The organism is Pectobacterium carotovorum (genome assembly GCF_033898505.1).
Lineage (GTDB): Bacteria > Pseudomonadota > Gammaproteobacteria > Enterobacterales > Enterobacteriaceae > Pectobacterium > Pectobacterium carotovorum_J.
In genome coordinates, this window is record NZ_JAXAFK010000001.1 from 402,964 (window position 1) to 633,649 (window position 230,686).

Below are 230,686 nucleotides of genomic sequence, written 5' to 3' on the forward strand. Positions count from 1 at the left end.
CCTGTAATGACGGCTAATAACGCGCCAGCAGGCTACGAAGCAATCGCAAGTTCAAACAGCAGAGATCCTGGGGCTGGGTCTGCAATATATAAAGCTTTTAACCGATCTCAGGTTGGGGGAACTGATTCATGGACTAGCGATGGTGCGCCTTCTGTCTCATCGCCGCAATGGGTTGGCGTAAAACTCCCTGCGCCCGCGCTTGCGAAAGGCTATTCCGTTGTGACCCGTAATCAGTCTGGGTATTCAAACTCGCCGCGTACCTGGACGTTTCAGGGGAGTCATGATGGGGTTACGTGGGCAGTATTGCATACGATTACAAATGATACCCAGAATACGCCTGGTCAGAAACGCACGTATGTCATTAATAACGATATCAGCTATCAATATTATCGTATTCATATCACACTTGCGAATTATGGGATTTTATCATCATTTGTCGGCGTTGATGAATTAGAAATTTACGAGTCCCTGGATAAGTTTGTAATTAACTACGGCGGTAAAAATTACGGTGTCAATAATGGCTCATTGAAAGAGATTGACGGTGAGTTAACAGCGGAAAAAATTAGTGCTCAGGGAATTAGCAGTGTCAGTAACCTGACGTCACTCTTCACTAGCTCAGTCAAAGTCATCTCAAATTCAGAAATGAATATTGAGACGAAATACACGCCACACTCGCAGATCCTGACCCAGTCAGCATTGGCTTCATTAGTCAGTTATGGCCAGATTAATGCCGCAACGTTAACGGCAACGCAGACAGGCAACGGTAAAGTGCGTGTCGCCGTGACGCGGGATTTGGTGAAGTGGCATGTCTTGCGGAACGGCGTGTGGGTTGATGTTGGTGCGCTGTCAGCCGATACGGCGGGGGCAACGACGTTGATTGCAGACGGCATGACACCAGCTGAGCTCGGCGCTATTACGGCGGCACAGTGGACGCAGCTGTTCTCATCCAATAACGGCGTGCCGGACTCGCTTGCCTTTGCGTTCGCGCTTGATATCACCGATCCGGCAGCAGATGTCGCGACGATTGACCAGTTGGTGCTGAACGTTAACGATGCGTCCAACTGGAAAGTGCAGTCCCCCGCGGAAGTGGAGATCCGCTGGCGCACTGACAGCGTGACATTCCGTACCGTAACGGCAGGCAATTACAAACTGGCGTATCAGGTTCCATAATTCGCCTCTCGATTATCTATTCCAATGGCCGCTATTTTGCGGCCATTTTTGCTTCTGTATTTTATATAAAAGGAAACGATGGATTAGTAAAGTGCGTTGAAATAATACATTGGGAAAATAAGTGATACTCCTTATTCCCTTGATTAATGGAGTCATCAATACCATGAAAGATATCAATATTGAAATTAATGTTTGTGACAGCACAGGCAAATCAACCTATACCGTTCATCCTCATACCTGCTGCCATTCAGATCATAGCGGTGGGCAAGAGCCTGGCGTTTCCGGCGTTACCTCCGTATTCGGGCGTACCGGCATCGTAACCGCACAAGCTGGCGACTATACGGCCGATCAGATTACTGAAACGGCTACCAGAAAATTTGCCTCGCCGGATGAAAAAACGGCCTGGAATGCAAAGCAGGATGCATTACTCTCTGGCTCCACTATCCGCACTGTCTTTGGTCAATCGCTGCTGGGTAGCGGTGATGTTTCACCAACGCCAGCACAAATGGGCGTTGCGGCCGTAGGACATACTCATACTACGGCGGATATCACTGACTACACGCCAAAAACGAAGCAGCTTATTCATTCCTCACTGGAGGCCGGAGTAGGCGTAACGCTGAATTATAACCCGGCGAATGAGAAAACCATCATCAGCGCGGTAGGCGGTTCTGGCGCAGGCGATTCGGGCTATATCGTTGCCGATCGCCAGGGCGCAACGGCAGGGCAAAATCATGTGTTCAGCATTAGCCCACAAAATACATTTAATCTCGCGGCGTATGCGCTGAAAGAAGAAGTCGGTACGGCGAATCAGACTTACGTTGTTGATGATTTTAATACGTCGAGTGAACAAAGTTATAACGCGACGAATGCGGTTATGTTTGGTGATCTACTACATCTTTACACCGGTGTATCGGTACAGCTGGAAAAAGACGGTGAGTTTTATTCATCGCCAGTTCGCGCGGATGGGAGATTTATCTCGATCGAGCTACCTGATGTTAAAAGTAATATTATCCCTACAATGTCTGCAAATGATTACGAAGGGTTTAGTGCTGCATCCAGTAGTCAATTAAATGAAAACTCACCAGCATATAAGGCTATGAATGGCACAACAATAAACAATCTTGATGCGTGGTGGTCATCAAAAAAACCAACATCAGAATTTCCCCAATGGATACAGGTGAAATGCCCGAATCCAACCAAGACTGATGGGTTACGAATAACCAACATGAATACCCCGTATGCCAATGACTTGGCATCACCAAAGTCATTTCTATTACAAGGGAGTAATGATGGGGTAATTTGGGATGAAATATATTCAGTAGTTAATGATAGTCGAAATGGTAATCAACAGCTGCGAGAGTGGTCATTCCCCAAAAGTGAAGCGTATATTTACTTTAGGCTTAATATAACCGATAGCAATGGTAGTGGTAACTTTGTCCAAATTGGAGACCTGAAATTACTTTCAGCTAATGATAGTGTTCTGATAAAAACAGGAACAGGAGAATATTTTACGGCGAGTAACGGTATGTTATTTCCGGCTGAATTAAAACCATTTAATGGATTTTCCGATAGCGGGAAAATCATGGCATCACAGCTGGTTGGAAAATTACCGATATCTATTGTGTCCACATCTCAGCTGAATGTGCCAGTGAAATACGCACCTTACTCACAAATAGCAATTCAAAAATCACTGACGTCCGCAGTATGGTCACAGATTAATTCCGCAACGCTAGCAGCCACACAGACAGGTAATGGTAAAGTGCGTGTCGCCGTGACGCGGGATTTAGTGAATTGGCATGTCTTGCGGAACGGGGCGTGGGTTGATGTTGGTGCGCTGTCAGCCGATACGGCGGGGGCAACGGCGTTGATTGCAGACGGTATGACGCCAACTGAACTCGGTTCCATTACGGCGGCCCAGTGGACGCAGCTGTTTTCATCCAATAACGGCGTGCCGGACTCACTTGCCTTTGCGTTCGCGCTTGATATCACCGATCCAGCGACAGACGCTGCGACGATTGACCGACTGGTGCTGAATGTTAACGACGAGTCCAACTGGAAAGTGCAGTCCCCTGCGGAAGTGGAGATCCGCTGGCGTACCGATAGCGTGACATTCCGCACTGCGACGGCAGGCAATTACAAACTGGCGTATCAGGTTCCGTAATCGCGCACCACATTCAACGTGCTACTGGCCGCGAACTTCGCGGCCTTTTCTTCTCCGACCCATTTATCCCTGCCACTTAGCGCGTCATTCTAACCGCTTAACTCGCTATTCTGCCGCCTACCCAAATACCCGCCCCACGCGCGTACGCGATGACGTAATGTGCCGCCACGATTTTCCTTTATCCAAAATACGCGATGGCCTGCGTTATCGCGCAACGTCTTACCAGGGTTTCTTTTTCCACAGCTAACAAAATCAAACGATTGTAATTTTTAATTGAAGGATGTCTTATGAAGAGCAGTTCCATTCTTAAACACATCCCCTGGATGATTCTTGGAATCATCGGGGCTGCCTGCCTCGGCGTAGTCGCACTACGTCGCGGTGAGCATGTCAGTGCATTATGGATTATTGTTGCTTCTGTCGCCGTTTACCTCGTGGCCTATCGATACTACAGCCTGTATATCGCACAGAAAGTCATGAAGTTGGATCCGACCAGAGCAACTCCTGCCGTTGTTAATAACGACGGTCTTAACTATGTGCCGACGAACCGTAACGTCCTGTTCGGGCACCACTTTGCCGCTATCGCTGGTGCAGGCCCGCTGGTTGGGCCGGTACTGGCCGCGCAGGTCGGTTACTTGCCGGGCACCTTATGGCTGCTGGCAGGGGTAGTGCTGGCAGGTGCAGTACAGGACTTCATGGTTCTGTTTATTTCAACCCGCCGTAATGGCGCGTCGCTAGGCGAAATCGTTAAGAAAGAGCTGGGCCCTGTACCGGGTACGATTGCGCTGTTCGGCTGCTTCCTGATCATGATCATTATTCTTGCCGTACTGGCGCTGATTGTGGTGAAAGCACTGGCAGAAAGTCCATGGGGCGTCTTTACCGTTTGTTCAACGGTGCCGATCGCGCTGTTTATGGGCATTTACATGCGCTTTATCCGTCCGGGTAAAGTCGGTGAAGTCTCAGTGATGGGTATCGTGCTGCTGGTCTTGGCGATCTGGTTCGGCGGCGTGGTTGCACATGACCCGTACTGGGGCCCGGCGCTGACCTTCAAAGATACGACGATTACCTATACGCTGATTGGCTATGCTTTCGTGTCCGCACTGCTGCCAGTATGGTTGATTCTGGCTCCGCGTGACTATCTGGCAACCTTCCTGAAAATTGGTGTCATCGTCGGTCTGGCGATTGGTATCGTGATCCTGAATCCGGATCTGAAAATGCCAGCGGTAACGCAGTTTGTCGATGGCACCGGCCCGGTCTGGAAAGGTACGCTGTTCCCGTTCCTGTTTATTACTATCGCCTGTGGCGCCGTATCTGGCTTCCACGCGCTGATTGCGTCCGGTACCACACCGAAACTGCTGGCTAACGAAAACGATGCTCGCTTCATCGGCTACGGCGCCATGCTGATGGAATCGTTCGTTGCGGTGATGGCGCTGGTTGCGGCATCTATTATCGAACCCGGTCTGTACTTCGCGATGAACACCCCGCCAGCGGCGCTGGGTATTACGATGCCGGATCTGCACCGACTGGGCACGGCGGATGCGCCGATGATCCTGGCGCAGTTGCAGGACGTATCCGCCCACGCGGCGGCGACCGTTAGCTCCTGGGGCTTCGTAATTTCTCCAGAGCAGATTCTGCAAACGGCGAAAGATATCGGTGAACCTTCCGTTCTGAACCGTGCAGGCGGTGCACCAACGCTGGCTGTTGGTATCGCACACGTGTTCCACCAGATCATTCCTGGTGCCGACATGGGCTTCTGGTATCACTTCGGTATTCTGTTTGAAGCGCTGTTCATTCTGACCGCGTTGGATGCAGGCACACGTGCTGGCCGCTTCATGTTGCAGGATCTGTTGGGTAACTTCGTTCCGTTCCTGAAGAAAACCGACTCTCTGATCGCAGGCATCATCGGTACGGCGGGCTGTGTCGGCCTGTGGGGTTACCTGCTGTATCAAGGCGTGGTCGATCCGCTGGGCGGCGTGAAGAGCCTGTGGCCGTTGTTCGGTATCTCTAACCAGATGCTGGCTGCCGTAGCGCTGATTCTGGGTACGGTGATTCTGATTAAGATGAAACGGACACAGTACATCTGGGTAACGCTGCTTCCGGCGATTTGGCTGCTGATCTGTACGACCTGGGCTCTGGGTCTGAAACTGTTCAGCGACAACCCGCAGTTGGAAGGCTTCTTCTATATGGCGAACATGTTCAAGGGCAAAATTGCGGAAGGCGGTGCTGACCTGAGCGCGCAGCAGATTGCGAACATGAACCATATCGTGACCAACAACTATACCAACGCCGGTCTGAGCATTCTGTTCCTGATCGTGGTGTACAGCATTATTGCGTATGGTATTAAAGAGGCACTGGCCGCCCGTAAAGTGGCTGAACGTACCGATCAGGAAACGCCGTATGTACCGGTTCCTGAAGGTGGAGTGAAAGTCTCTTCCGGCCACTAAGTCACTCGCACCCGTCAGATTTTGCGAGACAGCTAGCAAGGCTGAATGTGAAAGATGACGGGTACAGATACCCTGTATAATGTATAACGTTATACAGGGTATTTTTTATCTAGCCGCTATCGCAGGCGATGGTCTGGAGGTAATGATGTTTGGCAATCTGGGAAAAGCAGGAAAATATTTGGGCCAGGCGGCGCGTATGCTGGTCGGTATGCCAGACTATGACACCTATGTGCAGCATATGCAGACCAACCACCCGGATAAACCTGTGATGACGTATGAAGAATTTTTCCGCGAACGCCAGCAGGCGCGTTACGGCGGAGATGGCAAAGGCGGGATGCGCTGCTGTTAACGACTTGGAACCTGTTATGACTCAACCTTTATCCTCTGATGTGGCAGCCCCCGTGTATGTCACTATTCTGACCGGTTTTCTCGGCGCGGGAAAAACCACCTTATTACGACATATCCTGAATGCCGATCACGGCTACAAAATCGCCGTGATTGAAAACGAATTCGGCGAAGTGCCGATTGATAATACGTTAATCGGCGAACGTGCCAGTCAGATTACGACCCTGAGCAACGGTTGCATCTGCTGCACACAGTCCAATGAACTGGCCGATGCGCTGCTCGATCTGATCGACGGCGTGGATAACGGCACGTTGGATTTTGATCATGTCATCATTGAATGCACCGGTATGGCCGATCCGGGGCCGGTGGCGCAGACCTTCTTCTCGCGTGACGTTATCTGTGAACGCTTTGTTCTGGATGGGATTATCACGCTGGTGGATGCAGTACATGCGCAGCAACAGCTCGATCAGTTCACCATCGCCCAGTCGCAGATTGGCTATGCCGACCGCATACTGTTAACCAAAACCGACGTGGCAACCGAAGACGAAACGCTGCTACCGCGTCTTCAGCGCATTAATGCGCGTGCGCCGATCTATCCGGTGGTGCATGGCGATATCGATCTGAGCGTACTGTTTAACATCGACGGCTTTGTTCTCGGCGATAATGTGCTCAGTGACAAACTGGACGTGAAAACGCCAGTATTTCGTTTTATTGCCCCCACGCAGAACAACGTCCAGTCGATCGTTGTGTATCTCGATAAGGCGGTTGAGCTTCAGTCTGTTTCCGATGTGATGGAAAACCTGCTGCTGCAATTCTCCGATAATCTGCTGCGTTATAAAGGTATTCTGGCCATCAATGGTGATGACCGCCGCCTGCTGTTTCAGGGCGTTCAGCGCTTGTATAGCGCTGACTGGGACAGAGAATGGCAGCCTGATGAAGAAAGAAAGAGCGTTCTGGTGTTTATCGGTGTGGATTTACCTGAACAGGAAATCCGTGACGCTTTTGCTCGCCTGACGGCATAGCATTACTCATCTTACCTGTGCTGGTCGCTCTGACCAGCACCACTCCTTATCCCGCTTACGTTGCTCACTATCTGACAGAACCGCATTCACCCTATGGCGATCGGCAAAATGTGAATAGGGCAATTGCACAGAAAAATTCATACCTTATTGTAATTATTACGAATACATCTAAAACGTGATCGCTTCTCGCTTTTTAATTGAATGAGAGTGTTACTTTATTAAAACGATATTTCATTTTTTAGTGAGGTTAAGTATGCGTAGTGGTCTTGCCCTGTCATTAATGGCTTCCTGCATCACATTGGGTATTCAAGCGGGCTCCGCACAAGCGGCCAGTGCAGTGAAATTCCCCGATAAAATCTGTGACGTAACGCAATACGGGGCCGAAGGCCACCGCTTACAGATCGCACTGAATACCCAGGCTTTCCAGAAAGCGATTGATGACTGTGCTGCGGCCGGCGGCGGAACGGTACACGTTCCTCGCGGTAACTATCTGGTCGACCCGCTGTTCCTGAAAAGTAACATCAGGCTGGATTTAGCGAAAGATGCGACCATTGTTGCTTCAACCGAAGAAGCCGCGTATCGCGCGACGGAAAAAACCAAGTACGCTGAAGCAGAAAATGGCTGGCTTCCTTTTATCAGCATTGCCGATGCGCAGAACGTGGCTATCACCGGTCAGGGTACCATTGATGGGCAGGGTGCCGTCTGGTGGGAACGCTGGCGTGCGAATATTCGCGCAACGGGCAAGAAAGGCGGCACCGATCGTCCACGCCTGATTTATATCAAAAGCTCCAGTAACGTGCTGGTGGACGGCGTCACGCTCACGCATTCTCCAAGCTTCCACGTTGTGATGCGCTATTCACATGATGTGGATGTCAATGGCACGCGAATTCTGTCGCCGTGGCATGCGCCAAATACCGACGCTATCGACCCGATCGACAGCCAGAACATCCGTATCACCAACAACTATATCGACTGTAATGACGACCATATCGCGATAAAAGCCGAGAAGCCGGATAGCCGCTTCCCGAATGGCGTTGTCGATAACATTTATATCGCCAATAACATCCTGAAGCAGGGGCGCGGTATCTCTATCGGCAGTGAAACCTCCGGTGGCGTGAATAACGTGCTGGTCGAAAATAATCAGTTCGAAGGTTCCATGTACGGTATCCGCATTAAAACCCTGCGTGGTAAAGGCGGCGAAGTGAAAAACATCACCTACCGTAATACCAAAATGGTGGATGTCGAAATCCCGCTGGTCTTTGCTGGCTACTATAAAGCCGCGCCGATAGTGCAGGCTGAGGTTGATAAGATGCTGGCCGAAGGCGGCTTCACGATGGGCGAGCAGATTTATCCACCGGATACCGATCCAGAGCAGCCGTTTGATCAATACAAAACGCCGCATTTCAGTAATGTAACGATTGAGAATCTGGAGTCGACCGGTAAGACCAAGGCGGCGGCATATATCATCGGCGTGCCGGAAGCCCCGCTCAGTGGTTTCCACTTTGATAACGTGCGCATTGATGCAGATAAAGGGATTCGCGTAAGGAATGCGGAACTGCAAACCAAAGGCCTGACGGTGAATGTGAAAGAAGGCCCGGTGATGCAGTTGGATAAAGGGGCAAAAGTCGATCAGTAATGGGTTATGAAGCGGTAGCGGGGGGGCACACTGGCCGTGGAGTCCTCTGCTACCTGCTTCACTTTTAGGCACATCGCCCGACAGGTTGAATTCTTTTAATAGCAAGCATTAATCATGCTTGGCGATATCGGCAAAGGTGGCGCGCAGCAGTCGCGCCAGATCGTCTGCCGATAGCTCAATATCCAAACCGCGTTTACCGCCGGAAATGAAAATGGTCTCGAACTGACGTGCCGGTTCATCAATTACGGTCGGCAGCAGCTTCTTTTGCCCAAGCGGGCTGATTCCTCCTACCAGATAACCTGTGACACGCTGAGCGATAATCGGATCGGCCATATCGGCTTTTTTGGCCGACAGCGCGCGAGCAACTTTCTTGAGGTCCAGCATTCCTGAGACCGGCGTGACGGCTACGGCGAGGTTCTTCGCATCACCATTCAGGGAAACGAGCAGTGTTTTATAAACCTGTTCTTGATTCAGTCCCAGTTTTCTGGCCGCTTCCTCGCCAAAGTTGGTTTCGTCGCTGTCGTGGTGGTAGCTGTGTAACGTAAAAGCGATCTTATTCTTTTCGAGCAGATTGACTGCGGGTGTCATGATTTCACTATCCTTAACCCTTGAGCGGGTCTTATCTTGCAGACGCGGTTGCGCGCCATAATGTGTTCTTTTACTGCGTTGCGGAATGACCGTTGTTGAGCAGAGTAGGTAAATTCTCATCGCCATACAGATGCAGTGCGCCGACGGCCACAACGTAGTTTCCGGGCGGTAGCGCCTGAAGTTGCTGTTGCCAACGACGGTTACGTTGACCCATCAGCAGGTCGGTCATTTCATTACTGAATGTCGCAGGGATATCCGGCTTATATTGGCCGGGCCTGCTGTCTAGCCACCAACCTACCATCGTTTGCAGCAGACGTGCGTTGGTGTGCCAGTGTTTAATTGTATCTTCCAGTAGCAGCAGACCGCCCTGTGGTAGTTGCTGTAACAAATCAACCTGCGTCTGCTGCCCTTCCAGTTCGATAACCTGAATACCGTGAGATTTCGCCGCGTTAATCAACTGATAATCGATGCCGTAGTCGGGGCGTAAGCCCAGTAACTGCGCCTGTCTTGCTTGCAGCATCAGCGCGGCCTGCCAGGCCGGAAGCGTATTGATATTGCTCTCATCGAAAGAGAGCGATTCGCAGATTTTTTGCAGCTGGCGGTAATTTTCTGAGCTGAGGCGCTGCACGAGCGGCGGATCGGCGTCACTGTGGCCGAAGGGGGAATGCGCATCAGAGATATCGGCTTCGACGATGAGGGCGGTTGCCTGACGGAGCTGTTGCAGCAGCGTATCGGGTAGCGGTGCCATATCCTGACTGCCCATATGAATACTGCCGACCAGATGCAGCTGTCGTTCATTGGTAAGCTGAACGTCTATCGCCGGGTAGGCATAAGCCAGCGGTGAAATAAAGCCAAGAAAAGTCGCGATTCTACGCAGCAGTTGCCCCATTGATTCCGTCTCCTGATGTGGGAATAACTATGCTAAACGCTAGATGCGGAACAATACAAGGTATACCAATCCTAAGGGCACTGAAGCCTCAGTGTTTGGCTGATCGTTCATTATCGATTTTCCCTGCATGTAAAATATTGATGGTGTGTATTGGTGTGTATTGGTGTGTATTGGTGTGTATTGGTGTGTATAATAAAATCAGGTTAGGAGGATATATGAAATCAACTGACCTGATAAAGGAACTGGCAGCGGCAGGTTGTGAGTGCAAACGGCATAATGGCGGAAGCCACCAAATATGGTGGTCACCCATTACTGGAAAAACGTTTCCGGTGCCGCATCCCAAAAAGGATTTACCACTTGGAACTGTCAAATCCATCAAAAAATGGCGGGGATCTAATCCCCGCCTTTTCGGAGGCAATATGTTTTTTTCAGTCGGTGTGGAAACGCCAAAAGATGATGCTACGGCATATGGGCTGATCGTTCCGGCATTGTGTACTGATGATTACGGCTGTTTCTCTGCGGCTGACAGCCAGCAGGATATCGCACGCATGGCGCGGGAAGCGATTTTAGCCCTTATTGATGAAGCGGTGAGTCGCGGAAATCTGGACATTAAGCGACTTAATGATGCTGGGCATCTGATCTATGCGGCGATGCCTGATTTTGCGGACTATGATAGTTGGTTTGTGCTGGATGTGGATCTATCGGCTTTTGAAGGAAAGCCACAGCGATTGAACATTTCACTTCCTGATACGTTGATACAGCGTATTGATAATCGCGTGCGAGAGCAGCCGGGTACTTATCGCGATCGCAGCCACTTTTTGGCGGAAGCTGCACGCCATGAGCTGGAGTGAGCCTGGTTAGATAGGTCTGGTTGCAGGCGATAAAAACCGCGACGATTTTCGGAAAGGCCAAACGCGGCGCGCTGTTGAGACGCGCCGCGTTTGTATTACTCACTTTTAGGTTTAAAGCGCAGCAGGCGGTTGGCGTTGCTGACAACCGTGATGGAGGAGAGCGCCATGGCGGCACCGGCTACCACCGGGCTGAGTAGCGCGCCTGTCAGCGGGTAAAGCACGCCCGCGGCAATCGGGATCCCCAACGAGTTATAGATAAACGCGCCCAGCAGGTTCTGCTTCATATTGCGCAGCGTGGCATTGGAGAGCGCTAGCGCATCGGCGACGCCGTGCAGGCTGTGGCGCATCAGCGTGATGGCGGCGGTTTCAATCGCAATATCGCTGCCGCCTCCCATCGCAATGCCGACATCGGCCTGCGCCAGCGCTGGCGCATCGTTGATGCCGTCACCAATCATCGCCACGCGTTTGCCTTGAGCCTGTAGCTTTTTGATGGCCTCCGCTTTTCCGTCGGGCAGCACCCCGGCAATCACCTGGTCGATACCTGCTTCTTTCGCGATGCTCTTCGCCGTGAGCGGGTTGTCTCCCGTTAGCATGACGAGCTGATAGCCCTGCCGGTGCAGACGCTGCAAGGCGCTGACGCTATCCGCGCGCAGCGGATCGCGGATAGACAACACCGCGATGATGCGACCATTCGCCGCAAGCAATACTGGCGTGATCCCGCGCTGAGCCTGCTCGTTGATCAGGGCTTCACCTTCGGTGATATCGACCTGATGCTGTTTGAGTAGTGCCGGATTCCCCAGCAGCAGATTGGCATCGCCGATCTTGCCGCTGACGCCGAGACCGCGCAGCGTACGGAACTGCTCGGTTGGCGTGAGCGTCAGATTCTCTGCTCGTTCAAGAATCGCTTTTGCCAGCGGGTGATTTGAGCCCTGTTCCAGCGAAGCCGCCCAGGCCAGCGCCTGTGCTTCCGTCACGTCACCGAAGGTATGAACCGCCACAACGCGCGGTTGCCCCTCGGTTAGCGTACCGGTTTTGTCAAACACCAGCACATCCAGCTTGCTGGCCTGCTGTAAAGCATCGGCATCCCGCACCAGCACGCCAAACTCCGCGGCACGTCCGACGCCGGAAATAATCGACATCGGCGTTGCCAACCCTAGCGCACAGGGGCAGGCAATGATCAGGACGGTCGTGACGATAATGAGCGTGTAGACCACCTGCGGCTGCGGCCCAACGAAGAACCAGATCGCGCCGCTGAGAAGTGCGATAGCCACGACGACGGGAACAAACACGGCAGAGATGCGATCTGCCAACTGGCCGATAGCGGGTTTGCTGCTTTGTGCCTGCCTGACCAGCCGGATAATGCGCGACAGGGTGGTTTGGTTGCCGATCGCGTCCGCCCGGAAGAGAACGCTACCGTCGGAAACCAGCGTACCTGCGTGCACCGTATCGCCAGCCGTTTTGGCTTGCGGAATTGGCTCCCCAGTCAGCATGGCTTCATCCACCCACACTTCGCCTTGCAAAATCTCGCCATCGACAGGAACACGATCGCCGGTTGTCAGGCGCAGCGTCATGCCGGCCTGCACATCGGACAGCGGAATCGATTTCTCACCTTCTTCTGTCACGACGCGGGCGGTGGGCGGTGTCAAATCCAGCAGCCGCTCCAACGCACGAGAAGATCGCTGGCGAGCACGCTGTTCCAGTGCATGACCGAGGTTGATTAAACCGATGATCATGGCGCTGGCTTCATAATAAAGATGGCGCGCCGCCATCGGGAAAAGATCCGGCCACAGATTAACGGTAATGGAGTAAAGCCAGGCCGCACCCGTTCCCAGCGCGACCAGCGTATCCATCGTTGCGGCACCGTTTCTCAGGCTACGCCAGGCATTACGGTAAAAATGACTGCCAGCCAATACCATCACCGCCAGCGTCAAAATACCGATGATGAGCCACGGTGTTTGGCTTTCCGGCGTCAGGCTCATGCTGCCGCCCAGTACGCCCCACAGCATCAGCGGAACACCAAGCAGTAAGCCCAACGCGGCCTGCCATTGGAAACGGCGGATAGCCTGTTGAGAGGTTTGCTGCTGGCGTGCGCGGCGCGCTTCTTCATCCTGAATGATTTCCGCGCCATAGCCCGCTTGCTCAACGGCGGCAATCAACGCTTCCGGTTCAGCATGACCGCTGACCAACGCACTGCGCTCGGCCAGATTGACCCGCGCTTGCGTGACGCCGCTGACGTTTTGCAGCGCCGTCTGTACGCGGTTTACGCAGCTGGCGCAGCTCATGCCCTGAAGCAGGAGCTGCACGCTGTCGTCATCGCGGGTGGATGATGTGGTTGTTGCCGGAAGAATACTCTCGGCCGCTGGCAGCGCTTCCGGCGTCGTCGCTACCTGTGCCAGCGGCTCAGTTTTTGGGTGAACACTCTCCTGCACGCTGGCGTGATAACCCGCTTCTTCAATGGCACTAATCAGCACCGTGGCCTCCACGTTGCCATACACGGTTGCCTGCTCTGTAGTGACATCCGTCGCCACAACGCCGGGAATAACTTCCAGCACTTTACGCGTAGCCGCGACGCAGTGATTGCAGCTCAGGCCGGAAAGCTGGAGGGACACATCCGGCGTAGTAGCAAGCTGTGCTTCGTAGCCAGCCTGTTCAATGGTGTCGATCAACGTTTGTGAATCAACGTCGCCGCTGACGCTGGCGTACTGTTGTGTAACGTTGGTTTGTTCGACCGCAGGCAGCGCATCCAGTGCTTTTTTAACACGTTGGACACAGTGCCCGCAGGTCAGTCCCTGCAATGACAACACGACGGTTTGTGACATAGTAATTTTCTCCCGTGATCACAGCCGGAGGTGAAAGACGTTGACCGGCTATCTGATTTCTACTAGTTATTGGGTAAGGTAAACCTTCTAGCAAGGGGAGGGTCAAGGGGGAAATCATGAATATCAGTGATGTCGCGAAAAAAACCGGTCTTAGCAGTAAAACCATTCGCTTCTATGAAGAGAAAGAGCTTCTGACTACGCCGCTGCGTTCTGAAAATGGTTACCGTAGCTACGACGATCATCACGTCGAAGAGCTCACGCTGCTGCGCCAGGCACGTCAGGTTGGTTTTAATCTGGATGAATGCCGGGAGCTGGTTACGTTATTTAACGATCCGCTGCGGCGAAGTGCGGATGTAAAAGCGCGTACCTTGCAGAAAGTGCAGGAAATCGAGATGCATATCGAAGAGCTAAAAACGATGCGTGAACAGTTGCTGGCGCTGGCCGAACAGTGTCCGGGTGACGGCGGAGCGGACTGTCCGATAATCAATAATCTGGCGGGCTGTTGTCAGAAAAGTAAGTCGTCGGAAGCGTAAATTACCAAAAAGTAAGCCGTCATAAAGGGGAGACGGGCTCCCCTAAAGTGTGTGCGGTTAGCGCTCCGTTGGGCGCACATGCAGCGTGATACCATCAATAGCAATCACTTCAACATGTGTACCGGCGGGCAGATCCTGCTCTGATTTCACACGCCAGCTGCTGTCACCGATGTTTACCCGGCCGAAACCGTTAGTCACCGGGTCGGTCAGCGTAGTGCGCAGGCCGATCAACTGCTGCCCGCGCTGGTTGAGCGTTGACTGTGGGCGTGACAGCGTCCGTTTACGCAGCCAATACCACCAGAGCAGCGCTGTGACGATCGTCAGGATGGCAAAAATCGTTCCCTGCCATGGCCAGCCCAGCGGCATAACCCACGTGAGTAACCCAACCAATACCGCTGATAAGCCGCTCCACAGCAAATAGCCACTGGCGCCCAGCATTTCGGCGGCTAAAAGCAGACCGCCGAGCGACAGCCAGAACCAGTGCGCATTTTCCATCACCAGTTCAATGCCCATTATTGACCTCGGCTGCTTTTACTATCTTTAATCAGTTCTGTGATCCCACCGATGGCTCCCATCAGGTTGCTGGCTTCCAGCGGCATCATGATCACTTTGCTGTTATTAGAAGAACCAATCTGCTGCAGCGCGTCGGTATATTTCTGTGCAACAAAGTAGTTAATCGCCTGAATGTTTCCTGCTGCAATAGCTTCGGATACCATTTTGGTGGCCTGCGCTTCTGCTTCTGCCGCACGTTCACGCGCTTCAGCCTCCAGGAATGCGGACTGACGCAGACCTTCGGCTTTCAGGATCTGCGACTGTTTTTCCCCTTCGGCTTTCAGGATCGCGGCCTGACGCACCCCTTCAGCTTCCAGAATATCAGCACGTTTGTTACGTTCCGCTTTCATCTGTGCGTTCATCGCGGCAATCAGTTCAGCTGGCGGACGAACGTCGCGGATCTCAATACGGGTGATTTTAATGCCCCACGGGTTGGTCGCTTCGTCCACGATATGCAGCAGGCGAGTATTGATGCTGTCGCGCTGAGACAGCATTTCGTCCAGCTCCATAGAACCCAGTACGGTACGGATGTTGGTCATCGTCAGGTTGACGATAGCCTGTTCCAGATTGCTGACTTCATAGGCGGCGCGCGCCGGATCGATAACCTGGATAAAACACACGGCGTCGATAGTGACGTTGGCGTTATCTTTCGAAATGATTTCCTGTGAGGGAATATCCAGTACCTGTTCCATCATATTAATTTTGCGGCCGATGCGATCCATAAATGGCACGACCAGATTAAGTCCCGGCATCAGCGTTTTGGTATAGCGACCAAACCGCTCCACAGTCCATTGATATCCCTGAGGTACGATTTTGATGCCTGACCAGACGATGATGAGTGCAACAAAGATCAAAATAGGAATGACGGTAAACATGTATTAAAACCTCCAGGTTGTTTTATCCCCGTCATACTTCAAGCTGCATGTGCGTTGGATTCCCTTACTCACCCCAGTCACTTACTAGTGTAAGCTCCTGGGGACTCGCTCGGTCTCCGCCTGCCTGCAACTCGAATTATGTAGGGTATATATCGGTCAAAAGACGATTTCAGCGGGTAGTGTAACTTACTTGAGTATGAATGCGGGCAGGAAATGTACCTGCCTGCGAGAGCGAGAGGAAAATTAGCCTGTGGGGAATAACGGAGCTAGATATCGAGCTCGATGTCGCCCTGCGGCATGCAGCAGCAGGGGAGAATTTCATCCTGTTGGATGCAGGCCAGCGGAGTTTGGCGATACGCGACTCTACCTTTTACCAGACGCAGCCGGCAGGAACCGCAATAGCCAGAGCGGCACTGGTATTCAATGCTGACGCGGTTGGACTCCAGCACATCCAGCAGGGAAGGGCCGTCGTCTGAGCAGGAAAACTGCGCACCGGATGTGCGCAGCGTGATCGTTGGGTTGCTCATCGATTACAGTTGGAAATCGCTCAGATCGTCGTCGCTGATTTCTGAATCGATCTGACCGACCAGATAGGAGCTGACTTCAACTTCCTGTGGCGCGACCTGCACGTTATCGGATACCAGCCAGGCGTTGATCCACGGAATAGGGTTAGTGCGCGTCTGGAACGGCAGCGGCAGCCCAACCGCCTGCATGCGGATGTTGGTGATGTATTCCACGTACTGGCACAGAATGTCTTTGTTCAGACCAATCATTGAACCGTCACGGAACAGGTATTCCGCCCACTCTTTTTCTTGCTGAGCGGCGAGCACGAACAGGTCATAACACTCCTGCTGACACTCTTCGGCAATCTGCGCCATTTCGGGATCGTCATGGCCGGAGCGCATCAGGTTCAGCATATGCTGCGTGCCGGTCAGGTGCAGCGCTTCATCACGAGCGATCAGCTTGATTATTTTGGCGTTGCCTTCCATCAGTTCACGTTCTGCAAAAGCAAACGAGCAGGCAAAGCTGACGTAGAAGCGAATCGCTTCTAGCGCGTTTACGCTCATCAGGCAAATATACAGTTGTTTCTTCAGCGAACGCAGATCTACGGTCACGCTTTTGCCGTTAACCTGATGTGTGCCTTCACCCAGCAGATGATAGTAGCCGGTCATTTCGATCAACGAGTCGTAGTAACCGGAGATATCTTTGGCACGCTTTAGAATCTCTTCGTTCGTCACGATATCGTCAAACACCAGCGACGGATCGTTCACGATATTACGAATGATATGTGTGTAAGAGCGTGAGTGAATGGTTTCCGAGAAAGCCCAGGTTTCTACCCAGGTTTCCAGCTCAGGGATAGAAATCAGCGGCAGCAAGGCCACATTCGGGCTACGACCCTGAATCGAATCCAGCAGCGTCTGGTATTTCAGGTTGCTGATAAAGATGTGTTTTTCATGATCGGGCAACGCTTGATAGTCGATACGATCGCGCGACACGTCGACTTCTTCCGGACGCCAGAAGAAGGACAGCTGTTTTTCGATCAGCTTTTCGAAAATTTCATATTTTTGCTGATCGAAACGGGCAACGTTAACAGACTGACCGAAGAACATCGGTTCTAGCAGTTGATCATTTTTATTCTGTGAAAAAGTGGTATAGGCCATGAGTTTCTCCAAAAAAATGCCGGAAGCATTTTTTAACGCCGCTTGTGAAGGCCCATAGAGGGCGGGCAGCGACGCCTGCTATAAAAGGATGAAAAGGCTGCATTGCAGCCTTTCATTATTGGCTTAAATCTTACACGCGCCGCCTTCACAGCCGTCATCCTGCGGTTCTGCCAGCAGGTCGTCCTGTACGTCTTCTGCGCCGTCACGGGTGTTTTGGTAATACAGCGTTTTCACGCCGAATTTGTAAGCCGTGACCAGATCTTTCAGCAACTGTTTCATCGGCACTTTGCCTGATGGGAAACGCGACGGATCGTAGTTGGTGTTAGACGAAATTGCCTGATCGACAAATTTCTGCATAAGACCGACCAGTTGCAGGTAACCATCGTTGCCTGGCATTTCCCACAGCAGCTCGTAAGCGTCTTTCAGCGTTTCGTACTCTGGCACGACCTGACGCAAAATACCGTCTTTGGATGCTTTGACGCTGATGTGTCCGCGCGGTGGTTCAATACCGTTGGTGGCGTTGGAGATCTGAGACGAGGTTTCAGACGGCATCAACGCAGACAGCGTGGAGTTGCGCAGGCCGTACTCTTTGATGTCGTTACGCAGCGCTTCCCAGTCGAGATGCAGCGGTTCGTTGCAGATCGCATCCAGATCGCGCTTATAGGTATCGATAGGCAGGATACCCTGCGAATAGGTGGTTTCATTGAACCACGGGCAGGCACCTTGCTCACGCGCCAGCACATTGGAGGCTTTCAGCAGGTAGTATTGGATCGCTTCAAACGTTCTGTGCGTCAGGCCGTTGGCGCTGCCGTCAGAGTAACGCACGCCGTTTTTCGCCAGATAGTAAGCGAAGTTGATCACGCCAATACCCAGCGTGCGGCGACCCATTGCCCCACGTTCTGCCGCTGTAATCGGGTAATCCTGATAATCCAGCAGGGCATCCAGCGCGCGTACGGCCAGCGTCGCCAGTTCTTCCAGATCGTCTAAGCTGTTGATGGCGCCGAGGTTGAAGGCAGACAGCGTACACAGCGCGATTTCACCGTTTTCATCGTTCACGTCGTCCAGCGGCTTGGTTGGCAGCGCGATTTCCAGACACAGGTTGGACTGGCGAACGGGCGCAATCTGCGGATCGAACGGGCTGTGCGTGTTGCAGTGGTCAACGTTCTGAATATAGATACGGCCGGTGGAAGCACGTTCCTGCATCATCAGAGAGAACAGCTCAACCGCTTTAATGCGCTGTTTGCGAATGCTGTCATCCTGCTCATATTGCACATACAGACGCTCGAACTCATCCTGATCGGCGAAGAACGCGTCATACAGCCCCGGCACGTCGGACGGGCTGAACAGCGTGATGTCTTCACCTTTTACCAGACGCTGATACATCAGTTTGTTCAACTGCACGCCGTAGTCGAGGTGACGAACGCGGTTACCTTCTACACCACGGTTGTTTTTCAGCACCAGCAGACTTTCCACTTCCAGATGCCACAATGGGTAGAACAGCGTAGCAGCACCGCCGCGGACGCCGCCCTGAGAGCAGGATTTCACCGCCGTCTGGAAGTGTTTATAGAAAGGAATACAGCCGGTGTGGAAGGCTTCACCGCCGCGAATCGGGCTGCCGAGCGCACGGATGCGGCCCGCGTTGATGCCGATACCCGCACGCTGGGAAACGTATTTCACGATTGCGCTGGACGTCGCATTGATGGAATCCAGGCTGTCGCCACATTCGATCAGCACGCAGGAACTGAACTGACGCGTTGGCGTGCGCACGCCCGCCATGATTGGCGTTGGCAGGGAAATCTTGAACGTGGAAATCGCGTCATAAAAACGTTTGACGTAATCCAGACGGGTTTCACGCGGGTAGCCAGAGAACAGGCAGGCAGCGACCAGAATGTACAGGAACTGGGCACTTTCGTAGATATCACCGGTGACGCGGTTTTGTACCAGGTATTTCCCTTCCAGCTGTTTAACCGCCGCATAGGAGAAATTCATGTCGCGCCAGTGATCGATGAAAGCGTCCATCTGGGAAAATTCTTCTGGGCTATAGTCTTCCAGCAGATGCTTGTCGTACTTGCCCAGTTCTACCATCTTGGTGACGTGAGTCAGCAGGGCTGGTGGCTCAAACTGACCGTAGGCTTTCTTGCGCAGATGGAAGATAGCCAGACGCGCGGCCAGATATTGGTAATCCGGGCTTTCGCGAGAGATCAGATCGGCAGCGGCCTTAATGATGGTCTCGTGGATATCGGCAGTCTTGATGCCGTCGTAAAACTGAATGTGGGAGCGAAGTTCGACCTGAGAGACGGAGACATTGTGTAAACCCTCTGCGGCCCAGGTAATGACGCGGTGGATTTTATCCAAATTGATTTTTTCTTTACTGCCATCGCGTTTAGTAACGAGCAAGCTCTGATTCATGTTGGGATTTACCTGTTGTGAAAATAAAAAATATCCCCTGTTTATTCACAGAAATAACCCTGTGACTAACTCTGTGGATAAATACTAGATATAGATATTTTTTGATAAATGGCTACTACATGGTGAGTATTGTAGTGTGGATTCTTTGAAGAACAAGAGTTGATTTTTCGTTAATTTGAAGGTTTAAGAAAAGACTTTTTGTTAAAAACCTCGCCTGATAAGGCCTGTGGCGATGTCAATATCATTCTGGGTTTTGATAAGAAAAAGAAAACCTGAAGACTTTGCTGGTTTTGGCACCAGAAGGATAAAGGCGCGCGGCAAAAAACCGCGCGGCATTTAAGAATACTCTGAATCCGATCTATTTATCGTGGCGCGTGTGCAGCATGTAGTTCACGTCCACGTTTGGACCGAGCTTAAAGTGGTCCGTCAGCGGATTGTAGTGCAGTCCGGTAATGTGCTTTTCACGCAGCGGTGTACTGTCAATCCAGTGCATCAGCTCCGCCGGGCGGATGAATTTCTTAATGTCGTGCGTGCCGCGCGGCACCATTTTTAGCACGTATTCGGCACCGATAACGGCCATCATCCACGCTTTCGCATTGCGGTTGATGGTGGAGAAAAAGACGTGTCCGCCGGGTTTGACCAATTTAGCGCAGGCCTGCACCACGGATTGTGGGTCAGGAACGTGCTCCAGCATTTCCATACAGGTGACGACATCGTAGAGGCCCGGATGCGCCTGTGCATGGGCTTCTACCGTTTCCTGCACGTAATTGACGGTTACACCGCTTTCCAGCGCATGCAGACGTGCAACCTGTAGCGGTTCTGCGCCCATATCGAGCCCGGTGACGTCTGCGCCTTCACGCGCCATACTCTCGGCTAAAATGCCGCCACCGCAGCCGACATCCAGCACTTTCTTGCCGAACAGGCCTTCCGCACGCTGCGAAATATAGCCCAGACGTAGCGGGTTAATGCGGTGTAACGGTTTGAATTCACCTTCTAAATCCCACCAGCGTGAAGCGATAGCCTCAAATTTGGCAATCTCCTGATGGTCAACGTTCGGAGTTTGATTTTCTACATTCATCTGTCATCGCTGCCTTTCGTCATCTTTTACTGCCGCGAGTATACTCCCTTCGTGTCGCAACGTGCAGCGGTGTCGTTTTTCTCTTCGGGATACTTTCTTCTTTCGGATACTTTTCTCGGCAGGATAACGGTTCCGTGGGAAAACAGTCTGTTCAGGGTGGAAGGGAGTTTCCCCCGAAACGGCGCTTTGTGATATAATTTTTCACCTTTTGAACAGTTCACCTTACTGAACGGTTCACTTTTCTGAACACGGGTAGATGCCTAAATAGAGGGATAGCGGCTCCATGAGCGACCTTGCCAGAGAAATCACACCGGTCAACATTGAAGAAGAGCTGAAAAGCTCGTATCTGGATTATGCGATGTCCGTTATTGTCGGGCGTGCATTACCAGATGTTCGAGATGGACTTAAACCGGTACACCGCCGCGTACTGTATGCGATGAGCGTACTGGGCAACGACTGGAACAAACCGTATAAAAAATCCGCCCGTGTCGTCGGGGATGTCATCGGTAAATACCACCCGCACGGCGACTCTGCCGTTTATGAAACCATCGTGCGTATGGCGCAGCCTTTCTCACTGCGCTACATGCTGGTTGATGGTCAGGGTAACTTCGGTTCGATTGACGGCGACTCCGCGGCGGCGATGCGTTATACCGAAATTCGCATGTCGAGAATTGCCCATGAACTGCTGGCCGATCTGGAAAAAGAGACGGTCGATTTTGTGCCGAACTATGACGGCACCGAGCAGATTCCTGATGTCATGCCAACGCGTATTCCCAACCTGCTGGTTAACGGTTCTTCCGGTATCGCCGTTGGGATGGCCACGAACATTCCCCCGCACAACCTGACGGAAGTCGTGAACGGCTGTCTGGCGTATATCGACGATGAAAACATCAGCCTTGAAGGGTTGATGGAGCACATCAAAGGCCCGGACTTCCCGACGGCGGCGATCATCAACGGCCGACGCGGTATTGAAGAAGCCTATCGTACCGGACGCGGTAAAATTTACATCCGTGCGCGTGCTGAAGTGGAAGCGGACGCGAAAACCGGACGTGAAACCATCATCGTGCATGAAATTCCGTATCAGGTGAACAAAGCGCGCCTGATTGAGAAAATTGCCGAACTGGTTAAAGACAAGCGTATCGAAGGCATTAGCGCACTGCGTGACGAATCCGATAAAGACGGTATGCGTATCGTCATCGAGATTAAGCGTGACGCCGTGGGTGAAGTGGTCCTGAATAATCTGTATTCCCAGACGCAGCTTCAGACGTCATTCGGCATCAACATGGTTGCTCTGCATCAGGGCCAGCCGAAGATTATGCCGCTGAAGGATATTCTGGTTGCGTTTGTGCGCCACCGCCGTGAAGTGGTGACGCGTCGTACCATTTTTGAACTGCGTAAAGCCCGTGACCGCGCCCATATTTTGGAAGGTCTGGCGATTGCGCTGGCGAACATCGATCCGATTATCGAACTGATTCGCCGCGCGCCGTCACCTGCTGAAGCGAAAGCCTCGCTGATCGCACAAGCATGGGAACTGGGTAGCGTGGCTGCCATGTTGGAACGTGCGGGCGATGATGCCGCGCGTCCAGAGTGGCTGGAGCCGGAATTTGGTATCCGTGACGGACGTTACTACCTGACGGAACAGCAGGCGCAGGCGATTCTGGATCTGCGTTTGCAGAAGCTGACCGGCATGGAGCACGAAAAGCTGCTGGATGAATATAAAGAGCTGCTGGCGGAGATCGCCGCACTGCTTTATATCCTCAATAGCCCTGAACGCCTGATGGAAGTGATCCGCGAAGAGCTGGAAGCGATCAAAACGCAGTACAGCGACGAGCGTCGTACCGAGATCACCGCGAATACTGCTGATATCAACATCGAAGATCTGATCAACCAGGAAGATGTTGTCGTTACTCTGTCTCATCAGGGTTACGTGAAGTATCAGCCGCTGAGCGATTACGAAGCACAGCGCCGTGGCGGCAAGGGTAAGTCTGCCGCACGTATAAAAGAAGAAGACTTTATCGATCGTCTGCTGGTGGCGAACACCCACGACACGATTCTGTGCTTCTCCAGCCGTGGTCGTCTGTACTGGATGAAGGTGTACCAACTGCCAGAAGCCAGCCGTGGTGCGCGCGGTCGCCCGATCGTCAACCTGCTGCCGCTTGAAGCGGATGAGCGTATCACCGCGATTCTGCCGGTGCGTGAATACGAAGAAGGCCGCCACATCTTCATGGCAACCGCCAGCGGTACCGTGAAGAAAACGGCGCTGACGGAATTTAGCCGTCCGCGCAGTGCGGGGATCATCGCGGTTAACCTGAACGAAGGTGACGAGCTGATTGGCGTCGACCTGACTGACGGCAGCGATGAAGTGATGCTGTTCTCCGCGGAAGGCAAAGTGGTTCGCTTCTCCGAGCAGGCGGTGCGCTCCATGGGTCGTACGGCAACGGGTGTTCGTGGTATCAATCTGCAAGGCGAAGATCGCGTCGTTTCACTGATCATTCCTCGCGGCGAAGGCGATGTCCTGACCGTTACGCAAAATGGTTTTGGTAAGCGTACTGCCGTGAGTGAGTACCCAACCAAGTCGCGTGCGACGAAAGGGGTTATCTCTATCAAGGTCAGCGAACGTAACGGTAAAGTGGTTGGTGCGGTTCAAGTTGATGCCGCAGACCAGATCATGATGATCACCGATGCGGGAACGCTGGTGCGTACTCGCGTATCTGAAGTCAGTATTGTTGGCCGTAACACGCAGGGTGTGACGCTGATTCGTACGGCGGAAGATGAAAATGTTGTCGGCCTGCAGCGCGTGGCTGAACCGGTAGAAGATGAAGAGCTGGATGGCGTGGTAAAAGTTGAAGGTGAAATTGCCGAAGACGACGACGCGATCGATGACATTGATGGCGATGATGACATCGCAGAAGATGACGAATAAGCCTTTTCCTTAGCCGGAATGAGTCGAATAAGCCAGCGCGATGCGCTGGCTTTTTTTATCGACACTCGGTAGTGTATCAGCAAACTGGTTCTTCCATTATTCAACGGTATCCACTTGAAATATCTCGCCTCATTCCATACCACATTAAAAGTTTCCCGCTATTTATTTCGGGTTCTGGCGGTCATGCTGTGGGTGCTAGGCGCACTGATATCCGTTTTTTATGTCACTAAAGTATTGAATGAAAAAGAGTCAGAGCTGCGGCAGGAGTATAACCTCAGCTTTGATCAGTCGCAGGGCTATATCCGACACGCGTCGGATATTGTGCGCGAGCTCCAGTATCTGGCGGCAAATCGGCTGGTGCTGGCGAGAGAAAAAGCAGAGCCGCCAATGGAAGGGGGCCCCGGTGTCTCCGTTTATTCGCTTGCGCCCGGCGCAACCTGTTCCACGCAATATGGCGGGAATGCGGCGCTGCTTTCATTAAGTCATTTCTTTAACGGCTGGCAGGATAATTTCTCTGCCGTCTACGATCTTAACCGGGTCTTTTTTGTCGGCGGCGATCGGCGCTGTATGGTTGATTTTGGCATCCGTAACCAGTCGCTCGACCGTGATAATTTGCTTAAAAACGTGCAGGATCGGTTTCAGGATCAGAAGAAGAACCGCACCCAAACCGGGCGCGATGAAACCCTCTATTGGATTACTCCTGCATCTATCCCCGATGTCGGCTATTTATATGCGCTGACGCCGATTTATGTGGATAACAAGCTGGAAGTCATCATGGGAATCGAACAGACGATTCGTCTGGATGATTTCGTCACCATAGGTAAATTTCCGATCAGTGCCAGGCTGCTGGATCAATACAATCAGGTCGTTTTGCAGTTTTCCGATGATAAGGGGCGTTACGCTTCGTCGGTAGACGGTTATCCCTCCGATCATAACTATTTTGGCTATGTGAATGGTTATGATGAGCTCATTTTGAAGAAGTCGCTGCCGCCGACGTCGTTCAGCATCGTGTATTCACTGCCGTTGAAAGTGCTGCTCTCCCATATCAGCGCCTTAATGATCAACATGCTGGTGCTGAATATGCTATCGGCTATCTTGTTGTTTGTGCTGGCGCTGGTGTTTGAGCGGAAAATGCTATTGCCGGCGGAGGTGAATGCGTTCCAGCTGGAAGAGAACGAGCAATTCAACCGTAAGATTGTGGCCTCAGCGCCGGTAGGGATTTGTATCCTGCGTATCAATGACGGCACGAACATCCTCAGTAACGAGCTGGCGCACAACTATCTCAACCTGCTGACCCACGAGGATAGGTTGCGCATTACCCGCATCATTTGCGAGCAGCAGTCCAAGTTTGTGGATGTCATGACCAGCCGCAATCATCACCTGCAAATCAGCTTCGTCCATTCGCGCTATCGTAATGAAAACGTGGCGATTTGTGTGCTGCTGGACGTCAGCGCGCGCGTCAAAATGGAAGAGTCGCTACAGGAAATGGCGAATGCTGCCGAGCAGGCAAGCCAGTCTAAATCGATGTTCCTGGCTACCGTCAGCCATGAACTGCGCACGCCGCTGTACGGGATTATCGGTAACCTCGATTTGCTGCAAACCAAATCGCTGCCGCAGGACGCCAACCGTCTGGTGGCTGCGATGAATAACTCTTCCTCGCTGCTGCTGAAAATCATCAGCGATATTCTCGATTTTTCCAAGATTGAGTCGGAACAGCTGAAGATCGAACCGTGTGAGTTTGCACCGCATGAGGTTATCAGCCACATCACCAGCAACTATCTTCCGCTGGTGGTTAAAAAGCGCCTGACGCTGTACTGTTTTATCGATCCCAATGTGCCAGTCAGCCTGTTTGGCGATCCCGTGCGTTTGCAGCAGGTGTTGTCTAACCTGCTGAGCAACGCCATCAAATTTACCGACACGGGCTGCATCATTTTTGAAGTCGGCTGCCGCGATGGCTATCTGGAATTTGTGGTGCGTGATACCGGCGTAGGGATTCAACCTCGCGAGGCGGTGAAGTTGTTTGACCCGTTCTTTCAGGCGGGGAGTGGCGTTCAGCGTCATTTTCAGGGCACAGGGTTAGGGCTGGCGATTTGTGAAAAGCTGGTCAACCTGATGGATGGAGACATTACCATTGAATCTGAACCTGGGCTCGGCAGCCTGTTTGGCGTCAGAATCCCGCTGTATAAAGCGCGTTATGCCCCTGCGGCGATCAATGCCAGTCTGCAAGGGAAAATGTGCTGGCTGAGGATACGCAATGCCCGGCTGGAGGCTTATTTGCTGACGCTGTTGCAGGATCAAGGGTTGCAGGTTGCGCGTTATCAGAACCAAACCGTGTCGCCTGATGATGTGATGATTGGCGATTACATGCTGGAAGAGAACATCACCGTTCGGGCGCATATCGTGATGAGCGGCGCTCATACCGGATCAGCGCAGGAAGTGAGTGCAGGGCACTGGGTGCAGGGGACGTCCACACCGCAACATCTGCCCGATTTGCTGGAGAAAATCTATCGTTCAGAAAACGAGGACAGAACGCGCGCCGAGATTGCACCGCCGCTGACCAGCTATGTGCGGGATGAGAATGGCGACATTATGATTCTGGTGGTTGACGATCACCCCATCAACCGCAGGCTGCTGGCGGATCAGCTTGGTTCTCTGGGCTATCAGGCGATGACGGCGAATGATGGGATCGACGCGCTGGGCGTGTTGAGTAAAAACCATATTGATATCGTGTTGACGGATGTCAACATGCCGAATATGGATGGTTATCTGTTCACACAGCGTATGCGCGAGCAGGGATTATGCTTCCCGGTTATCGGCGTGACGGCGAATGCGCTGGCGGAAGAAAGGGAGCGTTGCCTCGGCGCGGGGATGGATAACTGTTTGTCAAAACCGGTTACGCTGGATACCTTGCAGCAGGCGCTGGCGTATTACAGTAACGTGGTACGTCAGGCGAGAACATCTGGGGAATAACCTGCACCAGCGGTTGCCGGTGCAGGTAGGAAAGGTTTAATCGACCTGCGTTGCGCCGCCATTAACGGAAGACAGGTAGTTCAGCAGGGCAATATCGTTGTCGACGCCCAGCTTGGTCATCGCAGACTTCTTCTGGCTACTGATCGTTTTGATACTGCGGTTGAGTTTTTTGGCGATTTCGGTGACCAGAAAACCTTCTGCAAACAGACGCAGCACTTCACTTTCTTTTGGAGACAGGCGCTTGTCGCCGTAGCCGCTGGCGCTGATTTTCTCCAACACTTTGGATACGCTGTCCGGCGTGAATTTCTTCCCTTTTTGCAGGGCAGCCAGCGCTTTGGGTAAATCGGTCGGCGCACCCTGTTTCAGCACGATGCCTTCGATGTCCAAATCCAGCACTGCGCTCAAAATCGCCGGATTATTATTCATGGTGAGAACAATAATAGAGAGATGAGGAAAATGGCGCTTAATGTATTTAATGAGGGTAATGCCATCGCCGTATTTATCGCCAGGCATGGATAAATCGGTAATTAAAACGTTAGCGTCCAGCTTAGGCAGGTTGTTGATCAGCGCTGTTGAGTCTTCAAATTCGCCAACCACATTGACCCATTCAATCTGCTCAAGCGATTTTTTGATGCCAAAAAGGACAATAGGATGGTCGTCGGCAATAATTACGTTTAAGTTACTCATCGTTTTGGTTACTCATCTTGTTGGCTACCTTGCTGCCCTTTAGGTTCTTCTGGGGATAGTAATGCACTGACAAACCTCTCAATTTCATGAAGGTTAGCCTCGATCTGTTCACTATCATGCGCGGTAATATGCTGTTCAAGCTGTTCACACAACTGTTTGCCAGGATGCAGATTTAGCATGGCAAACACGCCTTTCAGCCGGTGTGCCGTCTGCGAAAGTGACGGGAAATCGCCTGCTTCCGCTTCAGTATACAGCCTCTTTAAATCATCCGGTACTGTCTCCACGAACAGCGAATAATAGTCGCTTGATGCCAATTGTGCGGCGTAAAACTCGACATCATCCTGTTCCCCTTCCTGTAGCGCATCGGGTGATGTTTCCAGTTGTAGCTCAATCAGCTTAAGTAATGCCTCTAGCAGGAGGTGGCTGATATTATAATTCACCCGCAAACGGCGCGGGCCCAAAGGCGTTAATGTGTCATCGTCGTGACTCAACAGCAGCGTATAATCTGCCTTGTTTTCCGGGTCGTCAGTAATACAGATATCGGCTTCCTGATTAATCTGGCGTTCATCGTTGACCAGATAATTCGCTCCCCAACCCGTCAGCATATTGCCGACAATATGCTGTACTTCATCAGACGTCACATCCAGCAGAATGGTAATACCATCCAGCAGTTTTTCTTCCTCAACGGGAAGCGCTTCCGGCTCCAGTTTTAGCGTCAGAATATAGTGTGTACCTAACCCAGACTTACTGTTGATGGTTAACGCACCGCCCAGTTTATTACAGAGTTGATTACACAAAAATAAGGTCAATCCTGAATTTTGTCCGAAACGATCGGAAGTGGCAGGGTGCAGGAAAGGATGGCGGATATTTTCCTGTTCTTTGCCTGAAACATGGGTTCCCGTATCGCTGACCTGAATAATCAGCGTATCTGATTCATTATTTTTTCTGTCAACTGACACCGTAATTTTGCCGTAATCCGTATTGGTCACCGAATAATTCAGCAGCAGCGCCAGTGTCTTTTTCAGCAGCCCGGCATCACCCACGTAAGTTTGATTACTATCGAGGTTGTAATGATGGAACAGGGCCAGACCTTTTTGCTTCAACCGCGGTAGTAGCTCAAGCAGAACATTGTCCATCAACGCCAGCGGCGAAAAGCTGTCGTTGACCACGGTCCATTCCTGCGCTTCCAGCTTTTCGTGCAGGGCGATATTTTCCAGTAGTTCGATAGCGCAACGGGTATCCGCCGTGAGCTGCTCCAATGTTGGTGTCTGTACCGTATCGCTGTGGCGCAGCGCATGAATATGCTGTTGCAGTGAAATCAGCGGCTGTTTGAATTCGCTGAGCAGGTTTTGGAATAAGCGTTTTCTGGCGTGAATATTCTTTTCATATTCACGCTGGGCGAGCAGCAGTTTCCGCTGCACCAGAATCTCTTTATCCTGTTCACGCAGCAGGAAGAGGCAGTAGTCAGGCGAGTATTGGCTACGAATTTGGCGGATTTCATACATTTCATTATTGATCGTGACCTGAATAATGCCCTGATGCTCGTCCGCCATATTGGTGATTTTTTGCAGGCTCAGGTGCGGAAGTAAATGCTCCGCACGCTCATTTTGTATGATGATTTTATTGCTGCTGAAGTCATAAACCAGCACGCCCATCGGGATTCTGCTCGTGGTTTCACGGTAAATATCCAGCTTCTTTTCCAACTGCTGGGATAAATCCTCTACGGGGTGCGCATACTTCCGACGGAAAAGATAAAAGCCCGCGATGGATAAACTCAGCAGAACCAGATTCAGCAGTAGAAGCCAGACGTTATTACGCAATGAATCAATAATCAGGGCTTTTACGGGCACCTGAAAAACAATTTTTAGCGGCGCATTAACAAGCGTGGCGGAGATTTCAATATTGGAACCGTGAAGCTGCACGTCGGCCGCGCCTTCACCATTATTGTTGCTGTCCATATTGCTGGCCGCCGGCGTATCCGGCTTCAGCATAAGATGCTCACGCGGAATGGTGTCCGGGATTAAATCGTTAATTGGCAGATCGAAGGCAAGAATTGTCGCCAGATGGCCCGGCTGATTGAAGGTGGTGCGCAGCGTAAAATAGTAATCGTTATAGAAGCGTAATTTACGCAGCGGGGAAAAACTTTCGCGCTCGTCTAACACATTCGCCTGTTGCAGCATTTCCGTCCGGCGAGCCTCGGCGATGACCGTAATATAATTGCCACGGAACTGCGAAGAGATATCTTTCAGCGTCTGCGTGGAAATCATCGTCAGGCTGTTGTCGATACCATTCAGGTAATACATGGAATAGACGCTGTTTTCCGCTCCCCAGAGAATATCAAGGTAACGGGATATCCGCCGAACCGACGTCAGCGTTCCTTTATCGTGTTGCCCGAAAATCAGCGCGTCCGTTTTCTGACCGTTTTTTTCTACGTAGAAAACATTCGGCATTAAACTAATGGCGGTAATGCTGGCGTCGTTAGCGGGCGGTTCGCTGTTCAGGCTGCCGTATATTTGATAGGTGAAAAAACGGTAGGTATCGATGCGTTTTTGTATGCCCTGAGCAATGGTCGTCAGCGAATGTTTTTTGTCCGCCAGCAAATCGTTGATGTAGCTATAGCTGAACGCTCCGGTAATAAGGATCGATAACACCGTAAGGAGAGAAAAATAACGCAGGATCATGGCTGGCATCAATTAACGCTCCTGATTAGCGGATGACGGCACGCGCACTGGCGCTGACGGCCAGCAACAGCAGTGCGACAAACCCGAATGCGGTAGCCAAATTGCTGAACTGTGCAATAAAGCCGAGAATGGTCGGGCCGATCAGAATACCCGCATAGCCCACTGTGGTAATCGAGGCGATGGCCAGATTCGGCGGCATGATCTTTTGGTTTCCCGCCGCGCTGAAAAGAATCGGCACCACATTGGATGCGCCGATACCGACCATGACGAAGCCAAGAATAGCGGTGAACGCATTATCAATACTGATCGTTAGTATCAGACCAAGTGAGGCACAGAGGCTGCCACCGGTAAGAATCGCGTAGCGCCCGAGTGCATTAACGATGCGATCGCCGTTCAGTCTGCCCAGCGTCATGGCGACGGAAAACGCGGCATAGCCCATGCCCGCCTGTGCGCCGGTCAGGTTGCGTTCAACCGTTAAAAAGAGGGCGCTCCAGTCCAGTATGGAACCTTCGGCCAGGAACATGATGAAGCACAGTGAGCCAATGAACATTACCCAGCCGCGCGGGATGACAAACAGCGGGCCGCCGTCATCTTGATTCGTGGTGCGCAACAGGTGCTTGTGCGCTGTTGCCATAAATATCAGCATCAACGCAACAATCGCCAGGATCGCCATCAACGGGGACAGCCCAAGCCACAACAGGGCGCTGACGCCGCCTGCGCCGACAATCCCACCGACGCTAAAGAAGCCATGAAAACCGGACATCATCGCCCGGCCGCTGGCGCGTTCTACGATGACGGCCTGAATATTCATCGCGACATCAATCATGCCGATAGACGCACCGAAAAAGAGCAGCGTTATCGCCATCAGGGGCAACGTGCCTGCCTGCGTCAACGCGGGCAATACCAGACAAAGCAGCGCGCTTGCCAGCAAAATCACGCTGCGGCAGCCTAGCTTGCTGGTGAGGAAACCGGTGAGCGGCATAGCCAGCAGCGAGCCAATACCGAGAGAAAGTAGCAACATCCCCAGAGAGGCATCACTAATAGCCAGCCGCGTTTTGACAAAGGGAACCAGCGGTGCCCAAGAGGCCATGGCGAAACCCGCAACAAAGAAAACGATGCGCGTCGCTGCCTGTGCCTTTTTGCCTGGCAGATTCTGATTGATGCATAACGGGTTGGAATTCAGTGTTGTACTCATCCTGATGAGGCTATCCGGTCGATGTAACAAGGGCCTATTTTTACCATAACTCACGGCCTGAATGGAAAGAATCCTGGTGTGTGGTTCGAGGGGGAGGGGGAAAGCGCTTCCTGATGCAGTATCGCGGGCAAAAAAATGCCGATTAGATAATCGGCAAAAGAATAGGTCAATTGAAGCAATAATGATGATGGAGTGGGATTTTAAAGCGATGCACACGTGCCGTTTTGCCGTTTGATGCGATTTCAGCCTGTATCCGCCGTTATGGTCTTGCGTAACCTCTCACCCACGACGTGTTTTTTTCCCGTATAATCCCCTACTTTGTGTTAGGTCTCCGGGGTAACGGTGAAACAACTTTCCGACTTGCTGCGGCATTTGCAGCAGGATTTGCGCGAGCCACAGCCTGAACGCGCAAGTTTCAGACAAATAACGCGTTCATTAACCCTCAGCGATGCGTCTGAGCTCTTGCCGTGGCTGGCGACTCAGCCGGTGTACCCACAGTTCTATTGGCAGCATCGTCAGGATCGTGAAGAAGCCGCCGTTTGCGGCAACGTGTGTGGGTTTCATCATCTTCAGGATGCCGAAGCATTTCTTGCTCAGCAGCAGTGCGATCCCAACGTGCGTATCTGGGGGCTGAACGCCTTTAACCAGATAAAAGAAAGCGGTACCTCGTCACCTGGCTACCTGTTTTTGCCCCGTGCAGAGCTGCGGCGTCAGGATGATACGCTCAGCCTGAGCATTAATTTGTTCAGCGACACCTCATTGCAACAGGATGCCGCCGAAGCTTCGGCGTTTCTTAATCTGCTTCTGCCGTCTGCGTCGTCTCCTCCTTTGCATGCGGAAGTACAGTCCGTCGGGCATCAGCCGGAGCGTCAGGGATGGATTGATTTGCTCCAGCGGGCGCTACACGACATTAACGCGGGGTTGATGGAAAAGGTCGTTCTGGCGCGGACGACGACGCTAACGCTGACGCAGCCGCTACAGGCAACCACCTTTATGGCCGCCAGTCGGGCGGCAAATCACCACTGTTTCCATTTCATGCTGGCGCACGACGCGCGTCATGCGTTTCTTGGTTCCAGCCCGGAACGGCTTTATCGCCGTCGGGGAAGCGAACTGGAAACGGAAGCGCTGGCGGGGACGGTGGCAAGCGATCGCGATGCACATAAAGCCGCTGAACTGGCAGACTGGCTGATGAATGACACCAAAAATCAGTGCGAGAACATGCTGGTGGTGGATGATATTTGTCAGCGGCTACAGCAGTCGGCGCTGTCGCTGGACGTGATGCCACCGGAAATTGTGCGCCTGCGTAAAGTACAGCATCTGCGCCGTACCATTCATGCCACATTACGAACCGCCTCCGATAGCGCGTGCCTGAATGCATTACAGCCCACGGCGGCGGTCGCGGGTTTGCCGAGGCAAGAGGCGCGCCGTTTTATTGCCGAACATGAACCGTTTGAACGCGGCTGGTATGCAGGGTCGGCGGGTTACCTTTCTCGTCAGCAGTCTGAATTCAGCGTGGCGCTACGTTCTGCTGAAGTGCGGGATCATATTTTAACGCTCTATGCCGGTGCCGGAATTGTGGCCGGTTCTGATCCAGAACAAGAATGGCAGGAGTTGGAAAACAAAGCCGCAGGGCTAAGATCCCTGTTAGACGGTGATATGTCATAGTTTTGTTTTATGGTTGTTGTGCCAGGTACTGGTTTATATCAAAGTCAGCGTGATAAAAAAAAATATAATAGTGCCGATCTTGATGTTTGCTGAAGGGCAACCAGGCCGCCAACAGTTTGATCATTCGTCTTTTGCCTATATCCATCATTTTCTGTGAGCGTACAGCCAGTACACAGGAAGATGGCGGGAATAACCTGCAACCTGAGTTGTTGAGTACATCATGTCAACAAGTGTATTTAATCGCCGCTGGGCTACATTACTGCTGGAATCGCTGACCCGCCACGGCGTCCGGCATGTCTGCATCGCGCCCGGCTCTCGCTCCACGCCGCTGACATTGTCTGCGGCGGACAATCACGCGCTGATTTGCCACACGCATTTTGACGAACGCGGGCTCGGGCATCTGGCGCTGGGGTTGGCAAAAGCCTCGCGTGAACCGGTTGCGATTATCGTGACGTCAGGCACAGCTGCCGCGAACCTTTATCCGGCCATCATTGAAGCCGGGCTGACCGGCGAACGGCTGGTCGTTCTGACGGCTGACCGCCCGCCGGAGCTGATTGACTGCGGTGCGAATCAGGCGATTCGTCAACATGCGTTGTATGCTTCACACCCCACGCAGGCGCTGGATTTGCCGCGCCCTACGCCCGACATTCCGGCTAGCTGGCTGGTTTCTTCTGTGGATAGCGCAATGGCGCGCCTTACGCACGGCGCGCTGCACATTAATTGCCCCTTTGCTGAACCACTGTACGGTGCCGATGACGGCACGGCGTATCAGGATTGGCTGATGACGCTGGGCGACTGGTGGAACAGCCGTGAACCCTGGCTGCGTGAAATGCGCCAAAGTGCGCTGGCGGTGCAGCCGGACTGGCCGCAGTGGCGGCAGAAGCGCGGCGTTGTTCTCGCCGGGCGCGTGACGCCTGAACAGGGGACACGTCTCGCCGCGTGGGCGAACGAACTAGGCTGGCCGCTGATTGGTGATGTTCTGTCGCAAAGCGGGCAGCCGTTACCCTGTGCGGATATCTGGCTGGCGCATCCTGACGCGGCGGATCGCTTACGGCAGGCGGATATTGTCTTGCAGTTCGGCGGCAGCCTGACCGGTAAGCGCCTGCTGCAATGGCAAGAACAGTGCCAGCCGCAAGAATTCTGGTTAATTGACGATCTGCCGGGACGGTTGGATCCGGCTCACCATCGAGGGCGCCGTCTGGTGGCGGATGTGGGCGAGTGGCTGTCTGCGCATCCGGCACATAAACAAGCGCCGTGGGCGGATATGTTGGTAGATATTGCCGACAAAACGCAGCGGCAGATCGACACGCATCTGGCTTCCCGCTTTGGTGAAGCGCAGCTGGCGCAGCGTATACCGGCGCTGTTGCCGCCGGACGGACAACTGTTTGTCGGCAACAGCCTTGTGGTGCGCCTGATCGACGCGCTGGCGCAGCTCCCGCAGGGATATCCGGTGTACGGTAATCGCGGTGCCAGCGGCATCGATGGCCTGATCTCCACGCTGGCCGGTGTACAGCGTGCCACGTCAAAAGCCACGCTGGGTATCGTCGGCGATCTTTCCGCGTTATACGATTTGAATGCGCTGGCGCTGCTGCGTCAGGCTCCCGCACCGCTGGTGTTGATCGTGGTGAACAATAACGGCGGCCAGATATTTTCTCTGCTGCCGACGCCGGTTGCGCAGCGTGAAGCGTTTTACTGCATGCCGCAAAATGTGGAGTTCGGCCATGCTGCCGCGATGTTTGGCCTGAATTACGTGCGCGCCGAGAACTGGGAACAGCTGGCGAATACGGTGACGGATTGCTGGACACAGGGTGGCGTTACGCTGCTGGAGGTCGTGGTTGAGCCGAAGGACGGCGCAGCAACGCTCAATGAACTGGTCGCGCAGGTGGCGACATGGGCGCACTAGATTTTCAGGGACTGGATTTTCAGAGGCCAAATTTTCAGGGACTAGGCTGCCGGAAAGTGACGCATGGCGCGGTTGTGCCGGGTCAGCCGTGGCTGGTGTGTCTGCATGGTTTATTAGGCAGCGGCGAGGACTGGCAGCCCGTCCTGCCATTTTGCCGCGATTGGCCCGTGCTGCTGGTGGATTTACCCGGGCACGGCGCGTCGCGAACGATCTCCGCTACCGATTTTGCCGATGTGAGTCGCCTGCTCAGCGAGACGCTACGGGAGCAAGGTATTGCGCATTATTGGCTGCTGGGCTATTCGCTCGGTGGGCGTATCGCGATGTATTACGCCTGCAACGGACAGCATGACGGCATGTTGGGGCTGCTGGTCGAAGGCGGTCATCCCGGTCTGGCGACGCTGGAGCTGCGTACGGAACGTATCCACCATGATGCGCGTTGGGCGCAGCGCTTTCGTCACGAGCCTCTGCCTGAGGTTTTGCAGGACTGGTATCAGCAGGCAGTGTTTGCCGATGTGGATTCAGTACAGCGTGAACAGCTGATTGCGCGCCGGAGTGTGAATCACGGCGCATCCGTTGCGGCAATGCTGGAAGCCACCTCGCTAGGTCGTCAGCCTTTTTTGGCAGAACGCCTCCAATACCTGTCGATGCCTTTTGTTTATTTATGCGGTGCCAGCGACATGAAATTTCAAACGCTGGCGGCGCAATACGGCCTGCCGTTACTGAGTGTCGCTCAGGCGGGTCATAATGCTCATCTGGCGAACCCAACGGCGTATGCCGAGCGGGTTCGCGGTTTTCTTTTGCATCCCGTTAAGGATTGATAATTATGCTTTATCCGAGTGAAGAACTGCTTTACGCCCCGATCGAATGGCACGATTGCAGCGGCGATTTCGCCGATATCCTCTACCATAAATCCATCGATGGCATTGCCAAAATCACCATTAACCGTCCTCAGGTACGCAATGCGTTTCGTCCGCAGACGGTAAAAGAGATGATTCAGGCGCTCGACAATGCGCGCCACGACGATGGTATCGGAACAATCATTCTGACCGGTGCGGGCGATAAGGCATTCTGCTCCGGCGGCGATCAGAAAGTACGCGGCGACTACGGCGGTTATCAGGATGACAGCGGTGTGCATCACCTGAACGTGCTGGATTTCCAGCGCCAGATCCGTACCTGTCCGAAGCCGGTTGTTGCGATGGTCGCGGGCTATTCCATCGGTGGTGGACACGTTCTGCACATGATGTGTGATCTAACGATTGCGGCAGAGAACGCCATTTTCGGTCAAACCGGCCCGCGCGTCGGTTCCTTTGACGGTGGCTGGGGGGCTTCTTACATGGCGCGCATCGTAGGTCAGAAGAAAGCGCGTGAAATCTGGTTCCTGTGCCGCCAGTACGATGCGGCGCAAGCGCTGGATATGGGGCTGGTGAACACCGTGGTTCCGCTGGCCGAGCTGGAAAAAGAGACCGTGCGCTGGTGCCGTGAAATGCTGCAAAACAGCCCGATGGCGCTGCGCTGCCTGAAAGCGGCACTGAACGCGGACTGCGACGGTCAGGCTGGCTTGCAGGAACTGGCGGGTAACGCCACCATGCTGTTCTACATGACGGACGAAGGGCAGGAAGGCCGTAACGCGTTCAACGAAAAACGCCAGCCTGACTTCAGCAAGTTCAAACGGAATCCGTAATGCGTCGGGTCACTCTCTATCGTTACAGCGTGCCGATGGAAGCGGGCGTGGTGCTGCGTAATCAGCGCCTGAAAACTCGCGATGGGCTTATCGTTCGCCTGCAAGACGGCGAGCGGTTAGGCTGGGGTGAGATCGCGCCGCTGCCAGAATTCAGCGTGGAAACGCTGGCTGAAGCGGAATCCGTTGCGCTTGAACAGCTGCAATCGTGGGTGACAGAGGCAGCATTTTCTGACGATCTTCCGCCGTCTGTTGCCTTTGGCTTAAGCTGTGCGCAGGCGGAGCTGGATCAGCATCTGCCTCAGGCGGCGGACTATCGCAAAGCGCCATTGTGCAGCGGCGATCCCGATGAGCTGTTTGACATGCTACAGACGATGCCGGGCGAGAAAGTGGCCAAGATCAAAGTCGGCCTGTACGAAGCAGTGCGTGACGGCATGATCGTGAATGTGCTGCTGGAAGCCTTACCGGATCTGAAACTCCGTCTGGATGCTAACCGTAGCTGGACGCGCGCCAAAGCGGACGGCTTCGCTCGTTATGTCGCGCCGTCATTACGTTCGCGTATTGCCTTTCTCGAAGAGCCTTGCAAAACCCGTGAAGAATCTCGCGAATTTGCGCGGGAAACGGGCATCAGCATTGCCTGGGATGAAAGTGTGCGCGATGCGGATTTTCGGGTGGAAGCCGAGCCGGGCGTGAGCGCGATTGTCATTAAGCCTACGCTGGTCGGCAGCCTTGCACGTTGCCAGCAACTGGTGCAGGAAACGCATCAGGCTGGATTAACGGCGGTGATCAGCTCCAGTATCGAATCCAGTCTGGGCTTAACGCAGCTGGCGCGTCTGGCGCACTGGCTGACGCCGGATGCGATCCCTGGGCTGGACACGCTGGATCTGATGCAGGCGCAGGTGATTCAACGTTGGCCGGAGAGCACGTTACCGCTGCTGACTGCTGAGCAACTGGACGTGGTATGGCAATCCTGACTGACTGGCCGTGGCGACACTGGGCTAACCAGACGCCCCAGCCTGTTTCGTTGAATGAGCCTGCCTCGTTGCATGAGCCTGTCGCATTGATTGAAGATGAAACCCGCTGGAGCTGGCAGGCGCTTGCCCAGCGGGTGGATCATCTGACGCACCATTTCACACAGCAGGGCGTGACGGCTGACAGTACGGTCGCGCTGCGCGGTAAGAATAGCGTCCAGATGTTGTTCAGCTATCTGGCGCTATTGCAGTGTGGTGCACGTGTGCTGCCGCTGAATCCACAGTTGCCCGATGCGTTAACCGAGGCGCTGTTGCCCACGCTAAATGTCGCGTATGGCCTGTGCCTGAATGATAAGCCCTGGCCGAATGCCGTGCGCACGCTTTCTTTGCCATCGGACGATACTGAAGAACGTCACTGTACCGATCGATTGCGCTGGCAGGCCGATCGGCTGGCGACGCTGACGCTGACGTCCGGCTCCAGCGGGATGCCGAAAGCGGTGGCGCACACGTTCGCGGCTCATCTTTCCAGCGCGGAAGGTGTGGTGCAGATGATGGCGTTCTCCTCCAGCGACAGCTGGCTGCTGTCACTTCCGCTCTTTCACGTTTCCGGGCAGGGTATTGTTTGGCGCTGGCTTGCGACTGGAGCCACAATAGTGGTTCGTGCGCATCAGCCTCTGGATAGTGCGCTGCGCGATTGTACCCACGCTTCTTTAGTGCCGACGCAACTGTGGCGACTGCTGTCGGAGGAGAGTTTCCCTACGGCGCTGAAAGCCGTATTGCTCGGCGGTGCGATGATTCCGCAGACGCTGACGCAACAGGCGGAAGCCCGAGGCGTGAGCTGCTGGTGCGGCTATGGCCTGACGGAACTGGCTTCGACAGCCTGCGCGAAACGCGCCGATGGGGGGGCGGGGGTTGGTCTGCCGTTACACGGGCGGGAGATCCGGCTGGTCGAGGATGAAATTCTGCTGCGCGGCAGCACGCTGGCTGCTGGCTATTGGCGCGACGGGAAACTGATTCCACTGGTCGATGAGGATGGCTGGTTCCACACGCGGGATCGCGGGCGCTTTGCCGAGGGCGAGTGGCACATTCTGGGGCGTCTGGATAATCAATTTTTCAGCGGCGGAGAAGGGATCCAACCGGAGAATATCGAAGCCGTGCTGTTGACGCATCCCGATGTTCAACAGGCCTGTGTTGTGCCCGTTGAAGACGCAGAGTTCGGTCACCGTCCTGTTGCGGTGCTGGAAGTGGCGCAAACTACGACGCTTGATGCGGTACGCGATTGGCTACAGCCACAGCTTGCCGGATTTCAGCGTCCTGTCGCGTATTATGCGCTGCCTGTTGAACTGAAAAATGGTGGGATTAAGCTTTCTCGCCAGCAGGTGAAAAGCTGGGTTAATGCAACGCACCACGAGCCCAACAGGTAGCACGACTTGGCCGTAGGCTAGCTGTCCGGTGCGTTGGTGCTGGGTTTCGCCGCCGGTTTTTTATGCGTTGCTTGATGATTGGCGCTGGTTTCACGATCAAACAGCGCCAGCTTTTCCAGAAACCACATGTCCTGAAACCGCATCGGGGTGTTCCTGTCGGAATGCACTGTATGAGGGGTATCCATCACCGTAGCATGCTTTCCTGTGGCTAATTTTCCTTCTCTCATCATCGTTTCCTTCTGCCTGTTTTGTCGTCATCCATGATGAGTACTATTGTTCACTTTGCCTTTTTTGAGCAAATAGGCGGCGCTTATTGTTGCTATTGTCAGCAGCGCTGAATGAAAACTTTCATGATTATTAAAAGAATAAATCACTGCTCAGGGCAATTTCATGCTGGAGTGAGGGGGTGTTTCGGGTAGAATCGGCAACGATAACACCTTTACACGCGCGTTTAACGACGGTTTTTAAGGATATTGAAAATGAAAAAGTTTGTGATTGCCTGCGCGGGAAGCCTGTTGCTTGCAACGGCTTCTGTACATGCCATTAGCCTTTCCGGGGAAGCAGGTCGCGATTATGCCGGTGCCAATGCGGGCTTCGGTCTGGGCATTCCTGGGCTTGCGGGTAATGTGAGCTATGCCCACGGCGACAACAACAATGACGTATATGGCTTTGGCCTGGGATACACCATCCCTGTTGGCCCACTCAAGCTGACTCTGGGCGGTAAAGCGCTGTACCTGAATCAGGATCACGGCAATGATGGCTATGGTGTTGCTCTGGGCGGTGGCGTGCAGTGGCCGCTGAGCCGTCAGTTCTCGCTGTATGGCGAAGGTTACTATTCACCGGATGCCTTCTCCAGCCATGTCGATCACTATGTTGAAGGGAAAGCAGGCGTACGCTGGCAGGTATTTGCACCGCTGAGCGTTGATGTCGGCTACCGCTACATCAATATGGCGCGTGAAAGCGGGCCGGATAACAGACTGGCTGATTCTGCCTATGTCGGTGTTGGTCTGAACTTCTGATATACCCGTCATACTTTAAGCCGCAGGTGTGTTGGCTTGATGCCGTGAGTGGAAAGAAAAAAGAGCGTGAATGCTGAGTTCACGCTCTTTTTTTATGACGGACATCCTTGTCCGTCACCCTTCGGGCCGTCGCAAGCGACGTTGAAAAACGCTCCCAGCGTTTTTTTATGCACGGAAGGTTAACTAATCGACGGTAGCCAGCCTGCGACCATCGCCAGTTGGATCAGGATGATGCCTACGCCGCTGGCGAAGACCAGCACCAGAACCGGTGTGCCACCGCGCGTTGCGCGTATTTCAGGACGCTGTTTGCGCACCTGCCAGCTCAGCAGGACAGGAATAAGCAGCGCCAGCACGGCCAGCGCAATCGCCGCATAGCCCAACGCCATCACGAACCCTTGCGGATAAAAGAGGGCAAACACCAGTGGGGGTATAAAGGTTAGCAACCCCGTTTGCGCACGCCCTGTGACGCTATTTTTGCGTTTAAACAGATCGGCTAGGTAATCGAACAGCCCCAGCGCCACGCCGAGGAAAGAGGTCGCCAGTGCCAGATCGGCAAACAGATGAACGGCCAGTTCAACGTGCGGTGAAGCCACCAGCGTGCGAATAGCCTGCATCAGCCCATTCAATCCCGCCTGATCGGCCAAAATAGCGTTGAATGTTGAAGAGCTGAGGCTGCCCAGCATCGCAAGTTGCCAGAAAATATAGGCAATCAGCGGTATCACGCTACCGATAAGAAATATCCGGCGCAACTTACGGCTATCGCCGCCCATGTAGTGCACGATACTGGGGATACTGCCGTGGAAGCCGAACGAGGTCAGGATAACGGGTAATGCTGAGAGCGTCAGACCCTGTTGCAGCGGCAACGTTAAGAGATTGACGCGCTGAATATGTGGCACCATGACGGCCAGCATAATGACGAGCATGAGCACTTTGCCGCTAAACAGGATGCGGTTAAACAAATCGACGGAGGATGTTCCGATACAGACAACGCCACCGGCAACCAGTGTGAAGAGCAGAATACCGGCGGACAGCGGAAGTGAGTAGCCACTCCATTGGCTAATGCTGGTGGCGAGCAGTTCGCCCGCGCCGCTGATATAGGCTGCCGTGAGCGCGTACATCAGAAATAGCATACTGAAACCCGTAATCCACTGTCCCCAGCGGCCAAGGTAGATTTTTGCCAGCGTGCCCAGTCCGGTGTGCGATGGCTGATGCTGATACACTTCAACCAGCAGCAGGGCGCTATAGCACATCAGTGCCCATAAACCGATTAATATCACTAACGTAGTACCAAATCCGACGCCGGCGGTTGCTAACGGCATCGCCAACATTCCTGCTCCAATGGTGGTGCCTGCAACGATAAAAATACTGCCAAGAGTACGATTTTTCACCTATTCCTCTATATATAGCGTGGCTATCCAGATATTTTTGGCAGCAGGGTAGAGTATTCAGTGATTTCTGTCAAAACGCCGTTACGAGGGGTGTAATCTTATATTTACACTGGAGCGCGGCTCATTGGCTGCGTGTGTTCTCAGGCTGGCTGAAAGAAATATTGTGTTTGTTCATCCGACTTTTTAAAGTGGTTTCAGGATCGTCACGAGGAATAAAAAAATGCTTAGGGTCGAGATGTTATGTACCGGCGATGAAGTGCTGCATGGTCAGATTATTGATACCAATGCGGCCTGGTTGGCGGATTATTTGTTTCAACAGGGATTACCGATGACCAGCCGGATGACGGTGGGGGACGATCTCGATGCGCTGGTGACTGCAATAACGCAGCGTAGCCAGATAGCCGATATCCTGATTGTGAACGGTGGTTTGGGGCCGACCAGCGACGATCTCAGCGCTTTGGCGGCAGCCACCGCAGCAGGAGAAGGACTGGTTGAGCACGCGGAATGGCTGGCGCGTATGGAGGCTTTTTTTGCCGAACGCGGCAGAGTGATGGCACCCAGCAACCGCAAACAGGCGCAAATCCCCGCCAGTGCGGAAATGGTGGATAACCCGGTGGGCACTGCTTGCGGTTTCGCGCTGCGCTTGAACAAGTGCCTGATGTTTTTTACACCGGGTGTCCCGTCTGAGTTCAAGGTCATGGTCGATCAGCAGATTATGCCGCGCCTGCGCGAGCGTTTTGCTGTTGCCGATGCGCCGCTGTGTCTGCGCCTGACCACCTTTGGCCGCTCTGAAAGCGATCTGGCAAGTCAGTTGGATGGCATGGCGTTACCGCCGGGTGTGGTGCTGGGCTACCGCTCTTCTATGCCGATTATCGAGCTGAAGCTGACCGGCCCAGCTGCACAGCAGGAAAAGATGGTGCAGCTGTGGGAAACGGTGCGCGCCGTGGCCGGGGAAAATACTATCTTTGAAGGAACAGAAGGGCTGCCAGCACAGTTGGCACGGCGTCTGGCCGAACGTGATATGACGCTGGCAGTGAGCGAACACTTCACGGCAGGATTGCTCAACTGGCAGCTTCAGTCGGCGAATGTTTCGCTGGCGGGCGGAGAGCTGCTGGCAAACGTTGAGGATGCCAGCCTGTCTGGGCTAGCAGACTATGCTCGCCATCTGGCGGAGCGACAGGGCGCGTCGTTAGCGCTGGTCGTGGGAAATCGGAACGATGCCGAGCTGTCATTGGCGCTGCATACGCCGGAAGGATCTTTCGCCCAAACGATACAGTTCAACGTACAGCGCTACAGCCTGAAAACGCATCAGGAAGTCGTTGCGATGCTGGCGATGAACATGCTGCGCCGCTGGCTAAACGGCTGGTCAGTGTATGGCGGACATGGCTGGATCTCAGTATTGAAGACGCTGTAGTCAGCGGGGGATTGAGGGTCTCTGCCTGGCTGTATTTCTATTCGGCTTTCTGGGGAGTTTCGTGCGCGATGATACCGTTATTTTCATGCTACCTCGTAGCACGCGCCCGACAAGGGACGGCTCAAACGCCGCTCGCCCCTTGACCCCAGGCTTTTCGGCGGAAATTATGCCGCTAACGCGGTGCCTTCGTCGGTATCAGGCTTAACGGACCGCTTGCGACACGTTCCCGACGTGGCGCAAGCTTTCGCCGCGTCCTGCGGCTCATCCTAAGCCTGCTATCTCCTCAGCATAATTTTTTACGCCGAGTTAGCACACCCGAAATCATCGTATCAATCCAATATAGGCGAGGACGAATGTTTGAAATAAGAAGGCCAGAATCAACGTTCTGGCCTTTTTCACAAGAGAATCAATATAATAACGAATAAAGCTGCCGACGGTAGCGGGCGGCAAGGGCGTCGCTGGTGCCGAGGGCGGCCATGATGTCCATCAGCGTTTTACGCGCGTTGCCGTTAGCAACGGCCAGATCTTTCTTCAGGAATCCCATCAGCAGCTCAAGCGCTTCCTCATTACGTCCGACCTGATGCAGTTGCAGCGCCAGCTGTACCGCCAGTTCCGCATTTTGCGGGTCGGCGTCCAATTGCTGCTGTAGATGCTGAATTTCCGGCGTATCTGCTGCCTGTTTTAGCAATTCAATCTGAGCAATGAGGCTGTGATAGCGCGTGTCTTGATCTTGCAAAGGAATGGTGGCTAATACGGCTTCGGCCTCTTCGCTGCGTTTAATTTGAATCTGCACTTCCGCCAGCATCAGACCGATATCGCTGCGCTGCTGGCTGAGTTGCCAGGCGTCTTTCAGTAACTGCATCGCTTCTGGCAGTTTATCTTCCTGAATCAGCTGCTGTGCCTGTGCGACTTTCAGCTCTTCTTCTTTCGGCAGCGCGCGTTTCAGTAATTCACGAATGGCTTCTTCCGGCTGTGGCCCCTGAAAACCGTCCAGCGGTTGGCCATCTTTAAACAGATAAACGGTTGGAATTGAACGCAGGCCAAACTGAGCGGCGACGCGCTGCTCGGCATCACAGTCAACCTTCGCCAGAACGAACTGCCCGGCGTATTCCTGCGCCAGCTTGTCCAGCACCGGTTCTAGTTCCAGACAGTGCTGGCTACGCGCCGACCAGAAGTAAAACAGGACTGGCAGTGTCATGGAGTGTTCCAACACCTGATGCAGGTTGGATTCGTTGACGTCAACGATAGTCGCTTGTTGTTCTAACATGAGTAGTCTCTCTTACTTCCTGAATGCGTTTGACCCTTAGATGGGGCCTGTCGGTGTCACTTGCAAGCCTCGTACAGAGGCAAGTGCGCAATACCTCACCTTCTGAGGTTTTATCCCCGTAATACCTTATCCAGCAGACACCCCGGTAGCAGGCGGCGCAGCCAGGTTAAGGCGTGAGCCACCAGCGTGACGGGATAGCGTAATTTAGGACGCGCACTTTCCAGCGCATGATGGAGCTTCGGCAATATCGCTTCCGGCGGCAGCGTGAAGCGCTTAGCGATGCCGGGGTTAGTCACCGGCTTATCTGTCTGCGTCTGTGCGACGTTGCTGGTAAAGCGTGTACTGATCGGGCCGGGCTCGATCAGGCTGACGTGCAGGCCGCTACCGTGGAGTTCCATACGCAACGCATCTGACCAGGCTTCCAGCGCATATTTGCTGGCGGCATACGCGCCGCGCCCCGGCGTGGACACCAGCCCCAGAACGGAACTGGTCTGGATGATGCGGCCTTCGCCATGCGGCAACATCGCGGGTAGCAGCAACTGGGTGAGCTGATGCGTGCCGAACAGATTGCTGGAAAACTGCTGTTCAAGCTGCTGGCGCGAAATAGTATTCAGCGGGCCATACAGGCCGTATCCGGCGTTATTAAACAAACCGTACAGGCGGTTATCGGTCAGTCTGATCACCTCCGCTGCCGCTTGTTCCACGCTGGCGCTGTCATCCAGATCGAGCGTAATCGCTTCCAAACCCAGCGTGGTCAGACGTGCGACATCCTCTGCGCGGCGGCAGGCTGCAATCACGCGATAGCCGCGCTTTTGCAGATCCTGAGCGGCAATCAGGCCAATGCCGCTGGAGCAACCCGTAATGAAGACCGTTTTTTGCATAACTTTACCTAATTCAAAAGCCTATTTATTAAGACTCATGGTTAACTAAGGGTTCCAGCTGCTTCGCCATCCATTCTGCGATAAACGGTTGGGCATCCCGGGTTGGATGGATGCCATCTTCCATCATCCACTCCGGTTTAAGATACACCTGCTCCATAAAGAAAGGCAGCAGCGGAAGCGCAAACTGCTCCGCTAATTTGGGGTAGATATTGCTGAATGACTCGGTATAGCGACGGCCATAGTTGGTCGGCAAACGGATCTGCATAATCAGAGGCTGAGCGTTAGCCTGTTTGACCAGCGTGATGATTTTCGTCAGATCTTGCTCAATGTTAGGGGCCGGAAATCCCCGAAGGCCATCATTGCCGCCCAGTTCAATCAATACCCAACGCGGCTGATGCTGTTTCAACAGGGCAGGAAGACGCGCCAGTGCTTGTGCGGTGGTGTCTCCACTAATACTGGCGTTAACCACCGCGACGCCTTTTTTCTGCGTCTGCCACTGCGTGTTCAGCAGCGTTGGCCATGCGTTAGCGATCGGCATCTGATAGCCCGCACTGAGGCTATCGCCCAGAATTAATAATGTGTCAGCGGCGAAAGCGCGTACGCTGCATAATCCCAGAAGCAAAAGGACGAAAACATGTTTGCGAAGACCAGCCCAGCGAGTGCTACGCCAAGCGAAACTGCGCACGTAGAAAACATTCTTGAAGTTCATCATCTTAGTAAACACGTTGGTCAGGGAGAAAATCGGCTTTCCATCCTTACCGGAGTTGAGCTTATTGTCAAACCTGCGCAGACAATTGCCCTGATTGGGGAATCCGGTTCGGGCAAATCAACGTTGCTGGGGATTCTGGCCGGGCTGGATGATGGCACAGAGGGTGAAGTGAGCCTGATGGGTAAATCGCTAAACGCGCTGGACGAAGAAGGTCGCGCGGCGCTGCGTGCCCAGCATGTCGGTTTTGTCTTTCAGTCTTTCATGCTGGTGCCGACGCTGAATGCGTTGGAGAACGTGCAACTACCCGCGTTGCTGCGCGGTGAAAGCGACAGCCACAGCCGCGGACAGGCCGAACAGCTGTTACAACAGCTTGGACTGGGTGAGCGCTTACATCATCTTCCCGCTCAGCTTTCCGGCGGTGAACAGCAGCGTGTGGCGCTGGCGCGTGCGTTTAGCGGTCGTCCCAACGTCTTGTTTGCCGATGAACCTACCGGAAATCTGGATCGTAAAACCGGTGAGCGCATTGTTGATCTGCTGTTTTCCCTCAATCGCGACTATGCCACCACGCTGATTCTGGTGACGCACGATGAACAACTGGCAGCACGCTGTGAGCGACGCCTGCGGTTAGTCGACGGCAAGCTGCGGGAGGACGCATGATCTGGCGGTGGTTCTGGCGCGAATGGCGCTCTCCTTCCTTATTGATTGTCTGGCTGGCGTTAACGTTGGCCGTTGCCTGCGTGCTGGCGCTGGGCACGATCAGCGACCGCATGGAAAAAGGGCTCAGTCAGCAGAGCCGGGATTTTCTGGCGGGCGACCGCGTGCTGCGTGCGTCGCGACCTGTCGCGGAAACCTGGCTTCAGGATGCGCAGCAGCGCGGGCTGACGCTCAGTCGTCAGATTTCTTTCATGACCATGACGTTCGCAGGCGATACGCCGCAGCTGGCGCAGGTTAAAGCCACCGACCAACGCTATCCGCTGTACGGCAATTTGCAGACGCGTCCTGAAGGGCTGCATGCTGAGGCGGGAGCTGTGCTGGTGGCGCCGCGCCTGCTGGCGTTACTTGGGCTGAAAGTTGGTGACATGCTGGACGTCGGCGATACTTCGCTGCGCATTAGCGGCGAGCTGATTCAGGAACCGGATGCCGGCTTTAACCCGTTTGAGACCGCACCGCGTATTCTGATGAATCTGGATGATGTCGAGAAAACCGGTGCGATTCAGCCGGGGGGCCGTATTACCTGGCGCTACATGTTTTCCGGCAATGAGAAGCAGATTAGTGAATTTGGCAATTTCATCAAACCACAGCTCAAGCCCGATCAGCGCTGGTATGGCATGGAAGATTCCGAAGGCGCGCTGAGCCAGTCGTTAAAACGGTCGCAGCAGTTCCTGTTGCTGTCGGCGCTGCTGACGCTGTTGCTGTCTATCGCCGCAGTGGCGGTGGCGATGGGGCACTACTGCCGCAGCCGCTATGATTTGGTCGCCATTCTGAAAACGCTGGGGGCAGGCAAACAGGCGCTGAGGCGATTAATCATCGGGCAGTGGCTTTCTGTACTTGGGCTGGCGGCGGTTTGCGGTAGCGTGCTCGGTCTGGGGTTTGAGGCGCTGTTGATGAAAATGCTGGCGCCAGTGCTGCCTGCGACACTGCCAGCCTCCGGGTTGTGGCCGTGGGTATGGGCGCTGGGATCGCTGGTGCTGATCTCGCTGCTGGTTGGGCTGCGTCCGTATCGACTGCTGCTGGCGACACAGCCACTGCGCGTGTTACGTCAGGATGTGGTGGCGAACATATGGCCGCTGCGCTATTACCTGCCGATTGTCCTGCTTATTGTTGTTGGGTTGCTGGCCGTGTTGTCCGGTGGCGGTGTGCTGCTATGGTCGCTGCTTGGCGGCATGGCGGTGCTGTCGCTCTTGCTGGGTGTCATTGGCTGGGGCGGTCTGCTGTTGTTACGGCGTCTGACGGTTAAACGACTGGCGTTGCGTCTGGCGATTAATCGCCTGTTGCGCCAGCCGTGGTCGACGCTCAGCCAGTTGGCCGCCTTTTCGCTGTCCTTCATGCTATTGGCGCTGCTGCTGGTGATGCGCGGTGATTTACTGGAGCGCTGGCAGCAGCAATTGCCGCCGGGTAGCCCAAACTATTTCCTGCTGAATATCACGAAGGAACAGGTGCCACAGGTGGAGGATTTCCTCTCTCAGCATGATGTGACGCCGGAGCAATTCTTCCCGATTATTCGTGCGCGGCTGACGGAGATTAATCAGCAGGTTGCGACGGAAGTGATCCACGAGGACGATCCGGGTGGCAACACGGTGAACCGTGAACTGAACCTGACCTGGATGAACGGAATCCCGCAGCATAACGTACTGGTGGAAGGCGACGCACCGAAGGCGGGTGAAGTCTCGATGGAAGCGAAAGAAGCCAAAGAGATGGGGATCAAGATTGGCGATACGCTGACCTTCACTGGCGACACGCAACCGTTTAGCGCAACGGTGACCAGCTTCCGTCAGGTAGACTGGGAAAGCCTGCGTCCGAATTTCTTCTTTATTTTCCCCGTAGGGGCGTTGGATAACCAGCCGCAGTCCTGGCTGACCAGCTTCCGCTACGATGGTGATGAGAAGATGATTACGCAGTTGAATCGCCAGTTCCCGACGGTGAGCGTGCTGGATATCGGCAGTATTCTGCGTCAGGTTGGGCAGGTCTTGCAGCAGGTAAGCCGCGCGCTGGAGATTATGGTCATTCTGGTACTGTTCTGTGGCGTGCTGCTGTTGCTGGCACAGATCCAGGTCGGAATGCGTCAGCGACGTCAGGAACTGATGGTATATCGCACGCTGGGAGCTGGGCTACGCCTGCTGCGCACCACGCTGTGGTGTGAATTTGCGGTGCTGGGTCTGGTGGCGGGAACGGCGGCGGCGATTGGCGCAGAATCGGCACTGTGGCTGTTGCAGCGGAAGGTCTTTAACTTTGCCTGGGAACCGAATGTCACGATGTGGATAACGCTCCCGTTAATCGCGGCGTTCCTTCTGTCGCTCTGCGGCGGCTGGCTGGGGCTAAGGCTCTTGCGCGGTAAAGCGCTATTCCGGCAATTCGCGGGGTAAAAAATGTATTTACTGAGTAAGCTTCAGGCAATAAACACAATAGCGTGATGGTTTTGCTCATCATCCGGCGTAAGAAATTATGCAGAGGAGATAGCAGGTTTAGGATGAGCCGCATGGACGCGGCGAAAGCTTGCGCCACGCCGGGAGCGTGTCGCAAGCGGTCCGTTAAGCCTGATACCGACGAAGGTATCGCGCAGCGACATAATTTAGCCGGAAAGCTTGGGTTCGCAGGGCGGCGGCGACTGAGCGCCCTGCGTCGGGCGCGTGCTACGAGATAGCATGAAATGACAGCATTATGGCGCACGAAACTGTCTCTGAATCTACATAAAACGAACCACAGAGATTGCGCTAAAGGGGAAATAAATCGCTTGAGGCCAGCGATGCTGGCCTCTTTACCTTACTGGCTGATAGAACTCCCCGGCGCTTCGCCGCCGGTTCCCGTCACGGTTTTGTGCTTTGCCATATATTGATGTTGGAAAATGCACATGCGGATCGTGTTGCGGTATTCACCGTTGATGAAAAACTCGTGGATCAGCTCGCCTTCGACCTCAAACCCTAGCTTGCTGTAGATGTGGATTGCTTTCTTGTTTTCCTTATCCACAATCAAATACAGCTTGTAGAGGTTCAACACCGAGAAGCCATAATCCATCGCCAGCTTGGCTGCCGCGCTGGCATAGCCGTGGCCTTGATAGGCCGGGTCGATAATGATCTGAAATTCCGCGCGACGGTGGATGTGGTTAATCTCCACCAGCTCAACCAGGCCTACTTTGGTCTGCTCATGTTCAATAATGAAGCGCCGCTCGCTCTGGTCATGAATATGCTTGTCGTACAGATCGCTGAGTTCGACAAAGGCCTCGTAAGGCTCTTCAAACCAATAACGCATCACACTGGCATTGTTATCCAACTGATGAACAAAAGTGAGATCGTCCCGCTCCAGCGGTCGTAGCCGAACGGAATTGCTCGTACCGGACATAATGAATCCTTAATTGATAAAAGAGACGTGAACCGTGGTTATCGGGGTCACGTTGGCATGGGTATGCCAACGCTAGTATAGCGGCGGGGAGGCTGGCGCTGAACTCCCAATGTGGAATGGCAAGTAGCAAAATGCCCCGTATCGATGAGACACGGGGATAAAGTGCATTAGAAATCGACGCTGGCGCGTAGCACCACCTGACGCGGCTCGCCGATGGCGACGCGCAGATTGTTACCGCTGGATGGATAATAGGTCTGGTCGAACAGGTTCTTCACGTTGAGCTGCCATTTCACTTTGTAGCCGTTGAGCGGCAGGCTATAGGCAACAAACGCATCGGCGACGGTGTAATCATCCAAATAGAAGGTGTTTGCTGCATCACCCGCGCGGCGGCTGACATAGCGCGCACCTGCACCTGCACGCAGATCGTCACCGGCTGCCAGGCCAATGTTGCCGAAGTCCTGTGTCAAGAACAGTGAGGCGGTATGACGGGCTGCATTGGGCATGCGTTTACCGGTGTTTTCCGGGTCAGCAGTGACGTGAGCATCGGTGTAGGCATAAGAACCGATCAGGCTCAATGAATCGGTGAGGCTACCCGCCAGATCCAGTTCAACACCCTGCGAGCGCACTTTCCCTGCTGTACGGTAAAGATTGTCATCAACCTTGACCATGACGTTTTGTTTTTCAATATCGAACAGGGCTACGTTACCGGTAATACGATTGGGCAGATCCAGTTTGGCGCCAATTTCGTAAGATTTGCCGATTTCAGGCGGCAGGGCACCGATATTATTGGCAATATTGCTGTTAGGCTTAAATGAGCCGCTGTAGCTGGCATAGAGCGATGAATACGACGTCAGGCTGTAAATGATGCCCGCACGTGGCACAACGCGATGGTATGAGCTGTCCGTGTTGGTGATGAAAGGACGCCCTTTACCTGCCATTACATCGAATGTGTCATAACGCAGACCGCCCAGTAACTGCCAGCGGTCGTTAAGACGGATAGCATCCTGCATAAAGAATGCCTTGCTGTCGATATTTTCACGCTGATCGCTGTCTTTCGCGTTAACGGCGGTAGAGGCGGGAAGCTGGCCGTATACGGGGTTATAGATGTTGAATCCTGAAGTCGCTGTGCCGCGAATCATATCGCCACGGAATGTTCTATCGGCTTCATAATCAAACCCAAACAGTAACTGGTGATTGATTCGGCCCCAGTCAACGTCGCCATTCAGCGTGAGCTGGACAATTTGCGCCTGGCTATGTGCATAGCCTGTAGCGTCTGGCTGGCGTGTCAGGACTCCCGTATTGGCATTGTATTTCGTGGCGCGCGCCTGATTGTCGCTGTAGCGGTTGCGGTTGTACGAGTAGGTCAGGCTGCTTTTCCAGCGGTCATTCAGGTTGCGATCAACCTGCATGGTGACGCTGTCCTGATCGCCGCGTGTCGCATTGTAGCTTTCATCAAAGCGGCGGTCGCGCGGTGTATTAACCGGCTTGCCTGTCTTCGGATCGATAAGGGTGCCGCGATCGAAAGGTGTCAGGTATTCCATATGTTCGTAGGATACGCGCACCGTGGTGTCTTCGCCGTACCACATTAGCGATGGAGCCACTGTCGTCTGGCGGTTACGCCCGAAGTTGCGCCAGTAGTCGGTTTCATCATGATCGACCACCATCCGGTAAGCCAAACCAGACGTGCCTAACGGGCCAGTGACATCAAGCTGTCCGCCGCCGCCCTTGAAGCTACTTCCCCAGCCTTCAATGTGCGTTTTCTGTACCAGTTCAGGCTTTTTGCTGATGATATTGATCACGCCGCCGGGCTCGCCCATGCCGTAGAGCATGGAGGCTGGGCCTTTCAGCACTTCGACGCGCTCGCTGCTGGGCGTGAAGTTGCGCGCCTGAATGGAGCGCACACCGTCACGAAAGATTGAACCGTCGCGATTATCGCCGAAGCCACGTTTGATGACGGCATCTTGCGTGCCGCCCAGCGTATTCGACTGGGTGATACCGCTGACGTTATACAGTGCTTCATCAATATTGCGTACAGCACGATCGTCGAGTACCTGAGTCGGAACGACGTTGACGGCCTGTGGAACATCCAACAGGCGGCTTTCGGTGCGAGTGCCTGTCACGGTTTTATGCGGCTGATAGCCGGTCTCTTTTCCTGCCTGAGCACCCGTGGTGGCACTTACCACCATAGTGTCTTCTTTGCCATCAACGATGGCTGCCTGAATGCTAAACGGCAACAGCGCCAGCAGCGGCCAGCCGTGGCGGAACGCGGCCTTTTTTATAAAAAACTTATTCATGCGAAATCTGACTCCAATAAATCCCTGAAAATTCAAGAGGTAAAAACTGTTGATAGAGTTGTTGTAGTGTTTGTTGCGGATCGATATCAGTAAACCGATCCGGGTAGAGCGCTTTGGCAAACATTTCGACCATCACGACGTGGTACGGGCTGAGGTAGAAGTTGTGCCACATGCTCCAGGCTCGGCCTGTTTGCACGGCTTGCAGGTGAGACAAAATAGGTTCCTGGCGGATAAGCGTGTCGAAGCTCTCTTTCGCCTGTGCGGCGTTAACCAGCGGGCCGAGCATCAAACTGGAGAAGCGTTTGCCTTCCGGCCCGGCCATGCCGGTGGCGATGTAGACATCGGGATTGGCGGCTAGCACGTGCTCCGGGCTCAATTCCCCGTAGACGCTGCTGATGGTGCCGCTGGCAATATTCTCGCCGCCGGCGAAAGTCAGCAGGTCGCCAAGGCTGCCGCCGACCGCCGTGGTACAGCAGGTGTCTCGTCTGCCCAGATGCAGATGCAGCATGACCGTCGGTTTTTTGCCATGGTATTGCGCGATACGCTGGCGAATCACGTCCATATGCTGCTGATAGAAATTGCTGAAGGCGGTAGCGCGCTGAGGCTGATTCAGCACCTCGCCGAGCAGGCGAATACTGGGCAACGTGTTATTAAGCAGGTCGATGCGCAGATCGACATAAATAAATGGGATCCCGGCACGAGTCAGCGTTTGTTGCAGCAAATCTTCATTGGTCGCGTTTTTTGCCAACCGAGGAAGAATGACCAGATCGGGTTTTAGCGGCAGCAGCATCTCTGCGTTCATCGCTTGCAGGCTGCCGTTACCTAACAGTGGGATCTGGTTAAGCTGTGGGAACTTTTCGGTATAGCGTGACCAGCTTTGTGCATCGTAGCGCGCCATATCGCCCGGCCAGCCGACGACATGCTTTGCCGGGTTATCAGGCTGAAGCAGCGCCAGCGTATACAGCATGCGACTCTCGCCCAGAATGATGCGCTGGGGGCTATCTGGGATCTCCACCTGTCGACCCAAAATGTCAGTGACGGTTTTTGCCTGCAAAAGCGGGCTGAGAAAAAGCAGGCAAAGCAGTAAGGCAGTACGCATGATGGAGTTCACAGAATTTAGGATGGGGAAAGATAATCATTGTCATTTTCGTTTTCAACCGATGAAAAGTACGTGTAATTTCGGTTGAGGGAAATCTTCTTTTTTATCCGAGGCTTAGTGATTTTTTTTCGTAAAGATTAGTAAATATTTAAAGCGTAGAGAGAGGCGTGAAAACAGCGGTGCTTCGCGTGGATAGGAAAAGAAAGAGGCAAAGAAGAATAAGCAATATAGGGAAGTAAGGCTCCGAGGAGAGCCTTACTAAGATGATGAACAGACAGAATTACTCGGCGGCGTAGCCCTGCGGTGGAATACGCACGCTGTCCAGCCAGGCTTCATTATCCCGCATCACCAGTCTGCCATTCAGGAACCAGTTAATGACCATCGGATAAATCGTGTGCTCGTGCGTTTTTACGCGCTCGCTCAGGCTTTCTTCGGTGTCGTCACTAAATACAGGTACCTTCGCTTGCAGAATCAGTGGGCCGCCGTCCAGTTCATCGGTGACAAAATGTACGGAAGTTCCATGTTCCCGATCGCCATTTTCCAGCGCCTTGCGGTGCGTATGCAGGCCGGGATACTTAGGTAGCAGAGAAGGGTGAATGTTCAGCATTTTGCCGGCAAACTGGGCAACAAAGTCCGGGCTAAGAATCCGCATGTAGCCTGCTAAGATCACCAGCGCCGGATCATATTGCTCAATTTCGTTTGCTAGTGCGGCATCAAATGCAGCACGGTCGGCAAAGTCTTCAGGGTTCAGGACGCACGTAGGAATATCCGCATTCTGTGCGCGTTCTAGCCCGTACGCCTCCGCATTATTACTGAATACGGCGGCGATCTTTCCCTTGAGGCGTCCGTTCTTACAGGCGTCAATCAACGCCTGTAAGTTGCTTCCATGACCTGAAATCAGCACAACGATGTTTTTCATCAGTTAATAACCACTGCGTCTCCGGCATCGGTTTGAGTAATGACGCCGATTTTCCATGCGTTTTCGCCGCTGCTGTTGAGTAATGCAACGGCCTCGTCTGCCTGTTCGGTTGGCAGTGCGATGATCATACCAACACCGCAGTTAAAAGTGCGATACATTTCGTGGCGGCTGACATTCCCAGCCTGTTGCAGCCAGTTGAAAACCGCAGGCCATTGCCAGCTGGATTCGTCGATAGTCGCCTGCATACCTTCTGGCAGAACGCGTGGGATATTTTCCCAGAAGCCGCCGCCAGTCAGGTGAGAAATCGCATGGACGTCCACTTTCTCAATCAGGGACAGTATGGATTTCACGTAGATTTTGGTCGGTGCCAACAGGTGATCGGCCAGCGGTTTGCCTTCCAGTTCGAACTGCTCTGGATCAGTTTTGCTGACTTCAAGCACTTTGCGTACCAGAGAATAGCCGTTTGAGTGTGGGCCGCTGGACGCGAGGGCAACCAGAACATCGCCGTTCTGGACTTTGCTGCCGTCGATGATTTCTGATTTTTCTACAACACCGACGCAGAAGCCAGCAACGTCGTAGTCTTCGCCGTGGTACATGCCCGGCATTTCGGCAGTTTCGCCACCGACCAGCGCACAGCCTGATTGCTTACAGCCTTCCGCGATACCGGTAATCACGCTGGCAGCGGTATCGACATCCAGTTTGCCCGTGGCGTAATAGTCGAGGAAGAACAGCGGCTCAGCGCCCTGAACCACCAGATCGTTTACGCACATCGCAACCAGATCGATACCAATCGTATCGTGGCGCTTCAGATCCATCGCCAGGCGCAGTTTGGTGCCGACTCCGTCAGTGCCGGAAACCAGAATCGGTTCGCGGTATTTTTGCGGTAAGGCGCACAAGGCACCGAAACCACCCAATCCACCCATAACTTCCGGGCGACGGGTCTGTTTCACTACACCTTTGATACGGTCGACCAATGCATTGCCTGCATCGATATCCACGCCTGCGTCTTTATAGCTGAGAGAGGTTTTGTCGGTCACTGCTGAGTCCCCACGAAGGTTACGGGTCGTATTCAGAAAACACGGTATTATTTAGAAAACATACTGTGGTAAAAATAGTGCGCGCTAATTCTAACAGTGTAGGCAATCGTTTGCGAGTGATGAGTCATCGGCTGGCTATTTTTCGTTGATGGCGACAATTTCTCTTCTCGGTTGATCTGGATCAGGCTTAATCATATGGCGCTAAGTAAAAAAGGCGGTATAATCCCGCGATTTTTTTTACGACGGGCTCTCGTGCCCGCCGCCCTGCGGGCCGCCGCAAGCGGTGTTTAAAAACGCGCTTGGCGTTTTTGTCCGTCCACTAGCCGATGGGGAGATAATGATGAAGATCGTCGAGGTGAAACACCCACTCGTCAAACACAAACTGGGTTTGATGCGTGAGAACGATATTAGCACTAAGCGTTTTCGTGAGCTGGCTTCCGAAGTGGGAAGTTTGCTGACTTACGAAGCAACGGCCGATCTGGCAACCGAAAAGGTCACCATTGATGGCTGGTGCGGTCCGGTTGAAGTCGATCAGATCAAAGGCAAGAAAATTACCGTCGTACCGATTCTGCGTGCAGGGTTGGGAATGATGGAAGGCGTGCTGGAAAATGTCCCTAGCGCGCGTATCAGCGTTGTCGGCATCTACCGTGATGAAGAAACGCTGGAACCTGTTCCTTATTTCCAGAAGTTGGTTTCCAATATCGAAGAGCGCATGGCGCTGGTGGTTGACCCAATGCTGGCGACCGGCGGCTCAATGATCGCGACGATCGATCTGCTGAAAAAAGCAGGCTGCCACAGCATTAAGGTGTTGGTGTTGGTCGCGGCTCCAGAAGGGATTGCCGCACTGGAAAAAGCTCACCCGGATATTGAGCTTTACACAGCATCCATCGATAAAGGCCTCAACGAGCAGGGTTACATCATGCCGGGCCTGGGCGATGCGGGCGATAAAATATTTGGTACGAAATAACAGGTAAGCCGACTTATTAGTCGGCTTTTTTTTGGCGGGAACCTAAGTATTCCCTATGGTTTGCCATAGCCCGTGTTACGTCACACGCGGCTCTTTTATACATCAGCAGTCACCATTTTCCTGCTTCACTACGGTGGGGCGGGGTGCGTCTGGCTGTGATAATAAGTGCGGGTCTACCTGCACACATAAATAGCAACACTAGATAACAACACTACAGAGGATATTGAAGATGACTCGTCGCGCCATCGGGGTAAGTGAACGACCACCCTTGTTACAAACCATCCCGTTGAGTTTCCAGCATCTGTTTGCGATGTTTGGCGCTACCGTACTGGTACCCATTCTGTTCAAGATCAATCCGGCAACCGTACTGTTATTCAACGGTGTCGGTACGCTGCTGTATTTATTCATTTGTAAGGGAAAAATCCCGGCATACCTGGGATCGAGCTTCGCGTTCATTTCTCCGGTTTTACTGCTGCTACCGCTGGGGTACGAAGTCGCGCTGGGTGGTTTCATCATGTGCGGCGTGTTGTTCTGTCTCGTGGCGCTGATTGTTAAGAAAGCGGGGACTGGCTGGTTGAATGTGCTGTTTCCGCCTGCGGCGATGGGGGCGATTGTTGCGGTTATCGGCCTTGAGCTGGCTGGTGTGGCGGCGGGAATGGCCGGGCTGCTGCCTGCCGATGGCGCTTCTGTCGATTCCACTGCGGTGACAATTTCACTGGCGACGCTGGCGATCACCATTCTGGGATCGGTGCTGTTTCGCGGTTTCCTGGCGATCATTCCGATTCTGATCGGGGTACTGGCAGGTTATGCGCTGTCGTTCGCGCTGGGCGTGGTGGATTTGACCCCGATTCGTGAAGCGCACTGGTTCGCGATGCCGACATTCTATACGCCGCGCTTTGAGTGGTTTGCCATTCTGGCGATTCTGCCTGCGGCGCTGGTGGTGATTGCAGAGCACGTCGGCCATCTGGTGGTGACGGCGAATATCGTGAAGAAAGATCTGATGCGTGAACCGGGGCTGCACCGCTCCATGTTCGCCAACGGCATTTCTACCGTGCTGTCCGGTTTCTTTGGCTCCACGCCGAACACGACCTACGGCGAAAACATCGGTGTGCTGGCGATTACCAAAGTGTACAGCACCTGGGTGATCGGCGGTGCAGCAATCCTCGCGATTCTGCTTTCCTGCGTGGGCAAACTGGCGGCGGCGATTCAGGCTGTACCCGTTCCCGTCATGGGCGGCGTATCGCTGTTGCTGTACGGCGTGATTGGGGCGTCTGGTATTCGCGTACTGATTGAATCCAAAGTGGATTACAACAAAGCGCAAAACCTGATCCTGACCTCCGTGATCCTGATCATCGGCGTTAGCGGCGCGAAAGTGCATCTGGGCGCGACCGAGCTGAAAGGCATGGCGCTGGCGACCGTTGTCGGTATCGGGATGAGTCTGGTATTTAAGGTTATTAGCCTGTTCCGCAAAGAGGAAGAGATCCTCGATGCGCCGGAAGAGAACGACGTACGTCCATAACCGCGTCAGTTTCCCTGTTGAGGCCGTGCATATCGCGTCCTCAACAGGGCCCGGTTTCTGTGATAAACTCGATCCGATTTCCTGCCCGTTTTGCTTGAGGTGATTCTGAACACGCCGGCACAGCTTTCATTGCCACTCTACTTACCCGATGACGAAACATTTGCCAGTTTCTATCCGGGTGAAAACGCGTCTCTTCTTGCCGCCATTAATAATGCTCTGCATCAGGAGCATGGCAGCTACATCTATTTCTGGTCACGTGAAGGGGGCGGGCGCAGCCATCTGCTGCATGCTGCCTGCGCTGAACTGTCGCGCCAGGAACGCGCGGTGGGCTATGTGCCGTTAGATAAACGCGCCTATTTTGTGCCGGACGTGCTGGAAGGCATGGAACAACTGGCGCTGGTGTGTATCGATAACATCGAATCGATTGCGGGTGATGAAGAGTGGGAAATGGCGGTGTTTAATCTGTATAACCGCATTCAGGAAACAGGACGTGCCCGGTTGTTGATTACCGGCGATCGTCCGCCGCGTCAGCTGAATTTACATCTGCCCGATCTGGCTTCTCGTCTCGATTGGGGACAAATCTACAAGCTGCAACCGCTGTCGGATGATGAGAAAGGGGAAGCGCTACAGCTGCGTGCCAGACTGCGCGGGTTCGAATTGCCGGAAGACGTGAGTCGTTTTCTGCTTAAGCGTTTGGATCGGGAAATGCGTACGTTATTTATGACGCTCGATCAGCTCGACCATGCTTCCATCACTGCACAGCGCAAGCTGACCATTCCTTTTGTGAAAGAGATCCTCGGTCTGTAGTTAGCGATCGCTGTTAAAAGATCGCCATTGAGGATCGTTCACGTCTCGCGTTTACAACTATTTTTTACCGCCATTTTTTACAACGACAGTATTTCCAGCACCTGTTCCGGCGGGCGGCCAATACGTGCCTGACCGTGTGCCACGACGATGGGGCGCTCGATGAGCTTCGGATTATCGATCATCGCCTGAATCAGCTGTGCTTCCGTCAGCGCGGCGTCGGACAGCCCCAACTGCTGATAAACCTCTTCTTTGGTTCTCATCAATTCGCGTGCGCTGTTAAAGCCCAACTGCCGGATGAGCTGAGCCAGCGTCGCGGCATCGGGCGGCGTGTCGAGATAGAGCACGACGTTGGGCGTAACATGGTGTTCCTGCAATAGCGCCAGCGTTTCGCGGCTCTTGGAGCAGCGTGGGTTATGGTAAATCGTCACGGAGGTTTGGGTTGAAGATTGTGTCATCGTCATGCTCCTTATCAGGATTTCTGGTACTGGCGGAAACGCTGTTGCAACTGACGAAGCTGGTCGATGCGGGCGTCGTAGCGCGCCTGTTCCAGACTCCCCAATTTAACCAGTGAGCTCGCGTTACTCAGTAGCCGAATAGCTTGATCGAGCTGGCCGCTGAGTGCCAGACTCTCTGCTCGTGCGGCCAGTTCTTCCGCCCGCTGTCCTTGTGCTGCTGCGGCTTGCGCCAGCAGATCCCAGCCGTTTGAATCGTCGGGGTGCGCGTAAGTATAGCGATACAGTATTTTGCTGGCAGCGGCAGGCTGTTTCCCTTCTACATAGGCATTCGCCAGATTCAACTGAAGTACCGGATTAGCCTGCGCCCCGGGGGCGTTTTGTAAGCGGCTGATCGCCTGCGTCGCGCGGTTTTGTCCCAGATCAATATCGGTCATCATATCCAGAAACCACGGGTTTTCAGGTGCGCTGCTTAGCAGTGGTTGCAGCACATTACGCGCCTCATCGTACTTCTTCGCCTGATAAAACTGAATCGCGCGGCCATATTTCGCGGCCAGTTGCTCCCGCACGTTGCCTTTTTCCCATTGCTCCAGCAGATCGTTGCTCAGCGGACGATCTGGTGAGCCATACATACCAAAGGTGCGTATTTTGGCGAACAGGAAATCCTGAGAAGACTGTACCGGCGTTGAGCGCATTTGGTTGGCGCGGTTACGGGCGTCGGACAGGCGGCTTTCCGGCAAGGGGTGAGTCAGCAACATTTCCGGTGGTTTTGACGCATAACGCGATTGATCTGCCAGTTTTTGCAGGAAATTCGGCATAGCTTGCGGATCGAACCCCGCGCGCTGCAACACCTGAATACCGATGCGGTCAGCCTCTTGTTCGTTGGACTGCGTAAAGGTAATCATCCCTTGCTGCGCACCCGCCATGGTGCCGCTGAGTGCTGCCATGCCTAACTGAGGGTTCGCCATTGCCAGCAGAATGGAGCCGAAGGCGCCAACCCAGGTGAGCGGGGCGCTGCGCTGCTGTGATTCCATGCTGCGTGCCAGATGACGCTGGGTAACGTGAGAGATTTCATGCGCCAGCACGGAGGCCAGTTCGCTTTCACTATCGGCATAGCGGAACAGCGCGGAATGCAGTACCACGTTGCCGCCAAAGAAGGCGAAGGCGTTAATGTCGTCATTGCGAATCAGGTAAAAGTGGAACGGCGTGCGTACCGAATCGGCCTGTTTGACCAATCTGTTGCCGAGCTGATTAATGTAATTGGACAGTAGCGGATCGTTGATAAGCGGCGCGCCGGCCCGTAGCTGGCGGACGTAAAAATCCCCCATAGCCAGTTCCTGATTGATACTGAGCGTGCCGCCCGCAGTGGTGCCGATATCCGGCAGCCGATCCTGCGTGTCGGCCTGAGCAGGAAGCAGGTTGCCAGCCAGTAACGCCCCTAGCAGGACAGACATGACCGTTTTTCTTAACCGAATAGACATAACGGAAGATAACCTTATCAACAGCTAACGTGAAAGCATTCTGCCAACTATCTTAGCCAGCGACGGCAGACAAAGAAATGCCCGAGCGGGAAAAACGTGGTGAAGAGGGCACTGCACGGCATAAATTTCATGGTACAACGATCAATTTATCAGGCATGGGCTGGTTTCAATGCCTCCAGACGCTGTAGCCAGCCTGCAAAGTGAGGACATTGCCGACGAATCGTATCCAACCCAATATCAGCGGCAATCAGTGGCCCATGCAGTGTCTTTTGGTATTCAGGTATCGCCGCAAGAATACGTTTTGACGGAGCCGTTTGTGGACTATTGTTAATGAATTCAGGAGAATCGAACGCAAGCTTAATATTGTTAAGTTTAATTATCGGCTTTTTGTCTTCAAGCCAATCTGCGAATTTTTCTGGGTCGCAAAATAACAACGCCTCAAATTCATGTAATAAAAAATTAGGGATAAAATTAGGCTGAGCAATATCGGCATCAAAGGCGTTTTCCAAATCCTCGATCCACGAATATATATCTTCATTAACAGATTTACCTTGCCCAACCATTGGGAAATCAGTCGGGAGGCCATAATAATCAATCAGCGTGGTTACCCAGGCTTTCTTATCTTGCTGACACAGCCTGGTTATTTGATGTTTCACTTTTCCATAGCTGACAATGCCACCTTTATGACCTCGACTGGTTTGTGCCAGAATCGCATTAAGGTAAATACCTTGCCGGACAAAGTAGGGGGCCAATGTATCGCGAACAAATGTTTCTTCCGTTTGTCCTTCCACAAAAACATTAATCCTTGTCATGGTTATCGCTATGGCCTCCCGCCAAGTATATTTTTCTTCCACAGCTCCCCTAAGCTGTAATCTTCCAGCCAGTCTTGCAGTGACTCCTGATCCAAACGTGTAAACGTGGAGGCACCAAGATGCTTATCGACGACAATCAGGTCTTCGGCTTCGAATTCATTAACCAGCTCAACAGATTGTGTTGAAACAATGAGCTGATGCTGCTTGCTCGCACTTCTGATGAGTGCGGCAAGTACGCTGATCGCATAGGGGTGCAAGCCTAATTCTGGCTCATCGATAATGATGGCGCTGGGCATATAGGTTTCTGGCTGTAGCAGCACGGTCGCGAGAATAATAAAACGCACTGTGCCATCGGACAGTTCATTGGCTTTAAACGGAATATCCTGATCTTTTTCGACCCATTCGAGCTGAATATTATCTGGGTTATCCGGTGTTGGGCGAAGATGAAAATCACCAAAGAAAGGGGCAACCATCTGAATTGTTTTCACAATACGCTGATAATGTGCAACATGATTCTTTTGCAGCTGGAATAGAAATGCGGCTAAATTGGCACCATCTTCCCGTAAATAGTCATTATCGTGAATACGGTGAATCTGTTTGACTTTGGCGCTTTCACTGGTGTCGTTTAAATGATAAATCTTCACTGTTTCTAACAGAGGAAGAATAGCATCAAGTTTATTTGTGCCATCGTGAGAGCGAAATGTCTTATGTTGAGACTCTATATGTCCTTGAGTTATCGTGGTAGCTCGGCCTTGGAGTATATCCTCAGATTCGAACATCATTCGATTATCGTTCGTTGGCACTAGGGAGAAATGGTAACTGGTTTCTGTAAAGAATACTTCTCCAGCCAGATAAGGACTCTTTTTACGGCCAAAGTGAAGTAACGCATCAGGCCCCCCGCTTTTTCCAACAAAAAGTTGCAGGCGTTGAGCAAGCAAATTTGTTATTAGGCGAAAGAAACTAATAAAGTTGGATTTTCCCGCACCATTCGCACCGATCAAAATATTTAACGTGCGCATTTCCACATCACAGTCGGCGATGGACTTATATCCTTTAATCACTATGCGGTTTAGATGATCGCTTTTGGTTACCGTTTTCATGATGATTTGATTGCCTTATTTGACTGAGTTACACGCATCTCACAATGACGTTGTATGTTGGTCTACTGTGGTATAGCAGAAAGAGAAGGTGAGGTCTTGTGCCGACTCGCTGATTTAACAAACTATTGTGAGCATTTTTCCAAAATCAGAGAAAACCGGCACGTATCACGGTGCCGGTGGAGGATTTGAAAACCGCGAATCAGGCGTTTTTCAGATAATCGAGAACGATGTCGTGGTGGTTGCTGGTTTTGAAGTCGTCAAACACCTTCTCTACCTTGCCGTTTTCATCGATCAGAAAACTGATGCGATGAATGCCATCATAGGTTTTCCCCATGAAGGTTTTTTCTCCCCAAACGCCAAATCCTTCTGATACCTGATGATCTTCATCAGAAAGCAGCGTGAAATTTAAGACTTCTTTCTCGACGAAGCGGGACAGTTTTTCTGATTTGTCCGTGCTGATACCGAGAACTTCAACGCCATGTTTTTTCAGATCGTCCATGTTATCGCGCAGACCGCAGGCTTGAACGGTGCATCCTGGCGTCATCGCTTTAGGGTAGAAATACACCAACACTTTCTGTCCCTGGAAGTCGGTTAAATTTACTTGTTCGCCATCTTGGTCGGGCAAGCTAAATTTCGGTGCTGTATCACCGGCTTTCAGTGTGTTCATCACGACTCTCCGTCTTGTTTCTCTTCATGCTGTGGATATGCCCATGCCCTTTGCAATAATAATGGCAACGTTATGCTATTGGGCCCAAATACTACTGAGCATAGTTAACGACGCTAATACTGCCTTGTGCGTTCAATTCTGTACATAGCTGATGAAAGGCTGGCTCAATAATTGAGCTATCCAGCGTGGCAGAACTGTGTGCGGCAATCTGAATATACAGCTGCGGTGGTTTGTCACCCTCGGCAGGCTGCGTTTTTGAAACCAGCTCAGCAATATTTAACTGATGAGAATCGAACAAATCGGTAAAGCGCTCGATGATGTGAGGGGAGTCGGCAACGTCAACCTTAACCCAGACGGTAGAGGGCGTCGGCTGGCTAGCCTGTGACTCTGTCCGCTTCATCACGATCAGCAAATCCATCTCTGCGCCTTTCAGCGGCAGGGTTGATTCGATCAGCGTTATCGCGTTCCAGCTACCGGACAGCAGCATAATGAAGGTGAACTCTTTGCCCAGCATCGCAAGACGGCTATCTTCGATATTGCAGCCACAGCTGCTGACGTGGCGGGTAATCGCATTGACAATACCAGGGCGATCCACCCCCAGTGCGGTAATAACCAGATAGTATTCTTGTGAGCTTGGCAACATCATGCTTCCTGTCTTTTTTCCCATTAATCACATGGTAAACATAAAAAATTGCCTGGAGCAATTTTTAACGCCGCTTGCGGCGGCCCGAAGGGTGGCGGGCAGGGATAGCCCGCCGTAAAAAACCTGGAGCAATTTTTAACTCGATTTGCTCGACCTATTTTCCCAAAACATCAGAAGCATTTTTAATTTCGTTTACTGCGTCATAAAAAAACCTGCGTCAGGCACCTACAACGCCCTTGTCCGCTTGCTTTTGCATAGAAGTCAAAAGTACCATGAAGCACTTGTTTGTGGAGGGGATGGCCAATGTTTACGGGAAGTATTGTTGCGCTGGTTACGCCGATGGACGCCAAAGGCGCCGTCGATCGGGCGAGCTTGAAAAAACTGATTGATTATCATGTCGCTAGCGGTACATCGGCGATTGTCTCTGTCGGCACGACGGGTGAATCCGCCACGCTGAGCCATGACGAACATGGCGATGTCGTGATGCTGACGCTGGAGCTGAGCGACGGACGTATTCCTGTCATCGCTGGCACCGGTGCTAACGCGACCGCCGAAGGCGTTTCACTGACCAAACGTTTTCACGGCACCGGCGTTGTTGGTTGCCTGACGGTCACGCCGTACTACAATAAACCGACGCAGGAAGGCCTGTACCAGCACTTCAAAGCGATTGCCGAGCATACCGATCTGCCGCAAATCCTGTATAACGTACCTTCCCGTACCGGCTGCGACATGCTGCCGGAAACCGTTGCCCGTTTGTCTGAAGTGAAAAATATTGTCGCAATTAAAGAAGCGACGGGGAACTTAAGTCGGGTAAGCCAGATCCAAGAGCTGGTTAGTGAAGACTTCATTTTGCTGAGCGGCGATGACGCCAGCGGTCTGGACTTTATGCAACTCGGCGGTAAAGGTGTGATTTCCGTAACGGCGAACATTGCCGCGCGTGAAATGGCGGAACTTTGCAAGCTGGCGGCGCAAGGTAATTTTGTCGAAGCGCGCCGTTTAAATCAGCGCCTGATGCCACTGCATCAGAAATTATTTGTTGAACCCAATCCTATTCCGGTGAAGTGGGCCTGTAAGGAATTGGGACTCATGGCGACCGATACGCTGCGCCTGCCAATGACACCGCTGACCGATGCCGGTCGTACGGTGATGGGGCAAGCACTTAAGCAAGCGGGTTTGCTGTAATCGTTAGGGAGATTTAATGAGTTATTCATTACAAAAGTCGATGGTGGCGAAAGTCGTTGGCATATCACTCGTGATGTTGCTTGCGGCTTGTTCCACCGATCAGCGCTATAAGCGTCAGGTGAGTGGCGATGAATCCTATCTGAAGGCACCGGCGCAACACGCGCTGAATACGCCAGCCGGGATGATTTTACCGGTGCAGAACGGGGATTATGATATACCGCCGGTTACCCTGAATGGCGCGGTCGGCAAGGAGCTGGATATTCGTCCTCCTGTGCAGCCATTGGCTTTGTTGAATGGTTCCCGCACCCAGATCTCTGGAGATACGGCAACGCTGTTGTTAGAAAACAGCGCGCAAAACAGCCAGCTCTGGTCTCAGGTTATCCGCGTGTTGCAAGACAAAGCGTTCACTATTGCCAGCCGTCAGGACGCCAGCCAAACGCTGACGACCGACTGGATCTCATGGCCGCGTGAAGATGAAGACGTACCGTATCAAGGGCGTTATCAGATTTCCGTGCAGCAGCAGGGGTATCAGGTCGCACTGATCGTGAAACTGCTGGGATTACAGCTGAACGGCCAGCCAGTGACGGCAGGCGATCAGGCTCAGCGTTACACCGGCCTGATGCTGAATGCGCTCAGTAATGGTCTGGATTCTCAGGCAACCGCGCGCGAAAATGCACTGGCAAACCGCACCATTGGTTCGCTGGATGTGCAAAGCGGGGCGGATGACACAGGCCTGCCACTGCTGATTGTACGTGGTCCGTACACGGTGGTGTGGGATCGTCTGCCAACCGCGCTGAGTAAAATCGGAATGGAAGTTAGCGATCGCAGCCGTCCGCAGGGTTCGGTTTCCGTCAAGTACAGAGCACCGAGCGGCGGAACCTGGGATGACCTGGGCGCGAAAAATCCTGAACTGCCTAACGGCGATTACAAATTGCAGGTCGGCGATTTAGATAACCGCAGCAGTCTGCAATTTATCGACTCCAAAGGGCATACGCTAACCCAGTCTCAGAACGATGCGCTGGTGGCCGTATTCCAGGCGGCGTTCAGTAAATAACGCATAAACCAAGGGTCGGATTATCCGGCCCTTCTTCATTCAACAATCTCTACCCGAATTGACGGGCGCTATCGGCAACCGTTCGGGGAAGCGTTAAATATCGGGTCGTACTTGTTGACCCTCACTGTGTGGAGTAATTAAAGATGCAAAAGCTAGCTGAGCTGTATCGTGGAAAGGCGAAAACCGTCTACACCACCGAAGATCCCGATCTACTGGTGCTGGAGTTCCGCAATGATACATCAGCAGGAGACGGTGCACGCATTGAGCAGTTTGACCGTAAAGGAATGGTGAATAACAAGTTCAACCATTTCATCATGAGCAAACTGGAAGAAGCTGGAATCCCAACGCAAATGGTGAGCCTGCTGTCTGACAATGAAGTGCTGGTGAAGAAACTGGACATGGTGCCGGTCGAGTGTGTCGTGCGCAATCGCGCGGCGGGATCGCTGGTAAAACGTCTGGGTATCGAAGAAGGCATCGAGCTGAACCCACCGTTGTTCGATCTGTTCCTGAAAAACGATGCGATGCATGACCCGATGGTGAACGAGTCTTACTGCAAGACGTTCGGCTGGGTGAACGAAGAGAATCTGGCTCGTATGAAAGAGCTGAGCTACAAGGCGAACGACGTGCTGAGCAAACTGTTTGGCGACGCCGGGCTGATTCTGGTCGATTTCAAGCTGGAGTTCGGTCTGTTCAAAGGGGAAGTCGTGCTGGGTGATGAGTTCTCACCAGACGGTAGCCGCCTGTGGGACAAAGAAACGCTGAACAAAATGGATAAAGACCGTTTCCGTCAGAGCCTCGGTGGCTTGATTGAAGCGTATGAAGAAGTTGCGCACCGTATCGGCGTAAAATTAGACTAACTGCGCAATCGTTTACGTTCAGGTCGCTGGTCGCCGCTAGGCTGACGGCCTGAATGTTTTCTCTGTTTTCCTCCCGAAAGTTGTTTTTTGATTCCTCGTCTCTGCCTGAATAATTTGCTGACCTGTCCCTGACTTCGATTCCTGTCCCTGCTCTGATTAATGCTATCATCGCGGTTTTGCTTAACGCGCAACCTGACTACTTTTCGATAGACTCGCATCCATGGCTTACTTCGATCCAACATTGTTAATTCTGCTTGTTCTGGCGGGGCTGGGTATCATCAGCCATAACATGACCGTCACGCTGGCAATTCTGGTTCTACTGGCGATACGCATCACACCGTTGAACAGCTATTTCCCATGGGTGGAAAAATACGGTTTGAGCATCGGTATCGTCGTTCTGACGATTGGCGTAATGGCGCCGATTGCCAGCGGCAAAATTACCGCCAGCGAAGTCATGCATTCCTTCCTGCATTGGAAATCTCTGCTGGCGATCCTCATTGGCGTGGCCGTGTCCTGGCTTGGCGGACGCGGTGTGTCGCTGATGAGTAATCAACCTTCCGTGGTGGCGGGGTTACTGGTGGGGACGGTCATGGGCGTGGCGCTGTTTCGCGGCGTTCCCGTCGGGCCATTGATCGCCGCCGGGCTGCTTTCCCTGCTGATCGGCAAGACCTGATTCATCCGGTGCGTGTGATGATGTTGCGTGATTTTCTCGACAGCCAGCGCCAGCAGCAGCGCTATGGCGTTCGGCGGCTGATGCTGCTGAGCGGTGAAGCGAGCTGGTGTGAAGAGCAGGCGTTGGCGCTTAGCCGCCAATCGTCCGGCGACTGGCTGTGGATCGGCGAATCCGCACCTGATTCCATTACCTCGCTGCCTGCCAGTCGAGTGCGGACGCTGCTGGGGCGGGAGTATCTCCATACGGTGTTTGATGCGCGCAAAGGTGTGGACGTTGAAGCGCTGGCGATGCTGTCAGGCACGCTACAGGCCGGTAGCTGGCTGATTATGCTGGTGCCGCCGTGGCAGATATGGCCGACCTTGCCGGATGAAGACAGCCTACGCTGGAGCGAACAAGAACAGCCTATTGCCACTCCGCACTTTATCCAACATTTTCAACGTCAGCTGTTGGCCGATGAGGACGTGGTGCTGTGGCAGCAGGGCCGGGAAGTCGTCATTCGACCACTAGCTGCGCGATCGGACTGGCAGCCTGCGAGCGGTGAACCGACCGCGCAACAGCAGAAGATTCTGTATGAGCTGAACGCCGCTGAGTCCGGCGTATTTGTCATTACTGCACCGCGCGGGCGGGGAAAATCGGCGCTGGCGGGTATGCTGACACAGCGGAGCCACAGAGACTGCTGGATCACCGCACCGTCTCGTGCGGCGGCGGCGATTCTGCAACAGCACGCACGCACCGATGCGCAGTTTTGGGCACCGGATGCGCTGCTGGCACACTGCCGGCTTCATGGCTCGCCCGATATCGACTGGTTGTTAATTGATGAAGCGGCGGCGATTCCGTCTTCCGTTCTCTCCGCGCTGTTACCCTATTTTTCCCGCATTCTGATGACTACGACGGTACAGGGATATGAAGGTACCGGACGGGGATTTCTGCTGAAATTTTGTGCGACGCTGCCGCAGTGGCGGGCGTTTACGCTGGACGATCCTCTGCGCTGGGCCGCTAACGATCCGCTGGAGCGGGTGTTGGATCGGGCATTGCTCTTCAACGAGCCCGACGTGTTTTATTCCACACCGCAGGTCGCCCTACCTATTTCCTCCTCGGCGCTGGAAAGCCGCACCGAACGCGCCGACGACTGGTTAACGCACCCTGAGCGTCTGGCAGGGTGTTACGCGCTATTGTGCAGCGCGCATTACCGTACTTCGCCGCTGGATTTGCGCCGCCTGATGGATGCGCCGGGCATGCAGATTGCCAGTGCACAGGTGGCGGGCAATATGTGCGGCGTACTGTGGATGGTGGAGGAAGGCGATCTATCAGCGTCATTGGCTCATGAAGTGTGGGCTGGGCGGCGGCGCCCGCGGGGTAATCTGGTGGCACAGTCGCTGGCGGCACACGCCGGGCTGTGGCATGCGCCAACGCTGCGTGCGCGTCGCGTGAGCCGGATTGCGGTGACATCGTCATCTCGCCGGCAGGGGATTGGCCGGGCGCTCATTGCAGAGCAGACGCGTGAGGCACAACGACAGGCGCTGGATTACCTGTCCGTTAGCTTCGGCTATCAGCCAGACCTGTGGGCGTTCTGGCAGTCGTGTGGGTTTCAACTGGTACGCATTGGCAGCCATCTTGAGGCCAGCAGCGGCTGTTACAGCGCGATGGCGATACTTCCGCTGAGCGAAGCGGGGCATCAACTAGTGCAGCAGGGGACGCAGCAATTGGCGCGGGACTGGCGCTGGTTACAACGTTTGATTCCGCTGAACCTTGCGCTGCCGCAGACAGGAAGCGTTGAATTGAATGAAGACGACTGGCGTGAACTGGCGGGGTTTGCGTTTGCGCATCGACCGATGGAAGCCAGCTTCGCCGCGCTTTGCCGCCTGTTGATTCACACCGTATTGCCGTTGCCTGCGCTACGCCTGCTGGCGGAAAAGCCGGGAGAAGGGGAACCGATAGCGATGGCGCTGGGGCTGACCGGCAGGAGAGCGCTCCTGAAACGCTGGCGCGAAGAGGCGGCTGCTGCGCTACTCGAACTCGATGTACTCCGGTGTGAACACTGGCGAAGAGTCACAATAGTAGGCGATGATTGACGGATGCGGCGTCATTGAAGACTACAGAACGCGCAAATCGCACAGGCACATCGAATAGGGACATTGAAATTGGATTACTGTGTCTCTAACAGTCGGAAAATCAGCGGGGTTTTCCCCTGTTTGTCAGAATAGTCGGCAATTAATGTGAGCTCGGTTTTCCGCTTGCCAGACCAGAGCTGACATTCGACTCTCTTTCGTTGAGGAGTGTCGTCCATCGCATAGCTGCATAAGGGCATTCTGCCCGTTCTGTCGGGTGTAAAGGCAACATCCTGAGGTGGAATCGCTAAATCTGCCAGATTTTCCCCAGCGTTATCCAGTTCCTCAATAATCTCTTCGTAAATCGCGAGACTCACGCCAAAATCCAATAACGTAACGGGATCGCCATCTTGAATGCCCCTTAACAGATCGCCCGCGAGCCGATAAATATCATCTCTGTCATCCGTCATCTCTGATGTCCTTATTTTCGCAACAGTCCGACTTTGCACCATCGGGTTCGAGCGGCGAATTCTAGCAGGCTTTGCCCGTTATCGCTTGAGATGCTGCCAGAGATTGCTTCTGAAATGCTGGCGGTAGTGGGGAGGAATACTGGTCAAACGATTGATGCGTCTCATCCTTGAGACGCAGGCTACGGCGTTAGTCTAACTGGAGTTTGAAAGCAGGCGCGCGGCGCAGCAATTCCCACAGCGTTTCTTGCAAGCGGATTGTCTGCTGCTCTAACAACTGCGGATAGCGCTGATAAAATGCGTCCTCTTTCGCTGAAAAATCCGGGTTCTCCTGAAGCCATTGTTCACGTAGCGCAGTAATTTGCTCATCCGTGAGTTGCTTGTTGGGTGTTGCTTCTTCCTGTTTCTTAAACCAGCGGAAGCGTTCGTCAGGCGTTGCCCGTTCTTCTCTGCTCCATCCATCGTCAATTTGCAGGATCTGCGCCAGCGCGAAGCCGAGAGTAGTGCTCACGCCTCGCCAGCTATTCGCGTCGGACGCGGCAGGCGGCGGTGATAGGCTGGCAATGATTGACGCTATATTTTTTTCCAGACCAAGTTCGCCAGAGGCTTTCTCCTCCCAGTTGATCGCCTGCTGATGCAGCGTCGTCCATTCGCTTTCCGCTACGGTTTTACCCGCCAACAACCGCGAAATCGCGCTAATCCACTGTTGGCGCAGGCTGTCTACCGTGCTATCTGCCAGCCAGTCTGACCACGGATTGCCCGTATCATCTAACCACTGCTGTACCCATTGCAGTGCAACGCCGTCTACGGCTTTTCCGGGAGTGATGGCGGCAAAGAGAGCGTCAACCTGTGCTGGCGTGGTAGTCGGCAGCTTTTCCAGCAGCAGGCCGAGTGCGGCTGGCAGCCCGCTGACGCGTTCAAAAATGTGAATGTCAGCACTGTGCGCCAGCACCGCAGAGACCGAGCCCTTATTGTCCTGCCAGTAAGGGGAAAAGGCGTGTTCAACATCGCCGTTTGCCGCATGCTGACGTAGCCGATGGTGGAGAAAATCGTGTAGCGACGCATCGCCATAGAACGCTCCCCACGTCACGCGGGTGTCTGCCAGCGGCTGAGCGGTGTTCTGTATCGTAATCTGGTGTGATTCCAGCCAGCCGCGTAGCTGCGCCAGCGTTTTTACGCCGATTTGCCGAGAGATTTCCTGCCCGTTTTTAAACAGCAGCAGCGTTGGAATGCCGCGAACGCCAAAACGTTGCATCAATGCCGGATATTGCTCCACATCCAGCTTGGCAACGGTCAGATTATCTGGCGTGTTATCCGCGATGGTATCCAGCAGCGGTGCCAGTGTTTTACACGGCTGGCACCAGGGGGCCCACAGGTCAAGCAGAATGGGCTTGTCGTTATGATTGAGTAATTCCTCCAGCGAGGTATCGCTAGCAGTGATAATGGCGTCGGACATGGTGTCTCCATTCAGAGAAAGGTCGTAAGTAAATAAACAAGGCGCGAGCTATGGACCGTGACGACACGGCTTATTGCGAGCCGCCTACGGTCATGTTGTCGATGCGAAGCGTTGGCTGGCCGACGCTGACGGGCAGGGATTGACCTTCCTTGGTACACGCAATATTGCCGTCATCCAGCGCCAGATCGTTGCCCACCATGGCGACGTGCAGCAACGCTTCTGGTCCGTGACCAATCAGCGTCGCGCCCTTCACCGGACGGGTGACGCGCCCGTTTTCAATCAGGTAGGCTTCCGTGGTGGAGAAGACATACTTCCCGCTGCTGATATCCACCTGCCCGCCGCCGAAGCCGACGGCATAGAGCCCGTTTTTGACAGACGCTATCACTTCTTCGGCGGGGTACTGTCCTGCCAGCATGTAGGTATTGGTCATACGCGGCAGCGGCAGCGTGGAGTAGGACGCCCGACGTGCGTTGCCCGTTAGCGCGGTATTCATCAATCTGGCGTTGAGACTGTCCTGCAAATAGCCACGCAGGATGCCGTTCTCGATGAGCGTCGTACACTGTGACGGCGTACCTTCATCGTCCACATGCAGTGAGCCCCGACGATTCGCGAGCGTACCGTCATCTACGACGGTAATACCCGGCGCGGCAACCCGTTCACCCAATAAACTGGAAAATGCGGAACTGCCTTTCCGGTTAAAGTCACCCTCCAGCCCGTGTCCGATGGCTTCATGCAGTAAAATACCGGGTGAGCCTGCACCGAGAATCACGCTGTAGGTGCCTGCGGGAAGCGGGCTGGCATCCAGATTATTCAACGCCTGATCGACTGCCTGATTAACCCAGTGGCTGACCGTTTCTTCGGTAAAAAATCCATAATCGAGCCGCCGTCCGCCACCGCTGGAGCCATTCTCACGGCGACCCTGTTGCTCGACCACGACGTTGATGACCAGATTCACCAGCGGGCGAACGTCGGCGGCGAGTTGGCCGTCATGTCGGGCGATGAGAATGGTTTCATGCGAGGCGTTCAGATAAGCCGTGACCTGCGTGACCCGCGGATCGCGGGCGCGAGCCTGACGATCGATAGCCAATAACAGCTGGCGTTTATATTCTTCTGTGACGGCAAGCAAAGGGTTGTCTGCCGGATAGAGCGTCGTGGCGCTTGGCGGTAGCGATGCGGGTAACGCCACGCTGGCGCTCTGTCCCTGACGGCTGATTTCTCTTACGGTACTGGCGGCCTGAAGAATGGCCTGCGGGCGCAGGTCGTTGGTGTAGGAGAATGCGGTTTTCTCACCGCTGACGGCGCGGACGCCAACGCCCTGATCGCGGCTAAACCCCGTCGGGCGTACAATGCCGTTTTCTACCTGCCAACCTTCCTGTTGGCGGCGCTGAAAATAGAGATCGGCATAGTCCACCTGACGCTGCATGATGTGGTTTAGCGCATGCGATATTTCCGCCGTTTCCAGCGAAAATGCCGATAGCACCGGTGAAACTGATGTCGTGGTGGCGTGTATTGCCATGATGGTGATCCTGTATCTGTGACGCGATGGGGGATTACTGCCCGGCGATCTGCATCTCTTCAATCAATAGGGAACCGCAGGAGAGATTGCCCTGCGTGTGGATGTCCGCGCCGAGCGCCACGCATTGCAGGAGCAACGTTTTCAGGTTACCTGCAATGGTGATCTCTTCGACCGGATACTGAATGTCGCCGTTTTCGACCCAAAAGCCTGCCACGCCTTGAGAATAGTCGCCCGTCATGGGGTTCAGCCCGTGCCCCAGCAGCGTGGTAACCAGCAGCCCTGTGTGCATACGGCGCAGTAGCGCTGGCAAGTCATCCTCGGTGTGCTTCTGGCTGCTGCTAACGCTCAGGTTATAAGCCCCACCGGCGTGTCCAGTCGTGGTTAGCCCTAATCGTCGGGCGCTGTAGCTTGAGAGAAAATAGCCTTGTGCGATGCCGTCGTGGATGACATGGCGCGGAACTGCGGCGACGCCTTCGGTATCAAAACAGGCGCTGGCCAGTGCGCCAGGAATAAACGGGTTTTCATACAGGCTAAGGTGTGGAGCGGTGATGGTTTCACCGAGGCACTTCCCCAGAAATGACGTGGAACGATAGAGCGCCGCGCCGCTTAGAGCGTTGACCAGATGATGGATTAAGCTGTGGGCTACGGGGGCTTCAAATACCACCGGGCAGCGGCGGGTTGACAGCTTTCGCGCGCCTAACTGCGCGGTTGCGCGTTGGGCTGCGGTTTGTCCGATCGCTTCCGGCGCGGCCAGTCGTGAAGGTGAACGACCGACGGTGTGCCAAAAACCTTGCTGACGCTGCGTGGCGTTACGGGCAATCGCATGGCTCCACAGCGTGTGCAGCGATGTCGGGTAGCCTGCGGAAAAGCCAGCGGAGTTCGCCAGAATAAAATCACCCTGCTGTGAGGTGATTTCGGTACTCTCACTGTAGCCATGCTCGTGTGTGCTATTGGCGGCCTGTTCGGCGCGTAGCGCCAGCGACAGTGCTTGTTCAACGGTCAGCGTATCGGCGTTATGTAAAGCAAGGTCGTAAATATCACGAGCGAAATGCTGTGGTTCCGGCAGGCCGCTACAGGGATCTTCATCTGCGTATTTAGCCAGGGTGCTGGCGGCATCAACGGCATCCTGTAAGGCTTCGCGGCTAAATAAGGTGGAGGAAACGCTCCCTGCCCGCTGGCCGAAGTAGACCGTGACGGACAGAAAGCGACTTTGGTTTTGCGTCAGCGTATCAATATCGCCGTTCCTGACGCGGATCGTTCGGCGGTTTCCTTGCGAGACGCTAACAACCGCCTGACTCGCGCCTTTAGCGGCCGCGAAGTTCAGTACGTCTGCGGCCAGCGACTGGAGCGTCTCGGCTTGCGGCGTAGCAAGAACGGGGGATTCATCAAGAGAAGGCATCATTGGTATCCATGTGTGGCAGTGTTCTACCATGATGTGCAACGAGAAAAGAAAAGCGTCAGCGTGCGGTGAAACTTTTTTATATGACACGGCTTTTTATGGGCTGATGCTGGCGATGGAACCAGCACCAGTACGGAAGGGGAGATCAGGGGGCTTTGACGGGTTGCAGGACGAAATCGATTTTGCTCAGGCCGCGCTGTTGGGCGCTGGTCATGACATACGCCACCCGACCATATTCGACGGCCTGATCGGCAAACAGCCGTATATTCGGGTGAGTGCCTTCTGCTGAAGCGGCATCGAGTTTGGCGATCAGTTGCGCATCATCAATCGCTTCTTTGTTCCAGTTAATCTGCCCGGTCGCGGTAATGGCGATATCCACCGCCTGCGGATCTTTCTTGATTTTCTCGACGCTGGCGCGCGGCAGCTCCACTTTGACGGCGTGGTTAATCACTGGCAGGGTAATCATAAACACGATCAGCAGCACCAACATGACGTCGATAAACGGCGTCATGTTGATATCGTTAAGCAGCGCGTCGTCCTGACTTTCAAACGGGGATGACATACTCATGGTGGTGTTCCTCTTAGGCGGAGCGCTCAACGGGGTGAGTGGCTTCATACCGCGCGGTGCTATTCAGGTCGGTCAGACTGGTATCGACGCGTGCGCCCGTCAGCAGGTAGGCGTGGAGATCGTGCGCAAAGCGGTTCATAGCATGTAGCACGATGCGGTTGCGGCGGTTGATGGCGTTAAACCCTAATACGGCGGGGATCGCCACAAACAGACCAAATGCCGTCATGATCAGCGCTTCGCCGACCGGGCCTGCCACCTGCGCCAGATCGGGCTGGCCGATGGTGCTGATCGTTTGCAGGGCGTGGAAAATCCCCCATACGGTGCCCAGCAGGCCGATAAACGGCGCGGTGCTGCCGATGGATGCCAGCGTTCCGAGGCCGGATTGCAGCTTCCCGGCGTTGGTGTCCAGCGTGTTGCTCAGGCCGCGCACCAGCCAGTCGCTGAGATCGACATGTCCGCCCAGCGTGGAAGAAAACTTGTGCGGGTGTTTCAGCAACGCATGTCCTTCGATCACCAGATCGCGGAACGGGTTAAAACGCTGTTTGCCAAATCTTTCGACGCTTTCTTGCAGATTGGTCGCCTGCCAAAAGGTATTGCGGCTGTATTGCATGCTCTTGTTCAATGCGAGCAACTGACGCACCTTGAGCAGCATGACCGTCCATGACAGCAGCGACATGATCAGCAGAATGATGGCTACCGAGTGGGTAACCACATCGCCCTGCTGCCAAAAATGGTAGATATCTAACGTGTTCATGTGTGACCTCTTATGCAATAACTTGATTCGGGCGTAGTTTGCGAAACGGCGGATACGCTATTTCAACGCCGCTGCGTTTTTATTAGCGACTCAGCCGGAAATTAACGGGCTGAATCGTCATAACGGTAATGGCCTGCCCATTTTCACGGTAAGGCGTACAGCGCGCCTGTGCCACGGCGTCAACGGCGGCCTGATCGAGTGCGTCATAGCCGCTGCTGCGGGCAATGTCGTGCCGGATCAAACGTCCTTCCGGGTTAATTACCAGACGAACCAGCACGTCACCTTCCTGCTGGAGACGCTTGGCGCGGCGAGGATAGTCTGGCTGTGGGACGACACAGCCAACGGAGGCGACCTGCTTGGGCTGCGCGCCAGGGCTGTTCTGCATCAAATTACCTTTGCTGGACGTGGTGAGCGGCCCGGCCGTCGTCTCTGGTGCGATGGGGGGCGCTTCCGCTGAGGTACGCGCGGCGGGCTGACGCTCGGCGATGGCTTTAGGTCGGACGGGCTGCGGTTTTACCACGGGCTTCACCGGCGGCTGGTGAACTTCTTTTTTGACTGGCGGGGGCGGCGTCTGCTGCTCCTCGACGACGGATTTTTCAGGAACCGGTGCAATTTCACGTTCCCCTTGTTCTGACGTCAGGACGGGCGGTTCCGGCGACGGTTCGGGAATCGGCTCAGGTTCTGGCGCTTCCACCATGGAGGCCTGAATGCTTACGCTGGCTGCCGGATTAAGCAGATTGATCGGTGTGTATTCGGTAGTACGTGTGATAAGCAGCGCTGCGACTCCCGCGTGGATCAGCGCGACGGTCAGAAAGCTGAGCGCTATCTTCCCCATTTCTCCCCGGACGGGCGCAACCGCTGTCATACTGCGCGCTGGTTGTGCGGGGACGGCATCACGCCGTGCGGTAGGAACCGCATCAACGCGTGCGTTTAACGAAAGGTGTTGCACGGATGCCTGTTGCACGTTTTCCTCTACTGTTCTTGCTGACTGTGTCGGACGTTTCATCCAGCCCTGAACACGGAACGATGATGACCTCTATTAACGATGTGCAACGAGGCGGAAAAAGTGTCACCACGCGCGTGAAATTTTTTATCCATCCTCTTTTGTTAATGAGGGTCAGGTCTTGGCGGCGCGAATGTGTATCCAGTAATCGGTGGTATGCACAATGGCGATGGGCATGGTTTGCGCCAGCGAATCCAGCGTGTAATTCAGGTTGTCTAGCGGGAAATTGCCGCTAACGCGTAAATCGGCGATGGCAGGATCCAGCCGGATGATGCCAGGGGTGTAATCACGCAGTGCGCTGATGACGGAAGCCAGCGAACGATCGCGCACTTCCAGACGACCGTGTAACCAGTCTGTTTCTGATTCCGGTGTAACGGCGACCTGATAGAGTGTGGAACGATCGAACCACACGCCCTGACCGGCGTGGAGGCGCAGGCTTTGCCCGGCGTGGTTGGTAATTTTGGCGATGTTATCCAGCACACCGACATGGATACCACCGCTTTCATGGCGCACATTTATCGTGGACTGAAGCGCGACGATATCGCCCATACCGGTGGCGATCACAAAGGGGCGCTGCGTATCTGGCTGAATCTTGGCGAAGAGACCGCCGTTATGCAGAGCAACCTGACGTACTGGCGTCTCTGGACGCACGTTGATATCGACAGCGGTACGCGCATTTAACATGAGCATACTGCCGTCGCTGAGTGGAACCTGCTGGCGCTGTGCCGTTGCGGTCTTTACGTCGGACACCAGCGGCGACAGTGGGTAATGCTGATTAAGCAGCAGGCTGCTTAGCGACGCAACGGCAACCATCCCCAGCCCGTATTGCAGGACTTTCCGTCGGCTTGATGGCGCCAGCAGCGCCTGACGAATCGGTTCGTGAGGCAGCGCGGCGAGGAGCGGCTGAAATTTTCCCAGCGTGCGCTCAATGCGTTGGCAGGCTCGCTCGTGCAGCGGATTTTCGTATCGCCAGCGGCGGTACTCATCGTAATCGGTCTGGGTTGCTTCACCAGAACGCAGCAGCACCATCCATTCAATGGCCTCTTCGGCAATCGGGTCATCCATGTGTTGTCTTGCCATGCGGTTCACCTATACGTCACTGCTGTCCTGCGTGGCCAGATAGCAGTTGGTCAGCGCTTTGGCGATATATTTTCTCACCATACTGGCGGAGACATTGAGTTGTACGGCGATGTCGGCGTAGGTCATGCCATCAAGCTGGCTGAGCAGAAAGGCCTGCCGTGCTTTGGTGGATAAACCATCCAACGCCTGATCGATGGTGAGCAGCGCTTCCATCAACAGCTGTTGCTCCTCTGGTGACGGATGATGATATTCCGGTTTACTCGCCAGTGCCGTGAGATAGGCTTTTTCCAGATCGCGCCGACGCCAGTTTTCATACAGGACGCGTTTAGCGAGCGTGGTGAGCATCGCACGCGGTTCCTGTACGTTGGCAAGGTTTGGCAGAGAGGCTAAGCGTAAAAACGCCTCTGAGGCGACATCCTCAGCTTCACAGCCGTAGGCAATACGGCGGCGTAATTTTTCCGTTAACCAGCGGTAATCGCTGCGAAATATGAGCGACAGTAAGTCGGGTTTCTTAACAGCCTCTGTGTACATGGGCATCCTTAAATAGCGTAAATCACAACAATGCTTGAGCCGGGATACCCCCAGGGCCGCAGAACAAAAGGAACGATGCGTCCTGTGCTGTTTTTAAGTCAAAATGTGAAGGAGTCAAACCACCTTTTTTTTCTATGGTTAGTTAGAAATGTTCTGTTACTGCCTGAAATGGATAAATGGCTATTTCCAGATATTTCTGCAAAGGAAATAAAAAGAAGGTGCGGAAGAGAGACGTATTGCCTGTATTAAAAACACCAAGAAAAAGTGTTTTCCAAATCAAGATGTTCACTATCGTGAAAAAATAATTACAGGAAAATATGACTTTCCGCTGTCACTTTTTCATCGTCATTGCACAACTCATACGAAGACCAATAAAAACCGATTTGTTGAAGCAATTGACGAGGGAAAAATGAAAAAACGTAATGCTGCCTCTCCCGCTCTGGGGTTGAGTTTTAAGAAGCGCTTATTTTTCACGAATATGCTGGCGATGAATTCTGCGCTATTCATGGGGGCGACGGCCGTTCCTGTTAGCGTCTACGCCGCCGGTGAAAATGACACGATCGCTTTTGCTATTCCGGCGGGCGATCTGCAAAAAGGCTTATTGGCTATCGCCAACCAAAGCAAACAAACGCTCTCTTTTAATCCTGCGCTGGTGGCGAACTACCAGAGTGCGGCGCTGAATGGTAATTATTCGACGCGCCAGGCGATTCTGCGTTTATTACAAGGCACACCGTTATTACTGACGACGACGGATAACGGCACGCTGACCATTGTTTCTTCTCGCGCCAATGATGCCGAAGTGGCGCAGGCCAGCGACAAAACGCTGCCCGCGATTACAGTCAGTGCGGGGAGTGAAGATGAAACAGTGTTGAACCCTGGCACGTCGTCTTCGGCATTACGCACCAGCACCTCGCTGCAACAAACGGCGCAGTCGGTGCAGGTGATCAGTAATAAGCTGATTAACGCCCGTCAGGCAACGTCGCTGGAAGATGCGTTAAAAAACTCAGGTAGCGTGGTCACCATTCAGTCAAACCGTGGCACGCCTACGTACTGGATGCGCGGCTATGCTGTGACGTCCGGTGCGACGGACGGCTTGTCGGGATCCAGCAATGCGGGTATCGGCCAGGGGACGGCGATTGAAGGCATCGAACGGGTAGAAGTGCTGAAAGGGCCGCAGTCGGTGCTGGCGGGGAGCAGTTCCGCCGCAGGAACCATTAACGTCGTGCGTAAAAAACCGGTCACTGAACCATTACATGTCCTCAAAGTAGAAGCGGCGCGCTACGGTGAATTTAAAACGGCGATCGATCTGGGCGGGGCGCTGACGGATGACAAAGCGTTCAGCTACCGTTTGAACGCCTCCACCATGAAATCTCAGCACTCCTTTCCTGATTACAACGGTAATCACGGCGATTATTTAGCGCCAGCCCTGACCTGGAAAAATGATAATACGCGGATTACCGTCGGCGCCGAAGTCAATCAGGCGCGGAAGTCGGGGCCTGCGGGGACGATTTACGCCAACGGGAGAATACAGAAACTGCCGGAATATCGTCTGGGGGACAAAGACGATCATAACAAGATGAAAACGACGAATGCGTATTATGAGCTGGAGCAAAAACTCGTCAACGACTGGACATTCAACAGTAAAGCCGGTTTCCAGAGTACATATTCACAGATGAAGATGAACGAAACGCTGGATATCGCGGCGAATGGCGACAAAATCAGCCATCCGCTGGCTTACAAATCGACCAATCAGACGTGGAGCCAGCAAAACGATATTCGTGGAAAAATCGAAACCGGACCTGTCACGCAGACGCTGCTGTTCGGTCATGACTATAAGCATGAACGTTATGCCAGCTATGACGGTAACTTCATTCTGATGACCAATGGTAATGTCTATAATCCGGATTCATTAGTCTTCCCTAACATCGGTGAACCAAACAGCCGGACGTACACCTCCAAGCTGATTCAAAGCGGTTTCTTGTTCCAGGATCAAATCGACGTCTTTGACCGCCTGCATTTCCAACTGGCTGTTAAACGTTCGACGTGGAACAACAGCTATCTGGTGGGATCGCGAGCTTCGACGTATACCGCGACCAAGTGGATTCCCAATTATGGTGTCAGCTTCGACATCACACCGGACGTCACGATTTACGCCAACTTGCTGAATAGCTTTAGCGGCAGTGCGCAGATCTCACGTTCAGGTGTTCAGCTCCCGCCGACGACGGGACAATCGAAAGAAGCGGGGCTGAAGTTTAACCTGCTTGATGACAACCTTACGCTGACGACCGCGCTGTTCAGCATTGAACAGAAAAACCTGACGGTGAGCGATAGCAACGGTTTCCCTATCGCGACAACGGGGAGAAAGAGCGAAGGCTTTGACGTTGACCTGAACGGTTCTCTGTTGCCGGGATGGGATGTGACGGCGAGCTATACCTATTCCGAAAACAAAGATCCGACCACGATTCGTTCCAGCAGCACGAATACGCCACGTCACTCGCTGAACGCATGGACATCCTATGAAATACAGTCTGGTCGCTATCAAGGGGCAGGGGCTTCCGTTGGGGTGAACGGCACGTCAGATACGCAAAATGGCAGAAGAAATGAGAGCTTCAGGGTTGGTAGCCAATACTCAACCGATGCATCGCTGTTCTATCGTCAGCCTGACTGGTCGCTTACGCTGGGGGTGAATAACGTCTTCGATCGCGATATCTACTACACCAGCACCACGCCGCTGTATATCGGGGTGAAAGAAGGCCGGACCTGGCGTCTCACTGGGACGTATTCGTTCTGATAATCCGTTCAACGAATAACGAGAACGGGCATTCACTCGAATCAGCAGGTAGAGACGGCGCATGAACGCAAGAGAGACAAGTACGGCAAGACCGGGCATCAGCCAGATTCTGATACCCTATTGGCTGACGTCGGAGAAATATCTGGCGCTGCTTATTCTGGCGATGATTATTAGCATCAATCTGGGGACGGCTTACATCAGCGTGGAGGCGAACCGCATATCGGGGAAATTCACCGACGCGCTGATTGGGCTAGATTGGGAGCAAATCAAACCGCTGTTTATCTTCAGCTTTGTGCTCGGTTTGAGTGCCATGATGCTGAGATGGGTAAACGTACTTGGTCAAGGCTATCTGGCGCTGCGCTGGCGTACCTGGATGACGCTCCACTATATTCGGCGCTGGACGGGGACATCGGCTTATTACGACATCGAAAGGGAAGGGGCGCTGTCGAATATCGATCAGCGCATCGCCGATGACGTTAATGAGCTGGTCTCTGCCTCGCTGAATTTTTTTCTTAGCCTCATCTCGGTCGTCATCAGCACCGTAACGTACACCGCGCTGCTGTGGTCCGTTTCCGGGGTGCTGCGTTTCTCCTTTATGGGCAGCGACTGGGCGATATCCGGCTATATGGTTTATGCCCTTTATATTGAATATTTTCTGCAAATTTTGCTGTCGCACTGGCTCGGTAAAGCGTTGATAAAGCTGAACATGAACCAGCAGAATGCGGAAGGTGACTTTCGCTTTCTGGGCGCTCAGCTCCGTGAAAATGCTGAGCAGATTGCCTTCTATCAGGGAGGCGCACGCGAAGGTGAACGGCTTACTCAGCGGTTTGCGCGCGTGCGTGATAACGCGTTGTCTGTGCTGCTGCGTGGCTTCAAAGTTTCGTTTGGGCAGAGCCTGTTTAGCCATTTCCTTTCACCATTACCAACGCTGTTGGCGCTGCCGCTTTTGTTAAGCGGTGAAATCACCTTTGGCGACCTGACGCGCATTCAGATGGCTTACGGTTCTCTCGGGGCGACGTTGAGCTATTTCATGCAGGCATATCAGTCCTTCACGCGTTGGCTGGCGCTGACGAAGCGTTTGCAGGATATGGAAGAAGCGCTGAATAAAAGTGAGCAGTCGCCTTCGCCCATTCGAGTAACGGAACACGATGGCCCGGAATTTTCCTGCCAGAATCTGCGGCTGTTAACGCCCGATGGTCGTGCGCTGACGGCGCTAGACGACTGGCAGGTTTTGCCCGGCGAGCGCTGGATGATTAACGGGGCGTCCGGCGTAGGTAAGAGCACGCTGCTGCGCGCTTGTGCCGGACTCTGGCAGCACGGTAGCGGGTCGATTGTGCGGCCACGACTCTGGCGTTCTCTGTTTTTACCCCAAAAAAGCTACCTGCCTACGGGATCGCTAAAAGCCGCGCTGTGCTACCCCGGTAATGCGCGTGATTTTACCGACGCACAGTGCCGACAGGCGCTGATCGACAGCGAATTACCGGATATGACCTCGAAATTAAATGATGAAGATCGCTGGCAACAGCGGCTATCCGGCGGCGAGCAGCAGCGCGTGGCGATCGCGCGTACGTTGCTGCACCGTCCTGACTTTATTTTTCTGGATGAAGCCACGAGCGCACTCGATCCTGAAACAGAACAGCGGGTTTATCAGACGTTGGTAACCCGTTTGCCCGACAGCGCGATTATCAGCGTGGCGCATCGGGAGGCGCTGACCGCATTCCATACTGACCATTTGCACCTGACACCGCTAACTGAAAGTGATACCCATGATGAACGAAAAAACCAAACGGAGGATGACGCGCCGCCGCATCAACACGCTGATAGCACTATTGGCGAGCGCAGCCTTGCCTGGCGCAGCGAGTGAGTCTCCTGACCTGAGCCGCGAGAACTATCGCCTCATCAGGGAGCAAGGACAGCATTATCGCACGCTGGTTCATCACTATCCGGGGCGAGTGGTGTGGCAGTCCGACGGGCAGACATTTTTCTACCGTCGCTCGATAGCGGCGACGGCAGAGAACCCCGGCGGCTATGAATTTATGCGCGTGGAAGCAGCCAGCCAGACGCAGCAACCCGCTTTCGATCACACACGCTTGGCGCAGGCGCTGAACCTGTTATTGACCAAACCGGTAACAGCAATGACGCTGCCATTTGAGCAGATTGATTATAACGAACAGGCAAAACTGTTGTTTATCCCGCAAGGCTCGCGGCTGCTTGGTTGTGATATCAGCAGTTATCAGTGTCGCGTGTTGTCCGATCTCTCTCAAACCGAGGAGCAAAGTCGCACTGCCGCACAATCTCAGAGTCGGCTCTCACCGGATGGACAATGGGAAGCGCTCGTTGAAAACCATAATCTGGTGCTGGTCGGTAAGCAGACTGGTGAACGGCTCGTCATCACTCAGGATGGGACGGCGAAAAACGAGTACGAGATTGAACGGCTGAGCTGGTCGCCGGACAGCACGAGGCTGGTACTGTTTCGCGTTCAGCGGGCAGAGAAACGTTACGTTCACTACATTGAATCCTCACCGGCAGATCAGCGACAGCCGAAGCACCGTCAGATCTTTTACCCTAAACCGGGCGATGCGCTGGATATTCCGCAGCCGGTGCTGGTGGAGGTGGCTTCGCGTCGCATCACCGCTATCGATCCCGCGCTGTTTCCCAACCCTTATTCGCTTTCTTACCCCGTTTGGCGGAAAGACGGGCGGACATTCACGTTTGACTATAACCAGCGCGGTCATCAGGCGTATCGGGTGATTGAAGTGGAGAGCGCGACCGCCACGCCGCGCGTGCTGATCAACGAAACGTCAGACACGTTTATCGATTACATGCCGCTAACGGGTGTGGCGACGGGAAGCGGTAAATATTATCGGCACGATCTGGCTGACAGCAACGAGATCATTTGGGCCTCTGAGCGCAGTGGGTGGCAGCATCTTTATCTGTATGATGCGGTGACGGGAACGGTGAAGAATGCGATTACGCAAGGCGAGTGGGTGGTGCGCGCCGTTAACTGGGTCGATGAAAAGAATCGAGTGATTTACTTCAGTGCGTCGGGCATCAACCAAGGGGAAGATCCTTATTACCTGCACGGCTATAAAATCGGCTTTGACGGTAGCGGACTGACGGCATTAACGCCGGAATCCGCCAACCATACGCTGAGCTTCTCACCCAACGGCGACTACTATGTCGATACTTACTCGCGCTACGACGTACCGCCAGTCACCACGCTCTATCGCACGGCAGATAATCAGGCGCTGATGCGGGTGAATACCACGGATATCAGCCAACTGCGTGCCGCAGGCTGGCGCCCACCGATACCTTTTATGACGCCGGGCAGGGATGGCAAAACGGAGATTTGGGGGCTTCTCTATCCGCCACGCAATCTCAAAGCGGGGGAGAAATACCCGGTCGTTGAAGGGATCTATGCCGGGCCACACGGTTCTTTTGTGCCGAAGGATTTTTCCTTTTGGCCGGAGCCGTTGACCGAACTTGGGTTTGCCGTCGCAAAGATCGACGGTATGGGAACCAATAACCGTTCCCGCGCCTTTCATGATGTCGCGTGGCGCAACCTGAAGGATGGAGGGTTCCCCGATCGGATCCTATGGCATCAGGCAGTAGCGCGACAGTATCCCTGGTATGACATCGCCCGTGGCGTGGGGATTACCGGCGTGTCTGCCGGTGGACAGAACGCGATGGCGGCACTGCTTTTCCATCCGGAATTTTATAACGTCGCGGTGGCCGATTCCGGCAGTCACGATAACCGCATGGATAAAATCTGGTGGAATGAACAGTGGATGGGCTGGCCGGTCGATGAAAAATACGCGGACTCTTCCAACGCGGAAAATGCCTGGCGTTTACAGGGTAAGCTGCTGTTGATGGTGGGGGAGTTGGATGAGAATGTCGATCCGTCCACGACAATGCAGGTTGTCGATAAACTCATCAAAGCCGATAAAGATTTTGACCTGTTCTATTTGCCCGGCGGTGGTCATGGTGTCAGCGGCGGGGCTTACGGTCAGCGGCTGATGTGGGATTTCTTTATTCGCCATCTGGCAGGACGAAAGACGCCAGACTGGAATCGCCCGGTGCAGGAAAAGCCTCCGGCGCGCTAAGCGATCTCGCCGATGTCGTCTTCAGGCGAGTAATACTTCCATCTTTATCATGATGTTAACGCCGACGGAGGGAGCGCCGGCGTCATCGCGTTATCAGAAAGACACGTCGACACCGCCGCGCAGCACTTCTTCGTTACCGCGATCGGCAAAGTGTTTGTCAGCACGCAGGAAGAAACGGGCATCCGCCGCTTTACCTACGTCCAGTCTCACGCCCGCCCACTGCGAGTCTTTGTCCAGTCGAATGCCCGGAATATCGAGGTGCTCTCCTTCGCGGCCCAGCCCGCTCCAGCGGGCAGAGACATCAAGCGACGGGTTAGTGAATGCATGCTGGTACTCACCGCTCACGCCGACGCTGCTCCACCATCCCTGATTCCATTGCAACAGCGCACGCAGGTTAACCCCTGTCAGGCCAACGGTACGGGAATAATCATTGCCTTCTCCCGTCAGGCCAAACGCGCTACCGATATCCGTAAAACCACCGGTGGACAGATAGCTGTATTTGAGTCCTGCATAGGGTTGTACGCTAAGTATATCGTTGAGCGCCCATTCGTAACCCGTTTTGACCAGACTCTGCCAGCTATCGCTCGAGGTACTGCTGGAAACGGCTTCGACATTATTCAGTAAGATCGAACGGCTTAACTTATCGCGACCACGCTGATAGCTCAGGTTGCCCTGAATATACCATTCTGGCGTGAGGTTATAACGCGCGTAGGTCATCACCCCGTGCAGCTTATTCTCACTGCTGCCGCCGCTGCCCTCGTAATCTGCTTTGATCTGGCTGTTGGTATAGGCGATCCCGGCACGTAATCCCGGCGTGTCGAAGTCGGTATCCGTACCGATGGCAGTCAGCGTGATGTCGTAATGGCTGCCCAGATAGCCGGACTGTTTCAGGTCGCCGCGCAGCTTGCCAGTTTCAATCCATAGTCCGTAGTTTTTCCCGTTCCCTAACAGATCCAAGCGGTTGTTCAGGAGTTGGTTCTGATAATCCAGACTGTTAAACAGAATGGCATTGCTGGAGGCGTGTGCCTGACCGGACAGCGAATCCAGTGCGATAGCGGCGGCACTCGCGCTGCCTAACTGCTGGAAGGCGGCGGCTTTAGCCAGTAAACCGGCTTGCTGCTCACTGGTTGAGAACAGCGTTGACCAGCGATCGGCAACCTGTAGCGCCGATTCAACATTCGCCGCTGTCTGCAACTGCGCGGCGCTGCGCAAACCGCTGCTGGTGGCCGCTTCTACGGTATTCAGGCGGCTGAATGCGCCAGTGACATCATTGCTGCCGTAAGTCAGGTTCCCCGTCAGGAATAGCCCCAGATCGGTGGTACGGAATGTTCCCGTGATGCCCTGATTGCTGTGCAGCAGGGTTTCCTGTGTCTGGACGATGTAGGTATTGCTGGGCAGGCCAACGCGCAATGTGCCATCCAGCGCCGCGCTGCCTTCAACGGTGAACGGGTTGGTCAGCGTTACGTTAAGCAGGCCGTTGCTGCCCTGCGTGTAATTGCCTGCGACGGTCAGCCCCCCTTCTGCGGTGGTGGCAACGATACCCGTGTTACTCACATTCCCGCCAATGCGGCCTTTTCCTGCCAGCGTGCCGGAGCCGGATACGCTGGCATTACCCACAATTGAGCCGTCAACGTACAGACTATTGGCGGTGATTTGGGTATCGCCCTTATAGGTATTGTTGCCTGTCAAACGCAGAACCCCGCCTGCATTGCTGGCCCCGTTGACGATCAGGCCGTAATCGCCGCTGATATCGTTAGCGAACGTGTAGTCGCCTGCGGTTAAACGCGCGGTGAAGTTATCGGCGTAAAACATGGCTGGGCCTTTCACTGCTTTATCGATGTTGAGATCGCCCCAGCCAAAGGTGTCGTTATAAGGGCGTCCGTTGGCGGTATCGGCGACCGAGATATACGCTGGGTGGAAAATAACCTGTGTGACGTTGCCTTCACTGTCCCTGACCGTTTCGTAGTAAGCGTTCTCAGCATCGTAGCGAGTATACCCGTCAGTGTGATAGGTCGCGGTGGTCAGCAGCGTTTGTTGCAGGTTGTAGCCTGTCATCCACGGATAAACTGCCTGCACCCGCGAAGCGCCGCCCGCGACGCGCGGCGCTGCAAAAGAGGTACCGTGCGAACGTTCTGAAGTGCTGCTGCCTGCAACGGGATAATCAACATAGCCCGGTGCGCTCATGCAATAGGCGGCGACATTGCCGCACTTATCAAAAAGATAAAGCTCAGCAGGACGCTCATTGCCTTCCTGCCCAACCCATTCGGGGATGTAACCCGTGACGGCCAAAATGCCTTTTTGCAACGAAGTTTCGCCAAAAATCAGTGGGATCTGCGTATTGGGGGATGGCGTTGAGCCGGCATTATTCCCCGTGGCGACAATGCTCAGCGCTTCGGCATCGACAATGCTTTTCAACTCGTTACGCACTAAGAGGTAGCTAAAATTGTTTCTTGCGCTATTCAGTGTCTCGGCGGTCGTCAGTCGTTCGTCTGCGGCATAGGACATATTGATGATTTTCACACCGGAATTGAGCAACCAGTTCACGGCGGAGGTGGTGTTTTGATAGTCAAAGCGGTTATTTAACGACGTCTGCGCAATATAAAGTTGACTGTCCGGTGCGACGCCTCCTGCATAGCTATCTGTCGCCAGACCCGCCAACGCCAGTGCCACCAGCGTGCCGTGGCCGTTAACGCCTTGATTATCGTTAAGCTGTGAACTGCCGACAAAAGAGGAAAAATGCAGATTGCTGTAATTAAATTCCGGGCGAGCTGCTTCCAGACCGGAATCAATAATCCCGACTTTAACGGCGGATGCGGTCGGGGTTTCCGGCGTTGTGGGTGTGGTTGGCGTCGTCGGCGTAGTGGGGGAGGGCGATGTTGGCACGATGCTGGTAGTTTCACCGCCGCCACCTCCACCACTGCCGCAGCCTGCCAGCATCAGCAACGCGAGACTGATATTGGCGGCGATAATGGATTGGCGAAATGTTTTTCTTTTTGGCGCATCATTCTCTTTGAATGAAAATAGCTGAACTGCCGTCGTCATTGTCGTGTCCCTGTATGTATTGCGAATAGAGAACCGCCTCCCAAAAAAACAGGGATTCGGAAAGTCAGACTGTTGTTAATGAGGGGGTGCTATTCTGGTGAATAAACCTCATTTGCATGAAGGTCGGTTTCTGGTAGAAAAGAATCTCAGTCTCCTTCACTACTCTTTGTGCAATAACCACAGAAAAGTGACAGCGAGGGACCGATTATTTTTGTTGAATCAGGATAAGCCGATGCTGGAATTACGCCCTAATTGTGAGCACTGTGACTGTGATTTGCCGCCAGATACCGAAACGTATATCTGCTCTTATGAATGCACGTTCTGTCCTGACTGTGCGGATGCCGTATTTCATCACGCCTGCCCGAACTGCGGCGGTGAGTTAGTCAAACGGCCGGTGCGTCCGGCACGCTGTCTGGTTAACGATCCGGCCTCAACGATCCGTATCGTTAAACCGCACTGACAGGGCGGGATATCCCCTCTGTCGTTGCAAAAAATGGAACATCTCGTTCAGTAATTCCCGATTTCTCCTGTCAGTGCACGGCGTATAGTGAGCATTAACCGTACTTTATGACGAATGTCGGCAGATGATGGCGTTCGGCACAGGCTCTCAGGAGAGAAACGTGAATCAAGATTATGTTGTTGTTCAGCAGCCTTCGGAGGCGAATCAATTAATCCTGCTGTTTCATGGGGTGGGTGATACCGCCGCGGGTATGGCACAGATTGGGCGTTATTTTGCCGCTGCACTGCCGCAGGCGAGAGTGGTCAGTATTGCCGGGCCGTTCAACACTGGCTATGGCGACGGGCGCCAGTGGTTCTCTGTGCAGGGCGTTACGGAAGAGAATCGGCTAGCCCGCATTGAGGCAAACCTGCCGCGTTTTGTTGATACTGTGCGCCACTGGCAGGAAGAAAGCGGCATTAGCGTGGCACGCACCGTGCTGGTGGGCTTCTCTCAGGGCAGCATTATGTCGCTCGAAGCGTTGAAGTCAGAATCCGCGCTGGCCGGGCACATTATCGCGTTCAGCGGCCGCTTTGCGGTATTGCCAGAAAAAGCCTTTGCTGATGTTACGGTGCACCTGATTCACGGTGAAGCGGATGGCGTGATTGTGGTTGGGCACGCTCATGCTGCCGCTCAGCGTTTTCAGGAACTGGGGACCGCGTTTACGTTGGATATCGTGCCCGCTGTCGGACACGGGATTGATGAACGGATGCTGAAACAGGCGTTGTCTTACCTCAAATAAAAATCTATCCCGCCATACTTCAGGCTACATATGCGTTGGTTTCCTTTAAATACCCGGTTCTTTATGCGCTGGCTTTAAAGAACCAGCGCTTTACGTCGTTCAACCGATGAATGTTTTACCACGCCACTCGAGTTATTTAGCGTTATTCCATAAGTTTGTCTTATTGCGAATTTTTCACTGTTATATTCAAAGTAGAGTATATTTTTTAGAAATGAGATTTTATCCATATTAAAAATAAAATAATCCATATTTGAATGTTAAATAATATAGGCAATGTTTTTATTTGTGTTGAGTGTTCAATATTTAGCTTCTTTTTTCGGATATAACTATTCCATCCTTATGGAAAAAGAGGGTGTGCCATGTTTAAGCGTATTAAAGTCATTACCATCCTTGTCATTTTATTGTTTGTCTTAGGCATATCTCAGTTCTTAACGGGGGCGTTATCCGTTCGGGCACTGATGAACGATAGAGACAGTTTTTTGGTTTCCCAACGCTCGAATCAGAATGTGGCCGCCTTTACTGATGCCTGGATCATGATGAATCAGACGCGCATCGCTATCGGTTCGATTATACAAAACATGATGATGGGGAATGCGGATAAAGAGGCCATGCAGGCGCTCTTACAGCAAGCCAAATCGCAATTGACCGCTTCAGAAAGTAGTTATAAACATTATTTATCTCTCCCTAATACGCCGGGATTGGATGAGGCGTTATCTAAAAAACTTGAAGAGAGCTATACCGCTTACGACAAGCTACTGAATGATATTGTCGATTCGCTTTCCGGTGGGTTGGCGGGGGCGGCGATGAAACTGAGTAGCGGTGCCACGCCGTATAACGTAGCCATGCAGGACGCCTACATTACGTGGCGTGCGGCGCAAAACCAGTTGTCGGATGACGGCTTGCAGGAAAACCACACGGCGTTTGAAACGATGCTGTGGCTTCTGGGCGCACTCTCCGTGGTCGTCGTGTTGGTGATTATCCTCAGTTGGATCGGGTTGCAGCGTATTCTTTTACACCCGCTGCGCACGCTCATGCGGCACATTAGCGCCATCGCCGAAGGTAATCTGACGCATCCTATTGATATCGCCGGCCGTAATGAAATGAGCCAGCTTGCGGCGGGGCTGCACCATATGCAGCAGTCATTAATCCGCACCGTGAGTCTGGTGCGCGACAGTTCCCATTCCATCCACTCCGGGGCCAGTGAAATTTCGGTGGGCAGCAACGATCTGTCGTCGCGCACAGAGCAACAAGCCGCCTCGCTACAGGAAACGGCCGCCAGCATGGAACAACTCACCTCAACGGTGAAACAGAATTCTGACAATGCGCGTCAGGCTACGCTGCTGGCAAAAAATGCGTCAGATACGGCCAATAAAGGCGGTACTGTCGTCGATAATGTCGTGAAGACGATGAATGAGATAGCCGATAGCTCGCAAAAAATCGCCCACATTACCAGCGTGATTGACGGCATCGCCTTCCAAACCAATATTCTGGCGCTGAATGCGGCGGTAGAAGCGGCGCGTGCTGGTGAACAGGGACGAGGCTTTGCCGTGGTGGCAGGAGAAGTACGAACGCTGGCGCAGCGCAGTGCTCAGGCCGCCAAAGAGATCAAAACGCTGATTGATGATTCTGTGAGCCGTGCCAATACCGGGTCTTTGCAGGTGAAAGATGCGGGCGATACGATGCAAGAGATCGTCAGCGCCGTGAGCCGGGTAACGGATATTATGGGGGAGATCGCATCGGCCTCGGATGAGCAAAGCCGGGGGATTGAGCAGGTCGGGCAGGCGGTTAATGAAATGGATCGCGTCACGCAGCAAAACGCCTCGTTGGTAGAAGAATCCGCTTCTGCCGCAGCGGCATTGGAAGAGCAGGCGCGATATTTACAGAACGCAGTGGCGGTATTCAAAATTAGTCAGGCGGCTGCGCAGGAACATCGTGCAGAGAATGCGCCTTCTCCTGCGGCATTACCGGCATCGCTGTTGCCCAAACCCGCCCATGCCAGCTCATCGAATGCGAACTGGGAAACGTTTTAGCCGAGGAATCGTGCTGCTGGCTAAAAGAAAGTGGGCTGTTGATAAAACTATTTACTGAACGAAAACGGCAGTAACGGAATAGAAGAGTAAAGCGTTTGCGCCAAGGATGGCGCAATCCGAGCTTGCATGGATGTACTTGCAGCGTCTTTACGATCTATCCGTTACTACCGCTCTACTGCCTTTGTTGTTTTGACTGTCAACAACCCGCTTTAAACGCGCTCGACGATCATCGCGATACCTTGTCCGCCGCCGATGCACAACGTCGCCAGCCCCAGCGTTTTGTTGTAGCTGTGCAGCGCGTGTACCAGCGTGACGAGAATACGTGCACCGCTCGCGCCGATAGGGTGACCCAGCGCAATCGCGCCGCCGTTGACGTTCACTTTTTCAGGGTCGAGCTGGAGATCGCGCTGTACGGCCAGAAACTGTGCGGCAAAGGCTTCATTGGCTTCAATCAGATCGATATCACCGATCGTCAACCCCGCTTTGAGAAGCGCTTTCTGCGTCGCGGGAATTGGCCCCAGCCCCATGACCTCGCTCGGTACGCCGGCAGACGCCCAACTTCGGATACGCGCCAGCGGGGTAATGCCCTGTTTCTTCGCTTCGGATTCACGCATTAACACCAGCGTTGCGGCAGCATCGTTAATGCCGGACGCATTGCCTGCGGTGACGGTGCCATTCGCGGAAAATGCCGGACGTAGCGCCGCCAGTGATGCCAGCGTGGTATCTGCACGAGGGTACTCGTCCCGATCGAAAATCCGCGTCTCTTTCTTGCTGCGCAGTGACAGCGGGGTAATTTCTGCTTTGAAGCGACCCGCTTCAATTGCGGCGACGGCTTTCTGCTGGGACGCCAGCGCTACCTGATCCTGTTCTTCGCGCGTAAGCTGGTAACGCTCGGCGATATTTTCTGCCGTGGTGCCCATGTGGTAATCATTAAACGCGCACCACAGGCCGTCGTTAATCATGATGTCAACGAGCTTGCCATTCCCCATGCGGTAACCGTGGCGCGCTTTGTCCAGCAGATAAGGTGCTGCACTCATGTTTTCCATCCCGCCCGTTACGCAGACCTGATTGTCGCCGGACAGAATAGACTGTGCGCCGAGCACGACGGCTTTCAGACCAGAACCGCAGACTTTGCTGATGGTCAGCGACGGTGTTTCAAAGGAAAGCCCAGCCGCCTGGCTGGCCTGATGCGCAGGGTTTTGCCCCAGACCGGCTTGCAGCACGTTGCCGAGAATCACCTCATCAACCGCCAGCGTGTCTGGCAGCGTCGACAGGCAGTCACGGATGGTGGCAGAGGCCATATCGATAGCGGACGTATTGGCCAGGCTACCGGCGAATTTGCCAATCGCGGTGCGTTTGGCACTAACAATAACAACGGAGTCGTTCATGATCGCCTCGATTAATGAATGCTGAACGGTTTTAAATCGGCGGACACGGTAAAGTTCGCCTCGGTTTTCTGGCGTAGTTCGTCCACGGTGATGTCGGGGCTGATCTCAGTCAGCACCATTTGTTTGTTGATGAATTGGAAGACGGCTAACTCGGTGACGACCATGCTGACTTTATTGGCGGCCGTCAGCGGATAGGTACACTGGTGTAACAGCTTGGCATCGCCATTTTTGGCGCAGTGCTCAAGGGCGATAATGACTTTTTTCGCGCCGACAACCAGATCCATCGCGCCGCCCATGCCGGGCACCATTTTCCCAGGCACCATCCAGTTGGCGAGGCTGCCGTGTTCATCCACCTGCAAGCCGCCCAGCACGCAAACATCGACGTGGCCGCCGCGAATCAGCGCAAAGGAAAAAGCGCTGTCGAACATGGCCGCGCCTGGCACCATGCCGCATGCCTGGCCACCAGCGTTAACCAGATTGCTATCCGGTTCGGTTATGGCCCCTAACCCTAAAAAGCCGTTTTCCGACTGGAAGGTGACTTCAATGCCGTGCGGCACGTAATTCGCCACTTTGGTGGGTAAACCAATGCCCAAATTCACCACGTCGCCGTTTTTCAGCTCCAGCGCGACGCGGCGGGCGATTAATTCTTTCGCATCCATTATTTTTCTCCCAAATAAAGGTGATCGACCAGCGCCGCTGGGGTGACAATACATTCCGGGGCTAATTGACCAACCGGAATAACCTGCTCGCATTGCGCCACGACTTTCTTCGCGGCAAGCGCAATGAGCGGGTTAAAATTACGGGCGGTGAGGTGATAAATAAGGTTTCCGCTGGTGTCGGCAATACTGGCCTGTAATATGGCGAGATCTGCCGTAATCGGCAGCTCCAATAAATAGGTAATATCGTTAATGGTTATTTTTTGTTTATTCTCTTCGACGATGGTGCCGACGCCGGTTGGCGTCAAAAAGCCGCCTAAACCTGCACCACCGCTGCGAATGCGCTCTGCCAGCGTCCCTTGCGGCACCAGCTCTACGTCCAGTTCACCGGCGAGCATACGGCGTCCGGTTTCCGGGTTCGTACCAATGTGTGAGGTAATCAATTTTTTTACCTGACCGCTGGCAATTAACGGCCCAACGCCGGTGTCGATAAACCCGGTATCATTTCCGATCAGGGTTAAATCAGAGACGCCGGATTTAATGATTTCATCTACCAATAATTTCGGTGTTCCGACGCCCATAAAACCACCGAACATAATTGTCATTCCGTTAAATAAATAAGAACGGAAATGGCTGGCATCAATGACTTTATTATTCATTGCGTATTTACTCTTAAATGATGACTCTGACAGTGATGACGCTGAAAATGGCCGCACGAATCCTCACAGGTAAATAAATACCTGTTAATCGTGGCGGCGAATGTGAGTTATTTAGCGGGAACAGGGGGATTAAATTATCCCACCCGTTCCCTATTGTCGGATTAAATATCGATATCCAGTATGGCCGAGCTTAATCCTTTGCCGTGCATGTCCAGCGCCAGCGAACGCGTGACGCCGCCGCCCAGTGCACCGTACATGACGAAGTTCAGTGCGCCGATGGCGGGTAGCTCATAGCGAACGACATCACCCGTCACGATATCGGCAAACCAGGCCTTCACTTTCTCGGCAGTGATCGTCTCTTTCAACACGTCATAGTCTTCTGCCCGGTAAGCAATCAGCGAAATATTGGAGGTATTTCCTTTGTCGCCGGTACGGGAGTGGGCAATTTCACGCAGTTTCATTATTTAATCTCCAGATAATCAACGGCTGGTGTGACGCAGGCGCGAGACAGCAGGGTAGAGTCCATCGCCAGTATTTCTTTCACCGCTTTGTTGACGCCACCGCCGCCTGCCGGGCCGTTGGTATAGAGCGTCTCAACTTCGTTACCCACTTTCACCGCCTGCGCTCTGGAGGTGCAGCGTGCCGCGACGCGAGCGCGGACTTCATACGGTTCGCTGCTTTGCGACCGCTGCGCACCGTGCAGGGCATCAACGCCGATCAGGTCATAGCGCACTTCCTGAAAATCGATCTGGCACAGCGCAAAGCGCCCTTTGACGATATCCAGCGCTAAACGGCCGCGCGCGACGGCACCGGGGCCGGCGTAAGAAATTTCGCCTTCGCCGATGAACCCGTCCTGATAGCCGACGGAGACTTTCAGCGTGTCGGTTTTCGCCCGTCCGGTGGCACCCTGTACGCGTACGCGGTTTTCACCGTCTTGGGTAAACGTGACGTGGCTGAAATCGGCAATCACGTCTGGAGTGATATAGCTATCCGGGCGGTGGATTTCGTACAGCAGCTGTTCTTTGCAGGTATCCACGCAGACGCGGCCGCCGGAACCTTCAACTTTGGTAATCACGGCGCTGCCATCTTCGCTAATTTCCGCGATTGGGAAACCCAAGCGATCAAGATGAGGGATGTCTTTAACACCAGGATCGGCGTAGTAGCCGCCAGTGATTTGACCTGCACATTCCAACAGGTGACCGAGGCAGGTCCCTTTGCCCAGACGATCCCAGTCATCGGCTGCCCAGTTGAATTCATACATCATGGCGGACAGGAACAGCGACGGGTCGGAAACACGACCAGCAATAATGACATCCGCACCCTGACGCAGCGCTTCTACCAGCGCATCGGCTCCCAGATAGGCATTGGCGGAAAGAATGTCTTTGCCGCAGCGTGAAACAGGCTGACCCATCTCATCCAGCTTGGAATCCTGTGCAATCAGTACCGAGTGCACATCATCACCGGTAACAACGGCGATTTTCAGCTTCTCTGCACCCAGTTCTTTGGCGATTTCCAATACGCGCTGACCAGCGGCAACGGGATTTGCCGAGCCCATATTGGTGATGATTTTGATGCCTTTTTCCAGACAGAGCGGCAGCACAGCGTGCATACGGTCGGCCAATAGTTCGTTGTAGCCTTTTTCCGGGTTCTGCTGCTTCTGTTTTTGGCCGATGGCGATAGTGCGTTCTGCCAGACATTCAAATACCAGATACTGAATGTCGCCTTTTTGAGCCAGTTCTACGGCCGGTTCGATGCGATCGCCAGCATAGCCAGCGCCGGAACCAATACGAATTGTCTTCATAAACTTACCTTTATCAATGAAATGTGTCTGTTGGCGTGATCAATGGGAAACGGTGCATTCCCTACAGGGGAAAGACCCCGAAGATGACGCAGGCGAACGTCATGATGACGCTGGCGGCCCAGAGCACAGGGATAGAGAACTTTTGGTGGTCGGCGAGATCGACACCCGCCAGACTGACCAGGAGGAAGGTGGCCGGCGTCAGCGGGCTAACCGGGAAGCCTGTGGTCATCTGTCCTAATACGGAAGCCTGTGCGACCTGAATCGGCGGTACGCCCAGCATGTCCACGGTGTGGGCAATGACTGGCATGATGCCGAAGTAATACGAATCAGGGTCAAACACCAGACTCAGCGGCATGGAGATCAGGCCGACGATAAACGGAATGTGGGAGGCAAAAGATTCCGGTACAAAGCTGACTGCCGAGAGCGACATGGCTTTCAGCATACCGGTGCCGCTCATGATGCCGGTGAACGCGCCCGCAGCAAACAAGATGCTGGCCATCATCAGCGCGGCTTTGGCATGGGCATTAATACGCTCTTTCTGCATTTCAACGTTGGGGTAGTTGAACATCAGCGCCAGCGTCAGCGCGATCATGAAGGCGACCGTAGGGGAAATTTTGGTAAACACCATAGTGCCGATAACGGCAAGCACCAGCGCGATGTTGACCCAGAACATCTTCGGACGACGCAGCGCTTTTTCGGCATCGGTCAGCTCTTTCACATGCTCTTCAGCTGTGATGGACTGCGTGCCGCTCGCCAGTGGATTACCCGATGCCAATCCCAGACGCTTCTCTTCTTTCTTACCCCAGTAATAGCCAATGAGCACCATGAAGGTCAGGCCGCAAAGCTGCGCTGGGATAAGCGGAATAAACAGGTCGTGCGTCGTGGTGTTTAACGCGGCTGCGGCGCGGATCATCGGCCCAGTCCACGGCAGGAAGTTAACACCGGCGCTGAGCGCGGTAATGCCGACCAGAATGCGTTTATCCATGCCGAGCTTATTAAACAGCGGCAGCATGGCGGGAATCGTGATCAGGAAAGTGACGGCACCGTTACCGTCCAGGTGCGCAATCAGTGCCAATACACCCGTTCCGATAATGATTTTTACCGGATTGGTACCGACCATGCGTAAGATCCCCTTGATGATAGGATCAAACATGCCGGCATCGGTGACGACACCGAAGAAGGCAATGGCAAAAACAAACATCGCCGCCATCGGGGCCAGTTTGGTGATGCCGTCCACCACGTATTTCGCGGTATCGGTGCCGCTGCCTGCCGCGAGCGCGCCCAGAACGGGAATAACGATAAGCGCCACCAGAGGCGACATTCGTTTGGTCATGATGAAAAAGAGCAGGGTGGCTATGGTTAGCACCCCGATGAGAGCTAGCATAAAAGTTCCTCTTTAATAATATATTTGTATGTTGCCTATTTGTTTTATTTACAATAAATTAAACAACTCAATAACAATCCTTGTCATAATTAACAAAACAAATGAGTGCTTACCCCAGAGTCATTTGATTTTTTGTCTGCACTATTTTTATCACCCTCAACCCGCTTTATACTAACTCGTAATCGCAATGGTTTTATTCGTAAATCTGATGGGTTTATTTTATTTGTTAATGGTATTAACTATTCCGGTTTTCTTATTAATGTCTAATTGATTGATTTGGTTTGTTTAACTGGGTCTTTTTACGTAATTGTTTTTTATGATTTGTGATATTTATCCAGAATGTCCATTTTTATGAATAGTGGGCAGCGTTTGAATGGAATTAAATAAATGCGGGAAGGATCATAAAAATGGCAGTTACTGTTTTTTTCTATTGAATTTGTTCCTTTCTTACCGGAGACTTCATTTTATTTATATAAAAACACTATGAACTTATCGATAAAACAATTACGAGCTTTTATCGCGCTGACGGAAACCGATAATTTCACGCGCGCTGCTCAGAAAATAAATCTCTCTCAGCCTGCATTTAGTTCATTAATTGCCGGGTTGGAGGAAGAGGTCGGCTATCGGCTATTTGACCGTGACACACGTAAAGTGCAACTCAATGCTGATGGCCTCCATTTCATTGATATTGCCCGTCGACTGGTGCAAACCCATGACGATGCCGTCGGTGAAATCAAGTCGTATGCCACGGGATACAAAGGGAAGATTGTGCTGGCGGTATTGCCGTCAATGGCGGTGGAATGGTTACCTCAGGTGCTGGCGCAATATCACCGCGCTTACCCCAAGATTAAGGTTGAACTGCTGGATACGCAGTGGGATCGCTGCCTAAAGGCAGTGCTGGATGGGCGCGCCGATCTGGCGTTGACGGCAGGGCAGCCGTCGCCGGGAACCTTCAGCTCTCGCATGCTGTTTGCCGATAGCTTTTATCTGATCTGCCAAAATTCGCACCCGCTGGCGCAGCGCGATAGTGTCGATGTGGCCGATGTCGCGCAATACCCGTTTGTCGGGTTCTGCAAAGGCACCAGTATCCGACAGTACACCGATCAGCTTATCGAACCGGAAGGCTTTAACTACGTGCTGGAAGTGCGTCAGTTGACCACCATGATGGGGCTGGTGGCGGCAAATTATGGTGTGAGTATTGTGACGGGGCTGACGCTGTTCCAGTTTCAGCACAAAGACATTGCGATTATCCCATTCCGGGATTTATCGCTACAGCGTGGTATCTATCTGGTGACGGATAGAGAGCGCCAGCTTTCGGTGTGTGCGAAAGAGTTTTATGATTTTCTTCTGGAGCGGGCGGAAAGTTTTGTGCCCGCCGCGTGAGAATCCAAACCGCCCGCAGCGCGAGGATTAACTCGCGTGCAGACGGTTTGGCAGTGACCGGTATCAGGGTTTTTTCTTCGGCCAGTCGTCGTCTTCATCGTCCCATTTATCGTTGTTGTCACGATGCGGGGGCAGTTTAGGTTTGTTGAGCAGAAAACGCGTGTGGTCAACGTTGCGCAATTCTTTGATGCCGTTAATCAGCATGCCTATCAGGATAATCAGGATTATCCACCAGTAATCAGCCAGCCATGCCATGGTTACGCCTCATCAACATTATGAATATAACGGGTAAACAGCTGCGGCAAGTTCTGGCAAAGCCAGTGGTAGCCTGCAATATCTTCATCTTGCCAGGCGGCAAGAATGAGGTCGGGTGTAAGCTGTTCTTCCGCATACTGTGCTAATGGATAATAGCTGATATGCCAGGGTTCGACTGCGACACCGCCGAGATCGTGCGCATAAGGCCGATAAAAACCGTATTCATGCATGTGCGCGCTCATCCACGCGTTCAATGCGGCAAAATAACCGCCTTCTTCATATTCCCACGGCTCTAACTGGAGCGAGCTGCCTGCGGGTAATAAATCGGGATCGTAAATATCAAGATCGCTGCCCCAGTGGTGGCGGCTGGATCCGGGCATGGCAGACCAGCGTAAAATCGCTTCACAGCGCTCGCCGTCGTCCAGCGATGAGACATCCAGCGGCTGGCTGTTTGCGTCCATGACGGGACGCTCGCCGCGAAATTTACCATTCCAGATCTGACGCTGGCGTTCGAAATCACGAAACGTGCTGGCAGGCTGTAGGTTAAATCCTGCGGTTTTTGCCGCCAGCTGCAGCGACAGAAACGCCGTTATCGCCTCCGGCTGAAGGCGATGGCGACCGTCTAAAGCGACCAGATGCTGGTCGCTTTTACCGGTTAACATAGCTGACGTCATCATGCGATGAGCTGCTCCATAATGCGCTGGTACATGCGGCTCAGCAGCTGCAGGTCTGCGGCGCTGACGCATTCGTCCACTTTATGGATCGTGGCATTGACGGGACCCAGTTCAACCACCTGTGCACCCATACGAGCGATGAAGCGGCCATCGGAGGTGCCGCCATTGGTCAGCAGCTCTGGAGTAACCTCATTGTAATGCTTCACAGCATTCACTACGGCATCGACCAGTTCGCCGCGTGCAGTCAGGAATGGCTGGCCGGAGAGCTTCCAGTCGATGGTGTAATTGAGCTGGTGGCGATCCAGCAATTCCGCTACGCGCTGTTGAATTAGCGTATCCGTTAATTCGGTGCTGAAACGGAAATTAAACTGCACAAACAGTTCGCCGGGGATGACGTTGTTGCTGCCGGTGCCTGCCTGAATATTGGCAATCTGCATGGTGGTTGGCGGGAAGAAATCGTTGCCCCGATCCCACTCGGTGGCGATCAGCTCATTAAGCGCCGGTGCTGCACGATGAACGGGGTTGTCCGCCAGATGAGGGTAGGCAACGTGCCCCTGTACGCCGTGTACGCGCAGGTTAGCCGTGATAGAGCCACGGCGGCCATTTTTTACCACATCGCCCACGACGTGCGTACTGGACGGCTCGCCGACCAGACAGTAGTCCAACCGCTCGTTACGTGCCATCAACGCCTCAACCACTTTTACTGTGCCGTTAACGGCGCTGGCTTCTTCGTCCGACGTAATCAGGAACGCGAGACGCCCTTGGTGGTTAGGGTGGGCGGCAACAAAGCGCTCGGCGGCAATCACCATCGCGGCCAGTGAACCTTTCATGTCTGCTGCGCCGCGTCCGTACAGCATACCGTCGCGAATGATGGGTTCAAACGGTGGATGCTGCCACTGGTTTTCATCCCCGCTGGGAACCACATCGGTGTGTCCGGCGAAGGCCAGCGTTTTTCCTGTGCCGCGCCATGCCCAGAAATTTTGGGTATCGCCAAAATCCATTGCTTCGACGGTAAAGCCAATCGCCGTCAGGCGTTCAATCATGAGTGTCTGGCAGCCCTCGTCGTTCGGGCTAAGGGAAGGGCGTTTAATTAACTGTTGAGCGAGCTCTATGACTGGGCAAGACACGTTATTGTTTCTCCGCAATAAATTTCTGGTAGCTGTCGATACTAAACCCCAGCAGTGCGTTACCGTCATCGGCAATCAGCAACGGTCGTTTAATCACCGCTGGCTGTTCTAGCATCAGGTTTTTTGCGGCCTCTGCGCTGTCGCGAGTATCGCTGTTGATTAATTCACGCCGCTCCTCACTGAGCTTACGCCAGGTCGTTCCGCGTGTGTTGAGTAAGGCCTGAAACCCCAGTTGGTCGATAAAACGCTGTAGCTGCTGTTCATCCAGACCGTCGGCACGGTAATCATGGAAGCGATACGCTACCTGTTGATCGTCCAGCCAGCGGCGCGCTTTCTTTATGGTGTCACAGTTTTTGATGCCGTACATGGTCAGCGCCATAGGGGTAAAATCCTTTCTGCTTATTGGGTTGCATGACGATCGCTGTACTCGACAGCACGGCCCAACAGGGCCTAATCGTGCGATAGCCCAGCATGCCGAAAAAAGGCGGGGAGATCTACTGTGAACTGTGTAGCAGAAATAAGTGGTAGTACACTTTTTATACTTTCATAATACTTTTACCTGATTAAAAAGTGTGCGTATAATGCGTCGCCGTTAATCACCAAGAGGTTCGCATGGTAGAAGTAGAAGTGAGTACTTGGAAAGATTTTATTGAAGCAATGTTACGTAAATAATAACGAGAAGTACTGTTAGTCATTGCATACCAGGAATAAAATCATACGAATAAGCAGTATTGAGTCTCTCAATACTGCTTTTTTTCTATCCTCGTCATACTTCAAGTTGCACGTACGTTGGCTTTCCTCGCTCACCCCAGTCACTTACTGATGTAAGCTCCTGGGGATTCACTGTGTCGCCGCCTGCCTGCAACTCGAATTATTTAGAGGAAAAAAAGGGGAAACTTGAGTGAATAAAAGAGGGTATTATTAAGATTGCGAACGAAATCGATTTTATCCAATTAATTCATGTGGATGATTGGTTAAGTGCAAATTTCGCAGCGGCAATTGCGTGAAGCTTGCTGGTGTCAAAAAGAGGAACTGTTGCATCCTGAGCACTGATTAATAGCGGGATTTCCGTACAGCCCAGAATGATGCCTTCCGCGCCTTGCTGTTCAAGCTGCTGGATAATGCCTCGATAGGCCTGCCGCGAGGTGTCGTTAATGTTCCCCAGACACAGTTCATCGTAAATGATGCGATTAACGATTTCCTTCCCCTCACTATCGGGAACTATCACCTCCACGCCAAATCGTTCCTGAATGCGCTGGCGATAGAAATCCTGCTCCATCGTGTAGCGGGTTCCGAGCAGGCCGACTTTCTTCAACCCATGCTGTTTCAGGCTGGCACCGGTGGCATCGGCAATATGTAAAAGAGGAAGCTGGCAGGCACGTTCAACGTCATCGGCCACTTTATGCATGGTGTTGGTGCAGATGACGATAGCATCGGCTCCCGCCTGACGTAATCCCACCGCGATATTGCCGAGTACGGCGGCTGACTGCTCCCAATCACCCTGTGCCTGCAATCGTTCGATCTCGTGGAAATCGACGCTGTGCAGGATAATTTTGGCGGAGTGCAGGCCGCCAAGTTGACCTTTCACATACTCGTTGATAATGCGGTAATACGGGATGGTGGATTCCCAACTCATTCCCCCGATCAGACCCAGCGTTTTGCTTACCATACTACCTTCCTTCGATATCATAAAAAGTGATGAATCGGCCAGAACCGAGCGCTCTGCGTTCTGCATCGGGTTAAAATAGGGCAGCGAGGTCGTCCGGTATACATTTTTAGCGATTTTTATCACTTTTTATCCAACTTCAACTGGACAAAAGGCCAATCTATTGTTGTACTGTACCTGACACAGATTTTGTGTCTTTCATTCATGTAAAGGTAAGTTTGATGTCTAAGATTAAAGGTAGTGTTAAGTGGTTTAATGAGTCCAAAGGCTTCGGTTTCATTACTCCTGAAGATGGTAGCAAAGACGTGTTCGTACACTTCTCTGCCATCCAGAGCAATGGTTTCAAAACTCTGGCTGAAGGTCAGCGTGTAGAGTTCGAAATCACTGATGGTGCCAAAGGTCCTTCTGCTGCTAACGTTAACGCTATTTAATTATACCGATTTCGTGAAAAACCCGCCTACGGCGGGTTTTTTTTGCTTCATTTTTCACGTGCTATCAATTTTCACGTGCCATCAATTATCAAAAATATCAGTGCGTTGTCACCCACGTGACCAGAGCAAACGCCAGCGCGGTCATCAGTAACGATCCCGCCAGATTCAACAACACATGTAACCCCGCCGCTGCCAGCTGTCCGCTTTGCAGAAACATGACAACCTCTGCGGAAAAGGTAGAAAACGTCGTTAAGCCGCCGCATAGTCCGGTGGTAATCAATATTTTCCAGTCCTGATCGAGATGAGGATGGCGCAGGAAGAAAGCGAGTGCGCCGCCAATAACAAAGGCACCGATTAGGTTGGCAAGCAGGGTGCCCAACGGCAGCGTTGGATGCAGATTATTAAACTTCACGCCGAGCTGCCAGCGCGCCACGCTACCAACTCCGCCACCAATAAATACCGCGAGTAATGTACTAAACATAGAAACCTTTCCTGGCCTGTTTTTGCTTGGCTTACTTTTTACATCGATTGTTTTTGCGATCTCGAAGAGTATTGGGCAGGACGCTACGCCCTCTCTGCGAGGTGGACGTAGACATCATTAGCCGGGTGGCGGTTGTACCCTGTTTTGCGGCGGTCAGCGTTTTGGCTGCGCCAGGGTAGGGAGGAATGTCATCTCCGCGTAGTGGGGAAGTTTACGCCTTCAGAAGGGATTTTTGTAGTGATGCTGAGGTGGAAAGTTGTAAAGCAATCTGAATGCGTGCGAAAGTGCTTTTGCCGAGTCTTACTTTGTTACAGATGCGAATTGTGTCGTGCTGCATAAGGTCTTACATATACTCGTCATACTTCAAGCTGCATGTGCGTTGGCTGCATTCACTCACCCGAATCACTTACTTGAGTAAGCTCATCGGGATGAAATGAGAGACATCCTGTCTCTCACCGGAGGTCAGCCGTTGGCTGGTCAAATTCGTTCCCGACGAATTTGTCCTTCTTTTGCCGCGTGATTCGGCCTTGTGGCCTCACCCCTTTGGGGTCAGCGCAAGCGCTGTTCAAAACGTTAACGTTTTGTCCTGCAACTCGAATTATTTAGAGTATAAAGCACTGAGGATTTTCTCTACAGAGTGCTTTGTAGAGAAAATAATAGTCTCGTTTGCTGGCGTCTCCAGCATCTGTAAATCAGGTAGGTCTGTATGGAAGGTATCAGTATTGCCAAGCTGTTGGTGATTGGCGCATTAATCATTCTACTGTTCGGTACGAATAAACTTCGTAGCTTAGGCGGTGATCTGGGCGCGGCGATTAAAGGTTTCAAGAAGGCGATGAATGACGATCAGCCGGCAAAGACGGATGATACCGCAGCGCTGAATGATTCCTCGCGCAAAGAATCCTGAGTACGCCTCACATAGCAAAACGGACGGCAATAGCCGTCCGTTTTTTATCCCACACAAAAAATATGTAAAAAACTATGAGCGCTTATTTTACTTCGATGCCCTTCGCCTGAAGGTCAGCATGGTAGGACGAGCGAACAAATGGGCCGCATGCCGCGTGGGTAAAGCCCATCGCCATCGCTTCGGCTTTCATCTCATCAAATTCATCTGGGCTGACGTAACGCTGTACCGGCAGGTGATGGCGGCTAGGCTGTAAATATTGTCCCAGCGTCAGCATCGTCACACCGTGGCGGCGCAGGTCACGCATGACTTCCACGATCTCAGCATTGGTTTCCCCCAATCCAACCATCAGGCCAGATTTGGTCGGAATATCTGGATGCGCTTTTTTGAAGTTTTCCAGCAGCTTCAGTGACCACTCATAATTCGCGCCAGGACGAACCTGACGATAAACGCGCGGTACGTTTTCTAGATTGTGGTTGAACACATCCGGCGGCGTGGCGGTCAGGATCTCTAACGCGCGATCCATACGGCCGCGGAAGTCTGGCACCAGCGTTTCGATGCGGATATTCGGGTTTTTACGGCGAATGGCGCTAATGCAGTCTGCAAAGTGCTGTGCTCCACCGTCGCGCAGGTCATCACGGTCAACCGAGGTGATCACCACATAGCGTAAACCCATGTCATGGATAGTCTGTGCCAGTTTCTCAGGCTCATTCGCATCCGGCGTAAGCGGGCGGCCGTGGGCAACGTCACAGAACGGGCAGCGACGCGTACAGATAGCGCCCAGAATCATGAAAGTCGCGGTGCCGTGGTTAAAACACTCTGCCAGATTCGGACAGGAGGCTTCTTCGCAAACTGAGTGCAACCCGTTTTTGCGCATGGCTGCTTTGATTCCCTGAATACGGCTTGAATCTGCCGGAAGTTTAATCTTCATCCATTCAGGTTTGCGCAGAATCTCTTGGCGTTCGGTAACGACGGTACGTACCGGGATTAGCGCCATTTTATCGGCATCGCGGTATTTAACACCGCGTTCGATCTGAATCGGTTTACTCATGTTTGCGTAAGTTCCAGTTCTGAATCGTTTCTTTAAATTTGTTATCCAAATTCAAAGGATTATGTTTTTGGTTAAACTTTTTTTTAAAAAACTCTAAAAATTATATCATCTTGCCTAACCACAATCAGCCTTTGCGCCATCAAAATGAATAAATTATGTGAATAAAATGTAATTTATCAAGACGCGATAGTCTAACCGGTTGATTTTCATCGACAGGATGAAACTTGTTAACCAGGAAGCGGCTCACCCTGTATGTCCAGATTCCACGGAATAAACTCGGGTGCGGAATAGCCAACTTGCTGTAAAAAGGTGTTCACTAGCACGGGGGATGTGTCATCCAACGTGACGCCCGGCACCAGATCGCTGATTTGCGTCATCTCCATACCGGCATAACCACACGGGTTGATGCGCAGGAAAGGGGAGAGATCCATGGCGATATTGAGTGCCAGCCCGTGAAAAGAGCAGCCTTTGCGAATACGCAGTCCTAGCGAACAGATTTTACGCTCGCCCACATAGACGCCGGGCGCATCAGCGCGCGCATGGGCTTCGATCTGGAAGTGTGCCAGAGCACCAATCACGGTATTTTCGATAGCCGTGACGAGCTGACGAACGCCGAGCTTGCGACGCTTCAGGTCAATCAACACGTACATGACCTGTTGACCGGGGCCGTGATAGGTCACCTGACCGCCTCTGTCGCTTTGAATCACGGGAATATCACCGGGCATGAGGACATGCTCAGCTTTGCCCGCCTGACCCTGTGTAAATACGCGAGGATGCTGGACCAGCCAGAGTTCGTCTGGAGTATTCTCATCGCGTCGGTCGGTGAAATTATGCATCGCCAGAGAGACGGGTTCATACGGCTGTACGTCAAACTGGCGTACGATGATCTTATCCTGTAGCAAGTGTGTCATCTTCAGGTTAAGGAAAGGTGGGAGGATTATAACGGCGGGAGGCCTCAGCGAACAGCACTATGCAAATTATGTAGTGCAAAACGTCGGTGGCACAAAACTATGCACGACAATTATGGCATCACAAAACTATGCCGCGCTCGCTAATTTTCCCGCTCGTTCTTCTTACTGCACGATTCTTACAGAACCCTATGCCTTACAGAACTATATGCCTTATAGAACTGTATGCCTTACAGAACCATGCGCACGATGTCGATGTTGCCCAGTTCTTCGTACAGCGTTTCCACCTGCTCAATGTGTGTCGCAGTGATGGTGATGGAAACGGAGTGGTAATTCCCTTTGCTGCTGGGTTTGATCTGCGGCGTGTAGTCGCCTGGCGCATGACGTTGTACCACTTCAACGACCAGATCGACCAGCTCTGGTTTTGCCTCACCCATGACCTTGTAGGTAAAAACACAGGGGAATTCAAGCAGTTCGTTTAATTTGGTTTTCATTTGCGCTCCAGAGAGGGTAATACGTCGGCATCATCCCGACGGTATTAGCACTGACATAAGTACATTATACTAAAAAAGCATAACTCCCGCGTTCTGCGGGAGTTATGGATGCTATCTATATGGGGGCGTTTTGGCCCCACACAAGGGGGGCTTAGCCGAACCAGTGATGGAACATCAGTTTGATGTAGTCGATCATGCGGCCAAAGATCCCGCCTTCTTTCACTTCGTTCATGACCACCAGCGGGCGCTGGTCGATGGTTTTGCCATCCAGTTGGAAGTTGATGGAACCCACAACCTGATTTTTCGCTAACGGCGCGTGCAGCTCGGTGTTGTCCAGAACGTAGCTGGCTTTCAGATCTTTCATACGGCCACGTGGAATAGTCAGGTAGGCATCTTTCTCAACGCCCAGTGCAACGCGATCGCTGTCGCCAAACCAGACCGGTTCGGATGCAAATTCTTTGCCTGCTTTCAACGGCGCAACGGTTTCAAAGAAGCGGAAGCCCCAGGTCAGCAGTTTTTTACTTTCTGATTCGCGTCCTTTGGCATTACGTCCGCCCAGTACCGCTGAAATCAGGCGCATCTGACCTTCTGTTGCCGAGGCGACCAGATTAAAGCCAGCTGATGACGTATGGCCCGTTTTGATGCCGTCAACATTCAGGCTGGAATCCCACAGCAAACCGTTACGGTTAGGCTGGCGGATATTGTTGAACGTGAACTCTTTCTCTTTGTAGGTCGCGTACTCTTCTGGCACATCGCGGATCAGCGCCTGACCAATCAGAGCCATATCACGCGCCGAGCTGAACTGGCCCGGTGCATCAAGACCGTGCACGGTTTCAAAATTGGTATTTTGCAGCCCCAGCGCCTTCACGTAACCGTTCATCAGGTTAACGAAGGCATCCTGACTGCCGGCAACGTAGTCGGCCATCGCGACGCAGGCATCGTTACCGGATTGCAGGATAATACCGCGGTTTAATTGGGAGACGGGAACACGGTCGCCCGGCTTCAGGAACATCAGGGAAGAGCCCTGGAAGGTCGGGTTGCCGGTTGCCCAGGCATCTTTACCGACGGTAACGATGTCGTTCGGGGTGATTTTTCCTGATTTAATTGCCTGACCAATCACGTAGCTGGTCATCATTTTCGTTAAGCTGGCCGGATCGCGGCGCGTGTCAGCGTTCATTTCCGCCAACACTTTCCCAGAGTTGTAATCAATCAGGATGTAGGATTCAGCATCGATTTGCGGAACGCCGGGGATCATCGTTTTGAGATTGATATCTTCGGCATAGGCAAAGGAAGAGGCGCTAATGGCGAGCAGTGCGCCAAGCGCAGTACGTTTAGTAAAACGAGACGTGTTTACAGTATTCATGATTGGAACAACAACATCCGTGGGTATGAGTTAAAAAACGAGCCACACTATAGCAGATGGGCAATAGGCCGGCATCAGACATTACGTTACGTGATTTTGCAAAAGGGCGGTATGTTCAATGCCATAGCCGCCGTTTTCGCTGCGCAAATCTGCCGGTTATCCGTTACTAGAGCGTGCTGGGTGCGGCGGTAATAAACGACTGCTGCTGAGCTTCGACTGACAAACGTTGTTGAAGTTCAGCGGCTTGCTGCCGATTCTGGAATGGCCCCAGTTGGATGCGGTACAGTCCGCCGCTCGCCGTGACTTTACCGGCAACGCGGAAGCGTTCGCTCAGGCTGCGCTGCCAGGTTTGTGCGCGCTGCTGATCGCTCAGTGCACCAACCTGAACCACATAACGACCCGTGGCTGAGGGGGCTGCCGCTGAGGGAGCGGCAACGGCTGCCGTCGCCGCTGGCGCGACGTTCAGTGGCGCTGCGGATGAGGACGGTGTTGCCGCCGGTGTCACGCTGGACTCAACCACGCCAGCGCGCAGCGCGGAAGGGGCTCCTAAAAAACCACCGCTGTGCGATGGCGCACTGCTTTGCGGCTGTGTGCTTTCTGCCGGCACGCTCAGGTTGCTATTACTGATTGGGCGAACGGCGCTGTTGGGCGTTGGCGACGTGGTTTCCATCATTGGCGTACCCAGCCCGCTGGCACCGAAGCTTGGGCGTTCCGGCAGGGCGAAACTTTGCTTCGCGACGGTGGTGCCCACGGTTCCGGGACCGGAGAGCGTGCCATCTGGCGCGACGTTGATGAAATCTACTTTTACTTTGGTATTGTTCGAGATGTTCAGCCGATCGCCTGCGGCTTTCGACAGATCGATAATTCTGCCTGGTGTATACGGCCCGCGATCGTTTACACGCACAACCAGACGGCGACCGTTGCTCAGGTTGGTGACGCGGACATAGCTCGGCAGCGGCAGAGTTGGGTGGGCGGCGGTGATCGCGTTCGGATCAAACGTTTCGCCGATTGACGTGCGATTACCGCTGGCTTCTTCGCCATACCAGGCCGCTAAGCCGGTCTCGCTAAAGTTTTGCGGATTTTTGACAATTTTATAGCTCTTGCCTTTGATGCTGTAGTCTTGCAGCGTCCCCTGATTGTAGGGTTCGTAACGCGGTTCCGCGCCGCCGATCTCTTCGACGGGGCCGCTATAAACCTGAGTCACGGGCGGTGCTGGCTGCCGCTGCTCCGTTGTGGTACAGGCAGCAAGCGCCAGAGTTGCTACGCCGATCCAAAGCCAATCCTTACGCATTGCTCACCTCGTGTTATAAATTCTTGGATAGCAGTTTGCGGTGAGTATGTATCGACATGACGATACCGAACCCCGCCATTAAGACGACCAGCGCCGATCCGCCGTAGCTGATTAGCGGTAGCGGCACGCCAACAACGGGAAGTATACCGCTGACCATCCCGATATTGACGAAAACATAGAAAAACAGAATCAGCATCAGCCCGCCGACCATCACCCGGCCGAACGAGGTTTGTGCATTAGCGGCAATGACCAGACCGCGCATGATCATGAACAGATACATTGCGAGCAGAATCAAAACGCCGATTAAGCCGAGCTCTTCTGATAGCACGGCAAAGATAAAGTCGGTGTGGCGCTCCGGCAGAAACTCTAACTGAGACTGTGTGCCGTGCAGCCAACCTTTGCCAGACAGGCCACCAGAGCCTATCGCAATTTTCGACTGAATAATATGGTATCCAGCGCCGAGCGGATCGCTTTCTGGGTCGAGCAGCATCATAACCCTGGCGCGCTGATAATCATGCATCAGGAAAAACCAGAGTATAGGAATAAACGCGGCGAGTAGCAGGACGGCGATACCAATCAAGCGCCAGCTCATGCCGGCGAGGAAAAGCACAAACAGCCCTGATAGCGCGACCAGAATTGAGGTGCCTAAATCCGGCTGTGCGGCAACCAGCAGCGTAGGGACAAAAATTAGTACCAGCGCGATTGCCGTATTTTTTAGCGACGGCGGACACATATCACGGTTGATAAAACGCGCAACCATGAGCGGTACGGCGATCTTGGCAATTTCCGACGGCTGGAAACGGATAAAGCCCAGATCCAGCCAGCGCTGCGCGCCTTTACTAATCTGCCCGAAAATATCCACGATGAGCAGCAAAATGACGCAAAAGACGTAGAGATAGGGAGCCCAGCCCTCATACACGCGAGGGGGGATTTGCGCCATTACGATCATCACCGTAAACCCCAGTACGATTTGAACGACTTTTCGCTCCATCATACCGACGTCTTGCCCGCTGGCGCTCCATAAGACAAATAGGCTATAGCCCAACAGTGCCAGGATGCAGAGAAGAAACGGGAGGTCGATGTGGATTTTCGCCCAGAACGATCCCTTTTGTTGGCTATCGGTCATGACTGTCTGTTACTCACTCTCGCTACCCGGTGGCGCAGGGGGCGCACTGGGTAAATCAGTATTGTTATCACCCAGCAGAATATGATCAAGGATCTGGCGAGTGATGGTGCCAACGGTCGGGCCTGCGCCGCCGTTTTCCAGAATGATCGATACCGCGACTTTAGGATTCTTATATGGGGCAAAGGCAACCATTAACTTATGGTCACGCAGATGTTCTGCGATCTTGTGCGCATTATAGGTTTCGTTTTCTTTCAGGCCGAAGACCTGCGCCGTACCGGATTTTGCCGCAATTTTATAAGGGGCATCCTCGAAACTTTTGTGCGCGGTGCCGTTAGCACGGTTAGCCACGCCATACATGCCATCTTTTGCCACTTCCCAGTAGCCAGAGTGAATGTCGCCAATTTGCTGATTCTCGGCCTGTCGGTAAGGCACAATAACGCCATTTTCGCGCGAACTATAAAGTAAATGTGGTGTTTTGACCTGACCGTCGTTGATCAGTGTGACCAACGCCTTATTCATCTGGATCGGCGTCGCCGTCCAGTAGCCTTGGCCGATCCCGACAGGAATGGTGTCGCCTTGATACCAGGGTTTTTTGAATTGTCTGAGCTTCCACTCACGGGTTGGCATGTTACCTCTGCTTTCTTCCGAGATATCAATACCGGTTCGTTGACCGTACCCGAATTTGTTCATCCATTCGGACAGCCGATCGATTCCCATGTCATAAGCAACCTGATAGAAGAAGGTATCCGCAGACTCTTCCAGCGATTTGGTGAGATTCAGGCGGCCATGCCCCCATTTTTTCCAGTCACGAAAACGCTTTTCTGAACCGGGTAACTGCCACCAGCCGGGATCGAACAGACTGGTATTGGTGGTAATCACGCCCGCAGTCAGGGCGGAAACCGCAATATAGGGCTTCACGGTGGAGGCGGGTGGGTATATCCCCTGCGTTGCACGATTGATCAACGGACGATTAGGATCGGTTTGTAGTTTGGTATAGTTTTTGGTGGAAATCCCGTCGACAAAGAGGTTGGGGTCGTAGCTAGGCGTGGAAACCATCGCCAGAATACCGCCATCGCGTGGGTCGGTGACAATGACCGCGGCGCGGCTGCCCTCGAGTAATTTTTCGATGTAGATTTGCAGACTCAGGTCCAACGTCAGGTAGATATCGCGTCCTGCCTGCGGTGGCTGTTCGTGGAGTTGACGGATCACGCGGCCGCGGTTGTTAACTTCCACTTCCTCATATCCGGGTTTACCGTGCAGCAAATCCTCGTAATGACGTTCGATACCCAGCTTACCAATGTCATGCGTAGCGGCGTAATCGGCTATTTTTTCTTCTTTGGTCAGCCGTTCTACGTCTTTATCGTTGATTTTGGAGACATAGCCCGTGACGTGCGTCAGCGCAGAACCGTAAGGGTAATAGCGGCGCTGGTAGCCTTTAATTTCAACGCCGGGGAAGCGATATTGGTTGACGGCAAAACGGGCAACCTGAATCTCGGTGAGCCCGGTTTTCACCGGAATCGAGGTAAAGCGGCGTGAGCGCTTACGCTCTTTCTCAAAACTTTCCAGATCGTCATCGGTCAGATCGACGATGGGACGCAGTGCTTCCAACGTATCTTTAAGATTGTCGACTTTGTCGGGCACCAGCTCTAACTGGTAGATGGTGCGGTTTAACGCCAGCGGGGTGCCGTTGCGGTCATAGATGATGCCGCGGCTGGGCGCGATAGGAACCAGCTTAATACGGTTCTCATTAGAACGTGTGCGGTAGTCATCAACACGTACAATCTGCAGATGATAAAGGTTAGCGACTAATACACCGGAAAGCAGCAAAATGCCCAGAAAGGCTACCAAAGCACGGCGCACAAACAGGGCGGACTCAGCCGTATAATCTCGAAAGGGTTTACGTTCTACTTTCATCCAGCGTTATTTCACAGGTTTCATCGTATCGCCTTACTCCCGATGGTAAGGGTGATTAGTCGTAATGCTCCATGCACGATATAGGCTCTCCGCCACCAGTACACGAACAAGCGGGTGCGGCAGCGTTAATGGCGAGAGCGACCAGCTTTGTTCGGCTGCGGCTTTGCATTCTGGCGCAAGGCCTTCAGGCCCGCCAATCAGCAGGCTGACGTCGCGCCCGTCCTGTTTCCAGCGTTCCAGCTGTTGTGCCAGCTGCGGCGTCTCCCAGCGAGTCCCTGGAATATCCAGCGTAACAATGCGGTTGCCTTTGCCCACCGCCGCCAGCATCTGTTCGCCTTCGCGTTCCAGGATGCGTTTGATGTCCGCATTTTTGCCCCGTTTCCCCGCCGGAATTTCGAGTAGTTCGAAAGGCATGTCTTTGGGAAAACGGCGCAGATAATCGGTGAAACCAGTCTGCACCCAGTCGGGCATTTTGGTGCCAACGGCGACCAGTTGCAGTTTCATGCTAGCCCCACAGTTTTTCCAATTCGTACAGCTGGCGACTTTCTTCTTGCATGACATGAACCATCACGTCACCCAAATCGACAACAACCCAGTCAGCGGCGCTTTCGCCTTCGACGCCGAGTGGGATCAGACCTGCGGCGCGTGAAGATTGCACGACGTGATCGGCAATAGAAGCGACGTGGCGCGTAGAGGTTCCCGTACAGATAACCATGTAATCAGTAATGCTGGATTTACCCTGCACATTGAGTGCAACGATATCCTGAGCTTTTAAGTCATCGACCTTATCAATAACGAAATCTTGGAGTGCTTGGCCTTGCAAAGGTTCCCCCTCAATGGCGTTCTGTCTGTAACTGACAGACGCGTGTGGCGCTGAATTGTTTAGGAAAAACGTGAATCACCGAGTAATTGCCGAGAATTTCCGCTTTTCCCGGTGATTGAAACCAGCCGCGGAGTATATCACGCACTTTTACCGAGTGGTATAAAGCCCGTGGCTGATGGACAGGAAAAGCGATGTTATTGGTACAGACCGTTTTCGTTGATGTAACTGAGCACGGCGGGAGGCAATAAATCGTGGCAGTCCAGACCTTGCTGCCGACGTTGGCGAATGTCCGTGGCGGAAATGGTGACCAGCGGCGTGTCTGCCAAAAAGATCCGCCCTTGCGGTTGGCTATGAAGATCGTCTGGCGTGTGGGTCAGATGCTCGTCCAGCCACTGTTGTAATTCGGGCGTTTCCAGCGTCGAGCGATAGCCGGGGCGCGCGCACACCAGCAAATGACAGACGCCGAGTAGATCCTGCCAGCGGTGCCAATGGTGTAGCGTCAGCAGCGAATCCTGCCCGATGATAAAGCCCAGTGGCGCATTACGGCCTTTTTCAGCCCGCAGCGCCTCCAGAGTATCAATGGTATAGGAGGGCGTTTGCCGTTGCAGTTCACGATCGTCCACGGTGAAAAGTGGATTGCCCTCAACGGCCAGCTCAGCCATATGAAAGCGCTGTCGGGAAGTGGCTTCGGGCTGTTGCCGATGCGGCGGAACATTATTGGGCATCAGGACAACCTGAGTTAGCCCCACGAGATTTGCCAGTGCTGTCACTGGCTGAAGATGACCGTAATGAATGGGGTCGAACGTGCCGCCAAAAAATGCGGTCAGCGATGGCGTAGCGGGGGAGCTATTCAGATGAATGCCTCCGGTAATGCTTTGCTGCACAGCAGCATGGCAAGGGATTCAAGTTCAGACCAAACGGGCTGACCGTAGTCTTGCTTTAGCGTTATTTCCACCTGCGCCAGTGATCGCACAGCCTGCTGTAGCTGTTGAAGAGAAAGCCGCTGTAGTGCCTGAGTGAGCAGGTCACGCCGATTTTGCCACACCTTTTGCTGATCGAATAAGGTACGCAGCGGTGTGTCTGACATACGCCGCTTCAGCGTTAACAGCTGTAACAACTCACGCTGTAGCGTGCGCAGCAAAATGACCGGTTCGCAATCTTCCTGTTTTAGCTGCTGCAAAATGTGCCAGGCGCGTTTGCCTTTGCCTGCCAGCAGCGCATCGAGCCAATGAAACGGCGTGAAGTGGGCGGCATCATTCACGGCGCTTTCCACGCGCGGCAAGGTCAGTTTGCCATCGGGGTAAAGCAGCGACAGCCGCTCTAACGCCTGAGACAGCGCGAGGAGATTGCCTTCGTAGCAATAGCAAATAAGCTGCGTAGCCTGTTCATCCAGCGTCAACTTCATGGTTTTGGCACGCTGGGCGACCCAGCGGGGAAGCTGTGTCTGTTCCGGCGTGAGACAGTTGATATAGACGCTGTCTTGCGCGAGCGCTTTGAACCAGGCGCTGTTTTCCTGCGCTTTGGTCAGCTTATGACCGCGCAGAATCAGCAAAATATCGGGGTGCAATAGCCCGGAAAGCTTGACCAGGTTTTCGCTTATCGCGGCATTTGGGCCGTTTTCTGGCAGAACCAGTAAGAGCGATTGGCGCGAGGCAAACAGGCTGAGCGCCTGACAGGTGCTGAAAATTGCATCCCAATCGGTATGAGGATCCAGAATGAAGCTGAAATGCTCGCTGAATTCGTGCTGTTGAGCGACCCGTTTAATGCTGTCGAGGCTTTCCTGTAGCAAGAGTGGGTCTGTACCAAAGACCAAATAACAACCGCGCAGCCCCTCATGGAGCTGCGCGGTGAGTTGTTCGGGGTAAAGCCGAATCATGAACGCTTGGCGGCAGCAGTGGAATCGGTGGACTGCAACCGATTTTTGACTTCCTGACTGCCGTTGATGGTCAGCAATTTACGCACCAACTGCTGGGCAGCCTGCTCACGCATTTCCTGACGAACGATGTCCTGTTCGGCATCTTTCGCCAGTGCAGCCAGCGGGTTATCAAAGAACGTGCGGAACACCGTCACGCTGAGCGGATAAATGTCTTCACCCGGCATCAGCACCTGTGCTTGCAATGTCAGCACCATCTGGTACTCCGCTGTTTTACCATCCTGAAAAATCGAGACGGTATCGCGCGTTTCGCTTGAGCCCAGTACCCGCAGAGACGGGATATCCTGACGCATCGCATCGTCAACGATTTTCACATCGCTGAGACGGAGCTGCTCGCGTACTGCACGCGTGAGCGGGCCATAAGGGTCACTGCTGTCAAGCACCAGCGTTTGTAACTGCGCAGGCACTTGTGTCGTGCCGCGCAGATGAAAACCGCAGCCAGCGGTGATTAACACCGCCAGCCCCAGCAACAACGTGAATAGACGATGTCGCACAGTTCCTCCTTGCCTTAACCCACAACCAGGTTAAGCAGTTTGCCAGGGACATAAATCACTTTACGAACCGTGACGCCGTCCAGATATTTCGCGACCAGCGGTTCCTGAGCAGCGCGTTCGCGAACCTGTTCTTCACTCGCGTCAGCGGCAACGGTAATTTTACCACGGACTTTACCGTTAACCTGCACGACGACCAGCTTGGAATTTTCAACCATTGCGCTCTCATCTGCAACCGGCCACGGCGCGGTATCGATGTCGCCTTCGCCTTGCAGCGCCTGCCACAGTGTGAAGCAGACGTGCGGCGTGAACGGATAGAGCATACGAACAACGGCCAGCAGCGTTTCCTGCGTCAGCGCGCGATCCTGATCGCTGTCCTGCGGCGCTTTCGCCAGTTTGTTCATCAGTTCCATGATGGCGGCGATCGCGGTGTTGAAGGTCTGGCGACGGCCGATATCATCAGTCACTTTCGCGATCGTTTTGTGCAGATCGCGGCGCAGTGATTTCTGATCTTCCGTCAGTGTAGCGATATCCAGCGCGGTTACCGCACCTTTCTCGGTATGCTCGAAGGCTTGTCTCCAGACGCGTTTCAGGAAGCGGTTTGCGCCTTCTACGCCGGATTCTTGCCATTCCAGCGTCATTTCTGCCGGAGAAGCAAACATCATGAACAGACGCACGGTATCTGCACCGTATTTCTCTACCATGACCTGCGGGTCGATGCCGTTGTTTTTAGACTTCGACATTTTGCTCATGCCCGCGTAAACCACGTCACGGCCTTCGTTATCTACGGCTTTGACGATGCGTCCTTTCTCATCACGCTCAACGGTCACGTCGGTCGGAGAAACCCAGATGCGTTCGCCGTTATTGCCCAGATAGTAGAAGGCATCAGCCAGCACCATGCCCTGACACAGCAGGCGCTTGGCGGGTTCGTCAGAGGTAACCAGACCCGCGTCGCGCATCAGTTTGTGGAAGAAGCGGAAATACATCAGGTGCATGATGGCGTGTTCGATGCCGCCAACATATTGGTCAACAGGCAGCCAGTAGTTGGCGGCAGCCGGATCCAGCATTCCCTGATCATACTGCGGGCAGGTGTAGCGCGCGTAGTACCAGGATGATTCCATAAAGGTGTCGAACGTGTCGGTTTCACGCAGAGCAGGCTGACCGTTAACGGTGGTCTTCGCCCATTCCGGGTTAGATTTCAGCGGGCTGGTGATGCCATCCATCACGACATCTTCCGGCAGGATCACTGGCAGTTGATCTTCTGGCGTTGGGATGACGGTGCCGTCTTCCAGCGTCACCATTGGGATTGGTGCGCCCCAGTAACGCTGACGGGAGACACCCCAGTCGCGCAGGCGATAGTTGACTTTGCGCTCGCCGATGCCTTTCTCTACCAGCTTATCGGCAATGGCGTTGAAAGCGGCGTCGAAATCCAGACCGTCAAATTCACCGGAGTTGAACAGGTTGCCTTTTTCCGTCATTGCTTCAGCAGACAGGTCGGGCTCGCTGCCATCGGCGTTCAGGATAACTGGCTTAATGGACAAGTCATATTTGGTGGCGAATTCCCAGTCACGCTGGTCGTGACCCGGAACGGCCATCACTGCGCCTGTGCCGTATTCCATCAGGACGAAGTTGGCGACCCAGATAGCGACTTTCTCGCCGTTCAATGGGTGAATCGCATACAGACCGGTCGCCATGCCTTTTTTCTCCATCGTCGCCATATCGGCTTCGGCGACTTTGGTGTTACGGCATTCTGCAATGAAATCGGTCAGCGCAGGATTCGTGGCGGCTGCCTGTGCGGCAAGAGGATGACCTGCGGCAACGGCAACGTAGGTCACGCCCATGAACGTATCTGGGCGCGTGGTGTAAACGGTCAGTTTCTCGTCGCTGTCCGCCACGTCAAAGGTGATTTCCACCCCTTCAGAACGACCGATCCAATTACGCTGCATGGTTTTGACCTGCTCAGGCCAGCTTTCCAGCGTATCCAGATCGTTCAGCAATTGGTCTGCATAAGCGGTAATTTTGATAAACCACTGTGGAATCTCTTTGCGTTCAACCTTGGTGTCGCAACGCCAGCAGCAGCCATCGATAACCTGTTCGTTCGCCAGTACAGTCTGGTCGTTCGGGCACCAGTTAACGGCGGAGGTTTTTTTATAAACCAGACCTTTCTCGTACAGCTTGGTGAAGAACCACTGTTCCCAGCGGTAGTAGTCTGGTTTACAGGTCGCGACTTCGCGATCCCAGTCATAGCCAAAGCCCAGCAGTTTGAGCTGGTTTTTCATGTAGTCGATGTTGGCGTAGGTCCAGGGCGCTGGTGCGGTGTTGTTTTTGACCGCAGCGCCTTCTGCTGGCAGACCAAAGGCATCCCAACCGATCGGTTGCAGAACGTTTTTACCCAGCATGCGCTGATAACGGGAGATCACGTCGCCGATGGTGTAGTTACGGACGTGGCCCATATGTAGTCGGCCAGAAGGGTAAGGCAGCATGGAAAGGCAATAGTATTTTTCCTTGCCGGGCTGTTCGGTGACTTTAAATGTCTGCTTCTCTTGCCAGTGAAGCTGGACGTCCGCTTCTATCTCTTCTGGGCGGTATTGCTCTTGCATGGCTGCCAGGGGTCCTGTTTAGTGAAGAATCGCTACGTGTGAGTAGCCTGTTCTGATTCATAACAAAAGATCCGCATAGCATAGCCGTAAGCGACGCGTGCAACAACACCCAGCGCCCGACTGAGGAATATTTCTGATCTGTGAACGACATACTGCGAGGCGTTGCGCAAATTGGCGACAATTTATCAGGCGTACCGAAAAAATAATCTAAAATAGAGAGATAGGCAACGTATCGGTTTTTGGCCTGGTGTGCCAGACGGCGAATAGTCGTGCTTTATCGCCCTTCAACCCGCTTATTCAGGAGGAAGCATGAATAAACTAGCCCGCTACTACCGCGAGTTAATGGCTTCAGTGACGGCCCGGCTGAACAATGGTGAGCGCGATCTCGATAGTCTGGTGCTGAGCGCCCGCAAAACCTTGCAGGAAAGCTCGGAGCTGACGCAGAAAGAAATAGAGCAGGTGATTCAGGCTGTTCAGCGCGATCTGGAAGAGTTTGCCCGCAGCTATAACGAAAGTCAGAATGAGTTTACCGACAGCGTTTTTATGCGAGTCATCAAGGAAAGCCTGTGGCAGGAACTCGCGGATATTACGGATAAAACGCAGTTGGAGTGGCGTGAGATTTTTAAAGATGTGAATCATCACGGGGTGTACCACAGCGGTGAAGTGGTGGGGCTAGGCAATCTGGTATGTGAGAACTGCCACCACCATATTGCGTTCTACACGCCGGAAGTGTTGCCACTTTGCCCGAAATGCTCGCATGACTTGTTCCACCGCCAGCCGTTTCAGCCGTAGGGCTGTTGGGGCGGCGAGCGGTGGTAATGGGTAGATCGTAAAGACGCTGCAAGTACGTCCCTGTAAGCTCGAGCCGCGCAGATATGAATCTCATCCCTGAGATTCACCCTTGCAGAGCCGTCGCAAGCGACGTTCAAAAACGTTCCTGACGTTTTTGTCCCTGGCGCGGACGCTTTACTCTTCTATCCCATTACCACCATTCTAGTCCTGCAAAGTATTCCCGCAGATATCAATGCAGGATTTTCGCCAGGAAGTCTTTCGCGCGTTCGGACTGTGGATTATTGAAGAAATCATCCTTGCGGGTGTCTTCAACAATTTTGCCCTCATCCATAAAGATCACGCGGTGTGCCACTTTACGGGCAAAGCCCATTTCATGGGTGACGACCATCATGGTCATACCTTCCTGCGCCAATTCAACCATAACGTCCAGCACTTCGTTGATCATCTCTGGATCGAGTGCGGATGTTGGTTCATCAAATAGCATCGCGATAGGGTCCATACACAGCGCACGGGCGATAGCGACACGCTGCTGCTGACCGCCGGAAAGTTGCCCCGGATACTTGTTAGCGTGTGCAGCCAGACCAACGCGCTCCAACAGTTTCTGCGCCTTCGCTTTGGCGTCTTCACGCTTACGTTTCAGCACCTTCACCTGCGCGAGCGTCAGGTTCTCGATAATCGACAGATGCGGGAACAGTTCAAAATGCTGGAACACCATCCCGACTTTGGAACGTAACTGAGCCAGATTGGTTTTTTTATCGTTAACGGCAGTCCCGTTGACGGTAATTTCACCTTGTTGGATCGGTTCCAGGCCATTTACGGTTTTGATCAGGGTTGATTTACCGGAGCCTGAAGGCCCACAGACGACCACGACTTCGCCTTTTTTTACTTCTGTGGAGCAGTCGGCTAGCACCTGAAATTGGCCGTACCATTTAGAAACATTTTTCAGGGAAATCATCAAACCGTCCTTTTTTTCAGGTAACTGACCAGCATTGAGGCTGAAATGCTGAAGATAAAATAAATGAACCCGGCAAACAGGATCATTTCAACTTGTGTTCCGTCACGCTCGCCGATGGTTGAGGCGGTACGGAAGAAATCAGCGAGGCTGAGTACGTAAACCAGTGACGTATCCTGGAACAAGACAATCCCCTGCGTCAGCAGCAATGGCACCATAGCGCGGAATGCCTGTGGCAGAATAACCAGCTTCATGGATTGCCACTGCGTCATGCCTAAGGCGAGCGCTGCGGAGGATTGGCCGCGCGATATGCTGAGGATACCCGCACGAATAATTTCAGAATAATAGGCTGCCTCGAACAGCGAGAAGGCTACCATAGCTGAAATCAGTCGAATATCGGTTTTCGGCGATAGCCCAAGCACATTTTGTAATAAGCTAGGAACCACCAGATAGAACCACAACAGCACCATAACGAGTGGAACGGAGCGGAACAGGTTCACATACAGTTTGGCGAACCAACTGATGGGCTTGATCGGCGACAGGCGCATGACCGCCAGAATCGTGCCCCACACAATCCCGAATACCACCGCCGTCAGCGTAATTTTGAGTGTAACGACCATGCCCTGAATCAGGTACGGCATGCTTGGCCCGATTGAGCTCCAGTCAAATTCATACATGATTTATTTGCTCCCCATATTGCCCGGCAAACGGGTTTTTCGCTCAACGACCTGCATAATCAACATAATGATGGCATTGATGCCAACGTACGCCAGCGTGATGGCGGTGAAGGATTCATACGCGTGGGCGGAATAGTCCAGCAGTTTTCCCGCCTGCGCGGCCATATCAACCAGGCCAATGGTGGATGCGATGGCCGAGTTTTTGACCAGATTCAGCATCTCTGACGTCAACGGCGGAACAATCACGCGGTACGCATTCGGCAGCAACACATAGCGGTAAGTTTGTGGCAGCGTCAGGCCCATTGCCAATCCGGCAGCTTTCTGCCCGCGCGGTAGCGATTGAATCCCCGCACGCACCTGCTCACAAACGCGCGCTGCGGTGAAGAGTCCCAGACAAATCATCGATGACAGGAAGAACTGAATATTCGGGTCTAGCTCGGCTTTAAACCACATGCCGATGCTGGCAGGAAGCAGTTCGGGCACCACCAGATACCAGGTAAAGAACTGGACAATCAGTGGGACGTTGCGAAATAGCTCGACGTAGCAGGTACCAATGCCCGCAACAAAGCGGTTCGGGACGGTACGCAAGATTCCAAATAAAGAACCAACGAGAAAGGCGATAATCCAGGCACAGATAGACAATGTGACGGTAACTTGCAGACCGGACAAAATCCACCCGAGGTAGGTTGTGTTGCCGAAAGGGGCGGCTTGTAGAAATATGCCCCAGTTCCAATCTATTGACATAACGAACTCCGGTAAAAAAAGGGTAGCGAAGCTACCCTGAAGATTGATGAGCGGCCATATCCCCGTTCTGTTTCAAACTACAGGCGTATTGTTTGTTTTCCTGTTTATCGAAATGTCTCGGGGCAACATGTGATGGGGAACGACCATCACATGCCTGTCTGTCCTGCCACGAATCAGCAATCAGAGGGCAGATGACTCTGCCCTTATTCTCATTATTAATTAGTTGAGCGCTTTGTCATTTGGCGCTTTGAACAAGGCCTTCATTTCATCTGACAGTGCAAAGTTCAGGTTAAGATCTTTTGGTGGAATAGGCTGTTTAAACCAGCGATCGAACCATTTTTCAGCTTCACCGGAGGTCTGAACTTCAGCAATGGTGTCATCAACCAGTTTCTTGAATTGCGGGTCGTCTTTGCGCAACATACAGCCGTAGGCTTCTTCCGACTGCGCTTTGCCGACGATATCCCACTGATCGGCGCTTTTCGCTTTCGCACGTTCGCCAGCCAGCAGGGCATCATCCATCATAAAGGCCACAGCACGGCCGCTTTCCAGCGTACGGAAAGAGTCGCCGTGGTCTTTCGCACTGATGATGCGCATCTTCATCTGTTTTTCTTCATTCAGCTTATTCAGCAGAACTTCGGAGGTTGTACCGGAGGTGACGACAACCGTTTTACCCGCCAGATCCGGGAAGTCTTTTACGCCGGAGTCTTTTTTGGTTAACAGGCGTGTACCGACCACGAAAATGGTGTTAGAGAACGCGGCTTGTTTTTGGCGTTCCAGGTTGTTGGTTGTTGAACCACATTCAAAATCGAATGTACCGTTCTGCAATAGCGGAATACGGTTCTGAGAGGTGATAGGGAGTAACTTGACCTGCAGGTTAGGCGCATCCAGTTTTTTCTTAACCGCTTCGACAATTTTGTCAGAGTAGGCCTGAGAGTAACCGACCACTTTTTGCGTGTTGTCGTAGTAAGAAAAAGGCACGGACGATTCGCGGTGTCCAATGACGATCACGCCATTATCTTTGACCTTTTTCAATGTACCGGCCAGGTCTTCAGCCTGAGCTACGCTGGCGGCAGTGCCAAGCAGAAGCAGTGATAATGCCAGTTTACGCATTTGCATGTTCTAACTCCTTTGCTGTCGTTGCAGTGCAATAGTTATAGCGCTGTCATTAATAACCGTATGGTTCATGTGCCCGTTATCTTCGTCTTCACGTTAAACAGCGTATCGCTGCATCACTCATAACGCTTTACGACTTCTCAGTGATAACGCTGCACCGTTAAAGCGCGAAGTTACTGTCTCTACAGTTAAAAAGTAGCTGATTGTAAATAGATTGAAATGGAAATGTTTGTTTTTTGCGATATCCGCCGCACCAAATAGCAGCAATGTCAGAGTGCGGCACCAATTTGGTGCGTTACTTGCTCCAATAGAGAGCTTGAAGCCGACGCAATATCCAAAAAAATACAGAAACAACCTTTTACAGGGTAATAACAGGCAAATACCGTGCCATAAATAAAAAAAGGCATGCAAAAGCATGCCCTTAGGGAAGTGAGGGGGGACTGGTTATCGGCGACGTAAACTGAAGAAAACGGTAACGATGCCGCCAAGTAGCGTAATGATCCAGAGTGGCCAAGAACCGAAGCGTGCATAAGGCGTGATGCCGGTTGCTGGTACGACCTGTGTGTTCAGTACTGCACGCGTAAACTGCGGTAGGCTGGCGCTGACATTGCCATCTGGCGCAATCACCGCGGTGACGCCGTTGTTGGTACTACGAACCAGAGGACGTCCTAATTCCAATGCACGCATGCGTGCCATTTGGAAGTGCTGCCACGGCCCGATTGAATGACCAAACCAGGCATCATTCGAGATAGTCAGCAACATATCGGTGTCTGCTCGGAAGTTATCCCGCAACTGCTGACCTAAGATGATTTCATAACAAATGGCGGCATTAAGCTTGAAGCCATGAACCGAGAGCTGAGGCTGAACATAGTCTCCCCGGCTAAACGACGACATCGGAAGATCGAAGAACGGCGCCAGCGGGCGTAACAGCGTTTCCAACGGAACAAACTCGCCAAAAGGCACCAGATGGTTTTTGTTGTAACGGTTCGTTGTCGGGTAGTGATATGGATCTTTGTCGCCCAACACGATAACGGAGTTATAAAAATCGGTTTTGTTACCCTCACGCCGGATATCGACGATACCCGTAATCAGGCTGCTATTGTGGCTACGCAGGATATCGTCAATCTGCTTCAGATAAGCGCCTTGACGGCTTTCAATATCAGGAATCGCCGTTTCCGGCCAGATCACGATAGGCGCTTTGTCCATATAGGGCAGGCTATTATCCAGATAGATCTTCAGCGTGTTCAACAGCTCATCCTGTTCCCATTTCATGGCCTGTGGGATATTGCCCTGCACCAGTGCGACATTGACGGCGCGTTCAGGTTGCAGGGTGTACCACTGCACGTTGCGCAGTGGCCATGATAAAACGAAAACGCCGATGGCAATGGCCGCCGGGACGATTTTGCGTTGATTGATGGCATAAACGAGTAGCCCGCTGAAGCTCATCAGCAGGAAGGTAATGGTGTCGATGCCCAGAATAGGCGCAATACCTTTTAATGGACCGTCGATTTGGCTGTAGCCAAATTGCAGCCACGGAAAACCCGTAAGCACCCAGCCGCGTAGAAATTCGGTTAGCTGCCAGAGCACGGGAGCGGCCAGTGCCAGACGCCACAGCGTTGTCTTCGGGCTGAGACGTGAGAGCAGGGCAGCAAACAGCAGTGGGTAGAGCGACAAATAGGCTGCTAGCAGAATGACCAGTGCGATATTTACAGGGCCCGGCATCCCGCCAAATTGCGCGATACTGACGTAAACCCAGTTAATGCCGCTACCGAACAGGCCGAACCCCCAGGAAAAGCCTATCCAGGCTGATTGACGGCTAGTGCGGTTTAGCGTCAGCGCCTGTAGACCCATCAGCGAGATAATCGCCGCAGGCCAGAAATCAAAGGGAGAAAATGCCAGTGTGCCACAGGCACCAAATAAGAGCGCCAGCAGGGCTTTGACCTGCTGGCGTTGTAGAAAAGAAGCGACAACCGTTGCCAAATTATTCTTCCAATTTTGGTTGAGGGGCATCGTCAGGGATTCTGACATGAACCTGGATAATACGGCGGCTGTCTGCCATCGCAACCTTAAACAGGTAACCTTCTATGTCGATGGTTTCGCCTCGGGCAGGAAGGTGCCCAAAAGACTGCATAACCAAGCCGCCAATGGTATCAACTTCGTCATCGCTGAAGCGTGTGCCGAAAGCCTCATTGAAATCTTCGATATCGGTTAACGCACGAACGGTGTAAGTCTGGCGATTGAGCTGACGAATATCTCTGTCTTCTTCATCGTCGTATTCATCTTCAATTTCGCCGACAATCAGCTCAAGAATATCTTCAATCGTGACCAGGCCGGATACGCCGCCAAATTCATCGATGACAATCGCCATGTGATAACGCAGCGAGCGGAACTCATTCAGCATCCGATCAACGCGTTTACTTTCCGGCACAACAACAGCGGAACGCAGGACTTTATCCATACTGAAGGGTTCGGAATCGCTGCGCATAAACGGCAGCAAATCCTTGGCCATCAGGATGCCTTCAATGTGGTCTTTATCTTCGCTAATGACGGGGAACCGTGAGTGGGCGGATTCGATAATCACGTCCAGACACTCTTCCAGCGTTTGATCGCGCTTGAGCGTAATCATCTGCGAGCGAGGGATCATGATGTCGCGTACACGCTGGTCGGCGATATCCATGACGCCTTCGAGCATATCTCGTGTTTCAGGATCGATCAGGTCATTCTGTTCGGAATCGCGAATCAGAGTGAGTAAACCGTTACGATCTTTTGGCTCGCCGTGAAAAAGCTGATTAAGAATAAGAGAAAAGAAGCCCTTTTTGGGACTGGGTGCATCGCTGTTTTGAGAATGGTCGTCGCTCATGCGTTTTAATTAACATCACTCTTGTTAAGGGATTATTGCCAGCAACTGGAAACGGCACAGTCGCTGATGTGTAGCAGATAAGTACCCGACATCTTCCCGATCTCGGGCTAGATAAAATGTATTTCTATTTATTCGGTGAGGCCATCTTTTTCTGCAAGGTAAGGATCGGCATAACCCATACTTTGCATAATCTCGGTTTCCAGCGCTTCCATTTCTTCGGCTTCGCTGTCTTCGATATGGTCATACCCTAGCAGATGCAGGCTACCATGGACAACCATGTGCGCCCAGTGCTCTTCTACAGTTTTTTCCTGCTCTGCGGCTTCTTGTTCGACAACCTGACGGCAGATGATTAAATCGCCAAGCAGAGGAAGTTCGACCTCAGGCGGAGCCTCAAAAGGGAACGACAGCACGTTGGTCGGCTTGTCTTTTCCGCGATAGGTGTTATTCAGGTCGCGGCTTTCGGCCTCATCCACGATACGGATGGTGACTTCAGCGACTTCCTGAAACTGTGGCAGAACGCCTTCCAGCCAGCGCTGAAAGTCTTTTTCTTCCGGTAGCCCTTGTGCTTGCTCGCTGGCGATTTGTAAATCGAGAATCACCTGACTCATTTTTGCTCCTGATCTGATGCCGCAGCCTGTGCTTCACGCTTACGCTGTTCTGCTAAGGCGTCTTTACGTTTCTGCTCAGCATTTTCCCACGCTTCATAGGCATTCACAATCCGCGCGACCACTGGATGGCGCACCACGTCTTCGCTGTGGAAAAAGTTAAAGCTGATCTCTTCCACATCGGCCAGCACTTCAATGGCATGGCGTAAACCGGATTTCAGATTCTTCGGCAGATCGATCTGCGTGACGTCACCGGTAATAACGGCTTTTGAGTTGAACCCGATACGCGTCAGGAACATTTTCATCTGTTCGATGGTGGTATTCTGGCTTTCATCGAGGATGATAAAGGCATCGTTCAGCGTTCGGCCACGCATATAAGCCAGTGGCGCGACTTCAATGACGTTACGTTCGATGAGCTTTTCGACACGCTCAAAGCCCAGCATTTCAAACAGGGCATCATAAAGTGGACGCAGGTAGGGATCGACTTTCTGGCTCAGATCGCCAGGTAAGAAGCCCAGTTTCTCACCGGCTTCGACCGCTGGGCGCGTGAGCAGGATACGGCGAATATCTTGACGTTCCAATGCATCCACGGCGGCAGCGACGGCTAAGTAGGTTTTCCCCGTACCTGCCGGGCCAACGCCGAATGTGATGTCGTGATCGAGAATATTGGCAACATACTGCGCCTGATTTGGCGTGCGAGGCTTGATTACGCCGCGTTTGGTACGGATATTGACCACTTTGCCATAGTCAGGAACGTGTTCCGCAGACTGCTCCAGCACGCGGGATTCTTTAATCGCCAGGTGAATTTGCTCAGGATCGATATCACCAATGACGCCACGTACCGGTGCTGTATCGACATACAGACGTTGCAGAATATCAGCGGCAGCTTGCGTCAGCAGGTTTTTGCCGACCAGTTTAAACTGATTATCCCGGCGATTGATCTCGATGCCTAAACGACGCTCTAACTGCTTAATATTGTCATCAAATGGACCGCAAAGGCTGAGCAGGCGTTGGTTATCTGCGGGTTCAAGGGCAATCTCTTTTGTCGTTACGTTCAAATTATTCCTCTTGAGCGTTACTGTGCTGACGCTATTCTGCCCGCACAAAATGAACAGTTGTCAGACGGCCTGATGTGTCCGCCATATGAATGAATTATTCATCGTGAATGCCCGATGGCGCAAGTCACAATAATGATATTGGGATGCCGCCTCGCAAAAGCAAATGTAAGCGCGATGAAATTGAAACAGATGATTAAGAGGATCTGTCGCAAGAAAACGTCTGCGCGTTTTTAACGTCTCTAGCGATGGCCCAAAGGGTGTCGGACATCTTTATCCGTCATAAAAAATGGGTGGCAAAGCCACCCATTATCACGCTAAGACGTTGGTGATTGTCGATTACGGCTGATAGAACCCGACGCCAATCTCATTCTCTTTGCGGGTACGCGCGATTACGGAAGACGGTGACTCGTGTACGCGCAGATCCATTTGATCTTCGGTGCGGACCACGATGCCGCGCAGCGAGTTGGTATAAACATCAACGATTTCCACATCGACGAATTTACCGATCATATCTGGCGTGCCTTCGAAGTTGACGACGCGGTTATTTTCCGTACGGCCAGACAGCTCCATCACGCTCTTACGCGAGGTACCTTCCACCAGAATACGCTGGACGGTACCCAACATGAGGCGGCTGAAGCGCATTGCCTGCTGCGTGATGCGCTCTTGCAGAAGGTACAAACGCTGCTTTTTCTCTTCTTCCGGCACGTCATCGACCATGTCCGCAGCCGGTGTTCCCGGACGGGCGGAATAGACAAAGCTGTAGCTCATATCGAAATTCACATCGGCAATCAGCTTCATCGTTTGTTCAAAGTCAGCCTGCGTTTCGCCAGGGAAGCCGACGATAAAGTCAGAACTGATCAGGATGCCCGGACGCGCGTTATGCAGCTTACGGATAATCGCTTTGTATTCCAGCGCGGTATGGCGACGTTTCATCATCGTCAGCACGCGGTCAGAACCGCTTTGCACCGGTAAATGCAGGAAGCTGACCAGTTCGGGCGTGTCTTCATAGACGCTGATAATATCGTCTGTGAATTCAATGGGATGGCTGGTGGTAAAACGGATACGGTCGATCCCGTCAATAGCGGCGACCAGACGCAGCAGTTCGGCAAAAGAACAAATTTCACCGTCATAAGTTTCGCCGCGATAGGCGTTAACGTTCTGTCCCAGCAGGTTGACTTCACGTACGCCTTGCGCTGCCAGTTGAGCGATTTCAAACAACACATCATCGCATGGGCGGCTAACTTCTTCGCCGCGGGTATAAGGCACAACGCAGAATGTGCAATATTTATTGCAGCCTTCCATGATGGAGACGAACGCCGTTGGCCCTTCGGCGCGCGGTTCTGGCAGACGGTCAAATTTTTCGATTTCAGGGAAACTGATATCAACGATAGGGCTGCGGGTGCCCTGAACGTGGTTAATCATTTCCGGCAGGCGGTGCAAGGTTTGCGGGCCAAAGATAACGTCAACATAGTGCGCACGTTCGCGAATATGCGCGCCTTCCTGTGATGCCACACAGCCACCGACGCCAATGATCAAATTCGGATTGAGATCTTTCAGCGTTTTCCAGCGGCCAAGTTGATGGAAGACCTTTTCCTGCGCCTTTTCACGGATCGAACAGGTATTGAGCAGCAGGACATCGGCTTCTTCAGCGATTTCAGTCAGCTCATAGCCGTGCGTACTTCCCAGTAAATCAGCCATCTTCGATGAATCGTACTCATTCATCTGACAGCCCCAGGTTTTAATAAGCAGTTTTTTTGTCATCGACTTGCCATTACTCAGTGCGGATAAGAAAGATTCCCCTCGCCCGTCATACTTCAAGTTACAGGTGTGTTGGCTTTCTTCACTCACCCCAGTCACTTACTTGTGTAAGCTCTTGGGGATTCGTTGCGTCGCCGCCTTCCTGTAACCCGAATTATTTAGGGGGTATTCGGGGCGGTATTGTAATCGTTCGCTGACGTTGTGACCAGCACCGGAAACCGTGCTGATTTGATAACCCCTTACTTTCTATAAAAATGCGGCTTTTCTGAAAAATCACCCGCAGATCCAGTACACTACTTTCATGCACTTTTACTGGTGTGAATACACCAGAACCAGAGAGGATAAAGCCAATATGCATTACGATGCGATTGTGGTTGGCGGTGGCATGGTCGGCGCGGCTGCGGCGCTTGGGCTGGCACAGCAAGGATTTCAGATTGCGGTGGTTGAGCAGGAAATGCCTACGCCGTTTGATGCCGCCAGCCCGCCAGATTTACGGATCTCGGCGATTGGCTACGCGTCGGTTGCGCTGCTGAAAGAGTTGGGTGCCTGGCAGCGAGTGCAGCAGATGCGCAGCGCGCCTTACCGCCGACTGGAAACCTGGGAATGGGCGAATGCCAGAGTCGTTTTCGATGCTGCCGACATTCATCTGCCCGAACTGGGGTTTATGGTGGAAAACCGCGTGCTGCAATTGGCGCTCTGGGAAAGTTTGCAGGAAGAGGAACGCTGCCAATGTTACTGCCCGGCCGCGCCGCAGAACCTGCAACGCACCGATGATGGCTGGTGTTTACAGCTTGCCGATGGGCAACAGCTGACGGCTGCGCTGGTGATTGGCGCTGATGGCGCGAACTCTCAGGTTCGCCAGTGGGCGGGGATTGGTATCAGCGGCTGGCAGTATCGTCAGTCTTGTATGTTGATTGGTATTGAGACTTCGCAACCTCAGCAGGATGTGACCTGGCAGCAGTTCACGCCGAGCGGCCCACGCGCGTTTTTACCGCTGTTTGACCAGTGGGGATCGCTGGTGTGGTATGACAGCCCGCAGCGTATTCGCCAGCTTCAGGCGATGCCGCTTGCTCAGTTGGATAAAGAAATTGCGGCTGCTTTTCCTGAGCGATTGGGCACGGTCAAGGCGCTTTCCGCTGGATCATTCCCGCTGGTCAGACGCCATGCGCAAACCTATATCAAGCCCGGTTTGGTGCTGCTGGGTGATGCCGCGCATACCATCAATCCTCTGGCGGGGCAGGGCGTTAATCTGGGATATCGTGACGTTGAGGCGCTGCTGGATGTGCTAATCAACGCGCGTAATGCTGGAGAAGCGTGGGCTTCTGAGCGTGTGTTACGCCGCTATCAGTGTCGCCGTATGCCGGATAATCTAATGATGCAAAGCGGGATGGATCTCTTCTATAACGCGTTCAGTAACGCGCTACCACCGCTGAGCTTTGCCCGCAATATGGCGCTGATAGTTGCACAGCGCGCTGGCGTGTTAAAGCAGCGCGCGTTGAAATATGCCATTGGCGTCTGATGAATAACGAGGACGCCGCCCGCTACAGCACGGGCTCGGCGGTGAAGATAATATCGGTGTCCTCATTGGTTGTTGCTGTAAAGCGAACCTTTCCTAACTGCCGCATGCCTTTACCTGAGGCCTGGCTATCCTGAAGCAGGCCGAACATCATCTCGGTCACCTCAGGGCTTTCGAGGCTATTTTCACCTGATGACGTGTTCTCACTCAATAACGCAGAAAACGCAGCAGTGACGATTTGCAGATTCTGCCTTGTTGCTTCAGGGGATTCTGACGTGGCGTTGAGTATCACAAGTCCATTAAGCTGTTGGCTTTTACTCTCTACCGACCCAATTAATCCGACGTGCTCGTTAAAAATATGCTGAAAGTCATCGACGGACGTTCCCTTTTCCAGATTAATGGCTAATTTGAGAGGGATATTGAGTTTCGTCAGATTGGCATTCATCCGGTCAGCGAACGTTTGCGACGACATCTTGAAAGAAGGAACGCTGGCAGCATAAGTCGGTGTGATGAAGCAAAACAGCAGCGCCACGCTGAATAGCAGCTTGGTTAAGTGTGCACGTATGACAGACCATTGCGATTGGCCGACGTCATTCTGTTGTTGCAGCACAACGTGGTTGAAATCATGAATAACAGAGGATGTCGATAAAACCTTCATGCCCGCCCTTTTAGGAAAATCGAATGATTGGTTTGGATATGTTAGCACCAGACCATGTTAATACCAGACATAACAAAACGGGGCGACGTCTTTCGACTGTCGCCCCGTTTCTTTGCTGTTTTACCAGCTTTATTTGGCTGGGGTACGAGGATTCGAACCTCGGAATGCCGGAATCAGAATCCGTAACATGGCCTAATGAAATCAATTAATTACATTAAATACAATGAGCTATGAATTTTATCTGTGTTTTTATACAGTATTAAATATTTGCGATGCCGCCATTTTTGCCGCCATTCAGGAAGCCAGCGGATTCAGGCGTAGTGCGTCTTCCAGATGGTTGGGGCTGAAGTGGGCGTAACGCATCGTCATCTTAATATCGGTGTGGCCGAGGATGCGTTGCAGTACCAGAATGTTGCCACCGTTCATCATAAAGTGGCTGGCAAACTTGTGGCGCAGAACATGGGAAGACTGCCCAGCAGGTAAGACAATATCAGCCCGTTCCATTGCTTTCCTGAATGCGTTATAGCAGCCGCTGAATAACCGCCCGTTATTTTTGGGGAGTGCGTTATACAGCGTTTCGCTGATCGACACGGTACGGTTACGTTTGCCTTTGGTTTTGGTAAACGTCACTCGGTAGGGTGAAAGCTGAAAGCGGGTTAACTCTTCCGCTTCTGACCAGCGTGCACCGGTAGACAAACACAGCTTAACAATCAATAACAGGTCTTTGGCTTTGCTGGCTTCGCATTCGTACAGTAGCCTGGCGATCTAGTCTTTTTGTAAAAAGGCCATCTCACTTTCGGAGGTTTTATATGGCCGGACGCTTTCTAACGGGTTGGCTGCGTTCCATTCGCCGATTCGCGCCAGTTCGTTGAACAGCGCCCGAAAGTACGACAATTCACGGTTAACAGTGGTCGGGCTGATTTTTGCCTCACGGCCATTGTGGGATATTTCGCCGTTAAGCCGCTTTTCACGGTAGACGGAAAAATCACGGGCAGTGAAGTCGGTTCCCAACGGATCGCCCAATGAGGTGGCGGCACAGTCCAGAATGCTCTTTCTTCCTTCACCATCATTCAGCGTGATGCCGTGGGCGCGATACCACACATCAATCAGGTCAGACAGTTTGCGCGCGTCGCGTTTCTCTGCCGTCCACGGTTTGTTTTCCGCTTGTTCCATGGTGAAGCGTTCAAAGGCGACGGCTTCCCCTTTGGTAGCAAACTGCTTACGCACCCGTTTGCCTTCACGTCCGTGCGGGTAGCACTCACACAACCATTTTCCTGATGCTTGTTTACGAACTGCCATACAGCCCCCTGTTAACTGAGGGCTGTATTTTTACTGTATATAAAGCCAGTAATCAATGTGTGAATAGATATTTTCAAACATTGTGATTGTGTTTTAATCAAAAGAAACCGCAAGTTCAATGGCATCAATATAGTCAGCTATATCATAGACTTGATAGCTTTCATTATCTAAAAGTAAAGTGGCTTGCTGTATTTTAATGTAATTAGAAACCGGTATTTCTGGCCTGTTAGGTATTTCTAATAAGGGGTTTTTTTCTCTTTTATATATATCTCTCTGTATTTTATTTCTATATGTGAAAAAATCAATAGCGATTTCTGTATAATTCTTTGCTCCAATAGTTATTGTTTTTTCTTGTAAATGATTATGTGTATGAAATCCATCATTTGACACTAGGTAATCGATATTAGTATTCTCAGCACTACTATCAATAATTAATTCAAAATCACCATGATGAAAATCTCTAAGATTTGTTTTTTCCAGAATTAGATCGGTTATTGGCTTTGAACGATAAGACCTGTTTGTTAATTGATTGAATAAGTCAATGTCCATGTCATGTATTATCATCAGAGTTAAAAGTAAAATATAATCAAACTTCTTCTTGTTTGTTTTTTTTGATGTGAGAAGATCAAATATTCTATCTAAGTTTCTTTTAGAGTCTCTAATATTTAATTTAAAGGAACTCAGAACACTAGAGCAGTTGATAGATATATGTTCTAATTTTGTTGGTTTAGGGATTATGATATTTTTTATATCTTCAAAATTATCAAAAATTCGTTCTTTGGTTAATTCTAGTGTTATGTCGTTTAGATTAGGAGTGTGGAGTGAGAATCGCCTATGAAAAAAACGGCCAAGATATAAATTAGCATCGAACCCTTCGCCATATATATTTTTAATAGAGTGTTGAAGTTGGTTTGTGTCAGTTGCAATAATAAAAATAAAACCATCAACATTAAATATATGCTTAACTATCTCCAGTAAAGATATTGCATAATCGGGTCTGCATCTATCCAATTCATCAATGAATATAAATATTGGAGGTTTAAATCCTTTGTTAAAACTAATGTCAGCCCACTTCTTAAGCTCTTTTTTAAGTGTTTCGATAGATTTGATCTTTTCTCTGTGTTCTTCTAATAAAATAGTAGCTGCTGTTTTTGCAAGAGTATCAATCTCTTCAATGCCGACATGTTTTTTTATTAGTCCTGAGACTATTTCTGGAACAACTCCTTTAGCAAATCTACCGATTGATTCTCCCACCCTTAATAATTTCCTATCCAAATTCCCAGCATAAAATTCAAGTTGGCTTATTAATGATGAAAATAATGTTAAAAATGCATCATCGGAGAAATCCTGCTTCCATGCATCAACGTAAATGCATGGGTGATGATTTTTTAATGATAAATAGAGTCGCCTAGTAAAGTAGCTTTTGCCTGAACCCCATTCAGCATTTAAGTTTATGACGGTGTTTTTATTTTCTTGTTGAATTAGATAGTAATAGAGGTATTCTGCATATCTTTGTCTATCTAAAGTATCAATACTTAATGTTTCATTCTCACCGTCTAAAGAAAATATTACTTCTTTTGTCCAGTCGAGATCTAAGTTAAACTTATTATTGCTCATGATTTTTTCTCGATATTATATTCTTACATGAATTTTTGTATGGGTTTTATTATTCTGCTATTTCACCAGTCTCTACAAAGCTCATAAACTGTTCTTCATTGAAAATCAGGATTCCCATGTTTCTGGCGTCTCTGATCTTTGTTGGTCCTGCATTATAGCCATAGCAAAGTAATTTTAAGTGCTTGGTTACGGATTTCCTGACAATCATATCCTTTGATGAGGCTATTTTTTCTAGCTCTGCGCGTCTTTCTTTTTTAAAGCCTGTAAAGCAAATGTCGAAGGTTTCTTCTTTAGGCTTCTTTATATAAAACTCACCAGAATCAATCCCTTGATTTATGTAGTTTTCTGCATTTTGTATAGAGTCGAAAAATTTAATTACTCTATCGGTACGAAACGTTTTTAGTTTACGTTCATCCCCATCAAGTAAACTTGTTCCTTGAAAATAATCTCCGTTTGTTGTCATATCTTCAATTGATTGGACTTTAACCATATCCCTTGTATTTACATATACAAAGATCTTCCTATCATTCATATCGATATCCTTATATTTTCGTACAATCCATAATTATTTTTGAAATAACACCAATCTCATCAATCCCACAATCAAACGCCATACCAACCCCGCTAACGCGCACTTTGCCCACAGGGATACGGGTCAGCTCGCGGACGCTGGTTTTTCCTTCAATCTCAACCAACCACTTGCCGTCTGTCACTTCATCAAACTTGCGATCGGCAATGTAGGTCACATCACCATCAACTATAACGATCGGGTCTTGCAGACCATCGGGCAGGAACGCTTTATCAAACATGTAGTAGTTTGAATCGTGCAGTTTTCCATTCAGCAGCTTCTTACGGGGGATGCTAACAACGTCGCTTTTCCCATCTTCAAACATTGGTCCGTTTCCTGAAGATAGCCAATAGATAGAAGCCCCTGTTTCAAGAGCACATTGGATAACCCACTCAGCCGGAAATGAATCGCGCATATATCGTGTGGCCAGGGTACTTTTTGATATCCCCAAATGGTCGCATAGGGCTTGTCTGGTGCTGAAACCATAGGCTTCTACCATCCGTTCTATCGCTTTTTTCCCGCCAGTATGAAGATCTGGGAGTTTGCTTTTTGAAATCTCACCTATTGACATGGCTCAATACCGATCCTAATATCTCAATCGTTCGCTTTTTGAAATTAACTTGGCCGCATATAACTTAATATGAACTTAACTAGGAATCATGCCTTATGAGCACAAACATTACAATTTCAATTCCTGAGCCGTACATCACGCTTGAAGAATATTGCAGACGCACTGGCACTAAGGTTACTACGGCCAGAGCGATGGCCAATGATGGCCGTTTGCCCATCAAGAAAAAGACCTTAACGCCTGGGAAATCCAAAGCTAATGGCCTGTTGGAAATCAACATGGTGGATCTGCTTCTGCGTGCGGTGAGCGAGAGCCATTACGCATCTGTGACCCTAAATCCCTAATTGCGATTTTGTGAAAGAAGACAGGTGCTTACCATGTTTGATTATGAAATCGCTAAACACCCGCACTTTGATGCCGCTTGCCGAGCGTTCGCGCTGGCGCACAACCTTGAGGACGTCGCCGCCGCGATCGGCGTTCGCTCTCAAGTGCTGCGTAACAAGCTGAACCCTGAGCAGCCGCACCGCTTAACGTGTGATGACCTGTTGGCTATTACCGACCACACGGAAGACGCCGCGTTACTGGATGGCCTGCTGGCGCAAATCAACTGCTTGCCGTCTGTGCCACGCAATGAAGCCAGTTCACACAACGTGCCTATGTTTGCATTGAGCGCCACGGCTGACGTGGGCGCGATCGCTGGGGAAGCGGTATCAAATGCCCCAATGTCTCAGGCGCGTAAAAACGCCATACTTCACCGCGCAAACAGCGCAATCCGTAATCTGTCGCTGATTGTGCTTTCTGTCGAAGCCCGATTCCAATCCACGCCGATGATGGCCGCAGCCGTAGACGTGCTGAATTCAGCTATGCCGGTATTAGCGTAAGAGGGGTAAGCGCCCTCGTTCGCGCCCTCGCCGCCGTGAGTTTTCCGCACGTCGCCAGCCTGCTAACGATGCGATGAGCGATCTGACCACGCAACTGACCACCGTTCTGACCAAGTTGTCAGCGATGGAGAACAATGGCACGCGCCGCCCGAACAATGCGCCAAACGGTGACAATAAACCGTTTGAGTTTGTTTAACCGCTCCTCTTTTCAGGAATAAAAAGATTATGCAATTAACTCCAAAAGCCGAAGCGCTGCTGCGTAAATATGCCGCAGGGCTGGCAACGGCTAACGGCCAGGTGGATACCTCGCGATTTTTCTCGCTGACGAATCCGAAAGAAACCCAGCTACGCAATGCGTTGCTGCAAAGTTCCGAATTCCTGAGCCTGCTGCCGAACGTGCTGGACGTCGATCAGATAACCGGTCAGGTGGTGACCACGGGCAAGCCAGGTATTTACACCGGCCGTAAGAAAGACGGTCGCTTCACTCGCCCGCTGAGCGTGGGCGGTAACGAATACAAACTGGTTGAAACGGATTCGGGGTCGTATCTGCCGTACTCGCTTCTGGTTGTCTGGGCGAACTCGGGCAGCGAAGAGGAATTTTTCCAGCGCATCCAGGCATTCAGTAATGAATCGTTCGCACTGGATATGCTGCGCGTGGCGTTCAACGGTACGAGCGTTGCGGATGACACCGATCCTGAAACCAATCCGAACGGTGAAGACGTCAACATCGGCTGGCACCAGATTGTTAAGACGCGTTCCGCTGAACAAATCATCGTTGACGACGTGACCATTGGTGGTGCCGGTGCTGATTTTATCGGTCTGGACGCGGCGGTCACCGATCTGGTGCATAACTGCATTTATGAGCCGTTCCGCAACGATCCGCGCCTCATTGTGCTGGCCTCGGCTGACTTAATCGGTAATGACGCCACAACCATGATGAATCGGATTGATCGCCCGACTGAGAAGGTCGCCGCGCAACTGATTGGCCGTCAGATTGCGGGGCGTACCGTCTACACCCCGCCGTTTATGCCGGAAGGTCGTCTCGTCGTTACCACGCTGGATAACCTGCACATTTATACCCAGGGCGGTACACGTAAGCGTAAAGCCGAGTGGAACGATGATCGCAAGCGCTTTGAAAACAATTATCTGCGCATGGAAGGTTACGGGGTCGAGCATGACGAGCTGTACGCGGCATTCGACAAAATCACCCTGGCAACAGGTGACGCCGCACCGGAACCAACACCTGAAAACGGCGAAGGTGAATAAATATGGCCATGTCCCCGTGTCAGCGCCATCGCGCTAGAGTGAAAACCGCCAAAGCGCTGGATAAACGTGAAGCACTGGCGGCATCGCCGGTTAACGCACTGGCGGGAAAGCTGACGGGCGCGCCTGCTAATCATGATGTCGTGATATTCATGATAACCGCGACCACGATCGAGCAGTTTATTACGCTGTTAACGGCCGCTGCCGCCGTGTTCCCGTTGCCGGAGTTGACGCAGGTTCAGCGCCGCGCCCGCTCGGCACTGAGTCTGGCTGTAACGAAAATGCAGCGCCCTACGCCGTCAGGCAGTTTGCCCGCTTCCGCGCCGCTGTCGTTCAGTACGGCCCGACAGGCATCAGCCGCGCAGGCGATGCAGCAGGCTATCAGCCAGACAAGCGGGGCAGGGATGGCGGATATCGCCGCCGAATTGGCAGGCTTTGCCGTCCAGCGCCAGGCGTTGTTGGCGGCTGCGGGTGAGACACTGCAACAGCTACAGGGGGCGTCAGTACCGATTTGGGCACTGTCAGTCAACAACAGTATCGAAACGGCACTATTGGACATGCGGGAAAACATCCCTAACCCTGATGCGGTATTGACGCTGTGCATGATGTTTGTTGGCGAGGATTTGGAGCCGCTGCGTGAAATGGTGACAGAACGATGAATCAGATTATTGTGCTGGCGTTGGATGGTGAGGCGATTTTGCTAAAAAATATTCTGGTGTCGCCGTCAATGCAAATTCAGGATAAAGACCAGAGCGGGCAGGCCAGCAGTACGGCCAACGCAGAGCAGGGGATTAAGGGCAAGGAACTGAAGGTTTCCGGCCTGATCCCGTTTGCGGAGAAAACCCAGCTTACCCGCCTGTTTGCGCTGGCAGAGGCAAAGAGCGCAGACAGCAGCATGAAGCGTTATCGCGTGGCGAATGAAGTTGCCCATGCGATAAAATTCAGAGAGGCAACCTTTTCCGGCGCAGTCGATGCCGCACCGCAGACTGACAAAATGGCCTGGCTGGTCAATTTCACGCTAAAAGAATTTTTCAGCGTCGCAGAGCGCAAGGTGGCGCAGGCCAGCGCGAAGGGCGGGATGGGGGCGACGGTTCAAACGGCCAGCGGTACGGGCAGCGCCGATGAGGGAGAAGAAAAGCTATCCTGGTTTGAATCTGTACTGAAGAAGATCGATAACAAGATTGGCCCCGCAGAGGAACAGACATGAAACCCATCATTGCATTGCGGCTGGCTAACGACGATTTCCCCGTCAGTGATTTGAATCTGGTGCTGGAGCTGAATAAATGCGGTCTGGGGTTCGTGACGGCACTGACCGATCGTGATGTGACGGGTGAGCTGGTTCGCTTAGATTTGGGATACAACACCTCGGTATATCGCTGGTTTACCGGATTTGTTGAACGCTGTGCGCCTGCGGAGAACGGCGCACAGCGTCTGTTTATTCGGGAGCTGGTCGGGGTATTTGAACGACATTGGCCTATTTCACTGCAACATCCCACGCTACGTGATGTGATAACACAGCTTGAGTCCAGCACATCCATGCGGTTTTCATTGCCTGCCGCGCCGTATGTCGATACGCCAATTCCGCATTTCACTCATTCCGGCAGCGGCTATCTGCTACTCGCCAATCTGGGGCGTGCGTTTGCCATTCCAGACTATACGTGGTTCCAGTTGCCGGATGGTGAGGTGTATGTCGGCAGTTACGCGGATTCGCGTTTTGCTAATACCCCCGTCGAGATCCCCCAGGAATTTTCTACCGCAGGCGGCGCAGGCAACACCCAGACATTGCCGGTTATTCCTGCTATTCGGCCAGGGGTGATTGTGAACGGTCGGCGCATTACGAAAGTGGCGATTGATAATGATGACATGTCGCTGACGTGGACACCGCTGAACGCCAGCGGCAAGCCCGCGCAGAAGCCGCCCGCGCAACGCCAGATAGAACAGTATTACCCTGAGCTGGGAGCAGGATTGCACTTACCGCGCCTGGCGCGTGTGATGAGTGCGAATGACAGTGCCGCGCTGGGTGATCAGTCCGATCCGTTTCGTCCCCGTTACGCGGTTAATCTGCAATTGCTGGATGAGAACGGCAACCCCGCCGCCGACACGCCTGAATACAACGCCGTGCCGCTGCCCGTTCCGATGGCGGGAGCCGAAGGGGGAATGTTTCAGTATCCGCCTGCGGGCGCGGTTGTTGAAATCGGATTCGCGGAGGGGAGGGCAGATAAACCGGTTATCAGGCAGACCATGCAGGACGGCATGGCATTACCGGATATTAAGCCTGGTGAACAGCTCCAGCAGCAGCGTGCAGGCGTGAGTCAGCGTGTCACCACTGACGGCAGTTGGCAGCGGGAAACCGACCAGACCATTAAGGAAAGCAGCAGCCAGCGCCACGTTACCAGTGATGCAGAAACCCGCACGACCACGACACGGACAACTACAGTCAACGGAACAGACACGACAACCGTGCTTGGTACACATAAATTATTGGCTGGCGCGGTTGTGGCGTTGGCCGATGGGGATTACGCGATCGGCACATCGGCAAACATGCTGATCCGCAGCAGTAAAGACCGGAATGACTATGTCGGCCAGAACTACAATTCAGAGGTTGCGGGCGCGTTAACTGAGCGTATCGCGGGTATTCGCCGCAGCGTCGCCGCACAACAGGAATTGATCGCACCGTCGATAAGGTTGGGCAGCGATCAGTTGAATGTGCTCACGCTACTGACTGATACGCTGGATGTGCTGCATACGCTGGCGCAGCAGACGGCCAGCCATACCCATAACAATACCGGCACCCCACTGAACGCAGGGGAGATTAATGGCACAGGCCAACGCGCTACGGCGCTACGTGAGAAATACGGTCCCTTCATCGCCTGATACCCAGCGCATTTACCCCCTATCCTGTAAAACCGCGTCAATCACATTCTAAGCCACGCAGGCCGTCATTAACGTGACGACTGTGTCATTTCATGAACGTTCAACCATCGACCGCGCCGGAGTTCTTAGCCCGCATACGGAAGCGCCAGCGAGACGTAAACGGCGCTACACCGCACCCGCCTGCACGATTTGGATCATAAAAATTTTGCAAAAGAAATCTGGCGCAAACCCTAGCGCCAGCCAGCGCGGTGGCTGGGGTTCTGGCCTCTGGGCGCTTTTGCACGGTGCGCAAGGTTTTGCAGCATTTTGCAAAATCAGGCACATGACGCCCGCGTGATGAATTGAGTAATGCATTGTTTTAAAAGGATCGTTTGTGGTTTTCGTCACTCTGGTCGTGAACAAATTTAGCCGTTGTTATTTTTTAGGAAATACAAGAAACCCAATACTGGCGCGGCTTGCAGGGCGATAGCGTTGTCGGTGGTGTTTGCAAAATATTGCGCGAAAGGATCTGCAAAAGGATCGTTAAGGCAGAGGGGGAAAAGGTGAGCGGACTGGTGACGGAAAGTAAATCGCTCTCTCCACCTCTTATAATTTATTTATTATAACTTGTTGTTTTTTTGTAAAATGAAATCATCATTGGACACAGCAAAACTGTTATAGATAAAAAAAGGTAACAATGGACACGTTCGCCGCATTACTGAGTTTTATGGCATCTCTGGTTGGTATTGTTGGATATATATCGGGAGTCAGGGCTGCTAGTGGCAAGCATCGCTGGATTCTACCGACTCTTATGATTCCTGTAATTGGAGTGCTGTTTTATTTTGCTTATAGTTATTCAGAGCAAATTAAGAGAATCAATAAAGTAGAAAATGCTGCTTCTATACTGGTCTCTGAGTATAGAGACTATAGCTCCCAGGGCTTTAGTTTAGCTGCGTTGGCTTTTCTGGAAAAAAATAAGGATTTATATCCAGATACTTACAAGAGAGCTATTAGCCTATGTGAGGTCAATAACTGCCTAAGCTCGGAACGAGATGATGATGGTGTCAAAGAACTTCGTCGGGGTTATAAACAAATTGATGTGGCATCAGCTTTTCGAGGGTTGTTACTCGGTATTAGCCGACTGGAAGGTGGAGTTCAGGGTAGCAATAAGAGGGTTGTATACTGACTATAAAATGAAGATGGTGTCGCCACTTTGTCGCCACGCGTAAGAAAACGGGGCGACATCTTTCGATTGTCGCCCCGCATCTTGCTGTTTTACCAGCTTTATTTGGCTGGGGTACGAGGATTCGAACCTCGGAATGCCGGAATCAGAATCCGGTGCCTTACCGCTTGGCGATACCCCAAAAATATGGTGGCTACGACGGGAATCGAACCTGTGACCCCAGCATTATGAGTGCTGTGCTCTAACCAGCTGAGCTACGTAGCCAAATGTACTGCTAATGTGACTTTACTTCAACAACATCTTCTACATCAAGTAGATGGCTGGGGTACCTGGATTCGAACCAGGGAATGCTGGTATCAAAAACCAGTGCCTTACCGCTTGGCGATACCCCAACAGGACAACGAATTTTTTCAGCATATGTTTTGAAATGGCTGGGGTACCTGGATTCGAACCAGGGAATGCCGGTATCAAAAACCGGTGCCTTACCGCTTGGCGATACCCCAATCACTACAAAACACTAACAAGCTTCGAAAAGCGATGTCAGACCGAGAAGATAATGGTGCGGGAGGCGAGACTTGAACTCGCACACCTTGCGGCGCCAGAACCTAAATCTGGTGCGTCTACCAATTTCGCCACTCCCGCAAAAAAGATGGTGGCTACGACGGGAATCGAACCTGTGACCCCAGCATTATGAGTGCTGTGCTCTAACCAGCTGAGCTACGTAGCCATCCTTTCCGCGTCACCTTCATCGGCGTTGCGGGGCGCATTATGCGTAGTTGGCCTAATTGCGTCAACTAGTTTTTTCCCGAAAAGTGCCCTCAATGTATCGTTTGTTTGGGTTGTGAACAGTATGGTGAGAAAAACACCAAAAAGCACGTATTCCCAGTCAATTAAGCGTACAAAAACGGGCCATGATACTCGTCATACTTCAAGCTGCATGTGCGTTGGCTACGTTCAGTCACCCGAATCACTTACTTGAGTAAGCTCATCGGGATTCCTTCTCTCGCCGCGTTACGAGGCGCATAAATACGCCTCGCCCTAAAGGGCCAACACTTTGTGTTGTTCAAAACGCTAACGTTTTGTCCTGCAACTCGAATTATTTAGGGTATATGGCCCGTTGACTGAAAAAATTAAATCGAATTATTTGTAGGCGGACTGGTGTACGCCAACCGCGCGGCCTGATGGATCATCCAGTTTCTTGAAAGATTCATCCCACTCAATCGCTTTAGCAGATGAACAGGCGACTGACGGGCCGCCAGGCACGCATTCTGCTGCGCTGGGAACCGGGAACAGCTCTTCGAATATTTCACGGTACAGATACGCTTCTTTGGAACCCGGTGTGTTGTACGGGAAGCGGAAGCGTGCTGTTTCCAACTGCTGATCGGTAACCTGCTGAGCGGCTACTTCTTTCAGCGTGTCGATCCAGCTGTAGCCCACGCCGTCAGAGAACTGCTCTTTCTGACGCCATGCAACGCTGTGCGGCAGATAGGATTCAAAGCACTCGCGCAGGATGTGTTTTTCCATCTTGCCGTTGCCGCACATTTTGTCGCGTGGGTTGATGCGCATAGCGACATCCAGGAAGTTCTTGTCCAGGAACGGCACGCGGGCTTCCACACCCCAGGCAGACATCGCCTTGTTGGCGCGGGCGCAGTCATACTGGTGCAGAGCCAGCAGCTTACGCACGGTTTCTTCATGCAGCTCTTTGGCGTTTGGCGCTTTGTGGAAATAGAGGTAACCGCCGAAGACTTCGTCAGAACCTTCGCCTGACAGTACCATCTTGATGCCCATCGCTTTGATTTTACGCGACATCAGGTACATCGGTGTTGAGGCGCGAATCGTGGTGACGTCATAGGTTTCGATGTGATAAATCACGTCGCGAATCGCATCCAGCCCTTCTTGCACGGTGAAATGAATTTCGTGGTGCACGGTGCCCAAGTGGTTAGCGACTTCCTGCGCGGCTTTCAAATCTGGAGCACCTTCCAAACCGACGGCGAAAGAGTGCAACTGAGGCCACCAGGCTTCGCTGCGCTCGTTGTCTTCTACGCGACGTGCGGCATATTTCTTGGTGATGGCGGAGATAACGGAAGAATCCAGACCACCGGAGAGCAACACGCCGTAGGGCACGTCAGACATCAGGTGGCTTTTCACCGCTTCTTCCAGCGCATCGCGCAGCGCTTCTTTATCGGTTTCGTTGTCTTTTACGGCATCGTAGTCAAACCAGTCACGCTGGTAATACTCGCGAATTTCGCCGTCTTTGCTCCACAGATAGCTGCCAGCAGGGAATTCTTTTATGGTGCGGCACACCGGCACCAGCGCTTTCATTTCAGAAGCGACGTAGAAGTTGCCGTGCTCATCGTAGCCCATATACAGCGGGATGATACCGAGGTGGTCACGGCCAATCAGGTAGGCGTCTTTTTCGCTGTCATACAGAGCAAAGGCGAACATGCCGCGCAGTTCATCCAGGAAGGCTGGGCCTTTTTCCTGATACAGCGCCAGAATAACTTCGCAGTCGGAGCCGGTCTGGAACGCGTAACGGTCACCGTATTGCTGACGCAATGCTTGATGGTTATAAATTTCACCGTTAACGGCCAGAATGTGGGTGCGCTCGGCGTTGTAAAGCGGCTGTGCGCCCGTGTTGACGTCAACGATAGACAGACGTTCGTGAGCCAGAATCGCTTTGTCGCTGGCATAAACGCCGGACCAGTCTGGTCCGCGGTGACGCATTAAACGGGATAACTCCAGCGCTTTCTTACGCAGTTCAACAGGATCGCTTTTCAGATCAAGCACACCAAAAATAGAACACATACATGACTCCCAGTAATGACAGATTCGAACTCAGTGCCATTGATTTAGCATCAAAGTGCCATAGGAATTCAATATTATTTAATGAAAAAAGCCATTGATGTGGTGTTTCGTTAATTTATTCGATTTTTTGGTGTCGATTCGTCAAATTCAGGAAGAGGAAAGGCCGGATTTTTAGTGATTACATAATCCGGCCAGAACGGGAATCAGGCATTTTCGAGCAATTGCTGTAGCAGCACGCCGTTTAGCATCGCCCGTTTGACCAAGGCAAACGCGCTGATAGCGGAAAGATGGTTGAGACTGGAGGTCTCAATCGGCAGGTTATGACGAAATTCTTTCAGCACCTGCGTGTTGATACAGCGTTGAATTGCAGGGATCAGCGTTTTTTCTGCTTCAGTAATTTCACCGGCAATCACGACTTTTTGAGGGTTGAACAGGTTGATTGCGATGGAAAGCGCTTTACCTAGGTTGACTCCAACCTGTTCGATCACTTCGCGGGCGAGAGCATCGCCCCGATTTGCCGCTTTGCAAATGGCAGAAATCGTTACGTTATCCGTAGAAAGCTTGCTGGGGTAACCCTGACGCAGCAGGTGCTGTACTCGCTGTTCAATGGCGGCGTTGGCAACGACGGTTTCCAGACAGCCGAAATTGCCGCAGTGGCAGCGATCGCCAAGTGGGTCGATCTGAATATGGCCGATCTCGCCTACATTGCCGTTGCTGCCGAGAAAAATTTGCCCGTTGACGAGAATACCTGCGCCAGTACCCCGATGGACGCGCACCAGAATGGAATCCAGCGAGTCGTGGGTGGCGCCGAAATAGTGTTCTGCCAGCGCCAGGCTGCGGATGTCGTGACCGACAAAGCTGGTAACGTTGAACTGGCGTTGCAAATTTTCGACCAGTTGCCAGTTATCCACGCTGATGTGCGGCATATAGCGAACAATGCCCGCGACTGGATCAACCAGACCCGGCAGCACAACGGAGATTGCAATGAGTTCGCGAATACGGCGCTGGTGGCTGGCGATAAAGCCGCTAATCGCCTGAAAAAGCGCGGCTTCCAGTGCCTCCTGCGTTTTCTCTTGCAGGTCGTAGTGCGTTTCTTCCAGCGCTTTTCCCTGCAAATCGTATAGCGCAATAGTGGCGTCGTAACGACCGAGGCGGACGGCGATAGAATGGAAAGGGCGGTTTTCAGTGATAATCGAAATGGCGCGTCTGCCGCCGGTGGAAGCCTGCTGATCGACTTCTTTGATGAGCCCGCGTTCCAGAAGCTGGCGGGTGATTTTTGTGACGCTGGCAGGCGCAAGCTGGCTCTGTTCTGCTATCTGAATTCGTGAGATTGGGCCTTGCTGGTCAATCAGGCGGTAAACCACCGCGCTGTTTAATTGCTTAACCAGATCGACATTCCCTATCTGCGCCTGTCCGCCTGTGGTCATGAAAAAGTTACTCGCTTCTTTAGGTATAAACGCAGATATCAATGCGTAGTCTTCGTCAACATGGAGTAAACCTGATCTTGGTTTACCCCACGCATTTCCGCTTTACCTCAAGAGGTTTTTCACTTTATCCCCAAACAGGGTTACCGTTAACAAACGTCTTGAGAATGTGATAATCACGGTCAAAGGCAGTCAGGTTTGCCACTTTACCGCTTTCAATACTGCCTAACTGCTTATCGACGCCGATGGCACGAGCGGGATAGAGCGTCGCCATTCGAATCGCTTCATCCAGTGCGATACCTGCATGCTCGACGCTATTACGCACGGCTTCAATCATGGTCAGTGCTGAACCGCTCAGGGTGCCGTGCTCATCGACACAAATGCCATCACGGTAGTATATGGTTTTACCAGCAAAAATGAATTGGTCAATATCTGCGCCCGCCGGTGCGGTAGCGTCGGTAACCAACACCAGCTTATCGCCCTTGATACGTTTACTGTTGCGAATATTGGCCCAGTCAACGTGTCGCCCATCCGCGATAATACCGCAATAGACTTCCGGGGCATCGTAAATCGCGCCAACCAGTCCAGGTTCACGACCGGTCAGGTACGGCATGGCGTTGAACAGGTGGGTAGCGAAACGAATACCGGCGGCAAAGCCCTGCTTCGCCTGTTCCCAGGTCGCGTTGGAGTGCCCGGCAGAGACGATAATACCCGCCGCCGTTAGCTGACGGATAACCGACGGTTCGACTTCTTCCGGTGCTAGCGTGACTTTTGTAATGGCGTCCGCGTTAGCGCACAGAAAGTCGACGAGCTCTTGCGTGGGCTGGCGAATAAAGGCAGGGTCATGTGTGCCTTTCTTTAACACGTTCAACCACGGGCCTTCGAGATGTAGCCCAAGCGCCTGGTGCTTATTCTGTGCCAGCCAGTCTCTCATCACGTTGATACTGTGCTTCATGAAGGCATCGCTGGAGGTAATCAGCGTAGGTAAAAAACTGGTACAGCCTGAACGCTGGTTTGCCTGCTGCATGATCTCCAACGTCTTGACAGAGATCGTGTCCAGCGAGTCGTTGAACTGCACGCCGCCGCAGCCGTTCAACTGGAGATCGATAAACCCCGGAGCGAGGAATGCGCCGCCCAGGTCGTGTTGTTCAATGCCGGCAGGGAGCTCGGCAAGTGGGCAGACTCGCTCGATCAGCCCATCGGCAATCACCACGGCGTGATTATCCAGAATCTGATGGCCGGTGAAAATCCGGCTGTGGGTTAACGCGTACATCATCGACTCCCGCGATCGGTTAGAGGTTCTTCATACTTTCCGTTTCTAACTCACGGAAATATTTAACAGTTTTTACCTTCAGCTCCATCGTTGAAGGCTCGTCGCACACCATGATGGCTTTGGCATGAAGCTGCAGACAGCTGATGGTCCACATATGGTTGACGTTGCCTTCTACCGCAGCCTGTAGCGCCAGCGCCTTGTTGCGCCCGGTCACCAGAATCATCACTTCTTCTGCATCCAGCAATGTACCGACGCCCACGGTCAGGGCAAATTTAGGCACCAGACTGACGTCCCCGCCGAAGAAACGGGAATTGGCGATACGGGTTTCTTCCGTCAACGTTTTAATGCGGGTGCGGGAAGCCAGAGAGGAGGCGGGCTCATTGAAGGCGATATGTCCATCATTGCCCACGCCGCCCATGAAAAGATGAATTTTCCCGTAGGACTTTATTTTCTCTTCATAGCGGCGACATTCTGCTGTGGTGTCTTCTGCGTTGCCGTTCAACAGGTTAATGTTTTCACGCGGAATATCAACGTGATTGAAAAAATTCTGATGCATGAAGGTATGATAGCTTTCTGGATGATCTGTCGGCAGACCGACATATTCATCCATATTGAAGGTGATGACGTGTTTGAAGCTCACCAGTCCCGCCTTGTGCATGGCGACCAGCGATTTGTAGGCCTCCAGCGGTGAACTGCCTGTCGGCAATCCCAGAATAAAAGGGCGATCTGCACTGGGCTTGAAAGCGTTAATTTTCTCAACGATGTGGCGGGCGGCCCATTTTCCGACGTCGGCGGCGGTGGTTAAAGGAATGAGTCTCATCAGCGCTCTCCTGATTTTTAGTGGAATTAAATACGTTATTGCGCAAATCGCGCCAGCTGCGCGTTTTGTCTATGCATTAAAATTAGTCTACTCCGTTTTTTTTAATCTTGAAATAAGTTGGGGTTTTATTCAGGTATAAACTTTTTGTATGCAGTTTTTTGGTGATTTTTATCACATAATTACGGGGTTTAATTTGTGTAGCGAATTATTTTTCTTACACTCCCCCTGAGAACCACCGCTGCCACATTTTTTCGACAATGGCGTTTTTCGACAGCGACGTTCTTCGGCAGTGAAATTTATTGGCAGGTTTGTTTGCCCCACAACATTTCATTACCTCGCAAAGGTAAGAGAGGGAAAAGTGAGTACTCTGAGCTATTTACAAAAAGTCGGTCGGGCATTGATGGTGCCTGTCGCGACGCTGCCTGCTGCCGCTATCCTGATGGGGATAGGTTACTGGATTGATCCGGTTGGCTGGGGAAGCGAGAACGCGTTGGCGGCACTCCTCATCAAATCGGGTGAAGCGATTATCGGGCATATGGCCGTGCTGTTTGCGGTTGGTGTCGCGTACGGTATGTCGAAAGATAAAGATGGCGCGGCGGCATTGACCGGCTTTGTTGGCTATCTGGTGGTGACCACGCTGTGTTCACCAGCCGTTGTCGCCATGATCCAACGGATCCCTGTTGAACAGGTGCCCGCTGCGTTTGGCAAGATTGAAAACCAGTTCATCGGGATTCTGGTCGGTGTGATGTCCGCCGAATTGTATAACCGCTTTAGTCAGGTTGAACTGCCTAAGGCGCTGTCGTTCTTCAGCGGACGCCGTTTGGTCCCGATTCTGGTTTCTTTCCTGATGATTCTGGTGGCGTTCATTTTAATGTACGTCTGGCCGGTGATTTACAATGCGCTGGTGTCGTTCGGCGAACATATTCAACAGCTGGGATCGGTTGGCGCCGGGGTTTATGCCTTCTTTAACCGCTTGCTGATTCCTGTTGGGCTGCACCACGCGCTGAACTCCGTGTTCTGGTTCGATGTCGCGGGCATCAACGATATTCCTAACTTCCTGGCTGGCCAGCAGTCTATTGATTCAGGTAAAGCCGTAGTGGGGATCACCGGACGTTATCAGGCGGGCTTCTTCCCGATTATGATGTTCGGCCTGCCGGGTGCGGCGCTGGCGATTTATCACTGCGCGCGTCCTGAGAACAAAAGCAAAGTGGCTGGGATCATGCTGGCGGCGGCATTTGCCTCCTTCTTCACCGGGATCACCGAGCCGCTGGAGTTCTCATTCATGTTTGTGGCGCCGGTGCTGTATTTCCTGCATGCGTTACTGACGGGTTTTTCCGTCTTTATCGCGGCCAGCATGCATTGGATTGCCGGCTTTGGCTTCAGTGCTGGTCTGGTGGACATGGTGCTATCCTCGCGCAACCCGCTGGCTACCCAGTGGTATATGCTGCTTGCACAGGGGCTGGCATTCTTTGTCATTTACTACGTGGTGTTCCGTTTTACCATCACGCGCTTCAACCTGTTAACGCCGGGGCGTGAGCTGGCCGTGAGCGGTAGCGAAGCTGATGGATATGACGTGAGTACCGCATCCGCGAGCGAGAAATCAGGCGATGCAGCGTCACTGGCGCGGGGTTACTTGCAGGCGCTGGGTGGGAAAGACAATTTGCTCGGTATTGATGCCTGTATCACGCGTCTGCGTTTGAACGTGGCGGATTCCTCTCTGGTTGATGATGCACAGGCGAAGCGTCTAGGTGCGGCGGGCGTTATTCGTCTGAATAAGCAAAGCGTACAGATTGTCGTGGGCACACAGGCTGAATCGATAGCGAACGCACTGAAAGCAGAGCACAGCAAGGCGTAATATAACGACGCTATGCTGATGAAATTGATAGGGCGAGATGGCAATCTTGCCCTTTTTTTTCGTTATGAATAATTAAATGAAACTAACGGTTGTTTCCCAGCGTAGCTTGTTGGATCATTGTCGGTTATACGTCGTTTTAGCATTGAGGAATGAAGAATGAGTGAGGCTGAAGCCCGCCCAACCAACTTTATCCGTCAGATTATCGATGAAGATCTGGCGTCCGGTAAGCATGACCATATTCAGACGCGTTTCCCGCCAGAGCCGAATGGCTATCTGCATATTGGGCATGCAAAATCTATTTGCCTGAATTTTGGTATCGCGCGTGACTATCAGGGGCAATGCAACCTGCGTTTTGACGACACCAACCCGGTAAAAGAAGATATCGAGTACGTTGAGTCGATCAAACGTGATGTCGAGTGGCTGGGCTTTTCATGGAGCGGCGACGTTCGCTATTCTTCTGATTATTTCGATCAACTGCATGCGTATGCGGTTGAGCTGATCGGTAAAGGGCTGGCTTACGTCGATGAACTGACGCCCGAGCAGATCCGTGAATACCGCGGTACGTTGACGGCGCCGGGCAAAAACAGCCCTTACCGCGACCGTACCGTGCAGGAAAACCTGGCGCTGTTTGAAAAAATGCGTAACGGCGGGTTTGCGGAAGGCACGGCATGCCTGCGTGCAAAAATCGATATGGCATCGTCCTTTATCGTGATGCGCGATCCGGTGCTGTACCGTATTAAATTTGCCGATCACCACCAGACGGGTAACAAGTGGTGCATCTACCCGATGTATGACTTCACCCACTGCATCTCCGATGCGCTGGAAGGGATCACGCATTCACTGTGTACGCTGGAATTCCAGGATAACCGCCGCCTGTACGACTGGGTGTTGGACAACATTACGATTCCTTGCCATCCGCGTCAGTACGAATTCTCCCGCCTCAATCTCGAATACGCGATTATGTCCAAGCGTAAGCTGAATCAGCTGGTTGTGGAAAACGTCGTTGAAGGATGGGACGATCCGCGTATGCCGACCATCTCTGGTCTGCGCCGTCGTGGTTATAGCGCAGCTTCTATCCGTGAATTCTGTGTGCGCATCGGCGTCACGAAGCAGGATAACAACGTGGAAATGGCCGCGCTTGAATCCTGTATCCGCGACGATCTGAATGAGAACGCCCCGCGTGCGATGGCGGTACTGGATCCGGTCAAAGTGGTGATCGAGAATCTGCCAGCCGGGCACGAAGAATTTGTCGCGATGCCAAACCATCCGAACAAGCCGGAAATGGGTTCACGTCAGGTCGCATTCAGCCGTGAGATTTATATCGATCGCGCTGACTTCCGTGAAGAAGCCAACAAACAGTACAAGCGCTTGGTGCTGGGTAAAGAAGTTCGTCTGCGTAATGCCTATGTGATCAAAGCAGATCGCATTGAAAAAGATGAGCAGGGCACCATCACCACGGTTTACTGTAGCTATGATGCAGAGACGCTGAGCAAAGATCCGTCTGATGGACGTAAAGTAAAAGGCGTGATTCACTGGGTTTCTGCGGCACACGCTGTACCTGCAGAATTCCGTTTGTACGATCGTCTGTTCAGTGTGGCGAACCCGGGTGCGGCAGAAGATTTCCTGTCGACGATTAACCCAGACTCACTGAAGATTACGCAAGGTTTTGTAGAAGCGAGCCTGGCACAGGCAGAAGCAGAGAAGGCGTATCAGTTTGAGCGCGAAGGTTACTTCTGTGCTGACCGCGTTTACTCCAGTGCAGAACATCTGGTGTTTAACCGTACGGTTGGACTGCGAGATACCTGGGTAGGCTAACGCCACCGGGAAGAAGACAAAAATAAAACCGCCTCGGCGGTTTTATTTTTTTATGCGGTCGATTTATCGTGTGGAATCGTGCAGGGTTTCATCCTCTCGGCAATCCCCTTCACTGCAATGCCCATAGAGATACAGACTGTGGTTGGATAGCTTGATGCCGTGTCTTTCTGCGATCTCACGCTGACGTGCTTCGATAGACTCATCGCGGAATTCAATGACTTTGCCACAGTCGAGGCAAATTAAGTGATCGTGATGATGCTGCTGCGTCAATTCAAAGACGGATTTGCCGCCTTCGAAGTTATGACGGGTTACGATACCCGCATCATCAAACTGGTTGAGTACGCGATAGACGGTAGCAAGACCAATCTCTTCGCCCATATCAATCAGTTTCTTATATAAATCTTCCGCACTGACGTGATGGCAGACAGGGTCCTGTAACACTTCCAGTATTTTCAGTCTTGGAAGAGTGACTTTCAGGCCGGCCTTCTTTAATGCGGTATTGTTGTCAGTCATGCGGGTTTAATCCTGTTGCTTACTTATCAATGGAGGCTGCCTAGCCTATGACATCGGTCGGCTCAAAAAATGCAAAAGCGTCTCAATTATAGAACCGCGCATACAAAATGAAAACAAGGGAATGTTAACAATATTGTCCCCATTCACACTATTGGTATACAACGCAATTCGTTGTTGATGAATGAGGAAATGATGATGCACATACAAAGCCGATGGGATTATTGTACAGGTTTACTGATAGAAGTTAAAAAAATGTATCAATTATTATGAAAGGTTTTACCTATCAATGCTGTTTCGGCTCTGATAGGGATTATCAGAGCCGAAATGGCTTAGCCAACCAGTTCTTTCAGGTTCAGCTCATCGCTGATCTGTTTTACCCAAGCGGTTACGCGTTCGCTGGTCAGTTCAGGCTGACGGTCTTCATCGATAGCCAGACCGATGAAGTGATTGTCGTCGGCGAGTCCTTTAGAGGCTTCAAAGTAATAGCCCTCTGTTGGCCAGTGGCCAACAATCGTCGCGCCGCGAGGTTCGATAATGTCACGGATGGTGCCCATGGCATCACAGAAGTATTCTGCATAGTCTTCCTGATCGCCGCAACCAAACAGGGCAACCAGTTTTCCTTCGAAATCAACTTCTTCCAGCGAGGGGAAGAAGTCATCCCAATCGCACTGAGCTTCACCGTAATACCAGGTTGGAATACCCAGCAGCAGAATATCGAAACCTTCGAGGTCTTCTTTGCTGCTTTTGGCGATGTCATGAACATCTGCAACGTTGGTGCCTAACTGCTGTTGGATCGTTTTGGCGATGTTTTCAGTGTTGCCAGTATCACTGCCAAAGAATATTCCGATGAGTGCCATGAATTGAATAACCTCTTGATTCCTAATGGTATGGTGTAATGTTTCACCCACTTATCCGTTAATAATAACAGACACTCACATCAGGAGAAACTCGTATCGGTAAGGATGCGTAAATCAAAGGCGTATGAAATGTGGAGGGTAGTAAAAGAAACGAAATGCATCTCTGCCGACGCTAAATTCCCCATAATGAATAGGGATTATGTTATCGTCTGGGATTAAACGCACATTTCCTTAATATCTTGGTGGATATTTATTTATAACAATGTTTCATTTTTTATGAATGCGCTTTTTATTTTTACAACTAATTCCGATTGTAATTAAAAGCAGACTTCTTTTTGTAAGAAATAAAAGTCACCTCACGGTACGTTACTATTCATGAGAATTAAAATGCATACAAAAGATAATGTTTTTATCGAATTGAAAACCTGTAACATTTCTCGGGAATATTCCTAATGAATGGAAATAAGAATTATAACCATTTACAGACAAGACGATGAAAATACAGAAGGGAAAGGTTTTAATCTTTTGATGTTAAAGAATAAAGTGAAAATTCAGCGTAAATTGCCTTGCCCACTGACAGCATGCTGATGCCAACGCACACGGGGCGCGGGCGGTAGCGCTTTTGATGATAACTCTCTGATTAAAGGCCTTATATCTATAAAAACAGGTAAATTCATTCTCAATATGAAAAATTATATTAATAAATATAGCGAGAACGCTAAATATTCTCTGTGTTTAGCCGATGAGTTAGCGTGGTTTTTGAGTTTTCAACTCGGTGAAATGTGAACGCTAGGGAGAAGTGACCTGTTTCATGGTGTGAATTTTCTGATTCATATCGGTTGATTAGCGATAAAAATCTTTTTAACCATTTTCCTGATTTGGAGTGAGCTATGAGACTTATAAAAAATATTGCCATCAGAACCGCTATGCTATGGGTACTGGGCATTTTTTGTGTCCTTTGGGGTGGCGTATCGATATATACCATGTTCTCTTTTAAAGAGATGACGGCGACCTCGAAAACCAGCACCTTGCTGGTTCAGAACATGAACTTTATCAACCAGGGCAACGATCAATACTTCCGTATGGTAACCCGTCTGGCGCGTGCAGTTGACGCTCGCCGCAGCGGTGATAATACCACTGCAGATAAAGAGCAGGCTTCTGCGCTCGTCGCGCTGGATAAACTGAAGTCTGATTTGGTGGCGTTTAATGCTATCGATCATGCGGGTCTGGATGCCGCGCTGGTGCAGGCCGTCAGCCGTGACTGGAACAATCTGGTTACTCAGGGCGTTGAGCCGCTTTACCAAAAGGCCGTTGCCAACGCGCTGGATGATTACCAAAATCAGGCCAAGAACGTTGTGCCGCCATTGAGTCGCCAATTTGGCGCGTCCTTATCCGCATTCAGTAACGCCAGCGCAGAGAAATTCGATGCGGCGGGCGTTCGTTTTGAACAAATCACCACGATTGGACAGAACATTTTGCTGAGCGGATTGGTTATCGGCCTGATTATGCTGTTCCTGACTGACCGTTATCTGGTTGTGTGCCTGGTTCGTCCATTAAATGACCTGCGCTATCACTTTAGCGTGATAGCTTCTGGCCATCTGGGCAAGCCAATTCTGGACTTCGGCAATAACTGTGTCGGTCGCCTGTTCCCACTACTGCGTGAAATGCAGGGGAGTCTGGCCAGCACGGTTAGCACGATCAGAAACAGCACGGATTCCATCTATCAGGGCGCTTCTGAAATTGCTGCGGGCAACAACGATCTGTCTTCACGTACCGAAGAGCAGGCTTCCGCGCTGGAAGAAACTGCGGCAAGCATGGAGCAACTGACGGCGACGGTGAAACAGAATGCCGAAAACGCCAACCACGCTAGCCAACTGGCGTTGCAAGCTTCGACAACGGCGAAGAAGGGCGGTGAAATCGTTGAAAACGTGGTGAAAACCATGGCGGAAATCTCTGGCAGTTCGAGAAAAATCGCAGAAATCACCACCGTGATTAACGGCATCGCTTTCCAGACCAACATTCTGGCGTTGAACGCGGCGGTAGAAGCCGCGCGTGCAGGCGAGCAAGGGCGTGGATTCGCCGTGGTGGCGGGCGAAGTACGCAGTCTGGCACAGCGCAGTGCGCAGGCCGCTAAAGAGATCGAAGGGCTGATTTCTGAGTCTGTTCGCTGTGTTGATACAGGTTCCAACCTGGTTAGCGATGCCGGTGACACCATGCAGGATATCGTCCGTGCGGTGACCAACGTGACGGATATTATGGGTGAAATTGCGTCGGCATCGGAAGAGCAGAGCAAAGGGATTGCACAGGTTGGTCAGGCCGTGGCGGAAATGGACAGCGTAACGCAACAAAACGCCGCGTTGGTTGAACAGGCCTCGTCGGCAGCCTTGTCGCTGGAAGAGCAGGCGGCGTTGCTGAACCAGACGGTGTCGCTGTTCCAGCTGTCTGACACGCAGTCAGCGCTGCAAGTGGCAGCAAAGCCGGTGCAGAAAGCACAGGCGGTTGCGCCGCGTGCGGCTGCAGCTAAAGCGTTGCCACCCAGCAACGACAACTGGGAAAAGTTCTGACGCTGGTTTTCATCAGAAAAACAGTGTGTTAGTCAGAAAAGAGTGTGCTGTTTAATTTCGGGTGAATGTTCAGGCGGCGTCAGAAATGGCGCCGCACAAGATGTGAATATCGTATTACGTCAATCAGGACTGTTGTTCTGCCAGCTGCGCCAACAGCATCTCTTCAATCAATTCACTGCGGCTGATGTTCCGCTCTTCAGCAAGGCTGTTCAGGATATCAACGGCGTCGCTGTTAATCTTTAATTCAACACGGCGCAAGCCACGAACTTTATCGCGACGTAGCTGATTACGCTTGTTAATTCTTAGTTGTTCGTCACGCGAGAGCGGGTTGGTCTTGGGGCGGCCCGGACGACGCTCGTCTGCGAACAGATCCAGTGTGGTGCGATCCGTTTGTTCTTTTGCCATAAGTAATGATACTGCAAGGTATTCGGACCAAAATACACGGTGCTGTCCATCTTGTTCTACAGATAAAAGCGATGCTGATTATCACCCTGCAACAAAGGTTGCCAGGATGCGGTTTGCTATCTGTGAAACATGTCGGGAAGTTATGCGTGCATTTTGATGAAGTGGTTACAATGCTTGTGGCTGAATCAGCCGTCCCTCTACTGCGAGCGCCATCATACCCTAGCCGCACTGGCGGCGACAACGGTTAACTGCCGCCGTTATCATGAATCCGCCAGTGTCAGTGTCGTCTGGTTAATTCGTGTCCAGAAAACGGTGGATAGCGCGCAAAACCGCATCGGGTTTTTCTGAGTGAACCCAGTGACCTGCTCCGCTGACTACATGCGCACGCGCCGCCGGGAACTGACGCAATAGTGAGTCGCGATAGCGATCGTCCAGATAAGGAGAATCGCCGCCGCGAATGAATAGGATAGGGCCTTGCCAGGCGGGAACATCCTGCCAGCCAACGATGTTTTCGTACTCATCCCACAACACCGGTACGTTAAAACGCCACTCTCCCTGTTGGAAGGATTTCAGCAAAAACTGAATCACGCCTTCTTCCTTTATATGCTGACGCATTAACGCGGTAGCTTCTGAGCGCGAGGTCAGGCCTGCTTCCGTCACGGCGCGCAGCGCGGCAAAAATAGTGTCGTGGCGGCGTACCTGATAATCCACCGGTGCGATATCAATCGCGACCAGCTTGTCCAACCGTTCGGGAATGAGCGCGCTGAGTGCCATCGCGACTTTCCCGCCCATTGAATGCCCAATCACGATAGCGCGTTCGATGTTCAGTTCATCCAACAACGCCAGTACGTCCTGCGCCATCGCGGGGTAATTCATCTGCGGCGAACGCGGCGACAAACCATGATTGCGTAAATCGATTTGCAGGATGTCGTGCGTGTTTTGCAAATCTCGGCCCAATACGCCAAGGTTATCCAGCGTGCCAAACAGGCCATGAATCAGGACGACAGGGAGTTTATCTGTGGGTTGGTGCGCATTTTGCCAGCGATGATTCAATTTCATGGTGAAGTTCATTCAGAGAGACATGGGCTTAGGGTATCATGACTTTAGAATCAATGTTGTCGCTGAAGAGATGTGAAAGGCATTGGGGCATAGTCTGACTTTTGCTATTGTCCCATTATGCCGCTGTTCGATAATATTTGAACGCCTGTATAATCCTTTTGATTTGAGTCATCTACCCATAGATGCCGGGTTACAGAAGGGAAACGTCTCTGTAATTTGCGCGATTTTGGGTAAAAACAGCACTGGATAAAGATGAAAACTATTGAAGTCGACGAAGAGCTTTATCGTTATATTGCCAGCCACACACAGCATATCGGTGAGAGCGCATCGGATATTTTACGGCGCATGCTGAAATTTACCGCTGGGCAGCCTGTTACCACGCCTGCGGTAGAGGCTGTTGCAACAACAGCGACGTCTCAGCCTGCCGCTGCACCGAGCCCACGCGATCGGGTACGAACCTTGCGTGAGCTGCTGCTGTCGGATGAATACGCTGAACAGAATAAGGCCATCAATCGCTTTATGCTGGTTCTGTCCACGCTGTATACCTTATCGCCGCAGGAGTTTGCTGCTGCGACAGAATCTCTTCATGGCCGCACGCGGGTCTATTTCGCGGGTGACCAGCAAACATTGCTTCAGCATGGCACACACACCAAGCCCAAACATATTCCGGGTACGCCATACTGGGTGATTACCAACACGAACACCGGTCGTAAACGTAGCATGGTTGAGCACATCATGCTGACGATGCAGTTCCCAACGGAACTGACAGAGAAAGTGTGCGGCACCATCTAATTATATATCAACCACTTATCTAACTACAGCGTTAGGGAGAAGCGCCAATGGCTAATCACCCAAGGGCCGGACAGCCTGCCCGGCAGAGCGATTTGATTAATGTGGCACAGTTAACGTCACAATATTATGTGCTGCAGCCGGAAGTCGGCAACACAGCGCATGCGGTGAAATTTGGTACATCTGGCCATCGCGGCAGCGCGGGGCGCCATAGCTTTAATGAACTGCACATTCTGGCGATCGCACAGGCGATTGCTGAAGAGCGTAAAAAGCAAGGCATCAGCGGCCCGTGCTATGTCGGTAAAGATACTCACGCGCTCTCCGAACCTGCGTTTATCTCCGTGCTTGAGGTGCTGGCTGCCAACGGCGTCGATGTGATCGTGCAGTTGGATAATGGTTTTACCCCAACGCCTGCGGTGTCTAACGCCATTCTGGTTCACAACCGTCAGGGTGGTGCGCTGGCGGACGGTATTGTAATCACGCCGTCCCACAACCCGCCGGAAGATGGCGGCATTAAATATAATCCGCCGAACGGTGGCCCGGCAGATACCAATCTCACTAGCGTGATTGAGAAGCGCGCAAATGCCTTGCTGGCAGATGAACTGCGTGACGTGAAACGTATTACGCTGGATCAGGCGTGGAAAAGCGGACATGTCCACGAGCAGGATCTGGTTCAGCCGTATGTAGAAGGGCTGGCTAGCGTGGTGGACATGGCGGCGATTCAACGCGCCGGTCTGAAACTGGGCGTCGATCCGCTGGGTGGTTCCGGCATTGCCTACTGGCAGCGTATTGCCGAGCACTACAAGCTGGATCTGACGCTGGTGAACGATGCGGTCGATCAGACATTCCGCTTTATGTCGCTGGATCACGATGGCGTGATTCGTATGGACTGCTCGTCAGAATTCGCCATGGCTGGGCTGCTGGCGCTGCGTGATAAATTCGATTTGGCGTTTGCCAACGATCCTGATTATGACCGCCACGGTATCGTCACCCCTTCCGGGCTGATGAACCCGAACCACTATCTGGCGGTGGCGATCAACTATCTGTTCCAGCATCGTCCACAGTGGGGACAGTCTGTTGCTGTCGGCAAAACGCTGGTATCCAGTGCGATGATCGATCGCGTCGTGGCAGATTTGGGCCGTAAGCTGGTGGAAGTACCGGTTGGCTTCAAATGGTTCGTTGACGGGTTGTATGACGGCAGCTTTGGCTTCGGCGGTGAAGAGAGTGCGGGGGCGTCCTTCCTGCGCTTTGATGGTACGCCGTGGTCGACGGACAAAGACGGCATCATCCTGTGTCTGCTGGCGGCGGAAATTACGGCCGTGACGGGTAAAAACCCACAGCAGCATTATGATGAGCTGGCACAGCGCTTTGGCGCGCCGAGCTACAACCGTATTCAGGCCTCTGCGACGCATGCACAGAAAGCCGTACTGTCCAAGCTGTCGCCTGAGCAGGTATCGGCCAGCACGCTGGCAGGCGATCCGATTACTGCGCGCCTGACCGCTGCGCCGGGCAACGGGGCATCGATTGGCGGCCTGAAAGTGATGACGGAGAACGGCTGGTTTGCCGCGCGTCCTTCCGGCACGGAAGAGGCCTACAAAATCTACTGTGAAAGTTTCCTCGGGGTGGAACACCGCGAGCGCATCGAGAAAGAAGCGGTAGAAATTGTCAGTGCGGTACTCGCAACGGCTAAATAAGTGAAAAGGCGCTGCTTGCAGCGCCTTTTTTAATCTTGTACGAACAGAAAACGCAGAACGCCTTTATCCCAGTGCGACCAGCAGCGCTCCCACGGAAATCAGCGCCACGCCGGCTCCCGCCATCAGCGAAATCTTTTCTCCCAGCAGAATGACTGCCAGCACGACAGCAAAAACCACGCTGAGCTTATCGATCGGGGCGACCTGGGCGACGTTACCGTTCTTCAATGCGACAAAGTAAAACAGCCATGACAGCGCCCCCGCGACGCCGCTGAGCACGATAAACAACAACGCTTTTTTATTGGCAACAACCTCACCGACCAGCGCCAGCTTGCCTTGTGCGACCACCACTCCCACCAGAAAAAGTGCCATGATGACGGCACGAATTGCGGTCGCCGTATTGGCGTCCAGATTTTGCAGACCAATCTTGCCAAATATCGCGACCATCGCGGCGCACACAGCAGACAGCAAGGCGTAAATTAACCAACTACTCATGACGGCGTATTCCTGAAGAAAAGACAGGCGCGTACCGCGGGAAACATTCTCTACGGACGTCGCCTGATACAGAAAGATGATTTTACGGCATAAAACGATAACCGATAGCGGTTTCAGTCAAGAGATGGCGTGGTCTTGCCGGATCGCTTTCCAGCTTCTGGCGCAAGTGCCCCATATAAATGCGCAGATAGTGGCTGTGCTCGACGGCGTTCGGCCCCCAAACCTGCGTCAGTAGCTGGCGTTGCGTTAGCACTTTGCCTGGGTTAGCGAGGAGTGTGGCTAACAGACGAAATTCGATGGGCGTCAGGTGCAGTTCCTGACCGTCACGATTCACCTGCCGATTGAGTAAATCCACGGTGATCGTACCGAAGCTCACCAGCGGCGTTTCCTGCTGTGTGTTGCTGTGGCGACGCAGCGCGACGCGCAATCGTGCTAACAGTTCGCCGATGCCGAACGGCTTCGTCAGATAATCATCGGCACCGGCATCCAGCGCGTCTATTTTATCCTGCTCGTCGGCACGGGCAGACAGCACAATCACGGGCAGGTTGCTCCACTGACGTAAATCGCGAATGTAGTCGATACCGTCGCCGTCCGGCAGGCCCAAATCGAGAATAATCAGATCGGGTTTGCGCGTGGCCGCTTCCAGCAAGCCGCGCTGCATCGTTTCGGCGTCAAACACGCGGCAGCCTTCGCCCTCCAGCGCCTGACGAACAAAACGACGGATCTCTTTTTCATCTTCAACGATTAGAATAGTGGCCTGCAATGGATTCAGTGCTCCTCAATATCTTCTGGTTCGAGATCCGGCGGTGTCGACAGCGGTAAGGTGAAATGGAAAGCGGCACCGCCGTTTTTCGCATTGGCTGCCCAAATACGGCCACCGTGAATTTCCACAATTGCTTGACAGATTGCCAGCCCCAGCCCTACGCCGGGAATCGATGACTCTTTGTGACCACGGGAAAATTTATCAAAAATCATGCTTTCCTGACCGATTTCAATCCCCGGGCCATTATCCTGCACGATGATTTCCAGCACGCTTTCCTGCGCATCGTGCTGCGGGGCGGTGCTCTCTGCAATAAGGCTTGCTGGAATAATGCTTGCTGAAATCTCAATGGTGGCCTGCTCTCCGGCGTACTTCAGCGCATTCTCCAACAGGTTAATGAACACGCGTTCCACCAGCCCTGCATCACAATAAACCAGAACCATCTCATCAGGTAGATTAACCTGAATGGTGTTTTTCGCCAGCGCGCTTTCCAACTGCTGTAGGGCGCTGCCGATAAGCTCCTCCGGTGTTTGCCACTCTTTGCGCAGGTTAAAGCCATCCGACTGAATACGCGCCATATCGAGCAGATTATTCACCAGCCGTGTGGTGTTTAAAATATGCTGGCGGATCTGGTTGGCCTGCTGGGCATAGGGCGACCCTTCGCTTGCCAGATTCAACGTCAGAATCTCGGCCTGACCAAAAAGTACGGTCAGCGGCGTGCGGAGATCGTGCGAAAGCGCGGCGAGCAGCGAGTTACGCAACTGTTCGCGCTCGGCATCCAGCCGGGCATTTTCCGTACTTTGCATCAGGTGCAGACGCTCCAGCGCGTTGGCGATCAGCACGGTAAAGGTTTCCAGCAGGCGTTGCTGTTCGGGGATCATCAGCTGGCGGGCGTTATTGGGCTCGATTGCCAACACGCCGAAGATTTGCTGTGTGGTGGCGAGCGGCAGGATCTGATACGACACGCCGGGCAGGGTCGTCGTTCCCGCTCCGGCCGGCGCGCGATGATCGAAGCTCCAGCGGGCGATAGCATGATCGACAATCAACTGCTGACCGTCTCGCGCAGGCTGTGCGAGTTCCGGCGAGGTATGGTGCAGGCTATCGGCGAGCAGAACTGCGATCCTGGCCTGAAACGTCGTGCTGAGAAAATGCTGGCTGGCTTCGACAATATCAGTGCTGGACAGGCTGCGGTTCAGCGCCTTGGACATCTCGTACAGATGGCGCACGCGCTGCTCACGATAACGGGCGACTCTGGCCTGATAGCGTACACCTGCGGTCAGATTACCGACCAGCAGGCCGACGCCGAGCATCACGGCAAAGGTGACCAGATATTGCGCATCCGACACGGCAAACGTGCCGCGCGGCAGAATAAAGAAGAGATCGAAACTGGCGACGTTGATGACGGCGGCGAACACCGACGGCCAGCGGCCAAAGAAGAGCGCAACAATCACCACGGCCAGCAGATAAATCATCACCAGATTGACCGGTTCCAGCATGGCAAACGGCGACCACGAGGCGAGTAGGGTGATCAAGGCGCACAGCAGCGTGGCGAGCCCGCAGCCAAACAGCTGCATACGCCATTTTTCTACCAGCCCGCGCGCATCGGGCGTTTTAATCGGCGCGGCTGGCACGTCGTCCTGCACGGCGACTACAACCAGATCGAGATCCGGCCCCAGTCGGCCGAGCCGTTCGGCAAAGCGAGTGCGCCACCACCAGCCGAAGCGCTGCTCTACGTGGCGACCAATGACGATCTTGCCGAGGTTGTGCTCACGCGCGTAGCGCAGGACGGCAAGCTCCTCGTCGGGTTCGGACAGCGTCACCGTTTCTGCCCCTAAATCCTGAGCCAGCTTGAGCGCCCGCAAGATGGCGCGCCGTTGCGGTTCAGGCAAGCGGTGCAGGCGCGGGGTTTCGACGTAAACGGCGTGCCAGGCGCTGCCTAACCGCGCTGCCAGTCGTGCCGCTGTTCGCACCAGTTTTTCATTACCCGTGCCGTGGCCGATGCATAACAGAATGGCATCGCGCGTATGCCAGACCTGCTCGCGCCCTTGTCCGGCACGCATGGCGCGCATTTGATCGTCAACCCGATCCGCCATGCGCCGCAGCGCCAGCTCGCGCAGGGCGATTAAATTGCCTTTGCGGAAAAAATTCTCGACGGCGCGCTCGGCCTGTAGCGGCAGATACACTTTGCCCTCATTCAGGCGCTGCCGCAGATCGTCCGGCGGCAAGTCCACCAGAATGACTTCGCTGGCCTGATCGAATATCGGGTCCGGTACGGTTTCTCGTACCCGAATCCCCGTAACGCCGCCGACCACATCGTTCAGGCTTTCCAGATGCTGAACATTTACCGTCGTAAAGACGTCGATACCGGCATCGAGCAGTTCCTGCACGTCCTGCCAGCGCTTGGGATGACGCGATCCGCTCACGTTGCTGTGCGCTAACTCGTCGATCAGAATCAGCGCCGGACAGCGTGCCAGCGCCGCATCCAGATCGAACTCGACAGTATGGCGACCATGGTGGCGAAAATGCTTGAGCGGCAGCAGCGGTAAACCCTCCAGCAGCGCAGCCGTTTCGCTGCGGCCGTGGGTCTCGACCACGCCGACAAGAATATCCAGCCCTTGTGCACGCAGCCGCTGGGCTTCCTGCAACATGGAATAGGTTTTTCCGACGCCCGCACAGGCGCCAAAAAAGATCTTCAGCTTGCCGCGCGGTGGCGCACCGACCTGAGCTAGCAGGCTATCGGGATCCGGGCGACGATCTTCACCGTCAATCATGTTCTATCCCTTATTAGCGCGGCCTGAACGATGGTCAGGCCGCAGCAAAGACGGCGGGGAGTCTGGCTCCCCGTATAGTCACTAATAATAACGCACTGTCGATTAAGGCAGAGGTTTTTCCTTATCCAGCGCCAGGTTCAGCAGCAAGACATTGACCGCCGGCTGCCCAATGAACGCGGGCTTACTCGTTTCGGTAAAGCGATCGATCAATTGCTGCACCTGCTGGAGCGACATTCCTCTGGCCTGCGCGATGTAGAGCGCCTGATAGCGTGCGGCTTCTGGGGAAATCTGCGGATCCAGCCCGCTGCCGGATGCCGTCAACAGTTCAGCAGGCACCGGCTGCTGATTGCCAACCAACTGATGCCAATGCGCGGCGCGTTCACCGATCTGTTTGTCCAGCGCTGGATTGCTGGCGGCTAGATTGCTACCGCCGGACGCCAGCGCGTTATAAGGCGCATCTGACGTGGCGGAAGGACGCCCCTGAAAATAGCCCGCTCGACTGAATGACTGCCCGATCAGGGATGACCCCACGGCGGTATTCTCACGGTAAATCAGCGATCCGTTTGCCTGTGTCGGGAACAGCCACTGTGCCAGCACCGTTGTCAGCAGCGGGTAGGCCAGACCGGTAAACAGCAGTAATAATAAGAATAAAAACAAAGAGGAACGTAAATAGCGCATAGCGTATACCCGTCAGTCCTTAAGCCAGATTCAGCCCAGTCAGCAACATATCAATAAGCTTGATACCGAGGAACGGCACCAGCAGCCCGCCAAGACCATAAATCCACAGATTGCGGCTTAATTGCGCCGCTGCGCTCATGGGGCGATAGCTAATCCCTTTGAGCGCCAGCGGGATCAGAAACACGATAATCAGCGCATTGAAGATCACCGCCGACAGCATAGCCGAGGTGGGGGAGTGCAACTGCATCACGTTTAACGCATTGAGCTGCGGGTAGGTGGCAGCAAAGGCGGCTGGGATAATGGCGAAATATTTCGCCACGTCGTTGGCGATACTGAACGTCGTCAGCGAGCCACGTGTCATCAGCATCTGCTTACCGATGTGCACCACTTCGATCAGCTTGGTTGGATTGGAGTCCAAATCAACCATGTTGCCTGCTTCTTTTGCTGCCTGCGTGCCGGAGTTCATGGCGACCGCGACATCGGCCTGCGCCAACGCGGGAGCATCGTTCGTGCCGTCGCCCGTCATCGCCACCAGTCTGCCTTCGGCCTGATACTGGCGAATCAGCGCCAGCTTGGTTTCCGGTGTGGCTTCCGCCAGAAAATCATCGACGCCGGCTTCTGCGGCAATCGCCGCTGCGGTGAGCGGATTGTCGCCGGTGATCATCACGGTTTTGATCCCCATACTGCGCAGCTCGGCAAAGCGTTCTTTGATGCCGCTTTTCACGATATCTTTCAGTTCCACCACGCCAAGCACGCGCTTGCCTTCTGCAACGACCAGCGGCGTCCCTCCGCTGCGTGCGACGTTGGAGACGGCTTCTTCGACCTGATGCGGGAAATCGCCATTGTTCGCTTCAATGTAGCGGCGCAGGGCATCGACGGCACCTTTACGAATGGTACGCTGACCAAAATTGACGCCGCTCATGCGTGTCTGCGCCGTAAAGGGAACAAAGGTGGCGTCCAGCGATGTGAGGTCCTGATCTGCCAGATCAAAACGCTGCTTCGCCAGCACTACGATGCTGCGGCCTTCAGGCGTTTCATCCGCCAGGGACGCGAGACGCGCGGCGTCAGCCAGCGCCTGTTCGGTCACACCCGGTGCGGGCAGGAAAGCCGAAGCCTGGCGGTTACCCAGCGTAATGGTGCCGGTTTTATCCAGCAGCAGAACGTCAATATCGCCCGCCGCCTCGACGGCACGCCCGCTGGTGGCAATCACGTTAGCGCCCAGCATCCGACTCATCCCTGCCACGCCGATAGCCGACAGCAGGCCGCCGATGGTGGTGGGGATCAGGCAGACGAGCAGGGCGACCAGTACGGTCACACCGACAACATCGCCGCTATTATTCGCCTGTACGCCGAACCAGGAGAACGGGTAGAGCGTGGCAGTGACCAGCAGGAAGATGAGCGTAAGCTCGATCAGCAGAATGGTCAGCGCGATTTCGTTCGGGGTTTTCCGACGCTGCGCCCCTTCGACCATGGCAATCATCCGGTCAAGGAACGTTTCGCCGGGATTGACGCTGCACTGAATCACCAGCCAGTCGGACAGCACGCGCGTGCCGCCGGTAACGGAAGCGAAATCGCCGCCGGACTCACGGATCACCGGTGCGGATTCTCCGGTGATGGCGCTTTCATCGACGGACGCGCCGCCTTCCAGCACCTCACCGTCGCACGGAATGGTTTCGCCCGCGCTCACCAGCACGATATCGCCCTTGCGCAGGCTATCGGCCGACACCGATTCCGAACTGGCATCGTGATGCGGTGCGGAGAGCTTGTTAGCCCAACTGGTTTTTTTGACGCCTTTCAGCGCGTTTGCCTGCGCTTTGCTGCGACCTTCCGCCAGCGCTTCGGCCATATTGGCGAACAAAACAGTAAACCACAGCCAGAGTGATACCAGCCCGGTAAACATGGCGTTCCCTTCCGTTTTACCGGCCAGAATAGCCAGCCAGACGAGGGTGGTCAGCATACTGCCGAGATACACCACGAACATGACCGGATTGCGCCACTGCACGCGCGGATCGAGTTTCTTCAACGCATCTTTCAGCGCCGAGCGGATTAATGTTCTATCAAACAGCGTTTGCTGTTTACGTTTGCCAACGTGGCGGGAAGCCTCGCCCTGCTGGGCGGAGGTCGGTTCCTGTGTTGCCTGATGATTCATCGTGTGACGAGTCATAAAAAGTCTCCAGCCTTAGTGAGTCAGGCCGAACTGTAAATGTTCAGCGACTGGCCCTAACGCCAGTGCAGGGATAAACGTCAGTGCGCCAATCAGCAGAACGATGGCGATGAGCATGCCGATAAACAGCGGACTGCGGGTGGACAATGAGCCTTTGCTTTCCGGCTGGCGCTTTTTCACAACCAGCGAACCAGCGATAGCCAGCACGGGCACCATGACGGCAAAGCGGCCCAGCAGCATGGCGACAGCGAGCAGAACGTTGTAGAACGGTGTGTTGACGCTCAGGCCAGCAAACGCGCTGCCGTTGTTGTTCGCGGCAGAGGACACGGCATAGAGCACTTCGCTAAAACCGTGTGCACCGGGGTTCAGAATGCCGCTACGTCCGGCTTCCGTACTCAGCGCCAGCGCCGTGCCGAGCAGCACTAACGCAGGGGGAATCAGAATCGCCAGCGCCGTCATCTTCATCTCGTAGACTTCGATCTTTTTGCCCAGATATTCCGGCGAGCGGCCAATCATCAGGCCGGCAATAAAGACGGTCAGAAGGACGAACAGCAGCATGCCGTACAGGCCAGAACCGACGCCACCGAACACCACTTCACCAATCTGCATCAACCACATGGGAACCATGCCGCCAAGCGCGGTGAAAGAGTCGTGCATCGCGTTCACCGCCCCCGTTGAGGTGGCCGTGGTGACAACGGCATACAGGCTGGACGTCAGAACGCCAAAACGCGTCTCTTTACCTTCCAGATTTGCGGTGCTGTCCGCGCCTAATGCCAGCAGATGCGGGTTACCGATGACCTCCATTTTCATCACCACGGCAGCTGCGACGATAAAAATTAGCCCCATGGCCCACAGCAGTGCATGGCCCTGACGGTTGTCACTGACGGCTTTACCAAAGGCGAAGCACAGCGCAGTAGGAATCAACAGGATCGCCAGCATTTGCACGATGTTGCTCAGCGCAGTCGGGTTTTCAAACGGGTGCGCCGAGTTGGCGCCAAAGAAACCGCCGCCGTTGGTGCCCAACAGTTTAATCGCTTCCTGTGAGGCAACCGGCCCCATCGGCAGCGTTTGGGCTGCACCGTCCAGCGTGGTCAAATGCTGATAAGGCAGCAGGTTTTGCAGCACGCCCTGGCTGACAAAAAACAGCGCCAGCAGCAGGGACAGTGGCAGCAGCACATACAGCGTGATACGAAACAGATCGAGCCACGCGTTGCCCAGCGTGTCGACGCAGCGACGGGAAAATGCCCGGATTAACGCGAAAGCGACGGCGATGCCGCTGGCGGCGGACAAGAAGTTTTGTACTGTTAGGCCAACCATCTGACTCAGATAGCTGAGCGTGTTTTCACCGCTGTAAGCCTGCCAGTTGGTGTTGGTGGCAAAGCTGATTGCCGTGTTTAACGCCAAATGCCACGACAGCCCCGGCATATTTTCTCGGTTAAGCGGCAGAACCCCCTGCGCCATTAACAGGACAAACAAGACGACAATGCCGATCAGGTTAAGCGTCAGAATAGCCGCCGCATACTGCTGCCAGCGCATCTCCGTCGTATCGAAAGCGAAAAGGCGTGCCGTTCCCGCTTCAAACTTTTGCAGGAACGCGCCCGTTTCGCCCTCAATCAGACGGGCCAGTCCGCTGCCCAGCGGCTGAGCGACGATCAGCACGGTAAGCAGCAGGCCAAAGATCAGTAGAAAAGCGTCAGCGGCCATCAGAATTCCTCCGCCTTCAACAAGGCATAAACCAGATAGACCAGTAACAGCAGCACGAGCAGGCCGCCTAAGACGATGCTAAGCGTCACAACACACCTCCAGAACAAAATAGACAGCGTCAGAGTAGGAAAACGCAGGAAAAGAAGGTGCAAATTTCCCGTATGTGGGCGTAAAAAAAGTATAAAAATGGGCTGAAAAGTAGACTGTCGGAGAGAGTAATGGGCTGCGGTGCCAACAACATCGTCTGCGGTGGGAAGCAGGTATTAAGAAAAGGGAATAAATTGATCCAATCTAAAAACCATAAATTAACTAATGGTAAGTTTATTTTTAACGTTATTGTAACTTAATGACGTGATGATGAAAAAACTGGCGATTATTTCATCTTTTACTGGTCAGATGAGTAGTAAACTTTCAGAAAAGGCGGTAAAATTTTAACCAATGTCACAGTTCTTATTTTATCGTTATGAAAAGCGCCGCTGAACAAGGGCGCTTATCCCAGAGGAGGATCGTTATGTCGCTTTATACTACTTATCCCTTGCACCGTATTCTCCTGCGTCGCGCCGCCGTGGTTGCCATCGGCGTACTGGCGTTACCGGTGATGCTGTTCCGCCGCGATCGGGCGCGTTTTTACAGCTATTTACACCGCGTCTGGCTGAAAACCAGCGATAAACCGGTATGGATGGCGCAGTCCGAAGCTGCCGCCTGCGATTTCTATTAAACCTATCGCAGCCAGGCTGCCATTGACCGCCCTGTGCGAGTCATGGTGACGCCAGTATTTTGCTACTGCATTTGCATACTGACGTCACCGGTTTAAAACAGTATGGCCATTCAACGGCAATCAATAAGCGTCATTTCCACTAGCGGATTTGGCGCTTATTTTGTTTTTAGCGCATGAAATCGTAACGCCAGCAACATCACCGATAAACTGATAAACACTGCAACGCTTGCCATCGCCATACCATCTCCGACGGAACCTTGTTCAAACTGACGCCAAACGAAAATAGACACCGTTTGCACGCCGGCAGGCGAAAGTAGGAGTGACGTCACCAGCTCGCGCGATGCAACGGCAAAGACCAGCATCATCGCTGCCAGCAGGCTGGGGAATACCAGCGGGAGAACAATGAATCGCAATGCCGCCATTGCGCTAGCGCCGTGAACGCGCGCCGCGGATTCCAGATTATTGCCGATTTGCGCGAGTGCCGCGCTGCTGTAGCGGACGGGATAGGGCAGCAGCAGGCAACTGTATGACAGCAGCAAAATCACCCAGGTGTTATAGGGCGTGATCGGCCAGAAGCTTTGGTTCCAGGCGAGTATCAATCCCACGCCGACAACAATGCCCGGCAGCGCGGCGGGTAGCATCGATAGCCCATCCAACACGGCCGCACCCCGAATACGCTTGGCGACCACAAACCACGCTGCGAGAAAGCCAACCGTTCCCGTCAGTAACGCACTGCCGACCGCCAGTCCCAGGCTGGTCGTCAACGCGGGTAGCGCTTCGTTTTCGTAATCAACCAACATAGTGAAGTGTTGCCAGGTTAAATTTTGCCAGGAAATCGCGCTGGACATCGTGGCAGAAAACGCCGTAATCAGCATGGACGCCAGTGGAATCCCTACGGCCAGCAGCCCGACGGTGCTAAACAGTATTAATACCGGCCAGCGCCATACTCCTAACGGACGAGTCACAATGGCGGCGGGTTTACCTGTGGTCGTTTCCACATTGCTACCGGTGACAATCGCCCGTTGCAGGGTAAATGCACAGAGCGCGATAGCAACCAATAGCAAAGACAGCACCGCTGAACCGGATAGGTCGATAGGCCAGTCCGCCAGACGCTGCTCGATATTTGTCGTCAATACCTGAACACCGGCACGCGATCCCAGTGCTGCGGGAATGCCGTACTCCTCGATCGCCAGCGTAAAGGCGAGCAGCAGGCTGGCTGCGGTTGCAGGTAGTGACAATGGCAGCGTGACCCGCAGAAATGCCTGCCAGCCGCTGGCACCGTGAACGCGAGCGACATCCGCCAGGCGATTTCCGCTTGCGGCCATACTGCGTGAAACGGCGAAATAGACGACTGGGAAAATGTTCAGCGTCATTACGCCAATCATACCGGGCAGTGAAAACAGCGCTTCTCCCAGTTGAATAGGCAATAGCTGCTCGGCATAACCTCGTGGCTGTAGCGCCAGCATCCACGACAGCCCGGCGATATAAGGTGGGATCAGGAATGGGATGAGAAACAGTAAATCCCAAAATCTTGCCAGTGGGAGCGCAAAGAGCCCGCGTAACGCACCAAGTGGAATAGCAATGACCGCACAGCACAGAGCAACACCCAGCCCAAGCAGCAGCGTATTTTTCAACAGGGCGAATAGCCGCGCCTGAGCAAAGATGTCTGCAAAGGCCGAGAACGGGTTCGCAAGGGAACCTGAACCCAAATTCGGGAAAATTGCCTGTAGCACAACGAACAATACGGGAATGCCAACCAGCGTAAAAAGTACCGCCACCGTAAGCAGTGGCAGTAAAGTAAACTTGTTCATCCAATACTCCAGCCTTGCTGACGGTCGCCAGCAAGGCATTATCGATACTCGTTATACTTCAAGCTGTATGAGCACTCACTGGGTTGCTCAATCCCTCCGTGGATTTATGCATTTTTGCTCAAGAATATCGTGTGATGTAAAACGCGAACGTGTTGCCCTACAGCTCAAACTATCCTGGGTATGTCATGACTGAACAGGCTTAGCGCTGACCAAATAAGGCCGCAAAGCGATCGAGAACGGCAGCACGGGAAGCTGAGGCGCTATCGCCTTCCGGCAGCAACGTCAGGTTCTTAAACAGAGGACGCTTGGCATCAACGTCCTGACGTGCAGGCATCAACCAGGCTTCAGCCACGGCTTTTTGGCCTTCAGGCGACAACATATAGTTGATGAAGTCTTTTGCCTGCTGCTGGTTTTTGCTGCTTTTCAGGATCATCATCGGACGAGGGGCAATGACGGTGCCGCTGGAAGGGAAAATGACTTTAATGGATTCGCCAGACTCCATGCTGCCGTAAGAAACGTAGTCTACAGCTCCGAAGACGGCGGCTTTCGCCCCTTGCAGCACGGGCGTTAATGCCTGGGCGTTCGGGCCTGCGATGATCATGCCGTTGGCTTTTAAGCGATCGAACATGTCCCAGGCTTTATCTTTTTCCGCATTTTGCAAACCAATCAGCAGATCGAGTGAAGCACCGGACAGCGCGGGATCTGGCGTGGTGACTTTATCTTTAAATTCAGGCTTGGTGAGGTCGTTCCAGTCTTTGGGTTCTGGCGTGCCGCTCTTGCTGTTCCACACAATACCCAGCGCGGAAATGCCCTGTGCCACGTAGAAAGGGGTTTTGAACTGTGCAGGTACGGTTGCCGCATTCGGGCTATCAAATTCCAACAGCCAGCCGCGCTGCTGCAAATCTGTCGCCGTATCCCAGGAGGCAGAAATCAGGACATCGGCACGTGGGTTAGCCTGCTCGGCTTCCAGTCTGGCCATGACTTTACCGGTTGTTGCCTGAAAGACATCGACTTTCACGCCGGTCTGCTTTTCATAACCCGCAGCCAGTTTTTTTGCCAGTGCTCCCGGTCCGGCGGTGTACAACGTCAGGGCCTGTGCGCTGCTTGCTACCGCTGCTAATGAGAGAGCTATACCCATAATGATGCCTCGTTGATTCATGGTAAACAGTGTGTTTTTCATTGCATTTTTCCCCAAAGTTAAAGTGTGGTGATATCAGTAATGTGGCCTTGCGACATGTGAACAATACGATGCGCCAGTATGTTGGCTTCGCCTCTGTCGTGGGTGACATACACGGCGGTGGTACCAAGATGGCGTAAGAGCGATGCCATCTCCTGACAAAGCGATTCACGTAGATCCCGGTCGAGATTGGATAGCGGTTCATCGAAGAGCAGGATGTTCGGCTCCGCGATAATGGCGCGCGCCAGCGCGACTCGCTGTTGCTGACCGCCGGATAAATCGGCCGGTTTGCGATCGCCAAAATCAGCCAGACCGACGCGTGCTAGCGTGACTTCAACGCGTTGGCGGCAGAGATCGCGTGGAACCTTTCTCATCAGCAGTGGAAACCCGACGTTTTGTGCAACGGTCATATGTGGCCAAAGCGCATAATCCTGAAAGACCATGCCCAGATTGCGCTGCTCTGGCGGCAGGGATAGCTGATGACCGGCAACCTGACGATCGCCAAAATGAATGGTGCCCGCGTCCGGCTGTAACAGACCGGCCAGCAGTTTTAGCAATGTGCTTTTGCCGCAGCCGGAAGGCCCCAGCAAGGCCAGAATGGTGCCTTTTGGTACATTGAGGCTGATAGCGTCGAGCACCGTTTTCCCTGCGAAAGCATGGGACAGGTTGTCGATCGCAATCGCGGCGGGCGTGGTGAGTTCAGCGGTGGTCATCATCACCTCCGTGCAATAACGGGAGGCGATATCCATTTTGATATCGGTGGATCGGACGGGTGCTTTCGGGCTGCCTGGTTAAAGGGCATAGGAAAGCGTCCCGCCAGTAAAGCAGGGGAAAAAACATGGGGTATCCTCTTTGGGACTCTATATCGGAATGGGGATTGTAATGGGGGAATAAGGCTATTTGATGACAGACGAAAAGATGCCAGCGGCGCGCGTTTTTGATAGGCATTTTGGCCGCAGAGAAAACCGCCTTATTTGAGCGATATAATCCATCAATCTCATGATTTATTACTTTATTCTTCGCTGCGACTGCACAGAATCGTGGTGAAATCCGCTATGCTGGTCAGAGGGTTTACAGAATGCGAACGTGCATACAGCTTGAAATATGACGGGTATAAGGATAAATCATGACGCTCGAACTCATCCCTGTTGGTATCAGCGCCTGTCTGCTCGGTAATCCCGTGCGGTTTGATGGCGGGCACAAGCGTCTGACGTTTGCCGTTGAACAACTGGCACCTTATTTTCGCTTTGAACCAGTCTGCCCGGAAATGGCGATTGGTCTACCGGTGCCGCGTCCGGCACTCAGGCTGGTGCGAGAAGGGGAAAGCCACATTACGCTGCGTGCCAGCAATGGTTCGCCGCTGGATGTCACCCAGCAGATGACGGTGTTTTCCTCTGACAAAGTCAGCCAGCTTCAGCACTTATGCGGTTATATCGTCTGCGCGAAATCGCCAAGCTGCGGTATGGAACGCGTGAAGGTTTACGATGAAGGGCAAAAGAATGCGCGTAAAAGCGGAGTCGGCCTGTTTACGCAGGAACTGATGCGACAAATGCCCTGGCTACCGGTTGAAGAAGATGGACGCTTGCACGATCCCGGCTTGCGGGAGAATTTTATTGAACGCGTTTATGCGCTACACGAACTGAATCAGCTATGGCAAGACGGGCTGAGCCGCGGCGCGCTCATTGCCTTTCATAGCCGCTATAAATTACTGCTGCTGGCGCATTCCCAGCCGGAATATCGCGAACTGGGGCCGTTTGTTGCGGGAATCGATAAATGGGAATCGCTGGAAGATTACATTGTTGAATACCGGAAACGGCTCATGAAGCTGCTGTCGACGCCTGCGACGCGGCGCAATCACACCAATGTGCTGATGCACGTGCAGGGCTATTTCCGGCGTCAGCTTAATTCTCAACAGCGGCAGGAGCTGGCGCAGCTCATCGATCGCTATCGGCAAGGTTTGCAGCCGCTATTGGCGCCTATCACGCTGCTGAAACATTACATGGCGGAATACCCCGATGCGTATCTGGCTCAGCAGCGTTACTTTGAGCCGTACCCGGAGGCATTACGCCTGCGTTACGGACACTAGTTTGACCGCCCGAGGAGTTTCATGACCACGCATGCCGTTACACATCACGCCGTTACACATGTAGTCTGGCTGCGCAACGACCTGCGCATTACCGATAATCTGGCGCTGTACGCGGCCTGTCAGGATCCGAACGCCAGCGTGCTGGCGGTTTTTATCGCGACGCCTGCGCAGTGGGAAAAGCACGATATGGCATCGCGTCAGGCGGCCTTTCTGCTGGAAAACCTGACCTCGGTGCAGCATGCGCTGGCCGAGAAAGGGATCCCGCTGCATTACCATGAATGTGCTGACTTTGCGGCATCGGTTGACTGGCTGGTGCAATTTTGTGCGCAGCAGCAGGCCACCGACCTTTTCTACAATTATCAGTATGAAATTAACGAGCGGCTGCGTGATAAGCAGGTAAAGGATTGGCTGGCAGATAGCGTGGTTTGTCACGGCTATCATGACAGCCTGTTGCTGCCACCGGGCAGCGTGCTGACGGGCAACGGCGAGATGTATAAAGTGTTTACGCCATTTCGTCAGGCCTTTATCAAACGGCTGTTGGAGGCGGAGACGACGTGCGTACCGGCACCGGACGCGCGCGGTGAGCCGCTCAATAACATGGCGGCACTGACGCCGTTCAGCTATCCGCAGCGCGACGTGGATAGCGACGATTTCCCCTGTGGCGAACGTGCGGCGTTGCAGCAACTGCGCCGTTTTTGCCGCGAACAGGTACAGGATTACGACCAGCAGCGGGATTTCCCCGCGCTGCCCGGCACCAGCAAACTTTCTCCGTATCTGGCACTTGGGATAGTATCGCCGCGCCAATGTTTTAATCGTCTGCGCGCTGAGTGCCCGGATATGCTGGAACGGCGTGAAGGCGGGGCATTTACCTGGTTTAACGAGCTGGTCTGGCGTGAATTTTACCGCCACCTGATTGTGTCCTGGCCGCAGCTGTGTAAACACCGACCGTTCACCGCGTGGACGCAGTGGGTGAAATGGCGAGAATCGCCGGAGGATTTAGCCGCCTGGCAGCAGGGTAAAACCGGCTACCCGATCGTGGATGCGGCGATGCGTCAACTGAATGAAACGGGGTGGATGCACAATCGCCTGCGTATGATCTGCGCCAGTTTTCTCGTCAAAGATTTGCTGATCGATTGGCGCGAAGGCGAACGCTACTTTATGTCGCAACTGCTGGATGGCGATCTGGCGGCGAATAACGGCGGCTGGCAGTGGGCCGCGTCGACTGGCACCGATGCTGCACCTTATTTTCGTATTTTTAACCCGACAACGCAGGGCGAGCGCTTCGATCCTGAAGGGCGGTTTATTCGTCACTGGCTGCCTGAGCTGGCCGCTGTGCCGGATAAAGATATTCATCAGCCCCATCGGTGGGCTGACAAACAACATCATCAGCTGAACTATCCGCTGCCAATCGTCGATCATAAAACCGCGCGTCAGAGCACGCTGGCGGCGTTTGAAGCGGCAAAAAGTATCGGCATGGCGGATAACGATCGAGAAGAGAAAAGTAAGTATGCGTAATGTGGAACTGGAAAGAATCATTAATGAGAAACTGAACTCGGCGACGTTTCAGGACTATGCGCCGAACGGTTTACAGGTTGAGGGGCGTGCAGAAGTAAAACGTATTGTGACAGGCGTAACGGCTTCACAGGCGCTGCTGGATGCGGCGGTAGAAAAGCAGGCCGATGCCATTTTGGTGCACCACGGCTACTTCTGGAAAAACGAACCGCAGATTGTCTGCGGCATGAAGCGCAATCGGCTGAAAACGCTACTGGTCAATGATATCAATCTGTATGGCTATCATCTGCCGCTGGATGCACACCCTGAACTGGGGAATAACGCCCAGTTGGCGGCACTGCTTGAGATTCAGGTACAGGGAGCGATTGAGCCGCTGGTGCCGTATGGAGAGCTGGCGCAGCCCATGACGGCGGATGCCTTTTGCCGTCGTGTAGAAAAGCGGCTGGGGCGTACCGTGCTGCATTGTGGTGATAATGCACCGCAACAGATACAGCGCGTGGCCTGGTGTACCGGCGGTGGTCAGGGCTTTATTGAACAAGCGGCCCGATTTGGAGTCGATGCGTTTATTACCGGTGAAGTGTCTGAGCAAACCATCCACATCGCGCGCGAAATGGGGCTGCACTTCTTCGCTGCCGGGCACCATGCTACCGAGCGCGGCGGCATTCGAGCGCTGGGCGAGTGGCTGGCGGCACAGCACGGTTTTGATGTGACATTTATTGATATTCCTAACCCTGCGTGATGGGCTGAACGTCTCTGTATCGCACAGGAATGATGCCGCGTTTTTTATGTTGGCATTGTTGTTGCTTAGCTGTTGAGAAGAAAACGAATCGGTAAGCAACGCTAATCATTTAGCCATGTTCACCATGACGGATAAAACGCGATTCAGGAGGAAAGATTGCAACGAGCACGATGTTATCTTCTGGGCGAGAGAGCGGTCGTTCTGGAACTGGAACCGCCAATGTCGCTGGAGAGCCAGCAGCGGATATGGGGGCTTGCCGAGCGCCTGAACCACCATGAAGAGGTGCTGGAAGCGATTCCGGGCATGAACAACCTGACGGTGCTGCTGGCGAATCCGCAGCGGGTGGCGTTGGATGCGATTGAACGCTTGCAGCGCTGGTGGGAAGAGAGTGAATCGCTGGTGTTTGATCCACGTGATATCGACATTCCTGTTGTCTATGGCGGAGACGCGGGGCCGGATCTGGCGGAAGTTGCCGCTCACAGTGGCCTGACAGTGAGTCAGGTTGTGGAAGCACATGCAGCCGCACAGTATGTGGTCTACTTTTTGGGTTTTCAGCCTGGCTTTGCCTACCTCGGTGGGTTAAACGAGAAACTGCACATGCCGCGTCGGGCCGAACCGCGCCTGCGCGTGCCAGCAGGGTCGGTTGGGATTGGTGGGGCACAAACGGGGATTTATCCGCTGGCGACGCCGGGCGGCTGGCAACTGATTGGTCACACCTCGTTGAAATTGTTTAATCCACAAACGATGCCGCCCACGCTGTTGCGTCCTGGCGATAACGTTCGGTTTCTGCCACAGAAGGAGGGCGTATGCTGAAAGTTATCCATGCCGGATTGCATACTTCGGTGCAGGACGGCGGCCGTGTCGGTTTTCGCCGTTTGGGCATCAGCCAGTCAGGCGCGCTCGATCTGCCCGCCCTGAAGATGGCTAACCTGCTGGTGGGCAACGCGGAGAACGCTGCGGCGCTGGAAATTACGCTGGGCAAGTTTACCGCAACATTCACTACCGCCTGTTGGGTAGCGCTGACTGGTGCAGATTGTCATGCCGATCTGGATGGTAAACCGCTCTGGACAGGCTGGCGTTTCGCCGTGAAGCCGGGACAAACGTTAAAAATGCGTATGCCGCGTAATGGAATGCGCAGCTATCTGGCCCTGTCCGGTGGCGTGGATGTGCCAGAGGCGCTCGGTTCACGCAGTACCGATTTGAAAGCGGGTTTTGGTGGTTTTAATGGACGTTTGCTGATGGATGGCGATGAGCTTCCGCTGGGTACGCCGACTCGTGAATTGACGCGGGAAGTCGGCATTAAGCAGCTGTTGTTCAGCAACCGCGTGCGGGCATTGCCGGGGCCGGAGTATCAGGAATTCAGCGAAGAGATGCAGGAGCTGTTCTGGCGAACCTCCTGGCAGTTGAGCCCGCAAAGTAACCGCATGGGCTACCGTTTGCTGGGCGCTGAGCTACAGCGTTCCGCCTTGTCAGGCAACAAGCCGCGTGAACTGCCGTCACATGGGCTGCTGCCGGGCGTCGTACAGATTCCGCATAATGGTCACCCTATCGTACTGCTGGCGGATGCGCAGACAACCGGCGGTTATCCGCGTATGGCGACGGTAATCGAGGCGGATTTATTCCATCTGGCGCAAATCCGGCTCGGTGAGCCGATACACTTTATTCACTGTACCCAGGCACAGGCGCAAAAAGCGGGCGAAGAACAGCGACGTTACCTCGAACAACTGGCGTGGAGGCTGCATGATTATTGATCTGAATGCCGATCTGGGCGAGGGGGGGGAGAACGACGAAGCGCTGCTGAAGCTGGTGACCTCTGCCAATATTGCCTGCGGATTTCATGCTGGCGACGCGCAAACCATGCGTCAGTCAGTGCGTTGGGGAATCGGCTATGGTGTTGCGCTTGGCGCTCACCCGAGTTTTCCCGATCGTGAAAATTTTGGCCGTAAGGCGATGAATGTGCCTGCGGAAATTGTCTTCGCACAGATGGTGTACCAGCTTGGCGCACTCAGCGCGATTGTCGCTGCTGAAGGGGGCACGCTGTCGCACGTAAAGCCCCACGGCATGCTTTACAATCAGGCTGCATGTGAACCAGCGCTGGCTGATGCGATAGCCAAGGCGGTGAAGGTCGTCAATCCCGCGCTGCGTCTGGTCGGGCTGGCTGGAAGCGAATTAATTCGTGCCGGGCAACGGCTGGGGCTGGAAACGCGTCAGGAAGTGTTTGCCGATCGCTGTTATCTGCCTGACGGAACGCTAGTGCCGCGCACTCAGGCGGGGTCGCTGATTAACAGCGATGAGCTGGCGCTGGCGCAGACGCTGGAAATGATTCAGCGCCAACGGGTCAGGGCAATCGACGGTTCCTGGGTTAATGTGCAGGCGGATACCGTGTGTATTCATGGCGATGGACAACATGCGCTGCTGTTTGCCCGCAAATTGCGCAGCTGCTTTAACGAGCACCAGATAACGGTTGCTGCGGCATAATCATTATTTTTTGTAGGACGGGGATAACCGATGAAAACCGTTTTGATTACGGCGTTTGAACCTTTTGAGGGTGAAGCGATTAATCCCTCATGGGAAGCGGTAAAAGTGCTTCACCAGCGGGAAGTCGGCGGCGCACGCGTGGTCGCCTGCCGTTTATCTTGTGTTTTTGATGTGTCGCTGGAACAGCTTTACCGTGCCATCGCGGAATGGCAACCGGAAGTGGTGATTGCGGTGGGGCAGGCGGGCGGTCGCGCTGATATTTCTGTCGAACGCGTGGCGATTAATATTAATGATGCCCGCATTGCCGATAACCGAGGCAACCAACCGATTGACACGCCCGTAGTCGAAAAGGGGCCAGCGGCGTATTTCTCGACGCTGCCGGTGAAAGCGTTGGTGCAGGCGTTACGTGTGGCGGGCATTCCTGCCTCGGTATCGCAAACTGCGGGGACGTTTGTCTGTAACCATGTGATGTACGGGCTTTTACATCACCTGCACCAACAGGGCGATGTGGTGCGCGGCGGGTTCGTTCACATCCCCTATTCGCCGGAACAGGCTGCGCGACATCCCGGTGAACCGAGCATGCCTACGCCGCTCGTGACGGCGGCGCTGGAAGTGATGATCAAGCAGTCGCTGGTGCAGCAGGTGGATGTGGCGGTGACGGGTGGCGCGCTGCATTAGAGTGATTAATCGCGCAATATGTCTGAATTTCAGGGAGTAAGGTATGCCGGAAGGACCGGAAATTCGCCGGGCGGCCGATAAGCTGGTTGAGGCCGTTGTGGGAAAAACGCTGACGCGAGTCTGGTTTGCGTTTCCAGAACTGAAGCCATACGAAGCAGAATTGGTCGGGCAGCAGGTCAGGCAGATTGAAACGCGCGGAAAAGCGCTGCTGACCTATTTTAGCAACGATCGGGTGCTGTATAGCCACAACCAGCTGTATGGCGTGTGGCGAGTCGTAAATGCTGGTGAGTCGCCGGAAACGAAGCGGGATTTGCGCGTCCGGCTGGAAACGCAGGATCGCGCCATTCTGCTTTATAGCGCGTCCGATATTGAAATGCTGACGCAGGAGACGCTCTCGACGCATCCTTTCCTGCAACGTGTTGGCCCTGATGTCTTGGATCTCTCACTGACACAGGAACAGGTGTATGAGCGTCTGTTATTACCGCGCTTTCGCCGTCGCCAGTTTAGTGGGCTGCTGTTGGATCAGGCATTTCTTGCGGGACTAGGGAATTACCTGCGCGTCGAGATTCTCTGGCAGGCACAGCTGGCGCCGCAACATACAGCAGCACAGCTGAATGAGGACCAGTTGCAGACGTTAAGTCAGGCGCTGCTGGAGATTCCCCGATTGTCCTACAACACGCGCGGCACCGTTGATGAAAATCGACATCACGGGGCGATTTTTTCGTTCAAGGTTTTCCATCGTGAAGGGGAACGCTGTGAGCGCTGCGGTGGAATCATCGAAAGAACCATGCTGTCATCACGCCCATTCTATTGGTGCCCGGGTTGCCAGAAGTAGTCGAAATACCGGTCTGAAACAACAAAGGCCGGATACTATATCCGGCCTTTTCGTGTAGATACTGAATGGATTAATCGTGTTTCAGATTGGATGCGAAGTCACGTTTGTCATAGCCAGTATACAGCTGACGCGGACGGGCAATCTTGATGCCGTCGTCGTGCATTTCGTTCCAGTGCGCAATCCAGCCCACGGTACGCGCCATCGCGAAGATAACGGTGAACATGGAAGACGGAATACCCATCGCTTTCAGGATGATACCGGAGTAGAAGTCCACGTTCGGGTACAGTTTCTTCTCAATGAAGTACGGGTCGTTCAGCGCGATATGTTCCAGCTCCATCGCCACTTCCAGCAGGTCATCTTTTCTACCCAACTCTTTCAACACTTCATGGCAGGTTTCACGCATGACGGTAGCGCGCGGGTCGTGGTTTTTGTACACACGGTGACCGAAGCCCATCAGACGGAAGGAGTCGTTCTTGTCTTTTGCACGCTCGATAAACGCAGGAATGTGTTCCACGCTGCTGATTTCTTCCAGCATACGCAGACAGGCTTCGTTCGCGCCACCGTGCGCCGGTCCCCACAGCGAGGCGATCCCCGCGGCGATACAGGCAAACGGGTTCGCACCAGACGAGCCAGCGGTACGGACGGTAGAGGTTGAAGCGTTTTGTTCGTGATCGGCATGCAGGATCAGAATACGGTCCATGGCGCGTTCCAGCACCGGATTCACAACATATTCTTCACAAGGCGTAGAGAACATCATGTGCAGGAAGTTACCCGCGTAGGACAGGTTGTTTTTCGGATAAACAAACGGCTGACCCAGTGAATATTTGTAGCACATTGCTGCGACGGTCGGCATTTTGGACAGCAGGCGATAGGCCGCGATTTCACGGTGGCGCTCAATGTTAATGTCCAGTGAATCGTGGTAGAACGCCGCCAGCGCGCCAGTCACGCCGCACAATACGGCCATTGGGTGTGAATCGCGACGGAAACCGTGGAACAGACGGGTAATCTGCTCATGGATCATGGTGTGGCGAGTCACGGTCGTCTTGAAGGTTTCATACTGTTCTACCGTCGGGACTTCACCGAACAGCAGGATGTAACACACTTCAAGATAATTAGATTTTTCAGCCAGTTGGGCAATCGGGAAGCCGCGGTGCAGCAGAATGCCTTCGTCACCGTCGATATAGGTAATCTTTGATTCGCAAGATGCAGTAGAGGTAAAACCGGGGTCAAATGTGAAGTAACCTTTGGAACCGAGGGGACGAATATCAATCTCATCATGTCCTAGTGTGCCGGATAGGACATTTAGCTCAATTGGTTCTTTACCTTCTAGAGTAAGTGTTGCTTTTTTATCAGCCATTTACAGTCTCCTTAGCGCTTTAATTTTAAAAATTTTCACTGAAGAAATACCGTCATGCCTGTGCACCGGCAAGAATAATGGCCGGTGAAACTCTGTCGTGACACAGTCGTCAAATAGGGTACAGAGTAAGGCGGATCGCCGCATTCAGGATGAAAAATTCGTTCTCCAGGTAATTAACGATATTCAGATAATGAGTTGTGCTCTGAATAGATTCTAGTCATTACCTATGACTTTTACGTGGACTCTCTCCACTGTTACATAAGTTACGCCAGTGTGGAAGTGTCGCCGTGTGCTTTAACACATCATAAGGAACTCAATCCCCTAGTTGTAATTGAAATGTTGAACTTTTGTCAAATCAGATAATTAATTTTATATAAATTGTGAAATTCGTGATCTAAATCACTGTTCGGGGCAAATGTCACCAAACAGTTTGTATGGGAATTGTAATAGGAATGTGAAGGACCTATACTGCCGCCAGGTCTCCGGAATCACCCTGCAGTAGGAGCACCCAGTATGAAAGGATCATGCGCTGTTTAGACACCGGAATGTCGATGTTTGAGCGCGTATCGTAAACCCACTCTTCAGGGCTGCAACTTTCATACTGTCTGACCTCACATCAGGCCCGGAGGAAGAAACAATAATAAAAGCTGTGTGGGCAAATCCGTGAAAAAACAAAGACCTGTCAATCTGGAATTGCAGACGATCCAGTTTCCCGTTACTGCGATAGCATCTATTCTTCACCGCGTCTCCGGCGTTATCACCTTTGTCGCTGTCGGTATTTTACTGTGGCTGTTGGGCACTTCTCTTTCTTCAGAGGAAGGGTTCCTGCGCGCTGCGGAAATTATGGATAGCTTCATCGTTAAATTTATCGTTTGGGGCATCCTCGTTGCGTTGGCTTATCACATTGTTGGTGGTTTACGTCATCTCTTGATGGATTTTGGCTATATAGAAGAAGACCTTGCCGCAGGTAAGCGTTCTGCAAATATCTCCTTTATTATTACTGTCGTGCTTTCAATTCTGGCTGGAGTCCTCGTATGGTAAGCAATGCTTCTGCGTTAGGACGCAATGGCGTACACGATTGGTTACTGATTCGCGCTTCCGCCATCGTCATTGTTCTGTATGTAATTTATATCATTGGTTTTATTGCTACGGCTGGCGATATCACGTATGAAATCTGGCGTGGTTTCTTCGCGATGGCTCTCACCAAAGTATTCACACTGCTAACGTTATTTTCCATTCTGGTTCATGCCTGGATAGGGATGTGGCAAGTGCTGACCGACTACATTAAACCGCTGGCCTTACGCCTGACTTTACAGTTGGCGATTGTCGTGGCGCTGTTGGTGTACGTCATTTATGGAACTATTGTGGTGTGGGGTGCGTGATGAATTTGCCAGTCAGAGAATTTGATGCAGTGGTTGTTGGTGCGGGTGGCGCAGGTATGCGTGCCGCGCTGCAAATCTCCCAAATGGGCCTGTCCTGTGCCCTGTTATCGAAAGTGTTCCCAACCCGTTCCCATACAGTATCTGCGCAGGGCGGTATTACCGTTGCGCTGGGTAACACCCATGAAGATAACTGGGAATGGCACATGTATGACACCGTAAAAGGGTCAGACTACATTGGCGATCAGGACGCGATTGAATATATGTGTAAAACCGGCCCGGAAGCGATTCTGGAACTGGAACACATGGGTTTACCGTTCTCCCGTCTGGACGATGGCAGCATTTATCAGCGTCCGTTCGGCGGTCAGTCCAAGAATTTTGGCGGCGAGCAGGCCGCGCGTACCGCAGCCGCAGCTGACCGTACTGGCCATGCGCTGCTGCATACGCTGTATCAGCAGAACCTGAAAAACCATACGACCATTTTCTCCGAGTGGTACGCCCTCGATCTGGTGAAGAATCAGGATGGCGCGGTTGTCGGCTGTACGGCGATCTGTATCGAAACCGGTGAAGTTGTCTATTTCAAAGCCAAAGCGACCGTACTGGCGACGGGTGGTGCGGGCCGTATCTACCAGTCTACGACCAACGCCCACATTAATACAGGTGATGGCGTGGGCATGGCATTGCGTGCCGGCGTTCCGTTGCAGGATATGGAAATGTGGCAGTTCCACCCGACCGGTATTGCTGGCGCGGGTGTGCTGGTAACCGAAGGCTGCCGTGGTGAAGGCGGCTACCTGCTGAACAAGCACGGTGAACGTTTCATGGAACGCTATGCGCCGAACGCGAAGGATCTGGCGGGGCGTGACGTGGTTGCGCGTTCCATCATGATCGAAATTCGTGAAGGCCGCGGCTGTGAAGGTCCGTGGGGACCTCATGCCAAGCTGAAGCTGGATCATCTGGGTAAAGACGTTCTGGAATCCCGTCTGCCGGGTATTTTGGAACTGTCCCGTACGTTTGCTCACGTCGATCCGGTGAAAGAGCCGATTCCGGTTATCCCAACTTGCCACTACATGATGGGCGGTATTCCGACCAAAGTGAGCGGTCAGGCGTTGACGGTGAATGAGAAAGGCGAAGATGTGGTGATTCCAGGGCTGTTCGCCGTGGGTGAAATTGCCTGCGTATCGGTGCATGGTGCCAACCGTCTGGGCGGTAACTCGCTGCTCGACCTGGTGGTATTCGGTCGCTCGGCGGGTATTCACCTGCAAGAGTCTCTGGAAGAGCAGGGCGCCAGCCGTGATGCCAGCGATTCCGATATTGAAGCATCGCTCGATCGTCTGAACCGCTGGAACAATACCCGTTCAGGGGAAGATCCGGTTGAAATCCGTAAAGCGCTGCAATCCTGTATGCAGAATAACTTCTCGGTCTTCCGCGAAGGCGATGCGATGGCGAAAGGGTTGGAAGAGCTGAAAGTGATCCGCGAACGCCTGAAAAATGCGCGTCTGGATGACACGTCAAGCGAGTTCAACACCCAGCGTATCGAGTGTCTGGAGCTGGATAACCTGATGGAAACCGCCTATGCGACAGCGGTATCCGCCAACTTCCGTACCGAAAGCCGTGGCGCGCATAGTCGTTTCGACTACCCAGAGCGTGACGATGAGAATTGGCTGTGCCATTCGTTGTATCTGCCGCAAACCGACAGCATGACGCGCCGCGAGGTGAACATGCAGCCTAAACTGCGTCCGGCGTTCCCGCCGAAAGTACGTACTTATTAATTGCGGAGATCAAACGATGAAACTCGAATTTTCTATTTATCGTTACAACCCGGATGTTGATGATGCTCCGCGGATGCAGGATTACCAGTTGGAAGCGGAAGAAGGCCGCGACATGATGCTGCTGGATGCGCTGATGTTGCTGAAAGAGCAGGACCCGACGCTGTCATTCCGTCGTTCCTGCCGTGAAGGCGTCTGCGGTTCCGACGGCGTTAACATGAACGGCAAAAACGGGTTGGCCTGTATTACGCCAGTTTCTGCGTTACGTCGCGGAAACAGCAAAATTGTTATCCGTCCTTTACCTGGATTACCGGTTGTTCGTGATTTGGTAGTGGACATGGGACAGTTCTATGCCCAATATGAGAAAATAAAGCCTTACCTGTTGAATAATGGGAAAAATCCGCCGGCGCGTGAGCATCTGCAATCGCCTGAACAACGTGCCAAGCTGGATGGGTTGTATGAATGCATCATGTGCGCCTGCTGTTCAACGTCTTGCCCGTCGTTCTGGTGGAACCCGGACAAGTTTGTTGGGCCTGCGGGGCTGCTGGCGGCTTACCGTTTCCTGATCGACAGCCGCGATACGGAAACCAAGCCACGACTGGACGAGTTGGACGATGCGTTCAGCGTCTTCCGCTGCCACGGCATCATGAACTGCGTCAACGTGTGTCCGAAAGGGCTGAACCCGACCAAGGCTATCGGCCATATTAAATCGATGCTGTTGCACCGCAGCGCGTAACGGATAGTCAGTACGTAACGCGTTATTGCATAAAGATAAGTAGTAAAACATGTATCTCCCTCTGAAGTTGCTATTCTTCAGAGGGAGCGCAGGAAACCTTTAAAAACCGGCTTACGCGCCAGAACCGGTTTTTAAAGGTTCCTTAGGGGGGATGGATACCCTAAGCGCGTACCGATGTACGACAAGTGAACCGTTTGTATAGTAAATGAGATACGGGCACTAATTACATGTTAACCACGGCGAAAACTGAAGCTTATTAGCTTAAGGGATCATAATGCAGAACGGCGCAATGAAGGCCTGGCTGGATTCCTCCTATTTGGCGGGTGCGAATCAGTCCTACATAGAGCAACTCTATGAAGATTTTTTAACCGATCCTGACTCGATCGAACATAGCTGGCGCTCGATCTTCCAGCAATTGCCTACGAGTGGGGTCAAACCGGATCAACTCCATTCCAAAACGCGTGAATATTTCCGCCGTCTGGCGAAAGACTCTTCGCGCTTTACCTCATCAGTCACCGATCCCGATATTGATGCTAAGCAGGTCAAGGTATTGCAGCTGATCAATGCGTTCCGCTTCCGTGGACATCAGCGCGCTAACCTAGACCCGATTTTCCTGCGCCCTCAGGAGCCAGTTGCAGAACTGGATCTGGATTACCACAATCTGACGCAGGATGATCTACAGGAATCCTTCAACGTGGGCTCTTTTGCCATCGGCAAAGACACCATGAAGCTGGAAGATCTGTATGAAGCACTGAAGCGCACTTATTGCGGTTCTATCGGTGCGGAATATATGCACATGACCAGTACGGAAGAGAAACGTTGGATCCAGCAACGTATCGAATCGGTAATGGGGCAGCCGTCATTTTCTCTCGAAGAAAAGCGTCGTTTCCTGAAAGAATTAACCGCAGCCGAAGGGCTGGAACGTTATCTGGGTGCTAAGTATCCTGGTGCGAAGCGTTTCTCGCTGGAAGGCGGCGATGCGCTGGTTCCGATGCTGAAAGAGCTGATTCGCCATGCGGGCGCGAACGACACCCGTGAAGTGGTATTGGGGATGGCGCACCGTGGCCGCCTCAACGTGCTGATCAACGTATTGGGCAAAAAATCTCAGGATCTGTTCGACGAATTCGCCGGCAAGCATAAAGAACACCTGGGTACGGGTGACGTGAAATATCATCAGGGCTTCTCGTCGGAATTCGAGACTGCTGGCGGCCTGGTGCATTTGGCGCTGGCGTTCAACCCCTCGCATCTTGAAATCGTCAGCCCGGTTGTGACGGGATCGGTTCGTGCGCGTCTTGACCGCCTTAGCAGTCAGAGTGGTCCACGTGTTCTGCCAATCACCATTCACGGCGATGCGGCAGTCAGTGGTCAGGGTGTGGTTCAGGAACTGTTGAATATGTCGACGGTGCGTGGCTACGAAGTTGGCGGCACGCTGCGTATTGTTATCAACAACCGTATCGGCTTCACCACGTCTAACCCGCTGGATATCCGTTCCACTGAGTACTGTACCGATATCGGTAAAATGGTGCAGGCGCCTATTTTCCACGTTAACGCAGACGATCCAGAAGCGGTGGCGTTTGTTACGCGTCTGGCGCTGGATTTCCGCAACGCCTTTAAGCGCGATGTATTTATCGATCTGATTTGTTACCGCCGTCATGGTCATAACGAAGCTGATGAGCCAAGTGCAACGCAGCCGATGATGTACCAGAAGATCAAAAAACATCCTACGCCACGTAAGGTCTATGCCGACCGTCTGGAGCAGGAAAAATCCATCACGCTGGAAGATGCCACTGAAATGGTCAATCTGTACCGCGACGCGCTCGATGCGGGTGAGTGTGTGGTAGAAGAATGGCGTGAAATGGATATGCAGTCCTTTACCTGGACGCCTTATCTGAACCATGAGTGGGATGAGCCTTATCCGCACGCAACAGAAATGAAACGCTTGCAGGAATTGGCGAAGCGTATCAGTGAAGTGCCGGAAGGGATTGACGTTCATCCTCGCGTTGCCAAAGTTTATGCTGACCGTGCCGAAATGGCCGCTGGCAACAAGCCGTTTGACTGGGGCGGGGCGGAAACGCTGGCCTACGCGACGCTGGTTGACGAGGGCATTCCGATTCGCCTGTCCGGTGAGGATAGCGGCCGCGGTACGTTCTTCCACCGCCATGCTGTTGTGCATAACCAGAAAAACGGTTCCAGCTACACGCCGCTGAATCATGTGCATAACGGGCAGGGCGCGTTTAACGTCTGGGACTCCGTATTGTCCGAAGAGGCGATTCTGGCGTTCGAATACGGTTATGCGACCGCAGAACCGCGCACGCTGACCATCTGGGAAGCGCAGTTTGGTGACTTCGCCAACGGTGCGCAGGTGGTTATCGACCAGTTCATCAGCTCCGGCGAGCAGAAGTGGGGCCGGATGTGTGGTCTGGTTATGCTGCTGCCGCACGGTTACGAAGGACAGGGCCCAGAGCACTCGTCTGCGAGACTGGAACGTTATCTGCAATTGTGCGCTGAGCAAAATATGCAGGTTTGTATTCCGTCAACGCCTGCACAGGTGTATCACATGCTTCGCCGTCAGGCGCTGCGCGGAATGCGCCGTCCGCTGGTGGTCATGTCACCAAAATCCCTGTTGCGCCATCCGCTGGCGATCTCTTCGCTGGAAGAACTGGCGAACGGCTCCTTCCAGCCTGCGATTGGCGAAATAGAAGAATTAGATCCGGCAGCCGTGAAGCGTGTCGTGCTTTGTTCCGGTAAGGTCTACTATGATTTGCTGGAGCAGCGCCGCAAGAACGAGCAGAAAGATGTCGCGATCGTCCGTATCGAACAGCTTTACCCGTTCCCGCATCAGGCAGTACAAGCGGCACTGGAATCTTTTGCCCATGTTCACGATTTCGTGTGGTGTCAGGAAGAGCCACTGAATCAGGGAGCCTGGTATTGCAGTCAGCACCATTTCCGTGAAGTGATTCCGTTTGGGGCTTCTTTACGTTACGCAGGACGCCCGGCGTCTGCATCACCCGCCGTTGGCTATATGTCCGTACACCAGAAACAACAGCAAGATCTGGTCGATGACGCGCTGAACGTTGATTAAATAAAAGGATAGATAATGAGTAGCGTAGATATTCTTGTACCCGACCTGCCTGAATCCGTCGCTGACGCCACTGTTGCTACCTGGCATAAAAAACCAGGCGATAGCGTTCAGCGCGATGAAGTACTGGTTGAAATTGAAACTGACAAAGTTGTACTGGAAGTGCCTGCTTCTGAAGCTGGCATTCTGGATGCTGTGCTGGAAGAGGAAGGCGCTACGGTAACGTCTCGCCAACTGCTGGGTCGTATCCGTCGTGGCGACAGCTCAGGCAAAGAAACCAGCGAGAAATCACAGAGCAAAGAATCAACACCGGCACAGCGCCATACGGCTGGGCTGGAAGAAGAGAATAGCGACGCACTCAGCCCTGCGATCCGCCGTCTGATTGCAGAGCACGATCTTGATGCCTCTGCTATCAAAGGCAGCGGCGTAGGTGGTCGAATTACTCGTGAAGACGTAGATAAGCATTTGGCTGCCCAGAAGAAAGAACCTGGCAAAGCGGCTAAGTCTGAGGCTTCGGCTGCTCCGGCGCCTGCTTTGGGTGCGCGCAGTGAAAAACGCGTACCGATGACGCGCCTGCGTAAACGTGTTGCAGAGCGTCTGCTGGAAGCGAAAAACAGCACGGCTATGCTGACGACGTTCAACGAAATCAACATGCAGCCCATCATGGATCTGCGCAAGCAGTACGGCGAAGCGTTTGAGAAGCGTCACGGTGTGCGTTTGGGCTTTATGTCCTTCTACATCAAAGCCGTGGTCGAAGCGCTGAAGCGTTATCCTGAAGTGAATGCTTCTATTGATGGCGAAGATGTGGTTTACCACAACTATTTCGATGTCAGCATTGCGGTTTCGACTCCGCGTGGTCTGGTTACGCCAGTGCTGCGTGATGTGGATGCGCTGGGCATGGCCGACATCGAGAAGCGTATCAAAGATCTGGCAGTGAAAGGCCGTGACGGCAAGCTGACGGTTGAAGAGTTACTGGGCGGTAACTTCACGATTACCAACGGCGGCGTCTTTGGTTCTCTGATGTCTACCCCGATCATCAACCCACCGCAGAGTGCGATTCTGGGTATGCACGCCATTAAAGATCGCCCAATGGCGGTGGATGGTCAGGTCGTTATTCTGCCGATGATGTATCTGGCGCTGTCTTACGATCACCGTTTAGTCGACGGCCGTGAATCCGTTGGCTTCCTGGTGACGGTGAAAGAGATGCTGGAAGATCCGGCGCGTCTGCTGTTAGACGTGTAGTCCGACAGGTAGACGTTTGATCTCGGGCGGATAACCCTGACGGTTTCCGCCCGAAGCGATATATCAGATTAAGTGCTATGCAGGTCGCTTTTTTCAGCGGCGTTATCCAAATATATCAGAGAGTTATTGGCGTTTTTCTCTACCGAAAGAGTCGGTGATGAAAAACCGCCTGCCGACTTATCTCCAAACCTAAATGGATAGAACATCATGAATTTACACGAGTATCAGGCAAAACAACTCTTTGCTCGATATGGTTTACCGGCACCGACCGGCTATGCCTGTACCACACCGCGTGAAGCGGAAGAAGCCGCGTCTAAAATTGGTGCGGGTCCGTGGGTCGTAAAATGTCAGGTTCACGCAGGCGGTCGCGGTAAAGCGGGCGGCGTTAAAGTCGTCAGTAACAAAGAAGATATCCGCGCCTTTGCTGAAAACTGGTTAGGTAAAAAACTTGTTACTTATCAAACTGACGCGCAGGGCCAACCGGTTCATCAAATTCTGGTTGAAGCGGCAACAGATATCGACAAAGAGCTTTATCTGGGTGCAGTTGTTGACCGTGGCACGCGTCGCGTGGTGTTCATGGCGTCCACAGAAGGTGGCGTAGAAATTGAAAAAGTGGCGGAAGAGACGCCGGAACTGATTCATAAAGCGGCGATCGATCCACTGGTAGGCCCACAGCCTTATCAGGGGCGCGAACTGGCTTTCAAACTGGGCCTGAGCGGTAAGCAAGTTGCTCAATTCACCAAAATCTTCATGGGTCTGGCGACGCTGTTCCTGGAGCGCGATCTGGCACTGGTAGAAATCAACCCGCTGGTTATCACTAAGCAGGGCGATTTGGTGTGTCTGGATGGCAAATTGGGCGCGGACGGCAATGCGTTGTTCCGTCAGCCTGAGCTGCGCGAAATGCGTGACCCAAGCCAGGAAGATTCCCGTGAAGCGCATGCGGCACAGTGGGAACTGAACTATGTTGCGCTGGACGGCAACATTGGTTGTATGGTGAACGGTGCCGGTCTGGCCATGGGCACCATGGACATCGTGAAGCTGCATGGCGGTGCTCCTGCAAACTTCCTTGATGTTGGCGGCGGTGCGACGAAAGAACGCGTTACTGAAGCGTTCAAAATTATCCTGTCTGACGACAAGGTAAAAGCTGTCTTTGTTAACATCTTTGGCGGCATTGTGCGTTGCGACCTGATCGCTGACGGCATCATTGGCGCGGTGGCCGAAGTGGGTGTTAACGTACCGGTTGTTGTACGTCTGGAAGGAAACAATGCGGAGCTGGGTGCCAAGAAACTGGCGGATAGCGGCCTGAATATTATCGCCGCGACCAGCCTGACGGGTGCCGCTCAGCAAGTTGTTGCAGCAGTGGAGGGTAAATAATGTCCATTCTGATTAATAAAAATACCAAAGTTATCTGTCAGGGTTTTACCGGTAGTCAGGGGACATTCCACTCTGAGCAAGCACTTGCTTACGGTACGCAAATGGTTGGTGGCGTGACGCCGGGTAAAGGCGGCACGGAGCATCTGGGGCTGCCCGTATTTAATACGGTGCGTGAGGCAGTAGAAGCGACGGGCGCAACCGCATCTGTTATCTACGTTCCTGCTCCGTTCTGTAAAGACTCTATTCTGGAAGCGATTGACGCTGGTATCGAGCTGATTATCTGTATCACCGAAGGTATCCCGACGCTGGATATGCTGACGGTGAAAGTGAAACTCGACCAGAGCGGCGTGCGTATGATCGGTCCGAACTGCCCAGGTGTGATCACCCCAGGCGAATGTAAGATCGGTATTATGCCGGGCCATATCCACCTGCCGGGTAAAGTGGGTATCGTTTCTCGTTCAGGTACGCTGACGTATGAGGCGGTGAAGCAAACGACCGATGCCGGGCTGGGTCAGTCCAGCTGTGTCGGTATCGGCGGTGACCCGATCCCTGGCTCTAACTTCATCGATATTCTGAAGCTGTTTGAACAGGATCCGCAGACCGAAGCCATCGTGATGATCGGTGAAATCGGCGGTACGGCGGAAGAAGAAGCGGCAGCGTACATTAAAGAACACGTGACTAAGCCGGTTGTCGGCTACATCGCGGGTGTGACGGCGCCGAAGGGCAAGCGCATGGGCCACGCGGGTGCAATCATAGCGGGTGGTAAAGGTACGGCTGATGATAAATTCGCGGCGTTAGAAGCAGCGGGTGTTAAAACCGTTCGCAGCCTGGCGGATATCGGTGATGCAGTAAAAGCGATATTAGCGCGTTAATCGATTATTCGATTAAATACTCTAGCCACCTTCGGGTGGCTTTTTTTTATTCAAATTGTGCCGTTAAGGTTAATCGGCACAATTGAATTGCACATGACTTTTTCGCGGTTTTATTGGATAATTCGCGCGCCTGAAAGGGCTGATTAGTGATAAACAGAAATGAAGATTATTTCATTGATTTCATGTAAGCAGGGAATGATTAATTAATTTGCCTTAAGGGGATGTTGTGTGAAAGGAAATATAAAAGCGCTGATGCTGGCATTGTCTGTATTTACCTGCGCAGCCAGCGCACAGTCTATTAATATTGAAGTGCTCAGTGCGACAGTTAAAGATAAAAAGATTGATGATGCAGCGGTGATTCTACAGAAGAACGGTGCGCAGTCAGTGACTGCACGCTCTGATGCCACAGGCCGCGTGGGGCTTAACGCGCCGTTCGAGGTGGATCAGGACAGTCTGCTGATCATTAAAAAAGAAGGTTATTCCGATCTAGTGGTGAAATGTCCGTGTGATGGAATGACTTATGCTATTAGTCCAGTAATGAAAAACCTGGATGGTATGAGAATTGTATTAACTTGGGGTGAAAGACCTTTCGATTTAGATTCTCATCTCATTTATCCGGATAATCATATTTATTTCCAACACAAGAAAGGACGCGATGCCAATCTTGATGTTGATGATACCGATAGCTTTGGGCCGGAAACCATCACCATTGATAAAAAGCGTTTAGGTGAAAGTTATATTTATGCCGTTCATGATTATACGAACGGTGATAAAAATAATTCACCAGCACTTTCCGCAAGTAGTGCAAAAGTATTTGTCTATGTAGGGAGTTCATTAGTGCGGACGTATTCCGTACCACTGAATAAGACAGGGAATATCTGGACGGTTTTCCGTCTTAACCCTAACGGTGATTTTGAAGATATCAATGCCGTTGGCGAGGCAGACTTCTCAAAAGCGAAGGATGGTAATGCGTTGCCAATGGTGCTGAACCCGGCGCAGACAGCCACTTCCGTTACCGGGAATACCGCACTGGCAAAAACGCTCAACCGTGACGGCGAGGCTGCCTATGGACGCGGTGAACTGGAACAGGCCACGGCGCTGTTCCTGGCTGCGATCGAACAGGACAGCGCATTTGGTCAGGCATACAGTAACCTGGGTCTGGCTTATCAAAAGCGGGGCAATATTGCCGAAGCTATTTGGGCCAATCGCAAAGCGATTGCGCTGGCAAGCGGTAACAATGCGGCGACCACGCGTGCCAGTTCGTACTACAACATTGCAAAAATCTACGAGAATGCGGGTCAGTTCAGCGATGCACTTCAGCATTATGAGCTTGCAAAAAGCGAGAAAAGTAACACGGTTTACGATAAGGCTATCGAACGTATGAAAGCGAAGATGTAAATCATCTCAGTGTGCTATGTCTCGTCTTATCTGTAACCACCGCGGAGGCCTTTTGGCCTCCGCTTTTGCATGCAGCGTGACAAACCGGCGGCGCACTGGGGAAGGGCAGGAGAGTTCACTGTCATTTGATAAGAAATACCGTGTCGTTGTCAGCAATAAAAAATAAAAATCTGACATAAAATAGAAGATAAAAAAAGCATGTGAATAATCGATAACTGAAAGTAAAAATTATATTGCTGAATTAATTTTAATTAAACCGAAAAGTCACATTGCATTAACAATGAGTGCAATAAAGAAATTAATGCAACGCACCAATCACGAGAAAAGCGTTAAATTGTTTTAGATCAAAAAACGCCTCTGGATATAATTTCTGAAATAGGCTTAAATTGCGCGAGGTCAATTATCGCCTTTCAGGTCTTTTAGCTGAAAAGTTGATTTGAAGCCAAAAACCTAGTCTGGGTCACGTAAAAACCTATTTATTGTAGGGGATTACAGGCGTAATATACGGCTACCTCCCTATGGGGTACGCTACTTGTAATACTTGTGATTTATCTTGAACTTGCTGTCGGGGTATGACTGCCCTGGTGAACGGTATTTATAGCGTTTGTTACAGCCTGTGTTAAAGCAATTCTTGTTGTGTTCTTTTTGGGTGTAATGGCCGGATGTTTGGCGGCTTGTCAGCGTTTGCAAGCTAATCCCTTCCTGCGAGGAGCAAGGAGTCAAAATGTTTGATGTAGTCGAACTGTCACGTTTACAGTTTGCCTTAACTGCAATGTACCATTTTCTATTCGTACCATTAACGCTGGGGATGGCGTTTTTGCTGGCGATTATGGAAACGGTATATGTGCTGTCTGGCAAACAAATCTATAAAGATATGACCAAATTCTGGGGCAAGTTATTCGCTATTAACTTCGCTCTGGGGGTCGCTACCGGATTGACCATGGAGTTTCAATTCGGGACCAACTGGTCATATTTCTCTCACTACGTCGGGGATATTTTCGGCGCGCCGTTGGCAATTGAAGGCCTGATGGCATTCTTCCTGGAATCGACCTTTGTTGGCTTGTTCTTCTTCGGCTGGGACCGTTTAGGAAAAGTACAGCATATGGCCGTTACCTGGCTGGTCGCGCTGGGCTCTAACTTCTCCGCACTGTGGATTCTGGTTGCCAATGGCTGGATGCAAAACCCCATCGCATCGGATTTCAATTTCGAAACCATGCGTATGGAAATGGTGAGCTTCGCCGATCTGGTACTGAACCCGGTTGCTCAGGTGAAATTCGTTCACACGGTGGCTGCAGGCTACTGTACGGGCGCGATGTTCATTCTGGGGATCAGTTCTTACTATCTGCTGAAAGGCCGCGACATTGCGTTTGCCAAGCGTTCATTCGCTATCGCAGCAAGCTTCGGTCTGGCTTCTGTTCTGTCTGTTATCGTTCTGGGTGATGAATCCGGTTATGAAATGGGCGACGTGCAGAAAACCAAACTGGCAGCAATTGAAGCTGAATGGGAAACCCAGCCAGCTCCGGCATCCTTTACGCTGATTGGCATCCCGAACCAGGATACGATGGAAAATAACTATGCCATCAAAATCCCTTATGCTCTGGGACTCATTGCCACACGTTCTACTGACAAAGAAGTCACTGGTCTGAAAGAACTGATGGCGATGCATGAAGTGCGTATTCGCAATGGTATGAAAGCTTACCAGTTGCTGGAAGAACTACGCGCGGGTAATACCGACCCAGCAGTCAAAGAAGCGTTCGATCAGTCTAAGCAGGATCTGGGCTATGGTCTGCTGCTGAAACGCTATACGCCGAAAGTCTCTGACGCGACAGAAACGCAGATTAAACAAGCGGTTAAAGATTCTATCCCACGCGTTGCGCCGCTGTACTTCTCTTTCCGTATCATGGTGGGCTGCGGCATTCTGATGCTGTTGATCATCGGCCTGTCTTTCTGGACCGTTCTGCGTGGCAAAATTGGTCAGAAACGCTGGCTGCACCGCGTTGCACTGTATGGTATTCCGCTGCCGTGGATCGCTATTGAAGCAGGCTGGTTTGTGGCTGAATACGGCCGTCAACCGTGGGCCATCGGTGAAATTCTGCCAACGGCTGTCGCTACATCATCGCTGACAGCAGGAGACATCCTGTTCTCAATGGCGCTGATCTGTGGTCTGTATACGCTCTTCCTGGTTGCAGAAATGTATCTGATGTTCAAATACGCACGCCTGGGGCCGAGCAGCCTGAGAACAGGGCGCTACCATTTTGAACAACCTATAGCGGCTGCGCAGGAAGCACGGTAAACAGGAGTCCACTATGTTTGAATATGAAGTCTTACGTTTTATCTGGTGGCTGTTGATCGGTATTTTGCTGATTGGCTTCGCTATCACTGATGGTTTTGACATGGGCGTGGGCATTCTGGTGCGTCTGATGGGGCGTGGCGATACCGAGCGTCGTGTCATGATTAACAGCATTGCGCCGCACTGGGACGGTAACCAGGTCTGGTTGATCACCGCAGGTGGCGCGCTGTTTGCTGCCTGGCCGATGGTTTACGCCGCTGCGTTCTCCGGTTTCTACATTGCCATGATTCTGGTGCTGGCCTCATTGTTCTTCCGTCCTGTTGGCTTCGATTACCGTTCAAAAATCGAAGACCCACGCTGGCGTGGCATGTGGGACTGGGGCATCTTCATCGGTAGCTTTGTTCCGCCAGTTGTTATTGGCGTTGCGTTTGGCAACCTGTTGCAGGGTGTGCCGTTCCACGTCGATGAATATCTGCGTCTGTACTACACCGGAAACTTCTTCCAACTGCTGAATCCGTTTGGTCTGTTGGCTGGTGTGGTGAGCCTGACGATGATTCTTGCTCAGGGTGCGACCTACCTGATGATGCGGACCACGGGCGATCTGCACGTGCGTTCCAAATCTGCCGCGCAGATTTCCGCGCTGGTGATGATGGTGACATTTGCTCTGGCTGGCGTATGGGTTGTTTACGGTATCGATGGTTACGTCGTGACGTCTGCGATTAACACCGCCGCTGAATCTAACCCACTGCGTAAAGAAGTCGTTCATCAGGCGGGTGCCTGGTTGATCAACTTCAATAATCATCCGATCTTGTGGGCTATTCCTGCTCTGGGCGTAGTACTGCCGGTGCTGACTACCCTTATGGCGCGCGCAGAAAAAGGTGCATGGGCATTCCTGTTCTCTTCTCTGACGATTGCTTGTGTAATTCTGACAGCAGGGATCGCCATGTTCCCGTTCATCATGCCGTCAGTGACCGTGCCTAACGTCAGCTTGACGATATGGGATGCGACGTCGAGCCTGCTGACGCTGAAAGTGATGACCGTGGTTGCGATTATTTTCGTTCCTATCGTGCTTTCTTATACCGCATGGTGTTACTACAAGATGTTCGGTCGCATTACCAAAGAGCAGATTGAGCAAAACACTCACTCTATGTACTAAGTAAGGAGCTTAATTTATGTGGTATTTTGCCTGGATACTCGGAACGCTTCTTGCTTGCTCACTGGGGATTATTACGGCCCTGGCGCTTGAGCAGAGTGAGGCAAGCAAAGCGGCTGAAGAAGATAAGCAATGAGTGATCTGGTCGATAAACTCTATCGCCTGATGGATAAGAGCCCGATAAGGGCTCTTTCCCTTATCATGGCGTTGCTGCTGGCGGGCTGTGTATTCTGGGATCCGACGCGCTTTGCGGCGCGTACCAGTGAACTCGCTGTTTGGCAGGGGCTGCTGCTGATTTGGGCCGTCTGTGCTGGCGTTGTTCACGGCGTTGGTTTTCGTCCGCATCGCCTGCTCTGGCGTGCGTTTTTCGCACCACTTCCCGCCTTTGTGATCCTGTGCGCAGGATTGTACTATTTCTTCGGTTAAAATAGTCTCCTATTCCATTTAGTTATGGGTTGCTTGCAGCCCATAATTATTTTCTTTCCGCTGTCACAATCCATTCCAAACCTCATTTCTCTTGCGTATAGTAGCGAGGTTTAATGCATTACCGGGATGTAGAGTGAGTAATTCGTTGTTTCGCTGGCCAGTTCGAGTCTACTTTGAAGACACTGATGCAGGTGGCGTTGTCTACCATGCGCGCTATGTTGCCTTTTATGAAAGGGCAAGAACCGAAGCGCTGCGTGAGCGCAACTTTCACCAGCAAGCCTTGCTAAGTGAGCATGTCGCGTTTGCTGTTCGTCGGATGACGGTGGAGTATCTTGCTCCTGCTCGCCTCGACGACATGCTGGAAGTGCAAAGTGAGATTATCTCGCTGCGTGGCGCTTCTCTGACTTTCGCACAGCGTATTCTCAATGCTCATGGCACCCTGCTAAGCCATGCTGAAGTTTTGATCGCATGCATCGATCCACATCAAATGAAGCCAATTGCGCTTCCTAAGTCTATTGTCGCGGAGTTCAAGCAGTGACTGACATGAACGTTTTTGATTTGTTCCTGAAGGCAAGCCTTCTGGTCAAACTAATCATGCTGATTTTAATCTGTTTTTCTATCGCTTCCTGGGCGATCATTATCCAACGTACCCGAATCCTGAATTCGGCGACGCGCGAGGCTGAGGCGTTCGAAGACAAATTTTGGTCGGGCATCGAACTGTCGCGTCTCTATCAGGAAAGCCAGGGCCGTCGCGATAGCCTGACGGGCACTGAACAAATCTTCCATTCAGGTTTCAAAGAATTTGCACGACTGCATCGTGCTAACAGCCATGCGCCGGAAGCTGTGGTGGAAGGGGCGTCCCGCGCAATGCGTATTTCAATGAATCGTGAGTTGGAAACGCTGGAAACGCATATTCCCTTTTTGGGCACTGTCGGTTCTATCAGCCCGTATATCGGCCTGTTCGGTACCGTTTGGGGAATCATGCATGCCTTCATCGCGCTGGGCGCAGTGAAGCAAGCAACCTTACAGATGGTTGCCCCTGGTATTGCCGAAGCCTTGATTGCTACAGCGATCGGCCTGTTTGCAGCGATTCCTGCGGTCATGGCGTATAACCGCCTGAGCCTGCGGGTGGGCAAACTGGAGCAGAACTACGACAACTTTACTGAAGAGTTCATCGCGATCCTGCACCGTCAGGCGTTCTCCAGCGACAACAGCAAGTAATCAGGGGGGATCATGGCACGAGTACGCAGAGGCCGTCGTGAGCTGAAATCCGAGATCAACATTGTTCCGTTACTGGACGTGCTGTTAGTGCTGTTGCTGATTTTTATGGCGACTGCGCCGATTATTACGCAGAGCGTCGAGGTGGATCTGCCTGATGCGACCGATTCAAAAACGGTCTCCAGCAACGACAATCCGCCCGTGATCGTAGAGGTTTCAGGTATAGGGCAATATAGTCTGGTTGTTGAGCAAAACCGTATGGAGCAACTCCCGGCAGAGCAGGTGGTGGCTGAAGCGCAATCGCGACTGGCAACCAACCCTAAGACGGTCTTTTTGATTGGTGGCGCGAAGGATGTTCCTTATGATGAGATCATTAAAGCGTTGAATTTGTTGCATCAGGCTGGCGTAAAATCCGTTGGTTTGATGACACAACCGATTTAAATGAGCACATCACGGTAATGATCGTTAAGCCTATTTCTGGCAACACTGTTTTTGGGAATCGCTTGTGTTAAAGGCAAACGAACAAAACGATAAGCTGAAACGCGCCGTTATTATCTCGGCTGTTTTGCACGTCATACTGATTGCTTTGCTGCTCTGGAGTTCGTCGACGCAAACGATGGATGCCAGCGGGGGCGGCGGAGGCTCGTCAATTGATGCTGTGATGGTCGATCCGAGCGCGGTGGTGGAGCAGTATAACCGCCAGCAGCAGCAACAGACCGATGCGAAACGTTCTGAACAGCAGCGTCAAAAGCAGGCTGAACGGCAGGCCGAAGAGCTTCAGCAGAAGCAAGCCGCTGAACAGCAACGACTGAAAGAGCTGGAAAAAGAGCGTCTGCAAGCGCAGGAAGAGGCGAAAAAGCAGGCTCAGGAACAGGCAGATCAGCGTAAGCAGGCTGAAGCGGCAGCTCAGCAGGCAAAAGAACAGCAGAAGCAAGCCGAAGCTGCCGCTGCAAAAGCGAAGGCTGAGGCTGAACAGCAGGCGAAAGCTGCAGCAGACGCTAAAAAGAAAGCGGAAGACGAAGTGAAGAAACAGGCGGCTGCAGCCGCGGCTGCTAAGAAGCAGGCGGAAGAAGAGGCTAAAGAAAAAGCCGCTGAAGCTGCTAAGCAGAAGGCGGCAGAAACCGCGAAAGCCGAAGCAGCCAAGGCTGCCGCAGAGGCAGCAAAAGAAGCTGAACAAGCTAAACAAAAAGCAGCAGCCGAGGCCGCTAAGCAAAAAGCCGATGCTGAAGCAGCAAAAAAAGCAGAAGCAGCCGCTGCAGCTAAGAAAGCCGCTGATGAGAAAAAGAAAGCAGCAGCAGAGGCCGCTAAGCAGGAAAACGCCGTTGATGATTTGCTGGGTGGACTGGCTTCATCGAAGAATGCGCCGAAGTCTGGCGGCGGGGCGCCTGCGGGGGCGGGCAACAACAAGAAGAGCGGTGCATCAGGTGCAGCGCTGGATAGCTATGGCGGTCAGGTGCGTTCAGCCATTCAGAGCAAATTTTATGACTGGCAGCTCTACAAAGGTCGCACTTGTACATTACGGATTAAGCTTGCGCCAGATGGCTTACTGATTGATGTCACTGCTGAAGGCGGCGATCCGGCATTGTGTCAGGCGGCTATTGCGGCTGCCAAACAGGCCAGAATACCGAAGCCACCGAGCACAGAGGTTTATGAGGCTTTCAAAAATGCGCCGATAGACTTTAAACCGCAGTAACCGGGCTGTTTACCCAATAGATTTAAGATTATTACGATGGTAAATAAACCAGGTTATGTTGTTTTGTTGACATTGGTTTGTTTTTGTTAAAATTCTGCTAATTTATCGTAGACTTCGCGTCTGGATAAGGGAGATGAGATGAAGCAAGTACTGAAAGTTGCATTAAGCTTTTTAATGCTGTGGACTGCGGTTGTTCACGCGGAAGTACGTATAGAGATTACCCAAGGGGTAGACTCTGCACGTCCTATCGGTGTGGTTCCGTTCAAATGGGCGGGGCCGGGCGCTGCGCCTGAAGACGTAGGCGGCATCGTGGGTGCTGATTTACGTAACAGCGGTAAATTCAACCCGATCGACGCAAACCGCATGCCTCAGCAGCCTGCGACGGCATCTGAAGTCACGCCTGCTGCATGGACGGCGCTGGGTATTGATGCGGTTGTGGTTGGCCAGATTCAACCTAGTGCCGATGGCAGCTATCTGGTTTCCTACCAGCTGGTCGATACCTCAGGTAACCCGGGTAACGTTCTGGCTCAGAACCAGTTCAAAGTCACCAAGCAATGGTTGCGCTATGCTGCGCACACGGCCAGTGATGAAGTGTTTGAGAAACTGAGCGGTATCAAAGGGGCGTTCCGTACTCGTATTGCTTACGTTGTTCAGACCAACGGCGGTCAGTTCCCTTATGAGCTGCGCGTTGCGGACTATGATGGTTACAATCAATTTGTGGTTCACCGTTCACCACAGCCGCTGATGTCTCCGGCCTGGTCCGCAGATGGTAGCAAACTCGCTTATGTAACGTTTGAAAGTGGTCGTTCTGCGCTGGTTATCCAGACGCTGGCAAATGGTGCAATCCGTCAGGTTGCTTCCTTCCCACGTCACAACGGTGCGCCTTCTTTCTCTCCTGATGGCAGCAAACTGGCATTCGCGCTCTCCAAGAGCGGTAGCCTGAACCTGTATGTAATGAATCTGGGATCTGGGCAAATCAGCCAGGTGACGGATGGCCGTAGCAATAATACGGAGCCAACGTGGTTCCCTGACAGCCAGACCTTGGCCTATACTTCAGATCAGGCGGGCCGTCCTCAGGTTTATAAAGTCAATGTTAACGGCGGAGCACCGCAGCGTTTGACCTGGGAAGGTGCCCAGAATCAGGATGCTGACGTGAGCGCCGACGGGAAGTTTTTGGTAACGGTTGGCTCTAATGGTGGAGCTCAGCATATTTCCAAACTGGATCTGGTAACGGGTGCCGTACAAGTATTAACGGACACGTTCCTGGACGAAACGCCAAGTATCGCACCGAATGGCACGATGGTGATCTACAGCTCCAAACAAGGACTGGGGTCAGTGCTACAGCTGGTTTCGACAGATGGGCGTTTCAAAGCGCGTCTTCCGGCTACTGATGGACAGGTTAAATTCCCTGCCTGGTCGCCGTATCTATAAGTACAGATATGTACAATAAACTCGTCAAAGGACATAAGAAATGCAATTCAATAAAGTGCTGAAAGGCCTGATGTTGGCTCTGCCGGTACTGGCAGTGGCCGCTTGTAGCTCCAACAAGAACGCGGACAATGACCAATCTTCCATGGGTGCTGGCAACAACGGCATGATGGACGGCGGCAACATGTCTTCTTCTGAGCAAGCTCGTTTGCAGATGCAAGAATTACAGCGCAACAACATCGTTTACTTCGGTCTGGACAAGTACGATGTAAGCTCTGAATTCGCTCAGATGCTGGACGCACACGCTGCATTCCTGCGTAGCAACCCGTCTTACAAAGTGACTATCGAAGGTCACGCGGACGAACGCGGTACGCCAGAATACAACATCGCTCTGGGTGAGCGTCGTGCCAACGCGGTACAAATGTACCTGCAGGGTAAAGGCGTTTCTTCCGATCAGATCTCTATCGTTTCTTACGGTAAAGAGAAACCAGCTGTTCTCGGTCATGACGAAGCGGCGTATGCCAAAAACCGTCGTGCCGTTCTGGTATATTAAGAGAATCGCATGAGCAGTAACTTCAGACGTCACCTGTTGGGTCTGTCGTTACTGGTTGGCGTAGCGGTCCCATGGGCCGCTACTGCCCAAGCGCCAATCAGTAATGTCGGCTCAGGCTCGGTCGAAGACCGTGTCACTCAATTGGAGCGTATTTCTAACGCTCACAGTCAGCTTTTAACCCAACTTCAGCAGCAGATCTCTGATAATCAGCGTGATATTGACAGCCTCCGTGGGCAGATTCAGGAAAGTCAGTATCAGTTGAATCAGGTTGTTGAACGGCAGAAACAGATCTATCAGCAGATTGATGGATTAAGTTCGCAATCCTCTTCTACACCGACGACAGATGGCACACCTGCCGCTGCTGCGGGTACTGATACCGGTGCGGCCAACACGGCGGCACCGGCCAGTACGGGTGATGCGAATACGGATTACAATGCCGCAGTCGCGCTCGTGCTGGAGAAAAAACAGTACGATCAGGCGATCAGCGCATTTCAGGCATTCGTCAAGAAGTACCCGGATTCAACCTATCAGCCTAATGCTAACTATTGGCTTGGTCAGTTGAATTACAACAAGGGGAAAAAGGATGATGCTGCGTACTATTTCGCCAACGTTGTCAAAAATTATCCCAAATCACCAAAAAGCGCTGAGGCGCTGCTGAAGGTTGGGGTGATCATGCAGGAAAAAGGTCAAACTGATAAAGCTAAGGCCGTTTACCAGCAAGTTGTAAAAATGTACCCCAATACAGAAAGTGCAAAGCAGGCACAAAAGCGTTTATCTGCGTCGTAATCCCGTCTTAATTGGCACAAAAATTGCGCATCATGAGCGGTTTTTGTGCCTAAACGTCTTAAGAGTAAGCAATCAAACAATTTTTCAAGAAAATAGGTTGCGCTGAAAATTTAAATCAGTAATATGTGCCGCCGTTGCCAAGGCAAACAGCGAAACGCTAAAGCAGCATGAAATTGGGTCGTTAGCTCAGTCGGTAGAGCAGTTGACTTTTAATCAATTGGTCGCAGGTTCGAATCCTGCACGACCCACCAATTTCAAGTGTGATAATTGATTTTGAATCGTGAAGGATGAGAACCGAAAGGTTCGACAAAATCGGCAGTATCGATTTTGAACAACGCGAAGGCGTTGGCCCGAAGGGCGAGTCCGTAGGACGAGTAATCCTGCACGACCCACCAATTTCAAGTGCAGTATCAGTAAGTATCAAGTAGTTCCGCATTGCGGGTCGTTAGCTCAGTCGGTAGAGCAGTTGACTTTTAATCAATTGGTCGCAGGTTCGAATCCTGCACGACCCACCATCTCTTAGTAATTTAATTCCGCATTACACAATCATTGCTTCTCTCCTCATCCACACAATGTTCATCGTGACTTTTAATCAATTGATCGCAGGTTCGAGCCGAGCGAAGCGAGACAGCAACGCGTGAGCGTTGACCCCGAAGGCCGAGTCATCCTGCACCATCCCCATTTCAGCAGTAGAATCCTTCCTCGAATAAATTCGCTTTAAGATCGCCATCACCGTTCCCTACTCGTTAAGGCTTTGCGGTATATTAGGATTTTACCCCTCTCGATGGGCGATAGGCGGCAGAGTTGTTCATCTCCGTCATAAACTACAGAGACAGCACTGCGCTGTCTGCCTGCAACTCGGATGATTTAAGCTATACAGCCCGTCAGGAGCTGTTTTCTAATCCTATCGAGCGGAATGGAGTCACTGCCACAGGGAAGCGTCTGTAGCCCTGTTTAGGAAGATATATGATTGGTCCGTTGATTAATGGTGCTGCTATCTTGATTGGTAGTGGCTTGGGCATTGTTTTGCGTCGCTTTATCCCTCAGCGTTTGCAGGATGGTCTTCCGCCAGCGTTTGCGATGGTGTCGATTGCAATGGGTATTACGCTGGTTGTTAAAGTCCAGCAGTTGCCTGCGGTGGCGTTAGCTATCGTGATTGGCGTTGCGTTAGGCGAGCTGCTCCGCATGGAGTCTGGTGTGCAGTGGGCTGGCACGATGATTCAGAGAGGGCTAAACCGCGTGCTGCCTGCACAAGAGCACCGCTTACCGCAGGATGTCTACACTCAGAACTTTACCGCGTTAATCGTGCTGTTTTGTGCCAGCGGCACCGGCGTGGTCGGTGCGTTGACGGAAGGGCTAACTGGCGATTATCAACTGCTGATCATCAAATCTGCTTTGGATATTTTCACTGCGCTGATTTTCTCCATCACGCTAGGCCTTGCTGTGATGTCTATTGTGATACCGCAGGTTATTGTCCAGACGCTGCTGTTCTTCTCCGCTAAATTGATTATGCCCTTTATGACCGATATCACGATGGGGGATTTTTCTGCCTGTGGTGGCATTATCATGATTGCGGTAGGGCTGAGGATCGCGCAGATCAAATCATTTGCAGTGGTTAACTTCCTGCCTGCTTTGGTGCTGGTTATTCCTATCTCTCTGTACTGGCATCGCATCTTCGCCTGAAGGGCAACGTCTGATTAGCGGCTGACGATCGAGGGCATGTCGCCGCTAAAAATTTGTATGACTTCCTGGTCGGTAAGCGGCACATTCTTACTACAGACATAAATATGCTTTCCTTGCGGGCTGATGCTCTTGGCTAGCTCTATGTAGCTGGCAAATTCGACCTGGCTGTGCCCGCCTTCATTCATCTCCATGGCATGAATGATGACATTGTGCGAGGAAAACAGGTCAATCAGCCGTTTGGCCGCCACTTTGCGCGTGAGTCGATCCAATAGCTTCATCGCCGGAATCATCTGCCCGAGCAGTAAGCGTGTGGTGGTAAAAGGCGTTTCTGATTTCTCCGTCACCTCTCGTTGCGTGTCCACGTTTCTGACGGTCAGGGTATCGCGATATATTCTGATATAGAGGCTGGCCATGCCATTTCTCTCCTTGTCTCTCTTCTACGCCGCTTTTCTACAAGTAACACATTCACACATTGCATATCACTGTTTTAAGCATATTAAACAAAATGGCGAGTTATCTGGAAAAAACACCGCGACTTTAGGGCGTTTTTTCGGTATTTTGTTTAGGATAAAAAACTCTGATGCTGATAGTGAATCAGTATCCGGTGTTACAACCCGAGTTGTCATCGTGGAAATCCATAATGAGTACCCTTTTTGATAGCAATGAGACCATTTATCCGTTTCCGCCGAAGCCAAAGCCATTATCAGCTGATGCGAAACAGCACTATCGTAGCAGGATAAAAACGCTGCTGCGGGAAAGAAACGCCGTCATGGTAGCGCACTACTATACCGATCCTGAAATTCAGGCGTTGGCAGAAGAAACTGGCGGCTGCGTGGCGGACTCGCTGGAGATGGCGCGGTTCGGCAGCACCCATTCGGCATCGACGCTGCTGGTAGCAGGTGTCCGCTTCATGGGGGAAACCGCCAAAATCCTCAATCCAGAAAAGACGATTCTGATGCCCACGCTGGAAGCAGAGTGCTCGCTCGATCTCGGTTGCCCCGTTGATGAATTTAGCCGTTTTTGCGATGCACATCCGGATCGCACAGTGGTGGTGTATGCCAATACTTCCGCGGCGGTAAAAGCGCGTGCCGATTGGGTGGTGACATCCAGTATCGCGGTGGAGCTGATCGAGCATCTGGATAGCCTGGGAGAAAAGATTATCTGGGCACCGGACCGTCATTTGGGAAGCTATGTACAGAAGCAGACGGGGGCGGATGTGCTGTGTTGGCAGGGCGCGTGCATTGTGCATGACGAATTTAAAACGCAGGCGCTGAAGCGTATGAAGATCCTGTACCCGGATGCGGCAATTTTGGTCCATCCAGAATCGCCGCAGAGCGTGGTAGAGATGGCTGACGCCGTTGGGTCGACCAGTCAGCTGATTCAGGCGGCAAAAACGCTGCCACAGCGCGAACTGATTGTGGCGACCGATCGCGGCATTTTCTACAAGATGCAACAGGCTTGCCCGGAGAAAACGTTGCTGGAAGCGCCGACAGCGGGAGAAGGGGCGACCTGCCGTAGCTGTGCCCACTGTCCGTGGATGGCGATGAATGGGCTGGAGGCGATTGCTAACGGCCTGGAACAAGGGGGAAGCGCCCATGAGATTCATGTTGATGCAGCCCTGCGAGAAGGCGCATTAATCCCGCTGAATCGCATGCTGGATTTTGCAGCGTCACTAAAATTGCGTGTGAAAGGGAATGCCTGACGGAGATCCTGGGCATCTTGATAGAGACTTCTTACAATAATTGAGACAGGGTGGTGAGATGGATTTTTTTAGTACCAGCAATATTTTAATTCATATTCCTTTGGGGGAAGGGGGATACGATCTTTCCTGGATTGAGGCGATCGGTACGCTGTTTGGCCTGCTGTGCATTTGGTTCGCGAGTCAGGAAAAAACCATCAACTATCTGTTTGGGCTGATTAACGTTACGTTGTTTGCCGTGATCTTTTTCCAGATTCAGCTCTATGCCAGTCTGTTGCTACAAATCTTCTTTTTTGCCGCCAATATTTATGGCTGGTATGCCTGGACGCGCAAGACGGACTCGCAGGAAGTGGAGCTGCGCATTCGCTGGTTGCCAATGCAGAAGCTGATTGGCTGGTCGGTGGCGTGTGTTGTCGCGATTGGCCTGATGACGTTCTACATTGATGCGGTGTTTGCCGTGCTGACGCGTATTGCCGTTTCTGGTATGCAAGGGCTGGGGCTGTCAGTGCAGATGCCGACCCTCCAGCCGGATGCGTTCCCATTCTGGGATTCCACCATGATGGTGTTGTCGATCGTGGCGATGATCCTGATGACGCGTAAATACGTCGAGAACTGGCTGCTGTGGGTGGTGATTGATGTGATAAGTGTGGTGATTTTTGCTTATCAGGGCGTCTACGCGATGGCGGTAGAGTACGCGATCCTGACGCTGATCGCCCTGAACGGCTCCTGGCTATGGATTAAGAGCGCACAGGAAAACCGCGTCAACGCGGTTTCACACGGGGTGTAACCCAAACTTAATGCTTGTGGTGGTGGCCTTCTGCCCCATGCTTTTCACCATAATGAATAGCCGAATGATGGCTTTCCTGATGGTGGAAAGCACAGTGGTCATCATCACAGCGTTGATATTCCATCTGCACCGTCGCATGTTCAATCTGATAGTTCTTCAGTAAATATTCCTGAATACGTCTTAACAGCGCATCATGATCGTGAGGGGGAACCACCTGCGCATGCAGCGTCATCATCGGTTTTTCGCCCACCTGCCATAAATGAACATGATGGATATTTCTGACTTCGGGGATATTCAGCGTCAGATCTTTCTGTAGAACCTCAACGCTAAGCTGGTTAGGTGTCCCTTCCAGCAATTCGTGAATGCTCTCTTTCAATAGCGCCCACGCACTGCGCAGTACCAGACACGACACCAAAATAGAGAGAATCGGGTCGATAGGCGTCCAGTTGGTATAAAGGATGATCACGGCAGCGGCAATCGCACCGACGGATCCGAGCAGGTCGCCCAGCACATGTAGAGCTGCTGCGCGGACGTTAATATTTTTCTCTTCGCTGCCGTGGTGTAACAGCCAAAATGCCACGATGTTTGCCACCAATCCGGCAACGGCGACAAGCAGCATGGGGATGCCAGCAACGGGCTGCGGATCATAGAAGCGCTGGATCGCTTCCCAGAAGATGAAAGCGGTAATCAGTATCAGCGTCAGTGCGTTCACAAAGGCGGCGAGGGTAGTGAGCCGCAAATAGCCGAAGGTGTGGCGCGCATTGGGCTTACGCTGCGCGAAACGCACGGCGACAAGTGCGACAAACAGCGCGGCGGCGTCCGTCAACATATGGCCCGCATCTGCAAGCAGGGCGAGAGAGCCGGACAGCAGGCCGCCAATGACTTCTGCCACCATAAACGTGGCGGTGATGATAAACGCGGCCAGCAGGCGTTTACTGTTGCCTGATTCTGTGTGGCTGTGGTTATGTGCCATAGATCACCCTGAGTAGCAGTTTTATTCCACTTTACTGAAACCCGCAGAGAAAACCTATTCTGCGCTTCACCGATCTGTCGGTTGAGCTATTTTCTGGTGAAAATAGGACGGATGCGCCATCTGAGAGCATTTGATCGCGTAAATCCCGTTGATTTCAGCGCCCTGATAACACCAGCTTGACATATAATAATCAATCTTCAATATGAAACATGCCGTTTCTCAGGCTACCCGCTCAGGCGGGATGGCGCGTATTGGATGGGGTTAACATACCGTTTCGGAACCGATGGATTTATTTATGAATTACCAAAATGATGATTTAAGAATTAAAGAGATTAATGAACTTTTACCGCCGGTTGCTTTGCTAGAAAAGTTTCCAGCCACGGAGAAGGCAGCGGAAACGGTATCATTCGCGCGTACTGCCATCCATAAAATTCTTAACGGCAATGACGATCGCCTGCTGGTGGTGATTGGTCCTTGCTCGATCCACGACACGAAAGCGGCAAAAGAGTACGCCGCGCGTTTGCTGACGCTGCGTGATGAACTGAGCGACGATCTGGAAGTGGTGATGCGAGTTTATTTTGAAAAACCACGCACCACGATTGGCTGGAAAGGGCTCATCAACGATCCGCACATGGACAACAGCTTCCAGATCAATGACGGCTTGCGTATTGCACGCCAGTTGCTGCTGGAAATTAATGATACCGGCTTGCCGGCTGCGGGTGAATTTCTGGATATGATCACCCCGCAATACCTGGCGGATTTGATGAGCTGGGGCGCTATCGGTGCGCGTACAACGGAATCTCAGGTACACCGTGAACTGGCCTCTGGCCTGTCATGCCCTGTCGGCTTTAAAAATGGCACCGACGGCACCATCAAGGTCGCGATTGATGCGATTAACGCCGCCAGCGCACCACACTGCTTCCTGTCTGTGACCAAATGGGGCCATTCGGCTATCGTGAACACCAGCGGTAACAACGATTGCCATATCATTCTGCGCGGCGGAAAAACACCGAACTACAGTGCTGAGCACGTGAGTGAAGTGAAAACTGGTCTGGAAAAAGCAGGCCTGACACCGCAGGTCATGATCGATTTCAGCCATGCGAACAGCAGCAAGCAATTTAAAAAGCAGATGGATGTCTGTACTGACGTCAGTGGGCAGATCGCGCAGGGCGACAAAGCGATTATGGGCGTGATGGTGGAAAGCCATCTGGTTGAAGGCAACCAAAGCCTGGAAAGCGGTGAGCCGCTGGTTTATGGCCGTAGCGTAACTGACGCGTGTATTGGCTGGGAAGACACGGAATCCCTGCTGCGTCAGTTAGCGTCTGCGGTACGCGAACGCCGCAGCAAGTAATATTAAATGGCGTGCTAGCTGATGCGCCATAGAACATAAATAAAAAACCCGGCACAGGCCGGGTTTTTCTCATTCAGCGGTAAATTACTTCGCTTTACCCTGATTTGCTACTGCAGCAGCTTTTGCAGCGATTTCGTCTGCGTTGCCCAGGTAGTAACGTTTGATCGGCTTGAAGTTCTCGTCGAACTCATAAACCAACGGCACGCCAGTTGGGATATTCAGTTCCAGAATTTCGTCTTCGCCCATGTTGTCCAGATATTTCACCAGTGCACGCAGTGAGTTACCGTGAGCCGCGATGATAACGCGCTCGCCGCTCTTGATGCGTGGCAGGATGGTTTCATTCCAGTAAGGCACAACACGTTCGATGGTCAGCGCCAGGCTTTCAGTCAGCGGCAGCTCTTTGTCGCTCAGAGAAGCGTAACGCGGATCATGGCCTGGGAAACGTTCGTCATCACGCGTCAACTCTGGAGGCGTAATTGCAAAACCACGACGCCATTGTTTAACCTGCTCGTCACCGTATTTCTCAGCGGTTTCGGCTTTGTTCAGACCTTGCAGCGCACCGTAGTGGCGCTCGTTCAGTTTCCAGGATTTTTCAACTGGCAACCAGGCTTGATCCAGCTCGTCCAGTACGTTCCACAGTGTGTGAATGGCACGTTTCAGCACGGAGGTATACGCGAAATCAAAGGCAAAACCTTCGTCTTTCAGCAGCTGACCTGCGGCTTTGGCTTCTGAACGGCCTTTGTCGGACAGATCGACATCGTACCAGCCCGTGAAGCGGTTTTCGTTGTTCCACTGGCTCTCACCGTGTCTTACCAGTACCAGCTTAGTTACAGCCATAGCTAAACTCCTTCCTATCCTAAGATTTCTGTGATAACTGATTTCATTATAGGGGCGGAGAACGGTTATCGGCAATCGATAGTCGATGGCAAGCGTGATTTATCCGCAGGTTATTTGCGTAAAATCACGCTCTGGCTTTACCGTTTCAGCAAACCGGATTCCCCCTTGTGCAATAGCAGATAAACCGCAGGGATCACCAGCATAGACAGCAGGGGCGCGCTCACCATCCCGCCTATCATCGGCGCAGCGATCCGCTGCATGATTTCAGATCCGCTGCCTCCACCCCACATAATGGGGAGTAACCCAGCCATAATCGTTGCTACGGTCATCATTTTTGGCCGTACGCGCAGAACCGCCCCTTCGTGGATGGCATCCATTAACTGCTGGCGCGACAGCGCCTGACCGGCCACGCGGTGTTTCTCCACCGCATGATTGAGGTACAGCAGCATAATGACGCCAAACTCCGCCGAGACACCCGCCAGTGCAATAAAGCCCACGGCACCGGCTACAGAAAGATTATAGCCAAGGATATAGAGCAGCCAGATGCCGCCAATCAACGCGAAGGGCAGCGTTGCCATAATCAGCAAGGCATCCTTGATGCGGTTGAAGGTGACATACAACAGCACAAAAATGATCAGTAGCGTAAAGGGAACAACGACTTTCATTTTTTCCGTCGCGCGCTCCAGATACTCAAATTGACCGGACCAGCTCAGCGACACCCCTTCCGGCAGCGTGACCTGCTGGGCGACGGCCTGTTGCATGTCTTCAACGGCGGATTTCAGGTCGCGACCGCGCAGATCGACATAAATCCAGTCCGACAGACGACTGTTCTCGCTTTTCAGCATCGGTGGCCCTTCGCTGACGCGAATATCAGCCAGTTCTGCCAGCGTCACTCTGCTGCCGTTTGCCGTCACAATGGGCAGGTCGCGCAATTTTTGCAGTGAATCACGTAATTCACGCGGATAGCGGATATTGATGGGGTAACGCTGGCGACCTTCAATGGTTTCGCCGATGTTCTGCCCGCCTATAAGCGTAGCGACGACCGACTGCAGTTCTTCAACGGACACGCCGTAGCGCGCGGCGCGTTGACGGTCGATATCAATATCGATATAGCGCCCGCCTGCTAGCCGTTCTGCCAGCGCAGATGTCACGCTTGGCACCTGTTTTACCACCTGCTCGATTTGCTCGGCAGTACGCTCAATATCTGCCAGATTATTGCCGTTGACCTTGATGCCCACCGGGCTTTTGATGCCAGTAGCCAACATATCCAGCCGGTTGCGAATCGGTGGCACCCACACGTTGGCGATACCCGGCAGGCTGACGGTGCGATCCAACTCGGCCACCAGCTTGTCCATGGTCATGCCCTCACGCCACTGGTCGCGCGGTTTCAGTCGAATCGTACTTTCCAGCATGGTGAGCGGAGCGGGGTCGGTTGCCGTTTCGGCCCGACCGGCCTTACCGAAAACCGACTCAACTTCGGGCACGGTTTTAATCAGTCGGTCCGTTTGTTGCAGCAGGCGACCCGCTTCACGCGCGGAGATGCCGGGCAGGGTAGAAGGCATATACAGCAGATCGCCTTCATCCAGCGGCGGCATAAATTCGCTTCCCAGGCGGCTGAGTGGAAAGAGCGTCAGCAGCAACAGCAGGCCGGAGACCAGCAGCGTGGTTTTCGGGTAGTTCAGCACCTTTTGCAGCACCGGGTGATAGGCTGCAATCAGCCAGCGGTTAATCGGGTTTGCCTGTTCGTCCGGTATCTTTCCGCGCACGAAATACCCCATTAATACCGGAACCAGCGTAATCCCTAATCCGGCGGCGACGGCCATGGCATAGGTCTTGGTAAAGGCCAGCGGTGAAAACATGCGGCCTTCCTGCGCCTCCAGTGAGAACACTGGCACAAATGACAGCGTAATGATCAGCAGGCTGCAAAACAGCGCGGGACCCACTTCCACCGCAGCCCGTTCCGCCAATTGCCACCACTCATTGTTCTGCGGCTGTTTGCCGGGGTTTTCATGCCTCCACTGCTCAATGACTTTATGCATGTTTTCTATCATCACAATCGCGGCGTCCACCATGGCGCCGATGGCAATCGCGATTCCACCCAGCGACATGATATTCGCGTTCACGCCCTGATAGCGCATGATGATAAATGCCCCGAGAATCCCCAGCGGCAGGCTGATAATTGCCACCAGCGCCGAGCGGAAGTGGAATAAAAACAGGGCGCAGATGACGGCGACAACGGCAAACTCTTCCAACAGTTTGAAGCTGAGCGTGTCGATGGCATGTTCAATAAGCTGAGAGCGATCGTAGGTTGGGACGATCTCAACGCCCGCTGGCAGGCTTTTTTGTATCTCCTGTAACCGTGCCTTGACGGCATGCAGCGTATTCAGCGCATTTTTGCCATAGCGCAGGACGATAATGCCGCCTGCCACTTCGCCTTCACCATTCAATTCGGCAATGCCGCGCCGCATCTCTGGCCCTTCTCTGAGCGTAGCGACATCCTGCAACAGCACGGGGATGCCGTTACGGGTGGTAATCATTACATGATTAAAGTCTTGCGCGGTCTTCAGGTAGCCGGTGGTACGCACCATGTACTCCGCTTCGCCCAGTTCCAGCACCGAACCGCCATTTTCCTGATTCGCCGCCTGAACGGCACTGACGATCTGCTGGTGGGTGATGCCCTGTGTCCGCATGCGTTCCGGGTCGACGACGATCTGATACTGTTTGACCATACCGCCCACGCTGGCGACTTCTGCCACATCAGGAACCGTTTTCAGCTCATATTTCAGCAGCCAATCCTGAAATCCGCGCAGGTCAGCCAGACTGTATTTTCCGCTACGATCGACCAGCGCGTATTCGTAGATCCAGCCAACGCCGGTAGCATCCGGGCCAAGCGAGGTTTTGGCCTCTGCGGGCAGGCTGGATTGCACCTGACTGAGATATTCCAGCACGCGGGAGCGCGCCCAGTAAGGATCGGTTCCGTCTTCAAACAGCACATAGACGTAGGCGTCGCCGAACATGGAAAAACCCCGAACCGTCTTGGCACCCGGAACAGAAAGCATGGTGGTGGTCAGCGGGTAGGTCACCTGATTTTCCACCACCTGCGGTGCTTTCCCCGGATAGCTGACGCGAATGATGACCTGCACGTCAGACAGATCGGGGAGAGCATCCAACGGCGTTTTTTGCAGAGAAAGCAGGCCCCACGCCGCCATGAACAGCGCCGCCAGTAAAACCAGCAGGCGATTTTTGAGCGACCAGCGAATCACGTAGGCAATCATGGATGGCCTCCGTGTCCGGCATGCGGATCGTCAGCGGGTAAAAAATGCAGGACGTGTATCCCGCTGTCGTCCATGCTGAACTGGAAACTGACGGTGCTGCCGATTCCCACGCCCTGAGGTAGCCCTGATGATGGCAGTGTGAAGTCCATCGTCATCGGCGACCAGTTGAGTGCCGGGACGGCTTCGTGCTCGATGGTAACCTGATTGCCGTTTATTGCCCTGATAACTCCTTGTGTTTGATAGCCAACCGGGGGAGTCGGCGTTGCTGGGTTTGCCGATGTCTCCGCATCAAACTGCGGTAAAGCGCTGCGCAGGCTGGCTTCAGAATCAATCAGGAACTGACCGGAGGTGACCACGCTGTCGCCAGCCTTCAAGCCATCGATGATTTCGACCCAGTCGCCCAGTGACGCGCCCGCAGTGACGTTGCGCGGGGTGAAATGGCCATTGCCATCGCTCAGCAAGACCCGGTTTTGGCTGCCGTTGACCAATAACGCTTCCTGTGGGATCGCCAGACGCGGCTGTGCCTGAGCGTGAGAAAGCTGTACGGTGAGGTACATGCCGGGTTTTAGCTGCTGTTGCGGGTTATCGAGTACAACGCGCGCTTTTAGCGTGCGCGTAGTGCTATCCAGCACGGGCAGCAGTTCGCTGATTCTGCCGTGGAAGGTTTTGCCCGGCCAGGCATTGCTGGCAGCGCGGATGTCGCTGCCGATAGTGAGTTGAGCCGCCTGTGATTCGGGATAATCGACATCGACCCAAACCGGATTCAGGCTGGCAAGCTCAAATAACGGCTGGGCAGGGCTTAACTGCATGCCTTGCCTCACCTCTAGCTTATTCACGTAGCCGTCTTCCGGTGCGGTAATGGCGATCCTGTCCTGCGGCTTGCCGCTACGCTCGACTTGACGAATAACCGTTTCCGGCATGAAGAGCAGCGACAGCCGCTGTCGGGCCGATTGGCTAAGGATATCGTCGCCCAACTGCCGCACTGCCAAATATTCGCGCTGCGCCGCCGCCCAGGTTGGGTTCCACAATGTGGCCAACGTTTCGCCTTTCTTCACCTGCTGTTGCAGCGCATTAACCGTAAGTTTTTCGACAATGCCGCCGCTGGGCGCGACGAGCGTGTGCAATCCGCGCTCGTTGATCGCAATGGTGCCGTAACCCGTGCTACGGTCGGCAAGTTCGCGTATTTCCGCGCGGGCGGTGCGGACGCCGAGGTTTTGCTGCTGGCGGGCGCTGACGGTGATACCGCCGTCATCCTGTGCTTCATCGGCGTAGCGGGGCACCAGTTCCATATCCATAAAGGGGGATTTCCCCGGCTTGTCGAAACGTTTATCCGGCACCATTGGGTCGTACCAGTAGAGGACGGTACGTTCTGGCACTGTGGCGGAGGGGGAAAGTGGCGCTTGCTGTTTACCCACCAGATAGCCCACGCCACCCGCGCTGAGGATAGCCAGCGTTATCAGGCTAAACATCAGCGATTTTTTCATTATTGGTTTGCTCATCATTGTGTTGCTCATCGCGTAGGGCTTCCCTGTGGCGTCAGATAGCGGATAGCGGCCCAATATTGGGCCATCTCCCGTGCGGTATCCTGAACGGCGATCCGGCTTTCGAGCAGTGCCCGGCGGGCATCCAGCACGGCAGAGAGATTACTGCTGCCGGATTGATACTGAGCCTGAATCAGTTTGATACGCTGCTGTTGCAACGGAAGAATCTCGCCGTTCTGACGCTGCCAGCGTGACTGTGCGGCGTGATATTGAGCTATTAGCGTATCGAGTTGCGCCTGATGTTCTCGTTCGGTGAGCAAGACTTTGTCGCGCGCTTCCATGCTGCGTGAGACGTCTGCGGCGTAGTCCTTATCCTGACGTTTGGATTTGAACAGCGGTAGATCGACCGTCACCATCATGCCCGCCATGTCGTCGTAATCGTCTCCGCGTTTCGCGTAATAGACTTCAACATCGACATTGGGGATGGCTGCGACGGCTGACTGCGCAGAGCGAGCCTGAGCCAGTTCGGCTTCACGCTGTGCCTGCTGCATTTCCGGGTGCTGGTGAATGGCACTGCTGAGTACAGCTGGTGGAGCTGGCAGACGTTCAAAGCGGGGCAGTTCGCCGTGGACATTGATATCTGTCATGCCGGTCAACTGCACTAGTCGAGCGTGTGCGATACGCGTATCCCGCTCGGCGTCGGCCAGTCTATCCTGCATGGCCGCCAGCGTCAGACGGGCATCCAGTACGCTACTGGTTTCACTGCCCGCCGCTACGCTCGCTTTTTGTGAGGCAATCTGCCGCTGGCTTTCATCGACCAGCGCGGCGACTTCGGCCAACGCTCTCTGTGAGAGCGCCAGATCCAGCCATGCCTGTGCCGTTTCCCGTTGCAGGCGAGCACGGATACTTTCGCTGTTACTTTGTAGTGCTTCGGCTTCGACCCGAATAGCCTGCGCCTTACTATCGCGCTTACGGCTGCTGACGTAGGTTTGCATGACGCCGATGCGCTGCATCGTCATACCTTCACGCGTGAGCCGGCTACCGTTGTTACCACCTAATGGCAAATTCTCGACGCCAAATTTCAACTTTGGATCGGGGAGTTGTGTGGCGGAGTCGGCCATGTTCTGTAGTGCGTTAATCTGGTGTTGATTGGCAGACAGATCGGCGGAGTAACGTTCCGCCGCCTGTAAGGCCTGTTCAAGACTCAGATCTGCCGCAAATGCGGCGGCAGGCAGCCACAGCAACATCGCCAGACACGCGCGCGCGGCGTCGTGTTTGGATAAATTCATGATGTGCTCCGGTTAAGGCTGCTGTGGTGTAATCGCGGTCAGAATGTAGCCGCTGTCGTTCTGGATAAAGCTGAACGAAACGGACGTGTTGATGGGTAACGGCGCTATTTTTCCCTCTGATGGCAGCGTGAAGGCCATCGTCATAGCTGGCCATTTTAGGTCGACAATGGGGGCGTGAGAGAGCGTCACACTGTCGGCGTTCCACTGTTTAACGATCCCGGTGCTCTGATAAATAACGGGAGTGGCCGCAGGAGGTGTGGTATGCATCATCGCATGATGCTGGTGGTCGTTTGCCCACGCGGGAAAAGTAACGGAAGAAACAGCAAAAATCAGGCTGCTGAGCAGAGCCATATAGGTGATACGCATAAAATAATCCCAATAAAATAATTGATAAACAAGGTGTTGCGCCTACTGGCGCAGGGGTTATCAATCGCTTGGGTTATTCTCTGAATCGACAGAAACGGATCTCAGCCGGAGGGCCAACTGCGGGAGGAGAGAGCCAGGCATCGCACGCCTGATTAAGGGTGACAGGGTTATCTGCTAAAACCAGTTCACCGCTGACTGGCAGTGCTAATAATTCCAGCGAGCCGTTATCCTGCTTAACGCTATCCGGTATGCAGTGTTTTTCGCACAGCGGCGTTTGCTGGTCGACAGCGTAAGACGCTTTAGCCGTATGCTGAGCGTGAGATGATAGAGACTGAACATCAGCCTGTTGCAGATGTGCCTGATGCTGGATAGTGGGGGATGTCTGGCTGAGCGTCATATCGCATTGGTGACCTGCGATAGCCAGTTGTGCATTCAGGAAAAGCCAACACAGCGCCAATAGCCATCCCCATCTGCCTTTATGGCGCAGATGATGAATAAGTAATGGAGACCGTGATGATGCGGACATGGCATCTCCTTTTTGGACGTCTTGGCAGTGTAAGCGTCTGAGCTGGAAGGGGGCAAGCGGGGAATGGCATAGTTTTGTAAAGTAGCGCTGTAAATTGGCAGAACCTTATCTGCCAATGTTATCAACAAGTTAATTATATTTTGCTGTTCGGTTACTGTACGAGAAACTGGTACGTGGTATCCGAGCGGTAGACTTTCCCCGGTTTCAGCCAGCAGTCGGGCTGTGGCCAGTCGGGGTGATTCGGGCTGTCCGGCAGGAATTCGCTTTCCAGTGCGACGCCGGCATAGTTTTCATACTGGCCACCGTCTCGCGAAGGCGTTCCGGCCAGAAAGTTGCCGCTGTAGAGCTGTAAGGCGGGGGCGCTGGTGAAGACGCTCATCAGCACGCGACCATCTGATGACCACAAATTGGCAGCCGGACTTTCGCTGGAACCGCAGGTACGATGCAGTAAGTAAGCATGATCGTAACCGCCAACGGCCATTTGATCGCTGTCGCGCAGGAAATCCTCTTCGAGCGTTTTTGGCTGGCGGAAATCCATTCCGGTCGCGTTTACGGGGGTCAGATCGGCGTTGGGAATCCCCGAACTATTGACCGGTAAATAATAGTCAGCAAACAGCTGCAATTGGTGTTTACGTACGTCAGTCAGATCGCCGTCAAGGTTGAAATAGGCGTGGTTAGTCAGGCAGACGGGGCAGGCTTTCTCCACGGTCGCCTGATACGAGATTTCCAGCGAATTATGTTCGGTCAGCGCGTAGGTCACCTGCACGTTGAGGTGCCCTGGATACCCCTGATCGCCATCCGGTGAGTGCAGTTGGTAAGTAACCTGGGTTGCATCCTGGCTGACGATTCGCCAGCGGCGGGCATGAAAGCCTTCCGGGCCACCGTGCAACTGATGCTCGTTCTGATTCGGAACCAGATGAAAGGTTTCGGTCTCTCGACTGAATGTTGCTTTGGCTATGCGGTTGGCATAGCGGCCAATCGACGCGCCGAGATAAGCGCTTTGCTGTGGGTACTGCTCGGGTGATGCGCAGCCCAATAAAACCTCTCGTACTTCCCCCTCTGGCAGTGGGAGTTCACAGGAAAGCCAGGTTGCCCCCCAGTCCATCAGGCACACGCGCATGCCTGCCTGATTCTGCAAGGTTGTTAATTGAAACGGCTGGCCATCTGGCGCCAGCGAATTGAGACTTTCATTCAACATGACTTGCTCCTGTAGAGGCTCGACAAGATAGAAGGGACTGGCCGATACATGCAGTATAGGGGAAGGCAGCAGAAACCAGCTCTGCTGCGCTCCCTCTACTCTGTCACTCGACGTGAAAAAACGCCGTTACGCTTCTTCGTACCCGTTAGGGTGGTTGGATTGCCAGCGCCAGGTGTCCTGCGCCATTTCTTGCAATGAGCGAGTGACTTTCCAGTTAAGGTCGTTTGCTGCACGTTCGGCATCTGCCCAATAAGCAGGCAGATCGCCCTGACGACGCGGGGCAAAATGGTAAGACAGTGGTTTACCGCAAGCCTGACTAAAGGCTTCAACGACCTGCAATACACTGTAGCCTACACCTGCTCCCAGATTGTAAATGTGCACGCCAGCACGATTTTGCAGGGTGTTCATGGCGGCGATATGACCGTCAGCCAAATCGACGACATGGATGTAATCTCGTACGCCAGTGCCGTCAACGGTAGGATAGTCATTACCGAAGATCGCCAGTGAGTCGCGACGCCCGACGGCAACCTGAGCAATATAAGGCATCAGGTTATTGGGCACACCTTGTGGATCTTCACCCATCTCACCTGATGGATGTGCGCCAACCGGATTAAAATAACGCAACAGCGTAATACTCCATTCCGGTTCTGCATGCTGTAGGTCTTGCAGGATTTGCTCGACCATCAGCTTGCTACGGCCATAGGGGCTGGCTGGGTGGCCCGTTGGGAAACTTTCCTGATAGGGCGTGCGTGGTTGATCGCCATAGACGGTGGCAGAGGAACTAAAAATCAGGTTTTTCACGCCTGCTTTCTTCATGGCCTCAACCAGCACAAGCGTACCGTAGACGTTATTGTCATAGTAACTTAGCGGTTCACGCACCGATTCCCCCACGGCTTTCAAGCCAGCAAAGTGGATGACGGAATCAATTGAATGCTTAGCGAAAATGTCGTCCAGCAGCGCGCTGTCGCGGATATCTCCCTGATAAAAAATGGGCGTTTTGTCGGTCAAACGTGTAATGGTTTTAACGACGCTAGCCTTGCTATTGCACAAGTTATCGAGAATGACGGGAGTGTGCCCGGCAGCCAGCAACTGTACGCATGTATGACTTCCTATGTAACCGCTACCACCCGTGACGAGAACGTTCATAATGACCCCTATTATCGCAATGCTGCAAAATAACATGGCTAGGCGCTGAAAAAGGTGATCTACAGCGAGAATCTGCCTCTGTTATCGATGGTTTTTCCACAAATAAGCGTAGTAAAGCGTAGGCTACAGTGTAGATGAGCCTGGCTTGCTTCCCTACATTTTATTTTGTGGTAGCGTTATCATCCCTGTTTTTAGGCGTTATTTACATAGTCCATCAATTTGGTAGCGATAGATGTCGTGGTGCGGGACAAAAGTGAGCCGGTGCGTGATGCACTCTGGCGCATCTTCAGCATGGTGAGAGACAAAGAGGAGCTGCGTTTCGCCCTCGCCAATCAGGATATCCAGCCAGCGGCGCACCAGTTGGCGATTGAGCGGATCCAGCCCCTGCAGGGGTTCGTCAAGAATGAGCAGGGCGGGGTGCTTGACTAACGCGCGTGCAATCAGCGTCAGACGCTGCTGACCCCAGGAGAGCGACTGAAATGGCGTATCGGCGATCGCGTCATTAAGCCCAAGCAGGGTGAGCCACTGCTCGGTCAGGTGGCGCTGACGGTCGGAAACGGCCTGATAAATACCGATAGAGTCAAAGAAACCCGACAGGATGACGTTGCGTACGCTGGTGCTGACGCGGTAATCCAGATGGAAACTGCTGCTGACGTAGCCGATGTGGCGCTTGATATCCCAAATGGTTTCCCCGCTGCCGCGTTTGCGACCAAACAGCGTGAGATCGTTGCTGTAGCCTTGCGGATGATCGCCAGTAATCAGACTCAGTAGCGTCGATTTTCCTGCACCATTGGGGCCGACAATCTGCCAATGCTGTCCGGGCAGCACTTCCCATGTCAGGTCATGCAGAATGGGGCGATCGTTGTATTGCACCACACCGTTACGCAACTGAATGCGCGCCTCGTCAGCGGGAAGTGTCATGTATCGCTGCGGATCTTCAGGCTCTGGCAGCGAGCTCCCCGACAGTTTTTCGCTAAAAGCGAGCTGAGCCACCAGCGCTTCAGAGAGGATCGTTTCACGCTCGCCGAGGCGGGTCAACGTACAGTCTGCCAGTACGCCAACATGGTTGATAAAGTCAGGAATGTCGTCAAAGCGATTCAGAATAAGCACCAGCGTATAACCCGTGCCCGCCAATTCTCGTAGCTCGTCGGCAAGCTGCTGACGAGAAGCAACGTCCAGCCCATCAAAAGGCTCATCGAGAATCAGCAAGTCGGGCTGGGGCATCAGCGCCTGACACAGCATCGCCTTACGGGTTTCCCCCGTAGAGAGGTATTTGAAACGGCGCTCCAGCAAATGCGCAATACCAAATTGACGTGCCAACTGTTGGCAACGCTCGGGATCGTTGAAGCTATCCTGAATCACTTCCGCCGTTGTGCGGCCAGTGTCATCTTCACCTTCACTCAGCAGATCGGTGTTATTGCGTTGCCACTCGTCGGAAACCAGTTTTTGTAATTGTTCAAACGACAGACGAACGGGGCGTTGGAATCCCGTTGTTCGTTCACCACGCAATAGCGGCAGCTCGCCGGATAGCGCCCGCGCCAGCGCCGATTTACCACTCCCGTTGGCCCCGACAAAGGCCCAACACTGGTTTTCGTCGAGCGTCAGTTCGTCCAGACGCAGCATGCGGGTATCGCTGAGACGAAACAGTCCCTGCGTGATTTTCAACAATGACATTTTCTATCCTTCGTCAGTCGGCGATAAGCAATGTTAAGCAAGGTAAATGTTAGCAAAGCGTGGCGATGATGACCCGGTCAGCATTGAAACAGGCCTTCACGTCCGTTCCCTGTTGCAGCTTTTGCTGCTCAAGCAGGGCGTTCGGCACCATAGCGCACAGTGTTTCTCCCCCTGTCAGCGTAATCAGGACTTCGCTGTTTTCCACACCGTGCTGAATGGTCTGAATTCGCCCTGGCAAGACGTTATCAGCAGCGGGCGCAGCGGATGTGGCAGCATACACATCGATCCACGGTGCTTTGATCAGCGCCAGCACCTCTTTTCCTTTCTGTAATTGCAGACGTTCGGCGCTTTGCTGCGTAATCAGTGCGCTGATCGCTGTTTTACCATCGGCGAGTAAAATATCCAGATGTTGTTGTACCTGTTCTTCACTGCGTGCGAGCACGGTTCCAAAAAACTGGTTACGCGCGCTGGTTTGCAGCGAGAAACGCGCGATGGCTGCCAGCAGGCTATCCAGCGGTAGCCCGTCTTCCTGCAAGACATCAAAGGCTTTTTGCTGAATCTGCGCGAGCAAATCGTACAGTTGGAGAAGGCGTTCGCCGTAGCGGGTAAGCTGAGCACCGCCGCCGCCTTTGCCGCCGGTCATACGTTCAACGATGGTCTGCTCGGCCAGCTGGTTCATCTCATTGATGGCATCCCATGCACTTTTATAGCTAATCCCCGCCAGTTTGGCTCCCTGACTGATTGAGCCGGTATGACGAATTTGCTTGAGCAGCTCAATACGCCGCGGGTCGGCGAATAAACGCTGTTGGAGTTTCAGGGTGAGAAGAATTTCAGCCTGCATAGTGAGGGCACCGTCGGTGAGTTTAATTCTCTGTATTGTCGCTATTTTCTTCATCAGGGGCAAATCGCACAAATAGACGCACTATTTTCTATTACTGCGGTAGACTACGTGGCAATTACGACGATCTCGGTTTACAGTGAAATAGCACACTCGGCTGGCTAAAGTAGCGGTAACCGTTGCAATAAGTGAGGTAAGCATGTTGGAGTTGTTGAAGAGCCTGCTGTTTGCAGTTGCCATGGTTCCTGTGATGATGGTGATTATTATGGGCGCGATTTATTGCCTGGGCGAAGTGTTTAACGTGTTGTCCCGTATCGGCCATTCCGACGGTCAGCGCGCAAAGAATCAGCACTGATTCACGATCCTTTTCTATTTTGATGTCCGGCTTTTTGCCGGACATTTCTTTTCTACCCCTCAACATATACCTCTTTAAAGCGCATGACACTGCTTTATCATTCGTTATATCATTATTTACACAACGATAATTGTCAGGAGACAAGAATGAAGCAGCAATGGTTAAAATGGTTTGCCGCACTGACCCTCAGTGCAGGAATGGCGCTGCCTGCGGTGGCAGAAGATAAAGTCACGGTGTTCGCCGCGGCATCACTGACGAATGCGTTGCAGGAAATTGCCACGCAATATCAGAAAGAGAAAAACGTTGCCGTCGTGGCGTCTTACGCATCATCTTCAACGCTGGCGCGCCAGATTGAGCAAGGTGCACCTGCCGATCTGTTCATTTCTGCTGACCAACAGTGGATGGACTACGCGCAGGATAAAAACCTGATGGATACCGCCACGCGTCACACGCTGCTGGGCAATGAACTGGTGGTAATTGCGCCGAAGGCAAGTGCGCAGAAAGATCTCAAAATTGATGATAAAACCGACTGGAAAAGCTTGCTGAAAGGCGGACGTCTGGCCGTTGGCGACCCGGACCATGTGCCTGCCGGAATCTACGCGAAAGAAGCGTTACAGAATCTGAAAGCCTGGGATGAACTCTCCCCGCTGATGGCTCGGGCGAACAACGTGCGTGCAGCGATGGCGCTGGTGGAACGTGAAGAAGCACCTCTGGGTATTGTTTACGGTTCTGACGCGGTTGCCAGCGATAAAGTTAAAGTTGTCGGTACGTTCCCGGCAACGAGCCATAAGCCTGTCGAATATCCGATGGCGATAGTAAAAGAACATAAAAACCCAGCGGTTACCGGTTTTTATGACTACCTGAAAACGCCGGAAGCGGCAGCAGTATTTAAACGCTATGGCTTCGCGCCGCGTTAATGATGCTGAGTGATTACGAATGGCAGGCGGTTGAGCTGAGCCTCAAAGTTTCCGTTGTGGCTGTGGCGTGCAGCTTGCCGTTTGGGATACTGATGGCGTGGATTTTGGTGCGCTGTCGGTTCCCCGGCAAATCGCTGTTAGATAGCATTATCCACTTACCACTGGTGTTGCCGCCAGTGGTCATTGGTTATCTGCTGCTGGTGGCGATGGGAAGACGCGGCGTAATCGGTTCCTGGCTCTATGACTGGTTCGGCTTCAGCTTTAGTTTTAGCTGGCGCGGTGCCGCATTAGCGTCGGCGATTGTCGCGTTCCCGCTGATGGTTCGAGCGATTCGGCTGTCACTGGATGCTGTCGATAAACATCTGGAACAGGCCGCACGAACACTGGGTGCCACACCCTGGCGTGTGTTTTTCACCATCACATTACCTCTCTCTTTTCCTGGAATCGTTGTTGGAACCGTATTGGCGTTCGCCCGTTCGCTTGGTGAATTTGGCGCGACAATTACGTTTGTTTCTAATATTCCCGGTGAAACCCGAACCATACCACTGGCAATGTATACCCTGATTGAAACGCCCGGCGCGGAGGCTGATGCAGCAAGGCTGTGTATCATTGCCATTGTCTTGTCGCTGGCTGCGCTGTTGGCATCGGAATGGTTAACAAACTGGAGCCGCAAGCGGTTGGGGGGATAATGCTGCAACTCGATTTTCATCAACAGCTGGGCAGCCTCGAACTCCGCGTTCAGTCTGAACTGCCCGCGAACGGGATTACCGCTATTTTCGGTGTGTCCGGTGCGGGGAAAACGTCGCTGATCAATGCCGTTGTTGGCCTGACTCGCCCAGATAGCGGGCGGATTGTGCTCAATAACCATCTCTTGGTGGATACGCAGCAGCGTATTTTTCTTCCACCGGAAAAGCGTCGAATCGGCTATGTATTTCAGGACGCCCGCCTGTTTCCACATTATCGCGTACGTGGCAATTTGCGCTATGGTATGGCTGAGACAATGGAATCGCAGTTCGATGACATTGTCGGTTTACTGGGTATTGAACCGCTGCTGAATCGCTATCCACGGACGTTGTCCGGTGGAGAAAAACAGCGTGTCGCGATTGGCCGGGCATTGCTGACTGCGCCGGTACTGCTGCTCATGGATGAACCGCTGGCGTCGCTGGATTTGCCCAGAAAGCGTGAGCTGTTGCCGTATCTGGAGCGTCTGGCGAAAGAGGTCAATATTCCGATTCTGTATGTCAGCCACAGTCTGGAAGAGATTGTCCGACTAGCCGATCATGTTGTGGTGCTCGATAAGGGCAAAGTGAAAGCGCAAGGGATTCTGGAAGAGGTGTGGGCCAGCAGCGCACTACGCCCCTGGTTACCGAAAGAAGAGCAGAGCAGTATTCTGAGTGCGCGCGTGTTGGCTCAACATGAACATTATGCGATGACGGCGCTGGCATTAGGCGACCAGAAGGTATGGGTCGGTAAAGTCGAACTGCCGCAGGATTCTGCATTGCGTATTCGGGTGAATGCCGCGGATGTTTCTCTGGTTTTACAGCCGCCGGAAAAAAGCAGTATCCGTAATGTGCTGTGTGCCAGCGTAGTGGAATACCTTGATGTCGACGGGCAGGTTGAAGTAAAACTTGCGGTCGGTGAGCAGACGCTATGGTCCCGCATTACGCCGTGGGCACGGGACGATCTCGGACTTCATCCCGGGCAAACGCTCTATGCGCAGGTTAAGAGCGTGTCGATTACGGCATAAGTACAGGCTGAGCGATGAGGCTGTGTCCACATCGCTCGGTCTCGATTCATGCGAAAGACAATACCTCCATCGGCATCCGCGATGATGAAATGAATTTTGCCCCACCGGGCGAGGGCATTCTGGCGTGGGAAGAGATTATCCCGGCAGCGTCCAAAGCGGGCACGCAATGGTTTGTTGCTGAGCATGACTTGCCGAAAGATCCACAGGCCATTATTTCCGCTGCTTACCAGTCTCTGTATGAAAAGCTGAGTAAGGTGAAAAGTAAGTAAGGAATAGCTATCAACCTGCGGTCAGCGGACCGCAGGTGGTCAGAAATGAGATAGCGAAAGGTGAATGTTGCGTGGGTTAGCTGGATGCCCGTTCGACAAACGTCCATTCCAGTAAGCGTTTTTCTGTTTCGCTGTCAGGCTGGTCGATCTGTTGTAATAGCAGCTTCACGGCTTCTCTGCCGATATGTGCGGACGGTTGCTGAATTGTACTGAGCTGGGGAGAGGTGATATAACCCAGCTCCGAACCGTCAAAACCGATCACCGCAATGTCTTGCGGCGCGCTCAGCCCCGCCTCGCAGATTGCAGACAGTGCGCCTGCTGCCAAGGTATCGGACACCACAAAGACGGCATCCGGCCGATCCGGCGCGTTAAGCAGCGCCGCCATTGCCGCCTTTCCACCCTGGTAGCTCAACGCGTTGGCGTATTCGACTTTGTCATAATCAAACGCATTTTCCGCGAGAGCGTCGCGATAACCTTTCTCTCGCTGCTGGGCGTAGAGATAATTCATATCGTGATTAATCATGGCGATACGGCGACGGCCTTTGCCAATAAAGTGATTAATCACAAAGCGTGATGCTTCAGCGTTATCAATCCCAACGGATGAAATGGCGGACGTGTCGTCATGCTCGGCGCACTGCACCCAAGGTGCAGTGCCAATCATGTCCTGAAGCGCAGAAAGCGTTGAAATAGCGTCCATGGTGATCACGCCATCGACCATTTTACCGGACAGCAGTTGCAGGCTGGAGTGGGCGCGAACGATATCGGCACCGGAATTGCACAGAAGAATGCGATAGCCGTTTTCTTCCGCTTCCGCCTCGATACCTTTCACCACATCGGCGCAGAAGGGGTTAGCAATGTTGGAAACCATGACTAATAGCATATGGCTGCGTGCGGTACGCAGCTGGCGGGCCAGTAAGTTCGGCTGATAATTGCTGCTTTTTATCGCATTGAGAACACGTTCCCGGTTTTGCGGCTTCACGGTATCAATGTTATTCAACACCCGTGAAACGGTGGCAACCGAAACACCTGCTATCCGTGCTATTTTTTGAATCGACATAATTCAGAAGGCACTCACGCTACTTATGCTTGGCTGAGCAGATTACCATAAATATCTCTGGCTGCATCCCGCAGGCGTCGCACCTGCGGGATGAATAACATAAGAGAATGAACGGCCTGATGCCTTAATTAGCGACCTTCACCCACGTTTGCTGTTGATGGCTTTGTACGATGGCGTCAATGATGAACATGATGTTTGCGCCGTCGTAGAAGGTGGCAAAGTTGAACGGATCGACGCCCGGGCGTTTGCCGTCGCGCAGATAGGCGTAAAAATTCGCCATCATATTCTTAAAGGCATCCGGCCAGCCTTCGATATGCCCACCGGGGAAGTGGACGGTGGCGGCGGCTTCTGGGTTCAGTAACCCAGGATCGTCCGATAATAGCTGATTCGGCTTATCGCGATGGCCGATCCACAGTTGCTGCGGTGTTTCCTGATCCCAGGCCAGCGATCGTTCACTGCCGTTTACTTCAAACGTCAGGCGGTTTTTCCGACCTGCGCTGACCTGAGAAACGGTAAAGGAACCGCGGCTGCCATCATCAAAACGCAGTAAAACCGTCGCGTAATCCTCGGTTTTGACCGGCTTGTCGTCGTACTCGGGTGATGCATCAGACGATGAAAATGTGGCAGTGCCGTTCCGGTTGGATTTTCGGATCGGATGGACGATAGCGAAATCCGCGAAAACCTCGACAATTTTCCGGCCAGAAATAAACTGCACTGTATCGCACCAGTGCGAGCCGATGTCGGCCACCGCGCGGGAAATGCCGCCGTACTCCGGTTCAACGCGCCAGTTATAGTCGGTATCGCGCAGCATCCAGTCTTGCAGATAACCGCCGTGTACGGCAAAGACGCGACCGATCTCCTGACGCTTAATCATGCTGGCAGCCTGTTGCACCATGCCAAACTGGCGATAGACAAAGCTGACGCCGTGAACAACGCCTTTTTCTTCCGCCAGCGCCACCAGTTCACGCGCTTCTTCACTGGTCATACACAGCGGCTTTTCCGAAAAGACATGCTTGCTGGCCTGAATAATCTGTTTATTGATCGCGGCATGGAGATGGTTTGGCGTGCAGTTGTGGATCGCGTCGATGTCTGGATGATTTAACAACTCAGCGACGCTGCCGTAGGCATGAGGAATATTGAGCTGGCGCGCTTTCTGCTGAGCTATATCCAGCGAGTTTTCTGCCAGCGCCACCACGTCAACAAAACCGAGACGACGAATCGCTTCTATATGTGCCGGGCCAATAAAACCGGAACCAATAATGCCAACGCGGATCATTCTGCGTTCTCCTCTTTTAATCCCAACATTTTTCTTACCAACGGACGATCGTCGCTGGTGGCGGCGAAATCGTCAAAAGCGCGCTGAGCGACGGGAATAATATGGCGATTGATAAAAGCCGCCCCTTCTTTCGCGCCGCAATGACTGTCTTTCAGGCAGCATTCCCACTCAAGCACGGCCCAGCCGTCGTAATCGTATTGAGCGAGTTTGCTGAAAATCGCGCCAAAATCGATCTGACCATCCCCCGGCGAACGGAAACGTCCGGCACGCTCTGCCCATGACTGATAGCCGCCATACACGCCGCTTTTGCTCGACGCGTTAAATTCCGCATCTTTCACATGGAACGCTTTGATTCGCGCATGGTAACGATCGATAAAACCGAGGTAGTCCATCTGCTGCAAATGCATATGGCTGGGATCGTAAAGAATGTTGGCGCGCGGATGGTGGTTGACGACATCAAGGAAGCGTTCAAAGGTCACGCCGTCGTGTAAATCTTCTCCGGGGTGAAGCTCGTAGCACACGTCCACACCGTGCTCGTCAAAACAGTCGAGGATCGGCGTCCACAGGCGACCGAGTTCTTTAAAAGCCTCCTGAATCAGGGCTTCTTTACGCGGCGGCCAGGGGTAAAAATAGGGCCAGGCCAGCGCACCGGAAAACGTAGCATGGGCGTTGAGGCCTAAGCGTGAAGAGGCTTTTGCTGCCTGCTTGATTGCTGCAATAGCCCACTGTTGGCGAGCTTGTGGATTGCGACGGTAGGCTGACGGGGCAAAATCATCAAAGGCATCGTCGTACGCGGGGTGGACGGCAACGAGCTGTCCTTCCAGATGGGTCGAAAGTTCGCTGATGGTCAGCCCGTGCTGTGCCAGCAGGCCTTTCACATCATCACAGTAAGTTTGGCTGTCGGCGGCTGTGGCCAGATCGAAAATATGTGGATGGTTACAGGGAATTTGTAGCGCTTTAAAGCCTAATCCGGCTGCCCATTGCGCCAGATTTTCCAGCGTGTTAAAGGGAGCCTGATCGCCAATATACTGGGCGAGAAAAATACCCGGTCCTTTTAACGTTTTCATGATTACCTCCTTTGGCAACGGGGTTGAGGTCGTGAGTACCGTTGCACGGTTGCGATAGCAGTAGCGGAAAATACGTTGGGATGAGGTGCTCCAGGCGGCCTCATCCCATTTTTCCCTTAAATAATCCGTATCAGGCGGTTAGGCCCGCTCCTCTTTATATTTGAACGAGAAGAGGAAAATGATGGCGATGGCGGCAGCGGCAATGGCAGGGATCCACCAGAAGGAAGTCCAGATTGCGGGTTCATTCAGCGCACCATTGTCGAAGAGGCGGTTATAAATAGCACCGGAAACCTGCGACCCCAGCAGCATGCCGATACCGTAGGTGAACAGAACCACCAGACTTTGTGCCTGACCTTTGATTTTTTCTCCGGCGATGCGGTCGGTGTAGATGAAGCCAATGACGAAGAAGAAGTCATAGCACACGCCGTGCAGCAGGATACCGAGATAGAGCAGCCAGCGGGTTTCTTCGCTCACGCCGAGTGCGAAGAACGCATAGCGTACGAACCACGCCAGCATGCCGATGAACAGCATGTATTTCACGCCCAGTCTTCTAAACAGCAGCGGAATGATCAGCATGAAGAAGATTTCGGACATCTGGCCGAACGACATCGCGGTGCTGACGTTGCTGATGCCGACATCGCTCAGGAAGGATGCGGTGTAAGCGTAGTAGGTGCCCAGCGGAATAGAGATCAGCATGGCGCAGATGGCAAATACCAGAAAATGGCTTTTCTTCAGCAGCGCAAACGCATCGGCACAGAACAGATCGCGCAGCGCCAGCGGCAAGCCTTTTGCGGGGGCAGGGGTATGCGGCAGCGTCAGGCTGTAGGCTGCCAGAACGGCGGAACACGCAGCAGCGACGTAGAAAATAGTGACGCTTGCGGAGATGCCCGCCATCCCGATACAGACACCGGCGACGATCCAGCCGATCGTGCCGAAGACCCGTACGACAGGAAAGCTCTTCTCACTGTTGCTCAGGTTATGGAACGCAATGTTGTTGGTTAATGCCAGCGTAGGCATAAAGCACAGCGTGTAGGCGAACAGGAGGATCAGCAGCTGTGTGCCGTTTTCGCTGATCAGCGCGTTGGGTACAAAGAACAGAATGACGGCGCCTGCCAGATGCAGCAGCGCCATGACTTTCTGCGAGGGGAAGAAGCGATCGACCACCATGCCCAGCACAAACGGGGACAGGATCGAGGCGATCGGCGCGGCAGAGAAGGCGTCGCCAATCATGGCAGCCAGATTATGCTGTGTCATAACCAGGCCTAACGTAACCGACCATGAACCCCAGATGAAGAACTCTAAAAACATCATGAGTGACAGTCTGGGAACTACGAAGGCCGGTTGTAACGATTTGGTAGCTGTGTTTTCAGATGAAGAAACCATGTGGTATCCCTCTTAAAAGTAATCGATTACAATCTGTGTTTTTTAAATGTAATCGATTACTTTTAACTTAACCGCAGCTTTTAGCCATAAATGAGATCCTTATCACTAGAAAGTTATATAGCCATAGCGTAGCTGGCTGTTTTCGCGCAATGATCGGGTATCTGCTTTGCTTGAGGGGAAAAGAAGAATGACGCACTTTGTTTTAGTGGGCGATGTCGGCGGCACCAACACGCGTTTGGCGCTGTGTGACGCCATGACGGGGGAGCTGTCGCAAATCGAGACTTATTCCGGGCTGGATTTCCCTTCTCTGGAAGGGGCGGTCCGTGATTATCTCGATTCGCGACAGGTCACGGTGCAGGATGCCTGTATCGCAATTGCCTGCCCGATTACCGGTGACTGGGTGGCGATGACGAACCACACCTGGGCATTTTCTATCGCTGAAATGAAAGCGAGCCTGGGCTTACGCCACTTTGAGGTCATCAACGACTTTACCGCCGTTTCCATGGCGGTGCCGGTGATGGGGAGTGAGAGTCTGCTCCAGTTCGGTGGCGGGGAACCTGTGCCGGGTAAGCCCGTTGCTGTGTATGGTGCAGGCACGGGGCTGGGGGTTGCTCATCTGGTTCATGTTGCTAATCAATGGATTAGTTTGCCGGGTGAAGGCGGGCACGTGGATTTCGCGTCTAATAGCGACGAAGAAGACAACATTTTGGCGGTATTACGCCAGTCGCTGGGGCACGTTTCCGCAGAGCGCTTACTCTCCGGGCAGGGGCTGGTGAATATTTACCGTGCCGTGGTGTTGTCCGATGACCGCACGCCGGAGGCGCTGGAGCCGAAAGATATTACCGAACGGGCCGTCAACAACACGGATGTGGATTGTCGCCGCGCGCTGTCACTATTCTGCGTCATCATGGGACGCTTCGGCGGCAATCTGGCGTTAAATTTAGGCACATTTGGCGGGGTGTATATTGCGGGCGGTATCGTACCGCGCTTTCTGGAGTTTTTTAAAGCTTCCGGCTTTCGGGCAGCGTTTGAAGACAAAGGGCGGTTTAAA

General features: G+C 52.9%; 202 protein-coding genes, 8 tRNA genes, 2 other RNA genes, 3 pseudogenes and 1 riboswitch (2 of these 216 running past the window's edge). Of the genes and pseudogenes, 97 read left to right on the plus strand and 118 right to left on the minus strand.

All coding sequences use genetic code 11. The annotated features are described in order from the left end of the window. The 6 genes from R9X49_RS01685 to R9X49_RS01710 form a co-directional block, all read left to right on the plus strand. Positions 1-1,170 carry the 3' portion of a discoidin domain-containing protein gene (locus R9X49_RS01685; RefSeq protein WP_319846962.1) on the plus strand. Its footprint begins 864 nt before the window's first position, so the window shows 1,170 of its 2,034 coding nt (coding positions 865-2,034); the start codon falls outside the window, past its left edge; it ends in the stop codon at positions 1,168-1,170. A gap of 163 nt (positions 1,171-1,333) precedes the next feature. Further along, the gene (locus R9X49_RS01690) at positions 1,334-3,331 is read left to right on the plus strand and encodes a discoidin domain-containing protein (RefSeq protein ID WP_319846963.1); all 1,998 of its coding nucleotides are present in this window, start codon (positions 1,334-1,336) and stop codon (positions 3,329-3,331) included. Between the two features lie 287 nt (positions 3,332-3,618). Continuing rightward, positions 3,619-5,772, plus strand: coding sequence for a carbon starvation CstA family protein (locus tag R9X49_RS01695; protein ID WP_271874106.1), 2,154 nt, complete (start codon positions 3,619-3,621; stop codon positions 5,770-5,772). 145 nt (positions 5,773-5,917) lie between these two features. Beyond that, positions 5,918-6,121 carry a YbdD/YjiX family protein gene (locus R9X49_RS01700; RefSeq protein WP_039353071.1) on the plus strand — a complete coding sequence of 68 codons (204 nt, stop codon included), beginning with the start codon at positions 5,918-5,920 and terminating at the stop codon, positions 6,119-6,121. 16 nt (positions 6,122-6,137) lie between these two features. Further along, positions 6,138-7,139, plus strand: a complete 1,002-nt coding sequence (gene yjiA, locus R9X49_RS01705; protein ID WP_319846964.1) for a GTPase — start codon at positions 6,138-6,140, stop codon at positions 7,137-7,139. Positions 7,140-7,392: 253 nt separating this feature from the next. Further along, positions 7,393-8,775 carry a glycoside hydrolase family 28 protein gene (locus R9X49_RS01710; protein WP_319846965.1) on the plus strand — a complete coding sequence of 461 codons (1,383 nt, stop codon included), beginning with the start codon at positions 7,393-7,395 and terminating at the stop codon, positions 8,773-8,775. A 108-nt stretch (positions 8,776-8,883) separates the two neighbouring features. Here R9X49_RS01710 and ybaK read toward each other — a convergent pair whose 3' ends face one another. Both ybaK and R9X49_RS01720 read right to left on the minus strand, forming a co-directional pair. Further along, the gene (gene ybaK, locus R9X49_RS01715) at positions 8,884-9,363 is read right to left on the minus strand and encodes a Cys-tRNA(Pro)/Cys-tRNA(Cys) deacylase YbaK (protein ID WP_319846966.1); all 480 of its coding nucleotides are present in this window, start codon (positions 9,361-9,363) and stop codon (positions 8,884-8,886) included. 70 nt (positions 9,364-9,433) lie between these two features. Continuing rightward, positions 9,434-10,252: a TraB/GumN family protein gene (locus tag R9X49_RS01720; protein WP_319846967.1), complete on the minus strand. Its 819-nt coding sequence runs from the start codon at positions 10,250-10,252 to the stop codon at positions 9,434-9,436. Between the two features lie 215 nt (positions 10,253-10,467). Between R9X49_RS01720 and R9X49_RS01725 the strand changes: the two are divergent. Together R9X49_RS01725 and R9X49_RS01730 are read left to right on the plus strand one after the other, a co-directional pair. Further along, positions 10,468-10,644, plus strand: a pseudogene (locus R9X49_RS01725) (type II toxin-antitoxin system HicA family toxin); the annotation flags it as partial. A 27-nt stretch (positions 10,645-10,671) separates the two neighbouring features. Then, a complete protein-coding gene (locus R9X49_RS01730) occupies positions 10,672-11,103 on the plus strand; it encodes a type II toxin-antitoxin system HicB family antitoxin (protein WP_180742286.1) in 432 nt (143 codons plus the stop codon). A gap of 95 nt (positions 11,104-11,198) precedes the next feature. Here R9X49_RS01730 and copA read toward each other — a convergent pair whose 3' ends face one another. Beyond that, positions 11,199-13,922: a copper-exporting P-type ATPase CopA gene (gene copA / locus R9X49_RS01735; protein WP_319846968.1), complete on the minus strand. Its 2,724-nt coding sequence runs from the start codon at positions 13,920-13,922 to the stop codon at positions 11,199-11,201. A 116-nt stretch (positions 13,923-14,038) separates the two neighbouring features. On the opposite strand from copA, the gene cueR reads away from it, so the two are divergent. Further along, positions 14,039-14,455 (plus strand): Cu(I)-responsive transcriptional regulator, encoded by a 417-nt coding sequence (gene cueR, locus R9X49_RS01740; protein WP_319846969.1) that lies wholly within the window; start codon positions 14,039-14,041, stop codon positions 14,453-14,455. Positions 14,456-14,512: 57 nt separating this feature from the next. On the opposite strand, the gene R9X49_RS01745 is transcribed toward cueR, so the two are convergent. The 6 genes from R9X49_RS01745 to ubiG all read right to left on the minus strand — a co-directional run bounded on the left by R9X49_RS01745 (position 14,513) and on the right by ubiG (position 21,030). Further along, a complete protein-coding gene (locus R9X49_RS01745) occupies positions 14,513-14,968 on the minus strand; it encodes an NfeD family protein (RefSeq protein WP_319846970.1) in 456 nt (151 codons plus the stop codon). Further along, the gene (locus R9X49_RS01750; protein ID WP_319846971.1) at positions 14,968-15,882 is read right to left on the minus strand and encodes an SPFH domain-containing protein; all 915 of its coding nucleotides are present in this window, start codon (positions 15,880-15,882) and stop codon (positions 14,968-14,970) included. Before R9X49_RS01750 ends, R9X49_RS01745 begins: the two co-directional genes overlap by 1 nt. A gap of 266 nt (positions 15,883-16,148) precedes the next feature. Beyond that, positions 16,149-16,409, minus strand: a complete 261-nt coding sequence (gene yfaE / locus R9X49_RS01755; protein WP_010284079.1) for a class I ribonucleotide reductase maintenance protein YfaE — start codon at positions 16,407-16,409, stop codon at positions 16,149-16,151. A gap of 3 nt (positions 16,410-16,412) precedes the next feature. Beyond that, the gene (nrdB, locus tag R9X49_RS01760; protein WP_319846972.1) at positions 16,413-17,543 is read right to left on the minus strand and encodes a class Ia ribonucleoside-diphosphate reductase subunit beta; all 1,131 of its coding nucleotides are present in this window, start codon (positions 17,541-17,543) and stop codon (positions 16,413-16,415) included. Positions 17,544-17,666: 123 nt separating this feature from the next. Then, a complete protein-coding gene (nrdA, locus tag R9X49_RS01765) occupies positions 17,667-19,952 on the minus strand; it encodes a class 1a ribonucleoside-diphosphate reductase subunit alpha (protein ID WP_319846973.1) in 2,286 nt (761 codons plus the stop codon). Between the two features lie 358 nt (positions 19,953-20,310). Next, complete coding sequence (ubiG, locus tag R9X49_RS01770) at positions 20,311-21,030, minus strand: bifunctional 2-polyprenyl-6-hydroxyphenol methylase/3-demethylubiquinol 3-O-methyltransferase UbiG (protein WP_319846975.1); 720 nt, start codon at positions 21,028-21,030, stop codon at positions 20,311-20,313. Between the two features lie 283 nt (positions 21,031-21,313). On the opposite strand from ubiG, the gene gyrA reads away from it, so the two are divergent. Both gyrA and rcsC read left to right on the plus strand, forming a co-directional pair. Next, positions 21,314-23,953, plus strand: coding sequence for a DNA topoisomerase (ATP-hydrolyzing) subunit A (gene gyrA / locus R9X49_RS01775; protein ID WP_319846976.1), 2,640 nt, complete (start codon positions 21,314-21,316; stop codon positions 23,951-23,953). A gap of 114 nt (positions 23,954-24,067) precedes the next feature. After that, complete coding sequence (gene rcsC / locus R9X49_RS01780; protein WP_319846977.1) at positions 24,068-26,923, plus strand: two-component system sensor histidine kinase RcsC; 2,856 nt, start codon at positions 24,068-24,070, stop codon at positions 26,921-26,923. A 36-nt stretch (positions 26,924-26,959) separates the two neighbouring features. Here rcsC and rcsB read toward each other — a convergent pair whose 3' ends face one another. The 3 genes from rcsB to R9X49_RS01795 are packed head-to-tail and all read right to left on the minus strand — an operon-like array spanning position 26,960 to position 31,486. Further along, complete coding sequence (rcsB, locus tag R9X49_RS01785) at positions 26,960-27,610, minus strand: response regulator transcription factor RcsB (protein WP_015839395.1); 651 nt, start codon at positions 27,608-27,610, stop codon at positions 26,960-26,962. Between the two features lie 8 nt (positions 27,611-27,618). Then, positions 27,619-30,300 (minus strand): phosphotransferase RcsD, encoded by a 2,682-nt coding sequence (rcsD, locus tag R9X49_RS01790; RefSeq protein WP_319846978.1) that lies wholly within the window; start codon positions 30,298-30,300, stop codon positions 27,619-27,621. Between the two features lie 16 nt (positions 30,301-30,316). Continuing rightward, on the minus strand, positions 30,317-31,486 hold the full coding sequence (locus tag R9X49_RS01795) for an MFS transporter (RefSeq protein ID WP_319846979.1): 1,170 nt from the start codon (positions 31,484-31,486) through the stop codon (positions 30,317-30,319). A 342-nt stretch (positions 31,487-31,828) separates the two neighbouring features. Here R9X49_RS01795 and menF point away from each other — a divergent pair, with 342 nt between their 5' ends. From menF to menE, 6 genes are all read left to right on the plus strand, one after another. Continuing rightward, on the plus strand, positions 31,829-33,151 hold the full coding sequence (menF, locus tag R9X49_RS01800; RefSeq protein WP_319846980.1) for an isochorismate synthase MenF: 1,323 nt from the start codon (positions 31,829-31,831) through the stop codon (positions 33,149-33,151). 220 nt (positions 33,152-33,371) lie between these two features. After that, on the plus strand, positions 33,372-35,054 hold the full coding sequence (menD, locus tag R9X49_RS01805; protein ID WP_319846981.1) for a 2-succinyl-5-enolpyruvyl-6-hydroxy-3-cyclohexene-1-carboxylic-acid synthase: 1,683 nt from the start codon (positions 33,372-33,374) through the stop codon (positions 35,052-35,054). After that, positions 35,042-35,872 carry a 2-succinyl-6-hydroxy-2,4-cyclohexadiene-1-carboxylate synthase gene (gene menH / locus R9X49_RS01810; protein WP_319846982.1) on the plus strand — a complete coding sequence of 277 codons (831 nt, stop codon included), beginning with the start codon at positions 35,042-35,044 and terminating at the stop codon, positions 35,870-35,872. Before menD ends, menH begins: the two co-directional genes overlap by 13 nt. A gap of 5 nt (positions 35,873-35,877) precedes the next feature. Beyond that, a complete protein-coding gene (menB, locus tag R9X49_RS01815) occupies positions 35,878-36,735 on the plus strand; it encodes a 1,4-dihydroxy-2-naphthoyl-CoA synthase (protein WP_319846983.1) in 858 nt (285 codons plus the stop codon). Further along, positions 36,735-37,706 (plus strand): o-succinylbenzoate synthase, encoded by a 972-nt coding sequence (gene menC / locus R9X49_RS01820; protein ID WP_319846984.1) that lies wholly within the window; start codon positions 36,735-36,737, stop codon positions 37,704-37,706. The genes menB and menC overlap by 1 nt, the downstream gene beginning before the upstream one ends. Continuing rightward, on the plus strand, positions 37,694-39,127 hold the full coding sequence (gene menE, locus R9X49_RS01825) for an o-succinylbenzoate--CoA ligase (RefSeq protein ID WP_319846985.1): 1,434 nt from the start codon (positions 37,694-37,696) through the stop codon (positions 39,125-39,127). The genes menC and menE overlap by 13 nt, the downstream gene beginning before the upstream one ends. 17 nt (positions 39,128-39,144) lie before the next feature. Here the strand turns inward: menE and R9X49_RS01830 are convergent, their stop codons facing one another. Continuing rightward, the gene (locus R9X49_RS01830) at positions 39,145-39,357 is read right to left on the minus strand and encodes a catalase (RefSeq protein ID WP_319846986.1); all 213 of its coding nucleotides are present in this window, start codon (positions 39,355-39,357) and stop codon (positions 39,145-39,147) included. A gap of 249 nt (positions 39,358-39,606) precedes the next feature. Here R9X49_RS01830 and R9X49_RS01835 point away from each other — a divergent pair, with 249 nt between their 5' ends. Beyond that, positions 39,607-40,146 (plus strand): YfaZ family outer membrane protein, encoded by a 540-nt coding sequence (locus tag R9X49_RS01835; protein ID WP_319846987.1) that lies wholly within the window; start codon positions 39,607-39,609, stop codon positions 40,144-40,146. A 179-nt stretch (positions 40,147-40,325) separates the two neighbouring features. Here the strand turns inward: R9X49_RS01835 and tyrP are convergent, their stop codons facing one another. Next, complete coding sequence (gene tyrP / locus R9X49_RS01840; protein WP_319846988.1) at positions 40,326-41,534, minus strand: tyrosine transporter TyrP; 1,209 nt, start codon at positions 41,532-41,534, stop codon at positions 40,326-40,328. A gap of 220 nt (positions 41,535-41,754) precedes the next feature. Between tyrP and R9X49_RS01845 the strand changes: the two genes are divergently transcribed. Continuing rightward, entirely contained in the window at positions 41,755-42,948 is a 1,194-nt protein-coding gene (locus R9X49_RS01845; protein WP_319846989.1) for a nicotinamide mononucleotide deamidase-related protein YfaY, read from the plus strand. A gap of 406 nt (positions 42,949-43,354) precedes the next feature. Here the strand turns inward: R9X49_RS01845 and R9X49_RS01850 are convergent, their stop codons facing one another. From R9X49_RS01850 to tesA, 3 genes are all read right to left on the minus strand, one after another. Next, positions 43,355-44,215 carry a co-chaperone YbbN gene (locus R9X49_RS01850; protein ID WP_319846990.1) on the minus strand — a complete coding sequence of 287 codons (861 nt, stop codon included), beginning with the start codon at positions 44,213-44,215 and terminating at the stop codon, positions 43,355-43,357. A gap of 110 nt (positions 44,216-44,325) precedes the next feature. Then, positions 44,326-45,096, minus strand: coding sequence for an SDR family oxidoreductase (locus tag R9X49_RS01855; protein WP_319846991.1), 771 nt, complete (start codon positions 45,094-45,096; stop codon positions 44,326-44,328). Between the two features lie 28 nt (positions 45,097-45,124). Next, positions 45,125-45,808 (minus strand): multifunctional acyl-CoA thioesterase I/protease I/lysophospholipase L1, encoded by a 684-nt coding sequence (gene tesA, locus R9X49_RS01860; RefSeq protein ID WP_319846992.1) that lies wholly within the window; start codon positions 45,806-45,808, stop codon positions 45,125-45,127. Between tesA and ybbA the strand changes: the two genes are divergently transcribed. Both ybbA and ybbP read left to right on the plus strand, forming a co-directional pair. Then, positions 45,731-46,462 carry a putative ABC transporter ATP-binding protein YbbA gene (gene ybbA / locus R9X49_RS01865; protein WP_052198332.1) on the plus strand — a complete coding sequence of 244 codons (732 nt, stop codon included), beginning with the start codon at positions 45,731-45,733 and terminating at the stop codon, positions 46,460-46,462. The genes tesA and ybbA overlap by 78 nt on opposite strands. Beyond that, complete coding sequence (gene ybbP / locus R9X49_RS01870; RefSeq protein WP_319846993.1) at positions 46,459-48,888, plus strand: putative ABC transporter permease subunit YbbP; 2,430 nt, start codon at positions 46,459-46,461, stop codon at positions 48,886-48,888. The genes ybbA and ybbP overlap by 4 nt, the downstream gene beginning before the upstream one ends. Positions 48,889-49,285: 397 nt before the next feature. On the opposite strand, the gene speG is transcribed toward ybbP, so the two are convergent. The 5 genes from speG to purM form a co-directional block, all read right to left on the minus strand. Continuing rightward, positions 49,286-49,861 carry a spermidine N1-acetyltransferase gene (speG, locus tag R9X49_RS01875; protein WP_319846994.1) on the minus strand — a complete coding sequence of 192 codons (576 nt, stop codon included), beginning with the start codon at positions 49,859-49,861 and terminating at the stop codon, positions 49,286-49,288. Between the two features lie 167 nt (positions 49,862-50,028). After that, positions 50,029-52,155 carry a TonB-dependent siderophore receptor gene (locus R9X49_RS01880; protein WP_319846995.1) on the minus strand — a complete coding sequence of 709 codons (2,127 nt, stop codon included), beginning with the start codon at positions 52,153-52,155 and terminating at the stop codon, positions 50,029-50,031. After that, positions 52,148-53,254: an ABC transporter substrate-binding protein gene (locus R9X49_RS01885; RefSeq protein WP_319846996.1), complete on the minus strand. Its 1,107-nt coding sequence runs from the start codon at positions 53,252-53,254 to the stop codon at positions 52,148-52,150. The genes R9X49_RS01880 and R9X49_RS01885 overlap by 8 nt, the downstream gene beginning before the upstream one ends. Before the next feature lie 280 nt (positions 53,255-53,534). Beyond that, positions 53,535-54,173 (minus strand): phosphoribosylglycinamide formyltransferase, encoded by a 639-nt coding sequence (gene purN, locus R9X49_RS01890; RefSeq protein WP_319846997.1) that lies wholly within the window; start codon positions 54,171-54,173, stop codon positions 53,535-53,537. After that, positions 54,173-55,210 carry a phosphoribosylformylglycinamidine cyclo-ligase gene (purM, locus tag R9X49_RS01895; protein ID WP_319846998.1) on the minus strand — a complete coding sequence of 346 codons (1,038 nt, stop codon included), beginning with the start codon at positions 55,208-55,210 and terminating at the stop codon, positions 54,173-54,175. Before purM ends, purN begins: the two co-directional genes overlap by 1 nt. Positions 55,211-55,550: 340 nt before the next feature. Between purM and upp the strand changes: the two genes are divergently transcribed. The 3 genes from upp (at position 55,551) to hda (ending at position 58,503) form a co-directional block, all read left to right on the plus strand. Then, positions 55,551-56,177 (plus strand): uracil phosphoribosyltransferase, encoded by a 627-nt coding sequence (upp, locus tag R9X49_RS01900; RefSeq protein WP_014914591.1) that lies wholly within the window; start codon positions 55,551-55,553, stop codon positions 56,175-56,177. Between the two features lie 229 nt (positions 56,178-56,406). Then, a complete protein-coding gene (uraA, locus tag R9X49_RS01905) occupies positions 56,407-57,696 on the plus strand; it encodes a uracil permease (protein WP_319846999.1) in 1,290 nt (429 codons plus the stop codon). A gap of 99 nt (positions 57,697-57,795) precedes the next feature. After that, positions 57,796-58,503, plus strand: coding sequence for a DnaA inactivator Hda (gene hda, locus R9X49_RS01910; RefSeq protein WP_015839419.1), 708 nt, complete (start codon positions 57,796-57,798; stop codon positions 58,501-58,503). Between the two features lie 77 nt (positions 58,504-58,580). Here hda and arsC read toward each other — a convergent pair whose 3' ends face one another. The 6 genes from arsC to R9X49_RS01940 form a co-directional block, all read right to left on the minus strand. Then, positions 58,581-58,958 (minus strand): arsenate reductase (glutaredoxin), encoded by a 378-nt coding sequence (gene arsC / locus R9X49_RS01915; RefSeq protein WP_319847000.1) that lies wholly within the window; start codon positions 58,956-58,958, stop codon positions 58,581-58,583. Between the two features lie 14 nt (positions 58,959-58,972). Next, on the minus strand, positions 58,973-60,409 hold the full coding sequence (locus R9X49_RS01920) for a M48 family metalloprotease (protein ID WP_413775870.1): 1,437 nt from the start codon (positions 60,407-60,409) through the stop codon (positions 58,973-58,975). 176 nt (positions 60,410-60,585) lie between these two features. Next, positions 60,586-61,248 carry a DUF4276 family protein gene (locus tag R9X49_RS01925; protein WP_319848564.1) on the minus strand — a complete coding sequence of 221 codons (663 nt, stop codon included), beginning with the start codon at positions 61,246-61,248 and terminating at the stop codon, positions 60,586-60,588. An 8-nt stretch (positions 61,249-61,256) separates the two neighbouring features. After that, complete coding sequence (locus R9X49_RS01930; protein WP_319847002.1) at positions 61,257-62,348, minus strand: AAA family ATPase; 1,092 nt, start codon at positions 62,346-62,348, stop codon at positions 61,257-61,259. Positions 62,349-62,547: 199 nt separating this feature from the next. Further along, a complete protein-coding gene (gene bcp, locus R9X49_RS01935; protein WP_319847003.1) occupies positions 62,548-63,015 on the minus strand; it encodes a thioredoxin-dependent thiol peroxidase in 468 nt (155 codons plus the stop codon). 91 nt (positions 63,016-63,106) lie between these two features. Continuing rightward, the gene (locus R9X49_RS01940; protein WP_271878935.1) at positions 63,107-63,658 is read right to left on the minus strand and encodes a glycine cleavage system transcriptional repressor; all 552 of its coding nucleotides are present in this window, start codon (positions 63,656-63,658) and stop codon (positions 63,107-63,109) included. A 303-nt stretch (positions 63,659-63,961) separates the two neighbouring features. Here R9X49_RS01940 and dapA point away from each other — a divergent pair, with 303 nt between their 5' ends. The 5 genes from dapA to R9X49_RS01965 all read left to right on the plus strand — a co-directional run bounded on the left by dapA (position 63,962) and on the right by R9X49_RS01965 (position 69,496). After that, entirely contained in the window at positions 63,962-64,840 is an 879-nt protein-coding gene (gene dapA, locus R9X49_RS01945; RefSeq protein ID WP_180742319.1) for a 4-hydroxy-tetrahydrodipicolinate synthase, read from the plus strand. A 16-nt stretch (positions 64,841-64,856) separates the two neighbouring features. Beyond that, positions 64,857-65,894, plus strand: coding sequence for an outer membrane protein assembly factor BamC (gene bamC, locus R9X49_RS01950; RefSeq protein ID WP_319847004.1), 1,038 nt, complete (start codon positions 64,857-64,859; stop codon positions 65,892-65,894). 143 nt (positions 65,895-66,037) lie between these two features. Then, complete coding sequence (purC, locus tag R9X49_RS01955) at positions 66,038-66,751, plus strand: phosphoribosylaminoimidazolesuccinocarboxamide synthase (RefSeq protein ID WP_180742321.1); 714 nt, start codon at positions 66,038-66,040, stop codon at positions 66,749-66,751. A gap of 220 nt (positions 66,752-66,971) precedes the next feature. After that, entirely contained in the window at positions 66,972-67,424 is a 453-nt protein-coding gene (locus R9X49_RS01960; RefSeq protein ID WP_048259229.1) for a DUF441 domain-containing protein, read from the plus strand. A gap of 17 nt (positions 67,425-67,441) precedes the next feature. After that, positions 67,442-69,496 carry a tRNA(Met) cytidine acetyltransferase TmcA gene (locus tag R9X49_RS01965; RefSeq protein WP_319847005.1) on the plus strand — a complete coding sequence of 685 codons (2,055 nt, stop codon included), beginning with the start codon at positions 67,442-67,444 and terminating at the stop codon, positions 69,494-69,496. 74 nt (positions 69,497-69,570) lie between these two features. Here the strand turns inward: R9X49_RS01965 and R9X49_RS01970 are convergent, their stop codons facing one another. The 9 genes from R9X49_RS01970 to R9X49_RS02010 form a co-directional block, all read right to left on the minus strand. Then, positions 69,571-69,942: a hypothetical protein gene (locus tag R9X49_RS01970; protein WP_319847006.1), complete on the minus strand. Its 372-nt coding sequence runs from the start codon at positions 69,940-69,942 to the stop codon at positions 69,571-69,573. A gap of 187 nt (positions 69,943-70,129) precedes the next feature. Further along, a complete protein-coding gene (gene trxA / locus R9X49_RS01975) occupies positions 70,130-71,395 on the minus strand; it encodes a thioredoxin (protein WP_319847007.1) in 1,266 nt (421 codons plus the stop codon). A 70-nt stretch (positions 71,396-71,465) separates the two neighbouring features. Next, positions 71,466-72,911 (minus strand): metalloprotease TldD, encoded by a 1,446-nt coding sequence (gene tldD / locus R9X49_RS01980; RefSeq protein ID WP_319847008.1) that lies wholly within the window; start codon positions 72,909-72,911, stop codon positions 71,466-71,468. Between the two features lie 34 nt (positions 72,912-72,945). Continuing rightward, a complete protein-coding gene (locus R9X49_RS01985; RefSeq protein WP_319847009.1) occupies positions 72,946-74,313 on the minus strand; it encodes a TldD/PmbA family protein in 1,368 nt (455 codons plus the stop codon). A gap of 142 nt (positions 74,314-74,455) precedes the next feature. After that, positions 74,456-74,878 (minus strand): ExbD/TolR family protein, encoded by a 423-nt coding sequence (locus R9X49_RS01990; RefSeq protein WP_119873348.1) that lies wholly within the window; start codon positions 74,876-74,878, stop codon positions 74,456-74,458. 13 nt (positions 74,879-74,891) lie between these two features. Further along, positions 74,892-75,632 (minus strand): MotA/TolQ/ExbB proton channel family protein, encoded by a 741-nt coding sequence (locus tag R9X49_RS01995; protein WP_319847010.1) that lies wholly within the window; start codon positions 75,630-75,632, stop codon positions 74,892-74,894. A gap of 82 nt (positions 75,633-75,714) precedes the next feature. Next, a complete protein-coding gene (locus tag R9X49_RS02000) occupies positions 75,715-76,596 on the minus strand; it encodes a TonB family protein (RefSeq protein ID WP_413775882.1) in 882 nt (293 codons plus the stop codon). Positions 76,597-76,749: 153 nt separating this feature from the next. Next, positions 76,750-77,715 (minus strand): FecR family protein, encoded by a 966-nt coding sequence (locus tag R9X49_RS02005; RefSeq protein WP_319847012.1) that lies wholly within the window; start codon positions 77,713-77,715, stop codon positions 76,750-76,752. A gap of 9 nt (positions 77,716-77,724) precedes the next feature. Next, the gene (locus R9X49_RS02010; RefSeq protein ID WP_319847013.1) at positions 77,725-78,246 is read right to left on the minus strand and encodes a sigma-70 family RNA polymerase sigma factor; all 522 of its coding nucleotides are present in this window, start codon (positions 78,244-78,246) and stop codon (positions 77,725-77,727) included. A 409-nt stretch (positions 78,247-78,655) separates the two neighbouring features. On the opposite strand from R9X49_RS02010, the gene R9X49_RS02015 reads away from it, so the two are divergent. From R9X49_RS02015 to R9X49_RS02025, 3 genes are all read left to right on the plus strand, one after another. Continuing rightward, positions 78,656-81,037 carry a TonB-dependent siderophore receptor gene (locus tag R9X49_RS02015; RefSeq protein ID WP_319847014.1) on the plus strand — a complete coding sequence of 794 codons (2,382 nt, stop codon included), beginning with the start codon at positions 78,656-78,658 and terminating at the stop codon, positions 81,035-81,037. A gap of 61 nt (positions 81,038-81,098) precedes the next feature. Further along, entirely contained in the window at positions 81,099-82,901 is a 1,803-nt protein-coding gene (locus R9X49_RS02020; RefSeq protein ID WP_319847015.1) for an ABC transporter ATP-binding protein/permease, read from the plus strand. After that, positions 82,804-85,140, plus strand: a complete 2,337-nt coding sequence (locus R9X49_RS02025; RefSeq protein ID WP_319847016.1) for a DPP IV N-terminal domain-containing protein — start codon at positions 82,804-82,806, stop codon at positions 85,138-85,140. Before R9X49_RS02020 ends, R9X49_RS02025 begins: the two co-directional genes overlap by 98 nt. Before the next feature lie 93 nt (positions 85,141-85,233). Here R9X49_RS02025 and R9X49_RS02030 read toward each other — a convergent pair whose 3' ends face one another. Next, the gene (locus tag R9X49_RS02030; protein ID WP_319847017.1) at positions 85,234-88,182 is read right to left on the minus strand and encodes an autotransporter domain-containing protein; all 2,949 of its coding nucleotides are present in this window, start codon (positions 88,180-88,182) and stop codon (positions 85,234-85,236) included. 232 nt (positions 88,183-88,414) lie between these two features. Here R9X49_RS02030 and R9X49_RS02035 point away from each other — a divergent pair, with 232 nt between their 5' ends. From R9X49_RS02035 to R9X49_RS02045, 3 genes are all read left to right on the plus strand, one after another. Beyond that, positions 88,415-88,642 (plus strand): DUF1272 domain-containing protein, encoded by a 228-nt coding sequence (locus R9X49_RS02035; protein ID WP_319847018.1) that lies wholly within the window; start codon positions 88,415-88,417, stop codon positions 88,640-88,642. 160 nt (positions 88,643-88,802) lie between these two features. Beyond that, positions 88,803-89,420 (plus strand): esterase, encoded by a 618-nt coding sequence (gene ypfH / locus R9X49_RS02040; protein ID WP_319847019.1) that lies wholly within the window; start codon positions 88,803-88,805, stop codon positions 89,418-89,420. Between the two features lie 359 nt (positions 89,421-89,779). Continuing rightward, the gene (locus R9X49_RS02045; protein WP_319847020.1) at positions 89,780-91,450 is read left to right on the plus strand and encodes a methyl-accepting chemotaxis protein; all 1,671 of its coding nucleotides are present in this window, start codon (positions 89,780-89,782) and stop codon (positions 91,448-91,450) included. A gap of 209 nt (positions 91,451-91,659) precedes the next feature. Here R9X49_RS02045 and R9X49_RS02050 read toward each other — a convergent pair whose 3' ends face one another. From R9X49_RS02050 to R9X49_RS02075, 6 genes are all read right to left on the minus strand, one after another. Further along, positions 91,660-92,838 carry an acetyl-CoA C-acetyltransferase gene (locus R9X49_RS02050; protein WP_319847021.1) on the minus strand — a complete coding sequence of 393 codons (1,179 nt, stop codon included), beginning with the start codon at positions 92,836-92,838 and terminating at the stop codon, positions 91,660-91,662. Positions 92,839-92,849: 11 nt separating this feature from the next. Then, a complete protein-coding gene (locus R9X49_RS02055; RefSeq protein WP_319847022.1) occupies positions 92,850-93,497 on the minus strand; it encodes a 3-oxoacid CoA-transferase subunit B in 648 nt (215 codons plus the stop codon). Further along, positions 93,497-94,153, minus strand: coding sequence for an acetate CoA-transferase subunit alpha (atoD, locus tag R9X49_RS02060; protein WP_319847023.1), 657 nt, complete (start codon positions 94,151-94,153; stop codon positions 93,497-93,499). The genes R9X49_RS02055 and atoD overlap by 1 nt, the downstream gene beginning before the upstream one ends. Positions 94,154-94,314: 161 nt before the next feature. Then, complete coding sequence (locus tag R9X49_RS02065; RefSeq protein WP_319847024.1) at positions 94,315-94,614, minus strand: hypothetical protein; 300 nt, start codon at positions 94,612-94,614, stop codon at positions 94,315-94,317. After that, entirely contained in the window at positions 94,614-95,954 is a 1,341-nt protein-coding gene (locus R9X49_RS02070) for an acyclic terpene utilization AtuA family protein (protein WP_319847025.1), read from the minus strand. Before R9X49_RS02070 ends, R9X49_RS02065 begins: the two co-directional genes overlap by 1 nt. Before the next feature lie 61 nt (positions 95,955-96,015). Next, a complete protein-coding gene (locus R9X49_RS02075; protein WP_319847026.1) occupies positions 96,016-97,338 on the minus strand; it encodes a citrate:proton symporter in 1,323 nt (440 codons plus the stop codon). A 483-nt stretch (positions 97,339-97,821) separates the two neighbouring features. Between R9X49_RS02075 and R9X49_RS02080 the strand changes: the two genes are divergently transcribed. Further along, complete coding sequence (locus R9X49_RS02080) at positions 97,822-98,721, plus strand: LysR family transcriptional regulator (protein WP_180778347.1); 900 nt, start codon at positions 97,822-97,824, stop codon at positions 98,719-98,721. 63 nt (positions 98,722-98,784) lie between these two features. Here R9X49_RS02080 and R9X49_RS02085 read toward each other — a convergent pair whose 3' ends face one another. Genes R9X49_RS02085 through R9X49_RS02100 form a run of 4 tightly spaced genes read right to left on the minus strand, consistent with a single transcriptional unit; the run spans position 98,785 to position 101,156 of the window. Further along, the gene (locus tag R9X49_RS02085) at positions 98,785-98,976 is read right to left on the minus strand and encodes a YpfN family protein (RefSeq protein WP_015839454.1); all 192 of its coding nucleotides are present in this window, start codon (positions 98,974-98,976) and stop codon (positions 98,785-98,787) included. 2 nt (positions 98,977-98,978) lie between these two features. Beyond that, positions 98,979-99,653, minus strand: coding sequence for a M15 family metallopeptidase (locus R9X49_RS02090; protein ID WP_319847027.1), 675 nt, complete (start codon positions 99,651-99,653; stop codon positions 98,979-98,981). After that, entirely contained in the window at positions 99,650-100,777 is a 1,128-nt protein-coding gene (gene dapE / locus R9X49_RS02095) for a succinyl-diaminopimelate desuccinylase (protein WP_319847028.1), read from the minus strand. The genes R9X49_RS02090 and dapE overlap by 4 nt, the downstream gene beginning before the upstream one ends. Position 100,778: 1 nt before the next feature. Further along, complete coding sequence (locus R9X49_RS02100) at positions 100,779-101,156, minus strand: ArsC family reductase (protein ID WP_319847029.1); 378 nt, start codon at positions 101,154-101,156, stop codon at positions 100,779-100,781. A 233-nt stretch (positions 101,157-101,389) separates the two neighbouring features. Between R9X49_RS02100 and ypfM the strand changes: the two genes are divergently transcribed. Beyond that, a complete protein-coding gene (gene ypfM / locus R9X49_RS23115) occupies positions 101,390-101,449 on the plus strand; it encodes a protein YpfM (protein WP_137739554.1) in 60 nt (19 codons plus the stop codon). 286 nt (positions 101,450-101,735) lie between these two features. Here ypfM and R9X49_RS02105 read toward each other — a convergent pair whose 3' ends face one another. Next, the gene (locus R9X49_RS02105; protein ID WP_319847030.1) at positions 101,736-102,446 is read right to left on the minus strand and encodes an aspartate/glutamate racemase family protein; all 711 of its coding nucleotides are present in this window, start codon (positions 102,444-102,446) and stop codon (positions 101,736-101,738) included. Between the two features lie 218 nt (positions 102,447-102,664). Between R9X49_RS02105 and cspE the strand changes: the two genes are divergently transcribed. Then, on the plus strand, positions 102,665-102,874 hold the full coding sequence (gene cspE / locus R9X49_RS02110; protein ID WP_005976270.1) for a transcription antiterminator/RNA stability regulator CspE: 210 nt from the start codon (positions 102,665-102,667) through the stop codon (positions 102,872-102,874). 97 nt (positions 102,875-102,971) lie between these two features. Here cspE and crcB read toward each other — a convergent pair whose 3' ends face one another. Beyond that, positions 102,972-103,355 (minus strand): fluoride efflux transporter CrcB, encoded by a 384-nt coding sequence (gene crcB / locus R9X49_RS02115; RefSeq protein ID WP_319847031.1) that lies wholly within the window; start codon positions 103,353-103,355, stop codon positions 102,972-102,974. A 101-nt stretch (positions 103,356-103,456) separates the two neighbouring features. Next, positions 103,457-103,560: riboswitch (Fluoride riboswitch) on the minus strand. Between the two features lie 501 nt (positions 103,561-104,061). Between crcB and tatA the strand changes: the two genes are divergently transcribed. Further along, positions 104,062-104,259, plus strand: coding sequence for a Sec-independent protein translocase subunit TatA (tatA, locus tag R9X49_RS02120; RefSeq protein WP_015839460.1), 198 nt, complete (start codon positions 104,062-104,064; stop codon positions 104,257-104,259). Between the two features lie 82 nt (positions 104,260-104,341). On the opposite strand, the gene lipA is transcribed toward tatA, so the two are convergent. The 13 genes from lipA to leuS all read right to left on the minus strand — a co-directional run bounded on the left by lipA (position 104,342) and on the right by leuS (position 118,250). After that, a complete protein-coding gene (gene lipA / locus R9X49_RS02125) occupies positions 104,342-105,307 on the minus strand; it encodes a lipoyl synthase (protein ID WP_319847032.1) in 966 nt (321 codons plus the stop codon). Positions 105,308-105,534: 227 nt separating this feature from the next. Then, complete coding sequence (lipB, locus tag R9X49_RS02130; RefSeq protein WP_319847033.1) at positions 105,535-106,218, minus strand: lipoyl(octanoyl) transferase LipB; 684 nt, start codon at positions 106,216-106,218, stop codon at positions 105,535-105,537. A gap of 227 nt (positions 106,219-106,445) precedes the next feature. Next, positions 106,446-106,709, minus strand: coding sequence for a DUF493 family protein YbeD (ybeD, locus tag R9X49_RS02135; RefSeq protein ID WP_005976281.1), 264 nt, complete (start codon positions 106,707-106,709; stop codon positions 106,446-106,448). 151 nt (positions 106,710-106,860) lie between these two features. Beyond that, positions 106,861-108,072: a D-alanyl-D-alanine carboxypeptidase DacA gene (gene dacA / locus R9X49_RS02140; protein ID WP_319847034.1), complete on the minus strand. Its 1,212-nt coding sequence runs from the start codon at positions 108,070-108,072 to the stop codon at positions 106,861-106,863. Positions 108,073-108,238: 166 nt separating this feature from the next. After that, a complete protein-coding gene (gene rlpA, locus R9X49_RS02145) occupies positions 108,239-109,363 on the minus strand; it encodes an endolytic peptidoglycan transglycosylase RlpA (protein WP_319847035.1) in 1,125 nt (374 codons plus the stop codon). A gap of 13 nt (positions 109,364-109,376) precedes the next feature. Then, entirely contained in the window at positions 109,377-110,489 is a 1,113-nt protein-coding gene (mrdB, locus tag R9X49_RS02150) for a peptidoglycan glycosyltransferase MrdB (protein WP_015839464.1), read from the minus strand. Between the two features lie 9 nt (positions 110,490-110,498). Then, the gene (gene mrdA / locus R9X49_RS02155) at positions 110,499-112,403 is read right to left on the minus strand and encodes a peptidoglycan DD-transpeptidase MrdA (RefSeq protein ID WP_319847036.1); all 1,905 of its coding nucleotides are present in this window, start codon (positions 112,401-112,403) and stop codon (positions 110,499-110,501) included. A gap of 33 nt (positions 112,404-112,436) precedes the next feature. Then, positions 112,437-112,907 (minus strand): 23S rRNA (pseudouridine(1915)-N(3))-methyltransferase RlmH, encoded by a 471-nt coding sequence (gene rlmH / locus R9X49_RS02160; RefSeq protein WP_015730925.1) that lies wholly within the window; start codon positions 112,905-112,907, stop codon positions 112,437-112,439. A gap of 1 nt (position 112,908) precedes the next feature. After that, complete coding sequence (gene rsfS, locus R9X49_RS02165; protein ID WP_010284049.1) at positions 112,909-113,226, minus strand: ribosome silencing factor; 318 nt, start codon at positions 113,224-113,226, stop codon at positions 112,909-112,911. Positions 113,227-113,420: 194 nt separating this feature from the next. Then, positions 113,421-114,110, minus strand: a complete 690-nt coding sequence (gene nadD / locus R9X49_RS02170; RefSeq protein WP_319847037.1) for a nicotinate-nucleotide adenylyltransferase — start codon at positions 114,108-114,110, stop codon at positions 113,421-113,423. Further along, complete coding sequence (gene holA, locus R9X49_RS02175) at positions 114,077-115,102, minus strand: DNA polymerase III subunit delta (RefSeq protein ID WP_319847038.1); 1,026 nt, start codon at positions 115,100-115,102, stop codon at positions 114,077-114,079. Before holA ends, nadD begins: the two co-directional genes overlap by 34 nt. Continuing rightward, positions 115,099-115,653: an LPS assembly lipoprotein LptE gene (lptE, locus tag R9X49_RS02180; RefSeq protein WP_319847039.1), complete on the minus strand. Its 555-nt coding sequence runs from the start codon at positions 115,651-115,653 to the stop codon at positions 115,099-115,101. The genes holA and lptE overlap by 4 nt, the downstream gene beginning before the upstream one ends. 14 nt (positions 115,654-115,667) lie before the next feature. Then, on the minus strand, positions 115,668-118,250 hold the full coding sequence (gene leuS / locus R9X49_RS02185; protein ID WP_319847040.1) for a leucine--tRNA ligase: 2,583 nt from the start codon (positions 118,248-118,250) through the stop codon (positions 115,668-115,670). A gap of 309 nt (positions 118,251-118,559) precedes the next feature. On the opposite strand from leuS, the gene R9X49_RS02190 reads away from it, so the two are divergent. Continuing rightward, positions 118,560-119,042: a zinc ribbon-containing protein gene (locus R9X49_RS02190; protein WP_319847041.1), complete on the plus strand. Its 483-nt coding sequence runs from the start codon at positions 118,560-118,562 to the stop codon at positions 119,040-119,042. 229 nt (positions 119,043-119,271) lie between these two features. On the opposite strand, the gene R9X49_RS02195 is transcribed toward R9X49_RS02190, so the two are convergent. From R9X49_RS02195 to miaB, 9 genes are all read right to left on the minus strand, one after another. After that, positions 119,272-119,997: an amino acid ABC transporter ATP-binding protein gene (locus tag R9X49_RS02195; protein WP_225087321.1), complete on the minus strand. Its 726-nt coding sequence runs from the start codon at positions 119,995-119,997 to the stop codon at positions 119,272-119,274. Then, positions 119,997-120,671 (minus strand): glutamate/aspartate ABC transporter permease GltK, encoded by a 675-nt coding sequence (gene gltK, locus R9X49_RS02200; protein ID WP_180778357.1) that lies wholly within the window; start codon positions 120,669-120,671, stop codon positions 119,997-119,999. The genes R9X49_RS02195 and gltK overlap by 1 nt, the downstream gene beginning before the upstream one ends. Before the next feature lie 3 nt (positions 120,672-120,674). Then, positions 120,675-121,415 carry an amino acid ABC transporter permease gene (locus R9X49_RS02205; RefSeq protein ID WP_180778358.1) on the minus strand — a complete coding sequence of 247 codons (741 nt, stop codon included), beginning with the start codon at positions 121,413-121,415 and terminating at the stop codon, positions 120,675-120,677. 219 nt (positions 121,416-121,634) lie between these two features. Continuing rightward, positions 121,635-122,531: an amino acid ABC transporter substrate-binding protein gene (locus tag R9X49_RS02210; RefSeq protein WP_015839473.1), complete on the minus strand. Its 897-nt coding sequence runs from the start codon at positions 122,529-122,531 to the stop codon at positions 121,635-121,637. 441 nt (positions 122,532-122,972) lie between these two features. Then, positions 122,973-124,508 carry an apolipoprotein N-acyltransferase gene (gene lnt, locus R9X49_RS02215; protein ID WP_319847042.1) on the minus strand — a complete coding sequence of 512 codons (1,536 nt, stop codon included), beginning with the start codon at positions 124,506-124,508 and terminating at the stop codon, positions 122,973-122,975. Between the two features lies 1 nt (position 124,509). Then, a complete protein-coding gene (corC, locus tag R9X49_RS02220; RefSeq protein ID WP_015839475.1) occupies positions 124,510-125,388 on the minus strand; it encodes a CNNM family magnesium/cobalt transport protein CorC in 879 nt (292 codons plus the stop codon). Between the two features lie 128 nt (positions 125,389-125,516). Further along, positions 125,517-125,996: an rRNA maturation RNase YbeY gene (gene ybeY, locus R9X49_RS02225; protein WP_256553660.1), complete on the minus strand. Its 480-nt coding sequence runs from the start codon at positions 125,994-125,996 to the stop codon at positions 125,517-125,519. After that, the gene (locus R9X49_RS02230; RefSeq protein WP_014914633.1) at positions 125,993-127,051 is read right to left on the minus strand and encodes a PhoH family protein; all 1,059 of its coding nucleotides are present in this window, start codon (positions 127,049-127,051) and stop codon (positions 125,993-125,995) included. Before R9X49_RS02230 ends, ybeY begins: the two co-directional genes overlap by 4 nt. 336 nt (positions 127,052-127,387) lie before the next feature. Further along, a complete protein-coding gene (miaB, locus tag R9X49_RS02235; RefSeq protein ID WP_225087326.1) occupies positions 127,388-128,812 on the minus strand; it encodes a tRNA (N6-isopentenyl adenosine(37)-C2)-methylthiotransferase MiaB in 1,425 nt (474 codons plus the stop codon). A gap of 349 nt (positions 128,813-129,161) precedes the next feature. On the opposite strand from miaB, the gene ubiF reads away from it, so the two are divergent. Beyond that, positions 129,162-130,328 (plus strand): 3-demethoxyubiquinol 3-hydroxylase, encoded by a 1,167-nt coding sequence (ubiF, locus tag R9X49_RS02240; protein ID WP_319847043.1) that lies wholly within the window; start codon positions 129,162-129,164, stop codon positions 130,326-130,328. A gap of 22 nt (positions 130,329-130,350) precedes the next feature. On the opposite strand, the gene R9X49_RS02245 is transcribed toward ubiF, so the two are convergent. The 5 genes and pseudogenes from R9X49_RS02245 to R9X49_RS02265 form a co-directional block, all read right to left on the minus strand. Further along, entirely contained in the window at positions 130,351-130,983 is a 633-nt protein-coding gene (locus tag R9X49_RS02245; RefSeq protein ID WP_319847044.1) for a hypothetical protein, read from the minus strand. 294 nt (positions 130,984-131,277) lie between these two features. Continuing rightward, positions 131,278-132,282, minus strand: a pseudogene (locus tag R9X49_RS02250) (tyrosine-type recombinase/integrase). 93 nt (positions 132,283-132,375) lie between these two features. Next, positions 132,376-133,899, minus strand: a complete 1,524-nt coding sequence (locus tag R9X49_RS02255) for a P-loop NTPase fold protein (RefSeq protein WP_319847045.1) — start codon at positions 133,897-133,899, stop codon at positions 132,376-132,378. A gap of 49 nt (positions 133,900-133,948) precedes the next feature. Further along, entirely contained in the window at positions 133,949-134,431 is a 483-nt protein-coding gene (locus R9X49_RS02260; RefSeq protein ID WP_319847046.1) for a hypothetical protein, read from the minus strand. Positions 134,432-134,441: 10 nt separating this feature from the next. Then, the gene (locus tag R9X49_RS02265; protein ID WP_319847047.1) at positions 134,442-135,038 is read right to left on the minus strand and encodes a phage repressor protein CI; all 597 of its coding nucleotides are present in this window, start codon (positions 135,036-135,038) and stop codon (positions 134,442-134,444) included. A gap of 95 nt (positions 135,039-135,133) precedes the next feature. Between R9X49_RS02265 and R9X49_RS02270 the strand changes: the two genes are divergently transcribed. The 8 genes from R9X49_RS02270 (at position 135,134) to R9X49_RS02305 (ending at position 141,218) form a co-directional block, all read left to right on the plus strand. Continuing rightward, positions 135,134-135,379 carry a regulator gene (locus R9X49_RS02270; RefSeq protein WP_319847048.1) on the plus strand — a complete coding sequence of 82 codons (246 nt, stop codon included), beginning with the start codon at positions 135,134-135,136 and terminating at the stop codon, positions 135,377-135,379. Positions 135,380-135,412: 33 nt separating this feature from the next. Further along, entirely contained in the window at positions 135,413-135,916 is a 504-nt protein-coding gene (locus tag R9X49_RS02275) for a phage regulatory CII family protein (protein ID WP_319847049.1), read from the plus strand. 73 nt (positions 135,917-135,989) lie between these two features. Then, positions 135,990-136,112 carry a hypothetical protein gene (locus R9X49_RS02280; protein ID WP_319847050.1) on the plus strand — a complete coding sequence of 41 codons (123 nt, stop codon included), beginning with the start codon at positions 135,990-135,992 and terminating at the stop codon, positions 136,110-136,112. A 29-nt stretch (positions 136,113-136,141) separates the two neighbouring features. Then, positions 136,142-137,182, plus strand: a complete 1,041-nt coding sequence (locus R9X49_RS02285; protein ID WP_319847051.1) for a phage major capsid protein, P2 family — start codon at positions 136,142-136,144, stop codon at positions 137,180-137,182. Between the two features lie 2 nt (positions 137,183-137,184). Then, positions 137,185-137,838: a hypothetical protein gene (locus R9X49_RS02290; protein WP_319847052.1), complete on the plus strand. Its 654-nt coding sequence runs from the start codon at positions 137,185-137,187 to the stop codon at positions 137,836-137,838. Beyond that, entirely contained in the window at positions 137,835-138,386 is a 552-nt protein-coding gene (locus R9X49_RS02295; RefSeq protein ID WP_319847053.1) for a hypothetical protein, read from the plus strand. The genes R9X49_RS02290 and R9X49_RS02295 overlap by 4 nt, the downstream gene beginning before the upstream one ends. Next, the gene (locus R9X49_RS02300) at positions 138,383-140,053 is read left to right on the plus strand and encodes a hypothetical protein (protein WP_319847054.1); all 1,671 of its coding nucleotides are present in this window, start codon (positions 138,383-138,385) and stop codon (positions 140,051-140,053) included. Before R9X49_RS02295 ends, R9X49_RS02300 begins: the two co-directional genes overlap by 4 nt. A gap of 706 nt (positions 140,054-140,759) precedes the next feature. Beyond that, complete coding sequence (locus R9X49_RS02305; RefSeq protein ID WP_319847055.1) at positions 140,760-141,218, plus strand: hypothetical protein; 459 nt, start codon at positions 140,760-140,762, stop codon at positions 141,216-141,218. Positions 141,219-141,321: 103 nt separating this feature from the next. Here R9X49_RS02305 and R9X49_RS02310 read toward each other — a convergent pair. The 10 genes from R9X49_RS02310 to nagB form a co-directional block, all read right to left on the minus strand. Then, positions 141,322-141,396, minus strand: a tRNA-Gln gene (locus tag R9X49_RS02310). Positions 141,397-141,402: 6 nt separating this feature from the next. Continuing rightward, positions 141,403-141,479, minus strand: a tRNA-Met gene (locus tag R9X49_RS02315). A gap of 53 nt (positions 141,480-141,532) precedes the next feature. After that, positions 141,533-141,607 (minus strand) — tRNA-Gln (locus R9X49_RS02320). A 36-nt stretch (positions 141,608-141,643) separates the two neighbouring features. Further along, positions 141,644-141,718 (minus strand) — tRNA-Gln (locus R9X49_RS02325). Positions 141,719-141,772: 54 nt separating this feature from the next. Further along, positions 141,773-141,857, minus strand: a tRNA-Leu gene (locus R9X49_RS02330). A gap of 8 nt (positions 141,858-141,865) precedes the next feature. Continuing rightward, positions 141,866-141,942: transfer RNA gene (locus R9X49_RS02335), tRNA-Met, on the minus strand. Between the two features lie 413 nt (positions 141,943-142,355). Continuing rightward, positions 142,356-144,020, minus strand: coding sequence for an asparagine synthase B (gene asnB, locus R9X49_RS02340; RefSeq protein WP_319847056.1), 1,665 nt, complete (start codon positions 144,018-144,020; stop codon positions 142,356-142,358). A 203-nt stretch (positions 144,021-144,223) separates the two neighbouring features. After that, on the minus strand, positions 144,224-145,447 hold the full coding sequence (nagC, locus tag R9X49_RS02345; protein WP_319847057.1) for a DNA-binding transcriptional regulator NagC: 1,224 nt from the start codon (positions 145,445-145,447) through the stop codon (positions 144,224-144,226). A 124-nt stretch (positions 145,448-145,571) separates the two neighbouring features. Continuing rightward, the gene (gene nagA, locus R9X49_RS02350; RefSeq protein ID WP_319847058.1) at positions 145,572-146,717 is read right to left on the minus strand and encodes an N-acetylglucosamine-6-phosphate deacetylase; all 1,146 of its coding nucleotides are present in this window, start codon (positions 146,715-146,717) and stop codon (positions 145,572-145,574) included. 19 nt (positions 146,718-146,736) lie between these two features. Further along, positions 146,737-147,537, minus strand: coding sequence for a glucosamine-6-phosphate deaminase (gene nagB / locus R9X49_RS02355; RefSeq protein ID WP_039544024.1), 801 nt, complete (start codon positions 147,535-147,537; stop codon positions 146,737-146,739). A 358-nt stretch (positions 147,538-147,895) separates the two neighbouring features. On the opposite strand from nagB, the gene nagE reads away from it, so the two are divergent. Together nagE and glnS are read left to right on the plus strand one after the other, a co-directional pair. After that, complete coding sequence (nagE, locus tag R9X49_RS02360; RefSeq protein WP_319847059.1) at positions 147,896-149,392, plus strand: N-acetylglucosamine-specific PTS transporter subunit IIBC; 1,497 nt, start codon at positions 147,896-147,898, stop codon at positions 149,390-149,392. Positions 149,393-149,548: 156 nt separating this feature from the next. Beyond that, positions 149,549-151,207, plus strand: a complete 1,659-nt coding sequence (gene glnS, locus R9X49_RS02365; protein ID WP_319847060.1) for a glutamine--tRNA ligase — start codon at positions 149,549-149,551, stop codon at positions 151,205-151,207. Positions 151,208-151,270: 63 nt separating this feature from the next. Here the strand turns inward: glnS and fur are convergent, their stop codons facing one another. Both fur and fldA read right to left on the minus strand, forming a co-directional pair. Further along, entirely contained in the window at positions 151,271-151,720 is a 450-nt protein-coding gene (gene fur / locus R9X49_RS02370) for a ferric iron uptake transcriptional regulator (protein ID WP_039356497.1), read from the minus strand. 329 nt (positions 151,721-152,049) lie between these two features. Beyond that, a complete protein-coding gene (gene fldA / locus R9X49_RS02375) occupies positions 152,050-152,577 on the minus strand; it encodes a flavodoxin FldA (RefSeq protein WP_319847061.1) in 528 nt (175 codons plus the stop codon). Positions 152,578-153,467: 890 nt separating this feature from the next. On the opposite strand from fldA, the gene R9X49_RS02380 reads away from it, so the two are divergent. Continuing rightward, positions 153,468-155,141: a methyl-accepting chemotaxis protein gene (locus R9X49_RS02380; RefSeq protein ID WP_319847062.1), complete on the plus strand. Its 1,674-nt coding sequence runs from the start codon at positions 153,468-153,470 to the stop codon at positions 155,139-155,141. 123 nt (positions 155,142-155,264) lie between these two features. Here the strand turns inward: R9X49_RS02380 and ybfE are convergent, their stop codons facing one another. After that, entirely contained in the window at positions 155,265-155,546 is a 282-nt protein-coding gene (ybfE, locus tag R9X49_RS02385) for a LexA regulated protein (RefSeq protein ID WP_225087339.1), read from the minus strand. A gap of 291 nt (positions 155,547-155,837) precedes the next feature. Further along, positions 155,838-156,605, minus strand: a complete 768-nt coding sequence (gene ybfF, locus R9X49_RS02390) for an esterase (protein ID WP_319847063.1) — start codon at positions 156,603-156,605, stop codon at positions 155,838-155,840. Positions 156,606-156,857: 252 nt separating this feature from the next. On the opposite strand from ybfF, the gene seqA reads away from it, so the two are divergent. Next, complete coding sequence (gene seqA / locus R9X49_RS02395; RefSeq protein ID WP_319847064.1) at positions 156,858-157,397, plus strand: replication initiation negative regulator SeqA; 540 nt, start codon at positions 156,858-156,860, stop codon at positions 157,395-157,397. A gap of 47 nt (positions 157,398-157,444) precedes the next feature. After that, positions 157,445-159,088: a phosphoglucomutase (alpha-D-glucose-1,6-bisphosphate-dependent) gene (pgm, locus tag R9X49_RS02400; RefSeq protein WP_319847065.1), complete on the plus strand. Its 1,644-nt coding sequence runs from the start codon at positions 157,445-157,447 to the stop codon at positions 159,086-159,088. A 63-nt stretch (positions 159,089-159,151) separates the two neighbouring features. On the opposite strand, the gene R9X49_RS02405 is transcribed toward pgm, so the two are convergent. The 7 genes from R9X49_RS02405 to kdpF form a co-directional block, all read right to left on the minus strand. Further along, entirely contained in the window at positions 159,152-159,580 is a 429-nt protein-coding gene (locus R9X49_RS02405) for an EamA family transporter (protein ID WP_010309405.1), read from the minus strand. A gap of 82 nt (positions 159,581-159,662) precedes the next feature. Beyond that, complete coding sequence (gene kdpE / locus R9X49_RS02410) at positions 159,663-160,343, minus strand: two-component system response regulator KdpE (RefSeq protein WP_319847066.1); 681 nt, start codon at positions 160,341-160,343, stop codon at positions 159,663-159,665. A gap of 5 nt (positions 160,344-160,348) precedes the next feature. After that, positions 160,349-163,111, minus strand: a complete 2,763-nt coding sequence (gene kdpD / locus R9X49_RS02415; RefSeq protein WP_319847067.1) for a two-component system sensor histidine kinase KdpD — start codon at positions 163,109-163,111, stop codon at positions 160,349-160,351. Positions 163,112-163,213: 102 nt separating this feature from the next. Further along, positions 163,214-163,789 carry a potassium-transporting ATPase subunit KdpC gene (kdpC, locus tag R9X49_RS02420; RefSeq protein WP_319847068.1) on the minus strand — a complete coding sequence of 192 codons (576 nt, stop codon included), beginning with the start codon at positions 163,787-163,789 and terminating at the stop codon, positions 163,214-163,216. Positions 163,790-163,808: 19 nt separating this feature from the next. Beyond that, entirely contained in the window at positions 163,809-165,953 is a 2,145-nt protein-coding gene (gene kdpB, locus R9X49_RS02425; protein WP_319847069.1) for a potassium-transporting ATPase subunit KdpB, read from the minus strand. A 15-nt stretch (positions 165,954-165,968) separates the two neighbouring features. Further along, positions 165,969-167,657, minus strand: coding sequence for a potassium-transporting ATPase subunit KdpA (gene kdpA, locus R9X49_RS02430; protein ID WP_319847070.1), 1,689 nt, complete (start codon positions 167,655-167,657; stop codon positions 165,969-165,971). Next, a complete protein-coding gene (kdpF, locus tag R9X49_RS02435) occupies positions 167,657-167,746 on the minus strand; it encodes a K(+)-transporting ATPase subunit F (RefSeq protein ID WP_014914657.1) in 90 nt (29 codons plus the stop codon). Before kdpF ends, kdpA begins: the two co-directional genes overlap by 1 nt. 422 nt (positions 167,747-168,168) lie before the next feature. On the opposite strand from kdpF, the gene R9X49_RS02440 reads away from it, so the two are divergent. After that, entirely contained in the window at positions 168,169-168,375 is a 207-nt protein-coding gene (locus R9X49_RS02440; protein ID WP_010299142.1) for a YbfA family protein, read from the plus strand. A gap of 155 nt (positions 168,376-168,530) precedes the next feature. On the opposite strand, the gene R9X49_RS02445 is transcribed toward R9X49_RS02440, so the two are convergent. The 3 genes from R9X49_RS02445 to R9X49_RS02455 all read right to left on the minus strand — a co-directional run bounded on the left by R9X49_RS02445 (position 168,531) and on the right by R9X49_RS02455 (position 172,076). Further along, positions 168,531-170,186 carry an iron ABC transporter permease gene (locus R9X49_RS02445; RefSeq protein ID WP_319847071.1) on the minus strand — a complete coding sequence of 552 codons (1,656 nt, stop codon included), beginning with the start codon at positions 170,184-170,186 and terminating at the stop codon, positions 168,531-168,533. Positions 170,187-170,385: 199 nt separating this feature from the next. After that, a complete protein-coding gene (locus R9X49_RS02450) occupies positions 170,386-171,366 on the minus strand; it encodes an ABC transporter substrate-binding protein (RefSeq protein WP_319847072.1) in 981 nt (326 codons plus the stop codon). 17 nt (positions 171,367-171,383) lie between these two features. Beyond that, positions 171,384-172,076: an ABC transporter ATP-binding protein gene (locus tag R9X49_RS02455; protein WP_319848565.1), complete on the minus strand. Its 693-nt coding sequence runs from the start codon at positions 172,074-172,076 to the stop codon at positions 171,384-171,386. Positions 172,077-172,489: 413 nt separating this feature from the next. Between R9X49_RS02455 and R9X49_RS02460 the strand changes: the two genes are divergently transcribed. From R9X49_RS02460 to nei, 8 genes are all read left to right on the plus strand, one after another. Further along, entirely contained in the window at positions 172,490-173,449 is a 960-nt protein-coding gene (locus tag R9X49_RS02460; protein ID WP_319847073.1) for a 2-thiouracil desulfurase family protein, read from the plus strand. Between the two features lie 21 nt (positions 173,450-173,470). Then, entirely contained in the window at positions 173,471-174,964 is a 1,494-nt protein-coding gene (gene phrB, locus R9X49_RS02465; RefSeq protein WP_319847074.1) for a deoxyribodipyrimidine photo-lyase, read from the plus strand. Then, positions 174,957-175,700 carry a type 2 GTP cyclohydrolase I gene (locus R9X49_RS02470; protein WP_319847075.1) on the plus strand — a complete coding sequence of 248 codons (744 nt, stop codon included), beginning with the start codon at positions 174,957-174,959 and terminating at the stop codon, positions 175,698-175,700. Before phrB ends, R9X49_RS02470 begins: the two co-directional genes overlap by 8 nt. Before the next feature lie 156 nt (positions 175,701-175,856). Then, positions 175,857-176,513 carry a 5-oxoprolinase subunit PxpB gene (gene pxpB / locus R9X49_RS02475; protein WP_319847076.1) on the plus strand — a complete coding sequence of 219 codons (657 nt, stop codon included), beginning with the start codon at positions 175,857-175,859 and terminating at the stop codon, positions 176,511-176,513. Then, positions 176,507-177,451 (plus strand): 5-oxoprolinase subunit PxpC, encoded by a 945-nt coding sequence (gene pxpC, locus R9X49_RS02480; protein ID WP_319847077.1) that lies wholly within the window; start codon positions 176,507-176,509, stop codon positions 177,449-177,451. The genes pxpB and pxpC overlap by 7 nt, the downstream gene beginning before the upstream one ends. Next, complete coding sequence (pxpA, locus tag R9X49_RS02485; protein ID WP_319847078.1) at positions 177,441-178,178, plus strand: 5-oxoprolinase subunit PxpA; 738 nt, start codon at positions 177,441-177,443, stop codon at positions 178,176-178,178. The genes pxpC and pxpA overlap by 11 nt, the downstream gene beginning before the upstream one ends. Before the next feature lie 30 nt (positions 178,179-178,208). Next, on the plus strand, positions 178,209-178,856 hold the full coding sequence (pcp, locus tag R9X49_RS02490; RefSeq protein WP_319847079.1) for a pyroglutamyl-peptidase I: 648 nt from the start codon (positions 178,209-178,211) through the stop codon (positions 178,854-178,856). A 43-nt stretch (positions 178,857-178,899) separates the two neighbouring features. Continuing rightward, complete coding sequence (gene nei / locus R9X49_RS02495; RefSeq protein WP_319847080.1) at positions 178,900-179,691, plus strand: endonuclease VIII; 792 nt, start codon at positions 178,900-178,902, stop codon at positions 179,689-179,691. Between the two features lie 70 nt (positions 179,692-179,761). On the opposite strand, the gene R9X49_RS02500 is transcribed toward nei, so the two are convergent. Beyond that, positions 179,762-181,048 carry a citrate synthase gene (locus tag R9X49_RS02500; RefSeq protein ID WP_319847081.1) on the minus strand — a complete coding sequence of 429 codons (1,287 nt, stop codon included), beginning with the start codon at positions 181,046-181,048 and terminating at the stop codon, positions 179,762-179,764. A 651-nt stretch (positions 181,049-181,699) separates the two neighbouring features. Here R9X49_RS02500 and sdhC point away from each other — a divergent pair. The 25 genes from sdhC (at position 181,700) to R9X49_RS02625 (ending at position 204,124) form a co-directional block, all read left to right on the plus strand. After that, positions 181,700-182,089, plus strand: a complete 390-nt coding sequence (gene sdhC / locus R9X49_RS02505; protein ID WP_015839512.1) for a succinate dehydrogenase cytochrome b556 subunit — start codon at positions 181,700-181,702, stop codon at positions 182,087-182,089. After that, positions 182,083-182,430: a succinate dehydrogenase membrane anchor subunit gene (gene sdhD / locus R9X49_RS02510; RefSeq protein WP_010284997.1), complete on the plus strand. Its 348-nt coding sequence runs from the start codon at positions 182,083-182,085 to the stop codon at positions 182,428-182,430. Before sdhC ends, sdhD begins: the two co-directional genes overlap by 7 nt. Next, entirely contained in the window at positions 182,430-184,196 is a 1,767-nt protein-coding gene (sdhA, locus tag R9X49_RS02515; protein ID WP_319847082.1) for a succinate dehydrogenase flavoprotein subunit, read from the plus strand. Before sdhD ends, sdhA begins: the two co-directional genes overlap by 1 nt. Before the next feature lie 16 nt (positions 184,197-184,212). Continuing rightward, positions 184,213-184,929 (plus strand): succinate dehydrogenase iron-sulfur subunit, encoded by a 717-nt coding sequence (locus tag R9X49_RS02520; protein ID WP_319847083.1) that lies wholly within the window; start codon positions 184,213-184,215, stop codon positions 184,927-184,929. A 274-nt stretch (positions 184,930-185,203) separates the two neighbouring features. Continuing rightward, a complete protein-coding gene (gene sucA, locus R9X49_RS02525) occupies positions 185,204-188,011 on the plus strand; it encodes a 2-oxoglutarate dehydrogenase E1 component (RefSeq protein WP_319847084.1) in 2,808 nt (935 codons plus the stop codon). Between the two features lie 15 nt (positions 188,012-188,026). Further along, the gene (gene odhB / locus R9X49_RS02530) at positions 188,027-189,250 is read left to right on the plus strand and encodes a 2-oxoglutarate dehydrogenase complex dihydrolipoyllysine-residue succinyltransferase (RefSeq protein WP_319847085.1); all 1,224 of its coding nucleotides are present in this window, start codon (positions 188,027-188,029) and stop codon (positions 189,248-189,250) included. A gap of 207 nt (positions 189,251-189,457) precedes the next feature. Beyond that, positions 189,458-190,624, plus strand: a complete 1,167-nt coding sequence (sucC, locus tag R9X49_RS02535) for an ADP-forming succinate--CoA ligase subunit beta (protein ID WP_040034615.1) — start codon at positions 189,458-189,460, stop codon at positions 190,622-190,624. Continuing rightward, on the plus strand, positions 190,624-191,496 hold the full coding sequence (gene sucD / locus R9X49_RS02540; RefSeq protein WP_014914674.1) for a succinate--CoA ligase subunit alpha: 873 nt from the start codon (positions 190,624-190,626) through the stop codon (positions 191,494-191,496). The genes sucC and sucD overlap by 1 nt, the downstream gene beginning before the upstream one ends. A gap of 228 nt (positions 191,497-191,724) precedes the next feature. Further along, positions 191,725-192,894 carry a tetratricopeptide repeat protein gene (locus R9X49_RS02545; protein WP_413775871.1) on the plus strand — a complete coding sequence of 390 codons (1,170 nt, stop codon included), beginning with the start codon at positions 191,725-191,727 and terminating at the stop codon, positions 192,892-192,894. A 724-nt stretch (positions 192,895-193,618) separates the two neighbouring features. Next, positions 193,619-195,187 (plus strand): cytochrome ubiquinol oxidase subunit I, encoded by a 1,569-nt coding sequence (cydA, locus tag R9X49_RS02550; protein WP_319847086.1) that lies wholly within the window; start codon positions 193,619-193,621, stop codon positions 195,185-195,187. 13 nt (positions 195,188-195,200) lie between these two features. Then, a complete protein-coding gene (cydB, locus tag R9X49_RS02555; RefSeq protein ID WP_256599680.1) occupies positions 195,201-196,340 on the plus strand; it encodes a cytochrome d ubiquinol oxidase subunit II in 1,140 nt (379 codons plus the stop codon). Between the two features lie 16 nt (positions 196,341-196,356). Then, on the plus strand, positions 196,357-196,473 hold the full coding sequence (cydX, locus tag R9X49_RS02560) for a cytochrome bd-I oxidase subunit CydX (RefSeq protein WP_015839522.1): 117 nt from the start codon (positions 196,357-196,359) through the stop codon (positions 196,471-196,473). Further along, a complete protein-coding gene (gene ybgE / locus R9X49_RS02565) occupies positions 196,470-196,763 on the plus strand; it encodes a cyd operon protein YbgE (protein WP_039302106.1) in 294 nt (97 codons plus the stop codon). Before cydX ends, ybgE begins: the two co-directional genes overlap by 4 nt. 133 nt (positions 196,764-196,896) lie before the next feature. Beyond that, entirely contained in the window at positions 196,897-197,301 is a 405-nt protein-coding gene (ybgC, locus tag R9X49_RS02570; protein WP_039348462.1) for a tol-pal system-associated acyl-CoA thioesterase, read from the plus strand. Continuing rightward, a complete protein-coding gene (gene tolQ / locus R9X49_RS02575) occupies positions 197,298-197,984 on the plus strand; it encodes a Tol-Pal system protein TolQ (RefSeq protein ID WP_129703655.1) in 687 nt (228 codons plus the stop codon). Before ybgC ends, tolQ begins: the two co-directional genes overlap by 4 nt. 12 nt (positions 197,985-197,996) lie before the next feature. Further along, on the plus strand, positions 197,997-198,422 hold the full coding sequence (gene tolR / locus R9X49_RS02580; RefSeq protein WP_005973933.1) for a colicin uptake protein TolR: 426 nt from the start codon (positions 197,997-197,999) through the stop codon (positions 198,420-198,422). A 64-nt stretch (positions 198,423-198,486) separates the two neighbouring features. Beyond that, entirely contained in the window at positions 198,487-199,674 is a 1,188-nt protein-coding gene (tolA, locus tag R9X49_RS02585; protein ID WP_319847087.1) for a cell envelope integrity protein TolA, read from the plus strand. Positions 199,675-199,812: 138 nt separating this feature from the next. Then, complete coding sequence (gene tolB, locus R9X49_RS02590) at positions 199,813-201,105, plus strand: Tol-Pal system beta propeller repeat protein TolB (protein ID WP_319847088.1); 1,293 nt, start codon at positions 199,813-199,815, stop codon at positions 201,103-201,105. Positions 201,106-201,145: 40 nt separating this feature from the next. Then, positions 201,146-201,655, plus strand: coding sequence for a peptidoglycan-associated lipoprotein Pal (gene pal, locus R9X49_RS02595; protein ID WP_010299226.1), 510 nt, complete (start codon positions 201,146-201,148; stop codon positions 201,653-201,655). A 9-nt stretch (positions 201,656-201,664) separates the two neighbouring features. Next, positions 201,665-202,441: a cell division protein CpoB gene (gene cpoB / locus R9X49_RS02600; protein ID WP_319847089.1), complete on the plus strand. Its 777-nt coding sequence runs from the start codon at positions 201,665-201,667 to the stop codon at positions 202,439-202,441. Positions 202,442-202,616: 175 nt separating this feature from the next. After that, positions 202,617-202,692: transfer RNA gene (locus tag R9X49_RS02605), tRNA-Lys, on the plus strand. Positions 202,693-202,707: 15 nt separating this feature from the next. Continuing rightward, positions 202,708-202,836: non-coding RNA, RtT sRNA (locus R9X49_RS02610), on the plus strand. A 44-nt stretch (positions 202,837-202,880) separates the two neighbouring features. Further along, positions 202,881-202,956 (plus strand) — tRNA-Lys (locus tag R9X49_RS02615). A gap of 52 nt (positions 202,957-203,008) precedes the next feature. Next, positions 203,009-203,123: non-coding RNA, RtT sRNA (locus tag R9X49_RS02620), on the plus strand. Between the two features lie 284 nt (positions 203,124-203,407). Continuing rightward, positions 203,408-204,124, plus strand: coding sequence for a DUF554 domain-containing protein (locus R9X49_RS02625; protein WP_319847090.1), 717 nt, complete (start codon positions 203,408-203,410; stop codon positions 204,122-204,124). A 14-nt stretch (positions 204,125-204,138) separates the two neighbouring features. On the opposite strand, the gene R9X49_RS02630 is transcribed toward R9X49_RS02625, so the two are convergent. Continuing rightward, the gene (locus tag R9X49_RS02630) at positions 204,139-204,537 is read right to left on the minus strand and encodes a YjaA family stress response protein (protein ID WP_319847091.1); all 399 of its coding nucleotides are present in this window, start codon (positions 204,535-204,537) and stop codon (positions 204,139-204,141) included. Between the two features lie 227 nt (positions 204,538-204,764). Here R9X49_RS02630 and nadA point away from each other — a divergent pair, with 227 nt between their 5' ends. Beyond that, the gene (gene nadA, locus R9X49_RS02635; protein WP_319847092.1) at positions 204,765-205,826 is read left to right on the plus strand and encodes a quinolinate synthase NadA; all 1,062 of its coding nucleotides are present in this window, start codon (positions 204,765-204,767) and stop codon (positions 205,824-205,826) included. Between the two features lie 58 nt (positions 205,827-205,884). Continuing rightward, positions 205,885-206,610, plus strand: coding sequence for a nicotinamide riboside transporter PnuC (gene pnuC / locus R9X49_RS02640; RefSeq protein ID WP_285668411.1), 726 nt, complete (start codon positions 205,885-205,887; stop codon positions 206,608-206,610). A gap of 7 nt (positions 206,611-206,617) precedes the next feature. Here pnuC and zitB read toward each other — a convergent pair whose 3' ends face one another. Beyond that, positions 206,618-207,583, minus strand: coding sequence for a CDF family zinc transporter ZitB (gene zitB / locus R9X49_RS02645; protein WP_319847093.1), 966 nt, complete (start codon positions 207,581-207,583; stop codon positions 206,618-206,620). A 295-nt stretch (positions 207,584-207,878) separates the two neighbouring features. Between zitB and aroG the strand changes: the two genes are divergently transcribed. After that, complete coding sequence (aroG, locus tag R9X49_RS02650) at positions 207,879-208,934, plus strand: 3-deoxy-7-phosphoheptulonate synthase AroG (protein ID WP_319847094.1); 1,056 nt, start codon at positions 207,879-207,881, stop codon at positions 208,932-208,934. A gap of 84 nt (positions 208,935-209,018) precedes the next feature. Here aroG and gpmA read toward each other — a convergent pair whose 3' ends face one another. From gpmA to modE, 10 genes are all read right to left on the minus strand, one after another. Next, a complete protein-coding gene (gene gpmA, locus R9X49_RS02655) occupies positions 209,019-209,771 on the minus strand; it encodes a 2,3-diphosphoglycerate-dependent phosphoglycerate mutase (protein ID WP_015839535.1) in 753 nt (250 codons plus the stop codon). 137 nt (positions 209,772-209,908) lie between these two features. Continuing rightward, complete coding sequence (locus R9X49_RS02660; protein WP_319847095.1) at positions 209,909-213,046, minus strand: efflux RND transporter permease subunit; 3,138 nt, start codon at positions 213,044-213,046, stop codon at positions 209,909-209,911. After that, positions 213,043-214,545: an efflux RND transporter periplasmic adaptor subunit gene (locus tag R9X49_RS02665; protein WP_319848567.1), complete on the minus strand. Its 1,503-nt coding sequence runs from the start codon at positions 214,543-214,545 to the stop codon at positions 213,043-213,045. Before R9X49_RS02665 ends, R9X49_RS02660 begins: the two co-directional genes overlap by 4 nt. 11 nt (positions 214,546-214,556) lie before the next feature. Then, the gene (locus tag R9X49_RS02670) at positions 214,557-215,816 is read right to left on the minus strand and encodes a TolC family protein (protein WP_319847096.1); all 1,260 of its coding nucleotides are present in this window, start codon (positions 215,814-215,816) and stop codon (positions 214,557-214,559) included. 12 nt (positions 215,817-215,828) lie between these two features. Further along, complete coding sequence (locus tag R9X49_RS02675; protein WP_271873838.1) at positions 215,829-216,182, minus strand: copper-binding protein; 354 nt, start codon at positions 216,180-216,182, stop codon at positions 215,829-215,831. 73 nt (positions 216,183-216,255) lie between these two features. Beyond that, positions 216,256-216,708, minus strand: coding sequence for a hypothetical protein (locus R9X49_RS02680; RefSeq protein ID WP_319847097.1), 453 nt, complete (start codon positions 216,706-216,708; stop codon positions 216,256-216,258). A gap of 151 nt (positions 216,709-216,859) precedes the next feature. Then, positions 216,860-217,906 (minus strand): galactose-1-epimerase, encoded by a 1,047-nt coding sequence (gene galM / locus R9X49_RS02685; protein WP_319847098.1) that lies wholly within the window; start codon positions 217,904-217,906, stop codon positions 216,860-216,862. Positions 217,907-218,032: 126 nt separating this feature from the next. Continuing rightward, complete coding sequence (galE, locus tag R9X49_RS02690; RefSeq protein ID WP_319847099.1) at positions 218,033-219,052, minus strand: UDP-glucose 4-epimerase GalE; 1,020 nt, start codon at positions 219,050-219,052, stop codon at positions 218,033-218,035. Between the two features lie 198 nt (positions 219,053-219,250). Continuing rightward, complete coding sequence (gene modF / locus R9X49_RS02695; RefSeq protein ID WP_319847100.1) at positions 219,251-220,726, minus strand: molybdate ABC transporter ATP-binding protein ModF; 1,476 nt, start codon at positions 220,724-220,726, stop codon at positions 219,251-219,253. 49 nt (positions 220,727-220,775) lie between these two features. After that, positions 220,776-221,567 (minus strand): molybdenum-dependent transcriptional regulator, encoded by a 792-nt coding sequence (gene modE / locus R9X49_RS02700; protein WP_319847101.1) that lies wholly within the window; start codon positions 221,565-221,567, stop codon positions 220,776-220,778. Positions 221,568-221,763: 196 nt separating this feature from the next. Here modE and R9X49_RS02705 point away from each other — a divergent pair, with 196 nt between their 5' ends. From R9X49_RS02705 to R9X49_RS02725, 5 genes and pseudogenes are all read left to right on the plus strand, one after another. Beyond that, a complete protein-coding gene (locus R9X49_RS02705; protein ID WP_039275566.1) occupies positions 221,764-221,919 on the plus strand; it encodes an AcrZ family multidrug efflux pump-associated protein in 156 nt (51 codons plus the stop codon). A 146-nt stretch (positions 221,920-222,065) separates the two neighbouring features. After that, the gene (modA, locus tag R9X49_RS02710) at positions 222,066-222,836 is read left to right on the plus strand and encodes a molybdate ABC transporter substrate-binding protein (RefSeq protein ID WP_319847102.1); all 771 of its coding nucleotides are present in this window, start codon (positions 222,066-222,068) and stop codon (positions 222,834-222,836) included. Then, positions 222,836-223,525, plus strand: coding sequence for a molybdate ABC transporter permease subunit (modB, locus tag R9X49_RS02715; protein WP_015839546.1), 690 nt, complete (start codon positions 222,836-222,838; stop codon positions 223,523-223,525). Before modA ends, modB begins: the two co-directional genes overlap by 1 nt. Beyond that, positions 223,525-224,583: a molybdenum ABC transporter ATP-binding protein ModC gene (gene modC, locus R9X49_RS02720; RefSeq protein WP_319847103.1), complete on the plus strand. Its 1,059-nt coding sequence runs from the start codon at positions 223,525-223,527 to the stop codon at positions 224,581-224,583. Before modB ends, modC begins: the two co-directional genes overlap by 1 nt. 32 nt (positions 224,584-224,615) lie before the next feature. Next, positions 224,616-224,852, plus strand: a pseudogene (locus R9X49_RS02725) (sugar phosphate isomerase/epimerase); the annotation flags it as partial. A 76-nt stretch (positions 224,853-224,928) separates the two neighbouring features. Here R9X49_RS02725 and R9X49_RS02730 read toward each other — a convergent pair. The 4 genes from R9X49_RS02730 to R9X49_RS02745 form a co-directional block, all read right to left on the minus strand. Next, positions 224,929-225,909, minus strand: a complete 981-nt coding sequence (locus tag R9X49_RS02730; RefSeq protein ID WP_319847104.1) for a LacI family DNA-binding transcriptional regulator — start codon at positions 225,907-225,909, stop codon at positions 224,929-224,931. A 124-nt stretch (positions 225,910-226,033) separates the two neighbouring features. Then, positions 226,034-227,185 carry a Gfo/Idh/MocA family oxidoreductase gene (locus R9X49_RS02735; RefSeq protein WP_319847105.1) on the minus strand — a complete coding sequence of 384 codons (1,152 nt, stop codon included), beginning with the start codon at positions 227,183-227,185 and terminating at the stop codon, positions 226,034-226,036. Beyond that, positions 227,182-228,252 carry a sugar phosphate isomerase/epimerase gene (locus R9X49_RS02740; protein ID WP_319847106.1) on the minus strand — a complete coding sequence of 357 codons (1,071 nt, stop codon included), beginning with the start codon at positions 228,250-228,252 and terminating at the stop codon, positions 227,182-227,184. Before R9X49_RS02740 ends, R9X49_RS02735 begins: the two co-directional genes overlap by 4 nt. Before the next feature lie 138 nt (positions 228,253-228,390). After that, entirely contained in the window at positions 228,391-229,635 is a 1,245-nt protein-coding gene (locus R9X49_RS02745; protein ID WP_319847107.1) for an MFS transporter, read from the minus strand. 187 nt (positions 229,636-229,822) lie between these two features. On the opposite strand from R9X49_RS02745, the gene glk reads away from it, so the two are divergent. Further along, positions 229,823-230,686, plus strand: partial view of a glucokinase gene (gene glk / locus R9X49_RS02750; protein ID WP_319847108.1) — the 5' portion only. Its footprint extends 102 nt past the window's final position; the window shows 864 of its 966 coding nt (coding positions 1-864); the start codon lies at positions 229,823-229,825; its stop codon lies beyond the right edge, outside the window.

Coding starts and splice junctions, on each gene's coding strand:
- seqA (WP_319847064.1), top strand. CDS start 156,858: ATGAAAACTATTGAAGTCGACGAAGAGCTTTATCGTTATATTGCCAGC.
- R9X49_RS02660 (WP_319847095.1), bottom strand. CDS start 213,046: ATGATTGCCTACGTGATTCGCTGGTCGCTCAAAAATCGCCTGCTGGTT.
- R9X49_RS01745 (WP_319846970.1), bottom strand. CDS start 14,968: ATGGGCATTGAACTGGTGATGGAAAATGCGCACTGGTTCTGGCTGTCG.
- phrB (WP_319847074.1), top strand. CDS start 173,471: ATGACCACGCATGCCGTTACACATCACGCCGTTACACATGTAGTCTGG.
- speG (WP_319846994.1), bottom strand. CDS start 49,861: ATGTCCGGTACGAGCAATTCCGTTCGGCTACGACCGCTGGAGCGGGAC.
- R9X49_RS01710 (WP_319846965.1), top strand. CDS start 7,393: ATGCGTAGTGGTCTTGCCCTGTCATTAATGGCTTCCTGCATCACATTG.
- R9X49_RS02275 (WP_319847049.1), top strand. CDS start 135,413: ATGTTTGATTATGAAATCGCTAAACACCCGCACTTTGATGCCGCTTGC.
- sucD (WP_014914674.1), top strand. CDS start 190,624: ATGTCCATTCTGATTAATAAAAATACCAAAGTTATCTGTCAGGGTTTT.
- R9X49_RS02680 (WP_319847097.1), bottom strand. CDS start 216,708: ATGTCCGCATCATCACGGTCTCCATTACTTATTCATCATCTGCGCCAT.
- modE (WP_319847101.1), bottom strand. CDS start 221,567: ATGCAGGCTGAAATTCTTCTCACCCTGAAACTCCAACAGCGTTTATTC.
- modC (WP_319847103.1), top strand. CDS start 223,525: ATGCTGCAACTCGATTTTCATCAACAGCTGGGCAGCCTCGAACTCCGC.
- R9X49_RS01920 (WP_413775870.1), bottom strand. CDS start 60,409: ATGTCTGTCCTGCTAGGGGCGTTACTGGCTGGCAACCTGCTTCCTGCT.
- R9X49_RS02055 (WP_319847022.1), bottom strand. CDS start 93,497: ATGGATGCGAAAGAATTAATCGCCCGCCGCGTCGCGCTGGAGCTGAAA.
- R9X49_RS02280 (WP_319847050.1), top strand. CDS start 135,990: ATGAGCGATCTGACCACGCAACTGACCACCGTTCTGACCAAGTTGTCA.
- tesA (WP_319846992.1), bottom strand. CDS start 45,808: ATGATGAACTTCAAGAATGTTTTCTACGTGCGCAGTTTCGCTTGGCGT.
- R9X49_RS02020 (WP_319847015.1), top strand. CDS start 81,099: ATGAACGCAAGAGAGACAAGTACGGCAAGACCGGGCATCAGCCAGATT.
- yjiA (WP_319846964.1), top strand. CDS start 6,138: ATGACTCAACCTTTATCCTCTGATGTGGCAGCCCCCGTGTATGTCACT.
- galE (WP_319847099.1), bottom strand. CDS start 219,052: ATGAACGTTCTCGTCACGGGTGGTAGCGGTTACATAGGAAGTCATACA.
- R9X49_RS02260 (WP_319847046.1), bottom strand. CDS start 134,431: ATGAATGATAGGAAGATCTTTGTATATGTAAATACAAGGGATATGGTT.
- R9X49_RS01960 (WP_048259229.1), top strand. CDS start 66,972: ATGGCTTACTTCGATCCAACATTGTTAATTCTGCTTGTTCTGGCGGGG.
- R9X49_RS02270 (WP_319847048.1), top strand. CDS start 135,134: ATGAGCACAAACATTACAATTTCAATTCCTGAGCCGTACATCACGCTT.
- ybgE (WP_039302106.1), top strand. CDS start 196,470: ATGAGTGATCTGGTCGATAAACTCTATCGCCTGATGGATAAGAGCCCG.
- tolB (WP_319847088.1), top strand. CDS start 199,813: ATGAAGCAAGTACTGAAAGTTGCATTAAGCTTTTTAATGCTGTGGACT.
- R9X49_RS02740 (WP_319847106.1), bottom strand. CDS start 228,252: ATGAAAACGTTAAAAGGACCGGGTATTTTTCTCGCCCAGTATATTGGC.
- R9X49_RS01990 (WP_119873348.1), bottom strand. CDS start 74,878: ATGAGTATGTCATCCCCGTTTGAAAGTCAGGACGACGCGCTGCTTAAC.
- R9X49_RS02745 (WP_319847107.1), bottom strand. CDS start 229,635: ATGGTTTCTTCATCTGAAAACACAGCTACCAAATCGTTACAACCGGCC.
- R9X49_RS01730 (WP_180742286.1), top strand. CDS start 10,672: ATGTTTTTTTCAGTCGGTGTGGAAACGCCAAAAGATGATGCTACGGCA.
- tatA (WP_015839460.1), top strand. CDS start 104,062: ATGGAAGGTATCAGTATTGCCAAGCTGTTGGTGATTGGCGCATTAATC.
- R9X49_RS01700 (WP_039353071.1), top strand. CDS start 5,918: ATGTTTGGCAATCTGGGAAAAGCAGGAAAATATTTGGGCCAGGCGGCG.
- R9X49_RS02455 (WP_319848565.1), bottom strand. CDS start 172,076: ATGACCACCGCTGAACTCACCACGCCCGCCGCGATTGCGATCGACAAC.
- R9X49_RS02630 (WP_319847091.1), bottom strand. CDS start 204,537: ATGGCCAGCCTCTATATCAGAATATATCGCGATACCCTGACCGTCAGA.
- R9X49_RS02100 (WP_319847029.1), bottom strand. CDS start 101,156: ATGGCGCTGACCATGTACGGCATCAAAAACTGTGACACCATAAAGAAA.
- bcp (WP_319847003.1), bottom strand. CDS start 63,015: ATGAACACACTGAAAGCCGGTGATACAGCACCGAAATTTAGCTTGCCC.
- R9X49_RS01885 (WP_319846996.1), bottom strand. CDS start 53,254: ATGCGTACTGCCTTACTGCTTTGCCTGCTTTTTCTCAGCCCGCTTTTG.
- ybfF (WP_319847063.1), bottom strand. CDS start 156,605: ATGAAATTGAATCATCGCTGGCAAAATGCGCACCAACCCACAGATAAA.
- menE (WP_319846985.1), top strand. CDS start 37,694: ATGGCAATCCTGACTGACTGGCCGTGGCGACACTGGGCTAACCAGACG.
- asnB (WP_319847056.1), bottom strand. CDS start 144,020: ATGTGTTCTATTTTTGGTGTGCTTGATCTGAAAAGCGATCCTGTTGAA.
- R9X49_RS01855 (WP_319846991.1), bottom strand. CDS start 45,096: ATGCAAAAAACGGTCTTCATTACGGGTTGCTCCAGCGGCATTGGCCTG.
- R9X49_RS02005 (WP_319847012.1), bottom strand. CDS start 77,715: ATGGCAAGACAACACATGGATGACCCGATTGCCGAAGAGGCCATTGAA.
- kdpD (WP_319847067.1), bottom strand. CDS start 163,111: ATGATTGACGGTGAAGATCGTCGCCCGGATCCCGATAGCCTGCTAGCT.
- nei (WP_319847080.1), top strand. CDS start 178,900: ATGCCGGAAGGACCGGAAATTCGCCGGGCGGCCGATAAGCTGGTTGAG.
- fldA (WP_319847061.1), bottom strand. CDS start 152,577: ATGGCACTCATCGGAATATTCTTTGGCAGTGATACTGGCAACACTGAA.
- R9X49_RS02255 (WP_319847045.1), bottom strand. CDS start 133,899: ATGAGCAATAATAAGTTTAACTTAGATCTCGACTGGACAAAAGAAGTA.
- fur (WP_039356497.1), bottom strand. CDS start 151,720: ATGACTGACAACAATACCGCATTAAAGAAGGCCGGCCTGAAAGTCACT.
- ubiG (WP_319846975.1), bottom strand. CDS start 21,030: ATGAATGTAGAAAATCAAACTCCGAACGTTGACCATCAGGAGATTGCC.
- R9X49_RS01925 (WP_319848564.1), bottom strand. CDS start 61,248: ATGACAAGGATTAATGTTTTTGTGGAAGGACAAACGGAAGAAACATTT.
- R9X49_RS02205 (WP_180778358.1), bottom strand. CDS start 121,415: ATGTCAATAGATTGGAACTGGGGCATATTTCTACAAGCCGCCCCTTTC.
- R9X49_RS02035 (WP_319847018.1), top strand. CDS start 88,415: ATGCTGGAATTACGCCCTAATTGTGAGCACTGTGACTGTGATTTGCCG.
- kdpB (WP_319847069.1), bottom strand. CDS start 165,953: ATGACTCGTCACACGATGAATCATCAGGCAACACAGGAACCGACCTCC.
- menH (WP_319846982.1), top strand. CDS start 35,042: ATGGGCGCACTAGATTTTCAGGGACTGGATTTTCAGAGGCCAAATTTT.
- rcsB (WP_015839395.1), bottom strand. CDS start 27,610: ATGAGTAACTTAAACGTAATTATTGCCGACGACCATCCTATTGTCCTT.
- R9X49_RS02265 (WP_319847047.1), bottom strand. CDS start 135,038: ATGTCAATAGGTGAGATTTCAAAAAGCAAACTCCCAGATCTTCATACT.
- R9X49_RS01880 (WP_319846995.1), bottom strand. CDS start 52,155: ATGAATAAGTTTTTTATAAAAAAGGCCGCGTTCCGCCACGGCTGGCCG.
- nrdB (WP_319846972.1), bottom strand. CDS start 17,543: ATGGCCTATACCACTTTTTCACAGAATAAAAATGATCAACTGCTAGAA.
- nagC (WP_319847057.1), bottom strand. CDS start 145,447: ATGACCACAGGCGGACAGGCGCAGATAGGGAATGTCGATCTGGTTAAG.
- R9X49_RS02665 (WP_319848567.1), bottom strand. CDS start 214,545: ATGAGCAAACCAATAATGAAAAAATCGCTGATGTTTAGCCTGATAACG.
- R9X49_RS02070 (WP_319847025.1), bottom strand. CDS start 95,954: ATGAAGACAATTCGTATTGGTTCCGGCGCTGGCTATGCTGGCGATCGC.
- pxpA (WP_319847078.1), top strand. CDS start 177,441: ATGATTATTGATCTGAATGCCGATCTGGGCGAGGGGGGGGAGAACGAC.
- cspE (WP_005976270.1), top strand. CDS start 102,665: ATGTCTAAGATTAAAGGTAGTGTTAAGTGGTTTAATGAGTCCAAAGGC.
- menB (WP_319846983.1), top strand. CDS start 35,878: ATGCTTTATCCGAGTGAAGAACTGCTTTACGCCCCGATCGAATGGCAC.
- sdhD (WP_010284997.1), top strand. CDS start 182,083: ATGGTAAGCAATGCTTCTGCGTTAGGACGCAATGGCGTACACGATTGG.
- R9X49_RS02730 (WP_319847104.1), bottom strand. CDS start 225,909: ATGTCGATTCAAAAAATAGCACGGATAGCAGGTGTTTCGGTTGCCACC.
- R9X49_RS02305 (WP_319847055.1), top strand. CDS start 140,760: ATGGCATCTCTGGTTGGTATTGTTGGATATATATCGGGAGTCAGGGCT.
- R9X49_RS02440 (WP_010299142.1), top strand. CDS start 168,169: ATGTCGCTTTATACTACTTATCCCTTGCACCGTATTCTCCTGCGTCGC.
- R9X49_RS02445 (WP_319847071.1), bottom strand. CDS start 170,186: ATGAACAAGTTTACTTTACTGCCACTGCTTACGGTGGCGGTACTTTTT.
- sdhA (WP_319847082.1), top strand. CDS start 182,430: ATGAATTTGCCAGTCAGAGAATTTGATGCAGTGGTTGTTGGTGCGGGT.
- ubiF (WP_319847043.1), top strand. CDS start 129,162: ATGCATTACGATGCGATTGTGGTTGGCGGTGGCATGGTCGGCGCGGCT.
- R9X49_RS02290 (WP_319847052.1), top strand. CDS start 137,185: ATGGCCATGTCCCCGTGTCAGCGCCATCGCGCTAGAGTGAAAACCGCC.
- modA (WP_319847102.1), top strand. CDS start 222,066: ATGAAGCAGCAATGGTTAAAATGGTTTGCCGCACTGACCCTCAGTGCA.
- lipA (WP_319847032.1), bottom strand. CDS start 105,307: ATGAGTAAACCGATTCAGATCGAACGCGGTGTTAAATACCGCGATGCC.
- modB (WP_015839546.1), top strand. CDS start 222,836: ATGATGCTGAGTGATTACGAATGGCAGGCGGTTGAGCTGAGCCTCAAA.
- R9X49_RS02090 (WP_319847027.1), bottom strand. CDS start 99,653: ATGATGACGTCAGCTATGTTAACCGGTAAAAGCGACCAGCATCTGGTC.
- menC (WP_319846984.1), top strand. CDS start 36,735: ATGCGTCGGGTCACTCTCTATCGTTACAGCGTGCCGATGGAAGCGGGC.
- cydX (WP_015839522.1), top strand. CDS start 196,357: ATGTGGTATTTTGCCTGGATACTCGGAACGCTTCTTGCTTGCTCACTG.
- gltK (WP_180778357.1), bottom strand. CDS start 120,671: ATGTATGAATTTGACTGGAGCTCAATCGGGCCAAGCATGCCGTACCTG.
- mrdB (WP_015839464.1), bottom strand. CDS start 110,489: ATGACCGATAGCCAACAAAAGGGATCGTTCTGGGCGAAAATCCACATC.
- R9X49_RS02030 (WP_319847017.1), bottom strand. CDS start 88,182: ATGACGACGGCAGTTCAGCTATTTTCATTCAAAGAGAATGATGCGCCA.
- zitB (WP_319847093.1), bottom strand. CDS start 207,583: ATGGCACATAACCACAGCCACACAGAATCAGGCAACAGTAAACGCCTG.
- R9X49_RS01835 (WP_319846987.1), top strand. CDS start 39,607: ATGAAAAAGTTTGTGATTGCCTGCGCGGGAAGCCTGTTGCTTGCAACG.
- rcsD (WP_319846978.1), bottom strand. CDS start 30,300: ATGCCAGCCATGATCCTGCGTTATTTTTCTCTCCTTACGGTGTTATCG.
- modF (WP_319847100.1), bottom strand. CDS start 220,726: ATGTCATTGTTGAAAATCACGCAGGGACTGTTTCGTCTCAGCGATACC.
- R9X49_RS02080 (WP_180778347.1), top strand. CDS start 97,822: ATGAACTTATCGATAAAACAATTACGAGCTTTTATCGCGCTGACGGAA.
- aroG (WP_319847094.1), top strand. CDS start 207,879: ATGAATTACCAAAATGATGATTTAAGAATTAAAGAGATTAATGAACTT.
- pcp (WP_319847079.1), top strand. CDS start 178,209: ATGAAAACCGTTTTGATTACGGCGTTTGAACCTTTTGAGGGTGAAGCG.
- R9X49_RS01995 (WP_319847010.1), bottom strand. CDS start 75,632: ATGAACACGTTAGATATCTACCATTTTTGGCAGCAGGGCGATGTGGTT.
- leuS (WP_319847040.1), bottom strand. CDS start 118,250: ATGCAAGAGCAATACCGCCCAGAAGAGATAGAAGCGGACGTCCAGCTT.
- R9X49_RS01930 (WP_319847002.1), bottom strand. CDS start 62,348: ATGAAAACGGTAACCAAAAGCGATCATCTAAACCGCATAGTGATTAAA.
- glnS (WP_319847060.1), top strand. CDS start 149,549: ATGAGTGAGGCTGAAGCCCGCCCAACCAACTTTATCCGTCAGATTATC.
- pxpC (WP_319847077.1), top strand. CDS start 176,507: ATGCTGAAAGTTATCCATGCCGGATTGCATACTTCGGTGCAGGACGGC.
- holA (WP_319847038.1), bottom strand. CDS start 115,102: ATGATTCGGCTTTACCCCGAACAACTCACCGCGCAGCTCCATGAGGGG.
- ybaK (WP_319846966.1), bottom strand. CDS start 9,363: ATGACACCCGCAGTCAATCTGCTCGAAAAGAATAAGATCGCTTTTACG.
- bamC (WP_319847004.1), top strand. CDS start 64,857: ATGAGTTATTCATTACAAAAGTCGATGGTGGCGAAAGTCGTTGGCATA.
- menD (WP_319846981.1), top strand. CDS start 33,372: ATGTCAACAAGTGTATTTAATCGCCGCTGGGCTACATTACTGCTGGAA.
- R9X49_RS02300 (WP_319847054.1), top strand. CDS start 138,383: ATGAAACCCATCATTGCATTGCGGCTGGCTAACGACGATTTCCCCGTC.
- lipB (WP_319847033.1), bottom strand. CDS start 106,218: ATGACACACTTGCTACAGGATAAGATCATCGTACGCCAGTTTGACGTA.
- trxA (WP_319847007.1), bottom strand. CDS start 71,395: ATGTCCGACGCCATTATCACTGCTAGCGATACCTCGCTGGAGGAATTA.
- R9X49_RS02050 (WP_319847021.1), bottom strand. CDS start 92,838: ATGAACGACTCCGTTGTTATTGTTAGTGCCAAACGCACCGCGATTGGC.
- pnuC (WP_285668411.1), top strand. CDS start 205,885: ATGGATTTTTTTAGTACCAGCAATATTTTAATTCATATTCCTTTGGGG.
- rlpA (WP_319847035.1), bottom strand. CDS start 109,363: ATGCGTAAGGATTGGCTTTGGATCGGCGTAGCAACTCTGGCGCTTGCT.
- R9X49_RS02065 (WP_319847024.1), bottom strand. CDS start 94,614: ATGAAACTGCGTGAAATTGCCCACTCCCGTACCGGCGACAAAGGAAAT.
- atoD (WP_319847023.1), bottom strand. CDS start 94,153: ATGAATAATAAAGTCATTGATGCCAGCCATTTCCGTTCTTATTTATTT.
- R9X49_RS02195 (WP_225087321.1), bottom strand. CDS start 119,997: ATGATTTCCCTGAAAAATGTTTCTAAATGGTACGGCCAATTTCAGGTG.
- R9X49_RS01970 (WP_319847006.1), bottom strand. CDS start 69,942: ATGACGGATGACAGAGATGATATTTATCGGCTCGCGGGCGATCTGTTA.
- purC (WP_180742321.1), top strand. CDS start 66,038: ATGCAAAAGCTAGCTGAGCTGTATCGTGGAAAGGCGAAAACCGTCTAC.
- R9X49_RS01830 (WP_319846986.1), bottom strand. CDS start 39,357: ATGATGAGAGAAGGAAAATTAGCCACAGGAAAGCATGCTACGGTGATG.
- R9X49_RS02670 (WP_319847096.1), bottom strand. CDS start 215,816: ATGAATTTATCCAAACACGACGCCGCGCGCGCGTGTCTGGCGATGTTG.
- nagB (WP_039544024.1), bottom strand. CDS start 147,537: ATGAGACTCATTCCTTTAACCACCGCCGCCGACGTCGGAAAATGGGCC.
- R9X49_RS02625 (WP_319847090.1), top strand. CDS start 203,408: ATGATTGGTCCGTTGATTAATGGTGCTGCTATCTTGATTGGTAGTGGC.
- rlmH (WP_015730925.1), bottom strand. CDS start 112,907: ATGAAACTGCAACTGGTCGCCGTTGGCACCAAAATGCCCGACTGGGTG.
- cpoB (WP_319847089.1), top strand. CDS start 201,665: ATGAGCAGTAACTTCAGACGTCACCTGTTGGGTCTGTCGTTACTGGTT.
- tldD (WP_319847008.1), bottom strand. CDS start 72,911: ATGGCAATACACGCCACCACGACATCAGTTTCACCGGTGCTATCGGCA.
- cydB (WP_256599680.1), top strand. CDS start 195,201: ATGTTTGAATATGAAGTCTTACGTTTTATCTGGTGGCTGTTGATCGGT.
- R9X49_RS01720 (WP_319846967.1), bottom strand. CDS start 10,252: ATGGGGCAACTGCTGCGTAGAATCGCGACTTTTCTTGGCTTTATTTCA.
- dapA (WP_180742319.1), top strand. CDS start 63,962: ATGTTTACGGGAAGTATTGTTGCGCTGGTTACGCCGATGGACGCCAAA.
- ybeD (WP_005976281.1), bottom strand. CDS start 106,709: ATGAAAACCAAATTAAACGAACTGCTTGAATTCCCCTGTGTTTTTACC.
- R9X49_RS02460 (WP_319847073.1), top strand. CDS start 172,490: ATGACGCTCGAACTCATCCCTGTTGGTATCAGCGCCTGTCTGCTCGGT.
- R9X49_RS02675 (WP_271873838.1), bottom strand. CDS start 216,182: ATGCGTATCACCTATATGGCTCTGCTCAGCAGCCTGATTTTTGCTGTT.
- cueR (WP_319846969.1), top strand. CDS start 14,039: ATGAATATCAGTGATGTCGCGAAAAAAACCGGTCTTAGCAGTAAAACC.
- nrdA (WP_319846973.1), bottom strand. CDS start 19,952: ATGAATCAGAGCTTGCTCGTTACTAAACGCGATGGCAGTAAAGAAAAA.
- R9X49_RS01850 (WP_319846990.1), bottom strand. CDS start 44,215: ATGTTAGAACAACAAGCGACTATCGTTGACGTCAACGAATCCAACCTG.
- R9X49_RS02025 (WP_319847016.1), top strand. CDS start 82,804: ATGATGAACGAAAAAACCAAACGGAGGATGACGCGCCGCCGCATCAAC.
- R9X49_RS02405 (WP_010309405.1), bottom strand. CDS start 159,580: ATGAGTAGTTGGTTAATTTACGCCTTGCTGTCTGCTGTGTGCGCCGCG.
- pgm (WP_319847065.1), top strand. CDS start 157,445: ATGGCTAATCACCCAAGGGCCGGACAGCCTGCCCGGCAGAGCGATTTG.
- R9X49_RS01965 (WP_319847005.1), top strand. CDS start 67,442: ATGATGTTGCGTGATTTTCTCGACAGCCAGCGCCAGCAGCAGCGCTAT.
- R9X49_RS02210 (WP_015839473.1), bottom strand. CDS start 122,531: ATGCAAATGCGTAAACTGGCATTATCACTGCTTCTGCTTGGCACTGCC.
- ybbA (WP_052198332.1), top strand. CDS start 45,731: ATGTTTGCGAAGACCAGCCCAGCGAGTGCTACGCCAAGCGAAACTGCG.
- R9X49_RS02045 (WP_319847020.1), top strand. CDS start 89,780: ATGTTTAAGCGTATTAAAGTCATTACCATCCTTGTCATTTTATTGTTT.
- R9X49_RS02295 (WP_319847053.1), top strand. CDS start 137,835: ATGAATCAGATTATTGTGCTGGCGTTGGATGGTGAGGCGATTTTGCTA.
- R9X49_RS02705 (WP_039275566.1), top strand. CDS start 221,764: ATGTTGGAGTTGTTGAAGAGCCTGCTGTTTGCAGTTGCCATGGTTCCT.
- kdpC (WP_319847068.1), bottom strand. CDS start 163,789: ATGCGCTATTTACGTTCCTCTTTGTTTTTATTCTTATTATTACTGCTG.
- purN (WP_319846997.1), bottom strand. CDS start 54,173: ATGAAAAACATCGTTGTGCTGATTTCAGGTCATGGAAGCAACTTACAG.
- upp (WP_014914591.1), top strand. CDS start 55,551: ATGAAGATCGTCGAGGTGAAACACCCACTCGTCAAACACAAACTGGGT.
- nadA (WP_319847092.1), top strand. CDS start 204,765: ATGAGTACCCTTTTTGATAGCAATGAGACCATTTATCCGTTTCCGCCG.
- R9X49_RS02190 (WP_319847041.1), top strand. CDS start 118,560: ATGAATAAACTAGCCCGCTACTACCGCGAGTTAATGGCTTCAGTGACG.
- R9X49_RS02735 (WP_319847105.1), bottom strand. CDS start 227,185: ATGATCCGCGTTGGCATTATTGGTTCCGGTTTTATTGGCCCGGCACAT.
- uraA (WP_319846999.1), top strand. CDS start 56,407: ATGACTCGTCGCGCCATCGGGGTAAGTGAACGACCACCCTTGTTACAA.
- nagA (WP_319847058.1), bottom strand. CDS start 146,717: ATGTACGCGTTAACCCACAGCCGGATTTTCACCGGCCATCAGATTCTG.
- R9X49_RS02500 (WP_319847081.1), bottom strand. CDS start 181,048: ATGGCTGATAAAAAAGCAACACTTACTCTAGAAGGTAAAGAACCAATT.
- R9X49_RS02085 (WP_015839454.1), bottom strand. CDS start 98,976: ATGGCATGGCTGGCTGATTACTGGTGGATAATCCTGATTATCCTGATA.
- cydA (WP_319847086.1), top strand. CDS start 193,619: ATGTTTGATGTAGTCGAACTGTCACGTTTACAGTTTGCCTTAACTGCA.
- kdpA (WP_319847070.1), bottom strand. CDS start 167,657: ATGGCCGCTGACGCTTTTCTACTGATCTTTGGCCTGCTGCTTACCGTG.
- ybfE (WP_225087339.1), bottom strand. CDS start 155,546: ATGGCAAAAGAACAAACGGATCGCACCACACTGGATCTGTTCGCAGAC.
- R9X49_RS01985 (WP_319847009.1), bottom strand. CDS start 74,313: ATGATGCCTTCTCTTGATGAATCCCCCGTTCTTGCTACGCCGCAAGCC.
- R9X49_RS02075 (WP_319847026.1), bottom strand. CDS start 97,338: ATGCTAGCTCTCATCGGGGTGCTAACCATAGCCACCCTGCTCTTTTTC.
- R9X49_RS02015 (WP_319847014.1), top strand. CDS start 78,656: ATGAAAAAACGTAATGCTGCCTCTCCCGCTCTGGGGTTGAGTTTTAAG.
- R9X49_RS02520 (WP_319847083.1), top strand. CDS start 184,213: ATGAAACTCGAATTTTCTATTTATCGTTACAACCCGGATGTTGATGAT.
- R9X49_RS02245 (WP_319847044.1), bottom strand. CDS start 130,983: ATGAAGGTTTTATCGACATCCTCTGTTATTCATGATTTCAACCACGTT.
- crcB (WP_319847031.1), bottom strand. CDS start 103,355: ATGTTTAGTACATTACTCGCGGTATTTATTGGTGGCGGAGTTGGTAGC.
- copA (WP_319846968.1), bottom strand. CDS start 13,922: ATGTCACAAACCGTCGTGTTGTCATTGCAGGGACTGACCTGCGGGCAC.
- odhB (WP_319847085.1), top strand. CDS start 188,027: ATGAGTAGCGTAGATATTCTTGTACCCGACCTGCCTGAATCCGTCGCT.
- ybbP (WP_319846993.1), top strand. CDS start 46,459: ATGATCTGGCGGTGGTTCTGGCGCGAATGGCGCTCTCCTTCCTTATTG.
- tolR (WP_005973933.1), top strand. CDS start 197,997: ATGGCACGAGTACGCAGAGGCCGTCGTGAGCTGAAATCCGAGATCAAC.
- R9X49_RS02450 (WP_319847072.1), bottom strand. CDS start 171,366: ATGAAAAACACACTGTTTACCATGAATCAACGAGGCATCATTATGGGT.
- arsC (WP_319847000.1), bottom strand. CDS start 58,958: ATGACACAATCTTCAACCCAAACCTCCGTGACGATTTACCATAACCCA.
- galM (WP_319847098.1), bottom strand. CDS start 217,906: ATGTTGAATGAAAGTCTCAATTCGCTGGCGCCAGATGGCCAGCCGTTT.
- pal (WP_010299226.1), top strand. CDS start 201,146: ATGCAATTCAATAAAGTGCTGAAAGGCCTGATGTTGGCTCTGCCGGTA.
- R9X49_RS01750 (WP_319846971.1), bottom strand. CDS start 15,882: ATGTTTACCGTCATTCCTATTTTGATCTTTGTTGCACTCATCATCGTC.
- sucC (WP_040034615.1), top strand. CDS start 189,458: ATGAATTTACACGAGTATCAGGCAAAACAACTCTTTGCTCGATATGGT.
- ybeY (WP_256553660.1), bottom strand. CDS start 125,996: ATGAGTCAGGTGATTCTCGATTTACAAATCGCCAGCGAGCAAGCACAA.
- R9X49_RS02105 (WP_319847030.1), bottom strand. CDS start 102,446: ATGGTAAGCAAAACGCTGGGTCTGATCGGGGGAATGAGTTGGGAATCC.
- dacA (WP_319847034.1), bottom strand. CDS start 108,072: ATGAATACTGTAAACACGTCTCGTTTTACTAAACGTACTGCGCTTGGC.
- R9X49_RS02285 (WP_319847051.1), top strand. CDS start 136,142: ATGCAATTAACTCCAAAAGCCGAAGCGCTGCTGCGTAAATATGCCGCA.
- R9X49_RS02380 (WP_319847062.1), top strand. CDS start 153,468: ATGAGACTTATAAAAAATATTGCCATCAGAACCGCTATGCTATGGGTA.
- R9X49_RS01695 (WP_271874106.1), top strand. CDS start 3,619: ATGAAGAGCAGTTCCATTCTTAAACACATCCCCTGGATGATTCTTGGA.
- R9X49_RS02010 (WP_319847013.1), bottom strand. CDS start 78,246: ATGTACACAGAGGCTGTTAAGAAACCCGACTTACTGTCGCTCATATTT.
- R9X49_RS01690 (WP_319846963.1), top strand. CDS start 1,334: ATGAAAGATATCAATATTGAAATTAATGTTTGTGACAGCACAGGCAAA.
- gyrA (WP_319846976.1), top strand. CDS start 21,314: ATGAGCGACCTTGCCAGAGAAATCACACCGGTCAACATTGAAGAAGAG.
- R9X49_RS01940 (WP_271878935.1), bottom strand. CDS start 63,658: ATGTTGCCAAGCTCACAAGAATACTATCTGGTTATTACCGCACTGGGG.
- yfaE (WP_010284079.1), bottom strand. CDS start 16,409: ATGAGCAACCCAACGATCACGCTGCGCACATCCGGTGCGCAGTTTTCC.
- R9X49_RS01795 (WP_319846979.1), bottom strand. CDS start 31,486: ATGAGTACAACACTGAATTCCAACCCGTTATGCATCAATCAGAATCTG.
- sucA (WP_319847084.1), top strand. CDS start 185,204: ATGCAGAACGGCGCAATGAAGGCCTGGCTGGATTCCTCCTATTTGGCG.
- R9X49_RS02470 (WP_319847075.1), top strand. CDS start 174,957: ATGCGTAATGTGGAACTGGAAAGAATCATTAATGAGAAACTGAACTCG.
- corC (WP_015839475.1), bottom strand. CDS start 125,388: ATGAGCGACGACCATTCTCAAAACAGCGATGCACCCAGTCCCAAAAAG.
- miaB (WP_225087326.1), bottom strand. CDS start 128,812: ATGACAAAAAAACTGCTTATTAAAACCTGGGGCTGTCAGATGAATGAG.
- R9X49_RS01845 (WP_319846989.1), top strand. CDS start 41,755: ATGCTTAGGGTCGAGATGTTATGTACCGGCGATGAAGTGCTGCATGGT.
- gpmA (WP_015839535.1), bottom strand. CDS start 209,771: ATGGCTGTAACTAAGCTGGTACTGGTAAGACACGGTGAGAGCCAGTGG.
- mrdA (WP_319847036.1), bottom strand. CDS start 112,403: ATGAAAGTAGAACGTAAACCCTTTCGAGATTATACGGCTGAGTCCGCC.